The organism is Sphingomonas sp. SORGH_AS_0789 (assembly GCF_031453055.1).
Taxonomy (GTDB): domain Bacteria; phylum Pseudomonadota; class Alphaproteobacteria; order Sphingomonadales; family Sphingomonadaceae; genus Sphingomonas.
In genome coordinates this window covers 2,763,197-2,991,700 of record NZ_JAVIYV010000001.1, presented here as the reverse complement: position 1 = coordinate 2,991,700, position 228,504 = coordinate 2,763,197, and the positions used below count along the sequence as shown (strand labels likewise).

194 protein-coding genes, 3 tRNA genes and 3 pseudogenes (2 of these 200 only partly in view) are annotated in these 228,504 nt (G+C 68.1%); 88 read left to right on the top strand and 112 right to left on the bottom strand.

The features are described from left to right. From QE360_RS13720 to QE360_RS13705, 4 genes are all read left to right on the top strand, one after another. Positions 1 to 904, top strand: partial view of a HAMP domain-containing sensor histidine kinase gene (locus tag QE360_RS13720; protein ID WP_309702324.1) — the 3' portion only. Its footprint begins 383 nt before the window's first position; 904 of the gene's 1,287 nt are visible here — the last part of the coding sequence; its start codon lies off the left edge, out of view; its stop codon occupies positions 902 to 904. 129 nt (positions 905 to 1,033) lie between these two features. Next, positions 1,034 to 4,255 carry an efflux RND transporter permease subunit gene (locus tag QE360_RS13715; protein WP_309702322.1) on the top strand — a complete coding sequence of 1,074 codons (3,222 nt, stop codon included), beginning with the start codon at positions 1,034 to 1,036 and terminating at the stop codon, positions 4,253 to 4,255. Beyond that, positions 4,248 to 5,423 carry an efflux RND transporter periplasmic adaptor subunit gene (locus tag QE360_RS13710; RefSeq protein WP_309702320.1) on the top strand — a complete coding sequence of 392 codons (1,176 nt, stop codon included), beginning with the start codon at positions 4,248 to 4,250 and terminating at the stop codon, positions 5,421 to 5,423. The genes QE360_RS13715 and QE360_RS13710 overlap by 8 nt, the downstream gene beginning before the upstream one ends. Beyond that, a complete protein-coding gene (locus QE360_RS13705; protein ID WP_309702318.1) occupies positions 5,416 to 6,858 on the top strand; it encodes an efflux transporter outer membrane subunit in 1,443 nt (480 codons plus the stop codon). Before QE360_RS13710 ends, QE360_RS13705 begins: the two co-directional genes overlap by 8 nt. Here the strand turns inward: QE360_RS13705 and QE360_RS13700 are convergent. From QE360_RS13700 to QE360_RS13675, 6 genes are all read right to left on the bottom strand, one after another. Then, positions 6,855 to 7,805, bottom strand: coding sequence for a spore coat U domain-containing protein (locus QE360_RS13700; RefSeq protein WP_309702316.1), 951 nt, complete (start codon positions 7,803 to 7,805; stop codon positions 6,855 to 6,857). The two genes, QE360_RS13705 and QE360_RS13700, sit on opposite strands and share 4 nt — an antisense overlap. Next, a complete protein-coding gene (locus QE360_RS13695; protein ID WP_309702314.1) occupies positions 7,802 to 10,201 on the bottom strand; it encodes a fimbria/pilus outer membrane usher protein in 2,400 nt (799 codons plus the stop codon). The genes QE360_RS13700 and QE360_RS13695 overlap by 4 nt, the downstream gene beginning before the upstream one ends. Then, positions 10,179 to 10,895: a molecular chaperone gene (locus tag QE360_RS13690; RefSeq protein ID WP_309702313.1), complete on the bottom strand. Its 717-nt coding sequence runs from the start codon at positions 10,893 to 10,895 to the stop codon at positions 10,179 to 10,181. Before QE360_RS13690 ends, QE360_RS13695 begins: the two co-directional genes overlap by 23 nt. A 22-nt stretch (positions 10,896 to 10,917) precedes the next feature. Then, the gene (locus QE360_RS13685; protein ID WP_309695838.1) at positions 10,918 to 11,409 is read right to left on the bottom strand and encodes a spore coat U domain-containing protein; all 492 of its coding nucleotides are present in this window, start codon (positions 11,407 to 11,409) and stop codon (positions 10,918 to 10,920) included. Between the two features lie 271 nt (positions 11,410 to 11,680). Next, positions 11,681 to 12,586: a formylglycine-generating enzyme family protein gene (locus QE360_RS13680; protein WP_309702311.1), complete on the bottom strand. Its 906-nt coding sequence runs from the start codon at positions 12,584 to 12,586 to the stop codon at positions 11,681 to 11,683. Between the two features lie 14 nt (positions 12,587 to 12,600). After that, positions 12,601 to 14,379: an arylsulfatase gene (locus QE360_RS13675; RefSeq protein ID WP_309702309.1), complete on the bottom strand. Its 1,779-nt coding sequence runs from the start codon at positions 14,377 to 14,379 to the stop codon at positions 12,601 to 12,603. A 326-nt stretch (positions 14,380 to 14,705) separates the two neighbouring features. On the opposite strand from QE360_RS13675, the gene QE360_RS13670 reads away from it, so the two are divergent. Next, positions 14,706 to 17,612 carry a TonB-dependent receptor domain-containing protein gene (locus QE360_RS13670; protein ID WP_309702307.1) on the top strand — a complete coding sequence of 969 codons (2,907 nt, stop codon included), beginning with the start codon at positions 14,706 to 14,708 and terminating at the stop codon, positions 17,610 to 17,612. A 68-nt stretch (positions 17,613 to 17,680) separates the two neighbouring features. Here QE360_RS13670 and QE360_RS13665 read toward each other — a convergent pair whose 3' ends face one another. The 8 genes from QE360_RS13665 to QE360_RS13630 form a co-directional block, all read right to left on the bottom strand. After that, on the bottom strand, positions 17,681 to 18,052 hold the full coding sequence (locus QE360_RS13665; RefSeq protein ID WP_309702304.1) for a response regulator: 372 nt from the start codon (positions 18,050 to 18,052) through the stop codon (positions 17,681 to 17,683). A 1-nt stretch (position 18,053) separates the two neighbouring features. Further along, positions 18,054 to 19,457 (bottom strand): HWE histidine kinase domain-containing protein, encoded by a 1,404-nt coding sequence (locus QE360_RS13660; protein WP_309702303.1) that lies wholly within the window; start codon positions 19,455 to 19,457, stop codon positions 18,054 to 18,056. A 162-nt stretch (positions 19,458 to 19,619) separates the two neighbouring features. After that, positions 19,620 to 20,477 carry a serine hydrolase gene (locus QE360_RS13655; protein ID WP_309702300.1) on the bottom strand — a complete coding sequence of 286 codons (858 nt, stop codon included), beginning with the start codon at positions 20,475 to 20,477 and terminating at the stop codon, positions 19,620 to 19,622. A gap of 135 nt (positions 20,478 to 20,612) precedes the next feature. Next, positions 20,613 to 22,796, bottom strand: coding sequence for a M3 family metallopeptidase (locus QE360_RS13650; protein WP_309702295.1), 2,184 nt, complete (start codon positions 22,794 to 22,796; stop codon positions 20,613 to 20,615). A gap of 421 nt (positions 22,797 to 23,217) precedes the next feature. Further along, positions 23,218 to 23,736, bottom strand: coding sequence for a GNAT family N-acetyltransferase (locus QE360_RS13645; RefSeq protein ID WP_309702293.1), 519 nt, complete (start codon positions 23,734 to 23,736; stop codon positions 23,218 to 23,220). After that, on the bottom strand, positions 23,736 to 24,158 hold the full coding sequence (ndk, locus tag QE360_RS13640; RefSeq protein WP_307099160.1) for a nucleoside-diphosphate kinase: 423 nt from the start codon (positions 24,156 to 24,158) through the stop codon (positions 23,736 to 23,738). Before ndk ends, QE360_RS13645 begins: the two co-directional genes overlap by 1 nt. 121 nt (positions 24,159 to 24,279) lie before the next feature. After that, complete coding sequence (locus QE360_RS13635; protein WP_309702291.1) at positions 24,280 to 24,720, bottom strand: DNA polymerase III subunit chi; 441 nt, start codon at positions 24,718 to 24,720, stop codon at positions 24,280 to 24,282. An 18-nt stretch (positions 24,721 to 24,738) separates the two neighbouring features. Next, positions 24,739 to 26,205 (bottom strand): leucyl aminopeptidase, encoded by a 1,467-nt coding sequence (locus QE360_RS13630; protein WP_309702288.1) that lies wholly within the window; start codon positions 26,203 to 26,205, stop codon positions 24,739 to 24,741. A 174-nt stretch (positions 26,206 to 26,379) separates the two neighbouring features. Here QE360_RS13630 and QE360_RS13625 point away from each other — a divergent pair, with 174 nt between their 5' ends. The 4 genes from QE360_RS13625 to rsmA are packed head-to-tail and all read left to right on the top strand — an operon-like array spanning position 26,380 to position 31,905. Next, positions 26,380 to 28,626 carry an LPS-assembly protein LptD gene (locus QE360_RS13625; RefSeq protein ID WP_405052594.1) on the top strand — a complete coding sequence of 749 codons (2,247 nt, stop codon included), beginning with the start codon at positions 26,380 to 26,382 and terminating at the stop codon, positions 28,624 to 28,626. A 58-nt stretch (positions 28,627 to 28,684) separates the two neighbouring features. Next, a complete protein-coding gene (locus QE360_RS13620) occupies positions 28,685 to 30,067 on the top strand; it encodes a peptidylprolyl isomerase (RefSeq protein WP_307099168.1) in 1,383 nt (460 codons plus the stop codon). 13 nt (positions 30,068 to 30,080) lie between these two features. Continuing rightward, on the top strand, positions 30,081 to 31,076 hold the full coding sequence (pdxA, locus tag QE360_RS13615) for a 4-hydroxythreonine-4-phosphate dehydrogenase PdxA (protein ID WP_309702284.1): 996 nt from the start codon (positions 30,081 to 30,083) through the stop codon (positions 31,074 to 31,076). Positions 31,077 to 31,080: 4 nt separating this feature from the next. Beyond that, positions 31,081 to 31,905, top strand: a complete 825-nt coding sequence (gene rsmA, locus QE360_RS13610; protein WP_309702280.1) for a 16S rRNA (adenine(1518)-N(6)/adenine(1519)-N(6))-dimethyltransferase RsmA — start codon at positions 31,081 to 31,083, stop codon at positions 31,903 to 31,905. A 301-nt stretch (positions 31,906 to 32,206) separates the two neighbouring features. On the opposite strand, the gene QE360_RS13605 is transcribed toward rsmA, so the two are convergent. From QE360_RS13605 to guaB, 3 genes are read right to left on the bottom strand one after another with little or no spacing between them, the layout of a single operon-like run. Further along, a complete protein-coding gene (locus tag QE360_RS13605) occupies positions 32,207 to 32,704 on the bottom strand; it encodes a tetratricopeptide repeat protein (protein ID WP_309695870.1) in 498 nt (165 codons plus the stop codon). Positions 32,705 to 32,736: 32 nt separating this feature from the next. Beyond that, positions 32,737 to 33,924: an RsmB/NOP family class I SAM-dependent RNA methyltransferase gene (locus tag QE360_RS13600; protein WP_309702278.1), complete on the bottom strand. Its 1,188-nt coding sequence runs from the start codon at positions 33,922 to 33,924 to the stop codon at positions 32,737 to 32,739. A gap of 18 nt (positions 33,925 to 33,942) precedes the next feature. Continuing rightward, the gene (guaB, locus tag QE360_RS13595) at positions 33,943 to 35,400 is read right to left on the bottom strand and encodes an IMP dehydrogenase (RefSeq protein ID WP_307099198.1); all 1,458 of its coding nucleotides are present in this window, start codon (positions 35,398 to 35,400) and stop codon (positions 33,943 to 33,945) included. A gap of 127 nt (positions 35,401 to 35,527) precedes the next feature. On the opposite strand from guaB, the gene QE360_RS13590 reads away from it, so the two are divergent. Further along, positions 35,528 to 36,496 carry an SPFH domain-containing protein gene (locus tag QE360_RS13590; RefSeq protein ID WP_309695875.1) on the top strand — a complete coding sequence of 323 codons (969 nt, stop codon included), beginning with the start codon at positions 35,528 to 35,530 and terminating at the stop codon, positions 36,494 to 36,496. Further along, positions 36,493 to 36,942, top strand: a complete 450-nt coding sequence (locus QE360_RS13585) for an NfeD family protein (protein ID WP_309702276.1) — start codon at positions 36,493 to 36,495, stop codon at positions 36,940 to 36,942. Before QE360_RS13590 ends, QE360_RS13585 begins: the two co-directional genes overlap by 4 nt. A 318-nt stretch (positions 36,943 to 37,260) precedes the next feature. Here the strand turns inward: QE360_RS13585 and QE360_RS13580 are convergent, their stop codons facing one another. After that, complete coding sequence (locus tag QE360_RS13580) at positions 37,261 to 38,868, bottom strand: phosphoenolpyruvate carboxykinase (protein WP_309702274.1); 1,608 nt, start codon at positions 38,866 to 38,868, stop codon at positions 37,261 to 37,263. Between the two features lie 214 nt (positions 38,869 to 39,082). Here QE360_RS13580 and QE360_RS13575 point away from each other — a divergent pair, with 214 nt between their 5' ends. Genes QE360_RS13575 through QE360_RS13545 form a run of 7 tightly spaced genes read left to right on the top strand, consistent with a single transcriptional unit; the run spans position 39,083 to position 44,173 of the window. Then, on the top strand, positions 39,083 to 39,790 hold the full coding sequence (locus QE360_RS13575; protein WP_309702272.1) for a response regulator transcription factor: 708 nt from the start codon (positions 39,083 to 39,085) through the stop codon (positions 39,788 to 39,790). After that, positions 39,759 to 41,324, top strand: a complete 1,566-nt coding sequence (locus tag QE360_RS13570; protein WP_309702269.1) for a stimulus-sensing domain-containing protein — start codon at positions 39,759 to 39,761, stop codon at positions 41,322 to 41,324. The genes QE360_RS13575 and QE360_RS13570 overlap by 32 nt, the downstream gene beginning before the upstream one ends. Continuing rightward, positions 41,321 to 41,755, top strand: a complete 435-nt coding sequence (locus tag QE360_RS13565; protein ID WP_309702267.1) for an HPr kinase/phosphatase C-terminal domain-containing protein — start codon at positions 41,321 to 41,323, stop codon at positions 41,753 to 41,755. Before QE360_RS13570 ends, QE360_RS13565 begins: the two co-directional genes overlap by 4 nt. Then, a complete protein-coding gene (rapZ, locus tag QE360_RS13560; RefSeq protein ID WP_309702263.1) occupies positions 41,755 to 42,666 on the top strand; it encodes an RNase adapter RapZ in 912 nt (303 codons plus the stop codon). The genes QE360_RS13565 and rapZ overlap by 1 nt, the downstream gene beginning before the upstream one ends. 18 nt (positions 42,667 to 42,684) lie before the next feature. Further along, positions 42,685 to 43,092 (top strand): PTS sugar transporter subunit IIA, encoded by a 408-nt coding sequence (locus QE360_RS13555; RefSeq protein WP_307104538.1) that lies wholly within the window; start codon positions 42,685 to 42,687, stop codon positions 43,090 to 43,092. Further along, entirely contained in the window at positions 43,089 to 43,361 is a 273-nt protein-coding gene (locus QE360_RS13550) for an HPr family phosphocarrier protein (protein WP_307099215.1), read from the top strand. The genes QE360_RS13555 and QE360_RS13550 overlap by 4 nt, the downstream gene beginning before the upstream one ends. Next, entirely contained in the window at positions 43,361 to 44,173 is an 813-nt protein-coding gene (locus tag QE360_RS13545; protein WP_307099216.1) for an RNA methyltransferase, read from the top strand. The genes QE360_RS13550 and QE360_RS13545 overlap by 1 nt, the downstream gene beginning before the upstream one ends. Positions 44,174 to 44,375: 202 nt before the next feature. On the opposite strand, the gene rmuC is transcribed toward QE360_RS13545, so the two are convergent. The 3 genes from rmuC to recR form a co-directional block, all read right to left on the bottom strand. Further along, entirely contained in the window at positions 44,376 to 45,839 is a 1,464-nt protein-coding gene (gene rmuC, locus QE360_RS13540; protein ID WP_309702258.1) for a DNA recombination protein RmuC, read from the bottom strand. A gap of 84 nt (positions 45,840 to 45,923) precedes the next feature. Beyond that, positions 45,924 to 46,445 (bottom strand): peptide deformylase, encoded by a 522-nt coding sequence (def, locus tag QE360_RS13535; protein WP_309702256.1) that lies wholly within the window; start codon positions 46,443 to 46,445, stop codon positions 45,924 to 45,926. A 45-nt stretch (positions 46,446 to 46,490) separates the two neighbouring features. Next, positions 46,491 to 47,087 (bottom strand): recombination mediator RecR, encoded by a 597-nt coding sequence (gene recR, locus QE360_RS13530; protein WP_307099223.1) that lies wholly within the window; start codon positions 47,085 to 47,087, stop codon positions 46,491 to 46,493. Between the two features lie 53 nt (positions 47,088 to 47,140). Here recR and fmt point away from each other — a divergent pair. Then, positions 47,141 to 48,047 (top strand): annotated as a pseudogene (fmt, locus tag QE360_RS13525) (methionyl-tRNA formyltransferase). Continuing rightward, the gene (truA, locus tag QE360_RS13520) at positions 48,044 to 48,793 is read left to right on the top strand and encodes a tRNA pseudouridine(38-40) synthase TruA (RefSeq protein ID WP_309702253.1); all 750 of its coding nucleotides are present in this window, start codon (positions 48,044 to 48,046) and stop codon (positions 48,791 to 48,793) included. The pseudogene fmt and the gene truA overlap by 4 nt, the downstream one beginning before the upstream one ends. On the opposite strand, the gene QE360_RS13515 is transcribed toward truA, so the two are convergent. From QE360_RS13515 to smpB, 9 genes are all read right to left on the bottom strand, one after another. Beyond that, on the bottom strand, positions 48,775 to 49,971 hold the full coding sequence (locus QE360_RS13515) for a class I SAM-dependent RNA methyltransferase (RefSeq protein WP_309702251.1): 1,197 nt from the start codon (positions 49,969 to 49,971) through the stop codon (positions 48,775 to 48,777). The two genes, truA and QE360_RS13515, sit on opposite strands and share 19 nt — an antisense overlap. A 4-nt stretch (positions 49,972 to 49,975) precedes the next feature. Further along, complete coding sequence (locus QE360_RS13510) at positions 49,976 to 51,355, bottom strand: NAD(P)H-hydrate dehydratase (RefSeq protein WP_309702249.1); 1,380 nt, start codon at positions 51,353 to 51,355, stop codon at positions 49,976 to 49,978. Then, positions 51,352 to 51,738 (bottom strand): hypothetical protein, encoded by a 387-nt coding sequence (locus QE360_RS13505; protein WP_309702247.1) that lies wholly within the window; start codon positions 51,736 to 51,738, stop codon positions 51,352 to 51,354. Before QE360_RS13505 ends, QE360_RS13510 begins: the two co-directional genes overlap by 4 nt. After that, the gene (gene ilvD / locus QE360_RS13500) at positions 51,725 to 53,446 is read right to left on the bottom strand and encodes a dihydroxy-acid dehydratase (RefSeq protein ID WP_307099235.1); all 1,722 of its coding nucleotides are present in this window, start codon (positions 53,444 to 53,446) and stop codon (positions 51,725 to 51,727) included. The genes QE360_RS13505 and ilvD overlap by 14 nt, the downstream gene beginning before the upstream one ends. 92 nt (positions 53,447 to 53,538) lie before the next feature. Next, the gene (locus tag QE360_RS13495) at positions 53,539 to 53,889 is read right to left on the bottom strand and encodes a response regulator (RefSeq protein ID WP_307099237.1); all 351 of its coding nucleotides are present in this window, start codon (positions 53,887 to 53,889) and stop codon (positions 53,539 to 53,541) included. 25 nt (positions 53,890 to 53,914) lie between these two features. Next, complete coding sequence (locus tag QE360_RS13490) at positions 53,915 to 56,323, bottom strand: response regulator (protein ID WP_309702245.1); 2,409 nt, start codon at positions 56,321 to 56,323, stop codon at positions 53,915 to 53,917. Positions 56,324 to 56,396: 73 nt separating this feature from the next. Continuing rightward, the gene (locus QE360_RS13485; RefSeq protein ID WP_309702243.1) at positions 56,397 to 58,454 is read right to left on the bottom strand and encodes a M13 family metallopeptidase; all 2,058 of its coding nucleotides are present in this window, start codon (positions 58,452 to 58,454) and stop codon (positions 56,397 to 56,399) included. 95 nt (positions 58,455 to 58,549) lie between these two features. After that, positions 58,550 to 59,125, bottom strand: coding sequence for a DUF2062 domain-containing protein (locus QE360_RS13480; RefSeq protein ID WP_309702241.1), 576 nt, complete (start codon positions 59,123 to 59,125; stop codon positions 58,550 to 58,552). Continuing rightward, a complete protein-coding gene (gene smpB, locus QE360_RS13475; protein WP_007403364.1) occupies positions 59,125 to 59,604 on the bottom strand; it encodes an SsrA-binding protein SmpB in 480 nt (159 codons plus the stop codon). Before smpB ends, QE360_RS13480 begins: the two co-directional genes overlap by 1 nt. Positions 59,605 to 59,741: 137 nt before the next feature. Here smpB and QE360_RS13470 point away from each other — a divergent pair, with 137 nt between their 5' ends. Then, positions 59,742 to 60,671 carry an endo alpha-1,4 polygalactosaminidase gene (locus tag QE360_RS13470; RefSeq protein ID WP_309702239.1) on the top strand — a complete coding sequence of 310 codons (930 nt, stop codon included), beginning with the start codon at positions 59,742 to 59,744 and terminating at the stop codon, positions 60,669 to 60,671. Here QE360_RS13470 and QE360_RS13465 read toward each other — a convergent pair. Further along, positions 60,637 to 60,945, bottom strand: coding sequence for a 5'-nucleotidase (locus tag QE360_RS13465; protein ID WP_309702237.1), 309 nt, complete (start codon positions 60,943 to 60,945; stop codon positions 60,637 to 60,639). The two genes, QE360_RS13470 and QE360_RS13465, sit on opposite strands and share 35 nt — an antisense overlap. 87 nt (positions 60,946 to 61,032) lie before the next feature. Further along, positions 61,033 to 61,932 (bottom strand): 4-hydroxy-tetrahydrodipicolinate synthase, encoded by a 900-nt coding sequence (dapA, locus tag QE360_RS13460; protein WP_307099250.1) that lies wholly within the window; start codon positions 61,930 to 61,932, stop codon positions 61,033 to 61,035. Positions 61,933 to 62,022: 90 nt separating this feature from the next. Here dapA and QE360_RS13455 point away from each other — a divergent pair, with 90 nt between their 5' ends. Genes QE360_RS13455 through QE360_RS13440 form a run of 4 tightly spaced genes read left to right on the top strand, consistent with a single transcriptional unit; the run spans position 62,023 to position 65,655 of the window. After that, positions 62,023 to 64,029, top strand: a complete 2,007-nt coding sequence (locus tag QE360_RS13455) for a lytic transglycosylase domain-containing protein (protein WP_309702235.1) — start codon at positions 62,023 to 62,025, stop codon at positions 64,027 to 64,029. 43 nt (positions 64,030 to 64,072) lie between these two features. Next, on the top strand, positions 64,073 to 64,555 hold the full coding sequence (greB, locus tag QE360_RS13450) for a transcription elongation factor GreB (protein ID WP_307099254.1): 483 nt from the start codon (positions 64,073 to 64,075) through the stop codon (positions 64,553 to 64,555). Positions 64,556 to 64,606: 51 nt separating this feature from the next. Then, on the top strand, positions 64,607 to 64,831 hold the full coding sequence (locus QE360_RS13445) for a hypothetical protein (protein ID WP_309702233.1): 225 nt from the start codon (positions 64,607 to 64,609) through the stop codon (positions 64,829 to 64,831). A 47-nt stretch (positions 64,832 to 64,878) separates the two neighbouring features. After that, positions 64,879 to 65,655: an NYN domain-containing protein gene (locus tag QE360_RS13440; protein ID WP_309702231.1), complete on the top strand. Its 777-nt coding sequence runs from the start codon at positions 64,879 to 64,881 to the stop codon at positions 65,653 to 65,655. 36 nt (positions 65,656 to 65,691) lie between these two features. Here QE360_RS13440 and QE360_RS13435 read toward each other — a convergent pair whose 3' ends face one another. After that, on the bottom strand, positions 65,692 to 66,876 hold the full coding sequence (locus QE360_RS13435; RefSeq protein WP_309702229.1) for a histidine kinase dimerization/phosphoacceptor domain -containing protein: 1,185 nt from the start codon (positions 66,874 to 66,876) through the stop codon (positions 65,692 to 65,694). Between the two features lie 194 nt (positions 66,877 to 67,070). Continuing rightward, positions 67,071 to 68,750, bottom strand: a complete 1,680-nt coding sequence (gene ettA / locus QE360_RS13430) for an energy-dependent translational throttle protein EttA (RefSeq protein ID WP_309695939.1) — start codon at positions 68,748 to 68,750, stop codon at positions 67,071 to 67,073. Positions 68,751 to 68,858: 108 nt separating this feature from the next. On the opposite strand from ettA, the gene QE360_RS13425 reads away from it, so the two are divergent. The 3 genes from QE360_RS13425 (at position 68,859) to QE360_RS13415 (ending at position 70,951) form a co-directional block, all read left to right on the top strand. Next, positions 68,859 to 70,256, top strand: coding sequence for a M20/M25/M40 family metallo-hydrolase (locus QE360_RS13425; RefSeq protein ID WP_309702226.1), 1,398 nt, complete (start codon positions 68,859 to 68,861; stop codon positions 70,254 to 70,256). Between the two features lie 192 nt (positions 70,257 to 70,448). After that, entirely contained in the window at positions 70,449 to 70,715 is a 267-nt protein-coding gene (locus QE360_RS13420; protein ID WP_309702224.1) for a hypothetical protein, read from the top strand. Between the two features lie 160 nt (positions 70,716 to 70,875). After that, positions 70,876 to 70,951: transfer RNA gene (locus QE360_RS13415), tRNA-Ile, on the top strand. Positions 70,952 to 70,983: 32 nt separating this feature from the next. Here QE360_RS13415 and QE360_RS13410 read toward each other — a convergent pair. Then, complete coding sequence (locus QE360_RS13410; protein WP_309702220.1) at positions 70,984 to 71,631, bottom strand: PAS-domain containing protein; 648 nt, start codon at positions 71,629 to 71,631, stop codon at positions 70,984 to 70,986. A gap of 127 nt (positions 71,632 to 71,758) precedes the next feature. On the opposite strand from QE360_RS13410, the gene bfr reads away from it, so the two are divergent. After that, complete coding sequence (bfr, locus tag QE360_RS13405) at positions 71,759 to 72,280, top strand: bacterioferritin (protein WP_309702218.1); 522 nt, start codon at positions 71,759 to 71,761, stop codon at positions 72,278 to 72,280. 409 nt (positions 72,281 to 72,689) lie between these two features. On the opposite strand, the gene der is transcribed toward bfr, so the two are convergent. The 5 genes from der to QE360_RS13380 form a co-directional block, all read right to left on the bottom strand. Next, the gene (der, locus tag QE360_RS13400; protein WP_309695947.1) at positions 72,690 to 74,066 is read right to left on the bottom strand and encodes a ribosome biogenesis GTPase Der; all 1,377 of its coding nucleotides are present in this window, start codon (positions 74,064 to 74,066) and stop codon (positions 72,690 to 72,692) included. A gap of 83 nt (positions 74,067 to 74,149) precedes the next feature. Further along, positions 74,150 to 75,472, bottom strand: coding sequence for a PQQ-binding-like beta-propeller repeat protein (locus QE360_RS13395; RefSeq protein ID WP_309702215.1), 1,323 nt, complete (start codon positions 75,470 to 75,472; stop codon positions 74,150 to 74,152). Then, positions 75,469 to 76,137, bottom strand: coding sequence for a tetratricopeptide repeat protein (locus QE360_RS13390; RefSeq protein WP_309695949.1), 669 nt, complete (start codon positions 76,135 to 76,137; stop codon positions 75,469 to 75,471). The genes QE360_RS13395 and QE360_RS13390 overlap by 4 nt, the downstream gene beginning before the upstream one ends. Positions 76,138 to 76,271: 134 nt before the next feature. Continuing rightward, the gene (gene panB, locus QE360_RS13385) at positions 76,272 to 77,135 is read right to left on the bottom strand and encodes a 3-methyl-2-oxobutanoate hydroxymethyltransferase (protein WP_307099279.1); all 864 of its coding nucleotides are present in this window, start codon (positions 77,133 to 77,135) and stop codon (positions 76,272 to 76,274) included. 61 nt (positions 77,136 to 77,196) lie between these two features. After that, positions 77,197 to 77,544, bottom strand: coding sequence for an ArsC family reductase (locus QE360_RS13380; RefSeq protein WP_309702213.1), 348 nt, complete (start codon positions 77,542 to 77,544; stop codon positions 77,197 to 77,199). 255 nt (positions 77,545 to 77,799) lie between these two features. Between QE360_RS13380 and QE360_RS13375 the strand changes: the two genes are divergently transcribed. Both QE360_RS13375 and QE360_RS13370 read left to right on the top strand, forming a co-directional pair. Then, positions 77,800 to 79,854: an NAD(+) synthase gene (locus QE360_RS13375; RefSeq protein ID WP_309702211.1), complete on the top strand. Its 2,055-nt coding sequence runs from the start codon at positions 77,800 to 77,802 to the stop codon at positions 79,852 to 79,854. A 109-nt stretch (positions 79,855 to 79,963) separates the two neighbouring features. Beyond that, complete coding sequence (locus QE360_RS13370; RefSeq protein WP_309702209.1) at positions 79,964 to 80,608, top strand: GntR family transcriptional regulator; 645 nt, start codon at positions 79,964 to 79,966, stop codon at positions 80,606 to 80,608. Positions 80,609 to 80,611: 3 nt separating this feature from the next. Here the strand turns inward: QE360_RS13370 and QE360_RS13365 are convergent, their stop codons facing one another. From QE360_RS13365 to QE360_RS13355, 3 genes are all read right to left on the bottom strand, one after another. Next, a complete protein-coding gene (locus QE360_RS13365; RefSeq protein WP_309702207.1) occupies positions 80,612 to 81,901 on the bottom strand; it encodes an NAD(P)/FAD-dependent oxidoreductase in 1,290 nt (429 codons plus the stop codon). A gap of 10 nt (positions 81,902 to 81,911) precedes the next feature. Continuing rightward, positions 81,912 to 82,916, bottom strand: coding sequence for an NAD(P)-dependent alcohol dehydrogenase (locus tag QE360_RS13360; RefSeq protein ID WP_307099290.1), 1,005 nt, complete (start codon positions 82,914 to 82,916; stop codon positions 81,912 to 81,914). 62 nt (positions 82,917 to 82,978) lie between these two features. After that, the gene (locus QE360_RS13355; protein ID WP_309702204.1) at positions 82,979 to 84,151 is read right to left on the bottom strand and encodes a hypothetical protein; all 1,173 of its coding nucleotides are present in this window, start codon (positions 84,149 to 84,151) and stop codon (positions 82,979 to 82,981) included. 142 nt (positions 84,152 to 84,293) lie between these two features. On the opposite strand from QE360_RS13355, the gene QE360_RS13350 reads away from it, so the two are divergent. Continuing rightward, positions 84,294 to 84,509, top strand: coding sequence for a hypothetical protein (locus QE360_RS13350; protein ID WP_309702202.1), 216 nt, complete (start codon positions 84,294 to 84,296; stop codon positions 84,507 to 84,509). A gap of 111 nt (positions 84,510 to 84,620) precedes the next feature. On the opposite strand, the gene QE360_RS13345 is transcribed toward QE360_RS13350, so the two are convergent. The 3 genes from QE360_RS13345 to QE360_RS13335 form a co-directional block, all read right to left on the bottom strand. Then, positions 84,621 to 85,160 carry an alpha/beta hydrolase gene (locus QE360_RS13345; protein WP_309702200.1) on the bottom strand — a complete coding sequence of 180 codons (540 nt, stop codon included), beginning with the start codon at positions 85,158 to 85,160 and terminating at the stop codon, positions 84,621 to 84,623. Positions 85,161 to 85,311: 151 nt separating this feature from the next. Beyond that, complete coding sequence (locus QE360_RS13340; protein WP_309702199.1) at positions 85,312 to 85,731, bottom strand: hypothetical protein; 420 nt, start codon at positions 85,729 to 85,731, stop codon at positions 85,312 to 85,314. A 188-nt stretch (positions 85,732 to 85,919) separates the two neighbouring features. Beyond that, entirely contained in the window at positions 85,920 to 86,528 is a 609-nt protein-coding gene (locus QE360_RS13335; RefSeq protein WP_309702197.1) for a TetR/AcrR family transcriptional regulator, read from the bottom strand. Positions 86,529 to 86,672: 144 nt separating this feature from the next. Between QE360_RS13335 and QE360_RS13330 the strand changes: the two genes are divergently transcribed. Then, positions 86,673 to 89,012: an EAL domain-containing protein gene (locus QE360_RS13330; RefSeq protein ID WP_309702195.1), complete on the top strand. Its 2,340-nt coding sequence runs from the start codon at positions 86,673 to 86,675 to the stop codon at positions 89,010 to 89,012. Here QE360_RS13330 and QE360_RS13325 read toward each other — a convergent pair. From QE360_RS13325 to QE360_RS13300, 6 genes are all read right to left on the bottom strand, one after another. Next, entirely contained in the window at positions 88,976 to 90,379 is a 1,404-nt protein-coding gene (locus tag QE360_RS13325; RefSeq protein WP_309702193.1) for an amino acid permease, read from the bottom strand. The genes QE360_RS13330 and QE360_RS13325 overlap by 37 nt on opposite strands. Before the next feature lie 35 nt (positions 90,380 to 90,414). Continuing rightward, the gene (locus tag QE360_RS13320; protein ID WP_309702191.1) at positions 90,415 to 91,125 is read right to left on the bottom strand and encodes a GntR family transcriptional regulator; all 711 of its coding nucleotides are present in this window, start codon (positions 91,123 to 91,125) and stop codon (positions 90,415 to 90,417) included. After that, complete coding sequence (locus QE360_RS13315; protein WP_307099307.1) at positions 91,125 to 92,039, bottom strand: dihydrodipicolinate synthase family protein; 915 nt, start codon at positions 92,037 to 92,039, stop codon at positions 91,125 to 91,127. The genes QE360_RS13320 and QE360_RS13315 overlap by 1 nt, the downstream gene beginning before the upstream one ends. A 74-nt stretch (positions 92,040 to 92,113) precedes the next feature. Continuing rightward, complete coding sequence (locus QE360_RS13310; protein ID WP_309702188.1) at positions 92,114 to 93,910, bottom strand: DUF885 family protein; 1,797 nt, start codon at positions 93,908 to 93,910, stop codon at positions 92,114 to 92,116. A gap of 18 nt (positions 93,911 to 93,928) precedes the next feature. Further along, complete coding sequence (locus QE360_RS13305; RefSeq protein WP_309704179.1) at positions 93,929 to 94,924, bottom strand: Ldh family oxidoreductase; 996 nt, start codon at positions 94,922 to 94,924, stop codon at positions 93,929 to 93,931. 11 nt (positions 94,925 to 94,935) lie between these two features. After that, the gene (locus QE360_RS13300) at positions 94,936 to 97,311 is read right to left on the bottom strand and encodes a glycoside hydrolase family 127 protein (protein ID WP_309702186.1); all 2,376 of its coding nucleotides are present in this window, start codon (positions 97,309 to 97,311) and stop codon (positions 94,936 to 94,938) included. 101 nt (positions 97,312 to 97,412) lie between these two features. Between QE360_RS13300 and QE360_RS13295 the strand changes: the two genes are divergently transcribed. After that, the gene (locus tag QE360_RS13295; RefSeq protein WP_309702184.1) at positions 97,413 to 100,154 is read left to right on the top strand and encodes a DUF5695 domain-containing protein; all 2,742 of its coding nucleotides are present in this window, start codon (positions 97,413 to 97,415) and stop codon (positions 100,152 to 100,154) included. Here QE360_RS13295 and QE360_RS13290 read toward each other — a convergent pair. Next, on the bottom strand, positions 100,100 to 100,564 hold the full coding sequence (locus tag QE360_RS13290) for a (deoxy)nucleoside triphosphate pyrophosphohydrolase (protein WP_309702182.1): 465 nt from the start codon (positions 100,562 to 100,564) through the stop codon (positions 100,100 to 100,102). The genes QE360_RS13295 and QE360_RS13290 overlap by 55 nt on opposite strands. A 32-nt stretch (positions 100,565 to 100,596) precedes the next feature. Here QE360_RS13290 and QE360_RS13285 point away from each other — a divergent pair, with 32 nt between their 5' ends. Both QE360_RS13285 and QE360_RS13280 read left to right on the top strand, forming a co-directional pair. Continuing rightward, entirely contained in the window at positions 100,597 to 100,788 is a 192-nt protein-coding gene (locus QE360_RS13285) for a Flp family type IVb pilin (RefSeq protein WP_309702180.1), read from the top strand. Positions 100,789 to 100,917: 129 nt separating this feature from the next. After that, positions 100,918 to 101,097 carry a Flp family type IVb pilin gene (locus QE360_RS13280; RefSeq protein ID WP_307099319.1) on the top strand — a complete coding sequence of 60 codons (180 nt, stop codon included), beginning with the start codon at positions 100,918 to 100,920 and terminating at the stop codon, positions 101,095 to 101,097. A 124-nt stretch (positions 101,098 to 101,221) separates the two neighbouring features. Here the strand turns inward: QE360_RS13280 and QE360_RS13275 are convergent, their stop codons facing one another. Genes QE360_RS13275 through QE360_RS13260 form a run of 4 tightly spaced genes read right to left on the bottom strand, consistent with a single transcriptional unit; the run spans position 101,222 to position 105,078 of the window. After that, complete coding sequence (locus tag QE360_RS13275) at positions 101,222 to 102,172, bottom strand: acetyl-CoA carboxylase carboxyltransferase subunit alpha (protein WP_309702178.1); 951 nt, start codon at positions 102,170 to 102,172, stop codon at positions 101,222 to 101,224. Positions 102,173 to 102,183: 11 nt separating this feature from the next. Beyond that, entirely contained in the window at positions 102,184 to 103,098 is a 915-nt protein-coding gene (locus QE360_RS13270; RefSeq protein ID WP_309702177.1) for a tyrosine-type recombinase/integrase, read from the bottom strand. Next, positions 103,095 to 104,897 carry a hypothetical protein gene (locus QE360_RS13265; protein ID WP_309702175.1) on the bottom strand — a complete coding sequence of 601 codons (1,803 nt, stop codon included), beginning with the start codon at positions 104,895 to 104,897 and terminating at the stop codon, positions 103,095 to 103,097. Before QE360_RS13265 ends, QE360_RS13270 begins: the two co-directional genes overlap by 4 nt. 46 nt (positions 104,898 to 104,943) lie before the next feature. Then, positions 104,944 to 105,078, bottom strand: a complete 135-nt coding sequence (locus QE360_RS13260; protein ID WP_307099327.1) for a hypothetical protein — start codon at positions 105,076 to 105,078, stop codon at positions 104,944 to 104,946. An 81-nt stretch (positions 105,079 to 105,159) separates the two neighbouring features. Here QE360_RS13260 and QE360_RS13255 point away from each other — a divergent pair, with 81 nt between their 5' ends. From QE360_RS13255 to QE360_RS13245, 3 genes are read left to right on the top strand one after another with little or no spacing between them, the layout of a single operon-like run. Then, positions 105,160 to 105,702, top strand: coding sequence for a shikimate kinase (locus QE360_RS13255; RefSeq protein WP_307099329.1), 543 nt, complete (start codon positions 105,160 to 105,162; stop codon positions 105,700 to 105,702). Continuing rightward, positions 105,699 to 106,799, top strand: coding sequence for a 3-dehydroquinate synthase (gene aroB, locus QE360_RS13250; RefSeq protein WP_309702173.1), 1,101 nt, complete (start codon positions 105,699 to 105,701; stop codon positions 106,797 to 106,799). Before QE360_RS13255 ends, aroB begins: the two co-directional genes overlap by 4 nt. Continuing rightward, on the top strand, positions 106,799 to 106,939 hold the full coding sequence (locus QE360_RS13245; RefSeq protein WP_183950758.1) for a DUF2256 domain-containing protein: 141 nt from the start codon (positions 106,799 to 106,801) through the stop codon (positions 106,937 to 106,939). Before aroB ends, QE360_RS13245 begins: the two co-directional genes overlap by 1 nt. A 120-nt stretch (positions 106,940 to 107,059) precedes the next feature. Here the strand turns inward: QE360_RS13245 and QE360_RS13240 are convergent, their stop codons facing one another. Then, entirely contained in the window at positions 107,060 to 108,427 is a 1,368-nt protein-coding gene (locus QE360_RS13240; protein WP_309702171.1) for a deoxyribodipyrimidine photo-lyase, read from the bottom strand. Continuing rightward, positions 108,424 to 109,371 (bottom strand): histone deacetylase, encoded by a 948-nt coding sequence (locus tag QE360_RS13235; RefSeq protein WP_309702169.1) that lies wholly within the window; start codon positions 109,369 to 109,371, stop codon positions 108,424 to 108,426. Before QE360_RS13235 ends, QE360_RS13240 begins: the two co-directional genes overlap by 4 nt. Positions 109,372 to 109,390: 19 nt before the next feature. Here QE360_RS13235 and QE360_RS13230 point away from each other — a divergent pair, with 19 nt between their 5' ends. The 11 genes from QE360_RS13230 (at position 109,391) to QE360_RS13180 (ending at position 120,038) form a co-directional block, all read left to right on the top strand. After that, the gene (locus tag QE360_RS13230) at positions 109,391 to 110,371 is read left to right on the top strand and encodes an alpha/beta hydrolase (RefSeq protein WP_309702168.1); all 981 of its coding nucleotides are present in this window, start codon (positions 109,391 to 109,393) and stop codon (positions 110,369 to 110,371) included. Continuing rightward, positions 110,368 to 110,883 carry an RNA pyrophosphohydrolase gene (locus QE360_RS13225; RefSeq protein ID WP_307099342.1) on the top strand — a complete coding sequence of 172 codons (516 nt, stop codon included), beginning with the start codon at positions 110,368 to 110,370 and terminating at the stop codon, positions 110,881 to 110,883. The genes QE360_RS13230 and QE360_RS13225 overlap by 4 nt, the downstream gene beginning before the upstream one ends. A 10-nt stretch (positions 110,884 to 110,893) precedes the next feature. After that, complete coding sequence (locus QE360_RS13220) at positions 110,894 to 111,805, top strand: YdiY family protein (protein WP_307099344.1); 912 nt, start codon at positions 110,894 to 110,896, stop codon at positions 111,803 to 111,805. A gap of 48 nt (positions 111,806 to 111,853) precedes the next feature. Beyond that, entirely contained in the window at positions 111,854 to 113,056 is a 1,203-nt protein-coding gene (locus QE360_RS13215; protein ID WP_309702165.1) for a hydrolase, read from the top strand. After that, positions 113,053 to 114,072, top strand: a complete 1,020-nt coding sequence (locus tag QE360_RS13210) for an arginine N-succinyltransferase (RefSeq protein ID WP_309702164.1) — start codon at positions 113,053 to 113,055, stop codon at positions 114,070 to 114,072. Before QE360_RS13215 ends, QE360_RS13210 begins: the two co-directional genes overlap by 4 nt. A 5-nt stretch (positions 114,073 to 114,077) precedes the next feature. Beyond that, complete coding sequence (locus QE360_RS13205) at positions 114,078 to 115,331, top strand: N-succinylarginine dihydrolase (protein ID WP_309702162.1); 1,254 nt, start codon at positions 114,078 to 114,080, stop codon at positions 115,329 to 115,331. A gap of 39 nt (positions 115,332 to 115,370) precedes the next feature. After that, a complete protein-coding gene (locus QE360_RS13200) occupies positions 115,371 to 115,589 on the top strand; it encodes a hypothetical protein (protein WP_307099352.1) in 219 nt (72 codons plus the stop codon). A gap of 49 nt (positions 115,590 to 115,638) precedes the next feature. Further along, positions 115,639 to 116,538, top strand: a complete 900-nt coding sequence (gene cysD, locus QE360_RS13195; RefSeq protein WP_309702160.1) for a sulfate adenylyltransferase subunit CysD — start codon at positions 115,639 to 115,641, stop codon at positions 116,536 to 116,538. A gap of 1 nt (position 116,539) precedes the next feature. Continuing rightward, positions 116,540 to 118,453 carry a sulfate adenylyltransferase subunit CysN gene (gene cysN, locus QE360_RS13190; RefSeq protein WP_309702157.1) on the top strand — a complete coding sequence of 638 codons (1,914 nt, stop codon included), beginning with the start codon at positions 116,540 to 116,542 and terminating at the stop codon, positions 118,451 to 118,453. Continuing rightward, a complete protein-coding gene (locus QE360_RS13185) occupies positions 118,450 to 119,181 on the top strand; it encodes a 3'(2'),5'-bisphosphate nucleotidase CysQ (RefSeq protein WP_309702155.1) in 732 nt (243 codons plus the stop codon). Before cysN ends, QE360_RS13185 begins: the two co-directional genes overlap by 4 nt. 149 nt (positions 119,182 to 119,330) lie before the next feature. After that, entirely contained in the window at positions 119,331 to 120,038 is a 708-nt protein-coding gene (locus tag QE360_RS13180) for a ZIP family metal transporter (protein ID WP_309702154.1), read from the top strand. Between the two features lie 49 nt (positions 120,039 to 120,087). On the opposite strand, the gene QE360_RS13175 is transcribed toward QE360_RS13180, so the two are convergent. The 5 genes from QE360_RS13175 to QE360_RS13155 form a co-directional block, all read right to left on the bottom strand. Next, positions 120,088 to 120,606, bottom strand: coding sequence for a ferritin-like domain-containing protein (locus tag QE360_RS13175; RefSeq protein ID WP_309696014.1), 519 nt, complete (start codon positions 120,604 to 120,606; stop codon positions 120,088 to 120,090). Positions 120,607 to 120,627: 21 nt separating this feature from the next. Beyond that, positions 120,628 to 121,410, bottom strand: a complete 783-nt coding sequence (locus QE360_RS13170; RefSeq protein WP_309702153.1) for an SDR family NAD(P)-dependent oxidoreductase — start codon at positions 121,408 to 121,410, stop codon at positions 120,628 to 120,630. An 11-nt stretch (positions 121,411 to 121,421) separates the two neighbouring features. Further along, on the bottom strand, positions 121,422 to 122,597 hold the full coding sequence (locus tag QE360_RS13165; RefSeq protein WP_309702152.1) for a zinc-dependent alcohol dehydrogenase: 1,176 nt from the start codon (positions 122,595 to 122,597) through the stop codon (positions 121,422 to 121,424). Then, positions 122,594 to 123,184: an SRPBCC family protein gene (locus QE360_RS13160; protein WP_309696020.1), complete on the bottom strand. Its 591-nt coding sequence runs from the start codon at positions 123,182 to 123,184 to the stop codon at positions 122,594 to 122,596. Before QE360_RS13160 ends, QE360_RS13165 begins: the two co-directional genes overlap by 4 nt. Positions 123,185 to 123,324: 140 nt before the next feature. Next, on the bottom strand, positions 123,325 to 124,044 hold the full coding sequence (locus tag QE360_RS13155; protein WP_309702150.1) for a helix-turn-helix domain-containing protein: 720 nt from the start codon (positions 124,042 to 124,044) through the stop codon (positions 123,325 to 123,327). Between the two features lie 542 nt (positions 124,045 to 124,586). Here QE360_RS13155 and QE360_RS13150 point away from each other — a divergent pair. Then, positions 124,587 to 125,777 (top strand): aromatic amino acid transaminase, encoded by a 1,191-nt coding sequence (locus tag QE360_RS13150; RefSeq protein ID WP_309702148.1) that lies wholly within the window; start codon positions 124,587 to 124,589, stop codon positions 125,775 to 125,777. Between the two features lie 220 nt (positions 125,778 to 125,997). On the opposite strand, the gene xylA is transcribed toward QE360_RS13150, so the two are convergent. The 3 genes from xylA to QE360_RS13135 are packed head-to-tail and all read right to left on the bottom strand — an operon-like array spanning position 125,998 to position 129,919. Continuing rightward, positions 125,998 to 127,320 (bottom strand): xylose isomerase, encoded by a 1,323-nt coding sequence (xylA, locus tag QE360_RS13145; RefSeq protein WP_309702146.1) that lies wholly within the window; start codon positions 127,318 to 127,320, stop codon positions 125,998 to 126,000. Continuing rightward, complete coding sequence (gene xylB / locus QE360_RS13140; RefSeq protein WP_309702145.1) at positions 127,321 to 128,769, bottom strand: xylulokinase; 1,449 nt, start codon at positions 128,767 to 128,769, stop codon at positions 127,321 to 127,323. Positions 128,770 to 128,779: 10 nt separating this feature from the next. Next, a complete protein-coding gene (locus QE360_RS13135) occupies positions 128,780 to 129,919 on the bottom strand; it encodes a glycoside hydrolase family 43 protein (protein ID WP_309702143.1) in 1,140 nt (379 codons plus the stop codon). A 272-nt stretch (positions 129,920 to 130,191) separates the two neighbouring features. Between QE360_RS13135 and QE360_RS13130 the strand changes: the two genes are divergently transcribed. From QE360_RS13130 to QE360_RS13105, 6 genes are all read left to right on the top strand, one after another. After that, positions 130,192 to 131,271, top strand: coding sequence for an alpha/beta fold hydrolase (locus QE360_RS13130; RefSeq protein WP_309702141.1), 1,080 nt, complete (start codon positions 130,192 to 130,194; stop codon positions 131,269 to 131,271). Next, entirely contained in the window at positions 131,271 to 133,610 is a 2,340-nt protein-coding gene (locus QE360_RS13125; protein WP_309704177.1) for a glycoside hydrolase family 95 protein, read from the top strand. The genes QE360_RS13130 and QE360_RS13125 overlap by 1 nt, the downstream gene beginning before the upstream one ends. Positions 133,611 to 133,729: 119 nt before the next feature. Next, positions 133,730 to 135,640, top strand: coding sequence for an NPCBM/NEW2 domain-containing protein (locus QE360_RS13120; protein ID WP_309702139.1), 1,911 nt, complete (start codon positions 133,730 to 133,732; stop codon positions 135,638 to 135,640). 82 nt (positions 135,641 to 135,722) lie between these two features. Continuing rightward, a complete protein-coding gene (locus QE360_RS13115; RefSeq protein ID WP_309702137.1) occupies positions 135,723 to 136,856 on the top strand; it encodes an endo-1,4-beta-xylanase in 1,134 nt (377 codons plus the stop codon). Next, positions 136,853 to 138,520, top strand: coding sequence for a glycoside hydrolase family 43 protein (locus QE360_RS13110; protein WP_309702135.1), 1,668 nt, complete (start codon positions 136,853 to 136,855; stop codon positions 138,518 to 138,520). Before QE360_RS13115 ends, QE360_RS13110 begins: the two co-directional genes overlap by 4 nt. Further along, positions 138,517 to 140,085, top strand: a complete 1,569-nt coding sequence (locus QE360_RS13105) for a glycoside hydrolase 43 family protein (RefSeq protein ID WP_309702133.1) — start codon at positions 138,517 to 138,519, stop codon at positions 140,083 to 140,085. The genes QE360_RS13110 and QE360_RS13105 overlap by 4 nt, the downstream gene beginning before the upstream one ends. Positions 140,086 to 140,205: 120 nt before the next feature. Here the strand turns inward: QE360_RS13105 and QE360_RS13100 are convergent, their stop codons facing one another. Both QE360_RS13100 and QE360_RS13095 read right to left on the bottom strand, forming a co-directional pair. Continuing rightward, the gene (locus QE360_RS13100; protein ID WP_309702131.1) at positions 140,206 to 141,750 is read right to left on the bottom strand and encodes a tryptophan 7-halogenase; all 1,545 of its coding nucleotides are present in this window, start codon (positions 141,748 to 141,750) and stop codon (positions 140,206 to 140,208) included. 69 nt (positions 141,751 to 141,819) lie between these two features. Further along, entirely contained in the window at positions 141,820 to 144,837 is a 3,018-nt protein-coding gene (locus QE360_RS13095; protein WP_309702129.1) for a TonB-dependent receptor, read from the bottom strand. A gap of 247 nt (positions 144,838 to 145,084) precedes the next feature. Between QE360_RS13095 and QE360_RS13090 the strand changes: the two genes are divergently transcribed. Both QE360_RS13090 and QE360_RS13085 read left to right on the top strand, forming a co-directional pair. Further along, positions 145,085 to 145,774: a SapC family protein gene (locus tag QE360_RS13090; RefSeq protein ID WP_309702128.1), complete on the top strand. Its 690-nt coding sequence runs from the start codon at positions 145,085 to 145,087 to the stop codon at positions 145,772 to 145,774. Beyond that, a complete protein-coding gene (locus QE360_RS13085; protein WP_309702126.1) occupies positions 145,771 to 146,772 on the top strand; it encodes a cupin-like domain-containing protein in 1,002 nt (333 codons plus the stop codon). Before QE360_RS13090 ends, QE360_RS13085 begins: the two co-directional genes overlap by 4 nt. A 4-nt stretch (positions 146,773 to 146,776) precedes the next feature. Here the strand turns inward: QE360_RS13085 and QE360_RS13080 are convergent, their stop codons facing one another. Then, a complete protein-coding gene (locus tag QE360_RS13080) occupies positions 146,777 to 149,242 on the bottom strand; it encodes a glycosyl hydrolase 115 family protein (RefSeq protein ID WP_309702123.1) in 2,466 nt (821 codons plus the stop codon). A 119-nt stretch (positions 149,243 to 149,361) separates the two neighbouring features. Here QE360_RS13080 and QE360_RS13075 point away from each other — a divergent pair, with 119 nt between their 5' ends. Further along, on the top strand, positions 149,362 to 150,588 hold the full coding sequence (locus QE360_RS13075) for an SGNH/GDSL hydrolase family protein (RefSeq protein ID WP_309702121.1): 1,227 nt from the start codon (positions 149,362 to 149,364) through the stop codon (positions 150,586 to 150,588). Here the strand turns inward: QE360_RS13075 and QE360_RS13070 are convergent, their stop codons facing one another. The 4 genes from QE360_RS13070 to QE360_RS13055 all read right to left on the bottom strand — a co-directional run bounded on the left by QE360_RS13070 (position 150,589) and on the right by QE360_RS13055 (position 157,754). After that, a complete protein-coding gene (locus tag QE360_RS13070) occupies positions 150,589 to 153,015 on the bottom strand; it encodes a TonB-dependent receptor domain-containing protein (RefSeq protein WP_309702119.1) in 2,427 nt (808 codons plus the stop codon). Further along, entirely contained in the window at positions 153,012 to 153,974 is a 963-nt protein-coding gene (locus QE360_RS13065) for a FecR domain-containing protein (protein WP_309702116.1), read from the bottom strand. Before QE360_RS13065 ends, QE360_RS13070 begins: the two co-directional genes overlap by 4 nt. Beyond that, entirely contained in the window at positions 153,971 to 154,471 is a 501-nt protein-coding gene (locus tag QE360_RS13060) for an RNA polymerase sigma factor (RefSeq protein ID WP_309702113.1), read from the bottom strand. Before QE360_RS13060 ends, QE360_RS13065 begins: the two co-directional genes overlap by 4 nt. A gap of 139 nt (positions 154,472 to 154,610) precedes the next feature. Continuing rightward, positions 154,611 to 157,754, bottom strand: coding sequence for an autotransporter domain-containing protein (locus QE360_RS13055; protein ID WP_309702111.1), 3,144 nt, complete (start codon positions 157,752 to 157,754; stop codon positions 154,611 to 154,613). Between the two features lie 277 nt (positions 157,755 to 158,031). Between QE360_RS13055 and mgtE the strand changes: the two genes are divergently transcribed. Continuing rightward, complete coding sequence (gene mgtE / locus QE360_RS13050) at positions 158,032 to 159,390, top strand: magnesium transporter (protein ID WP_309702109.1); 1,359 nt, start codon at positions 158,032 to 158,034, stop codon at positions 159,388 to 159,390. Here mgtE and QE360_RS13045 read toward each other — a convergent pair. Both QE360_RS13045 and QE360_RS13040 read right to left on the bottom strand, forming a co-directional pair. After that, a complete protein-coding gene (locus QE360_RS13045) occupies positions 159,387 to 160,256 on the bottom strand; it encodes a glycoside hydrolase family 16 protein (protein WP_309702107.1) in 870 nt (289 codons plus the stop codon). The genes mgtE and QE360_RS13045 overlap by 4 nt on opposite strands. Before the next feature lie 78 nt (positions 160,257 to 160,334). Continuing rightward, positions 160,335 to 161,138 carry an SDR family NAD(P)-dependent oxidoreductase gene (locus QE360_RS13040; protein ID WP_307099413.1) on the bottom strand — a complete coding sequence of 268 codons (804 nt, stop codon included), beginning with the start codon at positions 161,136 to 161,138 and terminating at the stop codon, positions 160,335 to 160,337. A 136-nt stretch (positions 161,139 to 161,274) separates the two neighbouring features. On the opposite strand from QE360_RS13040, the gene QE360_RS13035 reads away from it, so the two are divergent. Then, entirely contained in the window at positions 161,275 to 164,472 is a 3,198-nt protein-coding gene (locus tag QE360_RS13035; RefSeq protein ID WP_309702103.1) for a TRCF domain-containing protein, read from the top strand. Positions 164,473 to 164,554: 82 nt separating this feature from the next. Continuing rightward, a complete protein-coding gene (gene mgrA / locus QE360_RS13030) occupies positions 164,555 to 165,631 on the top strand; it encodes an L-glyceraldehyde 3-phosphate reductase (RefSeq protein ID WP_309702102.1) in 1,077 nt (358 codons plus the stop codon). 57 nt (positions 165,632 to 165,688) lie between these two features. Here the strand turns inward: mgrA and QE360_RS13025 are convergent, their stop codons facing one another. After that, entirely contained in the window at positions 165,689 to 166,546 is an 858-nt protein-coding gene (locus QE360_RS13025; protein ID WP_309702100.1) for a hypothetical protein, read from the bottom strand. A 69-nt stretch (positions 166,547 to 166,615) separates the two neighbouring features. Next, a complete protein-coding gene (locus tag QE360_RS13020) occupies positions 166,616 to 167,878 on the bottom strand; it encodes a S8 family serine peptidase (protein WP_309704175.1) in 1,263 nt (420 codons plus the stop codon). 105 nt (positions 167,879 to 167,983) lie between these two features. On the opposite strand from QE360_RS13020, the gene QE360_RS13015 reads away from it, so the two are divergent. The 3 genes from QE360_RS13015 (at position 167,984) to QE360_RS13005 (ending at position 170,273) form a co-directional block, all read left to right on the top strand. After that, positions 167,984 to 168,469, top strand: a complete 486-nt coding sequence (locus QE360_RS13015; RefSeq protein WP_309702098.1) for a sigma-70 family RNA polymerase sigma factor — start codon at positions 167,984 to 167,986, stop codon at positions 168,467 to 168,469. Continuing rightward, positions 168,466 to 169,164, top strand: a complete 699-nt coding sequence (locus QE360_RS13010; RefSeq protein ID WP_309702096.1) for an anti-sigma factor — start codon at positions 168,466 to 168,468, stop codon at positions 169,162 to 169,164. Before QE360_RS13015 ends, QE360_RS13010 begins: the two co-directional genes overlap by 4 nt. 92 nt (positions 169,165 to 169,256) lie before the next feature. Next, positions 169,257 to 170,273, top strand: a complete 1,017-nt coding sequence (locus QE360_RS13005) for an LLM class flavin-dependent oxidoreductase (protein WP_309702094.1) — start codon at positions 169,257 to 169,259, stop codon at positions 170,271 to 170,273. Between the two features lie 95 nt (positions 170,274 to 170,368). Here QE360_RS13005 and QE360_RS13000 read toward each other — a convergent pair. Further along, a tRNA-Arg gene (locus QE360_RS13000) sits at positions 170,369 to 170,445 on the bottom strand. 34 nt (positions 170,446 to 170,479) lie between these two features. Continuing rightward, positions 170,480 to 170,556: transfer RNA gene (locus QE360_RS12995), tRNA-Arg, on the bottom strand. 141 nt (positions 170,557 to 170,697) lie between these two features. Between QE360_RS12995 and QE360_RS12990 the strand changes: the two genes are divergently transcribed. Next, a complete protein-coding gene (locus QE360_RS12990) occupies positions 170,698 to 171,225 on the top strand; it encodes a hypothetical protein (protein ID WP_309702092.1) in 528 nt (175 codons plus the stop codon). A gap of 7 nt (positions 171,226 to 171,232) precedes the next feature. On the opposite strand, the gene QE360_RS12985 is transcribed toward QE360_RS12990, so the two are convergent. Then, a complete protein-coding gene (locus tag QE360_RS12985) occupies positions 171,233 to 173,425 on the bottom strand; it encodes a hypothetical protein (protein WP_309702090.1) in 2,193 nt (730 codons plus the stop codon). Between the two features lie 32 nt (positions 173,426 to 173,457). Beyond that, complete coding sequence (gene hemB, locus QE360_RS12980; protein WP_309696090.1) at positions 173,458 to 174,450, bottom strand: porphobilinogen synthase; 993 nt, start codon at positions 174,448 to 174,450, stop codon at positions 173,458 to 173,460. Positions 174,451 to 174,553: 103 nt separating this feature from the next. Between hemB and QE360_RS12975 the strand changes: the two genes are divergently transcribed. Beyond that, positions 174,554 to 175,408 carry a diacylglycerol kinase family protein gene (locus QE360_RS12975; protein WP_307104544.1) on the top strand — a complete coding sequence of 285 codons (855 nt, stop codon included), beginning with the start codon at positions 174,554 to 174,556 and terminating at the stop codon, positions 175,406 to 175,408. A gap of 3 nt (positions 175,409 to 175,411) precedes the next feature. Here QE360_RS12975 and QE360_RS12970 read toward each other — a convergent pair whose 3' ends face one another. Genes QE360_RS12970 through QE360_RS12945 form a run of 6 tightly spaced genes read right to left on the bottom strand, consistent with a single transcriptional unit; the run spans position 175,412 to position 182,674 of the window. Beyond that, positions 175,412 to 176,860 carry an MATE family efflux transporter gene (locus tag QE360_RS12970; RefSeq protein WP_309702087.1) on the bottom strand — a complete coding sequence of 483 codons (1,449 nt, stop codon included), beginning with the start codon at positions 176,858 to 176,860 and terminating at the stop codon, positions 175,412 to 175,414. Beyond that, complete coding sequence (locus QE360_RS12965) at positions 176,857 to 177,714, bottom strand: hypothetical protein (RefSeq protein WP_309702085.1); 858 nt, start codon at positions 177,712 to 177,714, stop codon at positions 176,857 to 176,859. Before QE360_RS12965 ends, QE360_RS12970 begins: the two co-directional genes overlap by 4 nt. A 50-nt stretch (positions 177,715 to 177,764) precedes the next feature. After that, positions 177,765 to 180,413, bottom strand: a complete 2,649-nt coding sequence (gene alaS, locus QE360_RS12960) for an alanine--tRNA ligase (protein ID WP_309702082.1) — start codon at positions 180,411 to 180,413, stop codon at positions 177,765 to 177,767. A 46-nt stretch (positions 180,414 to 180,459) separates the two neighbouring features. Next, positions 180,460 to 180,759, bottom strand: a complete 300-nt coding sequence (locus QE360_RS12955) for a hypothetical protein (protein WP_309702081.1) — start codon at positions 180,757 to 180,759, stop codon at positions 180,460 to 180,462. Continuing rightward, a complete protein-coding gene (locus QE360_RS12950; RefSeq protein ID WP_309702078.1) occupies positions 180,756 to 181,433 on the bottom strand; it encodes a phytanoyl-CoA dioxygenase family protein in 678 nt (225 codons plus the stop codon). The genes QE360_RS12955 and QE360_RS12950 overlap by 4 nt, the downstream gene beginning before the upstream one ends. Beyond that, positions 181,430 to 182,674, bottom strand: coding sequence for a Xaa-Pro peptidase family protein (locus QE360_RS12945; RefSeq protein WP_309702077.1), 1,245 nt, complete (start codon positions 182,672 to 182,674; stop codon positions 181,430 to 181,432). Before QE360_RS12945 ends, QE360_RS12950 begins: the two co-directional genes overlap by 4 nt. 88 nt (positions 182,675 to 182,762) lie before the next feature. Between QE360_RS12945 and QE360_RS12940 the strand changes: the two genes are divergently transcribed. Beyond that, entirely contained in the window at positions 182,763 to 184,094 is a 1,332-nt protein-coding gene (locus QE360_RS12940) for a dicarboxylate/amino acid:cation symporter (RefSeq protein WP_309702076.1), read from the top strand. Between the two features lie 61 nt (positions 184,095 to 184,155). Here QE360_RS12940 and QE360_RS12935 read toward each other — a convergent pair. From QE360_RS12935 to QE360_RS12910, 6 genes and pseudogenes are all read right to left on the bottom strand, one after another. Continuing rightward, positions 184,156 to 184,784, bottom strand: a pseudogene (locus QE360_RS12935) (glutathione S-transferase). An 87-nt stretch (positions 184,785 to 184,871) separates the two neighbouring features. Then, positions 184,872 to 185,717 carry a class I SAM-dependent methyltransferase gene (locus QE360_RS12930; RefSeq protein WP_309702073.1) on the bottom strand — a complete coding sequence of 282 codons (846 nt, stop codon included), beginning with the start codon at positions 185,715 to 185,717 and terminating at the stop codon, positions 184,872 to 184,874. Positions 185,718 to 185,779: 62 nt separating this feature from the next. Beyond that, a complete protein-coding gene (gene recA, locus QE360_RS12925; RefSeq protein ID WP_307099453.1) occupies positions 185,780 to 186,853 on the bottom strand; it encodes a recombinase RecA in 1,074 nt (357 codons plus the stop codon). 93 nt (positions 186,854 to 186,946) lie between these two features. After that, positions 186,947 to 187,783, bottom strand: a complete 837-nt coding sequence (locus QE360_RS12920) for a 4-(cytidine 5'-diphospho)-2-C-methyl-D-erythritol kinase (RefSeq protein WP_309702071.1) — start codon at positions 187,781 to 187,783, stop codon at positions 186,947 to 186,949. 41 nt (positions 187,784 to 187,824) lie between these two features. Then, on the bottom strand, positions 187,825 to 189,381 hold the full coding sequence (locus QE360_RS12915; RefSeq protein ID WP_309702069.1) for a tetratricopeptide repeat protein: 1,557 nt from the start codon (positions 189,379 to 189,381) through the stop codon (positions 187,825 to 187,827). Positions 189,382 to 189,406: 25 nt separating this feature from the next. Further along, positions 189,407 to 191,062 (bottom strand): electron transfer flavoprotein-ubiquinone oxidoreductase, encoded by a 1,656-nt coding sequence (locus QE360_RS12910; RefSeq protein ID WP_309702067.1) that lies wholly within the window; start codon positions 191,060 to 191,062, stop codon positions 189,407 to 189,409. A 143-nt stretch (positions 191,063 to 191,205) separates the two neighbouring features. Here QE360_RS12910 and QE360_RS12905 point away from each other — a divergent pair, with 143 nt between their 5' ends. From QE360_RS12905 to moaB, 3 genes are all read left to right on the top strand, one after another. After that, positions 191,206 to 191,985, top strand: coding sequence for a uracil-DNA glycosylase (locus tag QE360_RS12905; protein ID WP_309702065.1), 780 nt, complete (start codon positions 191,206 to 191,208; stop codon positions 191,983 to 191,985). Continuing rightward, positions 191,982 to 193,850, top strand: a complete 1,869-nt coding sequence (locus QE360_RS12900; protein WP_309702062.1) for a lytic transglycosylase domain-containing protein — start codon at positions 191,982 to 191,984, stop codon at positions 193,848 to 193,850. Before QE360_RS12905 ends, QE360_RS12900 begins: the two co-directional genes overlap by 4 nt. 554 nt (positions 193,851 to 194,404) lie before the next feature. Further along, a complete protein-coding gene (moaB, locus tag QE360_RS12895; protein WP_309702059.1) occupies positions 194,405 to 194,932 on the top strand; it encodes a molybdenum cofactor biosynthesis protein B in 528 nt (175 codons plus the stop codon). A gap of 6 nt (positions 194,933 to 194,938) precedes the next feature. Here moaB and QE360_RS12890 read toward each other — a convergent pair whose 3' ends face one another. After that, on the bottom strand, positions 194,939 to 195,271 hold the full coding sequence (locus tag QE360_RS12890) for a VOC family protein (protein WP_309702057.1): 333 nt from the start codon (positions 195,269 to 195,271) through the stop codon (positions 194,939 to 194,941). 67 nt (positions 195,272 to 195,338) lie between these two features. Between QE360_RS12890 and QE360_RS12885 the strand changes: the two genes are divergently transcribed. Together QE360_RS12885 and QE360_RS12880 are read left to right on the top strand one after the other, a co-directional pair. Beyond that, positions 195,339 to 196,406: a PA0069 family radical SAM protein gene (locus QE360_RS12885; protein ID WP_309702056.1), complete on the top strand. Its 1,068-nt coding sequence runs from the start codon at positions 195,339 to 195,341 to the stop codon at positions 196,404 to 196,406. 48 nt (positions 196,407 to 196,454) lie between these two features. Further along, positions 196,455 to 196,589, top strand: a complete 135-nt coding sequence (locus tag QE360_RS12880) for a hypothetical protein (protein WP_309702054.1) — start codon at positions 196,455 to 196,457, stop codon at positions 196,587 to 196,589. Positions 196,590 to 196,867: 278 nt separating this feature from the next. Here QE360_RS12880 and dnaE read toward each other — a convergent pair whose 3' ends face one another. After that, entirely contained in the window at positions 196,868 to 200,311 is a 3,444-nt protein-coding gene (dnaE, locus tag QE360_RS12875; RefSeq protein ID WP_405052681.1) for a DNA polymerase III subunit alpha, read from the bottom strand. Positions 200,312 to 200,409: 98 nt separating this feature from the next. On the opposite strand from dnaE, the gene QE360_RS12870 reads away from it, so the two are divergent. Next, entirely contained in the window at positions 200,410 to 201,027 is a 618-nt protein-coding gene (locus QE360_RS12870; protein ID WP_309702049.1) for an HdeD family acid-resistance protein, read from the top strand. A gap of 166 nt (positions 201,028 to 201,193) precedes the next feature. Here the strand turns inward: QE360_RS12870 and QE360_RS12865 are convergent, their stop codons facing one another. The 5 genes from QE360_RS12865 to QE360_RS12845 all read right to left on the bottom strand — a co-directional run bounded on the left by QE360_RS12865 (position 201,194) and on the right by QE360_RS12845 (position 207,212). Further along, the gene (locus QE360_RS12865; RefSeq protein WP_309702047.1) at positions 201,194 to 201,673 is read right to left on the bottom strand and encodes a glutathione peroxidase; all 480 of its coding nucleotides are present in this window, start codon (positions 201,671 to 201,673) and stop codon (positions 201,194 to 201,196) included. After that, complete coding sequence (locus QE360_RS12860) at positions 201,670 to 202,263, bottom strand: GNAT family protein (protein ID WP_309702046.1); 594 nt, start codon at positions 202,261 to 202,263, stop codon at positions 201,670 to 201,672. The genes QE360_RS12865 and QE360_RS12860 overlap by 4 nt, the downstream gene beginning before the upstream one ends. Then, positions 202,260 to 202,958 (bottom strand): ABC transporter ATP-binding protein, encoded by a 699-nt coding sequence (locus QE360_RS12855; protein WP_307104547.1) that lies wholly within the window; start codon positions 202,956 to 202,958, stop codon positions 202,260 to 202,262. The genes QE360_RS12860 and QE360_RS12855 overlap by 4 nt, the downstream gene beginning before the upstream one ends. A gap of 13 nt (positions 202,959 to 202,971) precedes the next feature. Beyond that, positions 202,972 to 204,222, bottom strand: a complete 1,251-nt coding sequence (locus QE360_RS12850) for a lipoprotein-releasing ABC transporter permease subunit (RefSeq protein ID WP_309702044.1) — start codon at positions 204,220 to 204,222, stop codon at positions 202,972 to 202,974. Positions 204,223 to 204,770: 548 nt separating this feature from the next. Continuing rightward, on the bottom strand, positions 204,771 to 207,212 hold the full coding sequence (locus tag QE360_RS12845) for a TonB-dependent receptor (RefSeq protein ID WP_309702042.1): 2,442 nt from the start codon (positions 207,210 to 207,212) through the stop codon (positions 204,771 to 204,773). A gap of 241 nt (positions 207,213 to 207,453) precedes the next feature. Between QE360_RS12845 and QE360_RS12840 the strand changes: the two genes are divergently transcribed. After that, a complete protein-coding gene (locus QE360_RS12840; protein WP_309702040.1) occupies positions 207,454 to 207,930 on the top strand; it encodes an Hsp20 family protein in 477 nt (158 codons plus the stop codon). A 665-nt stretch (positions 207,931 to 208,595) separates the two neighbouring features. Here QE360_RS12840 and QE360_RS12835 read toward each other — a convergent pair. Continuing rightward, positions 208,596 to 210,245, bottom strand: a complete 1,650-nt coding sequence (locus QE360_RS12835) for a CTP synthase (protein WP_307099486.1) — start codon at positions 210,243 to 210,245, stop codon at positions 208,596 to 208,598. Positions 210,246 to 210,351: 106 nt separating this feature from the next. Continuing rightward, positions 210,352 to 210,717, bottom strand: coding sequence for a preprotein translocase subunit SecG (gene secG / locus QE360_RS12830; protein ID WP_309702037.1), 366 nt, complete (start codon positions 210,715 to 210,717; stop codon positions 210,352 to 210,354). 265 nt (positions 210,718 to 210,982) lie between these two features. Between secG and QE360_RS12825 the strand changes: the two genes are divergently transcribed. From QE360_RS12825 to eda, 8 genes are all read left to right on the top strand, one after another. Then, positions 210,983 to 211,303 carry a MarR family transcriptional regulator gene (locus QE360_RS12825; RefSeq protein WP_058732142.1) on the top strand — a complete coding sequence of 107 codons (321 nt, stop codon included), beginning with the start codon at positions 210,983 to 210,985 and terminating at the stop codon, positions 211,301 to 211,303. Beyond that, on the top strand, positions 211,239 to 211,613 hold the full coding sequence (locus QE360_RS12820; protein WP_307099491.1) for an SH3 domain-containing protein: 375 nt from the start codon (positions 211,239 to 211,241) through the stop codon (positions 211,611 to 211,613). The genes QE360_RS12825 and QE360_RS12820 overlap by 65 nt, the downstream gene beginning before the upstream one ends. After that, entirely contained in the window at positions 211,610 to 212,536 is a 927-nt protein-coding gene (gene argC, locus QE360_RS12815) for an N-acetyl-gamma-glutamyl-phosphate reductase (RefSeq protein ID WP_309702035.1), read from the top strand. Before QE360_RS12820 ends, argC begins: the two co-directional genes overlap by 4 nt. Positions 212,537 to 212,545: 9 nt before the next feature. After that, positions 212,546 to 214,009 (top strand): glucose-6-phosphate dehydrogenase, encoded by a 1,464-nt coding sequence (gene zwf / locus QE360_RS12810; protein WP_309702033.1) that lies wholly within the window; start codon positions 212,546 to 212,548, stop codon positions 214,007 to 214,009. Between the two features lie 103 nt (positions 214,010 to 214,112). Next, positions 214,113 to 214,823, top strand: coding sequence for a 6-phosphogluconolactonase (gene pgl / locus QE360_RS12805; RefSeq protein WP_309702031.1), 711 nt, complete (start codon positions 214,113 to 214,115; stop codon positions 214,821 to 214,823). After that, on the top strand, positions 214,820 to 216,637 hold the full coding sequence (gene edd / locus QE360_RS12800) for a phosphogluconate dehydratase (RefSeq protein ID WP_309702028.1): 1,818 nt from the start codon (positions 214,820 to 214,822) through the stop codon (positions 216,635 to 216,637). The genes pgl and edd overlap by 4 nt, the downstream gene beginning before the upstream one ends. 20 nt (positions 216,638 to 216,657) lie before the next feature. After that, on the top strand, positions 216,658 to 217,623 hold the full coding sequence (gene glk / locus QE360_RS12795) for a glucokinase (RefSeq protein ID WP_307099503.1): 966 nt from the start codon (positions 216,658 to 216,660) through the stop codon (positions 217,621 to 217,623). Continuing rightward, positions 217,620 to 218,225 (top strand): bifunctional 4-hydroxy-2-oxoglutarate aldolase/2-dehydro-3-deoxy-phosphogluconate aldolase, encoded by a 606-nt coding sequence (gene eda / locus QE360_RS12790; RefSeq protein WP_309702025.1) that lies wholly within the window; start codon positions 217,620 to 217,622, stop codon positions 218,223 to 218,225. Before glk ends, eda begins: the two co-directional genes overlap by 4 nt. Positions 218,226 to 218,602: 377 nt before the next feature. Here eda and QE360_RS12785 read toward each other — a convergent pair whose 3' ends face one another. Then, positions 218,603 to 219,472 (bottom strand): LysR family transcriptional regulator, encoded by an 870-nt coding sequence (locus QE360_RS12785; protein ID WP_309702023.1) that lies wholly within the window; start codon positions 219,470 to 219,472, stop codon positions 218,603 to 218,605. Positions 219,473 to 219,566: 94 nt separating this feature from the next. Between QE360_RS12785 and bla the strand changes: the two genes are divergently transcribed. Then, a complete protein-coding gene (bla, locus tag QE360_RS12780) occupies positions 219,567 to 220,439 on the top strand; it encodes a subclass B3 metallo-beta-lactamase (protein ID WP_309702021.1) in 873 nt (290 codons plus the stop codon). Positions 220,440 to 220,709: 270 nt separating this feature from the next. Here bla and mltG read toward each other — a convergent pair. From mltG to fabD, 6 genes and pseudogenes are all read right to left on the bottom strand, one after another. Beyond that, positions 220,710 to 221,679, bottom strand: a pseudogene (gene mltG / locus QE360_RS12775) (endolytic transglycosylase MltG). Between the two features lie 258 nt (positions 221,680 to 221,937). Next, positions 221,938 to 223,194 carry a beta-ketoacyl-ACP synthase II gene (gene fabF, locus QE360_RS12770; RefSeq protein WP_309702019.1) on the bottom strand — a complete coding sequence of 419 codons (1,257 nt, stop codon included), beginning with the start codon at positions 223,192 to 223,194 and terminating at the stop codon, positions 221,938 to 221,940. Between the two features lie 121 nt (positions 223,195 to 223,315). Then, complete coding sequence (locus QE360_RS12765; protein WP_007403554.1) at positions 223,316 to 223,552, bottom strand: acyl carrier protein; 237 nt, start codon at positions 223,550 to 223,552, stop codon at positions 223,316 to 223,318. A gap of 130 nt (positions 223,553 to 223,682) precedes the next feature. Beyond that, complete coding sequence (gene fabG / locus QE360_RS12760; RefSeq protein ID WP_309702017.1) at positions 223,683 to 224,423, bottom strand: 3-oxoacyl-[acyl-carrier-protein] reductase; 741 nt, start codon at positions 224,421 to 224,423, stop codon at positions 223,683 to 223,685. 2 nt (positions 224,424 to 224,425) lie between these two features. Then, positions 224,426 to 224,854: a GxxExxY protein gene (locus QE360_RS12755; RefSeq protein ID WP_309702015.1), complete on the bottom strand. Its 429-nt coding sequence runs from the start codon at positions 224,852 to 224,854 to the stop codon at positions 224,426 to 224,428. Between the two features lie 28 nt (positions 224,855 to 224,882). Further along, entirely contained in the window at positions 224,883 to 225,842 is a 960-nt protein-coding gene (gene fabD / locus QE360_RS12750; protein ID WP_309702013.1) for an ACP S-malonyltransferase, read from the bottom strand. A gap of 258 nt (positions 225,843 to 226,100) precedes the next feature. Here fabD and rpsF point away from each other — a divergent pair, with 258 nt between their 5' ends. Genes rpsF through rplI form a run of 3 tightly spaced genes read left to right on the top strand, consistent with a single transcriptional unit; the run spans position 226,101 to position 227,342 of the window. Next, positions 226,101 to 226,511, top strand: a complete 411-nt coding sequence (rpsF, locus tag QE360_RS12745; RefSeq protein WP_037567458.1) for a 30S ribosomal protein S6 — start codon at positions 226,101 to 226,103, stop codon at positions 226,509 to 226,511. Continuing rightward, positions 226,511 to 226,735 carry a 30S ribosomal protein S18 gene (rpsR, locus tag QE360_RS12740; RefSeq protein ID WP_007403456.1) on the top strand — a complete coding sequence of 75 codons (225 nt, stop codon included), beginning with the start codon at positions 226,511 to 226,513 and terminating at the stop codon, positions 226,733 to 226,735. The genes rpsF and rpsR overlap by 1 nt, the downstream gene beginning before the upstream one ends. A gap of 13 nt (positions 226,736 to 226,748) precedes the next feature. Beyond that, entirely contained in the window at positions 226,749 to 227,342 is a 594-nt protein-coding gene (gene rplI / locus QE360_RS12735; protein WP_307099521.1) for a 50S ribosomal protein L9, read from the top strand. A 334-nt stretch (positions 227,343 to 227,676) separates the two neighbouring features. Here rplI and QE360_RS12730 read toward each other — a convergent pair whose 3' ends face one another. Together QE360_RS12730 and mutL are read right to left on the bottom strand one after the other, a co-directional pair. Further along, positions 227,677 to 228,102, bottom strand: coding sequence for a hypothetical protein (locus QE360_RS12730; RefSeq protein ID WP_309702011.1), 426 nt, complete (start codon positions 228,100 to 228,102; stop codon positions 227,677 to 227,679). 50 nt (positions 228,103 to 228,152) lie between these two features. Continuing rightward, positions 228,153 to 228,504, bottom strand: the 3' end of a protein-coding gene (gene mutL, locus QE360_RS12725) for a DNA mismatch repair endonuclease MutL (RefSeq protein ID WP_309702009.1). 1,436 nt of this gene lie beyond the right edge of the window; 352 of the gene's 1,788 nt are visible here — the last part of the coding sequence; the start codon falls outside the window, past its right edge; its stop codon occupies positions 228,153 to 228,155.

Here is a 228,504-nt window from a genome sequence, read left to right as displayed (position 1 = left end):
CCATACCATATTGGAGACGCTGATCGTCAGCGGCCTGCTGATCCTGCTCTGCGTCGCGGCGGCGGCGGTGGGGTTCAGCCGGGCCCCGCTCCGCCGCGTCCGGGCGCTGCAACGCGCCAGCCGGGAGATCGCGGCGGGCGACTTTTCCGTTCGGATGCCGATCGCGGGGCGGCACGACGAACTCGATCAGTTCGCCAATACGGTGAATGCGACCGTCGAGGAGGTCGGCCGCGTCGTCGCGCAGGTGAAGGGCGTGACCGATGCGATCGCCCATGACCTGCGCACCCCGCTCACCCGCGTCCGCGCCACGCTGAACGCGCTCTCCCACCGGCCGCATGACCCGGCGGAGGTGGCGGCGGGCATCGGTCGGGCGACCGCCGACCTGGACCTGGTCCTCGAACGCTTCGCCGCGCTATTACGCATCTCCGAGCTGGAGGCGGGGCGTCGACGCGCGGGCTTCCACAGGATCGACCTGGCCCTGCTGGTCGCGCAGGTCGCCGAGCTGTACGAGCCATTGGCCGAGGACCGCGATATCGCCCTGTCGGTGGCGACCCGGCCGCTATGGGTCGAGGGCGACGACCGGCTGCTGTTCGAGGCGCTCAGCAACCTTGTCGACAATGCGATCAAGTTCGCGCGCCCCGGCGGCCGGGTCGGCATCGCGCTGACCGAGGACGATCGCGGCCCGGCCATCGAAGTCCGTGACGACGGCCCCGGCATTCCGCCCGAGGAGCGCGATGCGGTCCTGCGGCGTTTCCACCGGGGCGTGGCGGCGCGGGACGTGCCGGGCAGCGGCCTGGGCCTCAGCGTCGTCGTCGCGATCCTGAACCTCCACGGCTTTCGCCTGCACCTGTCCGACGCCCGGCCCGGCCTGTGCGTCCGGATCGCGCTGCCCCGGTCGGTGTGAAATTCATTTAAGTCGCCTGTGCCCCCGATCGGCGCGAAAGAGGCTTCCGTCGGCGACGCGGCCGCGGTCCCCACCCTCTTCCCCCGCGCCGTCGCCGACACCCTGTTCGTGTCCGACACCGGGATGCCCATGCTTCAACTCGTCAAGCTCGCCCTTGCCAAGCCCTATAGCTTCGTCGTCCTCGCGATCCTGATCGTGCTGGGCGGCGGGATCGCGGCGGTCGAGACGCCGACCGACATCTTCCCCGACATCCGCATCCCGGTGATCGCGGCGGTATGGACCTATCGCGGGCTGCCGCCCCGCGACATGTCGGGGCGCGTCATCTATTACTATGAGCGTTCGCTGTCCGCGACGGTCGGCGATATCGACCATATCGAGAGCCAGTCGCTGTCGGGCGTCGGGATCGTGAAGATCTTCTTCCGCCCCGGCGTCGACATCCGCACCGCCACCGCGCAGGTGACGGCCGTCTCGCAGACCGTGCTGAAGCAGATGCCGCCGGGCATCACCCCGCCGCTGATCCTGAACTACAACGCCTCGACCGTGCCGATCCTGCAACTGGCGCTGTCCGGCAAGGGCCTGTCCGAAGAGAAGATCTACGACCTGGGCCAGAACATGATCCGTCCGGCGCTGGCATCGGTCCAGGGCGCGGCGATCCCGTCGCCCTATGGCGGCAAGGAGCGGCAGATCCAGATCGACCTCGATCCCGCCGCGCTTCAGGCGCACCGGCTGTCGGCGACCGACGTCGCCAATGCCCTGGCGCAGCAGAACCAGATCATCCCCGCCGGGACCGCCCGGATCGGCCGCTACGAATATAATCTGCGGCTGAACAACAGCCCCGACGCGATCGAGGATCTCAACGCCCTGCCGATCCGGACGATCGACGGGACCACGGTCCTGATGCGCGACGTGGCGCATGTCCGCGACGGATCGCCGCCGCAGCGCAACGAGGTCCGGGTCGACGGCGCGCGGTCGGTGCTGATGACCGTGCTGAAGAGCGGGTCGGCCTCGACCATCGCCATCGTCGATCACGTCAAGGCGCTGATGCCGCAACTCGAAGCGACCCTGCCCGCCGGACTGAACGTCAAGCTGCTGTCCGACCAGTCGGTGTTCGTGAAGGCGGCGGTGTCGGGGGTGATGCGCGAAGGCGTGATCGCCGCCGCGCTGACCAGCCTGATGATCCTGCTGTTCCTCGGTTCGTGGCGGTCGACGGTCATCATCGCCGCCTCGATCCCGCTCGCTATCCTCGCCGCCATCGCCGGCCTGGCGCTGGCCGGGCAGACGCTCAACATCATGACGCTGGGCGGGCTGGCGCTGGCGGTCGGCATCCTGGTCGACGATGCCACCGTCACCATCGAGAATATCAACTGGCATCTCGAACAGAGCAAGCCGGTGCGCGACGCGATACTGGACGGCGCCCGGCAGATCGTCGGCCCCGCCTTCGTCTCGCTGCTGTGCATCTGCATCGCCTTCGTGCCGATGTTCTTCCTGCCGGGCGTCGCGGGCTTCCTGTTCGCGCCGATGGCGATGGCGGTGGTGTTCGCGATGATCGCCTCGTTCATCCTGTCGCGTACGCTGGTCCCGACCATGGGCAATTACCTGCTGCGCGACCATGCGGGGCCGCACACCGCCGAGGTGATGGTGACGCATGACGCCCAGGCCGGACGCCCCGAGAGCCGCAACCCGCTCCGCCGGTTCCAGCATGGGTTCGAGCGCCGGTTCGAGGGGGTGCGCGGCTATTATACCGGCCTGCTGGCCTTCGCACTCGCCCGGCGGCGGCCGTTCGTCATCGCCTTCATGGCGGTCGTCCTGATGTCCTTTGCGCTGGTGCCGATGCTGGGGCGCAACTTCTTTCCCGCCGTCGATGCGGGGCAGATCAGCCTTCACGTCCGCGCGCCCGTCGGCACCCGGATCGAGGAGACGGCGGCGCTGTTCGACCATATCGAGAACCGCATCCGCCAGGTCGTGCCCGCCGACCAGATCGACACCATCGTCGACAATATCGGCCTGCCGGTCAGCGGCATCAATCGCGCCTATTCCAACACCGGCGGCGTCGGTCCGCAGGACGGCGACATCCTGATCACGCTGAAGGAAGGCCATGGCCCGACGGCCGGGTTCGTGAAGGCCCTGCGCGAGCAGCTTCCGCACGACTTTCCGGGTTCGTCCTTCTCCTTCCTGCCCGCCGATATCGTCAGCCAGATCCTGAACTTCGGCTCGCCCGCGCCGATCGACGTCCAGGTCGCGGGCCCCGACACCAAGGGGGGCGAGGCCTATGCGCGGATGCTGGTCGCGAAACTGTCGCGGATTCCGGGGCTGGCCGATGTCCGGCTGCAACAGGCGTCCAACTATCCCGAATATGCGGTCGATGTAGACCGTGCCGAGGCGAGCCGCCTGGGCATCACCGAGAACGACGTGACGCGCAGCCTGTCGGTCAACCTGGCGGGCAGCGCGCAGGTCGCGCCGACCTTCTGGCTGAACCCGAAAAACGGCGTGTCCTATCCGATCGTGGTCCAGGCCCCGCAATATCGCGCCGACACGGTCGAACAGATCGACAATCTGCCGATCACCGGCAGCACGCCGGGCAGCTTCCAGACGCTGCGCGCGCTGGGCACGCTCCAGCGCGAGCCGAGCCCCGCCCTGGTCTCGCATTATGCGGTGCAGCCGGTGTTCGACGTCTATGCCACGCCGCAGGGCCGCGATCTGGGCGCGGTCGCCGCCGACATCCGCCAGGTGCTGGCGCAAACCAGGGGCCAGTTGCCCAAGGGCGCGACGGTGGCGCTGCGCGGACAGGTGGAGACGATGAACACCGCCTTCACCGGGCTGATCCTGGGCCTCGCCGGGGCGGTCGTGCTGATCTACCTGCTGATCGTCGTGAACTTCCAGAGCTGGACCGATCCGCTGGTGATCGTCTCCGCCCTCCCAGCCGCGCTGGCCGGGATCGTGTGGATGCTGTTCGCGACGCATACGCCGCTCAGCGTGCCCGCGCTGACCGGGGCCATCATGTGCATGGGCGTGGCGACCGCCAACAGCGTGCTGGTCGTCAGCTTCGCGCGCGAAAGGCTGGCGGCGTGCGGCGACGCCGTCCAGGCGGCGATGGAGGCGGGCGCCACCCGGTTCCGCCCGGTCCTGATGACCGCGCTGTCGATGATGATCGGCATGGCCCCGATGGCGCTGGGGCTGGGCGAAGGCGGCGAGCAGAATGCGCCGCTCGGCCGCGCGGTCATCGGCGGCCTGCTCTGCGCGACGCTCGCCACGCTCGTCTTCGTCCCCGTCGTCTTCGCCATCGCGCACCGCCGCCGGACGGCCGACACCCCTTCCCCCGCCATGCCCATCGGAGAAGCCATCCATGCATGAAGCCGCCCCGGCCCCCGCTGTGTCGGCCGACACCCCCACGCCCAAGGGCCTGAAGACCGCAGGCCTTGCCGCCGCCGTGCTGGCGATCGGCATCGTGGGGGTGGGAACCCTGTCGCGCAGCCATGACGTCGCGTCCGCGGCCAGCTGGTCGACGGCCAATGCCATTCCGACCGTCCACCTCGTCACCGTCAAGGGCGGCGCGGCGAGCGACACGCTCGACCTGCCCGCGACGCTCCAGGCCTGGGAGGCCGCCCGGCTCTTTCCGCGCGTCGGCGGCTATGTGCGCCGCTGGTCGCAGGATATCGGCGCGCATGTCGCGCAAGGGCAGGCGCTGGGCGAGATCGACACGCCCGAACTGGACGAGCAGATCGGGCAGGCCCGCGCCGCGCTCGCCAGCGCCCTGGCGCATGAGAAGCTGGCGCGCAGCACGGCGGCACGCTGGGCCGACCTGCTGACCAGCTCTTCGGTTTCCCGGCAGGAGGTCGACGAGAAGAATGGCGATCTGGCGGTCAAGACCGCCGGGGTCGCCGAGGCCCGCGCCGCGCTGTCGCGGCTGGAGGCGATGAAGCGCTATGCCGTGGTGCGCGCGCCCTTTGCCGGGGTGGTGACCGCGCGCAATGCCGAGGTTGGCGATCTGGTCGGCCCCGGCGCGGCGGCGCAGGCCCCCATGTTCGGGGTGGCCGACACCCACCGCATCCGCGTCTATGTCAACGTCCCGCAATCGCTGTCCGCGACGATCCGGCCGGGCATGACCGCGACGCTGAGCGTCCCCGCCTTTCCGGGGCGCCGCTTCCCCGCGACGGTGGCGGGGCTGTCGAGCGCGATCGATCCGCAGTCCGGGGCCTTTCGCGTCCAGTTGCTGGCCGACAATCCCGACGACCTGCTGAAGCCCGGCGGCTATGCCCAGGCGCGGTTCGACCTGCCCGGACAGGCCGGAACGGCGATGGTGCCCTCCAGCGCGATCCTGTTCGGCGCGGGCGGGGCGCAGGTCGCCACGGTCGATCCGCATGGCCGCATCGCGATGCACCGGATCCATATCGGCCAGGACAACGGCCCGACCGTCCAGATCCTGTCGGGCGTGACCCCCGGCGAGCGGATCGTCGACAATCCCCCGGACTCGCTGGCGCAGGGCGAGCTGGTGCGCGTGGGGGACGACCATCATGGCTAAATCCCGCCCCCGCTGGCTGTCGGGAGCGATGCTGGCGCTTCTCGGCGGATGTTCGATGGCCCCCGCCTATCGCCCGCCGGTCATGGCTACACCCGCGGCGTACAAGGAGATGCCGACGACGGGGGATGGCCTGTGGAAGCCGGTCGATGCGATCGCAGCCGCTCCGGCGGCGGCATGGTGGACGGGCTTTGGCGATCCGCTGCTTGATGAACTGGAGGGGCGGATCGAGCGCGACAATCCGACGCTGGCGGGTGCGCTGGCCCGCTATGATCTCGCCCGCGCGACGCTGGCGGGGGCGCGGTCGGGGCTGTTTCCGCATGTCGAGCTGACCCCCGGCCTGCTCCGCAACCGGCAATCGGACGAACGCCCGTTGCGAGGCGGATCGCAGCCGGATTTCTACACCGCCGCGACGCTGGGCGGCGACCTGTCCTATGAGGCGGACCTGTGGGGCCGCGTTCGCAATTCGGTGGCGTCCGGCCGCGCGCTGGCGGAGGCGAGCCGGGACGATCTGGCGGCGGTCAAGCTCGCGCTGCAAGGGCAGCTGGCGACCGATTTCGTCCAGTTGAGGGGACAGGACCAGCAACTCGCGCTGCTGGCCAAGACCATCGACGCTTTCGCCAGAGCGGACGCGCTGACCCGCAACCGCTTTCGCGGCGGCATCGCCACGGGGATGGATGTCGGCCGCGCGGGCGCGCTGCTCGGCGAGGCGCGCGCCCAATATGCCGCGCTGGAGGCGTCGCGCGCGATCACCGAACATGCCATCGCCAGCCTGGTCGGACAGCCCGCCTCCACCTTCGCCATCCCGCGCCGCGACGCACCGCTGGCCCAGCCCGCGATACCCGTCGGCCTGCCCTCCACACTGCTCGCCGCCCGGCCGGACGTCGCGGCGGCCGAACGGCGCATGGCGGCGGCCAATGCCCGGATCGGTGTCGCCCGGGCGGCCTTCTTCCCCCGGATCACGCTGGGCGGTACGGGCGGCTTCCAAAGCACCGCGCTCGCCGGTCTGGTCGCCGCCCCGAACCTGTTCTGGGCGATCGGCCCCGGCGCGATCCTCAACATCTTCGACGGCGGGCAGCGTCGCGCCGATCTCGCCGCCGCGCGCGCCAGCTGGAAGGCGGCCATGGCCGACTATCGCAGCCATGCGCTCGGCGCGTTCCAGGATGTCGAGGATGCGCTCGCCACACTCCGCCACCTGGACGACGCCCAGACCGCGCAGGCCCAGGCGGTGGCCGCCGCCGCCAGCACCGAGCAGATCGCGCTGGACCGGTACATCAAGGGGGCGGCCACCTATCTCGACGTCGCGACCGCGCAGGAGAGCCTGCTGCGCGACCAGCAGAGCGCCTTGTCCCTTCAGACGCAGCGGCTGGCGGCCAGCGTCGCGCTGGCGCGCGCCCTGGGCGGCGGGATCACCCCGGCTTCGGTCCGACCGGGCTAATAGGTGACCGTGACGACGACGGTGTCCGAATAGAGGCCGGGCGCCGGGGTCGGCTGGGGCGGCACGCGGCCATGGATCGCCTGCGACTGCGCCAGCCCGGTGCCCGTGGCCTGGAGAGCGCCATCCCAGCTCGACGACAGCGCCGCGTCGCGGAACAGCCCATAGGCGATGAAACTCCCCGAAGCGCCCCGCATGCGCCGGACGCCCGACGCATCGGCGTTGCGCCCCGTATCGAGCCGCACCGCATAGGCGGTCTGGTTGGTGCAGGTCATGGTCAACGCGCTTTGCGCCGTCACCGGCCGCGACAGCACGCCGGTCGTCGGGAAGGACAGCGGCGTCGCCGCCACGGTGCAGCCCCTGGACGGCGATGCGCTGACATCGAATGTCGGGCGGATCGAGGCGGAGCCCGCAAAGCCGGTGCAGTTGCTGCTCGCGCCGATCAGTTCGACCCCATAGCTGAACTGCGTGGCGTTGCCGATGAAGCTGGAGCGATAGCTGCCCGGCACCACCGTCGTCTGGCCGCCGAACAGCCGCGCATAGAGGGTACGCGTCGCCGACCCCGCCCCATTGAGCGCGACCGACACGATGATCGCGGGCACGCTGCCCAAGGTCGGATTGTCGAGCGAACCCCAGGCGACCGATCGCGCCGCATCCTGATAGAGCTGATAGCGCAGCGTGCCCGCCGTGCCGGTCATCAACCGGGCCGACCCATCGGTGCCGCCGCTGCCCGCGCCGATGCCGGGGCAGACCTTGACCACGCTGAGCAGCGGGATGCCGGTGCACGTCACCGACACCGTCCCCGTCACGTCGACCGGGCCGCTGCCCAGGAGCACCGGGCTGCCGAAGTCGATCGTCGAAACCGTCGCCGAACAGGTCTGCGCCTGCGCGGTGCCCGGCATGACAAGGAGCGCCAGGGCGGCGAGCAGCGCCAGTATCAGGGGCTTCATGGGGTCGCACTCCCGATCGGCAGGCAGACGGCGCGGACACGGACCTGTTCGCCCGGTCGCGCCGCAAAGGCGAAGCTCGCACGGCAACGCCCGCCATCGGGGTCGGTGACGACCACCTCGTTCCTGGGGTCGAGCGCACCGAGAAAGGCGACCCCGTCATAGCCGATCGCCTCGTCGGGCGCGCCCTCCCGCGCGATGCGCGACCCCAGCGGCAGCAGCCGCCCTTCCCCATCGACGAACTCGACCAGCGCGGTATCGGTCTCGCGCGCCACCCCGAAGGCGACGCGGGCGGGCACGCGGGAAAAGGCCACCGCCTCGGCATGGGTCGAGGCGATGCGCGCATCGACGGGCAATGACGAGGGGTCGATCGATATGGCGCTCGGCTCGAACGGCGCAATATCGGGGACCAGCAGCTTGCCCGACGCGCCGGTCGTCCCCACCAGCCGGTTCTCGCGGTACACGCGCACCCCGCTCGCCCCCGCATCGGCCACCGCAAAGGACTGGTCGAGCCGCCGGGCCGCATAAAGGTCGCCGCCGATCAGCGCCACGGCCCCCTCCGCCTGCAGGGTTCCCGATACCCCGCCCCCGGCATAGAGGCCCGTCGCCTCGAACTGCGCAAAGCCGGTCGTGTGGCGCAGGATCGCATGTCCCGCCCGTTCGCGGCCATCGGCGACGCGCACCGACCATCCCCAGGAACCCGGCTCATGTGCGCCCTGGCGCGACATTTCGGCATAACCCGATACCCGCCCTCGCGAAACCGTCGCGCCGGTGGTGATCGAGGCGCGCCGTCCGAACGGCAGGCTGGCGCCGACGAACAGGCCGAAGCTGCGATCGCCGCCCAGATCGGCCACGGCATTGGCGAACAGCGACAAGCGCCCGACATTGGCGGTCGAGGACAGGCTGGCCAGCCGATAGCGGTCCCCCGCCGCCGATTTGGAATTGACGAGGCTGATGCCGATCGACGCCGAGGTCGCCTGGATGGGAAGCGACAGCGAAAACTGGTCGATCTCGCGCGGGGCGCCGAAGATGCGACGGTCGCCCGTCAGGACCGGACCGAAGGATGCGGTCCGCGACGCCAGGTCGGCATAGCCGCCGATCGTCCGCATCGAGCGCAGGAGGACCGAGAAGCCGGGACGGCGCGCCTCCAGCCCGATATCGACAAGCCCGCCGGTCCGCCCATCGGCCTGGCTGATCGCGCCCGCGACCGACAGCAGCGCCCGGTCGCGCAACGTCACGACGCTCCCCGCGCCGATCTGGACCAGGCCGGCGCCAGCTTCGAGATGGCCCTGGAGCGTCCACCGGCTGGAGATGCCGCGCCGCGCCGATGCCGAGGCGATCAGCCGTCGGTCATAGTCGTTCGACACGATCGCATAGCTGCGCCGCGCAAAGCCGATCTCGGCGCTGAAGTCCGTCAGCCCCTCCGCCAGCAATTGCGGCGAGGCATAGAAGGGCGCGGTCGACACCGTCTCGCGGCCCAGCGCGTCGCGGACGACCACGGTCGCGACGCCCGCGCCCTGTACGACCGGCGGGTGCATCACGGCATAGGGCCCTGCGGGCACGCGCGTCGACAGCGTGCGGACCCGGTCGATGAACAGGTCGAGGGTCGAGGGGGCGGCCGCGCTCCCCGCCAGACGCGGGATCGGCATGGTGACCAGGCCGGGCCGCATGCCGAACGTCCGCTGGATCTGAAGGCCACCCATCCGGATCGGCCGGGTCCAGCCATGCCCGCCATTGATCGTGTCGCCCGCGCGCAGCGTCACCAGACGCGACGGATCCTCATAGCTGTAGGTGGTCGACAGTCGGGTGACGCGCGGCCCGCTGGACAGCAGCGCGACGGCGCTGTTCTCGATCAGGCCGAAGGCGCCGAATATCCGCGTCCCGAACGCCCCCGATGCCCCCGTGAAGCGGGGACCGACCGCGCTTCGGTCGCCGCTGGCGAACAGCGTATAGTCGAGCACCACGCCCGGCGGCGGACGATCCGGCACCGCCCCGCCGCGACCGTTTCGCCCGCCATCGATCAGCGTCGGCCGCTCCGCGGTCGGCCCCGCGACCAGCCACATGATCTGCCGCATCTCCTCATAGCGATACCGCAGACCGGCGATGCGCTCGAGCGGCACGTCGCCCCGATCGACCTCGACGGGCAGCGCGACGCCGACGGTCCGCAACTCGGTCGCCGGGGCGCTGAAGCCGCCATCGGGGCGCTGGGTGAACGACGCGACATAGCCGGTGGGACGGTCGTTCAGATAGACCTCCAGCTGCAACGCCTGTTCCTGGCGGCGGGGGTCCACGTCGACACCTACCCGCAAGCTGCCGTCATCCTGTGCCCATGCCGGATGGGCGCAGGACAGCGCGGCCAGGATCGTCCAGCCCAGCTCACCGGCGCGGCTGGGACGCAAGGGAGACCTCGATCGGGCCGCCATCGGAAACCGCGCGCATCCGCACATCGGCGCCGTTCGGAACGCTGGTGCCGGGGTTCAGCGGGATGCGGAGCTCGGACCCCGCCAGGACATAGCCGACCAGCCCCGCCCGCGCGAGAATCTGCTGGCTTCCCGCGATCAGTTGCAGGTCGGCCAGGCGCAGCCGCCGATTGCCCGTATTCCGCCCGACCAGCGCCGTGGTGCCCCCCGAACGGTCGATCCGCCAGCTGACATCTGGCATTCGGCGGGGAATGTCCGAGAAGAAGGCCGGGATCGACTGGCGGACGACCAGGTCGACGGTGCCCGGCTGCGCCCGGCCCGGATCGGGCACCTCGTCGATCAGGACGCGATAAGCCTCCTCGCCCACCGGCGGCGCCTTGGCAGTGCGCACGACGCGGATCAGATATTGCTGCTGCGGCGCCAGCGTTGAAAAGGGCGGACTGGCGACCACGTCGCTGGTCGGCGTCAGCACGTCCGTGCCGTTGCGCGAGGTCCATCGCATCACACGGACCTGGACCCGTACCGGCCGCTGCTCGGCATTGCTGAGCGTCAGCGCGGTGGTCCGCGCACCTGGCAAGGGATCGATGGCGACCGGCGCGACCCGGATGTCCGATGCCCGGCCGATCGCCGGGATAGTCAGCAGCATGGCGGCCACCGCTATAGCGCGTCTCATGGGCGTTCCTCCTGCGGGCAGCTCAATAGGTGACGGTCACCTGTACGGTGTCGGTATAGCTTCCGGCCGCCGGGGTGGTCTGCGGGGGGACCCGGCCATAGACGGTCAGCGTCTGCACCGCGCCATTGCCGATCCCGGCCAGCGTATCGGTGCCCGCCGTGTTGCCCCAGATCTGCGAGCGTGCAGGATCGCGGAACAGCTCATAGACCACTGTCGCGCCCGCGCCCGAGGTCATCCGCCGCGCCGTCACCGTCGCGCCCGCCCCCGCACCCGCGTTCAGGCCGATATTATAGGGCGTCGTGTTGGTGCACTGGACCCCGATCGTGCTGGTCGAGGTGATCGCCGTCTGGATCACGCCGGTCGCGCCGAACGCCAGGTCGCTTGCCGAGGTCAACCGGCACTCGGCCTGGATCGTCATCGTCACCTGGAACTGCGTACTTTGCTGCGCGGCCGACGGCGCGGGGATCACGACGCAGCCAAGCGCTGCGATACCGATGGCAAGATAGCGTTTCACGATGCGGTGCCTCCAGATCACGCCTCGTCAAAGCGCGATCGCCCGCATCGGCTGCTATAGCTTCGGAATCGGAAGCAAATTCCCGATCATGGGTTAAAGCCCGGAGCGTACAGGCCAATTGCGACCGGGAGCGTGCCACAAGATCGGCGCGCGATCTGCCGGAATTGGCAGATGGTACGCATGCAAATTTGAGCCATGAACTACGGGAAGCTTTTCGTTAACCATAAATTGCACAGGATTGCATGATTGCATTCCTCTTGTTCGTGCAACCCTAACCGCCAATATTGGCCGCTGTAACCGAACCCGATGAAGACCGACCGATCGGCATCGAAAGCGACGCACCGGGAGCAGCCACCGGATAAGCCACGCGAAACCCGATATGCGAGGTCGGCAGGTCGTGTTCCTGGGCCTGATAGGCGGCGGGGCGGAAATTGGCGCAATAGTTCATCGCGCAGAGATAGCTGCCGCCCTTCACCAGCCCCACATCGCCCTCGCCCGCCACCCATTCCCAGACATTGCCGACCATGTCGTATAGCGCCAGGTCATTGGGTTCGAAACAGCCGACCGGGGCGATCCCGGCATAGCCGTCCTCGGCGGTGTCGCGGATCGGGAAGACGCCTTCCCAGACATTGGCGCGCGGCTTGCCATGGTCGAAGGCCCATTCGACCGGGTCGCGCGTGGCATTCTGATTGCCCCGCGCCGCGCGTTCCCATTGCGCCGTGGTCGGAAGCGCGCCGCCGACCCAGCGGGCATAGGCGGCCGCATCGTCGCGGTCGACATGGACGACCGGCTCGTCCGCCCGGCCGGTCAAGTCGCTGCCCGGCCCCATGGGATGACGCCAGTCCGCCCCCTTCGTCCAGCGCCACCAGCGCGAGGCGTCGTCGAGCGACACGGTCTCGGTCGGGGCGACGAACAGCGCGGATGCGCCTTCGCGCTCGGCCCGGGTGCGATGGCCGGTCGCCGCGACGAAGGCCGCGAACTGGCGGTTGGTGACCTCATGCGCGTCGATGCGGAACGCCGCCACCCGCACCGCCTGCCCCGGACGCTCCGCGCCGTCCTCGCCCAGCAGGACGGTCCCGGCGGGCACCGTGACGATTGCGTCCTGGCCGAGACAGCGATGCACCGGCGCGGGGGCCTGCGCACCCAGCGTCGCGGTCGCCGCCACGGCCAGCAGCAACGCCGCCCCTATCCTCACGGCCGCGCCGCCGGGGCGGTTGCGGTTGCGGTCTCGGCCCCGGCGGGCAGCGGCACCACGCCCTTCGCCTTGGCATAGCGATCATAGGCCGCCACCAGATCGGCCAGCCGCGCGGGCTCGGCGGCGGACAGGTCCTTCGTCTCGCCGGGGTCGGCCGCAATGTTGAAGAGCTGCCACCGCCCAGTGCTGACCCCGCCGCGCGTGTAGCGATTGGTCGGCGCGGGCAAATAGACGACCTTCCAGTCGCCCTTGCGCAACGCCCGGCGGAAGAAGAGTTCATAGCCCAGAGCCTCGTCCGCGCCGCGCACCCCCGCCGCATCGGCCGCCAGCACGGGGCGCAGGCTATGCCCTTCATAGGGCAGGATCGGGCGACCGGCGAACGCGCTCGGCTGGCGCAGACCCGCATAGTCGAGCAGCGTGGGCGCGACGTCGCGCACGTCCAGATTGGCATTGGCGATCCGCCCGCCGCCCTTCACCCCGCGTCCGGCGGCAAAGGCGCTGACCCGGATGCCGCCCTCGGTGGTATAGCTCTTGACCAGCCAGGACGGGACCGAATTGGCCTGGGCCCAGCCGGGGCCATAGCCGACATAGCTGCTGCCCTTGCCGATATTGCCCAGGCTGTTGTCGATCCCCAGCGCCTCCGCCGGGGGCAAGGCCGCATCGGGCGAACCGACCTTGAAGCGCGGGCTGGGCGCGTGGATGTCGTTTCCTTCGGGGCCATTGTCGGCGAAGAACAGGATGATCGTATTGTCGAGCCTGCCTTGCGCCTTCAGTGCGGCCAGGACGCGACCGACATTCTGGTCCATCCGGTCGACCATAGCGGCATAGACCTCCATCTTGCGCGCCTCGACCGCGCGCTCCTCGGCGGTCAGCGAGGCCCAGGGCCGCGCCAGTTCCAGCGTGTGCGGCACCGCATCGGCGGGAACCAACCCCAGCGCCTTTTGCCGCGCCAGCCGCTCGCTCCGCAGCGCCTCATAGCCCGCGTCATAGCGGCCCTTATATTTGGCGATCGTCTCCGCCGGGGCCTGGAGCGGCCAGTGCGGCGTGGTGAAGGGGAGATAGGCGAAGAAGGGGCGCCGGTCCCCCGACCTGGCCGCCGCGTCGAGATAGCCGATCAGCCGGTCCGCGAAATAATCGGCGGAATAGGTGCCCTTGGGCAGCGCGGCGGGCTTGCCGTCGTCGCGATAGCTGGGGGCCAGGCCCGCCCGGGTCCAGGCGTCGTTCTGGTCCTCGCCGAAATGGTTCGACAGGCCCTGGAGCAGCGCGAAGCTGTGCTCGAAGCCCCGCGCGGCGGGTTCGCGCTCCGGGGTCAGGCCGAGATGCCATTTGCCCGCCATCAGCGTCGTGTACCCGCCCGCGCGCAGCAGCTCGGCAATCGAGGCGACGCGGTCGTTCAGATAGCCCTCATAGCCCGGCCGCCCGCGCGTTTCCGGCCCCAACAACTCGGCCATGGTGCCGAGCCCGGCCTCGTGATTGTCGACCCCGCTCATCAGCATCGAGCGGGTGGGCGAACAGGTGGGCGCGGTATGGAAGCCGGTGAAGCGCACCCCCGACAGCGCCAGCGCATCGAGATTGGGGGTCGCGATCTCGCCCCCGAACGCGCCCAGATCGGACCAGCCCAGATCGTCCGCGACGATGACCAGGAAATTAGGCGCGTCCTTCGCCGCCTGTTGTTGGGCGGGTGCGACCGGCGCGGTCTGTTGGGCCGCCACCGGGACAGGCGTGGCTGCCACAAGCGCGGGGATGGCGGACGCCATAAGTCTCAGGCCGATCATATCTGCTCCCTTTGGGCGACCATGGGCGCGGCCGCATGCCCGGCATAAGGCTCTGTGCGGTCGCGACAATGCTAGTTTACCTACTCAACCGATAGGAATTACTTGGTGCGCCGCCCCCGGTACCGCTCGCAGCAAGCCCCTTGACACCATGCGCAATGTAATACCGTATATGAAATAGAGGTGGCAGCGATCGGCATGGGCACACCGTATCAGCGGGCGTCACACGGGCCGATCGTGGCACACCCCATCAAAGGCGGCACGACAGAGGCCGCCCCAAATTCGCAGCAGGAACGGGAGCATAGCAGGACCAAATAAGGGGAAAGATCATGGTTTATCGACCGAGCCGGTTGCGAAAATGGGCGCTGACGGGAGCGGCCATCGGGTCCCTGATCCTGGCCGTCGAGGCCCAGGCGCAAACCCAGTCTTCGGGCGGCAGCGGCGCCGCCGAGACCGCCGATGGCGATGCGACGGGTGCGAGCGACGGGACGATCGTGGTGACGGGATCGCGCATCCGCCGCAACCCGCTGGACCAGAGCGCACCGCTGACCGCCATCGACGGCGCGGACATCGCGCGAACCGGCCTTTCCTCGATCGGCGACGTGCTGCAACGCCTGCCCGGTGCGGCGGGTGGGCTCAATTCCCGCTTCAACCGGTCGGGCAATAACGGCAACCCGCCCGATGGCGGCGGCGTCGGCGCGGGGTCGGCCGAGATCGACCTGCGCTATCTGGGCAGCCGCCGCACGCTGGTGCTGGTCGACGGCCTGCGCTTCATCAACGGCAGCGCGGCGAGCGGCATTCCCGGCGCGGTCGACCTGAACGCCATTCCCGACAGCATGATCGAACGCGTCGACGTGCTGCGCGACGGGGCCTCCACCATCTACGGCTCGGACGCGATCGCGGGTGTCGTCAACATCATCACCAAGAAGCGGCAGAACGGTTTCCTCGCCACCGCGCAACTCGGCGGATATGACAAGGGCGACGGCGTCACCCAAAATTACCAGTTGAGCTGGGGCCATCGCACGGAGGACGGTCGGGTCTCGGTCGTTGCGGGCGCCAATTACATCAACCAGGGCTCGGTCTTCGCGGGCGACCGCCCCTATTATGCCTTCCCCGATCCGGGTGCGACCGCCTGCTCCAGCAGTTGCAGTTCGGGCACGCCCAATGGCCGGTTCATCATCAACAATCCCGTCACCGGCGAGGCGATGAACCTGACGCTTAAGAGCAATCCGCTGACCCGGCCGCGCTTCGATCCGTCGGACCCGACCGGTGCGAACAGCGATTTCAAGTCCTTCACCGTCGCCGACCGGTTCAATTTCCGCCCCTATAACTATTTGCTGACCCCGCAGGAGCGATTCGGTGCCTTCGTCAACTTCACCGGTCAGCTGGCGGACAATGTCCGGCTGAGCACCAAGTTGATCTACAACCGCCGCACCTCGGACAACCAGGCGGCGCCGCTGCCGCTGTTCGTCGGCCCCGATGCGGGCAACGGCAATCTGCTCGACACCATCTCGATCGACCAGACCAATCCGTTCAACCCGTTCGGCGTGACGCTGAGCGCGGGCAATAATGGCACGCCCGCCAATTACGGCTTTATCGGGCGACGCTTCGTCGAGAACGGTCCGCGCCATTATAGCCAGCGGGTCGACACCATGTACATGTCCGGCACGCTGGACGGACAATTCGCGATCGGCCAGGGGACCTGGTACTGGGATGCCAACCTCATTTATGCCGAAAACCATGCCAAGCAGGTGGCGCACGGCAATGTGAACGCCGCCAACCTGGCGCTGGCGCTGGGACCGGTGGCGAACTGCACCGGCGCGTGCGTGCCGTTCAATATCTTCGGCGGGGAGGGATCGATCACCCCGGCGATGATCGACTATGTCACTTTCACCCAGCGCGACCGGTCCGAACAGACGATGACCGACGCCACGCTCAACCTGACCGGCACGCTGTTCCAGCTGCCTGCCGGGCCGCTCGGCCTGGCGGCGGGTTATGAATTCCGCCGCCAGACGGGCTCGTTCCAGCCCGACGCCATCGTCGCAGCGGGGCTGGGCTCCGACATTCCCGCGCAGCCCAGCTCGGGCAGGTTCGACGTCAACGAGGTCTATGGCGAACTCAGCATTCCGGTGCTGAAGGACGTGCCCTTCTTCCGCCTGCTCGAAGGGTCGTTCGCGGCGCGTTATTCGGACTATTCGACCAGCGGCAACCGCACGGTGATGAAGGGCGGGCTCAGCTGGAAACCGTTCGAGGATCTGCGTCTGCGCGGCACCTGGGCGCAAGGGTTCCGCGCCCCCAGCATCGGCGAGCTGTTCGGCACCCCATCGCGCTTCGATGGCGGCGTCATCGATCCCTGCTCGGGGATTGCCAGCCTGCCCGCGAACAGCACGGTGCGACAGAACTGCGTCGCGCTGGGCGTGCCGGTCAACTATGTCCAGAACGGCCTGCAATTGCCGATCCTGACCGGCGGCAACCGCGCGCTGAAGCCCGAAAAGTCGGAAAGCTGGGTGCTAGGCGCCGTCTATAGCCCCAGCTGGGCGCGCGAAGCGGGCATCGCCAGCCAGCTGAGCCTGGAGGCCGATTACTACACCATCCGGGTCGATGACGCGATCGCCTCGGTCGGCGCGGACGTGCTGCTGGCGAACTGCATCAACCAGCGCGATGCGGTCAGCTGCGGCGCGATCACCCGCTCCTCGACGGGCAGCGGCCAGATCACGCAGATTCGCGGGCTGCTCCAGAATATCGCCTCGCTCAAGAGCGAGGGGATCGACATCACCCTCCTCTATCGCAGTCCGCGCGTCGGGGCGGGCACGTTCGGGCTGAACTGGGCCAGCAACGTCCTGCTGGAATATTCGACCACCCTGCCCACCGCCACCGGCAGCGCCAAGCTGGAGCGGCAGGGCACCGAACGCGGCGACCAGGCCTATCCCCGCTTCAAGAGCGTCGCGACGATCGACTGGTCGAGCGAGACGTTCCTGGCGTCGCTCACCGGCCGCTATATCGGCAAGGTGACCGAGCCCGCCTATGCCAATCGCGAGATGAAGCCGATCCTGTATCTGGATGCGCAGGTCGGCTGGACCCTGCCCTGGATGTCGCAGCGGATGACGCTGACCATGGGGGTCAACAACATCCTGGGGAAGAGAGCGCCCGACTGCCTGAGCTGCGGCGGGTTCGATCCGACGACCTATGACCTGCCGGGCCAATTCGGCTATGCCCGTCTGGGCTTCAAATTCTGACGTGACGGTGGCCGGGACGCGTGTCCCGGCCGCTCACCCGCGCGTCGAGGCGTCGGCCGGTCGGACCGTCAGGCGGACAGGCGCTCGATCTCGTCCAGCACGTACCGGGGATCGAACGGCTTGGCGAGGAACACCGATCCGTCGGGCAGGTCGGCTATGGGCGGATGCCCCATGCCCGACACGATGATGAGGATCGCCAGCGGACAGCGGTCGCGCACGACATGCGCCAGCTTCACCCCGTCCATCGTCCCCGCCATCTGCACATCGGTAAGCACGATGCGGATGGAGGCGTGCGCGGCGAGGATCTCGGCCGCCGTGTCGGCATCCTGCGCCGCGAAGACCTGAAAGCCGCGATCCTCGAAAAAGTCCGCCAGGTCGTGGCGGACGAACGGCTCATCCTCGACGATGAGGATGCTGCGCGGCGGATTGGCCTGTACCATATCAGCCGTCGATCAGCTCGCCGGTGTCGCCGAGCGGCGCATCGATCCGGAACACGACCCCTTCGGGTGGAAAGTCGAGCACCGTCCTGCCCCGGAAATAGGCGCCGAGCGAGCGTTCGATCATGCGCGATCCAAAGCCGCGCTGTGACGGCCGGACGACCGGCGGCCCGCCCTGTTCCTGCCAGCGCAGATGGAAACAGGCGCTGCCCTGCGTGCCGCTGACCTGCCATCGCAAGGTCACCGATCCCGTATCGTTGCCGAGCGCGCCATATTTGGTCGCATTGGTCGCCAGCTCGTGGAAAGCCAGGGTCAACGCCAGCGCGACATGCGAGTTCAATCGGATGCGCGGACCATCGATCGCGATCCGGTCCCTCATCCCGGAGACGGCCGACAGCCCGGCCTCGATGACATCGTGAAGCTCCGCCTGCTGCCATGCGGTGGTGGTCAGCACATCGGTCGCCCGCCCCAGCGAGGCGAGCCGCGAGGAGAAGGCGGCGGAAGCCTGTTCGATGCTGTGCGCACCGCGCAGCGTCTGATTGGCGATCGACTGGACCAGGGTCAGCACATTCTTCAGCCGGTGGCTCAGCTCGCCGTTCAGGAGCTTCTGCTGCTCGCGGGCTTCGTACAGCGCAGTAAGGTCGCGCGACACCGACAGGATACGCGCCGGGCGGCCATCCGGGCCGGGGATGGGCGAGACGGAAACCGACCACCATTTGGGAACGCCGATATAGGTGTCCGCAGGCGTCTCGAAATGCGACGAACGCCCCTCGGCCGCCGCCTTCAGCGCCGCGCGGGCCTGGACCGGGCCGTTGCCCTTCAGGAAATCCGCCCAGGGACAGCCACGGACCGCGTTGAAGTCGCTGATGTCCATCACCTTCATGCCGCCCTCGCTCATGAAGGTCAGGTTGCCGTCCAGGTCCACGACCTTGATGCAGTCGGTGGACGCGGCCAGGACGCTGGACAGGAACACCTCGCGCTCCGCCGAGGAACGCTCCCGCTCGACCAGTTCGGCGTTCAGCGCCAGCGACCGCCGCAGCGTGTCGCGCAATTCGCCGGTCATCATGACCATGCCGATCAGGATGAAGAGGAACACCGCCGCCGCCGCCCATTGATTGTCCGGCAGCCAATAGGGGTTGGCAGCATGGCCGATCGACAGGGCGCCGGCGACCGTGGACGCCATGCTGGCGAACAGTCCCGCGCCCAGCCCCAGGACCAGCGCCACGCCGATCGTGGCCGGAATGAAGAGCAGCCATGGCAGTTCGTCGGGGATGATGAGGATCCGTGCGACCGCCACGAATGCGACGACCAGCGCCGCCAGCGTATAGCGCGTGAAACCCGACACCGGTCGGTCGAAAGACCAGATGATGATCCGATCGAAGATGCTGCCTGGCTGTGTCCTGATCATTCTGCCACCCGAAAGCGGGACAAGGCCCCCCGGCCCGTCCTGCCGCCTGCGCTAACGTAGATCATTAAAAAGACAAATCCCCGATGGGTTTGTCCAGCCATTTTCCGTATGTGCGCGGTACTCCGCACGCCGACCGGAGCGGATCGACCGCTTCCGGCCCGGTTATCGCAGCTTCATGAACGCCGCGACCGCATTGCGGACGCTGTCGGTGAAGCGATCATAGATCATCCGCGACAGCTCGGCGATGACCGGCTGGCGATCGCGTCCCCCGCGCGCGAACACGGCGATCGCCACGCGGCGGCCGTCGGGCATGGTGATGAACCCGACATCGTTCGAAATGCCGTCCAGCGTCCCCGTCTTGTCCTCCACCAGCGTTCCGGCGGGCAGCAGCGCGCGGATACGGCGGGTGCCCGTCCGGCATTGCCGCATCAGGCCGAGCAGGAAGGCACGGCTCTGCGGCGCGAGGACCGAGCCGCTGTCGAGCCGTTTCAGCAGGGTGACCATGGCAACCGGCGTCGCGACGTCCTTGATGTCCGCCAGATGGCCGCGCTCGCGGAGGAGCTGGGCGATCGTCCGGTCGACCCGGATGCCGGTGATGTTCTGGGTCCATAGCCATTGCTGGACCTTGGCAGGGCCGCCGACCGCCGCGAACAGCTGGTCGGCCGCCAGATTGTCGCTGCGCACGATCATCGCCTCCATCGCCTTCGCGGCGGTGCGGCCATGGATCATGTCGCCCAGGCTCCGCCGCCCCTGGTCGACCTCGGTCAGATAGGCGGCCGCGATGGCCAGCTTCACCGTGCTCGCCATCGGAAAGGGGATCGTGCCGTTCACGCTGGCGGTATAGCCGTCGCGCAGATCGATCGCGGCGATGCCATATTCCCCCGAACGCCCGGCCAGCAGCGCGTTCATCTCGCGCTGAAGCTCGACCAGTTCGGACGTCGGGGTGACCGCCGATGCCGGGTTCGTGAAACTCGCCGCCATACCCGTCAGAAAAAGACGGAAAAGCAGGGCTACTCGCATCAACCTTCCTCGATCACGGCATGGGATAATGGATCGACGCTAGCCGCAAAAACCGGACGCGTCGCGTGGAATATGACGGTCATGAGACCAGGCGATTTTTTCGGGCGGCACACCGTCATGCCGCCCGGCACCGGCCTATCCGGCGGTCGTCCCGGTCTGCGCATGCTCCGCGGTATCGGCGTCCAGGCCCAGGTCCTTGAGCAACGGGCCGACTTGCGGGTCCGCGCCGTTGAAGGCCCGGAACATCGGCGCATAATCCTCCGTATGCCCCTTCGACAGGATCATGTCGCGGAACCGCTGGCCATTGGCACGGGTCATGCCGCCATGGCGTTCGAACCAGTTGAACGCATTGGCGCTCAGCATCTTGGTCCAGCTATAGGCGTAATAGCCCGCCGAATAGCCGTTCGACCATATGTGGAGGAAATAGCTGGAGCGATAGCGTGGCGGCACCCCGGCAATGTCCAGCCCGGTCGCGGCCAGCGCCTTGTCTTCAAAGGCATCGACATCCTGCCGCCCCTGCGCCGCCGTCAGCGAATGCCAGCTCATGTCCAGCTCGGCCGCGGCCAGCGCCTCGCCGAAGGAATAGCCCGAATTGAAGGTGCTGGCCCGCTTGATCTTGTCGACCAGCGCCTGCGGGATGGGCTTTCCGTCCTTGTAGTTCACCGCATAATGCGACAGCACCTTGGGATCGAGCGCCCAATGCTCGTTGAACTGCGAGGGGAACTCCACGAAGTCGCGGGCGGTATTCGTGCCCGATACCGAGGGATAGACCTGGTTCGCGAACAGGCCGTGCAGCGCATGGCCGAATTCGTGGAACATGGTCACGACATCGTCGAAGCTGATCAGGGCGGGCTGACCGGCGGCGGGCTTGGTGAAGTTCGCGACGTTATAGATGACCGGCTTGGTGCCGATCAGCTCCGACTGGTTGACGAAGTTCGACATCCACGCGCCGCCATTCTTGTTGTCGCGCTTCCAATAGTCGAAATACATCAGGCCCAGCATGGCGCCGTTCGCTTCGTCCACCTCATAGACCATCACGTCGGGCTGATAGACGGGAATGTCGGTGCGGCGCTTGAAGGTCAGGCCGTACAGCTCGTGCGCGGCATAGAAGACACCGTCGGTCAGGACCTTGTTGATCTCGAAATAGGGTTTCAGCTCGTCCTGGTTCAGATCATATTTCGCCTTGCGAACCTGTTCCGAATAGAAATCCCAGTCCCAGGGCTTCAGCTTGAAATCGCCGCCGGTCGCCTTGATCCGCGCCTGCAATTCCGCCGCCTCGCGATGCTGCTCGTCGGCGACGGGCTTGCCCAGCCGCTGCATGAAGGCGAGCGCGGTCTGCGGGTTCTTGGCCATCTGGTCCTGCAGCACGTAATCGGCCCAGGTGGGGAAGCCGAGCAGCTTCGCCTTTTGCGCCCGGAGCAGGGCGATCTGCGCGATCGTGTCGCGGGTATCGTTGGCGTCACCCTTCTCCGCACGCGTCCAGCTCGCCCGGAACAGCGCCTCGCGCGTGGCGCGATCGGTCAGGCTGGCAAGCTCGGGCTGCTGGGTGGTGTTCTGCAGGGTCAGCACATATTTGCCGGCCAGCCCCCGCGCCTTGGCCGCATCGGCCGCCGCCGCGATCTCCGCCTCGGACAGTCCGGCCAGCTTGGCGCGGTCCTCGACCACCAGCGCACCCGCCTTGGTCGCGGCGAGCAGCTTCTGCTGGAACGCGGTCTCCAGCGTCGACAGTTGCGCGTTATATTGGCTCAGCGTGACCTTGTCGGCCGGGGACAGGAGCGCGCCCGCGCGCACCATATTCTGATAGGTAAGCGTCAGCACCTGAAGCTGCTCGGGCGTCAGGCCCAGCGTCCGACGCTTGTCGTACAGCGTCCGGACGCGCGCGAACAGCGCGGGGTCCAGGTTGATCGCATCCTGATGCGCGGCGAAGGCCGGGGCCAGATCGGCCTCGGTCTTTTGCAGGACATCGTCGGTATTGGCACCGACCACGCCCTCGAAAGCCAGGCTGGCGCGCTCCAGCAACCGGCCCGACCGTTCGAGCGCGGCGATCGTATTGTCGAACGTCGGCGCGCTGCGTGCATTGGCGATCGCCCGCACCTCCGCCCGTTGCTGCGCCATTCCCGCCAGCAGGGCGGGCGCATAGTCGCTGCTCTTGATCCGATCGAAGGGCGGCGCCCCCAGCGGCAGCGTGCTGGCCGCGGCAAAGGGATTGGACGCGGGCAGGGACACCGCATTTGCACCGGCCGGGGCGGAGGCCGGCGTCTGGGCAATCGCGGTGGTCGACATCAGCAGGATCGTGGCAGTCGCGGCGAACAGGCGCATGGGGGCTCCATCAACTAGCGAATGGCCTGTGCCATGCTCCTGCGAAGCCTGCGGATCAAGAGCCGGGGCGGGACGGTCCGCGTGGGCGGAGGGGAGATGCGCGGTGCGCCCGCCTGCCGTTACGCGCGGCCGCCTGCCGGTCGTCGCGTCGTCGCCTTAGGGTCGATCGACATTCACGATTGCTTCTTCTTCCCCTCTCCCCTGGAAAGGGGAGAGGGTTAGCGAAGCTTGCCAGCCTGCTGGCTAGCGCAGCTTGGGTGAGGGGTTGAGCAAGCCCAAAGGCTCGCGCGCTCGCGAAGCGAGCGCCCACCCCTCACCCAGCTCCGACTAAGCCTTTGCTACGCAAAGGCCAAGTCTGCGCAACCCTCTCCCCTCTGCGAGGGGCGAGGGACGGAAAGGCATGGCTTAATGTCGATCCGACCTAGAGGCGGCGGGCATAGACGACATCGTCATAGACGGTGTCGCCGACCCGGAACTGGCGCGTGCCTGCCAGCGTGAAGCCTTCGCGCTCATAGAAGGCGCGGGCATTTTCGTTGATGCCGAGGACGCCCAGCAGCATCCGGCGTCGCCCGAGTGCGCGGGCATCGTCCAGCGCGCGGGCCATCAGCCTGTGGCCCAGCCCCGAACCGCGCGTCAACGACAGCGCATAGATGCGGCGGAGTTCGATATCATGCTCGTCGGTCTCGACCGGCAGGTCGGGCGGGACGAGAAGCGTATAGCCGACCGGCGCCGCGCCATCGGGATGCTCGGCCAAAGTGACGACGCAGGCGTCGTCCGCGATCCAGCGATCGAACTTGGCGGGCGAGCTGTTGGTGGTGCAGTGATACACCATGTCGGGACCGGCAATGGTCCCGGCAAAGGTTTCGAGGAAGGTGGCGGCCGCGACGAGCGACAGCGCAGGCGCGTCGCCCGGCCCGGCCCGTCGCAGCCGCCATTCCATCAGCCGACGATTTCTTCCGGCTTGAAGAAATACGCGATCTCGATCGCGGCATTCTCGTCCGAGTCCGAACCATGGACGGTGTTGGCTTCGATCGACTCGGCCAGTTCCTTGCGGATCGTGCCCGGCTCGGCGTTCGCCGGGTTGGTCGCGCCCATGATGTCGCGGTTGCGCTGCATGGCGTTCTCGCCCTCGAGCACCTGCACGACGACCGGGCCCGAGATCATGAACTCGACCAGATCGTTGAAGAAGGGGCGCTCCTTGTGGACCGCGTAGAAGCCCTCGGCCTGCTCACGGGTCATGTGGATGCGCTTCGAGGCGACGACGCGCAGACCGGCGTCCTCCAGCATCTTGGTGACGGCGCCGGTCAGGTTGCGGCGGGTCGCGTCGGGCTTGATGATCGAAAAGGTACGGTTCGCGGCCATGATGGTCACGCAGCTCCTGAATTAGGGTGTTGGCTGGAAGTGGCGTCGCCCTAGTCGCGGCGCGAAGGCAATGCAATGTCTTATGGCAACAAGCTGGTCCTCACCGGGACGGGGAGGAATGTTACGCCGCCTGTTCCCAGCGGCCTTGGTCGTTCTGCTTCCAATAGCGCCGCTCGACGCCCTCGCGATCGGCGAGCGCCCGCCAGGCGGTGCGCGCCTCGGCGATCCGGTCGCCGTCGAAGAAGTGGAAGGCGCGGTCGAAGTCCAGCGCCGCGTCACGCCACACGCCGTCCGCCAGCGCGACATGCCGTGCGCCATTGGCGGGCCGTACCTCGCCCGAAATCAGGATCGGCTGGGCGGCATCATCGCCCTCCCCCGCCTGGGCATGCGGCAGGAAGCCGTCCGCCGGGACCATCCAGAGCTGCCGATCGAGGGCAGCCCGCTGGTCGGGGTCGCCGCTGACGATCAGCAGCCGCCCGCCCCCCGCCATCACCCGATCGGCGATGACGGGAAGCAGCCGGTCGAGCGGCGCCATGGTCAGATGATAGAAGTCGACCTGCATCGCGCCGCCCTGTGCTCCTTACGCCTCGAACCGGTCCGCGACGAACTGGTCGAGCAGGCGCACGCCGTATCCGGTCGCGCCCTTGTAGTGGTTGACGCCCGGCTTGTCCGACCAGACCATGCCGGCGATGTCGAGATGCGCCCAGGCGACGCCCTCGTTGATATAGCGCTTCAGGAACTGCGCCGCCGTGATCGAGCCGCCGCCGCGCGGGCCGACATTCTTCATGTCGGCGATCGGGCTGTCGATCAGCTTGTCATAGGCGTCGGACAGCGGGAAGCGCCACAGCTTCTCGTCGGTGGCCTTGCTCGCCGCGAGCAGCGCATCGGCCAGCCCATCGTCATTGGCGAACAGGCCGCCATGCTCATGGCCCAGGCTGATGATCATCGCACCGGTCAGCGTGGCGAGATCGACGATGGTCGAGGGCGAATGGGTCTTCTGGACCCAGGTCAGCGCGTCGCACAGGACCAGGCGGCCTTCCGCATCGGTGTTGATGACCTCGATCGTCTGGCCCGACATCGACGTCACCACGTCACCGGGGCGCTGCGCATTGCCGTCGGGCATGTTCTCGACCAGGCCCATGACGCCGACGACGTTCGCCTTGGCCTTGCGCGCGGCGATCGCCTTCATCGCGCCCGCGACCGCACCGGCGCCGCCCATGTCCCACTTCATGTCTTCCATGCCCGCAGCGGGCTTGATCGAGATGCCGCCGGTGTCGAAGGTCACACCCTTGCCGACCAGCGCCAGCGTCTCGGCATCCGCCGCGCCGCCATTCCACTTCAAGACCAGCAGGCGCCCCTCGCGCACCGAACCCTGGCTGACGCCCAGCAGCGCGCCCATGCCCAGGTCGCGCATCTGCGCCTCGTCCAGCACGGTGATTTCCAGGCCCAGACCCTCGACGTCGCGCAGCACGCGCTCGACGAAGCTCTCGGGATAGAGCTTGTTCGGCGGCTCGGAGACGAGCGTGCGGGTCAGCTCCAGCCCGCCATTGACCGCGTGGATGCGCGCATAGGCAGCTTCCGCCTCGGCGCCTGCCCCCACGATCGCGATGCGGGTCAGCACCGGCTTGGCGCTTTCGGGCAGCTTGGTGCGGTACACGTCATAGCGCCAGCCGCGCTGCACCGCCGCCCCGGCAAAGCCCGCCACGGCCTCGGCCGCGGGCTGGCCGTCCAGCCCGGTCAGGTCGACCGACGCCGACGATGCCGAGGTCAGCAGCTTGGCGGTCAGCGCGCCGCCCGCCTTGCGCCAGTCGGCCGCCGAACCCTCGCCGATGCCGAGCAGGACGACCCGGCGCACCGCGCCGTCGACGGTCGCGAAGAACTCGGCGATCGTGCCCGCATCGCCCTTGAAACGCGCCGCCTCGATGGCCGCCTTGCCCAGTGCGCCCTGTTCCTCGCCGCCGAATTGCACCGTGTCGACCTTGCCCTTCGCGACGGGAAGGACGATGACATCGCCGGTTTCGACGGCGGAGGTAAACGCGATCTGCATGGGAAACCCCTGATGAACAAGTAACAGCGGCTATCATCTAGGCCTTGGAGCCGATGTGGCAAGCGCGCGATTGCAGCGGGCGGCCGGTGATGCGATAGGCGGGCCATTCGCGGCGTCGCCCTGCCGGGGGGAGGCTTTCATCATCATGTCGGCAAGGACGGACCTGGTATCATCGTGTTGCGATCGACGCTTCTGACCGGCAGCACCCTGCCCCTCGCCCTGTTGGCCGCGTTCGCCGCCGCGCCTGCCGCCGCGCAGGATCTGCAGGACCGCCCCGTGGCACCGCCGCCCGCCGACGGCCCCGCGCCCGAGGACCCCAACCAGGTCCGCTTCAGCGCGGCGCAGCTGGAATATGACATCGACGCCGATATCGTGACGGCGACCGGCGATGTCCGCATGATCCGCGACGGGGAACGCCTGCGCGCCGACAAGGTGACGTGGAACCGCAAGAGCGGCAAGGTGCTGGCCACCGGCAATATCGCGATCACCAACCCCGAAGGCGACATTGCCTATGGCGACCAGATCGAGCTGACCGACTCAATGAAGGACGGGGTGGTCGACAATATGCTGGTCGTGCTCGAACAGGGCGGGCGCCTGGCGGCGGATCGCGGCACCCGCCAGACCGACGGCACCGTCAATCTCGAACATGCCGCCTATACGCCCTGCGCGGTCGAGACGTCCGAGGGCTGCCCCAAGGAGCCGTCGTGGAAGATCACGGCGGTCCGCGTCACCTATCGCCCGGACCGCGAGCGCGTCTATTTCAACGGCGCGCGACTGAACCTGTTCGGCCTGCCCACCATCCCGCTGCCGCGCCTGTCCGCGCCGGTGGGATCGGGCGGCGACAGCGGCTTCCTGACCCCCGACATCCGGCTCGACCGGGTCAACGGGATCGAGATCGCCGCGCCCTATTATTGGAAGCTCGCGCCCAACAAGGGGCTGACCGTCACGCCGCACGTCTTCACCGCCGTGCTGCCGATGATGGAGGCGGAATATGAGGCGCTGAACACGCTGGGCGCATTCCGCCTGACCGGCTATGCCACCGCCAGCCGCCGCAGCGACGACCTGAACACGCTGAACCCGACCGACACGACCCAGGCGTTTCGCGGCTATCTCGACGGGATCGGCCGATACCAGTTTTCCCCCGAATGGAGCCTGTCGGGCTCGCTGCGGGTGACGACCGACCGCACCTTCCTGCGCCGTTACGACATTTCGCGCGACGACCGGCTGCGCACCACGGCCAGCCTGGAGCGGATCGACGCCGACAGCTATTTCGCGATCAACGGCTGGTACGTGCAGACGCTGCGCGTCAACGACCCGCAGGGGCAACAGGCGATCGCCCTGCCCGAGATCGACTATCGCCGCCGCTTCAACGACGGCTTGCTGGGCGGCAAGTTCGAGATGCAGCTCAACACGCTGGCGATCAGCCGGACGGCGGGCCAGGACACGCAGCGCGCCTTTGCCAGCCTGCGCTGGGACCTGCGCCGCCTGACCAACTGGGGCCAGGAGGTGACGTTCACCGCCTATGCGCGCGGCGACGCCTATAATTCCAGCAACATCGCGACCACGCCGCTGGTCTATCAGGGGCTGGACGGGTTCCAGGGGCGCGCGATCGGGGCGCTGGCGGTCGATGTCAAATGGCCCTTCGTCGGCGAGCTGTGGGGCGGCAGCCAGCGCTTCACCCCGCGCGTCCAGATCGTCGCCAGCCCGCCGATCCGCAATCTCGGCATCCCCAACGAGGATGCCCGCGCGGTCGATCTGGAGGATTCCAACCTCTTCGCGCTCAACCGCTTCCCCGGCTATGACCGGTTCGAGGATTCGACGCGCATCACCTACGGCGCGCAATGGGCGCTCACCCTGCCCGGCTTCACCCTCGACACGCTGGTGGGACAGAGCTTTCGCCTGAACGACCGCCAGACCATCCTCTATCCGGGCACCGGCCTGTCCGATCGCTGGTCGGATATCGTGGGGCGGACCGAACTGCGCTTCCGCGACTTCGTCTCGCTGACCCACCGGTTCCGGCTGGACAAGGACAGTTTCGCGGTTCGCCGCAACGAGCTGGACGCGACGATCGGATCGCGCGCCACCTATTTCCAGGCGGGCTATCTGCGGCTGAACCGGCATATCTTCCCCTCGATCGAGGATTTGCAGGACCGCGAGGAAGTGCGGCTGGCAGGGCGCGTGCAATTCGCCCGCTTCTGGTCGGCCTTTGGCTCGACGGTCATCGACCTGACCGACCGGTCGGAGGATTCTCTGTCGGTTGCCAATGGCTTCGATCCGATTCGTCACCGGCTGGGCGTGCAATATGAGGATGATTGCCTTCGCCTCGGCTTCACCTGGCGGCGCGATTATGTGAACACCGGCGACGCGCGGGCGGGCAACAGCTTTCTGTTGACGCTGGCCTTCACCAATCTCGGTCGCTAAGCCGACATTCAGCATGGTTGACCCATACCCCCGCGGTTACGCGCCGAAAGCTGGCGCGATGAGGATCACAGACACGGTGAAGCACGACATTCGTTCCAAGGCCCGCTTCCTTCGCATCGGGGGCACGCTGATGCTCGCCGCCGTCGCCGCGGGCGCGCTGGCGCAAACGGTTCCGGATCAGGCCGTGCCCGACACGGGCGGGCTCAACATCCCCTCGAACCTTCAGCTGTTCGGCAAGCTGGACCCCAATATCCGCAAGCCGACCGCGATCGTGAACGACACGGTGCTGACCGGCACCGACCTCGACCAGCGCATGGCGCTGGCGCTGGCGCTGAACAATGTCACCAACCTGTCGGCGGAGGACCGCGACCGGCTGCGCATGCAGATCCTGCGCCAGCTGATCGACGAGACGTTGCAAATCCAGGAGGCGAAGACCGCCGACATCACGGTCACGCCCGACGAGATCAACCAGGCCTATGCCCGCTTCTCGCAGCAGTTCGGCAAGACGCCCAGCCAGATGAACGCCTTCCTGCGCCAGGTCGGCTCCTCGGAAAAGTCGATGCGTCGCCAGATCGAGGGCGAGCTGGCCTGGAGCCGCTATCTCCGCCGCAAGGTCGAGCCGACGGTCAATGTCGGCGACGAAGAGGTGAACGCGATCCGCGCCCGCCTGGAAGCCGCCAAGGGCACCGAGGAATATAACCTCAAGGAAATCTTCCTGTCCGCCAACGAGGCGACCGCGCAGCAGGTCTTCGCCAATGCGCGGCAGATCATCGCCGAGATCCAGAAGGGGCAGCAGCCCTTCGAATATTTCGCGCGCAGCTTCTCCGAGGCGTCGACGCGTGCGGTGAACGGCGATCTGGGCTGGGTCCGTTCTGCGCAGCTGCCGCCCGAACTGCAGGCGGCGGTGGGCCAGATGCAGGTCGGCCAGGTCGCCGGACCGATCCAGATCCCCGGCGGCTTCTCGATCCTGTACCTGACCGACAAGCGGCAGGTGCTGACCGCCGATCCGCGCGATTCGCGGCTGTCGCTCAAGCAGCTGACCGTCAAGTTCCCGGCGGGCACCACCCAGGCGCAGGCGAGCGCCCGCGCGGCGGAATTCGCCAAGGCGACCCAGGCGATCCGCGGCTGCGGCGACGTGCAGCGCGTGGCGACCCAGCTGAAGGCCGAGGTGGTCGACAACGACCAGGTGACGATCCGCCAGCTGCCCGCGCCGCTCCAGGAAATCCTGCTGAAGCTCCAGATCGGCCAGGCGACCCCGCCCTTCGGCTCGCCGGAGCAGGGCGTCCGCTCGCTGGTGCTGTGCGACCGCGAAGAGCCGCGCTCGGGCAATCTGCCCACCAACGACCAGTTGCAGAACCAGCTGGAGCAGCAGCGCGTGAACCTGCGCGCCAACCAGAAGATGCGCGACCTTCGCCGCGACGCGGTGATCGAATATCGGTGATGGGAGCGACGGCATGATCCGGCCTCTGGCGATTTCGATGGGCGACCCGGCCGGTATCGGTCCGGAGATCATCGCCAAGGCCTGGGCCGCGCGCGACGCGGCCGGTTTGCCGCCCTTCGTCGCGGTCGGCGATGCGCGCGCGATCGAGCGGGTCTGGGACGGGCCGACCCGGCGCGTCACCGACATGGCGGCGGCGGTTTCGGCGTTCGATACGGCGCTGCCCATCCTGTCGGTCGACGATGCGGGCGAAATCCACCCCGGCCGCCCGGATGTCGAGGGCGCACGCTGCGCGCTCCACGCGCTGGAGCTGGCGGTCGGCCTCGTCCGCTCGGATGCCGCCGGCGCGCTGGTGACCGGGCCGGTCAGCAAGGCACAGCTCTACGATATCGGCTTCACCCATCCGGGGCAGACCGAATTCGTCGCCGAGCGTTGCGGCGTGGCGGGTGCCAATGCCGTCATGATGCTGGCAGGGCCGTCGCTGCGCGTGGTGCCGATCACCACCCATGTGCCGCTCGCGGCGGTATCGGGGCTGTTGTCGGTCGAGCTGATCGTCGCCAAGGGCCGCGCCACCGCGCGCGGGCTATGCCGCAATTTCGGCATCACCGCCCCCCGCCTGGCCTTTGCCGGGCTGAACCCGCATGCGGGCGAAGGCGGCGCGATCGGGCGTGAGGAGATCGAGCTGATCGAACCCGCCATCGCACAGCTGCGGGCCGAGGGGATCGACGCGACCGGCCCCTTCGCCGCCGACACACTGTTCCACCCCCGCGCGCGCACCGCCTATGACGCGGTGCTGTGCTGCTATCACGATCAGGCGCTGGTGCCGCTCAAGACGCTGCATTTCGACGAGGGGGTCAACATCACGCTGGGACTGCCGATCGTGCGGACCTCGCCCGACCACGGCACCGCCTTCGGCATTGCCGGGCAGGATCAGGCGCATCCCGGCGCGATGATCGCCGCGATCGCCATGGCGGGCGATGCGGCGCGACGCCGGGCCGAGGCCGCGGCCTGACCGCATGACCCCGATCACGCCCCTGCCGCCGTTGCGCGATGTCATCGCGCGCCATGGCCTGTCCGCCGCCAAGTCCCTCGGCCAGAATTTCCTGTTCGACGGCCAGCTGCTCGCGCGGATCGCCGCGATCCCCGGCGACCTGACCGACCAAGAGGTGCTGGAGATTGGCCCCGGCCCCGGCGGCCTGACCCGTGCGCTCCTGATGGCGGGCGCGCGCGTGACCGCGATCGAGCGCGACCGTCGCTGCATCCCCGCGCTCGCTGAACTGTCCGAGGCGTTTCCCGACCGGCTGAAGGTCATCGAGGGCGATGCGCTGCGCATCAACGCGCCCGAGCTGTTCGAGAGCAAGCCGCACATCGTCTCGAACCTGCCCTATAATGTCGGCACGCCGCTGCTGGTCGGCTGGCTGTCGGGGGCATGGCTGCCCTGGTGGCAGTCCTGCACGCTGATGTTCCAGAAGGAAGTGGCCGAGCGGATCGTCGCCGGTGCCGACCAGTCCGCCTATGGCCGCCTGGCCGTCCTGACCCAGTGGCGCAGCGATTCGCGGATCGCGATGCCGGTCCATCGATCCGCCTTCACCCCGCCGCCCAAGGTCATGTCGGCGGTCGTCCATATCACCCCGAAAGAGGCGCCCGAGGGGGTCAGCTTCCGTACGCTCGAACGGCTGACCGCCGCCGCCTTCGGCCAGCGTCGCAAGATGCTGCGCCAGAGCCTGAAGCCGGTGGCGGGCGCGACCGAAGCGATGGAGGCAGTCGGTATCGACCCGGCCCGCCGCGCCGAGACGCTGTCCGTGGCCGAATTCGTCGCCCTGGCCCGCGCGCTCGGGTGAAGGATTAGATTGGATCGACATTCATCATGCCTGTTCTTCCCTCGCCCCTCGCAGAGGGGAGAGGGTTGCGCAGACTTGGTCTTTGCGACAGCAAAGACTTAGTCGGAGCTGGGTGAGGGGTGGCGCTCGCTTGGCGAGCGCGCGAGCCTTTGGGCTCGCTCAACCCCTCACCCAAGCTACGCTAGCCAGCAGGCTGGCAAGCTTCGCTAACCCTCTCACCTGTCCAGGGGAGAGGGGGAAGAAGACGCAATCGTGAATGTCGATCCCCCCTAGTCCTCCCCTTGCAAGGGAGGAATTCGAATCAAGGCGTCGGCGGGGTCTTGCTATCGACCTGCGCGGTCGTGACCGGGGGGCCCTTGGCGATCAGCGCGGCGAGCGTGGTGGCATCGCCGCAATCCTGCTTGCACAGCGTCTTGATCTTGGCGAGATTGTCCTTGGCGCGGGCGATCGCGCCCTTCTGCACCAGGGCCTCACCCTGACCGCGCAGCGCGCGCGTGTCGTTCGGGTCGAGCAGCAGCGCCTCGCGATACAGCCGGATCGCCTTGCCCGGCAGGCCGCGCGCATCGGCGACCTCGGCAAGCAGCACGAAGGCGGCGCGGTTGCGCGGATCGACCGTCACCGCCGTTTCCAGAATGTCGGTCGCACCGTCGAGATTGCCCGCCGCCTTCAGGCTGCGCCCCTGCTCCAGCAATTGCAGCGACCGGGCATCGATCTGGCTGTCGGGACGCTGGCCGCTGAGCGACGTGGAAAGCGAGACCACCGCCAATGCGGCGGCGGCGGCCAGGGACGTCAAACGCATGAGGAACTCCGGACTGGGCACGAAGCCGGATGCTAGCATGGTGCCCGGAGGCAGGCGACAAAAAAGCCGTCGGTGCCGTGCGTCGCGGGATCGAGGCGACGGCCCGGCCCATGGCCCGTACCGATCGCGGGTTCGATAGGCGCGGCCACCCAGCCGGGATGCCGCGCGAGAAAGGCGGCGACCTGGTCGCTCCCTTCGGCATCGAGCAGCGAGCAGACGATATAGACCATCCGCCCGCCCGGCTTCACCAGCCCCGCGCCGATCGTCATCACCTGTTCCTGCATCGCGCGCAGCCGCTGCAATCGCTCCGGGGTCAGCCGCCAGCGCGCCTCGGGATTGCGCCGCCAGGTGCCGGTGCCCGAACAGGGCGCATCGATCAGGACGCCATCGGCCTTGCCCGCCCAGTCGGCCAGCATCTCGGCCTCCTGACCCGGATTGAGCAACCGGCTCTCGATGATGCTCGCCCCCGCCCGCTCGGCGCGCGGCGGCAGTTTCTGGAGCCGCGCCCGGTCGATATCGCAGGCGAGCAGCGCGCCCTGATTGGCCATGGCGGCGGCCAGTTGGAGCGTCTTGCCCCCCGCCCCGGCGCACAGGTCGACCAGCCATTCGCCGGGTTTCGCGTTCAGCGCCACGCCGACCAGCTGGCTGCCCTCGTCCTGCACCTCGACCAGTCCGGCGCGGTAGAGGTCGGACGACTCCACCGCCGTCCCGTTGGGCAGGCGGATGCCGAGCGGCGCGAGCGGCGTGGCCGCGCCTTCGGGCCATTGCTCCAGCACCGCCTCGCGCGTGGTCGCCAGGCTGTTGACCCGCAGATCGAGCGGCGCGCGGTCGACCAGCGCGGCCTGCCGGGCCGCATCCAGCCCGGACGCGGACAGCGCCTCGACCAGCCAGCCCGGCGCCACCCCGCCCTCGGCGCGCGGTTCATCGGGCGTGATCGGCGCGGGGCCATGGCCCGCCCCGTCGAAGGTCGCCGCCACCGCCGGATCGCGATCGGCGACCGCAACCATCGCCGACCGGCCCGAAACCGGCATCGGTCCGGCCTGCCGGATCGCAGCATAAACCAGCTCGCGCACCGCCCGCCGGTCCTTCGACCCGGCATAGCGACGCGTCGCGAAATAGCGCGCGATCAGCGTGTCCGCCGCCGCACCGCCGCTGGCGGCGGCGGCGACGATCTCGTCCAGCAATTCGATCGCCGCCTGGGTGCGGGCACCGGGGGTCATGCGCGGGCGTCCCTCGGCTCAGCGGGTCGGGTAATTGGGAGCTTCCCGCGTGATCGTCACGTCATGGACATGGCTTTCCTTCAGGCCCGCCCCCGTGATCTGGACGAACTGCGCCCGCTCGCGCAGGTCCTTCAACGTCGCCGAGCCGGTATAGCCCATCGCCGCCTTGATGCCGCCGACGAGCTGGTGGATGACGTCGCGCGCCGGGCCCTTATAGGCGACCTGGCCCTCGATGCCCTCGGGCACCAGCTTCATCTGGTCCTTGATGTCGCCCTGGAAATAACGGTCCGCCGAGCCGCGACCCATCGCGCCGACCGAACCCATGCCGCGATAGGACTTATAGGCGCGGCCCTGGTACAGGAAGGTCTCGCCTGGCGCTTCCTCGGTGCCCGCGAGCAGCGAGCCGACCATGCAGGCGCCCGCCCCGGCCGCCAGCGCCTTGGCGAGATCGCCCGATGTGCGCAGGCCGCCATCGGCGATCACCGGCACGCCCGACTTCCAGCCTTCCTCGGCGCAGTCCATCACGGCGGTCAACTGGGGCACGCCGACGCCCGCGACGACGCGGGTGGTGCAGATCGAACCCGGCCCGATGCCGACCTTCACCGCATCGGCACCCGCATCGATCAGCGCGCGGGTGGCGGCGGCGGTGGCGACATTGCCCGCGATCACCTGCACCGTGTCGGACAGCTTCTTGGCCGCCTCGACCGCGCGGGCGACGTCGCGGTTATGGCCGTGCGCGGTGTCGATGATGACGCAGTCGACCTCCGCCTCGATCAGCGCGCGGGTCCGCTCGAAACCCTTCTCGCCCACCGTCGAAGCCGCAGCGACGCGCAGGCGACCGGCGGCATCCTTGGTGGCCGAGGGATAGGTGACGGCCTTCTCGATATCCTTGACGGTGATCAGGCCGACGCAGCGATAGCTTTCGTCGACGACCAGCAGCTTCTCGATCCGGCGCGCGTGGAGCAGGCGGCGTGCCTCGTCCTGGCCGACGCCGACCTTCACGGTCGCCAGATCCTCATGCGTCATCAGCTCGGACACCGGCTGTTGCGGGTTCTCGGCGAAGCGCACGTCGCGGTTGGTCAGGATGCCGACGAGACGGCCGTCGAATTCGACGACGGGGATGCCGCTGATCCGGTGCCGCGCCATCAGCGCCTGCGCTTCGGCCAGCGTCGCGGTCGGCGAGATGGTGATCGGGTTGACGACCATGCCGCTCTCGAACCGCTTGACCTGGCGCACGGCGGCGACCTGCTGATCGAGCGTCAGGTTGCGGTGCAGAACGCCCATGCCGCCCAGCTGCGCCATGACGATCGCCATGTCGGCCTCGGTCACGGTGTCCATCGCCGCCGACAGGACGGGGATGTTGAGCGCGATCGAGCGGGTCAGTTGCGTGCGCGTGTCCGCGCTGCTCGGCAGAACGTCGGACTCCTGCGGAACGAGGAGCACGTCGTCGAAGGTGAGGCCGAGGCGGATATCCATGGGGCTGCCAAATCCTGCGAAGGGAACAAGTGGCGGGCCATGTAACCAAAGCGAGCCGTTCCCGCTAGGCCCTTGCTGCACCGCCATGCTAGAACGTGTCAGGATCGATCTCTGGGGGAGTTTGTCGATGGGCGTGATCATTGCCGCGCTGGCGGTGCTGCTGGTGCTTCTGTATCTGATGATGTCGATCAAGATCGTCCGCCAGGGCTATCAGTACACGATCGAGCATTTCGGCCGCTATACCGGCACGGCCGCCCCCGGCTTCAACTTCTATCCCGCCTTCTTCTATCGCGTCGGTCGCCGCGTGAACATGATGGAACAGGTGATCGACATTCCGGGACAGGAGATCATCACCAAGGACAATGCGATGATCTCGACCGACGGGGTCGTCTTCTTCCAGGTGCTCGATGCACCCAAGGCCGCCTATGAGGTGTCGGACCTGTATGTCGCGCTGCTGAACTTGGTGACGACCAACTTGCGCACCGTCATGGGCGCGATGGATCTGGACGAAACCTTGTCCAAGCGCGACGAGATCAATGCGCGGCTGCTCAATGTGGTCGACCATGCGACCACGCCCTGGGGGGTGAAGATCACCCGCGTCGAGATCAAGGACATCCGTCCGCCGGTCGATATCGTCAACGCCATGGCTCGCCAGATGAAGGCCGAACGCGAAAAGCGCGCCAACATCCTGGAGGCGGAAGGCTCGCGCGCGTCGGAGATCCTGCGCGCCGAGGGCCAGAAGCAGGCGCGCATCCTGGAGGCCGAAGGGCGCCGCGAGTCGGCGTTCCGCGACTCCGAAGCCCGCGAGCGCGCCGCCGAGGCGGAGGCCAAGGCGACGCGAGTCGTGTCCGACGCGATCGCCTCGGGCGGGACGCAGGCGATCAACTATTTCGTCGCGCAGAAATATGTCGAGGCAGTGGGCAAGTTCGCGACCAGCCCCAATGCCAAGACGATCCTCTTCCCGGTCGAGGCGACCCAGTTGATCGGGACGCTGGGCGGCATCGGCGAGCTGGCGAAGGAAGCGCTCGCCCCGAACAAGCCGGGCGCCGCCACCCCGCCCGCCAGGCCGGGGCCGTTCGAGCCGTCGGGTTCGTGAGCCTGGGGGAGATCGACCCCGCCGCGCTCTGGCTGGCGGCGGGGTTGGTGCTGGGCATCGCCGAGCTGCTCGTGCCGGGCGTCTTCCTGATCTTCCTCGCCATCGCGGCGGGGGTGACGGCCGTGACCGTCTGGGCGTTGCCGGACCTGCCGGTCGGGCTGCAACTCGCCGATTTCGCGGTGTGGAGCGTGGTGTGCGTCGTGATCGGACGACGCTGGTACCGGGACTTTCCCGTGGACAGCGATGCGCCGATCCTGAACGAGCCCACCCGGCGGCTGCGCGGGCAGATCGTGACGGTCACGACGCCGATCGCGGGCGGCGAAGGGCGCGCGCGGCTGGGCGACGGCGAATGGCCGGTGCGCGGGCCCGATGCCGCCACGGGGACGCGGCTCCGCGTGGCGCATGTCGATGGCGGCGTGTTGCTGGTGGAGCCTGTGGCGGATTAGGCCGGGCGTTGGGGCGTGGCCTTCGACTTCGCTCAGGCTGAACGGGCGTTATTCCGGAATCCCGAAACCCCGTTCGGCCTGAGCGCAGTCGAAGGCCAAGGGAAAACGCCCACCACAAGCGCCCCCCACCCGAAAAGCTATGCTGCCACCGTCACTTTGGGAGCCTTTGGCGGATTGAGGCCGGTGTCGGGGCGTGGCCTTCGACTTCGCTCAGGCTGAACGGGGTCCAGGGAAATCCTACCAACTTCCGTTCAGCCTGAGCGCAGTCGAAGGCCAAGGGAGAACGCCCGCCACGAGCGCCCTCCCCCACCCAAAAAGCTACGCCGCCACCGTCACCTTGGGCGCCGCCGCCCGGACGCCTTCGTCGACATGGTCTGCGAACTGGCCGAAATTCTCGTTGAACAGATCGACCAGCCTGGCCGCCGTCGCGTCATAGGCCGCCTTGTCCGCCCAGGTATCACGCGGGTTGAGGATGGCCGGATCGACACCGGGCACCGCGACCGGCACCTGGAAGCCGAAATTGGGATCGGTCCGGAACTCGGCCTGGTTGAGACTGCCGTCGAGCGCGGCGTTGAGCAGCGCGCGCGTCGCCTTGATCGGCATGCGGTGGCCGACGCCATATTTGCCGCCGGTCCAGCCGGTATTGACCAGCCAGCAATCCACGCCCCCCTTGGCGATCCGCTCCTTGAGCAGATTGCCATAGACCGAGGGATGACGCGGCATGAAGGGCGCGCCAAAACAGGTCGAGAAGGTCGCATCGGGCTCGGTCACGCCGATCTCGGTCCCCGCGACGCGCGCGGTATAGCCCGAAAGGAAGTGATACATGGCCTGCTCGGGCGTCAGCTTGGCGATCGGCGGCAGGATGCCATAGGCGTCCGCCGTCAGCATCACGATGTTGCGCGGCACGCCCCCCATATTGTCCTTCGACGCATTGGGGATGAAGTCAATCGGGTACGCCCCCCGGCTGTTCTCGGCCAGGCTGTTGTCGTTCAGGTCAAGCTGGCGCGTGACCGGGTCCATCACGACGTTTTCCAGGACCGTCCCGAACCGCTTGGTCGTGGCGAAGATTTCCGGCTCGGCCTCGGGCGAGAGGCGGATCATTTTGGCATAGCAGCCGCCCTCGAAATTGAAGACTGCCGTGTCGGACCAGCCATGCTCGTCATCGCCGATCAGCGTGCGGCTGGCATCGGCCGACAGCGTCGTCTTGCCGGTGCCCGACAGGCCGAAGAACACCGCCGTCGATCCATCCGCGCCCATATTGGCCGAACAATGCATCGGCATCACGCCCGTCGTCGGCAGCAGATAGTTGAGGAGGCCGAAGACCGACTTCTTCATCTCGCCCGCATAGCGCGTGCCGCCGATCAGGATCAGCTTCTCGGTCATGTTGACCGCGATGACGGTCGAGGAGCGGCAACCGTGGCGCGCGGGGTCGGCGCGGAAGCTGGGCAGGTCGATGATCGTATAGTCGGCGACGAACTTGCGCAGCTCATGCTCTTCGGGGCGGACCAGCATGGTGCGGATGAACAGATTGTGCCAGGCCAGCTCGGTCACGACACGCACGCGAACCCGATGCTCGGGCTGCGATCCGCCATACAGGTCCTGGACGAACAGATCTTCCTTCTGGCCCAGCGCGGCGAAGAAATCGGCCTTGAGCGCGGCGAAATCGTCGGGGCTCATCGGCTTGTTGGTCTTGCCCCACCAGACGGTGTCGCGGGTCTCGTCGTCGCGGACCATGAATTTGTCCTGCGCCGAGCGGCCGGTATGCTCACCCGTCTCGACCACCAGCGGACCATCGGCGGACAGCTTGCCCTCGCCTCGCGCGACCGCCGTTTCGATCAGCCGCGCCGTCACCAGGTTCCAATGCAGCGTCGCGCGGGTTTCGATGCCCTGCGCCTGCAATCCGATCTCCGGAATCCGTTCGTTCATAAGAGCTTCCTCATTCCCTCATGCCGGGCGCCGGAAGTTCCGGCACCTCTTGCCGCCGCATAGGAATATGTATGCGTCCCCCTTTTCATAGTCGGTTTGTTTAACACGTCAAACACACGAGTCCGCAAAGACGGTTGAGCCGTGTCCCGCTTTGGCCTAACCGAGTGCGCATGGCCGACCGATCGCAAGCCTCGTTCCAGGGCAAGTCCATCGCATGACCGCTACGATCGCGCTGGTCGACGACGACCGGAACATCCTGACCTCGGTGTCGATCGCGCTTCAGGCGGAGGGTTTCCTCACGCGCATCTATGCCGATGGCGAAGCCGCGCTGAAGGCGCTGATCGACAATCCGCCCGACCTGGCGATCTTCGACATCAAGATGCCGCGCATGGACGGGCTGGAGCTGCTTCGTCGCCTGCGCGAGAAGAGCCAGATCCCGGTGATCTTCCTGACCAGCAAGGATGACGAGCTGGACGAGGCGCTGGGGCTGGCGATGGGGGCGGACGATTATATCGCCAAGCCCTTTTCCCAGCGGCTGCTGATCGCGCGCATCCGTGCGATCCTGCGCCGGTCGGAGGCGTCCGGGCAGGTGCAGGGCACGACCGCCACCGAGGTGCAGGGCCCGCTGACGCGCGGGGCGCTGGCCATGGACCCGGCGCGGCACAAGGTGACGTGGAAGGACGAGCCGGTCACCCTGACCGTGACCGAATTCCTGATCCTGGAGACGCTGGCCCAGCGGCCCGGCATCGTGCGCACCCGCAACCAGTTGATGGATGCGGCCTATCAGGACGACATCTATGTCGACGACCGCACGATCGACAGCCATATCAAACGCCTGCGCCGCAAGTTCCGCCAGGTGGACCCCGATTTCGACGCCATAGAGACGCTTTATGGCGCCGGTTACCGATTCTCCGAGGAGTGAAGCCCCCGACCTGGCCCTGCGCTGGTCGGGCCAGATCTCGCTGACCCAGCGGATCCTGGCGCTCAACATCTTTGCGCTGCTGCTGCTGGCGGGGGGGTTCTTCTATCTCGATTCCTATCGCACCCGGCTGCTCGACAACCGGGTGGCGCAAGCGTTGCGCGAGGTGCGGCTGGTCGGCGAGGCGCTCAGCTCGGTCCGGCCGGGCGAGCGCGATGCACTGATGATGCGGATCGCCAAAGACACCGGCGGGCGGTTGCGGCTCTACGATCCGCAGGGGCGGATGACCGCCGACAGCCGCGACCTAGGCGTTCGCAACTTCGTCCTGCGCGATCCCGACAAGCAGGATTGGGGGCAGGCGATCGCGCGCTTCCTCGACGCCGGGATCGACACCGTCGTCGGTGCCGCCCGGCCGCCGCTCTATCGCGAACGGCGCGGCGGCGCGGAATGGCCCGATGTCGTGGCGGCGCGGCAGGCGCGCGTGTCAGGCTCGGTCTGGCGCGCGCCCGACCGCACCCCCGTCATCACCGCCGCCGCCCCGCTGCCCGGCGGCGGCGCGATCATGACGACCGAGAATGCCCGCTTCATCACCGAAACCGTCCGGATCGAGCGGTTTCGGCTGAGCGTCCTGCTCGCGCTCGTCGCGCTGATCTCGGTCCTGCTTTCGCTGTTCCTGGCCCGCACCATCGTCCGGCCGCTCCGGCGGCTGGCGCGGGCGGCGGTCCGCGTCCGGCTGGGCCGCGCGCGCGAAGTGGTGGTGCCGCGCCTGCCCGATCGTCGCGACGAACTGGGGATGCTGGCCCGCGCGCTGTCGGACATGAGCCTGGCGCTGCGCGCGCGGATCGACGCGACCGAGGCCTTCGCCGCCGATGTCACCCACGAGTTGAAGAACCCCCTCGCCTCGCTCCGCTCCGCGGTCGACAGCCTGGAGATGATCCGCGACCCCGCGCTCCAGGCGCAGTTGCTGGCGATCGTCCGCGACGATGTCCGGCGGCTCGACCGGCTGATCACCGACATTTCCGACGCCTCGCGGCTGGATGCGCAGTTGAGCCGCGCGAAGTTCGATCCGGTCGACCTCCACGCGCTGATCGGCAGGCTGATCGAACAGCGTGAGGCGCGCGGGGTGGAGCGCGGCATCCGCCTGCGCTTCGACTCGCCCGACCCGCGCCCGGCGATCGTCCTGGGCGAAGGCGCGCGGCTGGAACGGGTGTTCGAGAATCTGGTCGCTAACGCCTTGTCCTTCTCGCCCGATCAGGGGGTGGTGGCGATCAGCCTGGCGCACGACCATAATGACCTGATCGTCCGCGTCGAGGACGAGGGCCCCGGCGTTCCCGAGGAGGCGCGTGAGGCGATCTTCCGCCGCTTCCACTCGATCCGCCCCGCCGCCGAGGATTTCGGCCGTCATTCGGGCCTGGGCCTCGCCATTGCGCGCACCATCGTCGAGGCGCATCAGGGGCGCATCCATGTCGAATCGCGGGAGGACCGAATGAGCGGCGCGCGTTTCGTCGTCCGACTGCCGCTGGCGCCCGTGTCATGACCCTGGCCGATGATCGCGTCGAACTGGTCCACGCGACCTGTGTCGTCGTGAAGGGCATGGGCGTCCTGCTGCGCGGGCCGTCGGGCGCGGGCAAGTCCGACCTGGCGCTGCGGCTGATCGATCGCGGCGCGACGCTGATCGGTGACGATTATGTCCAGGCCCGCAGCACGAGCGGCCAGTTGCAGGTCCGCGTGCCCGAGACGATCGCCGGTCTGATCGAGGTCAGGGGCGTCGGCCTGTGCCCCATGCCGCATCGACACGAGGCGATGGTCGGGCTGGTCATCGATCTGGGCGAGGAGGACCGCATGCCCGAATGGGCCCGGAGCCCGATCGCCGGCGTTTCCCTGCCTGTGTTTCGCCTCGATCCCCGCCCCGCCTCGGCACCGATCAAGGTCGAGCTTCTCGTTACGCACATCAAGGAGCGCTTGTGATGGACCGCAAACGCATTCTCCTGGTCACCGGCATGTCCGGTGCGGGCACGTCGACCACCCTGAAAACGCTGGAGGATCTGGGCTGGGAGGTGGTGGACAACCTCCCCCTCTTCCTGCTCGACAGTCTGCTGGAGGCGCCGCCGCCCGCCGGCATGGAGGGCAAGAAGCGCCCGCTCGCCATCAGCCTAGGGGTCCGGACGCGCGATTTCGATCCGCACAAGATCTCGCAGCGCGTGGCGCGGCTGAACGAAAGCCCCAGCATCGCGGTCGAGACGCTATTCCTGAACTGTGGCGGGGCCGAGCTGAAGCGCCGCTATGCCGAGACCCGGCATCGCCATCCGCTGGCCATGGACCGGGCGGCCGATGACGGCATCGCGCACGAACGCGCCTTGCTCGCGCCGCTGCGCGACATGGCCGACCGCCTGCTCGACACGACCAACATGACCAGCAACGACCTGGGCCAGTGGCTGCGCGCCAATTACGCGGTCGAGGGGCTGAGCGAGCCGGTGATGACCGTCATGTCCTTCGGCTTTTCCAAGGGGTTGCCGCGCAACGCCGATCTCGTCTTCGACATGCGCTTCCTGCGCAATCCGCACTGGTCGGCCGAGCTTCGTCCGGGCACCGGGCTGGACCAGCCGGTGATCGACTATATCCGCCACGACCCCGCCTATGAGGCATCGCTCGGCCAGATCGAAGGGCTGCTCGCCACGCTGGTGCCGCGTTACATCGCCAGCGGCAAATCCTATATCACCGTCGCGATCGGCTGTACCGGAGGGCGGCATCGGTCGGTCCATGTCGCCGAGCGGATCGCGGAACGGTTGCGCAAAAGCGGTTTTTCGCCCACGGTGGTGCATCGTGATTTGCGTGCCGTGCCGAAAGACTCTCTGGAAGCCGGGCCGGCCAAGAAATGATGGATATGCGTGTCTGACATGATCGGTCTGGTTCTGGTGACGCACGGGCGGCTCGCCGATGAGTTCGTGACCGCGATGGTGCATGTGGTCGGCCCCCAGGAGCGGATCGCGACCATCGCGATCGGCCCCGAGGACGATATGGAGGAGCGCCGCGCGGACATCGCCGCGGCGATCGCCACCGTCGATGCCGGGCGCGGCGTGATCGTGCTGACCGACCTGTTCGGCGGCACCCCCTCCAACCTCGCCATCTCGCTGATGGAGCGCGGCCGGGTCGAGGTGATCGCGGGCATGAACCTGCCCATGCTGATTCGCCTGGGATCGGCGCGCAAGGCGATGCAGGTCGTCGATGCCGTCGCCGCCGCGCGCGAGGCGGGACGCAAATATATCTCGGTCGCCTCCGAGGTGCTGGGCGAGGCCGCCGCATGACCGAGCAGAGCCGCTCCGTCCTCATCACCAACCGGCGTGGCCTTCACGCCCGCGCCAGCGCCAAGTTCGTCACCCTCGCCTCGACCCAGCCCTGCGAGGTGCGCGTCGGCAAGGATGGCAGCATGGTGACGGGCACCTCGATCATGGGCCTGATGATGCTGGGCGCCGCGATGGGCGACACGATCACGATCAGCGCGACCGGCGACGGCGCGGGCGAGACGGTCGAGGCGCTGGCCGCGCTGGTGGAAGCGAAGTTCGGCGAAGACTGATGCCCCGTGAAATTACCGCTTATTCCAACCCGCTGATCAAGTGGGTCCGCGACCTGCGCGACAAGCGCCACCGCAAACAGGCGCGCCAGTTCCTCGCCGAGGGCCTGCGCATCCTGACCGAAGCACGCGAGACGGGTCGGGTGCCGACCCTGTTATTCTATGCCCGCCCCTCGGCCGACCATCCGCTGGTCCGCGAGCTGATCCGCGCGGTCGAACGGGCCGAGGGCGAGGCGATCGAGACGACGCCGGACATCCTGTCCAAGCTGTCGGGCAAGGACAATCCGCAGGCCGTGGTCGGCGTGTTCGAGGAGCTGGGCACGACGCTGGATGCGCTCGACCGATCCTCGGCGGGCATCTGGCTGGTGGCGGAGCGGCTGCGCGATCCGGGTAATCTGGGGACGATCCTGCGCACCGGCGATGCGGTGGGCGCGGGCGGATTGATCCTGATCGGCGAATGCGTCGACCCCTTTTCGGTCGAGGCAGTGCGCGCCAGCATGGGGGCGCTGTTCACCGTGCCCATCGTGAAGACCGAGTGGCAGCCCTTTCTCGACTGGCTGCGCCAGGGGCCGGGCCAGCTGGTCGGCCTCAGCCTCGACACCGATACGGACTATCGGTCCGCCCGCTATGCCGCTCCGACCTTCCTGCTGACCGGCAACGAGGCGCAAGGGATGCCCGCCGACTATGCGGCGGCGTGCGACCAGCTGGTCAAGATCCCGATGCTGGGCAAGGCCGACAGCCTGAACGCGGCGGTGGCGACGGCGGTGATGGCCTATGAGGTGCTGGCCCAACAGGGTGGTGCGTCGGCGGGCTGACGAACCTGGTGTCGTTCGGTCTGGGTGGGAGTGGTTGGCAAAGGGAGAGCGATTCCCTTACACTTCGACTTCGCTCAGTGCGAACGGAGCTTTGGGTAAGGGTGAGGGTAAGGCTATGACCGTAGCCTCCCCACCCTATCTCCGTTCAGCCTGAGCGAAGTCGAAGGCCACGCCCCGCCCTCGCCCCGACTGCCAGCGGCCATTAGCCGGCGACTTCCGCCCCCTCTCCCGCAAGTTCCACCACCGGCATCAACTTCGTCAGCGGTCGCGCGGCCTGTTCGCCGATGGGGGGCTGGTCGATGCTCTTGCCCCCCGTGTCGATGTTCAGCGCCTCGAACCGGCGGGCGCTGGTCAGGACCTGGCTCTCCAGGCTGCCGACAAAGGCGTTATAGGCGGTCATCGCGGTGTCGAGATTCTTGCCCAGCTTCGACACATGTCCGCCCATCACGGCAAGCCGCGCATAGAGCTCCTTGCCGAGCGCGCCGATCTGCCGCGCTTCCTGCGCCAGCTTTTCCTGCCGCCACACCGCAGCCACCGTCCGCGCGATCGCGATCAGGTTCGTCGGCGTCGCCAACAGCACCCGCTTGTCGAAGGCGAAGTCCCACAGGGTCGGGTCATGCTCGAGCGCCGCCGACAGGAAATGCTCGCCGGGGACGAACATGATGACGTAATCGGGCGCGTCGTCGAACTGGTTCCAATAGCTCTTGTTGCCCAGCCCGTTGACATGCGCGCGCATCGCGGCGGCATGGCGCGACAGGCCCGCCAGCCGCTCGACCTCGTCGACCGCGCCGAACGCGTCCTGATAGTCGTTGAGCGACACTTTCGCGTCGATGACCAGCGCCTTGCCGCCGGGCACGCGCACGATCGCATCGGGGCGCAGCTTCCCGCCCTCGCCGTCCGCCACGCTGACCTCGGTCTGGAAATCGGCATGTTCGGACAGGCCGCAGCTTTCGAGCACGTTGCGCAGCTGCTGCTCGCCCCAGCGGCCCCGCGCCTTGGGGGCGTTGCGCAGCGCGTTGACCAGCTTGGCCGCCTCGCCCGAGACGCGCTCCTGGCCGATGCGCATCGCCTCGATCTGGCCCTTCAGCTCGCCGAATGCGTCGCGGCGTTCGTCCTCGACCTTGCGCACGCCCTCCTCATAGCGTTGCAGCCGCTGGTGGACGGGATCGAGCAAGGCCTTGAGCGTCTGGCCCGAGGCTTCCTCCGACTGGCGGAAGCGGGCCTCGGCGCGTTCCAGGAACTGGCGCTGCGCGACTTCCAGCGCGCGTGCCGCCGCCTCGCCGAACTGGCTGTTGATCTGCTCGCGAGCCTGGCCCAGCGCCTCCAGCGCCTGGGCATGCGCCGCCTCGCGCTCCTGCGACCGGGCGCGCAGCTCGGCCAGTTCGCGAAGCGCCGCATTGCGCTCGGCCTCCACGGCATCGCGCGCGGAGCGGATCATGTCGAGGTCGGCGGCACGCCCGCGCAACTCCGCCAGCGCCTGGAGCGCATCGCTCTTGTCACGTTCGGCGGCGTCGCGGGCGGCGCGCAAGGGATCGACCTCGGCCGCGCGCGCCCTGGCCGTCGCCAGCTCCCCCGCCAGCCCGTCGGCCTTGCGCCGCGCCGCCAGCCATCCGGCCAGTCCGCCCAGCAACAGCGCCAGCAGCGCGACGGCAATCAATTCGGGCATTGTCACAACCTGTCAGAACCAAAGGACAGGCCGGAACATAGATCGAACGGGCCCGTACGAACAGGCCCATTCGCGCGAAAGGGATCAGCCCTTGCGCATCTTGTTGAGCTTGCGCATCAGCATGTCGCGCTTCAACCGGCTGACATGGTCGATGAACAGCACGCCGTTCAGATGGTCGATCTCATGCTGCATGCAGGTGGCGAGCAGTCCGTCGAGTTCTGCCTCATGCGCCTCGCCCTTTTCGTCCAGCCACTTCACCTGACAGCGCGCGGGCCGCTTCACCTCGGCATATTGCTCGGGGATCGAGAGGCAGCCCTCATTGTAGCTGGACAGTTCGTCGCTGACCGACAGGATTTCGGGATTGATATAGGCGCGCGGGTTCTTGACCGGCTTGCCGTCTTCATCCTCTTCTTCCTGAAGGTCGATGACCAGCACGCGCTTGTCGACGCCGACCTGGATCGCCGCCAGGCCGATGCCGTGCGCGTCGTACATCGTGTCGATCATGTCGGTGACGAGCTGGCGCACGCCGTCGTCCACCGCCTCCACCGGCTTGGAGACGAGACGCAGACGGGGGTCGGGAACTTCGACGATCGGAAGAATGGCCATGACGGTTTCGCTACGGCGCATGGGCAAAAGCGTCAAGCCGGGGCGTCAGACCACAGGCCGGCGCGCACGCAGGGCCTGGGCCAGCGTCCCTTCGTCCAGATAGTCGAGCTCGCCGCCGACCGGCAGGCCATGCGCCAGCTGGGTCACGCGGACCGGGAAGCGCTCGATCCGCTCGGCGATGTAATGCGCGGTCGTCTGCCCCTCCAGCGTGGCGTTCATCGCCAGTACCACCTCGTCGATGCCGCCGCCCTCGATCCGGCGGACGAGCGCGTCGATCGCCAGGTCCTCGGGCCGCACGCCCTCCAGCGCGGACAATCGGCCGCCCAGCACATGGAAGCGCCCCGGAAACAGCCGCGACCGCTCTAGCGCCCAGAGGTCCGCCACCTCCTCGACCACGCAGAGCGCGCCCGCGTCGCGCCGGGGATCGGCACAGATCGCGCACGGATTCGCGGTGTCGATATTGCCGCAGGTCGAACAGGTCTCCAGCCGCTCCTCGACCGCCGCCAGCGCGGACAGCAACGGCGCAAGCGCCGCCTCGCGCTTCTTGAGCAGGTGCAGGACCGCGCGCCGCGCCGAACGGGGGCCAAGGCCGGGGATGCGCGCCAGCGCCTGGGTCAGCGCCTCGATCTCGGGGGATGCCATGGGGAACAGATAGGGGGTTGCGCGCCGTCCCGCCAGCGCAGAGAGGCATTGCCATGCGGATCATCTTCATGGGCACGCCGGGCTTTGCCGTCCCGGTCCTGGAAGTCCTGGCGCAGGCCGGGCATGACATCGTCGCCAGCTATAGCCAGCCGCCCCGCCCCGGCGGGCGGCGCGGGCGGCAACTGGTCGCCTCGCCGGTGCAGCAGGCGGCCGAGGCGCTGGGCATCCCCGTCTTCACTCCCGTGTCGCTGCGCAGTGAGGAGGAACAGGCGCGGTTCGCCGCCCATGATGCCGATGTCGCGGTGGTCGCGGCCTATGGACTGATCCTGCCCAGGCCGATCCTGGCCGCGCCGCGCCTCGGCTGCCTGAACGTCCATGGCTCGCTGCTACCCCGGTGGCGCGGGGCGGCGCCGATCCAGCGGGCGATCCTGGCGGGGGATGCGGTGACCGGCGTCGGCATCATGCAGATGGAGGCGGGGCTCGACACCGGCCCGGTCAAGCTGGAGGACTCCACCCCGATCGGACGCAAGACGACCGGCGAGCTGACCGACGAGCTGGCGGCGATGGGCGCGCGGCTGATGGTCCGGGTACTGGAAGACCCCGACCGCTATCCCGCGCGGGACGCAGCCCGAGGAAGGCGTGACCTATGCCGCCAAGATCGACAAGGCCGAGACGCGGATCGACTTCACCCGCCCCGCCGTCGAACTGGAACGACAGGTCCGCGCGTTCAACCCGGCACCGGGTGCCTGGTTCGAGGTCGCGGGGGAGCGGGTCAAGCTGCTCGCCGCCGAGCCGGTCGAGGCCGAAGGCACCCCCGGCAAGGTGTTGGACGATGCGCTGACCATCGCGTGCGGCGAGGGCGCGCTGCGCGCCGTCTCGGTCCAGCGTGCCGGGCGTGGCGTGTCGAGTGCCGACGAGCTGCTGCGCGGCTTTGCGATCCCGGCGGGAACCCGGCTTTGACGCGTTTCGCGCTGACGGTCGAATTTGACGGGCGGCCCTTCATGGGCTGGCAGCGCCAGTCGCATGGGCCGAGCGTGCAGCAGGCGCTGGAGGATGCGATCCATGCCGTGACCGGCGAGCGCACCGCCGTCCATGCCGCCGGGCGCACCGATGCGGGGGTGCACGGCCTGGCGATGCGCGCGCATGTCGATATCGCCAAGGACATCGCGCCGTTCCGTCTGATGGAGGCGATCAACGCGCGGATCCGGCCCAACCCGGTGGCGGTGCTGGACTGCGTGACGGTGGCCGACGACTGGCATGCGCGCTTTTCCTGCATCCGCCGGTCTTACGAATATCGCATTGTCAACCGCCGTGCGCCCCTGACCCATGAGGCGGGGTTGGCGTGGCAGGTGCCCCAGCCGCTGGACGAGGCCGCGATGGCCGAGGCGGCCTCTCGGCTGGTCGGGCGGCACGACTTCACGACCTTCCGCTCGGTCCATTGCCAGGCGGACAGCCCGGTCCGCACACTGGACCTGCTGTCGGTCGAGCAAGTCGATGCGCGCCTTTATATCCGCGCGGCTGCCCGGTCCTTCCTCCACCATCAGGTGCGGTCGATGGTCGGCTGCCTGGCGCTGGTCGGCATGGGGCGCTGGACGCCGGACGATGTCGAGGCGGCGCTGGTCGCCCGCGACCGCGCGCAGCTGGGGCTGAACGCGCCGTCGGACGGGCTGTTCTTCGTCGCGGCGGATTATCCCTCGGACGGTTGACGCACGAAGCGCGCCGCCAGCTCGACATGGGTGGACCAGCGGAACTGGCCCACCGGCTGCACCCATTCCAGCTGCCAGCCCTGATCGACCATCTCCCGCGCGTCGCGCGCGAAGCTGGCCGGATTGCACGAAACATAGGCGACCGAGGCGACATTGGCGCTGGCCAGCGCCGCCGCCTGGTCGCGCGCGCCCGCGCGCGGCGGGTCGAGCACGATCGCGTCGAAACGGTCCAGCTCCGCCTTGGTCAGCGGGCGGCGATACAGGTCGCGATGCTCGGCAAAGACCGGCCGCCCCTGCGCATTGGCGGCCCCCTTGAGCGACAGGATCGCGTCGCGCGCACCCTCGGCCGCATAGACCTTGCCGGGCAGCGCCAGCGCGAAGGTGCCGAGCCCGGCGAACAGGTCGGCGGTCGTGCGCGGCCGGCCCACCGCTTCGCGCACCGCCGAGACCAGCGCGGCCTCGCCATCGCGCGTCGCCTGGAGAAAGGCGCCGGGCGGCAGGGGCACGCCCACGCCGCCGAGCGTCACCGTCACCGGCTCCGGCTCCCAGCGCGTCTCGGGGCCCAGCCCGTCATCGACCGCGAATCGTGCGACGCCGTGTCGCTCGCAAAAGCCGATGATCGTCTCCGCCGCTTCGAGGCCATCCGGCGAGAAATTGGTGACGAGGACGTCCGCCCCCTGGTCCGCCAGCGTCAGATGCACGTCGCCGCGCCGCTTGAACCCCAGCCGCTGGAGCAGCGTGCGCAGGGGCGCGACCAGCGCGAACAGCATGGGGTCGAGGATATGGCATTCGGCGATGTCGACGATCGCGTGGCTCTTTTCCTCCGAAAAGCCGATCATCACCCGCCCGCCCTTCGCCTCGGCATGCAGCGTCGCGCGACGGCGGCTGCGCGGCGGCGAGACATGGGGCGCGCGAAGCGGCGCGGCCAGCCCCTGCGCGTCCAGCGCGGAGGCGACCCGGTCGGTGACGAAGGCGGCATAGCTTTCGTCGTCCAGATGCTGGAGCTGGCACCCCCCGCAGCGCGGGAAATGGCCGCAGGGCGGCTCCTGGTGATGCAGGCCGGGCGTGACGGTGCCGTCCGCTTCCAGCAGGTCGCCGGGGGCGGCAAAGGCGGCGTGGCGGCCATTTTCGGTCACGCCGTCGCCGCGTGCGGCAACGCGGATGATGATATCGCTCATGCGATCAGCCTCTGACGGCGGAAAGCGCGTCTGCCAAGTCGTCGGCGATGAAAGCCGCCCCGCAACGCCGCGCCGCCTCGGCATGAAGCCACACGCCCGCCGCCGCCGCCTCGAACGGATCGAGCCCGGCCGCCAGCATCGCGCCGATCGCGCCCGCCAGCACGTCGCCCGTCCCCGCGGTCGACAGCCACGAATTGGCCTCCGGGCACAGGATGGTGCGGCCATCGGGTGCGGCGATGACCGTGTCGGCGCCCTTATGGACGACGACCGCCCCGGTCTGCTCGGCCGCCCGGCGGGTGCGATCGGGCTTGCCGCCGGAGCCATCGCCGAACAGATGGCCGAACTCGCCGCCATGCGGGGTCAGAATCTTGGGACCGATATGCTGCCCCAGCGCGTCGGCATCGATCAGCCGCAGCGCATCGCCGTCGACGACCAGCGGGCGGCCGCTGCCCAGCGCCGCCGCCAGCCGCGCGCTGGCGTCGCCATCCCGGCCCAGACCGGGGCCGATGACGATCGCGCCGATCCGCTGCTCGTCCAGTGCTTCGGGCGCATAGTCGCGGCGGACGATCGCATGCGGATGCGCGACAGCGGACGCCCCCGCGCTCAGATGAAGGACATAGCCCGCCCCGGCGCGAAGCGCTGCGGTGGCGGCGAGTTCCGATGCCCCCGACATGCTCCCCGCCACCACCGCGACCATGCCACGGCTATATTTGTGCGATCGGGCGTCGGGCTCGGGCAGCGTAGGCCGATCGAGGACATGGGTCGCCCCCTCGACCGGCACGCCGATATCGAGCAGCCGCACCTGCCCCATCCGACCGGCGGCGGGTTGCAACAGGTGCGAGGGCTTCACCGCCCCCAGCGCCAGCGTCACGTCGAAGCGGGGCACCTCGCCCCCTATCGCGCCGTCATCGCTCGCGACCCCGCTGGGCATGTCCACCGCGATGGCGAGCCATGCCTCGCCCGCCAGCCGCGCCAGCGCCGCCTGCACCACGGGGTCGAGCGCCCGCGACAGGCCGATCCCGAACAGCGCATCGACCAGCACCGGCGCAGGACGCGCCGTCGCCAGCAGCTCGACCGGGCCATCCCAAAGCGCGCGGGCCCAGCGCGCACCGTCGCTGCGCGGCTCGTCGCTCGCCGCGACCCGGACGGCGACGCCCCTATGTTTCAGCGTGGCGGCGACGACATAGCCATCCCCGCCATTATTGCCGGGGCCGCACAGGACCAGAACCTCGCGTGGCCCCGCGAGCCGGGCCACCGCCTGGGCCACCGCTTCCCCCGCACGCCGCATCAGCGCGGCCGGGTCGAGGCCCGATGCGAAGACCGCCGCCTCGGCCGCGCGCATCGCCTCGGCGGTCAGGACGGTGCGGCCAGCGATCGGGATCATCGCGCGCCGACCGTGGCGGGCAGGCGATAGCGATCGGGGCCGATGGCGATCTCGATCTCCCGGTCGCCCGCGATGGTGACCTGCGCCGGAAGCGCCCCATCGGCGGCGGCGACGCCGTGGCCGTCCTGCGTCACTTTAAGCCGCCGGAATCCGCCATCGGAATGGCGAAGGGTCAGGATCACCGCATCGCCCGCCGCCGATTGCTCGACGGTGCAGTCCTGCGAAAATCGCGCGGCCCCCGCCCGGGCACAGGCAATGGCGAGACCGGGCTTTTGGGCCGGAGCGGTGGCGGCGGCGTCATTCCCCGCCTGGCCATCGCTCCGCCCCGAACATCCGGCCAGCGCAAGGGCGCCGGCCAGACAGACGGATTCAGATATCCGCATAGACATGGCGCTCGGACTTGGCGCCGGGATGGGTGACGGCGCCCTGGTGCGCCGGGCCGACATTCTGGGCATAGCGCCACAACACACCGGACTGGTAATCGTTCATGCGCGGGGTCCAGCGGGCGCGGCGTTCGGCCAGCACCTCCTCGGCCACCACCAGGTCGATCGTCCCCGCCTCGGCGTCGATGCGGATGGTATCGCCATTCTCGACCAGCGCGATCGGGCCGCCATCGGCCGCCTCGGGCCCGACATGGCCGATGCAGAAGCCGCGCGTGCCGCCCGAGAAGCGCCCGTCGGTGATGAGCGCGACCTTCTCGCCCAGACCCTGGCCGTAGAGCGCTGCGGTGGTCGACAGCATCTCGCGCATGCCCGGACCGCCCTTTGGCCCTTCATAGCGGATGACGACCACGGTGCCGTCGGTGATCTCGCGCGCCTCGACGGCGGCGAACGCCTCTTCCTCGCAATCGAACACGCGCGCGGTGCCTTCGAACTGGAGGCGCTTCATGCCCGCCACCTTCACGATCGCCCCCTCGGGTGCCAGGCTGCCGCGCAGGCCCACGACGCCGCCGGTCGGCGTGATCGGGGTCTTCACGTCATAGATGACCTTCTGGTCGGGGTTCCACGTCACCTCGTCGATATTCTCGGCCAGCGTCTTGCCGGTGACGGTGATGCAGTCGCCGTGCAGATAGCCGCCTGCCAGCAGCGTCTTCATCAGCATATAGACGCCGCCCGCCTCATACATGTCCTTGGCGACATAGCGGCCGCCGGGCTTGAGGTCGGCGATATAGGGGGTGGTCTTGAAGATCTCGGCCACGTCGAACAGGTCGAAGTCGATCCCCGCCTCGTTGGCCATCGCGGGCAGGTGAAGCCCGGCATTGGTCGAGCCGCCGGTCGCGGCCACGACGCGCGCGGCATTCTCGAACGCCTCGCGGGTGCAGATGTCGCGCGGGCGCAGGTTGCGCGCGACCAGCTCCATCACCTGCTCGCCCGCCGCCTCGGCAATGCCGTGGCGGTCGAGGAAGGGCGCGGGCATCATGTTGCTGTTCGGCAGCGACAGGCCGATCGCCTCGCCGACGCACGCCATGGTGTTGGCGGTGAACTGGCCCCCGCACGCGCCGTGACCGGGGCAGGCGACCTTTTCCAGCGCGATCAGGTCATGAAGCGGACAGTTGCCCGCCGCATGCTGGCCGACCGCCTCGAACACGTCGACCACGGTCACGTCGCGGTCCTGGTGGCGGCCTGGCAGGATCGAGCCGCCATAGACGAAGATCGACGGCACGTTCAGGCGCAGCATCGCCATCATCATGCCGGGCAGCGACTTGTCGCATCCGGCAAAGCCGACCAGCGCGTCATAGCAATGGCCGCGCACCGACAGCTCGACCGAATCCGCGATGACCTCTCGGCTGACCAGCGAGGACTTCATCCCCTGATGGCCCATCGCGATGCCGTCGGTCACGGTGATGGTGTTGAACCGGCGCGGCATGCCGCCGCCGCGGATCACCCCGCCCTGCGCGGCATCGGCCTGCGCATCGAGGGTGGTGTTGCAGGGGGCGGAATTGTTGCCCGCACTCGCCAGCGCGACGAACGGCTTGGCGATATCCTCTTCCTGGATACCCATGGCGTAGTAATAGCTGCGGTGCGGCGCACGCTCCGGGCCGACGGAAACGTGGCGGGACGGCAGGCGGGACTTGTCGAATTGGCGTGTCATGACGCAGCCCTATGTCGCCAGACACCCCGCCCACGCAAGCAAATTTCGCGAGCCATGCCATCGACGGGGCTTTTCGCACCCCGTCGGAGCGGTCAGAGCGACCCCAGCGCCTTGGCCACGCCGTCCATGGTGAACGGCTTTTGCAGGCGCGGGCGGTCGCGGAAGCGTTCGTCCACCGCATCGTCCGACCCGCCGGTGGCGAAGACGAAGGGCACCCCGCGCGCCGCCAACGCTTCGGCGACGGGGGTGCTCTTCTGGCCGCCCCGCAGGTTGACGTCGAGGATGGCGGCGTCGATACCCCCCTCGGCCACCCGGGCCAGCGCGTCGTCGACGCTGTCCACGGTGCCCGCGACCTGTTTGTCGAGGACGTCCAGAAAGTCCTCCAGCATCATGGCGATCAGGGGTTCGTCCTCGACGATGAGGATCTGCACGGGCTCTGTCATCGGCACCGCCATATCATGCTTTGCGTCATCCGCCAGCCGCTTGTTGCGCCAGCGCGATCTGCGTGGCCTCGGCAAGCTGCTGGACCGAGAAGGGTTTGGGCAGGAAACCGACATTGGGCAGGGTGATCGACTTGCGCAGCTGTTCCTCGGCATAGCCCGACATGAACAGCACGGCCAGGTCGGGATAGCGTTTGCGGACCAGCCCGACCATCGTCGGTCCGTCCATGGTAGGCATGACCACGTCGGAGATCAGCAGGTCGGGCTTGCCATGCCTGTCGAGCATGTCGAGCGCCGCCTCGCCATTTTCCGCCGACAGGACGGTATAGCCCTGCCGGGTCAGCGCGCGTTCGGCGACCGCGCGAACCATGTCCTCGTCCTCGACCAGCAGGATCGTGCCCGAACCCCAGGGCGTCGGCGCAGGCAGAGCCGGTTTGACCTCCACCGCCTTGCCGACGGGCACCGCCGGGGCGGCATGGACCGGCAGATAGATGGAGAAGCGCGCCCCCCCGCCCGATGGCGATTCGGCGAAGATATAGCCGCCCGACTGCTTGATGATGCCATAGACGGTCGACAGGCCCAGCCCGGTCCCCTTCCCCATTTCCTTGGTGGTGAAGAAGGGTTCGAAGATCTTCGGCAGGATCTCGACCGGAATGCCCGTGCCGTTGTCGCTGATGATGAGCGCGGTATAGTCGGCGGCGGGCAGGATGTCGTGGTTCATCGCGCGCACGTCGGCCATCGAGACACCGCGGGTCTGGATGGTCAGGATGCCGCCGCCCGCCGGTTCATTCTCCAGGATCGCGTCGCGCGCATTGACCGCCAGGTTGACGACCACCTGCTCCAGCTGCCCCGGATCGGCGCGGATCGGGCCCAGATTGCGGCCATGGCTGACGTCCAGCCGGACGCGTTCGCCCAGCAGCCGCTTGAGCAGGTTCGACACCTCCGACACGACATCGGGCAGTTGCAGGATCTGCGGACGCAGCGTCTGCTGGCGGGAAAAGGCGAGCAACTGGCGGGTCAGGCTCGCCGCGCGGTTGGAGTTGGTGCGGATCTGCTGGATGTCGTCATAATCGCTGTCGCCGGGTGAATGGCGCATCAGCATCAGGTCGCAATGCCCGATGATCGCGGTCAGGATGTTATTGAAGTCGTGCGCGACGCCGCCTGCCAGCTGGCCGACCGCCTGCATCTTGGTCGCCTGCGCCACTTCGCGCTTGAGGCGGCTTTCCTCGGAATTGTCCTTCAGGCTCAACAGCACGGCAGCATCGCCCAGCCCGCGCGCGCCCGCGATGGTCAACGCGACGGGTTCTTCGGGATGGTCCTTCAGCCGGACCGCCATGTCGGCGGAATGGGTCGCCCCTCCGGCGAAGCGGCGAATCGCGTCCGCCACCGCCGCCTTGTCCTCGCGCACCACCAGGTCGCCCGGATAGAGCGGCGGCTGCCCGCCATTCACCCCGGCCGCGCGCATGAAGGCGGAGTTCATCTGGAGGAACCGCCCGTCCCGGTCGACCAGCGCGATGCCGAACGGCATCAGCGAGACGAGCCCACGGACATGGTTGCCCGCATTCGCCCCGGTGGGCGCGACCATCTGCTGCTCTTCGTCGAGCAGGACGACCAGCATCGGCGCGCCCTCGCCCTCGACAAAGGGGATTTGCAGGATGCGCAGGCTGTGCTGGGTCGCGGCATCCTTTTCGGCGACGAACCGGATCTGGCCGGAGGGGCTGTGAGCGAGGAAGGTGGCGAAGTCGCGGCCGACGATCGATTCCATCTCGCCGCCCATCGCCCGCGCGCACAGCACCCGGTTGGCGGCCCGGACCCGGCCATCGGGGGCGATCAGCGCCGCCATGATCCCCGCCGCGCCCAGCCGATCGCCATGGATGCCGCCGATCAGCTGCTCGACCGTCTCGGCCAGGTCCTGCTCCTCGGCGATGGCGAAGCGCCAGACCAGCAGGTCCGCCTCGTCCCCCGACCGGGTGACCAGCACCGACAGCTCGGTGCCCATCACCCCGATCCGGTCGGCCCGGCCCAGTCCGTCGCGCCACGCCGTCCGACCTGCATGGGCCAGCGCCTCGACGCACGGGCCGTCCAGCGGGACGCCGGGCGGGGTCGGCATGCCGGGAAACAGCGCGGCATAGGCCTCGTTGGCGCAGACCAGACGCCCGGCGCGGTCGGTCACCGCGATCGCGTCATGGCTGGCATCGGCGACGACGCGCGCGAAATCCCAGTCGATCGTGCGCCGCATCTCCTGCGCGCGCGGGCTGAGCAGCCGCCACATGACGAGGACGGCGAGCATCAGCAGCGCGGTCGCCAGAAAGCCGGCCGCGACGATCCAGTTCCGGATCGCGAAGAACATCAACCCCGCCGCCGCCGTACCGCCCAGGATCGAGACGAGCGCGGCGGCACGGACGGGGGACAGGGTTTCGGAAGACGCGATCGCCATGGTGCGACTCATCGTCCGCCGACGGGGCATGGGTCAAGCGCGATCCTGAACCATGCCCCCATGCGGGGCCCGCTTACCAGATGCGGACGCGCTGCGCCGGGGTCAGCGCCATCTTGTCGGTCGGCTTGACGCCGAACGCCTTGTACCAGGGGTCGAGGTTGCGGACGGTCAGCACCCGCTCATGGCCGGGCGAATGCGGATCGGACAGCAGCGCCTGTTGCAGCGCGGGGTCGCGCCACTTGGTACGCCACACCTGCGCCCAACCATAATAGAAACGCTGGTCGCCGGTCGTCCCGTCGATGATCGGCGCGGGCTTGCCGCCCAGTGACTTGTGATAGGCGTCGAGCGCGACGGTCAGACCCGCCAGGTCGGCGATATTCTCGCCCAGCGTCAGGCCGCCCTGGACATGCTGTCCGGGCAGCGGCTCATAGCCGTCATATTGCTTCACCAGCGCGTCGGTGAAGGTCTTGAACCGCGCCACGTCCTGCGGCGTCCACCAGTCGGTCAGCTTGCCGGTCGCGTCATATTTGCGGCCCTGATCGTCGAAATGGTGGCTGATCTCATGCCCGATCACCGCGCCGATACCGCCATAGTTCACCGCCGGATCGGCTTTCGGATCGAAGAAGGGCGGCTGGAGGATCGCCGCCGGGAACACGATCTCGTTCATCGGCGGGTTGGCATAGGCGTTGATCGTCATCGGCGTCATGAACCATTCGCCGCGATCGATCGGCTGGCCCAGCTTGTTGAGATCGCGCTGGAACTCGAAGGCATTGGCGCGCGCGACATTGCCGACCAGGTCGTTCCGGTCGATGGAAAGCCCCGAATAATCCTTCCACTTGTCGGGATAGCCGATCTTGGGCGTGAAGGCGGCGAGCTTGGCCAGCGCCTTCTGCTTGGTCTCGGGCGCCATCCATTCCAGATTGCGCAGCCGGTCGCCCATCGCGGAGATCAGGTTCCGGACCAGCGCATCGGCGGCGGCCTTCGATTCCGGCGGGAAGTACTTGGCGACATATTGCTTGCCGACCTCTTCACCCAGCCCGTTGGAGACGAGGCCGACGCCGCGCTTCCACCGCGCCTGCTGCTCGGGCGTGCCCGACAGGGTGGTGCCATAGAAAGCGAAGTTGGTCTTGTCGAAGTCGCTCGACAGATAGCCCGCATAGCTGCGCAGGACCTTCAGCATCGCATAGTCCTGAAGGACGTTCAGCGGCGTCTCGCTGTACAGCTTGGCCTCGCCGGTGATCGCGCTGGGCTGCGCGACCAGATAGGCGGGGCGGCCCGCAATGCCCAGCGTCTGCATATATTGCGCCCAGGGGAAGCCCGGCGCTTTGGCGGCGAAGTCCGCCGCCAACCACTTGTTATAGGTCTTGTCCGCGTCGCGGCTTTCGATCCGGGTCCAGTGGACGCCCGCCAGCGCCTTTTCGAAGTTGAAGACGGCGGCGGCGCGCGCCTCGGCATTGGGCTCGCCCGCCAGCGTCAGCATCTTGGCCAGATAGGCCTGATAGGCGGTGCGGATCGTCGCCAGCTTGGCGTCGTCCTTCAGATAATAATCGCGGTCGGGCAGGCCCAGGCCGCTTTGGCCGAAATTGGCGATATAGGTGTCGGGGGCCTTGTCGTCCTGGCCGATATAGACGCCGAACGGCGCGCCGACGCCCTGCCGCTGGAGCTTGGCCATCTCGACCGCCAGCGCGTCGCGGCTCTGGGTCGCGCGGATCTGGTTCAGCCACGGCTTGACGGGCGCGACGCCCTTGGCGTTGACCGCCGCCTCATCCATGAAGCTGGTGTAGAAATCGCCGACCTTGTCGCCCGGCCGCTTGGCCGCGTCGTCCAGGATGGTGCGGGTCTGTTCGAGCGAGCGGTCCTGCAGGACGTGGAACATGCCATAGGAGGAGCGATCGGCGGGGATCGTCGTGGTCTTGTACCAGGTGCCATTGGCATAGTCGAAGAAATCGTCACCCGGCTTCACCGTGGTGTCGCGGCCCGCCATGTCGAAGCCGAAATCGCCGATTTCGGGGCCGTTCTTGGCATGCGGCTTGACCGGGCCGACGGCGGCCTTGTCGACGGGGTTTTGGGTCTGAGCGAAAGCGGGGGAAATCGCGGTGGACAGAAGAGCGGCGACCAGCAGAGAGCGCATCGAAATTCCCGAACAGGACAGTGATGCGACGGTTGTAGCGGGACGACACGGCTAGTCAAACCGTTAGAAACCCACGCCAAACCGATATACCGCTATCACATTGCGGGCGATCTCCGCCGGTTGCGCCATTTGCGCGCGATCCACAGCCGCCAGCCCAGCGCCGACCCGGCATAGCCGACCACCGCGCAGGACGCGGTCAGGACGCACAGCCCCAGGCCGAAGGCGGGCCCCTGCTCCCACAGCCAGTGAAAGGCGCTGAGCGCCCATTGCAGCCACCCGGTCGCGGCCTCGGCCACCGGCTGGGTGTTGATCGGCGTCTCGCTGCGCAACAGGAACGTGCCGATGCGATAGGCGATGACCCAGATGATCGGGGTAGTCAGCGGGTTGGTGATGAAGGTGGTCAGCGCCGCGACCGGCACATTGGCGCGGAACGGCAGCGCGAAGACTGCCGCGATCGCGATCTGCGCGACGGGAAACAGGAAACCCGCCACCACGCCCAGCGCGACGCCGCGCGGCACCGACCGTCGGGTGAAACGCCACAGCTCGGGCGCCAGGACACGGTGCGCGACCGGGCGGAGCAGCCGGTTGCTCTCCATCGAATCGCGGGTCGGCATGTTGCGCCGGACCCAGTTCATCGTCCGGCCCCACATCGTCGGCGCGGCCGTGGCCATCAGCCGCGATCGCGCAGGATACGGCCCTGCTCGCGCTTCCAGTCGCGTTCCTTGATCGAATCGCGCTTGTCGTGCGCCTTCTTGCCCTTCGCCAACGCCAGCTCCACCTTCGCACGTCCGCGCGAATTGAAATAAATCATCAGCGGCACCAGGGTCATCCCCTCGCGCGCCACCGCACCGTGGAGCTTGTTTATTTCGCGCTCATGAAGGAGCAATTTACGCGGCCGCTTGGCTTCGTGGTTGAAGCGGTTGCCATGGCTGAATTCCGGCACGTTGGAATTGACCAGCCAGACCTCCTCGCCGCGCACCTCGGCATAGGATTCCGCGATCGATCCCTCGCCGAAGCGGAGCGATTTCACCTCGGTCCCGGTCAGGGCGATACCGGCCTCATAGGTCGTCTCGATGGCGTAATCGAAGCGGGCGCGCCGGTTCTCGGCGACGATCTTCTTCTTGTCGAATGTCTGGGGTTTCGGGCGCATGGACGGAGCGATGTAGGCGTTCGCGTCCGCCATGAAAAGCCGCTCGCTGTGCAATGTCCCGTTTCCGGGCGTTCCCCGCCTGTACCATCCCGCGACAGGGCTGGCCCCGGGCGGGATGGCGGCGCAAAGGCGCGGGCATGGGCCGGACACGCACGCATCGATCGCTCTCCCGCATCCGGCGCCTGGGGGTCGCCTGCACCGCGCTGGCGATGGTCGGCGCCTGTGGCGGCGGCGCGGCGGACGGCGATCCGGTGATCGTGACGCCCACGCCCGTCCCCTCGCCCATCCCGACCGCGACCCCCACGCCGAGCGCGGGCGGATGGTGGCGGCCCGAGCGAACGCTCAGCTGGCAATGGCAACTCAGCGGGACGCTCAATACCGGCTATGCCGTCGCCGCCTATGATATCGACCTGTTCGACAGTTCGGCCGCGACGATCGCCGATCTCCATCGTCAGGGGCGACGCGTGATCTGTTACTTCTCGGCGGGCAGTTCGGAAAACTGGCGCCCCGACGACGCGCAATTCGCCAGCGGCGACCGCGGCAAGGCGCTGTCTGGCTGGGCGGGGGAACGCTGGCTGCGGATCGATTCGGCCGGCGTCCGCAAGGTGATGGCCGCGCGGCTCGATCTGGCGAGGGCCAAGGGCTGCGACGCGGTCGAGCCGGACAATGTCGATGGCTATGCCAATGACAACGGGCTCGGGCTGACCGCCGCGATGCAGCTCGACTATAACCGCTTCCTCGCCGCCGAGGCGCATGGCCGGGGGCTGGCGATCGGGTTGAAGAACGACACCGACCAGATCGCCGCGCTGCAACCCGCCTTCGACTTCGCGCTGAACGAGCAATGCCATGAATTCTCGGAATGCGGCGGCTATTCGGCCTTTCTCGATGCCGGAAAGCCGGTGCTGGTCGCCGAATATGCCGACCGCTATCGCAGCAACAGCGGCGGCGCGCGCGACACGATGTGCGCGGCCTCGCGCCAGCAGGGGGTCCGCACGCTGGTCCTCGCGCTCGCGCTGGACGACAGCTATCGCTTCAGTTGCGACGACGCGCGCCCAGCGGGATCTTGAGCCGGATCATCGCGCGGTTACTGGGAAAGCCGCCGACGCCCCCCTGCTCGACCTCCGCCGACAGGGTCCCGACGCCGGGGATTTCGGTGCGCGCCGTGGGCAGGGTCAGGGGCGAGGAACGGTCCGGGATGGGCCGCAACCGATAGCTTTCGGACGACCGCCCGCACACCACGACATCGCCGCCCGCATCGTCCGCCGGACAGCGGCCGGTGGAGGGACGCCTGGGCGCGGGCAGGACCGGGCCCGCCACCGCCCCGGCTTGCAAGGTCATCATCACCGCGATCCACATCGGCCGACCTTTCCCTGATCTCGGGAAAAGGTCGGCGATGATTGCGGCAGGAACAGGGCCGGGCGGCCCGGGTCAGATCAATCCGGCATGCGCCAGCGCGGCGTCCACCTGTGCGCGCGCGGCCTCGGACGGCCAGGTCATCGGCAGGCGGATGCCGGTCGGGAAATGCGGCATGATCCGGCTGAGCGCATATTTGACCGGGCCGGGCGAGGCGTCGGTAAACATCGCCTCGTGCAACGGGAACAGCCGGTCATGCAGCTCGAGCGCGCGCGCGCTCTCACCCGCCGCGCAGGCCGCCTGGAACTCGGCGCACAGGCGCGGCGCGACATTGGCGGTGACCGAGATGCAGCCGACGCCGCCCATCGCGTTGAACGCCAGCGCCAGATCGTCATTGCCCGACAGCTGGCAGAAATCCGCGCCCAGCGCCGCGCGGTGGTGCGAGACGCGCGGCAACGCGCCGCTGGCATCCTTCACCCCCACGAAGATATCGGGCGCGGACTGGACGATCCGGATCAGCGTCGCCGCCTGGATGTCGGTCACCGTGCGGCCGGGTACGTTGTAGAGGATGATCGGCAGCGGCGCCTCGCGCGCCAGCTCGGCGAAGTGGCGGACGATGCCGTCCTGGCTCGGCCGGTTGTAATAGGGCGGCACCATCAGCGTGGCGTCGGCCCCCGCCGCCTGCGCGGCCTTCATATTCTCGATCGCGACGATCGTGTCGTTCGATCCCGCCCCCGCGATCACCGGCACTCGGCCATTGGCCTGGTCGACGCACACCCGGACGACATGGAAATGCTCGTCCTTGGGCATGGTCGCCGCCTCGCCCGTGGTCCCGCACGCGACCAGCGCCGACGATCCCTCGGCGATCTGCCATTCGACGAAGTCCCGGAATTTCGCTTCGTCGAACGCCCCGCCGAGATGATCGCCACGATCGTCGAACGGCGTCACGAGCGCCGGAATGGACCCTGAAAACATGAGAGGAAATGCGCTCCTGCTGCGCCGAAATTGGGCCGAAATGGGAAATTGTTCAGGACATGTACGGGTAGAGGCCCTATTCTGTCCACCATGATGGCATTGACGAAGGCGGGGGCGATCCTCGCGACGCTGGCGAGTTCCATGGTCGCATCGGGCGAGCAGGATCAGCTCGAGCGGTATCGCACCCAGATGGCGAATATGAGCCCGCAGGAGGTTCGGGGGATGCCCGCCCCCGCCGATGGCGCGATCGCGGCGGCGCTGGCCCAGTGGCGCGCGCTGCAACAGACCGATTCGCTGCCCTTCGACAGCTATGCCGGGTTCGTGATGGCGCATCCCGGCTGGCCCGGCGAGGCGAGCAACCGCCGCGCAGCCGAGCGACAGGCGGCGAACTTCACCGCCGCGCCCGGCAGCATCGTCGCCTATTTCCGCCGTTTCCCGCCCCTGTCGGCGGCGGGCGGCGTCGCCTATGCCCGCGCCTTGCTGGCGACCGGCGCGCCGGGCGAGGCGGCGCAGGCAGCGCGCGCCGCCTGGCGACGCGGCGCGCTGTCCCCGACCGACGAGGCACTGGTCATGTCGACCTTCGCCTCGGCACTGACGCCCGAGGATCATGACGCGCGCATGGACATGCTGCTGTGGAGCGGCCAGACCAGCGCCGCGGCGCGCCAGCTGGGCTATACGAGCAGCGCCCGGCGCCCGGTCTTCGCCGCCCGCCTGGCCTTCCGCACCAAGTCGGCGGATGCGGCCAGCCTGTCCGCCTCGACCGCCGAGCTTTACGCCAATGATGCGGGCTATGTCGCCGACCGCGCGATGTGGCTGCGCGATACCGGCGACAGCCTGACCGCGCGGTCCTGGCTGGCGCGCAGCCGCCAGCTGACCGTGCGGCCGGGCAATGTCGAGAAATTCTACGAGGCGTTGCTGGTCAATGCGCGCGCCGCCTCGGCCGACAACCAGCTTCAGACCGCCTATGACATCGCGCGGCAGGTGGACGACGCCTATCCGGCGGGCACCGACGTTTCGACCAAGCCCTATGGCGAGCGCGACGATTACACCAGCCTTGTCTGGTTGGGCGGGCAGACCGCGATGAAGCTGGGTCGTCCCGCCGACGCGATGACGCTGTTCGACCGCTATGGCCGGGGCAGCCAGTCGCCGCAGACCCGCGCCAAGGGCTTTTACTGGGCCGGACGCGCGGCCGAGGCGGCGGGCCGGACGGCGGAGTCCGCCGCCTTCTACAATCGCGCGGCACAGTATCGCGATCAGTTCTACGGCCAGCTCGCGCTGGAGCGCACCGGCCGTCCGCTGGTCGCACCGCCCGCCATCGCCGCGACCGGCATCGCACCCGCCATCCGCGCCGCCTTCGACGCCAAGGAGATCGTCCGCGCGGCACGCTTCCTGGGCCAGATCGGCCAGTGGCAGGACCAGACCGCCTTTGTCCGCCAGATCGCGGCCGATGCGCAGGACGAGAACGACCATCTGCTCGCCGCCGACCTGTCGCGCAGCATCAATCGCCCCGACCTGGCGGTGATGGTGGGGCGCAGCGCGATGCAGAACGGGCTGACCGATTATTCCGCCGCCGGCTTCCCCACGGTCCCGGTGCCGCCGGGGTATGAATCGAGCTGGACGATCATCCACGCGATCGCGCGGCAGGAAAGCCAGTTCGACCGCGCCGCCGTCAGCCATGCGGGCGCGCGCGGCCTGATGCAGCTGATGCCCGCCACCGCCGCCGAACAGTCGAGCAAGATCGGGCTGGCCTATTCCCCCGCCTCGCTGACCACCGATCCGAACCTGTCGATCCAGCTGGGGGCCAGCTATTTCGAGCGGATCCGCAACAACTTCGCCAGCTATCCGCTTGCGATCGCGGCCTATAATGCCGGGGGCGGCAATGTGAACAAATGGCTACGACTGAACGGCGACCCGCGCACCGGCAGCGTCGACATCGTCGACTGGATCGAGGCGATCCCCTATTCCGAAACGCGCAATTACGTCCAGCGCGTGCTGGAAAACGCCGTCGTCTATGACCTGATGAACCCGGCCCGCGCGACCAGCCGGGGGCCGACGCCGCTCAGCTGGTATCTGGGCAAGACGTCTCGGCCGGGTTGATCGGGCGGGTTGATCAGCTGGGCCCAGTCGATAGAGCAGGCGGATGGATCGCCCCAACTACATCACCCCGGCGGGTTATGCTGCGCTTCGCCAGGAATATGAAACGCTGTTCGCCGTCGAGCGGCCCAAGCTGGTCGACACCATCGCCTGGGCGGCGGGCAATGGCGATCGGTCGGAGAATGGCGACTATATCTATGGCCGCAAGCGCCTGCGCGAGATCGACCGGCGGCTGGGCTGGCTGTCCAAGCGGATGAAGGCGGCCAAGGTGGTCGATCCTGCCCGGCAGGAGGACCGGTCCAAGGTCTGGTTCGGCGCCACCGTCACCATCGCCGACGAGGATGACAACGAACGCATCCTGACGCTGGTCGGCGATGACGAGGCCGAGGCGGGCAAGGGCCGGGTCGGCTGGAATGCGCCGCTGGTCCGTGCGTTGCGCGGGGCGGCGGTGGGCGATCTGCGCCGCGTCGTCCTTCCGGCCGGTGAAAAGGAATATGAGGTCATCGCCATCACTTACCCGACGAACTGAGCAACGGGTGATCGCTCTCATGCGCTTGATGCGCAGCACAGGAGAGCGACCATGGAACATCCCCGTACCACCAGCGCGCGCGATCATGACGACAGCGCGATCATCGACGCGGCCGAGGCGGCCCCCTCGGCGGTCGGTCGGACCGGCGGCATCGCGACCGATGTCGGCACGCGCGACGAGCTGACCCGCGCCGTCGACGATCCCGAAAGCCATGAGCGCGTGACCAAGGGCACGGAAATGGCCAATGGACAGGTCCGCAACGGCGACCGACGCTGACGCTTCGGCCCATGGCTCCGGCGGCGCGGCTTTGCTAGACAGGGCGGATGAATGCCCTGACCCGCAACATCGCGCTGCTGATCGATGCCGACAACGCCCAGTCGGCCGCCATCGACCCGGTCCTGACCGTGCTGGCCGAGCTCGGCACGGTCAATGTCCGCCGCGCCTATGGCAATTGGTCCAAACCCGGCCTGAAGGGCTGGCGCGACGTCATGGTCAAACATGGCATCGAACCGCAGCAGCAGTTCGACCTGACCAAGGGCAAGAACGCCACCGACATGAAGATGACCATCGACGCGATGGACCTGCTGTTCCGGGGGCGGATCGACGGCTTCGGCATCATGTCGTCGGACAGCGACTTCATGCCGCTCGCCACCCGCATTCGGCAGGACGGCTTTCCCGTCTATGGCTTCGGCAATTCCCGGACGCCCGAGGCGTTCAAGCAGGCGTGCAGCCGCTTCATCGATGTCGGCGCGCTGATCGGCGAGGCGACGCGCCCGGCGAACGCCAAGCCGACCGCCGCCGACGTGCCGCTCGCCGAATCGCTGCCCCCCTCGATCGAGCAGACTAAGCGGACCGCAGGCACGCCGCGCCCGATCGACGAGGAACTGCTGAAGCTGCTGGTCGACGCCTATAATTCGGTGAAACGCGACGAACGCGGTTTCGCCAGCCTGTCCGCCATCGGCCAGCTGGCGGGCAACCGCTCCAGCTTCGACACCCGCAATTACGGGTTCAAGCGCCTGTCAGAGCTGATCGAGGCGGTGCCCAATTTCCAGACTGAACGCCGCGAGGACGGCCGGACCTTCGTCAAGCGGGTGCGGTGATCCCGTAACATCCTCCCCGGCAAGGGGAGGAATGTCCTACTCCCTCGGGTCGGGCATGGTCAGCGTCGCGCAGGTGCCGGGCGTCGCATCGTCGAACCGCACCTCGCCGCGCAACTGGCGCGCCAGGCTGGCGATCATGCGCATCCCCAGGCTGTGCCGCGACGCCGCCTTCATGTCGAAATCGGCGGGCAGCCCCTGGCCATGGTCGCGCACCGTCAGGACGATCTGGCCGTCGCGCGCGTGGAGCGAAACGTCGATCGCCCCACCCTGTTCGTCATAGGCATATTTGATCGCGTTGGTCAGAAGCTCGGTCAGCATCAGGCCGATCGGGATCGCGGTATCGGCGTTCATCTCGATCGCCTCGATATCGCAATGCACCTGATGGTTCTGCGCCTGCTCGGCCAGTTGATGCGCGATTCCGCAGGCGAGATCGTCGAGCGACACCATCCCCACCCGCTCACCGCGCCAGAGCTGGTCATGCGTCTGGGCGATGGCGGCGATGCGGGCCTGCGCGTCGTTCAGCATGCGCAGCACGCGGGGATCGTCATCCTCCTGCTTTTGCAGGTTCAGCATGGCGGAGACGAGCGCAAGGCTGTTCTTGACCCGGTGGCTGGCCTCGCGGGTGAGCAATTGCTGGTGCTCGACCGCCTCGGCCAGCCGACGCTCGGCCTCCTGCCGTTCGATGGCGACGCCGATCAGATTGGCGAAACCCTGCATGAAGGCGAGGTCGGCCTCCTCGAATCGCCCTTCGTCGGGGCTGTCGACCTCCAGCACGCCGTAACGCTGCCCCGAGGCCTCGACGAGGACGTTGATCGCGCGGCGGATATGGTGGTCGGCCATGAATTGCGGGGTGCGGAACCGCTCTTCCTGGTCGAGATGGTTGGAGATCACGCCCTGCCCGGTCTGGAGCGCGAAGCCCGCGGGCGAGCCCATGTCGGTCCGCATCTCGGTCGACCCGACCACGCCCGGCCCCCAGCCGACGCCGGTGCGCACCAGCAGCGTGTCACGGTCGGCGCGATATTCCAGGAACTTGCAGAAGCGCGATCGCATCCCCTCGGCGCATAATTCGGTCGCGCGTTGCAGCATCGGGTCCAGATCGCGCGCGCGCAGTGCTACGATCCCGAAGGCGGCGAGCACCGATTGCTGGCGAAGCCGATAATGCAACTGCCCCGCGCCGGCGATTTCCAAATCCTCGCCCTGCGCCTGCTCCACCACCGCCATTCGCCGTCGAACCCCTTTCATCCCCGTTCCGGACGCGTCCAGAATAAGGATTGTCTTAACCATTTTAAACCCGATCCGGGTCCGTTCCGAAGGCGATCGGCACCCCTGGCCGCAAATGGGCCGACCGCCCATGGCACGACGCCCTCCCCGATCGCTCGGGAAGGGCGCCGGATGTCAGCGATGCGCGAGGCGGATCAGCGCGTCAGCTTCTTATAGGCCAGTCGGGTCGGACGGTCGGCGGCATCGCCCATGCGGCGACGCTTGTCCTCCTCGTACGACTCGTAATTGCCTTCGAACCATTCGACATGGCTGTCGCCCTCGAACGCCAGGATGTGGGTGCAGAGGCGGTCGAGGAAGAAGCGGTCGTGGCTGATGACCACGGCGCAGCCCGCGAACGTCTCCAGCGCCTCTTCCAGCGCGCGCAGCGTTTCCACGTCGAGGTCGTTGGTCGGTTCGTCGAGCAGCAGGACGTTGCCGCCCTCCTTCAGCATCTTGGCCATGTGGACGCGGTTGCGCTCACCGCCCGACAGCTGGCCGACCTTCTTCTGCTGGTCGGGGCCGCGGAAGTTGAACGCGCCGACATAGGCGCGCGTGCCCAGTTCCTGCTTGCCGAAGCGGAAGACCTCCAGCTCGTCGGAGATTTCCTGCCAGACATTCTTGTTGGGATCGAGCTCGTCGCGGCTCTGGTCGACATAGCCGAGCTTGACGGTCGAGCCGATCTCGATCGTGCCCGCATCGGGCTGTTCCTGGCCGGTGATCAGCTTGAACAGCGTCGACTTGCCCGCACCGTTCGGCCCGATCACACCGACGATGCCGCCCGGCGGCAGCATGAAGTCGAGATTTTCGAACAAAAGCTTGTCGCCGTACGACTTGGTCAGCCCCTTGGCCTCGATCACCTTGCCGCCGAGACGCTCGGGAATCTGGATCAGGATCTGCGCCTTGCCCGCGACGCGGTTCTCCTGCTTCTCCATCAGTTCCTCGAACGCGCGGATACGCGCCTTCGACTTGGTCTGGCGGGCCTTGGGCGTCTGACGCATCCAGGCCAGCTCGTCAGCGATCGCCTTCTGCTTGCCCGCCTCGTCGCGCTCTTCCTGCTCGAGGCGCTTGGCCTTCTTTTCCAGATAGCCGGAATAGTTGGATTCGTAGGTGTAATAGCGGCCGCGATCCAGCTCGAGCACCCAGTTCACGACGTTATCCAGGAAGTAACGGTCGTGGGTGACGAGGATGACGTTGCCGGTATATTCCTTGAGGTAATTTTCCAGCCACGACACGCTCTCGGCGTCCAGGTGGTTGGTCGGTTCGTCGAGCAGCAGGATGTCGGGCTTTTCGAGCAGCAGCTTGCAGAGCGCGACGCGGCGCTTCTCACCGCCCGACAGGCGGGTGACGTCGGCATCGCCCGGCGGGCAGCGCAGCGCTTCCATCGCCTGTTCCAGCTGGCTGTCGAGCGACCAGCCGTCGACCGCGTCGATCTTGGCCTGAAGCTCGCCCATCTCTTCCATCAGGGCGTCGAAATCGGTGTCGTCCTTCGGGTCGCCCATCTCGGCCGAAATGGCGTTGAAGCGATCGACCAGGTCGGCAATCGGGCGGACGCCGTCCTTGACGTTGCCCATCACGTCCTTGGCGGGGTCGAGCTGCGGCTCCTGCGCCAGATAGCCGACCCGGACGCCCTCGGCGGCCCAGGCCTCGCCGGTGAAGTCCGTGTCCATCCCCGCCATCACCTTCATCAGCGTGGACTTGCCCGCGCCGTTCGGGCCGATGATCGCGATCTTCGCGCTCGGCAGGAACTGCAGATGGATGTTGTTCAGGACAGGCTTGTTGGCGCCGGGGAAGGTCTTGGTCAGACCCTTCATCACATAGGTATATTGGACGGCCATGGCGGCGCGGGGCTCCGTGCTTTTTTGCGACTGTTGGATGTTTGCCCGACCATGTAGTGGGTGCGCGGGCGGTTGGCAAACGGGACGGGCTGGGCAACAGTCGCACCCATGAAGCGAATTGTCCTTGCGGCACTGGCCGCCTCCGCCCTTTCCTCTCCCGTTCTGGCACAGCGGACGCCCCCGCCCATGCCCGCGACCGTCGCGCCCGAGGTCGAACGGCTGCGCGACGCCGCGCTGACCGACACGGTCGCCTGGGACATTGTCGAGGGGCTGACGACCGAAGTCGGCCAGCGCCTGGCAGGGACCGAGGCGGAGGCGCGGGCGCGGCAATGGGCGGTCGCCCGGCTGACCGCGCTGGGGTTCAAGAATGTCCGGATCGAGCCCTATCAGATGCCCGTCTGGGAACGCGGCGCGGAGAGCGCCGAGATCGTCGCGCCCTTTCCGCAGAAGCTGACCCTTGCCGCGCTCGGCAATTCGGGGGCGACCCCGGCGGGCGGGCTGACCGCCGACGTTGCGGTCTTCCCCAGCATGGCCGCCTTCCAGTCGGCGCCCGACTCGGCGATCAAGGGACGGATCGTCTATATCGGCAACGCCATGCCCCGGACCCAGGACGGATCGGGGTATGGCGCCTATGGCACCGCGCGCTTTACCGGACCCGCACTGGCGGCCAGGCGAGGTGCGCTGGCCATCGTGATCCGCTCGATCGGCACCGACCATCACCGCTTTCCGCATACCGGCACGACCAATTTCCCCGAGGGCGTGAAGCCGATCCCGGCGGCGGCCCTGTCGGTGCCCGATGCCGAACAGCTCGAACGCGTCGCGGCACGCGGCAAGCCGGTTCGGATGAAGCTGGTCCTGACCCCGCGCATGGTCGGCACGCGCGAATCGGGCAATGTCATCGCCGAGGTGCCGGGTAGCGATCCGTCGGCGGGCATCGTGCTGGTCGGTGGGCATCTCGACAGCTGGGACCTGGGCACCGGCGCGATCGACGATGCCAGCGGACTGGCGATCACCACCGCCGCCGCCAAGCGAATCATGGATGCGGGCCAGCCCAAGCGGACGATCCGCGTCGTCTGGTTCGGCGCGGAAGAGGTCGGCGGCATGGGCGGCGCGGCCTATGCCAAGGCGCATGCGGGCGAACGCCACGCCACTGCGTCGGAAAGCGATTTCGGCGCCGACCGGGTCTGGCGGTTCGAGGTCAACCTGCCCGCCGCCGCCAGCCCGGTCGCCGACCGGCTCCAGACCGCGCTGGCGCCGCTGGGCATCACGCGGGGCAGCGGCCTGGGCGGCGACGGCACCGATATCGGCCCGACGCTGAAGCTGGGCACCGCGGCGATCGACCTGAACCAGTCGGGATGGGATTATTTCGATACCCATCACACGCCCGACGACGTACTGGACCGCGTCGACCCGGCGGGACTGCGCCAGAATGTCGCGGCCTGGACGACGATGCTGGCGGTCGTGGCCAACGCGCCCGAGCCGATCGGGGCCGTCACCCCGCGCTGACCGGGGCGATTCCGGTAACCATTTGGTAACGTCAACGCCTTGAAAAAGCCCGATAGGCGCCATCGGTTCGTCGCGAACCTTGCTTTCGTATGAATTTTGCGGATTGACCGCGATGAACCGCACGTTATTTGAGCCGCTTCGCGACGGCATTCGGGTCGGCCGCGATGATTGCTTATGCTTGGGAGCATTCGAATGAAGAAGATTGCCTTTGTTCTCGCTGCCGCCGGCCTGATGTCCGTGGCCGCCTGCACGAAGTCGCCGGAAGCGGCCGCTGTTGAAAACAACGCGGACATGCTGGCTGACAACATGGAAATGCAGGCCGACAACCTCGACGCGGTTGCCGACAACACCTCGAACACCGCCGCTGCTGCGTCGCTCGAGAACGCTGCCGACAACATCAACGCCGCCGCCGACAACGTCCGTGACGCTGCCGACGCCAAGGCTGACAACATGCAGTAATGCGGCCTCGGACCTTCGGGTCCGAAGCGCAGACTGTTTGTCGGAAAAAGGGTGCTTCCCCACGGGGAGGCGCCCTTTTTCTTTGCCCGAATTTCTTGTGGAAATTGCCGATCCGGCGTTGCGAAAAGGCCCTGCGTCACGCTACGGACGGATTACGGTTGGGCCTGTAGCTCAATGGTTAGAGCTGGCCGCTCATAACGGCTAGGTTGCGGGTTCGAGTCCTGCCGGGCCCACCAACCGTCCCCGCGCACGTCGCCCGGCTCCGGGATCAGCCCAGATTGAGCGACGCCTGGTTGATCCGCCCGATCTCCACCAGCACATCCGACGTCTCCAGCGACAGGTCGCGGACCTCGTCGGCGACGACCGCGAAGCCCCGCCCCTCATGGCCCAGCCTCGCCGCCTCGATACGGGCGTTCAGCGCGACGAGCCGGGTGTTGGCCGAAATCCGGCCGACCCGCTCCAGCATCGCCTGAGCCTGCCGCGCCAGATCCTCGCGCCGTTCGCTCACCCGCGCCAGGTTGCGGGCATGGGTCACGTCGACAAAGGTCATGACCGCGCCATGACCGGCCTCGGGATGAAAGGTGATCTCGAACACCAGCCCGTCATCGAAATGATGGTCGAACTGCCGCCGCACGCCTTCGCGGGCCCAGCTCCGGTGATTCTCCAATATGCCCGCCACCCGCTCCCGCGACCAACCCACCGTCTCGCCGACACAGGCGAGATAGTCCGAAAGCGTCGACCCGACCGTCACCGCCGTTTCGGCGATCCCGAATATGCGGCTGACATAATGGTTGATCAGCGTGATGCGCTCGTCCCGATCGTAGATCAGGATGCCATGGCGCAGATGCTCCATGACCCGGGCCAGCTGATCCGTCGCCTGTCTCGCCAGCGCCCGGCCTTCCATCTCGCTTAACATATATTGGGAATACCACATTTCGCGGCGACCGGGAGGGCGTTTCGCACCCTATCGGCAAGGGACGGCTTGTCGCCCGGAACTAACCGCCGTTAAGATGGCGACCGAAACGATCACGAAGGACGAGCATATGGCCGTAAAAGGCGACCCCAAGGTCATCGAATTTCTGAACGAGGCGCTCAAGAACGAGCTGACCGCGATCAACCAGTATTTCCTCCACTATCGCCTTCTGGACCATTGGGGCGTCTACAAGCTGGCGCAGTTCGAATATCACGAATCGATCGACGAGATGCGCCACGCCGACTGGCTGGCCGAGCGCATCCTGTATCTGGACGGCCTGCCCAATTTCCAGCTGCTCGGTCGCCTGCGCATCGGCGAGACGGTCGAGGAAGTGCTCAAGGGCGACCTGGCCATCGAGATCGAGGCCGTGGCGCAGCTGAAGGGCGCGATCGCCTATTGCGAAGAGGTGAAGGACTATGTCAGCCGCGACCTGTTCGCGCGCATCCTCGCCAGCGAGGAAGAGCATGTCGACACGCTGGAGCGCCAGTTCGAGATGATCGAGCGCATGGGCATCCAGAATTACGTCCAGCTCAACGCGATGGCCGAAAACGACACGCCCAAGTCCGGCGCGGCCCCGCATCTGAAGGGGTGATTTCGTGGGGGCGGGCCCGAGGGTTCGCCCCCCCCGGTTTTTGCGTGGAACGGCTCCGCCGCTGGTGAATGGCGTGACCTTCGACTTCGCTCAGGCTGAACGGCTGGTGGGACGGCATCGTGATAGGCGATGGAAGAGCGCCGCCCCGTGGCACGCTCTCGCCTTACCCAACCCAAAGCCCCGTTCAGCCTGAGCGAAGTCGAAGGCCAAGGGCGGACCTTCACCCCGTCACCCTGATCCCATAGCGATGATATGAAACTGACCCACCCCTCCCCTTCAGGGGAGGGGCCGGGGGTGGGGCGCCTCCGCAAGCGTGGGATTCGTGGCGATGCCCCACCCCAACCCCTCCCCTGAAGAGGAGGGGCTAGGGCCCCGCTCTCGCGAGGGCAGGCCGGGACGTCCCCCGCCCTTATCCGTCCTTGTTGCCGAACGGGTTCTTGGGCGCACGCAGCGTCAGGCGGACGGGAACCGCGCCGAAGCCCAGTTCCCGCCGCATCGAATTGACCAAATAGCGTTCATAGCTGGCGGGCAGCTGATCGACGCGCGTGCCGAAGATCACGAAGCTGGGCGGGCGCGACTTCACCTGGGTGACGTAGCGCAGCTTGATCCGCTTGCCGCCGGGCGCGGGCGGCGGGTTGGCGTCGACCGCACGCTCGAACCAGCGGTTGAGTTCGCCGGTCGGCACGCGCTTCGACCAGGCGGCGCGCGTTTCGAACGCGGCCTCGATCAGCGTGTCGAGCCCCTTGCCGGTCGCCGCCGACACCGCCAGCAGCGGCACGCCCTTCACCTGGCTGAGCCCGTCCTCCAGCGCCTTCTTCACGCCGTTGAACAGCGAGGACGGACTTTCCGCCACGTCCCATTTGTTGAGCGCGATCAGCAGCGCGCGGCCTTCTTCCAGCACGCGGTCGGCGATGCGCAGGTCCTGCGACTCCAGCCCCAGCGTCGCGTCGAGCAGCAGGACGACGACCTCGGCGAAGTCGACCGCGCGCAGGGCATCGGCGACCGACAGCTTTTCCAGCTTGTCCTGCACCTTCGCCTTCTTGCGCATGCCCGCCGTGTCGATCAGGCGAACCTGCCGCACTTCGCCGTCCCGGTCGCGCCATTCCCAGTCGATCGCGATCGAATCGCGCGTGATCCCGGCCTCCGGGCCGGTGATCAGCCGGTCTTGACCGAGGAAACGGTTGATCAGCGTCGACTTGCCCGCATTGGGGCGGCCGACGATCGCGAGCTTCAGCGGGGCATAGGGATTGTCGAGATCGACCTCCTCTTCTTCCTCCTCGTCCTCGCGGTCGATGAAGGGCAGCAGCGCCTCGAATAGGTCGCCCACGCCTTCGCCATGCTCGGCGGACAGCTGGACCGGGTCACCAAAGCCCAGCGCCAGCGCCTCGAGGACGCCCTGCTCGGCGGCGCGGCCCTCGGCCTTGTTCGCGGCGAGCACGATGGGGGTGTTCGAGCTGCGCAGCCAGCGGGCGATTTCCTCGTCCAGCGGCATGACGCCCGCGCGCGCATCGACCAGGAACAGCGCGACATCGGCCTCGCCGATAGCGGCTTCGGTCTGGCGGCGCATCCGGCCGGGCAGGGTATCGGGGTCTTCGTCCTCGTAACCCGCCGTGTCGATCACGCGGAAATCGAGGCCCAGGAGATGCGCGTCGCCTTCACGCCGGTCGCGCGTCACGCCGGGCCGGTCGTCGACCAGCGCCAGCTTCTTGCCGACCAGACGGTTGAACAGCGTCGACTTGCCGACATTGGGTCGGCCGACGATCGCGACGATAGGGAGTTTAGCCATCGCGCTGCGTTAGCGAAAGCCGAGCCCTTCGTCACGGTACAAACGTATCGCCTCCCCGACCGTGCCGGGGAGGCGACAAGCGATCACTTGTAAGCGGTCACCCGCCCCTTCTGATCCAGGACGTACAGCGTGCCGTTCGCGACGATCGGCGGCAGCGCGAAGGGCGCCTTGGTGTCGACCGTCGCCTCGACCGAGCCGTCGCCCGGATTGGCATAGACGATCTGCCCTTCCGAATTGGTCAGTATCAGGCGGTTGCCCGCCAGCACCGGACCGAACCAGGTGATCGCGCCGGTCTTCTTCTTCTCGTTGTGGAAACGCTGGAGCTGGGCGATCCAGCGCGCCTTGCCGCTCGACCGGGCGAGCGCGACCAGACGCGCATCGTCGGTGACGAGGAATATCCATTCGCCCGCGATCCACGGCGTCGAGATACCGGCGAAATTCTGTTCCCAGAGACGCTGTCCGGTCGACAGCTCCAGGGCGACCATACGGCCGCCCTGGCCCAGCGCATAGACGCGGCCCTGGTCGATCACCGGCGCGGCGTCGATGTCCGACAGGCTCGACACCGAGGTCGAGATGGTCGTGCGCGACAGCGCGTCCTGCCACAGCATGCGGCCATTCTCATAGCGATAGGCGTTCAGCTCGCCGCTGGAGAAGCCGGCGATCACCGTGCCCTGGCTGGCCGAGGGCGCGGCGACGCCAAGCACGCCCTGCGTGCCGAGCGTCCCCTGCCCCGCCCAGACGATCTTACCATCGGCCTGGTTGATCGCATAAAGCTGGTTGTCCTGGGTCAGGACATAGACATTGCCGTTGGCGATCGTCGGCGAACCGCGCAGCGGGCCGCTGGGCTTGGCGCGCCACAGCACCTTGCCGTCGGCCGCGCTGGCGGCGATCACGTCGCCCAGGCCGTCGGTGGCAAAGACGGTGCCGGAATCATAGCTGACCCCGCCGCCGAAACGGGCCGAACGGTTGGCCTCCCCCTCGCTGACCGCGGTCGACCAGAGCCTGGCCCCGGTATCGGCGTTCATGGCGATGACGTTGCCATCGACATCGACGACGAACAGCTTGCCCTCCGCCACCACCGGCGCGGTGGTCAGCGGATCGCGGGCCGAGCCGCCGTCGATCGTGCTCTGCCACAGACGCTGCGGCTGCGCCGCCAGCGCGAGCTGCCCCATCGACTTGGCGGCATTGCCACCCGGCTGCGACCAGTCGGTGTTGGTTTCGGGTGCGGGCAACAGGACCTGCACGTCGGCGATCGTCTTGTCGGCCTCGACCCCCGTCTCGGAGACGAGGATCGGCACCCGGTTGCCGATGGTCGGCGTCTTCTTGGGTGCGCCCTTGAATACCCCACAGGCGCCCAGCGCCATCAGCGCGGCAAGCGCTGCCGAGGTGCGGAAATGCTTCGTCATTGGGTCTTCGTGTCCTCGCTCTGGCCGACCGCATCGACCCCCAATACGCCGGCCATCTGAACCGCACGTTGCCGCAACGTATCGGGCACATCCTTGTCGCTGGCAATCTGTCCGAACAGGCGGCCCGCTTCGGCCCGCTTGTTCATCCGCAGATAGGCGACCGCGACCATCTCGCCCGCGCTGCCGAACCAGGCATTGCCGGGCACCGCCAGCGTGCCCAGACGGGCAACGACCGCCTGGGGCTTCATCGTGTCATATTCGGCCATGGTCTGGCGGACCAGCGCCAGGTCGCGGAACGGCTGCGCCAGCGAGTTGTCGCCCGCGATCGCGGCGAACCTGGCCGCCGCGCCCTTCAGGTCGTCGCGCTGGAGCAGGATGTCCGCCTGGGTGAATTCCGCCAGTGCGCGATAGGCGTCGACATTCGACCCGGCCAGCGTCTTCAGTTTGGCGTCCGCCGTCTTGGTGTCGTTCTGCGCCAGCGCGTCATAGGCGCTCTGCAACTGCTCGCCATCGACGCCCGCGGCCTGATGCTGGCGGTGCTGCCAATAGAGATAGCCGCCAAAGGCCGCGAGGCCGATCAGGATCGCCGCCCCGACCACCAGGCCCCAGCGGGTCCAGAAACGGGTCAGCCGGTCGCGACGCAGTTCGTCGTCGACCTCGCTCATAAAGGCCTGGCTGGATTGGGGCGTTAGGGCCAAGACGGGCTCCGCTATTCTGGATCAGGGCAATAAGGAAGCCGCGACCTTTAGCGAGGAGCGGCCCCGGTGGGAAGCGGGGTTGGGAATTGGGCCCCGCGCGATTAGGATTCGCGGGGGGCGTAGACCTGTTCGGGCCCCGGAAAACGCCGCGCGCGGACATCCTCGGCATAGGTCCGCGCCGCCTCGCCGATCCGCTCGCCCATCGTCTCGTAGCGGCGGACGAAGCGCGCGGTGCGGTCGAACAGGCCCAGCATGTCCTCGCCGACCAGCACCTGCCCGTCACACTCGGCAGACGCGCCGATGCCGATGGTCGGGCAGGCGACCTGCCGGGTGATCTCGATCGCGATGGGTTCGACCACCCCCTCGATCACCACCGAAAAGGCCCCCGCCTCCGCCACCGCCACCGCATCGGCGACGATCTTGGCGGCTTCCTCGGGGCTGCGGCCGCGCGCGCCATAGCCGCCCAGCACGTTCACCGCCTGCGGCGTCAGGCCGACATGGCCCATGACGGGGATGCCGCGCTCGACCAGGAAGCGGACGGTCGGCGCCATGGCGACCCCGCCCTCTAGCTTGACCGCCGCCGCGCCGGTTTCCTTGAGCAGCCAGGCGGCATTCTCGAACGCCTTTTCCGGGCTCGCCTCATAGCTGCCGAAGGGCAGGTCGATGACGACCACCGCGTGATAGCTGCCCCGCACGACCGCCGCCCCGTGCGCCGCCATCATCTGGAGCGTGACCGGCACGGTCGAGGGCAGGCCATAGATCACCTGCCCCAGGCTGTCGCCGACCAGCAGCATGTCGCAATGCGGGTCGAGCAGCTGCGCCGAGCGCACCGTATAGGCGGTCAGCATGACCAGGGGCGTGCCGCCCTTGGCACGGCGGATGGCGGGGATGGTCAGCCGCTTCATCGGCGCGGGCGTGGGATTGGCGCGACTCGTCGCGGTGTCGAGCGTGTAGGTCGTGGACATGGCGCCAGCCTCTACTCCCGCTACGCCACCGGCTCCAGCCCCCTGCTTTGCGGGCGGATTTTCAGGGGAGTATCTCGGCGTAGCGCTCGGGCTTGAAGCCCACGGTCAGCGTGCCGTCGCGGTCGAGCACCGGCCGCTTGATGAGCGAGGGCTGCGCTTGCATCAGGCGGATCGCCTTGTCGGCATCGATATCCTGGCGTTCGGCTTCGTCCAGCTTGCGAAAGGTCGTGCCCGCCCGATTGAGCAGCACTTCCCAACCCACCTGATCGACCCAGCGGCGCAGGCTGGCCTCATCGATCCCGTCGGTCTTGTAGTTGTGGAAGCGATAGTCGACGCCATGCTGGTCGAGCCAGGTCCGCGCCTTCTTCATCGTGTCGCAATTGGGGATGCCGTAGAGTTGGACGGTCATTCGAGGCTCCGGATCGTGGTTCGTCGGGGGCTTTAGCGGTGGTGCGGGGGAATTGCAGCAGGTCGGTTCGGCGTTGGGCTGGCGGGTGGGGCGTGGCCTTCGACTTCGCTCAGGCTGAACGGCGGTTGAGGAAAGCCCCGATCCCTCACTCCGTTCAGCCTGAGCGAAGTCGAAGGCCAAGGGCCGCCACAAACCTAACCCGTGGCAATCCACACGGGGTGGCGCCCCCCTTCCCGGCCCGCTATCCCGACAGCCATGCAGGACCATCCCTTCTACGCGCTTCACACCCATGGCCTGATCCGGGTCGCCGCCGCGACGCCCGCCGCCTCGGTGGGGGATGCGTTCGCCAATGCGCAGGCCATGCTCGACCTGGCGCGGACGGCGGATGAAGACGGGGTCGACCTGATCGTCTTTCCCGAATTGTCGCTGACCTCCTATGCGATCGACGACCTGCATCTTCAGGGCGCGATGCACCGCGCCACGCTGGAGGCGCTGGGCGAGATGGTCGATGCCAGCGCCGCCCTGTCGCCGGTGATGCTCGTCGGAGCGGCGCTGCCGCGCAACGGGCGGCTGTACAATTGCGCCATCGCCATCGCGCGCGGCCGCATCCTGGGCGTGGTGCCCAAGAGCTTCCTGCCCAATTACCGCGAATATTACGAGAAGCGCTGGTTCGCGAGCGGTGCGGGCCTGACCGGGCTGACCATCGATCTGGACGGACAATCCGTGCCCTTCGGCACCGACCTGATCTTCGCGGCCGAGGACCTGCCCGGCTTCGTCATCCATGCCGAAATCTGCGAGGATTACTGGGCCCCCACCCCGCCCTCGACGCTGGGCGCGCTGGCGGGTGCGACGATCTGCTGCAACCTGTCGGCGTCGAACATCGTCATCGGCAAGGCGCGCGACCGGACGATGCTGGCGGCGGCGCAGTCGGCGCGGGCGGCCTGCGCCTATGTCTATTCGGCGGCGGGGATTGGCGAGAGCACGACCGACCTGTCCTGGGATGGCCAGGGGCTGATCCACGAACTGGGCGAGCTTCTGACCCAGTCGGAGCGGTTCGACCGGCGACCAGCGCTCACCATCGCCGATGTCGATGTCGAGCGGATCCTGCAGGAGCGGCTGCGCTTCGGCACGTTCAACGACGCCGCCGCCGCTGCGGGTCATCCCGAGACGCGGTTCCGCCGCATCGGTTTCGTCCACGGGGTCGAGCCGGTCGATCAGGGCCTCCGCCGCCAGGTGCAGCGTTTTCCCTTCGTCCCCGACGACCCCGCGCGGCGCGACGAGGATTGTTTCGAGGCCTATAACATCCAGGTCGAGGCACTGGCCAAGCGGCTGGAGGCGAGCCGCGCCCGGTCGCTGGTCATCGGCGTGTCCGGCGGACTCGATTCTACCCATGCGCTGATCGTCGCGGCCAAGGCGACCGACCGGCTGGGCTGGAGCCGTGACCGTATCCTGGCCTTCACCATGCCCGGCTTCGCCACCGGCGAGGGGACGAAGGCCCAGGCCTGGGCGCTGATGCGCGCGCTGGGGGTGAGCGCCGAGGAGATCGACATCCGCCCCGCCGCGCAACAGATGCTGGCGGACATGGGCCATCCCTTCGCGGCCGGGGAACCGGTCCATGACGTGACCTTCGAGAATGTGCAGGCGGGGCTTCGCACCGACTATCTCTTCCGCCTCGCCAACCAGCGCGGCGGGATCGTGCTGGGCACCGGCGACCTGTCGGAGCTGGCGCTCGGCTGGTGTACCTATGGCGTCGGCGACCAGATGAGCCATTATGCGGTCAATGCGGGTGTTCCGAAGACGCTGATCCAGTTCCTGATCCGCTGGTGCATCCGCACCGGTCAGTATGACGCGGCGACCAACCAGGTGCTGGCCGCGATCCTGGCGCAGGAAATCTCGCCCGAACTGGTCCCCGCCGACGCGAGTGGCGCGATGCAGTCGACCGAGGCGATGATCGGCCCCTATGCGCTCAACGATTTCTTCGCGCATTACGTCATCCGCTTCGGGCTGAAACCCTCCAAGATCGCCTTCCTCGCCTGGCATGCGTGGCGCGACGCGGAGGTGGGCGGCTGGCCCGAGGATCTGCCGCAGGACGCGCGCATCGCCTATGACCTGCCGGTGATCCGCCACTGGCTGGAGCGGTTCCTGACCCGCTTCTTCCAGACCAGCCAGTTCAAGCGTTCGGCGCTTCCCAACGGGCCGAAAGTGTCGCCGGGCGGCGCGCTTTCGCCCCGTGGCGACTGGCGTGCGCCCTCGGACGGCAGTGCGGCGATCTGGTTGGCGGAATTGCGGGACACCCTGCCACCGGCCTGACCAGAGCGGGCTTGGCAGGGGAGGACGTTCGGCGCTATGCTGGACGCTTGACGTATACGTTTCTTCCCAAATTACAGGCTCCTCCCGGCCTGTCGGCACGAGAGATACCATGAGCCTTGTCGTTCGCACCCTGTCGGAGCAGATCTTCACGATCGTCCGCGAACGCATCATCAGCGGCGCCCTGCCCGAAGATCAGCCGATCCGCCAGGACGCGCTGGCCAACGAGCTAGGCGTCAGCAAGATTCCGCTTCGCGAGGCGCTGGCGCGTCTGGAGCAGGAGGGGTTGCTGGTCAGCCAGGCCAATCGCGGCTTCTTCGTCCGGTCGCTGGGCGCAGGCGAGGCGGAGGAGATCTATGAACTCCGCCTGTCGATCGAACCCGATGCCGCCGCGCGGGCCAGCCGCGTCGCCTCGATCGCCGATCAGGCGGCGGCGCGCGAGGCGCTGACCGCGCTCGACGTGGCGGCGCGCGAGGCGCTGCACGAGGTCGCGCTCCTCAACCGCGCCTTCCATCTGGCGCTGGTCCGGCCGCTGGGCGCCGCGCTCACCTTCCAGCTGATCGAGCGGTTGCAGGTGCTGGCCGAACGCTATGTCGTCCAGCATCTGAAACCCGCCGGACGCGAGGACCGCGCGCATGAGGAGCATCACGCGCTGCTCGACGCATGGCTGGCGCGCGACGAAGCGCGGGTCGCCGGGCTGCTGACCGATCATATCGGCGCGACGATCGTCGACCTTCGCGCGCAGCTGGCCGATTAACCGCTATCCCGAACCCCGCACCACGGGCGTCGTGATGATCCGCGCGCCCCGGCGATAGGTCAGATAGCGCCAGAGCCATTGCAGGCTGACGCGGATGCGTTGCGCGAAACTGACCAGCAGCACGACATGGACGATTGCCCATAGCATCCAGGCCGGATAGCCCTTCAACCGATAGCGGCCGAAATCGAAGATCGCGGCATGTCGCCCGATGATCGCCGCATTGCCCCGATTGTGGAAGCGAAAGGGCGGCGCGGACCGGCCCCGGGTCAATAGGTCGCGCAGAGCCTTACCCAGATAGTCGCCCTGCTGCTGCGCCACCTGCGCCAGTCCCGGCAGCGGCTTGCCCGCCTCGTCCGGACAGGCGGCGACATCGCCCAGCGCATAGACGCCCTCCAGCCCCTCGACGCTCAGGTCGGGCTTCACCGCGACCCGACCGCCCGGCCCCGGCTTCACCCCCAGCAGCGCCGCCGCACCCGTCGGCGCGACGCCCGCCCCCCACAGGACCGTGCGCGCCGGGATGAAGCGGCCGCCTGCGGTCAGCCCTTCCTCGGTAATCGTCTCGACCGGCATGTTCGTCATGATCTCGACGCCCAGCCGCCCGAGCGCCCGCTCGGCATAATCGGCCAGCGAATCGGGAAAGGCCGCCAGGATGCGCGGGCCCGCCTCGACCAGGATGATCTTCGCCGCCTCGGGCCGGATGCGCCGGAAGTCCGAGGTCAGCGTATAACGTGCCAACTCGGCGACCGAGCCCGCCAGCTCCACCCCGGTCGGGCCGCCGCCGACGATCACGAAGGTCATCAGCGCCTCGCGATCCGCCGCGCCGTCGCGCTCCGCCTCCTCGAACGCGCCCAGCACGCGCGAGCGGATCACCCGCGCCTCCTCGATCGACTTGCAGGCGGGCGCGACGCTGCGCCATTCGTCATGCCCGAAATAGCTGCTGGTCGATCCGGTGGCGACGACCAGCCGATCATAGGACAGCGTCTCGCCGGTCGACAGGCCGATCCGGCGCGCCCCGGTGTCGATCTGCGCGACCTCGCCCAGCACGACGCGGATATTGGGAAACCGGCCGAGGACATGGCGGATCGGCTCGGCCACATCCGCCGGGGACAACGCGGCGGTCGCGACCTGATAGAGCAGCGGCACGAACAGATGATAGTTGTTCCGGTCGATCACCGTCACCCGCACCGGCGCGCGGGCCAGCCGCTTGGCCACCGCCAGCCCGCCGAACCCGGCGCCGATGATGACGACATGCGGCCAGGCGGGATCGACGGCGTGGCCTTCGGGCCCGCTCATGACGGCACCCTCACCATGTCACCGCGATCTTGCCGAAATGCGCGCCGCTTTCCTGATGGCGGAACGCATCGCCGAGTTCGTCCAGCGCAAAGCTCCGGTCGATCACCGGGCGCAGGTCGGCGGTGTCGAGCGCGCGGACGAAATCCTGCTGCATCCGGCGGCTGCCGACGATCAGGCCCTGGAGCCGTGCCTGCTTCAGCATCATGGTCGCGGTCGGCACCTCGCCGCTGGCGCCGGTCAGCACGCCGATCAGGCCGATATGTCCCCCGATCCGCACCGCATCGATCGACTGGGCGAGCGTACCCGGACCGCCAACCTCCACCACATGGTCGACGCCCTCTCCGGCCCAGTCATGGACCATCCGGCCCCAGTCGGCATGGGTGCGGTAGTTGATGACATGATCCGCGCCCAGGGCCCTGGCCCGTTCCAGCTTGGCATCGGAGGACGAGGTGACGACCACGCTCGCCCCCATCAGCTTGGCGATCTGGAGCGCCCAGATCGACACGCCGCCCGTGCCCAGCACCGCCACCCGGTCCCCGGCCTTCAGCCCGCCATCGACCACCAGGCTGCGCCACGCGGTCAGCCCGGCGGTGGTGATCGTCGCGGCCTGGGCATGGTCATAGCCCTTGGGCGACAGGGTGAAGGCGGTCGCGGGCGCGACCACCGTCTCGCAGGCATAGCCATCAATGCCGTCGCCGGGCGTCCGGGCGAAGTCGCCGACCCGCGCGGGCCCCTCCTGCCAATCAGGAAAGAAGCACGCGACGACCGAATCGCCTGCCGCGAAGTCGGTCACGCCCTCGCCCACCGCCTCGACGATCCCGGCGCCATCCGCCATCGGAATGCGGCCATCCTCGGTCGGCATCCGGCCCGAGACGACGCCATAGTCATGATAGTTGAGCGACGTCGCATGCAGCCGGACCCGGATCATGCCCGCGCCCGGCGCGCCCGGATCGGGACGCTCGACCAGACGCAGACGGTCCAGCCCGCCGGGTGCGTCGAGGATCATCGCTTTCATGTCGTCGCCCTTTGCCGATATCCGTTACCGACACGCCAACGTGCAATGCAGCGATGCGATCCTCAGCCGGTCGCCAGGGACCATCCGCTGGGCAGGAAATCGAGCGACATGTAGAAATAGAAGGCGCAGCTGCCGTCGGCGCGGTAGCTGCCGCCCTTGACGATCCCGAAGGCGGTGCCGCCCAGGAAGACCGGCCCGCCGCTGTCGCCGCTGCGGCAGGTCGGCCCGCGCACCGCGACCCAGGCGGCCGTACAGCCGCCGCCGCACAGATCGCCCGCGGGCGCGAAATCGGGCATCCATATCTCGGCACAGCTATAGCCGGTGCGCTCGCCGCGATGGCAGACGATGTCGCCCGCCCGCGTCGAATCGCGCGGACGCTCGCCGGTGACGGTCCGGCTGATCGTCTTGGCCGTATCGCTCCAGAAACGCGGCGCCAGCGGCACCGGGCTGCCATTGACCTGCACGTCCTGATAGCCCCAGCCCCATTGCCCCAGGAAAGGCAGCGGATGTTCGGTGCGGGCGGTGTCGCTCCATGACAGATTGTCGGGACAATGCGCGGCGGTGACGACCGCATCCTCCGCGCCGCGCCGCACGACGAAGCCGCTGGTACAGGCATAGCGCCGCCCGTCGGCCGGATCGACCCCGACCAGCCGCGCACCGCCTTGCAGATCGGCAAGGTCGGTATCGGGCGTCTCCATGGTGGCGATCCGCACCGGCACCCCCGCCAGCCGCGCGATCCGGTCGCGCAGGGCGTCGCCCGGCTCGGCCAGCAGGTCCGCCTGCCCCACCATGACGACCAGCGCGCCGATACGCGGATCGACGCCGATCCCCGGCGGGCGCGTCAGGCTGGCGCGGATTTCGGTCTGGTGAAGCGCGAGCGCGGTGACGAGCTGGCCATGGGTGGCATAGGCTCCGGTGCGAAAGCGGATCAGCACCGGCATGCCCGCCACCTGCACCACCCGGTCCGCCACGGGCGCGTCGCCGGTCAGCAGCACATCGACATGGAAGGGCGCATGCCCCACCGACAGCCCGGCCAGCCGATCGGCGAACTCCATGCGAAGCGCATCGGTCACCGGCACCGAGGCGTCCTGGACCTGCAACTCGCGCAAGGCGGCGGACGGCGACAGGCCGGACTGCGCCGCATAGGTCGCGGCGTCGAGCGCAAGCGCCGCCTGCCCGTCGAGCGCGGACAGCCCGACCGGCTGGGCGCCGGCGACACCGGCGATCGATACCATGCCAACCAAGGCCAATATCAGGCGCCAGATAGCCCAGCTATCAGCCGCGAAAGAATAGCGCTTCTTATATCCCATCGATTTGGTATGTATTTATCAGACCGAGCCGAACAGGGCTGTACAGGGACAGAAGGGAACCGGATTCATGATGCGACGTCGCGCCTTTCCATTGATCCTGCTGGCGTCGATCGCGCCGCTTGCCGGTTGCTCCCCCAAGGGGACCACCGCCGACAATGCCACGCTGGATAACGGATCGGTGGTGCTTGCCAATGACGAAACGCCGGTGGCGGAAAACGAGGCCCTGGGCAACGACCTGCTGACGTCCAACGACGCCGACCTCAACAGCACGGCCCCGCAATAGCGGCGGACGGACGCGGGCGACGCGGCCCGCCACCTCTCCTGCTCGCCAAAGGAAGCTCCCTATGGCGTTCGACTGGCCCGGCGGCATCCCGCCGGGCCATTTTTATGCCTGTCATCGGTCGGGAATGCCCAGCGTGCGCAGGACGCGCATATCCTGTTCGACCACCCCGGCCGACAGCCGCTCGATCAAACGCTGCGCCTGTCGCCACATGCCGGTCGCGGGCGGCGCGGCGCGCGGTGCCTCCAGCAGCCGCCCGCCACAGGCCTGCGCCAGCGCGGGTCCGTGCATCGCGCCGTCGATCACCAGCGACGGGAAAGGCAGCGCCGCCTCGGGCGAGGCGAAGAGTTGCCCGCCGGACCGGTCGAGCGGCGCGATGGAGGGCGGCTGGAAGAACAGCGCGCCCGCGACCTTGGAGACATAATGGCTGGGCGACAGCCGCGCCCACCAGATGCTGGCCAGGCAGGCGGCGTTTTCCGCGACCAGCAGCACCGCCTTGTCGGCATGCGCCACCGCATGGTCGAGCCGGGTAGCCCAGGCATCGCGCGCCTCGCGGCTGCTGGCGTCGAAGGGAAGCTGGACATCGCCACGACGGGGCCAGGCGAACAGCCTTTCCCACGGCATCGCCTGCTCGCTGCCCGGCGCGCCCGCCATGGGCAGGGTGATGATCGAAAAGGGGTCGGTCAGACGCAGTTCGGCCGCGCATGGATCTGCTCCGTCGCTGATCCCCCCAAGGTACGCCGCTTATCGCGCGAGGCAAGGGGCATCGACGCGACGCCGCCTCGTCCCGGCGCGAGGATCGCCGTCAGGCGGCGGCGGCGATCCGGGTCGAACGGCGCGAACCCGCCAGCGCGGTCGCGATGCTGTCGACCATCAGCTCATATTGATCGGGGGTGTACCCGGCGGCCAGGAACGCGCGGACCTCGTGCGAGGGCACGCTATAGCCATGATGCCAGCTCAGCACCGCCATCCGGCGCAGCGCCTCGAGCGAGGGATCGGCCAGCCGGGGATTGCGCGTCTCGCCGAAGATGGAGCCGAGCGCGCGGCCCAGACGGCTGGGCGCGCGCAGCGACGAGACGCGGTCGCGACGGGCCAGCGCCACGACCTGCCATTCCAGCGCCGACAGGCGGGCGTCAGGACGGATCGCCGCCGCGCCCTGTTCAGCGGTGGCGGCATCGAACGCGGCCCGCGCGGCACCGATTTCCTGAAAAGCGACATAGGCCATGACATACCCCTTTTGCGTCGCGCGACACCCTGTCCGGCAAAGCGCATCCGCCCGCCGCGATCCGGCGACCCCATGCCGCCCGTATCCATGTCTCGCCAATGATGTTCGGAAGACTACCAGGCGCCTTCCATACCAAGCGGTATATTAAGCCGCCGACGCCCCGTCAAGCATTTTATACCGATCGGTATTCAACGCGTCGGCCAGCATTTCAGCCCCGTCTCGACCAGCCTTTCCAGGTCGGAGCGGCTGGCCCCCGACCCGGCCTGCACGGCCATTCCCTGGAACAGCGCATAGAGCATCGCGGTCAGCCCCTCGGGCTCGACATCCTCGCGCAGATCGCCTTCGTCCTTGGCGCGCTGGAACCGGGCGAGCAGCGCCGCCTGTGACGAGGCGCGGCGGGCGACGACCTCCGCCTTGATCGATTCGGCTTCCGCCCCGCAGGCGACCGAGTGGATCACCCCCAGGCAACCGCGCGGTTCCTGCTGGTTGGTCTGCGCATCGACCGCGCCACGCAGCAGATGCTCGGCCACGCCCCGCGCGGTGGGCTGGTTCAGCGCCTCGCGGATATAGGCCATCTTCTCGGCCTCATAGAGGTCCAATGCCTTGTGGAACAACGCTTCCTTGTTGCCGAACGCCGCATAGAGGCTGGGCTTGGTGATCCCCATCGCCTCGGTCAGGTCCGCCATCGACGCGCCCTCATACCCCTTGCTCCAGAAGACCCGGAGCGCCGAGGCCAGCGCCTGCTCAGTGCAGAATTCGCGAGGACGCCCCTTACAAGCGGGCAAAGCATTTTCCATAACAGTCGGTATATAATTATCCCGGCGATTTTTGAAACCCCCGAACGCCCTACCCGGTCGGCTTCCTCCGATCCGGTGCCAATGCTCTTAAATGTTCGGAAAGCGACGTCGTCCTATGAAGGGTCGTCGGGGGACCAGGACAGCATGCTCAATATCGTCGGATGTATCACCAAAGACCATGATCCCTGGCTGGTCGGACTGGCCGCCGGGATCTGCGTCCTGGGATTGTCCGCGCTCTTCCTCCTGCACGCCCGGTCGGAGGAATGCGTCGAGGGTCGCCGCCGCAGCTGGCTGGCCTTTGCCGCGATCACCGCGGGGATCGGCATCTGGGCGACGCATTTCCTGGCCATGCTCGCCTATCGGGGGCCCCTGCCGCTGGGGTTCAACCTGTCGCTGACCGTCGTTTCGATCGGGATTCCGATCGCGGGCATCTGGCTCGCGCTGACCCTCATCGCCCGGCGGCGGGAGACGGGGATGCTCGTGATCGCGGCCACGATCATCGCCGCCAGCATCGCCGCGATGCACTTCGTCGGCATGAGCGCACTGATCGTTCCCGCCCGCATCCTGTACCGGCCATGGGGCGTCACGCAGGCGATGCTGGGCGCGACGGCCTTCCTCTCGCTCGCGCTGATCGCCCATATCCGGCTGCGCGGGATGACGCGCGCGGTCCTGCCGATCCTGGCGGGCGCGATGGGGGTCGTGATGCTGCATTTCGGGGCGATGGCGGCGACGACGCTCCTGCCCGGCGGAGTGGTGGTCGATCCGACGCTCGAACCGCTACAGCCGCACGGCCTGGCCCGCGCCGTGCTGGGAGCGGCCGGCCTGATCGTCGTGATGATGATCGGCGCGGCCATCCTCGACCGGCGGCTGACCGACCTGCACGGCCTGACCCAGGCGACCCGCGAGGGGATCGCGATCCTGCTGAACGGCCGTATCGTCGAGACCAATGCGCGGCTCGCCGCAATGCTGGGGGTCGAGCCGCAGGCGTTGATTGGCTCCACCCCCGGGGACTGGCTGGAGACCATGGACAGCGTGCCGCTGAGCCTGACGCACGATCACCCGGTCGAGACGCGCCCCTGCCACGCCTCGATGGAACGCTATCTGGAGGTCGCCTGTCACGAGATCGAATATCGCGGGCGACGATCGACCGTGATGGCGGTGCGCGACCTGACCGAGCAGCGGCGGGCGCAGCGCCAGATCGAATATATGGCGGTCCATGATCCGCTGACCGGATTGCCCAATCGCGCCTATTTCGCCCAGGCGCTGGAGGGGGCCATCGCACAGGCCGACCAAAAGGGCCCCTTCGCGCTGCTCGCGCTCGATCTCGATCGGTTCAAGGCGGTCAACGATCTGTTCGGCCATGCGGCGGGCGACATGATCCTGTGTCGCGTCGCCCGGATCCTGACCGGCGTGGTCGACGAGGCGGCGGTGGTCGCACGGGTCGGCGGCGACGAGTTCCTGATCCTCCAGCGCGGGGTCGACGATCCCGACCGGGTCCACAAGCTGGTCGCGACGATCCTGGGCGCCTTTGCCACCGAAATGGACCTGAGCCGCGATCCGACGGCGGTCGGGGTCAGCATCGGCGTGTCGCTGTTCCCGCAGGATGCCGCCGACACCGATGGGCTTCGCCACAATGCCGATGTCGCGCTGTACCGCGCCAAGACGAGCGGGCGCGGCGCGGCGTCCTTCTTCGACCAGGACATGGACCATGCGGTCCGCCATCGCCGTGCGCTCGAACATGACCTGCGCCATGCCCTGCTGCGCGACCAGATGCGGCTGGTCTATCAGCCGCTGGTCTCGACCGAGGGCGCAAGCATCATCGGTTATGAGGCGCTGCTCCGCTGGCAGCATCCCGAGCGCGGCGAGATCGTCCCCGACGAGTTCGTGCCGATCGCCGAGGATACGGGCATCATCCTGCAACTCGGCGAATGGGTGCTGGGTGAGGCCTGCCGCGCCGCCGCCGCCTGGCCCGAGCCGATGACGCTGGCGGTCAACGTCTCCCCCATCCAGTTCCAGCTGCCCAACCTGGCCGAGATCGTCGCCAAGGCGCTGGCCGAAAGCGGCTTTCCCGCGCGTCGGCTGGAGCTGGAGATCACCGAGAACGTCCTGCTCCACGACCGGGAGGGCACGCTGCGGACGCTGCACCGGCTGAAGGCCATGGGGGTCGGGATCGTCATGGACGATTTCGGCACCGGCTACAGCTCGCTGGGCAACCTCCAGTGCTTTCCGTTCGACAAGATCAAGATCGACCGCAGCTTCATCTCGGGCGTCACCGATGACGAGGCCGCGCGGTCGATCGTCCGCGCGATCGTCGGGCTGGGCCAGAGCCTGAACCTGCCAGTGGTGGCCGAAGGGGTCGAGACGGCCGAACAGCATCGCATGGTGCTGGAGGAAGGATGCCCCCAGGCCCAGGGTTATCTGTTCGGCCGCCCGGGCCGCCTGCCCGCCTATCCCGCCGCCAGCGCGCTCCGCCGCCGACCATAGACGAAGTAGAAGGCCAACCCGGCCAGGTTCCAGACGACGAACCGGATGATGGTCGAACTGGGCAGGCTGAACAGCAGATAGATGCAGCCCAGGATGGCGAGCGTGCCGACCAGATAGGGCTGCGGGCAGCGGAACAGCCGCTTGGCGTCCGGCGCCTTGCGCCGCAGCACCATCAGGCAGGCGCCGACCGCGATGAAGGCGAGCAGCGTGCCCGCATTGGCCAGCTCGGCGATCTCGTCCAGTCGGAAGGTGCCCGCAACCAGCGCGATCGAGAGGCCGGTGACCAGCGTGATACGGGTCGGCGCGCCGCTGCGCTTGCTGACCACGGCGAGCGACTGCGGCAACAGGCCGTCGCGCGCCATGGTGAAGAAGATGCGGCTCTGTCCGTACATCATGACCAGGATGACTGAAGGCAGCGCGATGACCGCGGCCAGCGCGATCAGATGCGCCGCCTGGGGCTGGCCCAGCGAGCGAAGGACCAGCGCCAGCGGCTCGGGCGAATTGGCGAGCTGCTGGAAGGGCATCGATCCGATCGCCGCGACGGCCACCGCCATGTAGATCAACGTGCAGACCAGCATCGAGCCGACGATACCGATGGTCAGGTCACGGCTGGGGTTCTTGGCTTCCTCTGCCGAGGTCGCGACCGCGTCGAACCCGTAAAAGGCAAAGAACACGATCGCCGCCGCCGCCATCACGCCGCGCTTGGCACCGTCCACTTCGTGCGCGGCAAAGCCATAGGGCATGAAGGGATGAAGGTTATCGCCCTGGAAGGCCGGCAGGGCAAAGGCCACGAAGATGCCCAGCGCCACCAGCTTGATGACGACGAGGACGATATTGAGCGTCGCGCTCTCACGCGTGCCCGCGATCAGCATGCCCATCACCGACAGGGCGACGACCACCGCAGGCAGGTTCACGATGCCGCCGCCATGCGGCCCGGACAGGAGTTCGGGCGGCAAGTGTATGCCCGCCGCCTGTATCCAGCCGACCAGATAGCCACCCCAGCCGACCGCGACCGCCGAGCAGGACAGCGAATATTCCAGGATCAGGCTCCACCCCACGATCCAGGCCAGCGTCTCGCCCAAGGCGGTGTAGCTGAAGGTATAGGCGCTGCCCGCCGCCGGGATCAGCGTGGCGAGTTCGGCATAGGCGAGCGCCGCGCAGGCGCAGACCGCACCCGCGATCGCGAAGGCCAGGATGACGGCGGGCCCCGCCCGTTCCGCGCCCACCCCGGTCAGCGTGTAGATGCCGGTGCCGACGATCGCGCCGACCCCCAGCGCGATGAGGTGCGGCCAGCTGAGCGTCTTGGCCAGCGCCTGCCCTTCCCCATGCTGGGTCGCGCTGCCCAGCGGTTTGAACGGTCCGAACATGTGAAGCAAAATCCCCCGCCTCGATGGTTTCCATGCTATCCGGCGAGTGCGAACCCGCCCTTCAGGTCCATCAGCGTGGACCGGATATGCGCGTCAAGCAATGATTGAACCCGTTCCGCGTCGCGCGCCAGAAAGGCATCGAGCTGTTCGCGGTGTTCCAGATGCGCGCGGGCATCGCGCCCGGCGGGTTGCAAATGCGCGACGACATAGCGCTCCGCCAGCACCGCCAATTGTCGGATCATGCGGATGGTCAGCGGCCGTCCGATCGGGCGGACCATCGCCATGTGGAATTGCCGGTTGGAGATGGCGACCTGCGCCAGATCGCTGGTCGCGGCGCGGTCCAGCATGTCGAACGCCGCGATCAGCCGCGTCCGGTCCTCGTCATTCGCGACCAACGCCGCACGCGCCGCCGCCGCCGGTTCGAGGCGGCAGCGAAGCATGTAGATTTCCTCGGCCCGCGCCGCGCTCAGCCGACCGACCAGATAGCCGCGATTGGCGACCCCCTGGAGCAGCCCCTCCTGCTCCAGTCGGGCGAGCGCCTCGCGCAGCGGGATCTTGCTGACGCCGAGTTCGGCGGCCAGCGCATCCTGCCGGATCGGCCGGTCGCCCCCCAGCGTCCCGGCCACGATCCGTTCGCGGACGATGGCGAAGATCCGGTCCGCCAGCGTCTGCACGACGATGACGCCCCCGCCCCGCGCTCGGCCGTCATCCGGCACCATGTCGCGGGGCGGGAGCGTCGTCGCCATCAGGCGGCCTTGCTCAGCCCGAGGGTCGGGCGGGTCGCGGCGGCCTTTTCGACCATCGCGATCACTTGGGCACGGCGTTCGCCCTCGAGGACGTAGCGCGGCGGCAGCACGCGCTCCGAACCGCGACCCATGACCTGCTCGGCCAGCTTGATCGACTGGACCAGGTCATGCTCGGCATCGAGGTGGAGGAGCGGCATGAACCAGCGATAGATTTCCATCGCCTTGGCATGATCGCCCCGCTCGAACGCGGCGACCAGTTCGACCGACTCCTTGGGGAAGGCGTTGGTCAGGCCCGAGACCCAGCCCTGCGCCCCGAGGTACAGCCCCTCGAGCGCCACGTCGTCCAGCCCCGCGAACAGGACATAACGATCGCCAAAGGCGTTGCGGAAGTCGGTGAAGCGACGCGTGTCGGGGGCCGATTCCTTGACCGCGACGATGTTCTTCACGTCGACCAGCGCTTCCAGCACCGTCTGGTCGATGACCGTGCGATAGGCGGGCGGGTTGTTGTAGAGCATGATCGGCAGGCCGACCTGATCCGCCACGCCCTTGAAATGGTTCACCAGCTCATGCGCCTTGGGCACATAGACCATCGGAGGCAGCAGCATCAGGCCGTCAGCGCCGGCCTTTTCGGCGGCCTGCGCATAGCGGACCGCGCGGCGCGTGTCATATTCCGACACGCCGGTGATCACCGGCACGCGGCCGTCGACCGCCTCGACGATCGCGGTCAGCACCGTGACCTTCTCATCATAGTCGAGCGAGTTGTTCTCGCCGACCGTGCCCAGGGCGATGACGCCGGTCACGCCGTCGCGGACCAGATCGTCCACCACGCGCTGCGTGTCGGCGAGATCGATCGAAAGATCCTCCCGCACCTGGGTCGTCACCGCGGGGAATACGCCACGCCAGCCGATGCTCACAATCTGTCTTCCTGCTGTTTATATTTAGATACCGTATACTTTTTAGCGAATCGATCGACGCAGGTCAATCGCGATCATTCCTCATCGGGATAGGGGCCCTTGCCGCCTTCTGCGATGAACTGGTCGGTGCGCTGCGCGATGACGGGCAAGGGGACATAGCCCAGTTGCAACATTGCATCGTGCCAGGCGCGGATGTTGAACTTCGGCCCCAGCGCCTTCTCCGCCTTGGCGCGCGCCTTCTGGAAGGCGAGCTGCCCCATATAATAGGACAGCGCCTGGCCCGGCCATGCGATGTAGCGGTCGACCTCGGTCTCGATCTCGTGATCCGACAGCGCGGTATTGTCGTGGAGATAAGCCTGCGCCTGCTCGCGGCTCCATCCCATGGCATGGATGCCGGTATCGACCACCAGCCGCGCGGCGCGCCAGGCCTGATAGGACAGCATGCCGAACCGATCATAGGGCGTCTTGTAGAAGCCCATATCCTCGCCCAGCGCCTCGCAATAGAGCGCCCAGCCCTCGCCATAGGCCGACAGATAGCTGTCGCGGCGGAAGGCGGGCAGATCCTTGTTCTCGGCGGCCAGCGGCATCTGGAAGGCATGGCCGGGCGCGCTTTCGTGCAGCGTCAGCGCGGGCAGCGCATAGAGCGAACGCGACGGCAGGTCATAGGTGTTGACCAGATAGATGCCCGGACCGCCGCGCCCGGCGGTATAGAAGGGCGCGAGATCGGCGGGCACCGGCTTGATCGCGAACCGGCTGCGCGGCAGGCGGCCGAACCAGTCGGCGGCGATGCCGTCGAAGCTCTTGGCGAACCAGGCCGCGCGGTCGAGCAGCTCCTGCGGCGTCTTGGCATAGAATTGCGGATCGGTGCGCAGGAAGGTCAGGAAGGCGGGGAAATCACCCGTGAACTTCACCTCGCGCATCACATCGTCCATCCGCGCCCGGATGCGCTTGATCTCCGACAGGCCGATGGCATGGATCTGTTCGGGGGTCATGTCGGCGGTCACATATTCGCGGATCTTCGACCGGTAATAGGCCTTGCCGTCGGGCAGGTCATAGGCGGCCGTGCTGGCCTGTCCACCCGGCATATAGTCGTTGCGCAGGAAGGCGAGCAGCTTGACATGCGCGGGCAGGACGTCGTCGCGGATCGCCGCCTTCGCCTCGGCCCGCAGCGCCGCGACGGTGGCGGGCGCCATGGTGGCGGGCATGGTGCGGAACGGCGCGTAGAAGGGCTGGTCCTCGCCCAAGCCGGCATCGACCACCTGCGCGACGCCGATATCGCGCCCCTTCAGCGTGACGCGCGGCGGGGTGAAGCCCCGCGCCAGTCCGGCGCGCATATTGCCGATCTGCTGGTCGTAATAGCGCGGCATCTGGTGGAGCATCGCGATATAGTCGCGATACTGGCTTTCCTTGGTGAAGCTGCCCCGCGCCCAGCTGGCGAGATTGCCCCAGAAGCTGGTATCGGCGTTCAGCGGCCTCTCATATTCCCGGAAGCGCTGGGCGGCGAGCAGGGCATCGATCTGGCCGCGATAGACCATGTAATCGGTGCGAACATCGGGCGACAAGGCATTGATATCGATGCCGTCCAGCGCCTTGGCGGTCGCCTCCCACCGGGCCAGCCGCGCCGCCTGCGCCGCCGGACCGACATCGGGCAACTGGCGCGATCCGGCGCTGCCGCTATCCTCGTCGGCGGCGTTCTGGCTGACCCGCCATTTATATTCCGCCTCGGACAAGGCACGGAAGCGGGCGTCCGCCGCACGCGTCGCCGTCGCCGCTTTGCCGCGCGGCTGCGCCGTCGGTGCTTTCGCCTCCGCGGCCCCCGGTACGCAGAGAAGGGCCATTCCCGCCAGAAGCGGTGCGATCCGGTTCGTCATGCTCATACCCTTCCTGCTTCAACCATTCAGTGCCGTGACATCGCGGTGCAGATCGGCGGGGATCACCACGCCCTCCGCCAGTGACACCGCCCGCGCCGCATAGCGCCGGGCCGAGGGGAGCCGCGCCCCCTGCCCGGTGATCGCGGCGAACATCGCTTCCGCCCGCGCCTGATGTTCGGGCAGAAGATCGCCCAGGAACCCCTTGGGATCGATCGCGATGATCAGTTCGCCGCCCAGCGGCGATCCGCCGCGCCCGGCATCGACGTCGATCGACTCGCGGCTGGTCATGTCGCCGATCAGCGGCCCGGCGAGCAGCTCGACCATCGCCGCCAGCGCCGATCCCTTATGCCCGCCAAAGGTCCGCATCGCGCCCGACAGGATCGCGGCGGGATCGGTGGTGGGCCGTCCCTCCGCATCGACGCCCCAGTCGTCGGGCACCGCCTTGCCCGCGCGGCGGTGAAGCTCGATCTCGCCGCGCGCGACCATGCTGGTGGCGAAGTCGAAGACGAAGGGCGGGCCATCAGGGCGCGGCCAGCCGAACGCGATCGGATTGGTCCCGAACACCGGCTCGGCCCCGCCCGATGGCGCGACCCAGGCATGGCTGGGGGTGAAGGCCAGCGCGACCAGCCCCGCCTCGGCCAGTTCCTCGACCTCGGGCCAGAGCGCGGCGAAATGCACGACATTGTTGAGCGCCAGCGCGGCGATGCCGTTCCTGCGCGCCTTTTCGATCAGTGCGGGCTTGCCGGTCTGGAACGCCAGCTGGGCAAAGCCGCCGCCGCCATCGACGCGGACCAGCGCATGCGCGGGATGCGACAGGACGGGTTCGGCATCGGGAACGACGACGCCCTTGTTGATGCTGGAGACGGCGACCAGCAGGCGATAAATGCCATGCGACGCGCAGCCGTCACGCTCGCCCGCGACCATCGTCTCGGCCACCGCCTCGGCATGGGCAGGGGCGAGCCCCGCGCCCAGCAGCTTGGCCCGCGCAAGCGACCGCAACTCGGCCAGCGTCATGCGGACGCCGGTCACGCGGTCACGCCCTTCTTGGCGGTGAACAGGCGCATGCCGAAGATCGGCCCCGCCGTGCTGCGGTCATGCGGGACGATGCGGATGCGCACGCTCTTCTTGCCCGCCGTCACCCCTAGCGGAAGCGGATATTCGACGTCGAAGAACTGACCCGGCTTGTCGCTTTCCAGATGCTGGGTGGCGACCTTCACATTGTCGACCAGAATGTCGAAGTCGCGCTTGCGCTCGTCGCCCCAATAGGTCGCCTGAAGCACCAGCGGGCCGGGACGCACCGCCATGCTGAACTCGATATAGCCCCCCGACCGCGCATCGCGACCCTGCCGCCCGCGATAGGAGACGGGATAGGAAATCTCCGAGGTAAGTCCATGATCGCGCTCGGGTTGCATCTCGCCCAGATGCATGACGTCGACCGAGCGCGCGGCGATGTCGCGGGCGCGTGCCTGATCGGCGAGGAAGGCCGCCTCCTCGGCCTTCCATCCCGCTTCGGTGAAGCGCTTGAAATAGACCGCGCTGCGGCGGTCATATTGGCTGAAGAAGGGGACGAAGCTGAGATCCGCCGGGCGGAACACGCCGCGCGTCGCATAGCGCGCCGGTGCGCCCTCGGCCGGGGTGAAGGCGGCCAGCGGGTGCGCGCCGACCATGGCGGGGTCGGGGGAGTTCCACGGCGTCTCGACCGACCCCAGATCGGCGGCCATCACCATCGGCCCGCGCACCACCGCGACCACGCTGTCGTCGCCCGGCGTCGGTTCGACCCGCAATTCCAGCGGCAGGCGGATGGCGACGCTGTCGCCCGCCTTCCACCGCCGCTCGACCACCGCATAGCCGCGGTCGAACACCGGCTCGACCGGCTGGCCGTTGACCTCCGCCACCGCCTGGCCCTGAGTCCAGCCGGGCACCCGCAGCGCCACCGGAAAGCGTCCCGCACGGTCGAGACGGGTGAAGCGCAACGTCGCCTGCCCCTCCATCGGATAGGCGGTGTCGAGCGTGACGGTCGCCCCGCGCCGCTCCCACCGCGCCTCGGCCGGGATATAGAGGTTCACGAGCAGCGCGTCCCCGCCCTGCCAGAAGATCGACTCGCCATGCTTGGCATGCGACTCCATCCCCGATCCGACGCAGCACCAGAAGGCGTCGTCCTTGGGCGTCGAGAATTCGCGCGCCATGCCGGTCATCAGCGGCGTCATATAGGTGAAGCCGCCATTCTCCGGATTCTGCGCCGCCATGACATGGTTCAGATGCGCGCGTTCATAGAAGTCGAACAGCGCCGCCTGGGGTTGCCAGCCATAGAGGTGCCGGGTCAGCTTGAGCATGTTGTAGGTGTTGCAATGCTCGCACGTCTGCTCGGTGATGTGCCGCGCGATCGTGTCGGGCTCCGAGAAATATTCGCGGTCCGCATTGCCGCCGATGACATAGCTGTGATGCTGCGTCACCGTGTCCCAGAAGAAGCGTGCGCCCGCCGCCGGTGCGGGGTTGCCGGTGATCTCATGGATCCGCGCCAGACCGATCAGCTTGGGCACTTGGGTATTGGCGTGGAAATTGGCGAGCTGGTCCTTCCCCGCCACCAGCGGGTCGAGCACCTTGCGGTCATAGATGCGCTCGGCCAGCGCCAGCCACTGGCGGTCGCCGGTCCGCTGATAGAGTTCGGCGAAGCTCTCGTTCAGCCCGCCATATTCGCAGCCCAGCACTTCCTGCAGCCGCGCATCGTCCAGCGCGGCGAAGACGCGGGCGAAATAGCCGCCCAGCCCGACCGCCACCGACAGCGCCTGCGCATTGCCCCAGCCGCCATGAATGTCGAGCAGCCCCGCGAACAGCTTGTGAACCGTGTAGAGCGGCGACCAGGAACCGTTGAGGTCGAACCCGCCCGACTTGATCTTGCCCGCCATGATCTCGGGGAAGATCTCCTCGCCATCGACGATGGTGCCGTCGGGGCGCTTGCGTCCCAGCCCGCCGACATAGCCGTTGCCGCGCTTGGCCTGGGCCTCGGCCAGTTCGGCGACGATATAGTCGGCGCGCCGCCGCATCTCGGTATCGCCGGTCTGTTGCCAGGTCAGCACCAGCGCCGACATGTAATGGCCCAGCGTATGGCCCGCGATCGTGTCGCTTTCCCAGCCGCCATAGATCTCCGCCTTGGGCTTCAGACCGGCATAGAGACGGAAATTGTGGAGCAGCCGGTCGGGATCGAGCCGATAGAGATAGCGCCGGTTGGTCTCGACCGCGGTCGCATAGATGGACGGGCGCAGGCGAACGGCGTTCAGCGGCAGGGGTTCGGCCTTGGCGGGAAGTCGCGAAGCCGGTGCCGCGATCGCGCGGGGCGCCGCACCGATCAAGGCGGCGGTGGCCGCTCCCCGCATCCATTCGCGCCTGCTTGCCCGTACCATCTTGCTCTCCACAAAATACCGTATACCGTTAGCGTTCGTTGGAGAGAGGGTCAATCGCGTTGCCATAACCGGCGAAGCGACACCCGATGAAAGGGTTCTCGATGCGTCGTTCTCCGTTCCGCCTGTTCCCCGTGACACTGGCCCTGCTGTCCGTCGCGGCGGTTCCGGCCCAGAAGGCCGTGCCCCGCGCGACCGGGCCCAAGGCGGCCGCCCCCTCCGCCCCGGCGATGCGCGTCGGCGCCTTTCGCCTGCGACTCGATCCGGCCAGCCAGACCGCGCGCAGCCTGTCGCCGCTCGCCGATCCCGCTTTCGACTTCCTGCCGGTCGGTCGGTCGCGGGAGCGGAGCGGCAATGGGTATAATCATCTGGGCGACCTGCACCTGCGGGTCCGTACCGGCACCGGGCCGTGGCAGGATTTCTCCTCCTCGAAGCAGCGCGTGCCGGTCCGCGCCCTGTCCGCCAAGGGCGACGTGCTGGCGGCGGCGGACATGACCGCGACGATGGGCCCCGGACTGCCGCTGCGCATCGTGCGCGAATGGACGAACGCGGCGGGCGCGCCGGGGCTGGCCTTCACGCTGACCAACACCAGCGGCCAGACGGTGGAGATTGGCGGGCTGGGCCTGCCGATGGTGTTCGACAACATCATCTCCGACCGCACGCTCGAACAGGCGCATACCCAGGCGAGCTTCGCCGATCCCTATATCGGGCGCGACGCGGGCTATGTGCAGGTGACGCGGCTGAACGGCGCGGGCCCCGCGCTGCTGGTCCTGCCCCAGGCCGCGACGCCGCTGGAGGCCTATGTCCCGATCCCCACGGTCCGCGAGACCGGCGGCAAGGCGGTGATCGCCGAGGCGAGCCCGCGCGCCCAGACGTCGGAGGGCTTTTACGACTGGACGGTCGCCAGCGCCGCCTATGCGCAGACCGACTGGAACAAGGCGGGCGTGCCGTGGAACGCGCCGACCAGCATCCGCCTCGCCCCCGGCGAGAGCCGCCGGATCGGCCTTCGCTTCGTCGCCGCGCCCAGCATCCGGGGGATCGAGCCGACCCTGATCGCGCAGAAGCGGCCGGTCGTCGTCGGCGTGCCGGGCTATGTCGTGCCGAGCGACCTCGACGCATCGCTGTTCGTCCGGGCCCCCTCGCCCATCACCGGGATCGAGAGCTATCCGGCGGGCGCGCTGGAGGTCACGCGGGCGGCGGGCAAGCCCGGCTGGGAGAAGCTGTCGGTGCGCGGGCGGCAATGGGGCCGTGCGCGGCTGTCGCTGACCTATGCCGACGGCCAGGTGCAGACCATTCCCTATTTCGTCACCAAGCCGCTCGAGCGGACCATGGCCGATCTCGGCCACTTCGCGACGACGCGGCAATGGTATGAGGGCAAGGACGATCCCTTCGGCCGGTCGCCCGCCATCCTGACCTATGACCGCGAGGCGGATCGCATCGTCACCGCCGATCCGCGCGTGTGGATTTCGGGGATGAGCGACGAGGGCGGCGCGGGCAGCTGGGTCGCCGCCGTCATGAAGCAGCTCGACAATCCTGACGCGACCGAACTCGCCCGGATCGAGGAGCTGGTCGACAAGACGGTGGTCGGCCGCCTCCAGGTCGCCGACGGCCCGCATGCGGGCGGCGTGAAGAAGAGCCTGTTCTATTACGACCCGGCCGCCTTCCCTTCGCTCTATCAACCCGCCAAGGACTGGCAGAGCTGGACCTCGTGGAAGAAGGATCAGGCGGACGATCTGGGTCGCGCCTATAATTACCCGCATGTCGCGGCGGGGCATTGGGCACTCTACCGGATCGCGCGCAACCATCCGGGGATGACGCGCGTGCATGACTGGCGCTGGTATCTGGACCATGCCTATCGCACCATCACCGCGATGATGCGCGACGCGCCGCATTATGCGCAATACGGCCTGATGGAAGGGGACGTCTTCGTCGACATCCTGACCGATCTGAAGCGCGAGGGATGGACCGCCCAGGCCGCCGAGGTGGAGGCGCTGATGAAGGGTCGCGCGGACCATTGGCGGACGCTGCGCTATCCCTTTGGCAGCGAGATGGCGTGGGATTCGACCGGCCAGGCCGAGGTCTATGCCTGGATGCGCTATTTCGGCTATGGCCCGCAGGCCGACGTCACGCGCGAAGTCATATTGGGCTATGACCCGTCCATCCCCAGTTGGGGCTATAACGGCAATGCGCGGCGCTATTGGGATTTCCTCTATGGCGGCAAATATCCCCGGCTGGAGCGGCAGATCCATCATTACGGATCGACGCTGAACGCCATCCCGCTGTTCGATTCGTTCCGGCGCAACCCGGCCGACCTGCATCTGCTGCGCGTCGCCTATGGCGGGTTGATGGGCGGGATCACCAATATCGGCCAGGACGGATCCTCCTCCGCCGCCTTCCATAGCTGGCCCGACCGGATGGAGTGGGATCCGTATAGCGGGGATTATGGCATGGGCTTTTTCGGCCATGCCTATGCCGCCGCCACCTATGTGGTGAACGATCCCCGGCTGGGCTGGCTGTCCTATGGCGGCAACCTGTCAGAGGCGGACGGGACGATCCGCGTCGTGCCAAAGGACGGCGCGCGCAGCCGCTTGTTCGTCGCGCCCGCCGGGCTCTGGCTGACGCTGGAGGCGGGCAAGATCGCCGAGGCGCGCTACACCCCCGCCACCGGCACGGTGCGGCTGATCCTCGATCCCGCCAGGGCCGACACGCCGCAGGCCCGGCTGTTCGTCGAGACCACGACGACCGGCGGCCGCGCCTATACGCCCGATCGGGGGGTGATGGAGCGCGGCGGCTATTCGGTGCCGTTGGCCGCCGGTCCTACCGAGGTCGTCCTCTCGCCCAGATAAGCGCGCAACTGACGCACCAGCGGGCCGTCCGCCGGGGGCATGGGCAACGCGTCCATCGCCTCCGGCGTGCGCCACACCAGCCCGTCCGCCTCCAGCGCGACGGGCTCGCCCGACCAGCGCCGGATCACATAGAGCAGCAGCAGGAGATGCCGGTCGGGCAATATCTCGGTCGCGAAGCCTGCGGGCTCCAGCGCGGCGAGGTCGACGGTGATCGCCAGTTCCTCATGGAGTTCACGGATCAGCGCCTCTTCGGCGCTTTCGCCCGGCTCCAGCTTGCCGCCCGGAAATTCCCACAGCCCGGCCAGCGTCTTGCCCGCCGGACGCTGCTGCAACAGCACCCGCCCCTCGCCGTCGACCAGCGCTGCGGCGACGACCGGAAAGAGCGGGCGGGCCATGGGTTCGACAGACATTATTAACCTTTCCTCGTTACGCCATAGAATCGATGAAAGCGTTCGGCCCGATCCTCACCCTGGCACGCGAAATCGCGGCGGACCATCGCGGCGCGACCGCCGTGGAATATGCGTTGATCATAGCCTGTGTCATGCTGGCCATCGTCGCGGCCCTGTCGCAGATCGGCGTGGACCTCCAGGCCCTGTTCGACCGGATCAGTACGACCCTGACCGACGCGACCTGATCCGCTTGGTCGGAAACCCGCGAATTAAACTTTCTTCAATGAATACAAGCCTATGAATAACCAGCTGATCCGGCCCTCCGGCTCAGACTGTGACTGGTCAACACGGCATTCAAAGGAATGGAGCCCGGAATGAAGACGATCCGCAAGATGATGAAGGACAGCAAGGGCGCGACGGCGATCGAATATGGCCTGATCGCTGCCCTGATCGCGGTCGCGGCGATCGGTGCGATGCAGACGCTCGGCAACAGCCTGAAGAACACCTTCACCAACGTCTCGACCCGCCTCAACAATTCGTCCAGCGCGAATTGATGAACGAATCCGGCAAGGGACGAATAGGTCGTTTGCCGGATACGAGAAAAAGGGTCGGCGACTGCCTGATGCGGTCGCCGACCCTTTTCGTTTCAGACCCGGCCGTCCAAGCGGCCGACGCCGATTAAAGCCGCCCCATCGCCAGGAACTTGGCGGCACGACCGCGCTTCAGCTCGTCGCGGCCCAGGCCGCCCAGCTCGCCCAGCGCCTTCTCGACCGCATCGCCCAGATTGGCGATCGCCCCCGCCGGATCGCGATGCGCGCCGCCGACCGGCTCGGCCACGATCGTGTCGATCACGCCAAAGCCCTTCAGGTCCTGCGCGGTCACGCGCATCGCCTCGGCCGCCTCGGATGCCTTGTCGGCGGTGCGCCACAGGATCGAGGCGCAGCCCTCCGGGCTGATCACCGAATAGACGGCATGCTCGAACATCAGCACCCGGTTGCCCGCCGCCAGCGCCACCGCGCCGCCCGAGCCGCCCTCGCCGACGATCGCCGAGACGACCGGCACGCCCGCCGCCAGGCAGGCCTCGGTCGAGCGGGCGATGGCTTCCGCCTGGCCGCGCTCCTCGGCCTGGATGCCGGGGAAGGCGCCCGAGGTGTCGACCAGCGTCACGATTGGCAGGCCGAAGCGATCGGCCAGCTCGACCAGGCGAATCGCCTTGCGATAGCCCTCAGGCTTGCCCATGCCGAAATTGTGGCGCAGGCGGCTGGCGGTATCCTCGCCCTTTTCATGGCCCAGCACCATCACGCGCTGGCCCCGGAACTGCGCGAAGCCGCCCATGATCGCCTGGTCGTCGCCAAAGGCGCGGTCGCCCGCCAGCGGTACGAACTCGTCGAACAGCCCGGCGACATAATGTTTGAAATGCGGACGCTGCGGATGCCGGGCGACCTGGGTCTTCTGCCACGGGGTCAGCCTGGCGAAGGTATCGCGCAGCAGCTTGTCCGACTTGGCCTGAAGCTTGGCGATCTCCGCGCCGATATCGACCGTCCCTTCGGCGGTCGTGTCGCGCAGTTCGTCGATCCGGCTCTGAAGCTCGGCAATGGGTTTCTCGAAATCGAGGAAGCTCGTTGACATGGCGCTACCGCCTAAGGGCGCTTGTCCCGAAAATCAACGAGCGGGTGGCGGGTGTTGACCAGTTCGACCAGCCGACCCGCCTCGACATGGGTGTAGATTTCGGTCGTCGCGATGTCGGCATGGCCCAGCATCGCCTGCACCGCGCGCAGATCGGCACCCCCGCCCAGCAAATGGGTGGCAAAGGCATGGCGCAGGACATGCGGGCTCACCCGGTCGGGCGGGATGCCCGCCTCCGCCGCCAGCGCCTTGACCAGCTGATAGAGGCGGATGCGCGAGAGGTGCTTCTTGCCGCCGGGAAACAGCCAGGGCTTGTCCGCCGGGACATGCGCGCGCCACGCCGCCACCGCCGCGCGCGCGCGGTCGGAGATCGGCACCATCCGCTCGACCCCGCCCTTGCCGCGCAGGATCAGGAACGGCCGGTCGGGATGGATGGCGTTGCGGGGCAGCGCGACCAGCTCGCTCGCCCGCAGGCCGGAGCCATAGAGCAACTCGATCAACGCCGCGAGCCGCAGGTCGGCGGGGGCCGGATGCGCGGCCGTCACGCGCTCGCCGATCGCGGCGAACAGCCGGTCGATATCGGCATGGCTCAGGATCTTGGGGAGCGCGCGCCGCTGGCCGGGACGCGGCAGCACCGAGGAAGGATCGTCCTCGCGCATCCCTTCCTCGTACAGAAAGGCATAAAAACGACGCAGCGCCGCCGCCTTGCGCGCCACGGTGGCGTTGGCCAGATCGCACCAGCCGTCCGCCAGCCGCCGCAGCGCCGCCTCATCCGCCTCGGCCAGCCCGCCGATCGCCTCGCCCGCCAGCCGCAGATCGGAGCGATAGGCGGCGACGGTATTGCCCGCCGCCCCCGCCTCCGCCGCCATCATCTCCAGGAAACGGTCGATCAGCGCCCGGTCGGTCAGGACGGGGTCGGTGGCGCTCATGCCCGCGCGATCGCCTCCGCCGCGATCATCCGCGCCTCGCCGTCCAGCCCGACGCTGCGCAGCGCCTCGACCATGCGGTACAGCGCCTGGGGCGGCACGCCGCTCCAGCTGCCGGTCTGCATGCCGATCGCACAGAGCAGGACGACCATGCCGGTCTGCCCGTCGGCCACCGCCTGTTCCAGCGCCTCGGTCCAGGGATTGCGCTGGCCGATGCGGACGTCGAAGGCTTCGGCCCCGCGCTCCATATCGGCGGCGGACAGGCGGCCGAGCCCGGCCATCCCCGCGAAGAACAGGCGCTGCTTCAACCGCGTGTCGCCGCCCGTGCCCGCATAGCCGGTGATGCGGTCATACGGGACCTGACCCTGCTGCTCGGGATCGGTCAGTTCGATCATCGCCCAGCCATCGCCGCCCTGCTTGACCGCGCCGTGCCAGCGCGCCGCGCTGCGATCCAGTCCGGCGGACAGCATCGAGGCGACCAGCCGGTCCGCTTCCTCGCCATCGTCCACCACCGGCAGCCGGGCCGCCGCCCGCGCGGTCAGGATCAACCGGCCATAAGGCGTCCGCGCGCCGTCCCCCCAGAGCGAACGGATCGCGCTCAACCGCGCCCCCGCATCCCCGGCGGCATAGGCATTGCGCAAATCGTCGGCGATCGCGCCCTGGGCGCGGCTGGCCTGGTCGTTATCGGCCAGCGCCGCATAGAAATCGACCAGCGCGACGTTGGAGAGCACGCCCATCGCCGCCGCCTGATCGACCACGCTCACGCGCTCGGTCGCCGGCACAGCAGGCGATGTCGCCAGCCAGCCGCGCACCTGCGGGCCGACATAGGACAGATAGTCTTCGGGGATCGACACGCCGGTCGCGGTCGACAGGCCGAAGCGCCAGGTCGTCAGCCGGTCCGCGCCGCTCCATTCGATCGTCACCGCCCGGCGACCATTGCCGCCCGACCCGATCAGCTTTTCGGCCAGCTTGAGGTCGAAATCGTCGGCGGCGCGCTGTCGCCGGACCTGCCGGACGATGGCGCTGCCACGCGCGGCATCGCCCGCCAGCGCGGCGCACATGCCCTGCGCGACGCGGTAGCCGACCAGTCCGGTCACCGCCGCACCACGATCCGCCAGCGGACAGAGCCCGGCCGGATCGCTGGACGCCAGCAGCGCGTTGATCGCGACCTGATAGAGTTTGGGCGTATAATTGGCCGTATCGACCGACTGGACGACCGCGCGCGCGACCTGCGCCTCGCCCATGCGCAGCAGCAGCCAGGCGCGTTCGGCGGCGAAATCCGCGCCGTTCACGCCATTCGGGGTCGTCAGCTGCGCGGCCAGCGTCCGGCGGAGCAGGATCGACATCCAGCGCGACGGCAGCGGGGCGGACAGCCGCCGCATCAGCGCCTCGGCGACGCGGCCATCGGCCCCGGCGAACATTTCCGGCCCCATCGCGCCCTCGCGCGGCCCGGCGGGCCCGACCAGCGCCAGCGACCGGCGCGACGAAGCGGGCAGCTCATATTCGGCCAGCGTCCGCGCATCCATCGCCGGGGTCGGCGAAGGGGACGGCGTGGGGGTCGGAACCGGGGTCGACAGCGATTCGATCAGCGCGCCGACCGGGTCGGCCGGGGCCGGAGTCGGCGCGGGCGACGGCACCGCGACGGGCGTCCCGCTCGCGACCGGACGCGGCGTGGCGCGGGGCGTCGCGGTGCCACGCGGCGTCGGCCGGGGAGCGCCCGGCGCGCTCGGCTGGCCGAACCCCGGCGGGAGCAGCGATTCGGGACGATCCTGCGCGGCGGCCAGCGCGGCCGCGCCGGCCATCAGAAGCGCGACGGCCCTCGGCACATGGCGGAGGGCGCGACGACGCTTATTGCAGGTTGCCAAGCGAGACCGCCTTTTCGACCTGCGTCACGGGCCGTTCGGTCGCCCGGCCCGAGAGCAGGAACAGCCCCCCGACAATGACGACGAGCAGGACGATAAGCGATACGACCATACGGGACATGAAACGCAAAACCTTATAATGGACCCGTGAAAGCCCGGTCGGTGTTGCCGGGCGCGCGCCCGCTGTATAGCGCAGAGTGCAATGTTGCAAAGCCACAACCCCGTTGATGCAAGCTGGACCGGATCGCCGATCGTGCTCGTCGGCCTGATGGGCGTGGGCAAGTCGACCGTGGGCCGCCGTCTGGCGAATCGGTTGCGCGTGCCCTTCGTCGATGCCGACCACGCGATCGAACAAGCCGCCGGCATGAGCGTGACCGAAATCTTCGAACAATTCGGCGAACCCTATTTCCGCGACGGCGAGCGGCGCGTGATCGCGCGGCTGGTCGATGGCCGTCCCAAGGTGATCGCGACTGGCGGCGGCGCGTTCATCAATGACGAGACCCGCGCGCTGATCCTGGAACAGGCCACCGCCATCTGGCTGAACGCCAGCCCCGAGGTGCTCGCCGAGCGGGTAAGGCGGCGCGACACCCGCCCGCTGCTGCGCGGCAAGGACCCGCTGAAGGTGCTGCGCGAGCTCTCGGCGGTCCGCAATCCGATCTATGCGCTCGCCCCCATCCACGTCTCCAGCAAGCGCGGCCCGCACGAGGCCACCGTCAACGCCATATTGAAAGCCATCGGACGATGAAGACCGTCACCGTGTCGCTGGGCGACCGCAGCTATCCCATCCATATCGAGGCCGGGCTGCTGGCGCGCGCGGGCGAGATACTGGCGCCGCTGTCGCGCGGCCGCGCCATGGCGATCGTCACCGACGAGAATGTCCGCCCGCACCTGGTCAAGCTCCAGGCGTCGCTGGCCGATGCGGGCGTCGCCAGCGAGGCGATCATCCTGCCGCCGGGCGAGAAAACCAAGAGCTGGGCTATGCTGGAGCGGGTCTGCGACCGGCTGCTCGAACTGGGGGTGGAGCGGTCGGACCATGTCATCGCGCTGGGCGGCGGGGTGATCGGCGATCTGGTCGGTTTCGCCTGTTCGATCGTCAAGCGCGGCTGCCGCTTCGTCCAGATCCCGACGACGCTGCTGGCGCAGGTCGATTCGTCGGTCGGCGGCAAGACCGCGATCAACACCTCGGCGGGCAAGAACCTGATCGGCGCGTTCCACCAGCCCGCGATGGTGCTGATCGACCCCGACGTGCTCGACTCGCTGCCCGCGCGCCAGGTGCGCGCCGGTTATGCCGAGGTCGTCAAATATGGCCTGATCGACGATTTCGCCTTTTTCGAATGGTGCGAGGCCAATGCCCCTGCGCTGCTGGCGGGCGATGCGGAGGCGCGGGTCCATGCCATCGCGCATTCGGTCGCGGCCAAGGCGCGGATCGTGGCGGCGGACGAGCATGAGACGAACGGCATCCGCGCCCTCCTGAACCTCGGTCACACCTTCGGCCATGCGCTGGAGGCGGAGGCCGGTTTCTCCGACCGGCTGCTCCATGGCGAGGGCGTCGCGGCGGGTTGCGCGCTCGCCTTCCGCTATTCGGTGCGCAAGGGGATTTGCGAGGGGCAGGATGCCGAGCGGGTCGCCGCGCATCTGCGCGCGGTCGGCCTGCCCGACGGCCTCGCCGCCGCCGGGATCGATGCGCCGTCCGCGACGTTGGTCGAGCATATGAAGCACGACAAGAAGATGGCGGCGGGCACCCTGCCCTTCCTGCTGGCGCGCGGGATCGGCCGGACCTATCTCGACAAGACGGTCGACCTGGCCGACGTGGCGGCGTTCCTGGACACGGAAGCGCGCTGATGCCCAATGGCGTCCGCAAGCAGGATTTGCCGAGCAAGACCTGCCCGGCCTGCGGACGCCCCTTCACCTGGCGCAAGAAATGGGCGCGAGATTGGGACCAGGTCGTTTATTGCTCGGATGCTTGCCGCAGGAAGCGGTGAGGTTTTCGCGTGGCCTTCGACTTCGCTCAGGCTGAACGGCGGTTGGCAAGAGCCCGACCCCTTTCGACCCACCACCCCAAACCCCGTTCAGCCTGAGCGCAGTCGAAGGCCAAGCCCACCCTATCCCCGCACCGCCTTCCCCGCCGCCAGCGCCCGCTCGCGCCCCTCACGATGGCCGATGATCTTGGCCGGATAGCCCTTCGGCCGCCGTCCCGCCTCTTCGGGATCATGGATCACCGCATCGGACAGGTCGCGCAACTCCGGCACCCATTCCCGGATATAATCCCCCGCGTCGAACTTCTCCGACTGGCTGAGCGGCGCCATGATCCGCCCGAACATGTTGGCGTCGATCCCGGTCCCCGCCACCCATTGCCAGTTCACCGCATTGTTGCCGTAATCGGCATCGACCAGACAGTCCCAGAACCAGCGTTCGCCTTCGCGCCAGTCGATCAGCAGATGCTTGATCAGGAAGGAGGCGGCGATCATCCGCACCCGGTTGTGCATCCATCCGGTCGTCCAGAGCTGGCGCATGCCGGCATCGACGATGGGATAGCCGGTCCTGCCGGTCTGCCACGCCTTCAGGTCGGCCTCCGCCGCCTTGCCCGTGCGCCAGGGCAGGCGATCGAACGCCTCGCGCCCGTTGCGATCGGCATAATCGGGCAGCGCCATCACCACGCCATCGGTGAAGTCGCGCCACGCCAGTTCCTTGCGGAACGTCTCGGTATCGCCATGCCGGTCGAGCGAGTGCCACACCGCACGCGGCGACACCTCGCCGAAATGCAGATGCGGCGACAGGCGCGAGCTGCCCTCCTCGGAGGGCATGTTGCGCGCGGTGTCATAGGCCGAGGCCTTGACCCCGAAATCCGCCATCCGCTCGCGCGCGGCCGCCTCGCCCGGTTCCCAGTCCTCGCCGAAGCCGGTCGACCAGTCGGGCCTGGTCGGCAGCAGCTTCCACTCGGCCAGCGCCTCGCCCTCGGGCCATGCCTCCGGCGCATCCAGCCGGTCGGGCGCGTCGCGCGGATGGGCGGGCGGCATATGACCCTGCAAGCCCTTCCAAAAGGCCGAATAGATGCGGAACGGCTTGCCCCCGCCCGTCGTCACGCATTCGGGGCGGGCCAGGTGATTGCCGTCATGCAGGGTCAGCACATCGCTTAGTTCGTCCTCCGCCGCGCGCCACCAGGGTTCGTAATGGCGGATGGCATGGACCTGCGCGGCGCCCGTCTCCTCGACCAGCGCGCGGATCGCCGCGACCGCCGACCCGCGCCGCAGGATCAGGCGACTGCCCAGCGCCTCCAGATCCTTGCCCAGCGAGGTGAGGCTGTGATGCAGCCACCAACGCTGCGCGCCGCCGATCCGCCAGTCGCCGGGCGTCTCATCGTCCAAGATATAGACCGGGATGACCGGCCCCGCCTGCGCCGCCTCCAGAAGCGCGGGCTGATCGTGAAGGCGGAGGTCCTGGCGAAACCAGACGATATGCGGGGATGTCATGCAGCCGTTACGTTTCGATCCCGTTCCGGTTCCCCGCGTTCCGGTCGCCGCGCCAATCTGTGGCCCAGCGTCATCAGCGCGGTGACGTGCCGCTCGGCAATGGCCATCACATCGTCGCCATAACCGCCGCCCACCGTGCTGGCGAGCGGCAGCGCGTGCGCCAGCGCCAGGTCGGCGATCAGGTTTTCGCGCGCGACCAACCCCGCCTGGCTGAGCGACAAGCGGCCCAGCCGGTCGTCGACAAAGGGATCGACGCCCGCCTGGTACAAGATGATGTCGGGCCGATGCTCGGCGAGGAACGGGCGCAGCGTCGCCTCGAGCTCGGCGAGATAGCCGTCATCGTCCACCCCGTCGGGCAATCCGACATCCAGCGTCGAGCGCGCCTTGCGCGCGGGGAAGTTCTTTTCGGCATGGATCGAATAGGTGACGATATCGGGCCGCCCGGCGGTCAGCGCCGCCGTGCCGTCGCCCTGATGCACGTCGCAGTCGATGATGGCGACGCGGTCGACCGTCCCCTCCTCGACCAGACGCACCGCCGCGATCGCCAGGTCGTTGAACACGCAATAGCCCGCGCCCGTCGTCGCCAGCGCATGATGGCTGCCCCCGGCGGTGTTGGCGGCAAAGCCGTGCTCCAGCGCCAGCATCGCCGCCGTCCAGCTTCCCCCCGGCACCGCCTGCGCGCGGTAGGCGACCTGTTCGGTCACGGGAAAGCCGATGCGCCGCGTCTTGTCGGGCGGCACTCGCGCCTCCAGCACCTCGGCGACATAATCGGGGTCATGCACCGCCTCCAGCCAGCGGCGCGGCATCGGCAGCGGCTCGGTCCAGGCGACATCATCCCCCTTCGCGCGCAGCAGGTCGCGGATCGCGCCATTCTTGCCCCAGCGATAGGTGGAGCGGGCCGGGGCCTCCGTCACATAGGACGGGTGATGGACGACATGGATCATGCGCCCTAGTTAGGAAGCCATGACCCGCGATAGGAGGGCCCCGGCCCCGTTGCCCGAACTGCGCGCCGATGTCGCCCGCTTCCTCGGCTATTACAACCGCCTGCCCGGCCCGCCGCAGCATGAACTGGGGCCCGAGGGGGCGCGACAGATGATGCGGGCGGCGCGGGACCTGACCGATCCGCCGGTCGGGCCGCTCGGCACCGACCGGTCCTTCACGATCGAGGGCCCGGCGGGCGCGATCCCGGCGCGGCGGTTCGATCCGCGCGAGGAGCGTGCGCCCGGCCCGGTTATGCTGTTCTGCCATGGCGGCGGCTTCGTCATCGGCGACATTTACACCCACGCCTCGCTGGCGGCCGAGATGGCGCGGCGGCTCGACCTGCCGGTCGTGTCGGTCGATTACCGCCTCGCCCCCGAACATCCCTGGCCCGCCGCACCCGAGGATTGCGAGGCCGCCGCGCGCTGGCTGGCGGGACAGCCGGGTACGACCGGGTTGATCGTCACCGGCGACAGCGCGGGCGGGACGCTCGCCACCGTCACCGCCATGGCGCTGCGCGACCGGCCCGCCGCCGTGCCGGTGATCGCGCAGGGGCTGCTTTATCCCGCGACCGACATGGGCCGCGCGCATCCGTCCTTGCGCGATTTCGCCGAGGGGCATTTCCTGACGCGCGCGATGCTGGACTGGTTCGTCGCCTGCTATGCCGCCGACCTGGGCGATGTCCGCGCCGCCCCGATGCGCGGCGACCTGACCGCCATGCCGCCCGCCGTCATCGTCACTGCCCAGTGCGATCCGATCCGCGATCAGGGCCGCGCCTATGCCGCCGCGCTGGCGCGCGCGGGCGTGCCCGTCACCTTCCGCGAGGCGCGGGGTACGATCCATGGCTTTGCGACGATCCGCAAGGCGATCCCCTCCGGCGTTGCCGACCTGACCGGATTTCTGCTTGCGTTGCGCGCACTGATCGCCGAGGCGATGGGGCATAGCGAAATGGGACAACAGCCATGACCGACCTTCCCTATCGCCCCTGCGCGGGCGTCATCCTGATGAACCGCGACGGCCGGGTCTTTGTCGGCCAGCGGATCGATTCGACGCTGGAGGCGTGGCAGCTGCCGCAGGGCGGGATCGATCCGGGCGAGGATGCCGATGCGGCAGGGCTTCGCGAGTTGTTCGAGGAAACCGGCGTCACCGCCGACAAGGTCGAATTGATTGCCAGGGCCCCCCGCGAGCTGACCTATGACCTGCCCGAGGACATGATCGGCAAGGTGTGGAAGGGCAAATGGCGCGGCCAGCGGCAGATCTGGTTCCTCTATCGCTTTCTGGGCGAGGACAGCGACATCCGCATCGACACCGAGCATCCCGAATTCCGCGCCTGGCGCTGGGCCGAGCCGGAGACGCTGCCCGCGATGATCGTGCCGTTCAAGAAGGCGCTGTACGAGGAACTGCTGGTCGTCTTCGCGGCGCATTTCACCGCAGGGCATGGGGCCCGCGCCGTTTCCGCGGAACCGCCAAAGGCGTAAGGCTCGAACCATGAAGACCCGGCTGTTGCTGATCCCCATGGCGCTCGGCCTGCTGGCCAATGCCGAGCCGAACGACCCCGACCCCGCGCTGATCCCGCCGCCGATCCGTGCCATGCTGGAGGCCGCGATCGCCAGCGGGAACGAGACCGAGATCACCACGGTCGTCAAATATGCCCGCAACGCCGTGCCCGAGGCCGCCGACGCGATCGATGCGATGGCCGATGTCTGGCGCGACGAAAAGACCGCCAGCCGCAGCCGGACGCTGCGCGAGGCGACCTTTTTCGACCTGTGGCATGGCCGCGTCGAACTGGGCGGGTTCGCGACGACGGGCAACAGCCAGAATCTGGGCCTGACCGGCGTGCTCGACCTGACGCGCGAGGGGCTGCAATGGCGGCACAAGCTGCACGTCCAGGGCGATTATCAGGAGAGTTTCAACGTCACCAGCCGCGAACATTATGTCGCGTCCTACGAACCCAATTACAAACTCAGCGCCAACAATTACGTTTACGGCGCGGCGCAATATGAAGGCGACCGTTTTCTCGGCTATTTCAACCGTTTCTCGGCTTCGGCGGGTGCGGGTTACAGCGCGATCCGGAAACCCCGCATGACGCTGGACGTCGAACTCGGCCCGGCGTTCCGGCATACCGAGTTCACCGACGGCCGGATCGAAAGCGCGCTGGCGGCGCGCGGCAATCTGAACTTCGTCTGGAAACTGACCCCGGCCATGTCGCTGACCCAGAGCGCCTCGGCCTATCTGCAAAAGTTCAACAGCACGATCGGCACCAATTCGGCGCTGAACGCCAAGGTGTTCGGGCCGCTCTCCGCGCAGATTTCGTACAATGTCCAGTATGAAAGCCAGCCGCCGGCGGGCCGCCAGACGACCGACACGATCACCCGCGCCTCGGTGGTATATAGCTTCTGACGCGGCGGGGGGTTCACCTGCCCCCATGGCATGGCATAGTCTCGCGCGATGGAGAGACTGACACCCATCGAACGCGACACCGTGGCATCCGCCGCCGCCTATCCGATGCTGCCGCTGGTCGAGCAATGGGCCGCGATCAACAGCGGCACGCGCAACCTGCCCGGACTGGCGATCATGGCCGATCGGCTGGCCGAGCGATTCGGCACCCTGCCCGGCACGCTGGCCCTGGTCGATCCCGACCGGGTCGAGCGGGTCGGCGCGGACGGGCGGCTGGCCCCCCTCGACCATGGCCGCCACCTGCATCTCTCGGTCCGTCGCCACGCGCCGGTGCAGATGCTGTTCACCGGCCATATGGACACCGTCTATCCGGCCGACCACCCCTTTCAGGCGGTGACGCGGCTCGACGCCAACCGCATCGGCGGCCCCGGCGTCGCCGACATGAAGGGCGGGCTGGCGGTCCTGCTCGCCGCGCTCCAGGCGGTGGAGGCGAGCCCGCTGGCCGAACGGTTCGGCTATGACGTCCTCATCAACTCCGACGAGGAGACCGGCTCCGCATCGTCGGCGGCGCTGATCGCGCGGGTCGCGGCGGGCAAGGTCGCCGCGCTGACCTATGAACCCGCGCTGCCCGACGGGACGCTGGCGGGCGCGCGCGGCGGCACCGGCAACTTCACCATCGTCGTGCGCGGGCGCAGCGCCCATGCGGGCCGCAATCCCGAGGAAGGGCGCAACGCCATCGTCGCCGCCGCACGGATCACGCTGGAACTGGCGCAGCTGGGCTCGGACGACATCACCGTCAATCCGGCGCGGATCGATGGCGGCGGGCCGAACAATGTCGTCCCCGACCTCGCCATGCTGCACGTCAATTTCCGCCCCCGCGCGCTCGCCGCGATCGAGCGGACCGGCCCCGCGATGCAGGCCATTGCCGAGCGGATCGCCGCCGAGCATGACGTGGGCGTGGCGGTGCATGGCAGCTTCAACCGTCCGCCCAAACCCATTGACGACGGTGCGGCCCGGTTGTTCGAGACGGTGCGCGCGGCGGGCGGCGATCTGGGCCTGACCATCGGCTGGCGCGACACGGGCGGGGTGTGCGATGGCAACAACATCGCCGCGGCCGGGGTGCCGGTGGTCGACACCATGGGCGTGCGCGGCGGCGCGATCCACTCGGCGGAGGAATATATGCTGATCGACAGCCTGGCCGAACGCGCGGGCTTGTCGGCGCTGACCATCCTGCGCATCATCGGTGCCGCATGAGCAGCTTCTGCATCCGCCCCGCGGTCGATAGCGACCTTCGCCACTTGTATGAAATGGCCAAGCTGACCGGCGGCGGCTTCACCAACCTGCCCCCCGACCGCCGCGCGCTGACCGCCAAGCTGGGGCGCAGCCATGAGGCCTTTGCCGGTGACGGCGACGGCAAGGTCAAGGACGAGCTGTTCGTCCTGATGCTGGAGGATCGCGCGACCGGCGAGGTGCGCGGCACCTGCCAGATCTTCACCCATGTCGGGCAGAAGCATCCCTTCTACAGCTATCGCATCGGCACGCTGACCCAGCATAGCCGCGAGCTGGAGCGCACCTTCCGCGCCGAGATGCTGTCGCTGACCACCGACCTGGAGGGCGCGAGCGAGGTCGGCGGGCTGTTCCTGCATCCCGGCGAACGCGCGGGCGGGCTGGGCCTGTTGCTCGCGCGCAGTCGCTACCTGTTCATGCGCGCCAACCGGGCCCGCTTCGCCGACCGGGTGCTGGCCGAGCTGCGCGGGGTGATCGACGAGGCGGGCGGATCGCCCTTCTGGGACGGGCTGGCGGGGCGCTTCTTCGGGATGAATTTCCAGGAAGCCGACCAGTTCAATGCGATCCACGGCCACCAGTTCATCGCCGACCTGATGCCCAAGCATCCCATCTACACCGCGATGCTGACCGACACCGCGCGCGCCGCGATCGGCCTGCCCCACCCCTCGGGCCGCGCGGCGATGCGGATGCTGGAGAATGAGGGCTTCGCCTTCGAGCATTATATCGACATCTTCGACGGCGGTCCGACCATGACCGCGCGGACCGACCAGGTGCGGACGATCCGCGACGCGCGCGAGAGCCGGGTGGTCGCGATCGATGCGCATCCGGGCCGCGAGGCGCTGGTGGCGGCGGGACGGCTGACCGATTTCCGCTGCGCGCTGGCGGAGCTCCGCGACGGGGATGGCGGGATCATCCTGTCCCAACAGGCCGCCAACACGCTCGACCTGGCGGTCGGCGACACCGTCCTGCATATCGATCGGTGAGCGTCATGCTGAGAGAGATCAACTTCGACGGCATCATCGGGCCGAGCCACAATTATGCAGGGCTCAGCCATGGCAATCTCGCCGCGACCCGCAATGCGGGCAGGACTTCGCACCCCCGCGCCGCCGCGCTTCAGGGGATCGCCAAGATGCGCGCGAATTTCGACCTGGGACTGGTGCAGGGCATCCTCCTGCCGCATCCCCGGCCCGATCATGGCTGGCTCGGGCGGCTGGCGACCGACTATGACGCCGCCTCGCCCGTCCTGAAGGCGCAAAGCCTGTCCGCCTCGGCGATGTGGGCGGCCAATGCGGCGACCGTCTCGCCCGCGCCCGACACGCGCGACGGGCGATGCCATCTGACCGTCGCCAACCTGCTGACCATGCCGCATCGCAGCCACGAATGGCCCGCGACGCTGGCGCAACTCAAGCTGATCTTCGCCGATCCGGCCTTCGTCGTCCATCCGCCGGTCCCCGCCCCGTTCGGCGACGAGGGCGCGGCCAACCATATGCGGCTGTGCAGCGGCCACGATCACCCCGGGGTCGAGATCTTCGTCTATGGCGAGAGCGGCGGCCCCTTCCCGGCGCGCCAGCACCGTCAGGCGTGCGAGGCGGTCGCCCGCGCCCACCGCCTGTCGCCCGACCGGGTGCTGTTCGCGCGCCAGTCGGATGCCGCCATCGCGGCGGGCGCCTTCCACAACGATGTCGTCGCGGTCGCCAATGAACGCGTGCTGTTCGCGCATGAACAGGCCTTTGCCGACCGGGAGAGCTTTCACGCCAACCTGCGCACCCTGATGCCCGATGTCGAGATCGTCGAGGTGCCCGCCGCGCGGGTCAGCCTGGAGGATGCCATCACCTCCTATCTGTTCAACGCACAGCTCGTCACGCCGCCGGAAGGCCAGCCCACGCTGATCCTGCCGCAGGAGGCGCGCGACAACGCCGCCGTCTGGTCCTGGCTACAGGAGCATGTCGCGGGCAATGGCCCGATCCGGCGGCTGGAGGTGGTGAACGTCCGCGAATCGATGGCCAATGGCGGCGGCCCCGCCTGTCTGCGGCTGCGCGTCGTCGCCGACCCCGCGACCATCGACCCGCGCTTCCTGGTGGATCATGCCGCGCTCGACCGGATCGCCGCCGTCGTCGAGGCGCATTGGCCCGTGGCGATCGATCCGACCGGGATCGCCGATCCCCGCCTCGTCGCACAGGTCGAGGGGGCCCGGCGCGCGCTACTGGAATCGCTCGACTGTCTCATATTGGCCGCCGGTTGAGGCTTGGCGCGGGGCCTGAGCGGTGGTGTAAAGCGCCGCATGTGGTCCCGCCTGGTCGCCCTGTTCACCATCAAGACGAAGTTCGAGGCGTTTCTCGTCATCTATGGTCTCGGCCTGGGCGCGGTCGAGCGTGGGATGCATTATCTGACCGCTTATCCAGGACTTCCCGGCAAGATCCTGTTCGCCGCCTGCCCCATTGCGGTGTTCATGGCGGGCGCGCGGATTCTGGACTCGCTGGAGCGGGACTATCGCGATTGACAGGATAAGTTGGTCGCGCGGTTCGCTGGCGACATTATCTGACAATCCGATGACTGGCCTAACCCACCTTCAGCGCCTCGAAGCCGAGAGCATCCACATCCTGCGCGAAGTCGTTGCCGAGACCGAAAGGCCGGTGATGCTCTATTCGGTCGGCAAGGATTCGGCCGTGATGCTCCATCTGGCCAAGAAGGCGTTCTTCCCGGCGCGCCCGCCCTTCCCGCTGCTCCATGTCGACACGACCTGGAAGTTCCAGGCGATGTACGAGCTGCGCAACCGTGCCGCCGAGGCGGCGGGGATGGAGCTGATCGTCCACCGCAACCCGGAGGCCGAGGCGCTGGGGATCAACCCCTTCGACCATGGCAGCCGTCATACCGACATGTGGAAGACCGAGGGGCTGAAACAGGCGCTGACCGCGGGCGGATACGACGCGGCGTTCGGCGGCGCCAGGCGCGACGAGGAGAAGAGCCGCGCCAAGGAGCGCGTCTTCTCCTTCCGCTCGGCCGCGCATGGCTGGGACCCCAAGGCACAGCGGCCCGAGCTGTGGAATCTCTATAACAGCCGCATTCACAAGGGGGAGAGCATCCGCGTCTTCCCGCTGTCCAACTGGACCGAACTCGATATCTGGCAGTATATCCTTCAGGAAGGCATCGAGATCGTGCCGCTCTATTTCGCCGCCCCCCGCCCGACGGTGGAGCGCGACGGGATGCTGCTGATGGTCGATGACGACCGTTTCCGCCTGCGGCCCGGCGAGGTGCCGGTCGAACGCTCGATCCGCTTCCGCACGCTGGGCTGCTATCCGCTGACCGGCGCGGTCGAGAGCGAGGCGGCGACGCTGTCCGAGGTCATTCAGGAAATGCTGCTGACCACCACCTCGGAGCGTCAGGGGCGCGCGATCGACCACGATCAGGCCGCCAGCATGGAGAAGAAGAAGCGCGAGGGGTATTTCTGAGATGACCGCCTATCAACCCGATGCGCTGATCGCCGCCGATATCGACGCCTATCTCGCCACCCATGCCGCCAAGTCGATGCTGCGCTTCATCACCTGCGGCTCGGTCGATGACGGCAAGTCGACCCTGATCGGTCGGCTGCTCTATGATTCCAAGACCATCTTCGAGGATCAGCTGAGCCAGCTGGAGGCGGACAGCCGCCGCGTTGGTACTCAAGGAGCGAATATCGACTTCGCGCTGCTGGTCGACGGCCTCGCCGCCGAGCGTGAGCAGGGCATCACCATCGACGTCGCCTATCGCTTCTTCGCGACGGAGAAGCGCAAGTTCATCGTCGCCGACACGCCCGGTCACGAGCAATATACCCGCAACATGGTGACCGGCGCCTCGACCGCCGACCTGGCGGTGATCCTGATCGACGCGCGTAAAGGCGTGCTGACCCAGACGCGGCGGCACAGCTATCTGGCGCATCTGGTCGGGATCAAGGAGATCGTGCTGGCGGTCAACAAGATGGACCTGGTCGGCAACGACCAGTCGGTCTTCGACGCCATAGTCGCCGATTATGCCGCCTTTGCGCGCGGCATCGGGATCGAGCGTTTCACCGCCATCCCGCTGTCGGGACTGACCGGCGCGAACGTCACCACCCCCTCGCCCGACATGCCCTGGTATGACGGCCCCGCGCTGCTGCCGCATCTGGAGACGGTGGCGATCGACGGCGACCGCGCGGTCGCGGCGTCGTTCCGGATGCCGGTGCAATGGGTCAATCGGCCCGATCTCGACTTTCGCGGCTTTGCCGGGCTGATCGCCAGCGGCCGGGTGTCGGTCGGCGACCGGGTGCGCATCGCGCCCTCGGGCCGGACGACCAGCATCGCGCGGATCGTCACCCATGACGGCGACCGGGATCAGGCGATCGCAGGCGAAGCGGTGACCCTTGTGCTGGCCGAGGAGGTCGACTGCTCGCGCGGCGACGTAATCGCGGCGGCCGAGGACCCGCCCGAGGTCGCCGACCAGTTCGTCGCCACCATCGTCTGGATGGCCGATGCGCCGCTGGTGCCGGGGCGCAGCTATTCGCTCAAGCTCGGCACGCAGCTGATCGGCGCGACCGTCCAGCCGCCGCGTCATGTGGTGGACGTCAACAGCCAGGAGGAACGCCCCGCCGATACGCTGGCGCTCAACGATATCGGCCTGGCGGAAGTCTATGCCGACCGCCCGATCGTGTTCGAGCCCTATCAGAAGGGCAGCGCGCTGGGCGGTTTCATCCTGATCGACCGCGCGACCAATGCGACGGTCGCGGCGGGAATGATCGACCATGCGCTGCGCCGCGCGCAGAACGTCCACTGGCAGTCGACCGTCATCACCCGCGAGGCGCATGCCCGGCAAAAGGGGCAGTCGCCGCGCGTGCTGTGGTTCACCGGCCTGTCGGGGTCGGGCAAGTCGACCATCGCCAATCTGGTCGAACAGAAGCTGCACGCCATGGGCCGCCACAGCTTCCTGCTGGACGGCGACAATATCCGCCACGGGCTGAACCGCGACCTGGACTTCTCCGAAGCCGGGCGGGTCGAGAATATCCGCCGCGTGGGCGAGGTCGCCAGGCTGATGGCCGATGCGGGCCTGATCGTGCTGACCGCCTTCATCTCGCCCTTCAAGGCCGAGCGCAACATGGTCCGCGCGCTGCTGCCCGAAGGGGAATTCGTCGAGATCTTCATCGACACGCCGCTGGCCGTCGCCGAGGAGCGCGACGTGAAGGGCCTGTATGCCAAGGCGCGCGCGGGCGAGATCGCCGAGTTCACCGGCATCTCCAGCCCCTATGAAGCGCCCGAACGGCCGGAGATCCGCGTCGACACGACGAAGGAGACGGCGGAACAGGCCGCCTCGCGGATCGTGGAGCATGTGCTGGGCGTCTGGAGCTACGACCTGTGACCGATGCCGAACTCGCACGGGCCATCGCCGTCGAGGCGGGGGCGCTGCTCCGCGACCTGCAGGCGAGCGGCGGGCTGGAGGGCGCAGCGCTGGGTGCCAGGGGGGATCGTGACGCCAACACGCTGATCCTCGACCGGCTGCGCGCCGCACGGCCGGACGATTTCATCCTGTCCGAAGAGTCGCTCGACGACCGCGCCCGGTGCGCGGCCAGCCGGGTGTGGATCGTCGACCCGCTCGACGGCACGCGCGAATATGCCGAGGGATCGGACGAATGGGCGGTGCATGTCGGCCTCGCCATCGACGGTCGCCCGGCGCTCGGCGCGGTGGCCGTCCCGGCGCGGGGGCAGGTGTTCGCGACCGACGACCTCCCCCCGGTCCATCCCCCCTGCCCGGCTGGCCTGCGCGTCGTCGTCAGCCGCAGCCGCGCGCCCGACATCGCACGCTGCGTCGGCGACCTTCTGGGTGCGACGCTGATCCCGATGGGGTCGGCGGGCGCCAAGGCGATGGCGGTGGTCGAGGGGCGTGCGGACGTCTATCTGCATGACGGCGGCCAATATGAATGGGACAATTGCGCCCCCGCCGCCGTTGCCCTGGCGGCCGGGCTGCATGCCTCGCGCATCGATGGCAGTCCGCTCGTCTATAATTGCGCGAATCCCCTGCTGCCCGATCTGTTGATCTGTCGGCGGGAGGTCGCCGCACAGGTGCTGGACGCGATCGCGCGCGGATAGCGCGCGGATAGCGCGCAACCTGGCCCACCCATCCCGTCCCGGCAGGCGACCGCGACTGTTACAGGTAACCTTGTAACGTCACATCGGCTGGTCCATGGGGAATATATGCCGCCTGCCCCCTTTGCCCCTTCCGTTCTGCGGTCCGCCCGATGACGTTCATTCCCCTGGCCTTCGGTCTTGCGGCGATGGTGGCGACGCTGGCGGGCGGATTGCTGGCGCTGCGTCTCCAGCACCGGATCGGGCTGGTCCTGGGCGTGACCGCCGGGATCGTGCTGGGCGTCGCGCTGTTCGACCTGATTCCCGAGGCGCTGGGGCTCGCCGGGGGGCGGTGGCCGGTGCGCGGGCTGATGCTGTTCTCCGCCGCCGGGCTGGGGGGCTATATGCTGCTCGACCGGCTATTGGCGGGCATCCCGCGCGCCGCCGAATCCTGGCGCGGGCATCTGGGCCCCGCCATGCTCTGCCTGCACAGCCTGATGGACGGGTTGGGTATCGGGCTGGCGTTTCAGATCGATACGGCGGCGGGATGGATGATCGCGCTGGCCGTGCTGACCCATGACGTGGCGGACGGCGTGAACACGGTCAGCCTGAGCCTCGCCGCCCGCTCCGAAGCGGCGGCGCGGCGCTGGTTGCTGGTCAACGGGCTGGCACCGATGCTGGGCGTGGTGCTGGGGCTGGCCATCGCGATCCCGAGCGGGATGCTCGCGCCGCTGATGGCGCTGTTCGCCGGGGCCTTCCTCTATATCGGCGCGTGCGAGCTGGTGCCGCGCAGCCGGGCGCTCGATCCCCGGCTCTGGACCAGCATGGCGACGCTGGCGGGCATGGCCCTGATGCTGGGCGTCACGCATTTCGCCCATTGAGGCGGGACCGCCGCCGGATCGCGAGGAGCCGGCGGCGGTCCCCCAAATGTCAGGCGGGCTGAACCGCTTCCGCCGCCGCGTTGGCGCCGCCTTCGGCCAGGCCGGTCAGCTTCTCGTCGGTCGCCTTTTCCTCGGCCAGCGTCTCGTCCAGGATCGCCGCGCAGTCGCTGCGCCCCAGCTGCCGCGCCCAGGCGACCAGCGTGCCGTAACGGGCGATCTCGTAATGCTCGACCGCCTGCGCCGCCGCGATCAGAGCCGCATCCAGCACCTGCTTGTCGGCGACCTCGCCCGCGACCTCATTGGCCTCCTTGATGATGCCGTCGATCGCCGGGCAGGTGACCGCCTTGGCGGTCGTCCCGTGCATCTCGAACACCTGTTCCAGCCGCCGGATCTGCCCCTCGGTCTCGCGCAGATGCTGCTCGAAGCCCGCCTTCAGCTGCGGGTCGGTCGCCTTCTCGATCATCTTGGGCAGCGCCTTGGTGATCTGATGCTCGGCATAATAGATATCCTGCAACTGGTGGACGAACAGATCGTCCAGCGTCGCGATGTCCTTGCTGAATAGGCCCATGGTCCGTCTCCTTCGTGATGGTCAGCGGTCGGCCGAGCCGGGCTCGGCGATCTTGCGATGGGCTTCGGCCAGCACCGATTGCGGAACGACGCCCGCGGCGGCGACCTGCGCCTTGTTCAGCAGCCCGGCGGTGATGTGCCCCCGGCCCGCCTTCATCGCGTCCCAACCGGTGCGCGCGACCTGGGCGGGGTCGTCCTTGTCCATGGACCCGACGCGGGTGTCGAGCATGTCGGCGCGCGCGAAGAATTCGGTGTCGGTCGGTCCAGGCATCAGCGTGGTCAGCGTGACGCCCTTCTGCTCCTTCAATTCGTTGCGCAGCGCCTCGGTGAAATTGTCGATGAACGCCTTGGTCGCGTTGTAGATCGCGTTGAACGGGCCGGGGATGAAGCCGACGATCGAGCCGGTGACCAGCACCTTGCCCTCGCCATGCCGGACCATGCCGGTCAGCACCCGCTGGAGCAGATGGACGGTGCCGGTGACGTTGGTGTCGATCGATCGCCGCCAGTCCTCCACCGGCTGGTCGAGGAACGCGCCGCCCTTGCTGTTGCCCGCATTGGCGCACAGCACGTCGATCCGCCGCCCGTCCGCCGCCGCCAGCAGCGTGTCGACGCCCTCCAGCGTGGACAGGTCGGCCTCGACCGCCTGTACCTTGGTGCCGAGCGCGGCCAGATCGGCGGCGGCGGTGTGGATCGCCGGTTCGTCCGCGACGATCAGCAGGTCATAGCCGTCCCGCGCCGCGCACGCCGCCAGATGATAGCCGATGCCCGAAGAGGCGCCGGTCACGATTGCGAATGTCTCTGCCATGTCGGACTTCCTTATTGACCGGGCTTCAGCACGATCTTGGTCACTTCATTCTGCTTGTCGTGGAACATGCGATAGCCCTCGGGCGCCTGTTCCAGCGGCAGCCGGTGTGAGATCAGGAAGGTCGTATCGATCTTCCCCTCCATGATCGCGTCGAGCAGGCCGGGCAGGTAATGCTGGACATGCGTCTGCCCGGTCTTGAGCGTCAGCCCCTTCTGCATCACGGCCCCCAGCGGGAATTTGTCGACAAAGCCGCCATAGACGGCGGGCATCGACACACGGCCGCCCTTGCGCACCGCCAGGATCGCCTGGCGGATGGCGTGGATGCGATCGGTGCCCAGGAAGGTCGATGCCTTGATCTGGTCGATCGCATTGTCGACGAACAGGCCGTGCGCCTCCAGCCCGACCGAGTCGATCACCGCATCGGGGCCGATCCCGCCGGTCATCACCATCAGCGCGTCATAGGTCGCGCTTTCCTCGAAATTGATCGTCTCGGCGCCGAACTGGCGGGCGAGCTCCAGCCGGTGGGGGAAATGGTCGATCGCGATAACCCGCTCCGCACCCATCAGGAACGCTGACTGGACCGCGAACAGGCCGACCGGGCCGCAGCCCCAGACCGCGACCGTGTCGCCCGGCTCGATCTGGGCATTCTCGGCCGCCATCCAGCCGGTGGGCAGGATGTCGGAGAGGAACAGCACCTTCTCGTCGTCCACGCCTTCGGGGATGACGATGGGGCCGGTATCGCTGAACGGCACGCGGACATATTCCGCCTGTCCGCCCGCATAGCCGCCGGTCATGTGGCTATAGCCGAACAGCCCGGCCATCGGATGGCCATAGATTTCGCGGGCAATGTCCTGATTGTCGGCGGGCAGCCCGTTCTCGCACCCCGAATATTGATGCTTGCCGCAATGATAGCAGGCGCCGCAGGCGATGGTGAACGGCACCACCACCTTCTGCCCCTTTTTCAGCGTCGAGGCGGAGCCGGTCTCGACCACCTCTCCCATGAATTCATGGCCCAATATGTCGCCCGACTTCATCGTCGGGATATAGCCGTCATAAAGGTGCAGGTCCGATCCGCAGATGGCGGTCGCCGTCACCCTGATGATCGCGTCGCGCGGGTTGACGATGCCGGGGTCGTCGACATTGTCGATGCGGACGTCATGCTTGCCGTGCCAGGTCAGCGCCTTCATGCACCCTGCTCCTCGAACTGCTTGGGGTTCATCGCGTTGGTCGCGACCTCGCCGGTTTCCATCAGCTGCTTGAAGCGGGCGAGGTCGCGGCGGAGCTGGATATTGGGTTCGCGCTGGAACAGCTTGGCGACCAGCTTGCCGATGACCCCGGCGGGCGGGTCATAGAGGATCGTCGCGGTCACGACGGTGCCGCGCGCGCCCGCGTCGCGGAAGGTGATACGCCCCGAATTGGCGACATCGGCCCCCTCGGCGGAGGCCCAGGCGATCAGCCGACCCTCCTCCTCCTCGGTCACGATCGCATCCCATTCGACGGTCGTCCCGCCGGGCGCCTTGACCACCCAGTGCGAGCGCGTGGCATCGATCCTGTCGATCCGTTCGACATTCTCCATCACGCTCGCCAGATTGGGGAAGTCGCGCCACCAGGCGAACAGCTCGCCCGCCGGGCGGTTGATCGTGGTCGCGCACGCAGTCAGGCTGTCGCCGCGATCCGCGATCGCCTCATGGGTCGCGATCCGGACCGCGGCGTCCGTGTCCTTCGCCGTCGAAAGCGGCGCGTCGTCATAGGGTCTGTCGGCGCTATCCGGCATAAGCCTCTCCTCGTTCCGAGCCCGGACAGCGTCGGGTGAGGCGGCTTGTTCCGTGATTTACACCGGTTTTACAGCATCTTGATGAGCATCAATCACCCATGTGGGTGATTGATCCGTTTCCGCGACCGATGGCGGGCGGCTCAGTCGGCCATGACCCGGATCTGTGCCCGCCCGACCTTGCGCGCCAGTTGCCGGGGATCGGGGATGGTCATTGACCGCGACGACCAGATCAGATCGCCCGCGCGCCGGGCCGCCTGGAGCATCCGGTTGACGTGCACCGCGGTCAGCCCCAGCGCATCGGCCAGGGTTTCCTGCGTGATCGGCAGCTCGAAGCTGCGGCCATGGCTCAGGTCGCTCAGCGCCAGCCGTTCGTGCAGCTCCAGCATCAGGTCGCCGATCCGCTCCATCGCGTTCATCCGCCCCAACCGCGCGATCTGCGCCAGCAGATACGCCTCGTCGAGCGCATGCCCCACCGCATAGGCCTGGTCCAGCGCGGGCGAGACGCCCCAGTCGGGCGGCACGCAGCTGGTCACCTCGGTCAGCGAGATGACCGTGGTCGGCGCGACCGCACGGGCATGATGATAGAGGCCGACCACATCGCCCGGCAGGACGAAGTTGAGGAACTGCCGCCGCCCGTCGAGCAGGATGCGCATCCGCGCGGCCCAGCCGGACAGGATCAGGTGCGGCGTCACGATGTCGCGCCCCTCGACCAGCAATTCGCGGCGCGGCCGGAAGACGGTCGGACGGCCCATCGCCTCCATCAGCGCCGCGACGGCGGCCTGGTCGAGCGTCGCCAGTCGCGACAGACGCTGGAGCGCGGGCGGCGTACTGCCAAGCGGTCGGCTGAGACTCAGGCTCATGGGATATATCCCCATGGCGAACGGGCCGAGGCGGGCATCCGGTCTCGCGATGCGTCGTCGCCCGGCACCCCATATCGATCATAGGAACGGCAGATCTTCATCGCAGGCTATCCTCTTCGGGCCGCCGACCATCGGCCATGCGGCGAGGGCGATGACGCGAACCACGTCACCGGGGAAAAGATCGTGTCGGATCCAACGCGGCGATCGCACCGACCATGTCATCCGTCGTCGGTGCGCCCTCCCGAACTTGCACACCGTGTCGGATGCCGCAGCGGCGATTTCCGTTCACATTGTGTACGAACAACAATCCGCCGGGCTCCATAATTCAAATCAATATCCAGATTATTTCGTGCGTTAGCGCGAAAAACAGGGCGAGCCGAGCTTGCATGCCGCCCATTTGGGATGGTGTTGCCGCGGGATCGGCGCAGGGCGGCGTGGCGGTCGCGGCCGCGTGGCCGGCACGGCGCGATTTGGGTCATGGCACATTCCCTTTCGGCGCGACGGCCCTATGGTGCGCGCCCTTTCCTCAAGAGGTTCCACCAATGCGTTTCGCCCAACTGACCCGCCAGCCCGACGATCCCTTGTTGCGGATCATCGGCCAGCACGCCGCCGATCCCCGTAGCGACAAGATCGACCTGGGCGTCGGCGTCTTCCGCGACGAGGCGGGGCGGACTCCGGTGATGTCCGCGGTCAAGGCGGCGGAGGCGCGGCTGCTGTCCGAACAGTCGACCAAATCCTATCTGGGGCCGGAGGGCGATGTCGGCTTCGTCCGGGCGCTGGGCGATCTGGTGCTGGGCGAAATCGTGCCCGCCGACCGTCGGGTCGGGTTGCAGACACCGGGCGGCACCGGGGCGCTGCGCCTCGCCGCCGAGCTGCTGGCGCGCGCGGGCGTGCCGCGCATCTGGATCGGCAGCCCGAGCTGGGCGAACCATGCCCCGCTGTTCAAGCAGGCGGGGGTCGAGCCCGCCCTGATCCCCTGCTACGACCTGACCAGCCAGCATTTCGACCTGGACGGCTTCCTCGCCGGTCTGGGCGGCGCGGCGCAGGGCGATGCGGTGCTGCTGCATGGCTGTTGCCACAATCCGATCGGGATCGATCCCGATGCGCAGGGCTGGGCCGCGATCGCGCAGCATGTCGCCGACCATGCGCTGCTGCCGGTGGTCGATCTCGCCTATCAGGGGCTGGGCGACGGATTCGATATCGATGCAGCGGGCGCGCGCACGATCCTGTCGGCGGTGCCGGAAGCGCTGCTCGCCTATTCCTGCGACAAGAATTTCGGGCTGTATCGCGAGCGGACCGGCGCGCTGTTCGCGCTGTCGCCCGATGCCGATACGGGGGCGGTCGTGCTGTCCAACCTGCTGGCGCTGGCGCGCGCCAACTGGTCGATGCCGCCCGACCATGGTGCGGCGATCGTCCGCATCATCCTGGAGGACGCCGCCCTGACCCGCGAATGGCGCGACGAGCTGGAGACGATGCGCCAGCGGCTGGCCAGCCTGCGCGCCGCCCTGGCGGCGGGCGGGCGGATCGGCGCGATCGATCTGGCGGCGGTCGCCCATGGCAAGGGCATGTTCGCCACCCTGCCCCTCTCCCCCAGCCAGGTCGCCTGGCTGCGCGACCGGCACGGCATCTACATGGCCGGATCGGGGCGGATCAACATCGCCGGGTTCAGCACCGCGGCGATTGCGCGCTTCCACGACGCGCTGCGGGATATGGTCGCGAACGGGGCGGCCTGATCCAGTGGCTCCCGCCATTCGCTTGGGGCGGCGGGAGTCCCTTGGCCTTCGACTTCGCTCAGGCTGAACGGAGGTTGGGGATGGGACCTGCTACAACACCCCGTTCAGCCTGAGCGAAGTCGAAGGCCACGCCACCCGGCCAGCAAAAAAGGGGCGCATCCGAACCACCGGATGCGCCCCTTGTCGTGAGGAGAGCAGGCCGGATCACCCGGCCCGTCGCTTACTTGCCCGAATGGACGAAGCGGTTGACGATATTCTCGATCCGCTCCTGACGGCCCGAACGGGGCTTGGGATCGATCGCCTTCTGCTCGGCGAGATCGGCGATCCCGGCCAGGTCGAGGCTGCCGACCTGCTGGCCGAACTCGCCGGTCCAGCCCGCATAGCGCTCGGTCTTGATCGCATCCAGGCGGCCGTCCTCGATCAGCGCGGCGGCGTTGAGCAGGCCCTTGGCCACCACGTCGATCCCGCCGACATGGCCGTGGAACAGGTCGACCGCGTCCATCGACTGGCGGCGCACCTTGGCATCGAAGTTGAAGCCGCCGGTGGTGAAGCCGCCCGCCCGGATGATCTCGATCATCGCCAGCGTCAGTTCCTCGACCGAATTGGGGAACTGGTCGGTATCCCAGCCATTCTGGTGGTCGCCGCGATTGGCGTCGATCGAGCCGAAGATGCCCAGCGCGCCCGCCGTCGCGATCTCATGCTCGAAGGTATGGCCCGCCAGCGTGGCGTGGTTCGCCTCGATATTGACCTTCACTTCGTTTTCCAGGCCGTACGCCTTCAGGAAGCCGTACACGGTCGCGGTGTCGAAGTCGTACTGGTGCTTGGTCGGCTCGTGCGGCTTCGGCTCGATCAGGATGGTGCCGTTGAAGCCGATCTTGTGCTTGTGCTCGACCACCAGGCTCAGGAAGCGGCCGAGATTGTCCAGCTCGCGCTTCATGTCGGTGTTGTGCAGCGTCTCATAGCCTTCGCGACCGCCCCACAGCACATAGTTGGAGCCGCCCAGACGATGCGTCGCTTCCAGCGCGTCGCGGACCTGCATCGCGCCGAACGCATAGACTTCCGGATCGGGATTGGTCGCGCCACCGGCGGCGAAGCGCGGATGGCTGAACAGATTGGCGGTACCCCAGAGCAGCTTGCGGCCCGACGAGGCCTGGAGCTGTTCGAGATGATCGACCGCCTCGGCGAAATAGCGACGATGCTCTGCGACGCCCTGCGCATCGGCCATCACGTCGACATCGTGGAAGCAGTAATAGGGCACGTCCAGCTTCGAGAAGAAGTCGAACGCCACTTCGCGCTTCTGCGCGGCCGCCGCACTGTCGTTCGCGCCCGCATGCCAGGGGCGGTTGAAGGTGCCGCCGCCGAACACGTCCGAACCCGGCCAGCAGAAGGTGTGCCAGAAGCAGGCGGCGAAGCGCAGATGCTCCTCCATCGTCTTGCCCAGCACGACGCGGTTCTTGTCGTAGAAGCGATAGGCCAGCTCATTGTCGCTGTCCGGGCCTTCGTAACGGATCGTGGGGATGTCGGCGAAGAAATCGGTAGCCATTTAGAAGCTCCTCGGGGTGATACGGGAATAGCTGTCGCGGAAACGCGCGATCTTGGGGGCGAAACGCTCGGCGAGCGCCGCGTCGGGCGCGATGCTGTGGCTGACGGGCGGAGGCGCGCAGACCGCTTCGGGCGAACCTCCATCGACCGCCAGCTGGGCGAGCCGCGCCGCGCCCAGCGCCGGGCCGACCTCGCCGCCCTTCAGATAGACGAGCTCGACATTCAGTGCGGCGGCCAAGGTCTGGCCCCAATAGGAGGAGCGCGCGCCGCCGCCGATGACCGACAGCTGCGACAGCTCGGTCCCGGCGTCGCGCAGCACCGACAGGCCATCGGCCAGCGCAAAGGCCACGCCCTCCAGCACCGCCTGCGCCAGCCGCTCTGGCGTGGTGTCATGGTCGAGGCCCAGGAACGCGCCGCGCACCTCGGCATCGTTATGCGGCGTCCGCTCGCCCGACAGATAGGGCAGGAAGATCTCGGGACCGCTAGCCGGGCCGACGCTTTCGGCGCGGGCGAACAGCTCGGCCGCGCCCGCCGCGCCGGTCAGCCGCGCGACCCAGTCGATACAGGCGGCCGCCGACAGATGCACCGACATCTGGTGCCACAGGTCCGGCAGACAATGGCAGAAGGCATGGACGGCACCCGCCGGATTGGGGCGGAAGTCCTTCGTCGCGGCGAAGATCACCCCCGACGTGCCCAGCGACAGCAGCGCATCGCCGTCCTTGACCACGCCGACGCCGACCGCTCCGGCGGCATTGTCGCCACCGCCGCCCGCGACCGGCACCCGGTCCAGCCCCCAGGCCTCCGCCACCTCGGCGCGCAGGCGGCCGGTCTGCGCCGTCCCCTCGACCGCCTGCGGCATCTGCTCGCGGGTCAGCCCGGTCGCGGCGAGGATGTCGTCGCTCCATTCGCGCGCGGCAACGTCCAGCCACAGCGTGCCCGCCGCATCCGACACGTCGGACGCCTTCTCGCCGGTCATCCGCAGCCGGACATAATCCTTGGGCAGCAGGACGGTCCGGATCTTCGCGAACGTTTCCGGCTCGTGATGCGCGACCCAGAGCAGCTTGGGCGCGGTGAAGCCCGGCATCGCCAGATTGCCCGCGATCCGGTGGAGCCCAGGCGCCTTCGCCTCCAGCTCGGCGCATTCGGCATGGCTGCGCCCGTCATTCCACAGGATGCCCGGACGCAGCACCTGATCGTCCGCGCCTAGCAACGTCGCGCCATGCATCTGCCCGGCCAGACCGATGCCCCGCACCGATCGGCGCACCGCCGGGTCGATCGCGCGGACCGCCGCCGTCGTCGCCTGCCACCAGGCCTCAGGATCCTGTTCGGACCAGAGCGGGTGCGGCCGCTGCACGGTCAGCGCGGCGGTCCCCTGCCCCACCACCGCGCCATGTTCGTCCAGCACGACGGCCTTCACGCCCGACGTACCGATATCGATGCCCAGAAACATGGCCCGGTCCTTACTTCACGAACGGATCGATGGTCGGGATCGTGCCGTCCGGGTTGAACCTCAGCTCGGTCATCTTGACGTTGCGCAGGTGGTTCTTCCCCGACAGCTGGGTGTCGGCGTAGAACAGCCACCACTTGCCCTTCCACTCGACGATCGAATGATGGGTGGTCCAGCCCTGCACCGGGCTCAGGATATGGCCCTTATAGGTGAAGGGGCCATAGGGGCTGGTCCCGATCGCATAGTTCAGGAAATGCGTGTCGCCGGTCGAATAGGTATAATAATATTTGCCGTCGCGCTTGAAGACCCAGGACGCCTCGAAGAAGCGGCGGTCATGGTCGCCGCCCAGCACCGGCTTGCCCTGTTCGTCGAGGATCACGACGTCGCGCGGGGTCTCCGCAAAGGTCTTCATGTCGGGGTTCAGCTTGGCGATCTTGCCCGAGATGGCGGGCTGGTCGTCCTGCTTCAGGTCGGTGTCGCTGCCGTTCGGATCATATTTGCCGTCCTTCCAGCGCTGGAGCTGCCCGCCCCAGATGCCGCCGAAATACATGTACGCCGTGCCGTTCGTATCCTGGAAGACGGCGGGGTCCATCGAGAAGCTGCCGGGGATCGCCTCTGGCTCGGCCTTGAAGGGGCCCATCGGGTTCTTCGAAGTGGCGACGCCGATACGGAACGCGCCCAGGCCGTTCTTGTCCTTGGTCTTATCCCGCGCCGGAAAATAGAGATAATAGGTGCCGTCCTTATAGGCGGCATCGGGCGCCCACATCTGCTGCGAGGCCCAGGGCACGTCCTTCACGTCGAGCGCGACGGGGCCGACGGTGACGGGGCCGCCCGGCTCGTCCATGCGCAGCACGCGATAGTCGCGCATCGCATATTGGTTGCCGAGATCGTCGTCCTTGGTCTCGGTGGGGATGTCGTGGCTGGGATAGATATACATCTTGCCGTCGCCCCAGACATGGGCGGACGGATCGGCGGTGAAGATGTCGCGGACCAGCGGCTGCGACAGATAATGGCGGCCGTCGGGGGCGGTCGGGTTGGTGTCGTTGGACGTCGCGGCGGTTTCCTGCGCCGTGTTCCCGGTGTCGGTCGACGTTCCGCAGGCCGTCGTGCAAAGACCCAGCACGGCCACGCTGGCCATCATCAAGCGCTTCATCGCTTACCTCTCCCTTTCGCTCCATCTTCGGAGCTTTCGAGTAACGATAGCGCTATCAAGCGGAAGGATGCAAGGTCGGTTCATCGTTTTCCGGTGGCGACCCAACGTGGCCGCCGGTTCCGCTGGGGCGGTCGGGCATTCGGGACCGGGCCACCCGCTCCACCCCGCTTGACAACACCCCGTCCCGCATAGTTGGTAACGATACCCGATACGGTGAACGAACAGACCGACACGCCCATGTCGGCGCAATCTCCAGGACAGAGGATGACCGCATGGCCCTTCGCCTTTCGCAGCCGCGCTGGCTGATCGCCGCCGGACTGGCGCTGCTTCCGCTCCACGCCGCGCCCGCCCAGATGGCCACCCAGGCCCCCGCCGTGGTGCCGGGCGCGAAGCCCGTCACGATCGAGCGGATCAAGGTCCATTCGCCCGCGATCGAAGGCAATCTGGAGGGCAACAGCCCCGACCGCGACGTCATCGTGGTGCTACCGCCCGACTATGCTCGGGACAAGGCGCGCCGCTATCCGGTGGTCTATGCGCTGCACGGCTATTCGATCGGCGCGGACCAGTGGACGAAGGAGATCCATGTCCCCTTCTCGATCGAGGGCGCGTTCGCGCGCGGCGTGCCGCCGATGATCCTGGTCTTTCCCGACAGCCGGACGATGCACAACGGGTCGATGTATTCCTCGTCGCAGACGGTCGGCGATTTCGAGCGTTTCGTCAGCCACGACCTGATCGCCGCGATCGACGCGCGCTATCGCACCATCGCCCGCCGCGAAGCCCGTGGCCTGGTCGGTCATTCGATGGGCGGATACGGCACGTCGCGGATCGGGATGAAGCATGCCGACATGTACGGCGCCATCTATATGATGAGCCCCTGCTGCCTGTCGCCGCGCATGATGGCGCGGCCCGAGGGGACCGACGAGAAGCTTCTGACCGGCCTGGCCTCGCCGAAGGAATCGGAAAAGCTGAACTGGGGCCAGCGCGCGATGCTCGCCGCCTCGGCCGCCTGGTCCCCCAATCCGAAAAACCCGCCGCTCTATCTCGACCTGCCGGTCAAGGACGGCAAGGTGCGCGACGACGTGATGGCCAAGTGGCTCGCCAACACGCCGCTGGCCTTTGTCGACCAGTATATCACGCCGTTGCGCAGCTATCGCGCGATCGCGCTGGACGTGGGCTCTGAGGACGGGTTGAAGGCGGATGCCCAGGCGCTGCACGACACGCTCGACCGCTATGGCATCGCGCATCGGTTCGAGATTTACGAGGGCGATCACGTCAACCGGATCGGCGTTCGTTTCCAGGACAAGGTGCTGCCCTTCTTCGGAGAGATGTTGACGGCCAAGGGCGGCCGGTGATGCGCCCGTCGCGGCGCGGGGTCCTGCACGGGCTGACCGCCGGCGCGGTTTCGGGCTCGCTGGCGGGGCCGGTCGGCGCCCGTCCGGCGGCCGCGCCCGACCCGACGCACACCCTCTGGTATCGCCAGCCCGCCAAGGCCTGGACCGAGGCGCTGCCGATCGGCAACGGGCGGCTGGGGGCGATGGTCTTTGGCGGCGTGACGCGCGAGCGGTTGCAGCTGAACGAGGATTCGCTGTGGAGCGGCGGCGCCTATGACCCGGTGAACCCAGCCGCCCGCGCCGCCCTGCCCCAGGTCCGCCGCCTGATCGCGGCGGGGCAGTGGAAGGAGGCGCAGGCCCTGGCCGACAAGGCGCTGATGGGCATACCCCGCACCCAGATGCCCTATCAGCCGCTGGGCGACCTGATCCTCAGCTGGCCGGGCCTGAGCGATGCCGAGGCGACCGGCTATCAGCGGCAACTCGATCTCGACACCGCGACCGCGACGACGCGCTTCTCGGTCGGCGGGGTGGAGCATCGGCGGACCGTCTTCGCCTCGCCGGTCGATCAGTTGCTGATGGTGCGGGTCGAGGCGGATCGCCCCTTCGACCTCGACATCGCGCTGACCTCGCCGCAACCCGACACGCGGGTCGAGGCGGCGGACATGCGGCTGACGCTGACCGGACGCAATGCCGATCATGCGGGGGTGAAGGCGGTGCTGCGCTTTGCCGCGCAGATCCAGGCCCGGACCGTCGGCGGCCGGGTGACGGTGTCGGGCGACCGGCTGGCGGTGCGCGGGGCGCGCGCGGTGACGCTGCGGATCGCGATGGCGACCAGCTATCGGCGGTTCGACGACCATGGCGGCGATCCGGTCGCGCTGACCACCGCGACTCTCCGCAAGGCCGCCGCCCGCACGGACGATCGGATCGCCGCCGACGCGGTGGCCGAGCATCGCCGCCTCTATGCGCGCGTCCGGCTCGACCTCGGCACCAGTCCGCAGGGCTCGCGCCCCACCGACGAACGGGTCCGCGCCGACCGCGCGGTGGATGACCCGGCGCTGGCGACCCTGTATTTCAACTATGGCCGCTATCTGCTGATCGCCTGTTCGCGCCCCGGCGGACAGGCGGCCAATCTGCAAGGGCTGTGGAACGAGAGCACGAACCCGCCCTGGGGTTCCAAATACACGGTCAACATCAACACCGAGATGAACTACTGGCCCGCCCAGCCGACGGGGCTGGGCGAGTGCGTCGCGCCGCTGGTCGCCATGATCCGCGACCTGGCCGTCACGGGCGAGCGGACCGCGCGTGAGATGTATGGGGCGCGTGGCTGGGTCTGTCACCACAACACCGATCTGTGGCGCGCGACCGCCCCGATCGACGGCGCCCCCTGGGGCATGTGGCCGACCGGCGGCGCCTGGCTGTGCACCCATTTGTGGGAGCATTATGATTATGGCCGCGACCGGGCCTTCCTCGCCTCGGTCTATCCGCTGATGCGCGGGGCAGCGCTGTTCTTCCTCGACACGCTCCAGACCGACGCCCGGACCGGGCGGCTCGTCACCAGCCCTTCGCTATCGCCCGAAAACGAACATACCCCCGGCGTCTCGATCTGCGCGGGGCCGGCAATGGATCAGCAGATCCTGCGCGACCTGTTCGATCAGGTGGCCCGCGCCGCCGCGATCCTGAACACCGATACCGCCTTCGCCCGGCAGGTTCGCGAGGCGCGCGCCCGCCTCGCCCCCGATCGGATCGGGCGCGATGGCCAGTTGCAGGAATGGCAGGAGGATTGGGACGGCCGCGCCCCCGATCCGCACCACCGCCATGTCTCGCACCTCTATGCGCTGTTCCCCAGCGACCAGATCACCCCCGACCGCAGGCCTGCGCTCGCCAGCGCGGCCCGCCGCTCGCTGGAGATACGCGGCGACCAGTCGACCGGCTGGGCCACCGCCTGGCGCGCGAACCTCTGGGCGCGGCTGCACGATGGCGAGCATGCGCACCGGATCATTGCCTATCTGCTGGGGCCGCAGCGCACCTATCCCAATCTGTTCGACTCGCACCCGCCCTTTCAGATCGACGGCAATTTCGGCGGCACGCGGGCGATGGTCGAGATGCTGATGCAGAGCCGCGAGGACGAGATCCTGCTGCTCCCCGCCCTCCCCCGCGCCTGGCACAGCGGATCGGCCGCCGGGCTGCGCGCCCGCGGGCGGACGCGGGTCGATCTGGTCTGGCGCGAGGGTCGGCTGGTTTCGGCGACGCTGACCGGCGATCTGGCGGGCAGGCGGACCGTGCGGCTGGGTGGCCGCCGGGTCGCGGTGACGCTCGCCCCCGGCCGCCCCGTGCGCCTCGACGGCGCCGATCTGGCCTGACCGTCTTTCGAGGGCATAAATTCCCCGCTTTTTCAATCGCAAGGCGGTGGACAGCGGCGATTTACTCGGACAAGATAAGGCCAAGATCGAATATGGGGAGGATGGCCATGCGGCCTGTCATGAGAGCGGCGCTGGGGAATGCTGTCGCCCTGATCGCGCTGGCGATATCCGGCGTTCCGGCCCGCGCACAGGCGGGGGTCGATCCGCTCGCCCCGACCGGCCGCTGGAGCGCCAATCAGGACGGGCAGGCCGCGCTGCCGCCGATGGGTTGGAACAGCTGGAACGCCTTCAACAGCGATGTCGACGAGGAGAAGGTCATGGCGTCGGCCCGGCTGATCCGGGAAAAGGGGCTGGCGGAGGCGGGCTATCGCTATATCAACATCGATGACGGCTGGTGGCTGCGTCGTCGCCAGCCCGACGGGCGCATGGTCATCCGCGCGGACAAATTCCCTTCCGCCGCCGCCAGCCCCGACCAGCGGACCAGCTTTCGCCCGCTGACCGACCGGCTGCACGCCATGGGGTTCAAGGCGGGCATCTATTCCGACATTGGCCGCAACAGCTGCGGTCAGGTCTATACGCCCAGCTTCGCCAACCAGCCCGAGGGCACGGTGGCCGAGCGCGAGGTCGGGCTGTACGACCATATCGAACAGGACATCGCGCTGTATTTCCGCGAATGGGGGTTCGATTACATCAAGGTCGACGGCTGCGGCATCCGGGGGCTGGGCAAGGATTCCGAGCATGTGCGCAAGGGCGATTATCGCGAGCTGACGCCGCTGATCGACATGAACTCGCTGGCGCGCACCGACATTCCGGCGGTCCGGGCGCTCTATGACCGGGTCGCCGCCGCGCTGCGCCGCGAGAATCCGGACGGCGACTATATCTTCTCGCTCTGCCTGTGGGGATCGTCCGACGTCCGAAGCTGGGGCAAGCAGATCGGCAATGTCTCGCGCACCAGCGACGACATCACCGCGCACTGGTCGCGGATGCTGACCAATTTCGATACCAGCGCCAGCCGCGCGCTCTATGCGCATCCGCATGGCTGGAACGACCCCGACATGCTGTTCGTCGGATCGGGTGATTTCGACGCGAACCACATGACCGAGGCGCGGTCGCACTTCGCGCTCTGGGCGATGATGAATGCGCCGCTGCTGATCGGGTTCGACCTGCGCAAGGCCAATGCCGAGCAGATCGCGCTACTGGGCAACCGCGCGATCATCGCGCTCAATCAGGACCCGGCCGGGCATCAGGCGGTGCCCGCCTATCTGTCCGACGATGTCCAGATCTTCGTGAAGAGCCTGGCCAATGGCGACAAGGCGGTGGCGATCCTCAACCGGACCGCCAGCCCGGTCCAGCCCGTCCTGACCGCCGACCATCTGAAGCTGCGCGGCGACCGCCCGGTCGCGATGACCGATTTGTGGACCGGACGGAAGAGCAGCTTCTCGGGTGAGACCAAGCTGACCGTCGCGCCGCACCAGACGCTGATCTACCGCGTCACGGGCGTGCACCGGCTGGCGAAGGGTCATTACCTTTCCGAAGCCCCCGGCGACGTGAACCCCGCCGAGGACGGCATCCGCATGCCCGAAGGCGATCCCACCATCCATCACGAGCTCAGCCCCTGGGGCGGCAGCAAGGGTCCGGGCGACTATCCGCAATATGCGGGCTGGGGCGGCGCGCAGGCGGACCGCACCCCCTTTGGCCGCCCCCTGCGGCTGGCGGGCAAGGGGTATGACACCGGGCTGGGCGTGCTCGCCAATTCGCGGCTGGAGGTACGCAATCGCGGGCAGGCGCGCTTTGCCGCGATGGTGGGCATCGACGACTCCGCCACCGCGCGCGGGCGGCGCGTCGTGTTCGAGGTTTACGGTGATGGACGCCTGCTCGCCCGGTCGCGGCCGATGGCGCTGAACCAGGCCCCCGCCCCGATCGAGGCCGATGTGCGGGGCCGCACGCTGATCGAACTGGTCGCCCGCGCCGATAGCGCTCCCGAGGCGGCCCTGCCGGTCGTCTGGGGCGAGGCGCGGCTGATCGACTGATCCATTTTGACAGGGGCGATCATGGCCTTGCCGGATCGGTTGGGCCATGCGACTGTCCCGCGCAAAGACCAAGGAGAGGGTGATGGAACCCAATGGAAAGGGGCCGATGCTGACCCGTCGTCAGCAGCTGGCCGGTATCGCAGGCGGCCTGGTTATGGGAGCGCTCCCTTCGCGTCTCGACGCGGCCGGTGACGAACCGTTGAAGGACCTGGCCGCGCAAAAGGGCGTCCTGTTCGGCACCGCGATCAGCGCGGGGCGATCCTCGCCGATGGTCGATCCCGGCTATGGCGCGCTGGTGGCCCGCGAATGCGCGGTCATCGTGCCCGAGAACGAGATGAAGGTCTATGTCCTCGGCAACGATCCGCAGGCGCTGAACTTCGGTCCCGCCGACCGGATCGCGACGTTCGCGCAGGATCACCGCATGAAGCTGCGCGGCCACACGCTGCTGTGGAATTACGGCAAATATATCTCGCCTGCGCTCGCCCAGACGGTCGAGGCGACCGGGGCCGAGAAATGGCTGCGCGCCTATATCGCGAAGGTCGCGGGGCATTTCGGCGACCGCATCTATTCCTGGGATGTGGTCAACGAGACGATCGATCCCAAGACGGGCGAGGTCCGCGGCACGGTGTTCGACAAGGCGCTGGGCTTCGACGTGTTCAAGATCGCCTATGAGACCGCGCGCGAGCACGCCCCCCATGCCCAGCGCGTCTATAACGACTATATGTCCTGGGAGGTCGGCAACGAGACCCACCGCGCCGGCGTGCTCCGCCTGCTCGCGCGGTTCCGCAAGGAGAATGTCCCCGTCGACGCGCTCGGCATCCAGAGCCATCTCGGCAATGACGGCAGCCATTCGCGCGTCCAGCGCGCCGAATGGAAGCGGTTCCTGGATGAAGTGGTCGCCATGGGCTATCGCCTGCTGATCACTGAGTTCGACATCAACGACCGCGAAATGCCGCGCGACGTGGCCCGGCGCGATGCGCAGACCGCCGCCGTCGCCAAAGGCTATCTCGACCAGATGCTCGCCTATCCGCAACTCGACCAGTTGCTTTGCTGGGGATTGTGGGACAAGCATAGCTGGCTGAACGGCTTCGCGCCGCGCGCCGACGGCCTGCCCCAGCGGCCCCTGCCCTATGACGATGGACTGAAGCCCAAGCCGATGCGCGCCGCCATCGCCGACGCGCTGCGCGCCGCCCCCGTCCGAAAGGGAATCGCATGATCCGCCGCAGCCTGACCGCGCTCGGCCTGGGGCTGGCCATCGCCGGTGGCGCCGCCGCGCAGACCGCCAGCTTCGACCGCTTCACCTATCAGGGCCGCTCGCTCGAACAGGTCAAGCCGAAGGCGGGCGAGTATCTCAATCCGATCGTCGCGGGCTATTATCCCGATCCCTCGGTGACGCGGGTGGGCAAGGACTATTACCTCGTCAACTCGTCCTTCGCGCATTTCCCCGGACTGCCGATCTTCCATTCGACCGACCTCGTCCACTGGACCCAGATCGGCAATGCGATCGACCGGCCGGGCCAGCTCGACTTTTCCGGCCGCGCCATATCGGAGGCGGTGTTCGCGCCTGACATCAGCTATCACGACGGCACCTTCTATATCGTCAACACCTGCGTCCAGTGCCGGGGCAATTTCGTCATCACCGCCACGAACCCGGCGGGGCCCTGGTCCGATCCGATCTGGCTGCCCTTCGAGGGGATCGACCCCTCGCTCTACTGGGAGGGCGACCGCGCCTATATCGTCAACAATCGCGCCCCCGCCGAACCGCCCCGCTATGACGGGCACCGTGCCATCTGGATCCAGGAATATGACTGGCGCGCAGGAAAAATGGTCGGCGAGAGTACGCAGCTCATCAACGGCGGCGTCGACCTGTCGAAAAAGCCCGTCTGGATCGAGGGGCCGCATATCTTCAAGAAGGACGGCTGGTATTATCTGACCGCCGCCGAGGGCGGGACCAGCGTCAATCATTCGCAGGTCGTTCTCCGCTCGAAGCAATTGCGCCGCCCCTATGTCCCGTTCGCGGGCAATCCCATCCTGACCCAGCGCGACCTCGACCCCGCCCGCCCGCATCCGATCAGCGCGGCGGGCCATGCCGAACTGGTCCAGACCCAGAATGGCGACTGGTGGGCGACCTTCCTGGCGACGCGCCCCTATGCCGAGGATTATTACAACATCGGGCGCGAGACCTTCCTGCTGCCGGTGACGTGGCGCGACGGCTGGCCGATCATCCTGGACAAGGGCAAGACGGTGCCCTGGACGCAAAAACGCCCCCAGCTGCCCGCCAGCCCGACGCCCACGCTGCCGACCAGCGGCGACTTCGGCTATACCGACGAATTCGACGGCCAGCGTCTGGCGATGCAGTGGATCGGCATCCGCACCCCCCGAACGCCCTTCTACAGCGTGGCGAATGGCCGCCTGTCGCTGAACGGCGGCGCGGCGCTAGGCGACCGGAACGGCGTGCCCGCCTTTGTCGGACGGCGACAGCAGCATGTCGTCGCGGACGTCTCGACCACGCTGACCTTCACCCCCAGCGCGAACGGCGCGCGGGCCGGGCTGGCGGCGATGCAGAACGACTATACCTATCTGTTCTTCGGGCTGACCCGGATCGACGGACAGCCCCGGATCGCGCTCTATGCGCGAGAGGGCCGGAACACCCGCGACGAGACCGCGCCCGAAACGCTGATCGCCTCCGCGCCCTTCGCCGCCAAGGGGCCGGTCACGCTGACCATCCATGCCAGGGGCGGGACGATGAGCTTCGACTATCAGGCGGACGGGCGGACGGCGACGCTCAAGTCCGACATGGATGTCCGCTTCCTCAGCACCGCCAAAGCGGGCGGGTTCGTCGGCACGGTGATCGGCCCCTATGCGTATAGCCCGCAATGACGGCGCGGCGGCTTTTCTCGCTCGCGCTCGGCGCGGCGCTGGCGGGCGTGTCGGCCATGGCGGGCGGACAGGTCTGGCAGTCGGATCGCGGTGACGGCACCTATGCCAACCCGCCGCTTTATGCCGATTATCCCGATCCCGACATCATCCGGGTCGGGCGCGATTTCTATTTCATCACCACCACCTTCGCGAACGTCCCCGGCCTGACGATCATGACCTCGCGCGATCTGGTGAACTGGCGCTTCGTCGGCCATGTCATCGACCGGCTGGAGGGCTTGCCCGCCTATGAGCTGAAGGATGGCGGCGCCTATCGCAAAGGCATTTTCGCGCCCAGCCTGCGCTACCGCGACGGGGTCTTCTACATCGCGGTGACGCCGGTGGGCGAGAAGACGCGCATCTATCGTTCGCGCGACATTCGCGGCCCCTGGGCGATGAACCGGATCGGCGAGGAAGCCTTTGATCCGGGGCTGTTCTTCGACACCGACGGCAGCGCCTATATCATGACCTCGGTGGGGTCGGACGGCACGACCACGCTCCTCAGCCTGGACCGCGACCTGCGCCGCGTCACCGACAAGCGCGTCGTCTATTTCAACAAGGGGGCCGAGGGGTCGAAGATCGTCAAGTGCGGCGATTTCTACTATATGTTCAACGCGATACCCCGGCGGCTGGGCATGACCGTCTCGCGCGCCAGGAGCCTGTTCGGCCCCTGGGAAACGCGCGACCAGATCGACGACAAGACCGGCGGCCACCAAGGCGCGATCGTCGACCTGCCCGATGGTCGCGACTATGGCTTCGTCATGGTCGACGCCGGCGCAATCGGGCGGATGACCAATATCAGCCCGGTCTTCTGGCGCGACGGCTGGCCCGTCTGGGGCACGCCCGACGCGCCCGGCCGCGTTCCCGCCACCGCGACCAAGCCGATCATGGGCCAGCCGATCCGCCAGCTTCCCGCCTCGGACGATTTTGCGGGCCGCACGCTCGGCCTGCAATGGCAATGGAACCACAATCCCCTGCCCGACCGCTGGTCGCTGACCGAGCGGCCCGGCTTCCTGCGGCTGCGCGCCACCCGGGCCTCGGCGCTGTGGAGCGCGCGCAACACCCTGCTGCAAAAGGGTCAGGGGCCGTTCGGACGCGGGGTCGTGGCGATCGACGCCTCGCACATCGTCGCGGGCGACCAGTGCGGATTTGGCACCTTCGGCAAATATAGCGGCCATATCGCGGTCGGGCGCGGGGCCGATGGGCGGCTGACCCTGACCATGCGGGTGATCGAGGATGTCGCCGCCGACAAGGGCACGACGCAGAAGACCGATGTCCGCATCGACGCCCGGCCGGTCGCGGGGCAAAGACTGTTCCTGCGCACCGATATGGACTTCCGCACCGACCGGGCGCGTGTCGCCTATAGTCTGGATGGGCGCGATTGGCAGGCGCTGGGCGGGGACTTTCCGCTGGCGTTCGACTGGCGGACCGGCACTTTCCAGGGACAGCAGTTCGCGCTGTTCTGCTACAATCCGGGGGCCAAGGGCGGGTGGATGGACGTGGACCGCTTTACCCTGTCGGGGCGATAGGTCGAGGGGTGTCCCTTGGCCTTCGACTTCGCTCAGGCTGAACGGTGATGGGGAATGGGCGATCTGAATACCTCGCGCCGTTCAGCCTGAGCGCAGTCGAAGGCCACGCCCCCTCCCCGGTCAGATCGTCGGCAATCCCCGCTCCACGATCTTGCGGATCAGGTCGCGGTGCTTTGGCAGGCCCGCCAGCAACCGCCCGGTCTGCACGTCATTCTCCCGCCGCGCCCGCTCGGCGATCACGGTTTCGGCGTGGAGGCTGCCCGGCGCGATCTCGGTCCGCTGGCCCATGCCGTACAGCACATATTGATAGCTGGCCGAGGGAAAGACCTCCTCCACCCGGTCGAACTCGTCATGCATCCACGGCGTCTGGTATCGCCATAGCGCAATCAGTTCCTGCAGCCGGTCGGGCATCGTCTCGGCCCGGCCATTGTCGCGCCAGAAATCGCTGTCGGTCCGCTGGGTCAGCGCATAATGCAGCTTCAGGAAATCGACGATCCGGCCCCAGCGATACAGGGTCGTGTCGTTGAACCGCCTGGCGACCGTGTCCATCACCTCGCGACAGGCGGGCATCTGCTCGGCGATGAGCTTGGCCGACAGCTCAATCAGCACGATCGCCGAGGCCTCCAACGGTTCGAGGAACCCCGCCGCCAGCCCGACGGCGACGCAGTTGCGCTCCCAGAAGCGCGCCCGGTGGCCCGCGCGGATCTTCAACTCGCGGACAGGCAGGTCCCGCCCCGCCTCGCCCAGATAGGCACGCAGTTCGCGTTCGGCGGCATCGCGGCCGATATGGCTGCTCGAAAAGACATGGCCCACCCCGCGCCGGGTCGGCAGGCCGATATCCCATATCCACCCCGCCGACTGCGCGGTCGAGATGGTGTGCGAGGCGATCGGCGCCTCGGGATCGTCATAGGGCACCTGGATGGCCAGCGCCGTGTCGCAGAACAACACGTCGTTCAGCGGCTGGAACGGCACCCCCATCGCCTCGCCCAACAACAGCGAGCGGAAGCCGGTGCAGTCGACGAACAGGTCGCCCGACACTTCGCCCGCCTGCGCCGTGCGGACCGCGCGGATGTCGCCATTTTCGGCCAGCAGCACCTCCTCGACATCGGCAAGGACATGGCGGACGCCCAGCGTCTCGCAGCAATGGCGGCGCAGGAAATCGGCGAATTTGCCCGCGTCCAAATGATAGGCATAATTGGCCAGCGCGTCATATTCAGGCGTCGCGATGGTCTTGGGCGCGAGACCCGCATCGCAGATGCGCCCCTGCGGCGTGACCGCGTCGCAGAAGCTCCCCTCGCCCTCCCCCGCCAGCCAATGCGAGGCCAGGTTCACCTGCGCAAAGCCCTGCGGCAGCATCAGCGGGTGGTAATAGCCGTCATCGGCTGCGCCGGTGGTCCAGCGGTTGAAGCGCGCGCCCTGCTTGAACGAGGCGTCGCACTGGCGGAAGAATTCGGTTTCGGACACGCCCATCCGCTTCAGCGTGGTGCGCAGCGTCGGCCATGTCCCCTCGCCCACCCCGATGATCGGGACATTGGGGGATTCGACCAGCGTGACGGTGAAGCCGTGCGGCCGCCGCCCCTGATGCCGGGCGGCGATCACGCCCGCAGTCAACCAGCCGGCGGTGCCGCCGCCGACGATCACGATATTCTGGACGGGTTGAACCATGGTGTCAGAAGGTCCGATTGGACGCGGGGATGTCAAGCCGAAGCCCGACATCCCCGCCCCTGGCCATCGTCAGAAGCGATAGCGCGCGCCGACCGTGAAGCGGCGGCCATAGTCGAACACGTCGAGCAGCTGGTTCTTGAACCGGCCATGCGTGCTCTGCTTGTTGTTGTTCAGGTTCAGGATCTCGCCGAAGATCGAGAAGTTCTTCGACACGTCATAGCTGCTGGTCAGATCGACCTGGAAGCTCTGGTTCACGAAGGTCGGCTCGGCACCATAGGAGCCGGTATTCTGGTTCTGGCTGAACGCCAGCAGATACTCGTCGCGCCAGTTGAGCGCGGTGCGGAACTGGAAGCCGTTCTTGTCATAGAAGCCGACGAAGTTGGCCGAATTCGCAAGCCCCGTCACCGCAAAGCCGCTCTGCGAGACGTCCTTGGCGTTGTACGGCTTGTTGGTGTCGACCAGCGTGGCATTGGCCTGGAAGCCGAAACCGCTGTCGCCGAACACCTGCTGCCAGGCGATTTCGACGCCGCGCACGGTGGCATCCGGGCCGTTGATCGACTGCGAGATGGAGAAGACGGCAGGCTGGCCGGTGGTCGGGTCGACCACGCCGTTCACCGTCTGGCGGGTCACGCCGTTGACGATGAAGTTGCTGACATTCTTCAGGAAGAAGTCGACCGACAGGTACGAGTTGCGCTGATAATACCATTCGGCGGCCAGATCGTAATTGTCCGCCAGATAGGGTTTCAGCTGCGGGTTGCCGCCGCTGCCCGACAGCGCGCCGACACGCTGGCCGTTGCCGATGCTGAGCACCGGGCTGAGCAGCGTCAGGCCCGGACGGGTCAGGGTACGCGACGCGTCGAAGCGCAGCTGCAGCTTGTCGGTCACTTCCAGACGCAGGTCGAGGGTCGGCAGCATGTAGGAATAATTGTTGCGGCCTACGACCGGCTGGGTCTGGGTGAAGTCGATCGACAACAAGGTCGGGTCGGCGGCGCTGCGCGTGATGGTGGTCGGCTGGCGACCCTGCCCCGCCGAGCTGAGATGCGTATTCTCGTTACGCAGGCCCACCGCGATGTGCAGCGGCATGCTGGCGACCTGCGCCTCGATCTGCGCGCTGAAGAACAGCGACCAGGTCTTTTCCTGGATGGTGCGGACCGAGTTGGGATCGATCGCCTGATCGAACGCGCCGGTGAAGCCGTTGACCCCGCCGCCATAGTTGAAGCCCGGCACGGTCTGCGCCTGCGGGTTGCCCAGGCTGGTCAGATAATTCTGATAGGCTTGCGGGCTGTAGATCAGGACCGATGGCGGCAGGCCGCCCTGGAAGCCGGGGATGAAGTTGTTGAGGCTGATCGAGCCCTGATACAAGTTCGACGGCAGCGGCGCGATGCCCGAGGTGCGGCCCGACGGCGAACCGTAACCCGCATAGGCCTGCCAGTAATTGTTGGTGAAGGTGCTGGCATTCTGCTGGTAGAATTTGTCGTCGACATACTGACCGCCCGCCTTCAGCGTCAGATTGTCTTCCTTCCAGGTGGCGACGGCGCGGAATTGCTTCAGCTCGTCGGTGTTCTTCTGGGTCTGGAGCACGGTGACGTGCGAGCCGATCAGCGACGGGTCCGCCCAGCGCGCGCCGTCGCCGGCGGGGCCGAAATTGCTGATCGTCGGGAACGCCTTGTTGCTGTCGCCCGTGATGTTGAAGCCCAGATTGGTGCCCAGATTGCCGCCGTAACCGATATCGCCGTTGCTGCTGCCCACGACGCCGCCGGGGTTCAGCCAGCTCTTGGCATAGGCACCGTCCGCCTCGACGGTCAGCTTGGGGCTGACGTCCCATTTGACGTTCAGGCCGGTCTGGTTGGTCTGAAGCACCTGCTTGTTGATCGCGGAGGTGAAGTCGGTCGGGGTGCCGGTCTGGGTGAAGCTGACCGCCGTGCCGTTGGCGTCCTGCTTCACGTTGCGCAGGTCGCCCTGGTTGAACCATACTCCGAAGCCGAACACGTCGGTCGTGATCGTCTGGCGGGAATAATTATTGTCGAGCGTTAGCATCACGTCTTCGGACGGATGCCATTGCAGCGCGACGCGACCGTCGACGCGCTCGTCCTTGGTCCGCTGCTGCTCGGCGCCATATTGCTGCGGGAACCAGCCGGTCAGGGTGCGCTGGTCGGACGCCGCCGCCGTGCCGTTGGTGGTCGGCGCGCAGCTGGTCGCGGTGCTGCCCGACAGCTGGCAGGGCGCGAAATTGCCGCCCGGCCAGCCCGACACGAAGACGCGGTTGGTATCGGTATCGCGGCGGGTGTAGATGAAGCTGGACAGAATGCCGATCGTGTCGTCGGCAAAGGTGTCGCTGACCAGCGCGCCCAGCGTCGGGGTGACGTGGCCCGAACGGTCCTGAAGCGAGCCCGAGGCGCTGACCGCCGCGCGGAAGCCGGGATGGTCGAACGGCTTGGGGAACTGGATATCGACGGTCGCGCCGATCGAGCTGGAGGCCAGCGACACGTCGGGCGTCTTCAGGACGCTGATCCCGCCGATGAAGTCCGAACCGACGGTGCTGAAGTCGATCTGGCGGCCGCCTGCGGCGGTCGAGATGCGACGGCCGTCATAGAGGGTGGTGTTGAAGTCGCCGCCAAAGCCGCGAACCGTGATGCCGGTCGGCTCGCCACGCGAACCGTTGCGCTGGATCGAGACGCCGGGAAGACGCTGGAGCGATGCCGCGACGTTGGAGTCGGGGAATTTGCCGATATCCTCGGCGGAGATGGCGTCGACCACGCCGGTCGCGGTGCGCTTGATGTCGAGGTTGCGCTGGAGCGAGCTGCGCAGGCCGGTGACGATGATCTCGGCGGAGCTCGCCTCGCCCGAGGGCGATGGAGAGTTATTCTGTTCGCTGGGCGCGGTCGCCTGATCCTGCGGCGTGCCGGCCTGCTGCGCGGTGGTGGCGTTGGCCTGAACGGGCGTATCGGGACGGACGGCACCCGGCGCGGCGGTCTGCGCATAGGCGGTGCCGGGCGCGAGAAGCGCTAACGCCATCAACGGCGAGACGCCGCCCATCAGTGCACGGCGTGAAACCAGTGCGGCAACAGAAACAGTGCGAGACACCATTTTCCCCTCTCCTTCAATCTTTTATCACCGGGGCCGCTAGCGTTATGCCGCCATACCGCCCTTTCGATACGCTTATGCTACTCCTATGATAGCGCTATAACAAGCCATTTGTCAGAGCGACGGGGTCGCGTTATGCCCACCCTTGACGAAGACCTTGGGAACCGAACACAAACCGGGCTTCGACGCCGCTGTCGGCCAGCCGGACGACGCGGGGCGAGAGGATGCGACGCGAAAGGATTTGCCCGTCATGGCCGATATGGAATTGCTCGACAGCGCACGGCATGCCGCGCTCCGCGTCTCCGCCGCACCCGACCGAAACCGCCATTTCGTGCAGTTGGTGGCCGATGAATTCCTGCCCGCCGCGCTCCATTATCCGATCCTGTTCGCCCGTCATCCGGAAACCGGGGACCTGTATCCCGGCGCGTTGATGGGGCTGGTGCCGGAGGAAAATCTCTGCCTGGGCGCAAACGGAACGCTGAGCGGATACCGCGCCGCCGACCTGGAAAGACAGGGTTTCTACGTCTCCGGCGAGAATATCGCGATCGATCCCGACCATGCCGCGCTCGGCCAGGGCGAAGGGGACCCGATCTTCGAAAAGGACGGCGACGCCGCCCCGGCATTGCAGCGGATCCAGGCCGCCCTGCGACGGCTGCACCGGGGCCTGCCCGAGACCGAGGCCTTTGTCGGCCGCCTGCTGGCGCACAAGCTGATCGAGCCGATCGACCTCAGCTTCCGCTTCGACAATGGCGAGAGCCTGCGGCTCGACGCGCTCTATACGATCAGCCTCGATGCGCTGCACGACCTGCCCGACGAGGCCGCATTGGCGCTGTTCCGGTCGGGCGACCTGCAACTCATCTATGCGCAGACCGCATCAGTCCGACATATCCCGTTCCTCGCGCGGCGGCGCAACGACCGGCTGAGCGGGCTGGCGGCATGACCGACGCGGCGGTCGAGATCGATCGCGCCGCGCTCGACGGGTATGACGCGTTTCGACGCCTGGTCGCCGAACCCTGTCGCCCCGCGATCATTCGGGGCGCGGCCGATGGCTGGCCGTTGCGGCAGGCGGCCAGCGCAGCGACGCTGGCCGGGTATCTGGCGGGCTTCGATGCGGGACGGCAGGTGGAGGCCTTTATCGGCCCGCGCGCCATCGCCGGGCGCTACAGCTATAGCGACGACCTGACCGGCTTCAATTTCCGCCGCGAGACGATGACGCTGCGCGCCGCGATCGAACGGCTGACGAGCGAGGCGGAGACGGAGGAGAGCCTCTATATCGGATCGGTGCCGACCGAGGCGGTCCTGCCCGGACTGGCGCAGGCCAATGCCCTGCCCTTCGCGCCACCGGGCGTATCGCCACTGATCTGGATCGGCGATGCGTCGACCGTGCCCTGTCATTACGACATGATGGACAATATCGCCTGCGTCGTGGCGGGGCGGCGGCGGTTCACCCTCTATCCGCCCGATGCGATCGGCGACCTCTATGTCGGGCCGATCGACCATACCATGGCGGGCCAGCCGATCGCGCTGGCGGTCGAGGCGCAAAGCGGCGATCCGCGTTACCCCCGGTTCGAGCAGGCCCGGCACCGCGCGATCATGGTCGAGCTGGAGGCGGGCGATGCGCTCTACATGCCCAAGCTGTGGTGGCACCGGGTCGAGGCGACGGGGACGCTCAACATCCTGGTCAATTACTGGTGGGACGCGTTTCCGGTCGGCCCCGACCAGCCCTTCGCGGCGCTGCTCCTCGCCATGACCGCCATCGCCGCACGGCCCGAGGCGGAGCGCGCAGCGTGGCGTGCGTGGTTCGATCATTACGCGTTCCGCCCCGACGGCCATCCGCTGGCGCATCTGCCCGAGGAACGGCGCGGCGTGCTGGGCGCGGCCCCGGAAAATACCGGGATGCTGCGCGCCCATGCGATGCGGATGCTGCGCGGCGGCTAAGCCGTCAGGGCAGGACTTCGATCCCCTCGACCACCACCTCGGGATCGACCAGCCAGAGCGTGATACGATGCCGACCCGCCGCGACGCCCGGCAGGGTCGTCGTCGCGACTCGCCGGTTCTCGATCACCGAACGGTCCCAGGTGGCGGGCGTCTCATCGGCCATCAGGTTCAGGATGACGGGCGTGCCGTCATCGACCGACACCGCGATCCGGTGCCGCCCGCCGCCGCGCACGTCCAGCCCCGGCGCCGCGACGATCGCGAGCTTGAGCGGCCCGGCGCGCTCGGTGGCCAGGTCATAGACGAGGTGCGGGCTCGCCCCGCCCGGCCGCTCGATGGTCGGCGCGGTGGTCGGCGTGGCGATCATCGCGGCTCCTTCAGCGGTGAAGTTCGCGACTCGCTGCCACCGGATGCCGCCGCCATCGACCGCCCGGCCCTGATCGGCTGCGATCCGCTGTAGGGCACGGGGCGGCGCGGGTGGCAGGGGGAGCGGCGCGGCGACGGTGGCGAGCGCGGGCATCGCGTCGCTGTCGGGCTGTTGCCAGCCGGTATAGCCGATATGAGTCTGCGCCATCATCGCGGGCCATTTGCCGCCCGCCGTCTCCACCTCGTAACGGCGGCGGATCGCGGCGTCGCGCGCGAAGTAGCCCCGCGCGGCGGCCGCCATCTTCTCCGCCGTGGCCGCATCGCCCGCACTGGCGGCGGCGCGGTTGGCGGCGACCGCCTGATACAGCCGATGCAGGTTCGTCATCGCCTCGATCCGGTGCAGCACCAGTTCGTAATAGGCGTCGCGCCGGTCGGCGGGGATCCGCGTCTCGAGCTTGCGGGCGGCCGCGTCGAGCGCGTTCCACTCGGTCAGCACCCGCGCCCATTCGCCGCCCCGATCGTCATAGCTGGTGGCGTCGATCAGCTCGGGCTTGCGACGGCTGGCGAGCTGGCCATAGCGGCGGATCAGTTCGCCGATCAGCGGCCCCTGCGCGGCCCCGAACTGCTGCGTCGCCCAGCGCACCGGATAGGCCTGCATCGTGGACAGGTCCATGCGGTCCGGGTTCCACGCCATGTCGAGGAAGAAGCTGGTCGGATATTCCATCGGCTTCAGATCGCCGACATTGACGATCCACAGCCGGTCCGCGCCATATTGGTGCGCCATCGTCATCTGCTGCCACACGCGCGGGATCGCGTTTGTGTCCAGCCACTTATAGTTGCGCGGGCCGCCGACATAATCGAAGTGATAATAGACGCCCGATCCGCCGACACGCGTCTCGCCAATGGGGGGCAGGCGGCGGATATTGCCCCAATTGTCGTCGGCGAACAGCAGGGTCACGTCGTCGGGAACGCGCATCCCCTTGTCGTAATAATCCTGCACCTCCTTGTAGAGCGCCCAGACCTGCGGCGTCTGCGCGGCCGGGCGTCCGGTCACATCGGCGATGATCCTGCGCTGGTCGGCGACGATCCGCTCGAGCAGCTCGGTCGCGGTCCCCTCGGTCATCGGCTCATCGCCGTCGCCGCGCATGCCGATCGTCACCGGGTCCTCGGCCCGGCCGCGCCGCTCTATCCCGAAGCGCCAGAATTTGCGGAGTTCGTCGGCATTCTTCGTATAGTCCCACGCGCCGCCGCCCTGCCGCTTCCACTCGATCTGCGCGCGCTGCATCGGTTCATGGTGCGAGGTGCCCAGCAGCACCCCCATCTCCTGCGCCAGCGGCGCGGTCGCGGGGTCGTCCTGCCACAGCGACTTGCCCCACATGGCGGGCCACAGGAAATTCGCCTTGGAGCGGAGCAGCAGGTTGAACACCCGCTCATAGGCCCGGTGGTTGATCCCCCCGAAGCTCTTGCGCGCCCAGCCGCCAAATGCGGGTTCCTCGTCGTTGATGAAGATGCCGCGATATTTGACCACCGGACGATCGGCGACGCGCCCCGCCGTCAAATAGAGCGTCGGATGGCGCTGCGCCGGAACGTCGGCCCACCAGGTCCAGGGGCTAACCCCGGCCTTCGCGCTGATGTCGTACAGGCCATAGATGGTGCCGCGCCGATCCGCCCCCACGATCACCAGCGCCCGCGCGACGCCCGGCATGGGGTTGTCGACCACCTGCTCGACATAGCCCTCCCATTGCCCGGCAAGGCCGGTGACATCGATCCTGCCCGCCTTGACCAGCGCGTCCACGACCGCGCTATGCCCCAGCGTCCCGGCAATGACGGTCGCCCCGCCCGCCGCATCCCCCGCCAGCCGGACATCGCCGCCGCCCACCGCCTTCAGGTCGGCAACCAGGTCGGTGGCGGCGCGGCGGACGCCGGGCTCGTCCCCCGGATCGACGACCACCGTCGCCACCCGCCCCGGCGCCAGCAGCGACAGGGCGCCCGCCACGCTCCGCTCGCAGGCGACAACAGGTCCCGCACAGGTCGGGTGGGCGGCGGCCGCTGCGGCAGCGCCAGGGATCAGCGCGACGAGCGCGGCGGACAATAGCAGGGGGTTCATCGTCTCTCCGGTCTCCCCGTCGTGCAGGACGACCGGGACTATTTTCGTTTGTCTCGCTTACTGTTATCGCTCACAAACCGTAGGCCGCAAGCGCGGATGCGACAAAGAGAGGATCGGGCATGAAGCACTGGACGATGGTGGCCGCGACGGCCGTGATGATCGCGACCGGCGTCCAGGCGCGCGACACCCGCTGGACCCCTGCCTGGGGCTCGTCCCAGGTACGCGTCGAGGGAGCCAATGCCGACAGGGTGGCCAAGGCCGGTCCCGTCACGATCCGCCAGATCGTCCGCCTGACCGCCAGCGGCAGGGTGCTTCGCCTTCGCCTGTCCAATGTCGCGGGCACCACCCCGCTTCATATCGGCGCGGCGAGCATCGGCCTGGCCGCGCCCGGCCGGTCGGACGTCGCCACGCCGCTGGCGGTGACCTTCGACGGCGCGGGCGAGGTCATGGTGCCGCCGGGGGCCGAACTCTATTCCGACGCGATCGCCCTGCCGGTCGCGGCGGGCGGCGATGTCGCGGTCAGCCTCTATTTCCCCGATCCGGTGACGACCCCGACCGGCCATACCGGGGCACGCTCGACCACCTTCCTGATCGCCGGGAACGCCACCGCGCGGCCCGCTTTGCCCGATGCGCAGACGATCGGCGGCTGGTGGGCGCTCTCGGATGTCGAGATACGCGACGCCGCGCAGACCGCGACCATCGTCACCATCGGCGACTCGATCACCGACGGCTATGGCATCAAGGACGACAGCAACACCCGCTGGCCCGACGATCTCGCGCAGCGGCTGGCGGCCTCGCCCGCCACGCGCCGCTTCTCGGTGGTCAATGCCGGGATCGGCGGCAACCGGATGCTGCTCGACGGGATCGGGCCCAATCTGATGGCGCGGTTCGACCGCGACGTGATCGCGCGGCCGGGCGTCAGCCATGCCATCCTGCTGGAAGGGGTCAATGACCTGGGCGTGCTGACCCGCGAGCATCCGGTCGACGCCGCGACCCATCAGGCGATGGTGCGCCGGATCACCGGCGCCTATCGCCAGCTGGCCGAACGCGCCCATGCGCATGGCATCCGCGTGATCGTAGGGACGATCACGCCGTTCCAGGGCAACGACTATTATCATCCCGGCCCCGAGACCGAGGCGGACCGGCAGGCGATCAACCGCTTCATCCGCACGTCGGGGCTGTTCGACGGGGTGATCGATTTCGACCGGGCGGTGCGGGATCCGGCCAGGCCCGACCGGCTGCTGCCCGCTTACGACTCGGGCGATCATCTGCATCCCAGCATGGCGGGCTATCGCGCCATGGCCGAGGCGGTGCCGCTGTCGCTGTTCGCGGCCCCGCGCCGCTGATCAGAAGGCGGCGTCCAGCCCGATGCGCAGCGTGCGGGGGCGCAGCGGCGTCACCTGGTCGCGCCCGGTGGCGAAGGGCGTGCCGAGCGCGAAGCGATTGCCGCGCACATCGGCCAGGTTGGTGACGCTGGCGGTCACCCCGATCGCGCCCAGCCCCAGCCGCGCGGTCAGCCCGCTGTCGAGATAATCGCCCTGGCGCTCGCCCAGGATCGGCCCCACGCCCAGCCGTGACGCCCCGACATAGCGCAGCCAGCCATCGACGCGCAGGTCGCGCCCGCCCGCCAGCATGCGGCGATAGACCAAGCCCGCGCGCGTCGTAACCCGCGCGATATTGGGAATCTGGCTCAACCGCGCCAGCACCGCCGCGCGCGCCGCCGCCGGATCGCCGGCAAGATCCTCGGCCAGCGCGAAGACGCGGGTGCTCGACGGCTCGTCGATCCGGCTGTCATTATAGGACAGCGCCCCCTCGACCCGCAGCCCTTCGGTCAGCCGCGCGCCGACCAGCGCCTCGATCGTCCAGAGCTTTCCGTCGCCGATATTGGCGGTGCTGGGCAGGCCGCCGGAATCGATGAAGTCGGCCTGGATGTCGCGCCACGACGTGTGGGCCAGCGTGATCGACCCGTCGAACCGATCGCGCCCCGGCCGCCCGGTCCGCAACCCCGCCTCGATCGTCGCCACTCGGTCGTTGCGGAACCTGCGGACCACCGGCCCCTCGATGGTCAGCCCGCCGGGACGAAATCCCTGCTGATAGCGCAGGAAGAGCTGCGCCCGCGGGGTCAGGTCGATCAGCGCGGAGGCGGCGGGCAGCAGGATCGTCTGCGCGCGCCGCGCCGTCACATCCTGCAACCGCGCCAGCGCCTGGACCGACAGGGCGGAAGGCAGGTCCTCGCCTGCCCCATCGAGCACAGAATGGGTGACGCGCAGCCCGCCCGTGGTCAGCAGGCCGGGGAGCAGCCGCACGCTCGCCTCGCCATAGAGCGTGGCCTCCTCGACGCCGTTGACCACGCCGGTCCGCGCGACCAGCGCGCCGGGCTCGCCGAACAGGCGGGTCAGCCGGGTGCGGTTATGGACATAGCTGAACCCCGCCAGCCAGCCCGACCCGTCGGGCGACGACTGCCACAACCGGGTCTCGTTGGCCTGCATCCGGGTGGCATTGGCCTGGTCGAACAGCTGGACCGGACCGCCCGGCGGGGTCGCGTCATAGCGTTCCATCAGGTCGTGCGCGGTGATGCCGCTGCTCGAACGGAACCGGACGCGTCCCAGGCGGCCCGACAGGACCAGCTGGGCCTGGCCGAAATCGGCCGAAAAGCCCTCCGCCACCGGCGCGGCGCGGGTCAGCGGGGGGCCGTCGCGATCGGCATATTGGCTGTCGGCGCCGCGTATCCGCTGCCCGATCCCGATCGCCTCCACGCTCCAGCCGCCGCCCAGGTCGAGCCGCGCGGCGGCGCGGCCGCCTTCGATCCGGGTGCGGTTGACGTCGGTCCGGCCGAGCAGCGGCTTGTCGATATAGCCGCCCTCGCTCGCGGTATCGGCGACGATCCGGATCGCCAGCCGGTCGGCGATGACCGGCATGTTGAGCACCGCCTGCGCATCCACCCCCGGCGCGCCCCGCGCAGTGGCCGATCCGCCCAGCATCACCGATCCCCCGGCCCGCGTCGCATCGGGCGCATTGGGAACCAGCCGGATCAACCCGCCCAGCGACCCCGCGCCGTACAAGGTCCCCTGCGGCCCCTCCAGCACCTCGACCGCCGCCAGATCGGCGAGCCGCAGATCGGGGTCGGGCGCGTTGTAGCTGAGCCGCAAATCGCCGAAATATTGCCCCACCGTCGCCTGGGTCGGGCCGGTGAAGCTGGAGTCGGCGATGCCCCGGATGAACAGCTTGTTGCGCCCCGGACCCAGATAGGTCGAGGCGATCACGGTCATCCGGTCCGCCAGCTTGCCCGTGCCGCCCGCGCCGCCCAGCTCCAGATCGGCGCCCGCGACCTGCACCACCTGCCCCGCGAAATGATCGCGGGTCGTGTCGCGCTTGCTGGCGGTGACGACGACATCGCCGTCGGGCACTTCCGGCGGTGGTGGCGGCGGCGCGGACCGGCGGCGATGCGGGATCGCGATCCTGGCCCGCGCCCTGGGGAGCAGCCGCCAGCTACCGGGGCCGAGCGCCTCGACCCGCGCATCGCTGCGCTCGGCGATCAGCGCCAGCGCCCGCTCCACCGACATGCGGCCCCGCAAGGCGGGCAGCGCGCGGGACCAGAGGCGCGCGTCGGGTACCACGATATTGGCATGCGCCCTTTGCCCCAGCGCCATCACTTGGGTGGCGACGGTCCCGCCGGGCAGGTCGAGGGGCAGGCGCTCGGCCGCCGTCGCCGCCGTCGCGCAAGCCGCGACGGTCGCCGTCAGGACCGCGAACCCCGCCCCCGAAAATCTCACCCGCGCGGTTCCAGCATCCACCCGGCGGCCTGGCGACGGACCCGCACGTCGAGCAATCGGCCCAGCAAGTCGGGCTGCTCCCGCACCGCGTCCAGCTCGATGGTGCCGCGAAATCCCCGGTCCGCGATGGCGGGCATGACGGCGACCGGCTGGCGGAGGAACCGCGAGAGGTCCTCGGCGACGTCGGCCAGCGGTGCCCCGTCATAGGCCAGCCGCCCCTGCCGCCAGCCGCCGACCTGTTCGATCGCGACCGGCTGGCGGATCAGCCGATCCCCCTCCGCCACCACCGCCTGTCCGGGGGTCAGGCGAAGCGCGGCGCCCTTCGGATCGACCATGACGGCACCCTCGGCCACCGCCACCCGCATGGCGCGCGCGCCCAGCCTGACGTCGAAGACGGTGCCGAGATCGGTCAGCCCGATGCCCCGCGCCTCGACCGCAAAGGGATGCGCGGCGTCGTGCCGCACCTCGAACAGGGCTTCGCCCCGGTCGACCACGGCGCGGCGCCGATCCGCCCGGTCCAGCGTGACGCGCGATCCCCCGGCCAGCATGATCCGGCTGCCGTCGGGCAAGGCGATATGGCGCATTTCCCCGGCGGCGGTCTCGACCGCATAGGGCTGCGGCCGGTCGAGCCAGAGCGGGACACCGACCATCCCGACCAGCGCCGCCGCGACCGCGCCGCCGATCCAGCGCAGCGATCGCCGCCGCCGGGCGGGCATGACGGGTTCGTCGTCGACCACGACCGGGGCCGCCATGACATCCGGGTGCGCCGCCAGCGCGTCCGCCGCATCCAGCAGCATCGCCGCGGCGCGATCATAGCGTCCGGCATGATCCGGATCGGCCTCCAGCCAATCGGTGAAGGCGTCCCAGTCGGCCGATGCCGGATCGGCCATGCGCAGCGCCCAGTCGATCGCGACCGTGTCGATCGTCGCATCGGGCGGGGATTGCGGGGGCTGGCTCATCCAATCTGTTCCTTGAGCGCGGCGAGCGCGTGCGCCGCCATGCGAAGATCGCTTTCGACGGTGCTGATACTGATGCCGAGTTCGGCGGCGATCTGCTTTTGCGGCATCCCCTCCACCCGTGCGCGCCGGAACACCAGCGCGGGCCGCTCGCCCAGCGCCGCCAGCGTCGCGGCGATCCGCTCGGCGGTCTGGCGCGCGACCACGGCGCGTTCGGCGGCGGGGGCCTCGGCATCGCCCGCCTGCTGCCCCTCGGCCCAGTCCCGCTCGCGCCGTTCGGCCTGTCGGCTGGCCCGGTAACGATCGATCATCAGCATGTCCGCCGCGCGGTAGAGATAGGCCAGCGGATTGGCGATCGGCCCGTCCATCCGGCCCGACACCTTCAACCACAGGTCCTGGACCAGATCCTCGGCCGCGTCGCCCGCCCCGCGCGCGCCCAGGAAGCGCACGAGCCTGTCGCGATTGGCGAGGAAGACGGCCTCGATCCCGGTGGGCGGCATGCTGGTGACCGAAGAAAGGGAAGGGAATATCGTGGTTTAGCCGAAGAGCCTCGATGTGGAAAGGAGCCCCACCCAAGGACGGGGTGGGGCTCCGAACGCCCGCGTGCGCTACAGGGGGGATGCACGCGGGCGAACTCGCCTAGAAGGCGAATTGGAGGGCCGCGCGCGCCGCCAGCGCCACATTACCCAATCTCTGTTCGGCATTGACCTCGCCGCTCAACCGGATCTCGCTGGTCCCGGTGATCGCGCGCACCCGGCCGACCCAGCCGCCGCGACGCGCCTCGGGATCGAGGATGAAGGGCGTGCCGTCGCCAAAGCTGGCGATCGTGCGGCCCAGCGCCCCGGCGACGCGCTCGCGCCGTCCGCCCTCGATCTCCAACCGGCTCCACTGGTCATAGCGGTTGTCGCCGCCGAAATTGATGCCCGCCGCGACGCTGGCGGTGACCGCCAGTTCGTCGCTGCTCCGCTTGCGCACGGTCAGGTCATACCCCGTCCCGCCGCCGCTCTCGCGATAGCCGTCCTCGTTCAGGCGGTAATAGTCCAGGGCCAGGATGGGCCGGACACTGAACTGGCCCGCCCAATGTTCCCACGATACCGATCCCGACCCCGAATAGAGCATGCCCTTCCAGTCGGCGGTCGCGCGGCGCTGGACCGCTTCCGATCCCACCACGCCGTTGAACTGACGCTGCGACCCGAAGGACAGGAACGCCGCCGAGGCGCGGGCCTGGCTCGCCAGGGCACCCCAGCGCGCGCGCCAGAAACCGGCCAGCTCATATTGGCTGTGGTCGACGCGGTTGACCGCCGAGCCCTCATTGTCGCGACCGCTCATATAGGACAGCGAGGCGCCGAAATTGCCCGCATCGGTCTTGTGCTCGATGCCGCCGCTGATCCCCCAGCCGCGCACGTCATAGCTGCGGGTCGAGCGGGTGCCCTTGGACGCGTCCCAGCCGATCGGGGTCAGCCAATAACCCCATTTGCCCTCTTCGCTGAACTCGCCCGCCGGTTCGCGCAGCTGCGCGGCGGCGGTGCGCGAGGCCAGCGTCACGCTTTCGAACACGCCGCCGCTGTAATTGGGCAGCATCTGCTCGATCGCGCCCCGGAACGCCGCGCCGTCATAAATGCCCCGGATCGCGTCGGACAGCTTGGCGTCCTTTGCGATCGCGGTGTCGATCGCGTCGAAGGCGCTGACGCCCGCGCGGTTCAGGCCCAGTTCGGTCTTGGCCTTGCGGGTGACGTCGACCGCAATCTCATTGGGTTGCGTGGCGACGATCGCCCCCTTGTAGAGGAACGGCATCGCGCTCGCGGCCAGGGTCAGGTTGTTCGCCCCGGTCAGCGTGCCCGACCGCAGCACGACATAGCGCCCCGTCACGTCGGTCCCGCCCGACACACGAAGCGCCAGCTGGCTGTTGGCGCCGATCACCGTCGCGCCGCCGACCTGGATCAGGTTGCCGGTCGGATTGGCCTTGTCCAGCGCCACGCTCAGGATCGACTGGTCGCCCAGCGTCAGCGAGCCGATGCTGGATACGCCGTTGGCCGCGAAGGTGCCGCCGCCGCTGGCGACCGTCACCGCGACATGGCCCGCATTGGCCAGCCGCCCGGCAAAGACGCCCTTGCCGGTGATCGACAGCAGATCCTGGCCCTGGCCCGCGAAATCGGCGACGCCGTCGAACCGCGCGCTGCCGCCGACGACCAGCGTGTCGGCGCCGGTGCCGAAGGTCGCGGTGCCCGCATAGGTGCCGCCGCTCATCTCCAGCCGGTTGTTGCCCGCGCCGAAGCTCACATCGCCGCTGACCGAGCCGCCCGCAATCTCCAGCCTGTCATTGCCGCTGCCAAAGCGGATCGCCCCGCTGATGCTCGGCGCGGTGGCGCCGGTCGCGGGCGCGAGCTGCCGGACGACGGCGCCGCTGGTGTTCGCCGACAGGTCGATCGCGATGCTGCGCGAGGAATCGCCCCCCGCCGCGGCGATCGAGCCGCCATTCTCGATCAGGGTCAGCCCGCCCGAGCGATCGAGGATTGCGGTGGCCGAGGCGCCGGTCGCGCTAGCCTTGATCGCGCCGGTGTTGCGGAGCGTCGGGACCGATGCGCCGCTATCGATCAGGATCGCGGTCGTCATCGCGCTGGCCGCGCCCCCGCCGGTCGCGGTCACGCTGCCGCCGACCTGAAGCTGCGGGGTCGAGGCGCCAGTACCGAAGCGGATGGCGGTCGCCTCCGCGCCGTTCGCCGTCGCCTGCACGGTGCCACCGACGGACACGCCCTGCGCGATCTGCACCGCGCCGCCCAGCCCGCCGATCGACAGCGCGGTCGCGCGCACGCCGCTATAGACGCCCGCCGCCGACACACGCCCGTTGACGACCAGCCCCGCCGCCGGGGTGGTGCCGCCGGTCGCGCCGATGACCACCGCCCGGTTCGCGGCGCCGATCTGCATCGTCGGCGCCGCGCCGTTGGTGATCAGGTCGGCCGCCTTGCCCGTCACATTGCCCAGCGTGATGCCGCCCGCGACATTGCCGGCGACGACCAGCGCCGATCCCCCCTGGAGCAGGTCGTCGCGGTCCAGCTTCGACACATCGGCGGGCGGGGTGGTATAGCGATAGCCGGTCGACCCGATCCCCCCCTCGACGGTCAGCGCCCCGCCGACATCGCCGTCGATCCGCGCGCCGACCGCATTCTCGCCGACCGCGACGATGCTGCCGCCCAGCGTCACATTGCCCGAGACCGCCCCGGTCTGCACCCCCACCGAACGATCGCCCAGCACGTTGATCTTGCCCGACTGGACGAGACTGCCGGTCAGCGGGCCACCCAGCGCGATCCCGGCGGAGTCGGTGCCCTTGATCGTGATCTCGCCGCTGTTGGTGATGGTGCCGGTGAACGCGCCATCGGTGCGAATGCCATAGCGGCGCGCGCCCTGTGCGAAAGGGCCGTCCAGGTCGCCGTCCTTGTCGACGTCGACCGCCGTATAGCGTTCGTCGATGATGATCTTGCCGGTGTTGGTGATCTGGCCGTTGACGCCCGCCGCCGCGCCGATGCCGGTCGAATCGTTGGCGTCGGTGATCTGGATCGTCCCGGCATTGGCGACCTTGTTGTTGCTGTCGATCCGGACGGCGGTGCCGCCGGTCGGGACCACGCTGCCCGCCGCCGTGATGCTGACATCGGCGGCCGCGCCGTTGTTGACGGTGGCGGTGCGGACCGGCGTCGTGCGCTTGGTGTCGATCACGGTCTGGGCCGAGGCGGCCGCTCCCGCCGCCAGCGCGAGCGTGGCGGTCGAGGCGAAGAGCAGGCGATGCACGGATGAGGTCCCCTTTATGTCCCTTTTGCCCCTCCAGACGGAGCCACGGCCCCCGATCCTTGCCGCCCGGATTAAAATTTTGTCAGGTTGCCCGGCGGTGTTGACGATTGCCCTGCAGAGGATCACAGGGCCGGGCAGATGTGGGGTCCCCCGCGTCGTTCCAGAAAGCGAGAACATGTCCAGCGACAGTTCCAGTAGCGCCGCACGCCTCGGGCCCGTTCGCTAGTTTTCGTGACTGGCTTTCGTCCGCCCGGGTCGTGCGGACGAAAGGTTTGAAATGGTCAACGATCTGATTGCCGGCGTCGCCGCCGGTTTCCGTTCCTCCCGGCGCGGCCTGTCCATCGCCGATCTCGTCGATACGTTGCAGTCGCTGCCGGTCGCGGAGGCCGCCGACGCCCTGTCGCAAATGCCCGATGCGCGCGCCGTGGCGGTCCTCGACAGCCCCGAACTCCGCTGCGCGTCCGAAATCCTGCCGCTGCTGACCACCGCGCGCGCCGCCGCGCTGGTGTCGCAAATGGCCGAGGACCGCGCCGCCGACGTGCTCGCCGAAATGGACGAGGACGATGCCGCCGCGATCCACGCCGCGCTCCCCGCCCCCATCCGCGCGTCGATCGACACGCTGCTCCGCTGGCCGCCCGACAGCGCGGGCGGCATGATGACGACCGAATATGTCGCCGCCTCCGCCGACGCCACCGTCGGCGAGGTGCTGGCGCATATTCGCACCGTCGAGCGCAGCCGCGAGACCGTCTATTCGGTCTTCCTGCTCGAACCGCAGGGGCGGCTGGTCGCGACCGTCTCGCTGCGCCAACTGATCGCCGCCGAGCCGGAGTCGCCCGCGATCGAGCTGGCGCGTGGCCATGATCCGATCACCGTCGCGCCGACCACCGACCGCGAGGAGGTGGCGCACATGATCCGCCGCCACGACCTGCTCGCCCTGCCCGTCATCGACGAACAGGGTCGCCCGATCGGCATCGTCACGGTCGACGACGTGCTCGACGCGCTGGTCGCCGCGCATACCGAGGATACGCAGAAGTTCGGCGGTGTCGAGGCGCTCGACAATCCCTATCTGGAAACCGGCTTCCTCGCGATGATCCGCAAGCGCGCCGGGTGGCTGAGCATCCTGTTCTTCTCGGAGATGCTGACCGCCAGCGCGATGCAGCATTTCGAATCCGAGCTGGAGCGCGCGGTCGTCCTGACCCTGTTCATCCCGCTCATCATGAGCTCGGGCGGCAATAGCGGCAGCCAGGCGACCTCGCTGATCATCCGGGCACTCGCGCTGGGCCAGGTGCGGCTGCGCGACTGGTGGCGGGTCGCGCTGCGCGAACTGCCCGCCGGGCTGACGCTGGGGGCGATCCTGGGCATGCTGGGCATCGCGCGGATCGCGCTGTGGCAGACGCTGGGCTTCTATGACTACGGCCCGCACTGGGTGCTGGTGGCGACGACGGTCGGCACCGGGCTGGTCGGCATCGTCACCTTCGGCTCGCTGGCAGGATCGATGCTGCCCTTCCTGCTCCAGCGGCTGGGCTTCGACCCCGCCAGCGCCTCGGCCCCGTTCGTCGCGACGCTGGTCGATGTGACCGGGCTGGTGATCTATTTCACGATCGCGCTGGCGATCCTGTCCGGCACGTTGCTCTAACGCCGCCAGTAGCGGACGTAATCGACCTCCATGCGCTGGGGCAGCGCGGCGTCGTCCACGCCCTTCTTGCCGCCCCAGTCGCCCCCGACCGCCAGGTTCAGGATCAGCGAATAGGGGCGGGTGAAGGGCCAGGCCGCCGCGCCGCCCGGCCGGTCGTTCTTCACCCGCATATAGGCGCGGCCATCGACGCCGATGGTGATCGCCTGCGGCGTCCAGTCGAGCTGATAGCGGTGAAAGGCGGTGCACGCCCCCGACACCGGCGTCTCGGCGCCGCGCTGCGTGCCCAGCCGGTGGTTATAGACCGCCGAGTGGACGGTCGCATGGATCACGTCCGGGTTCCAACCGACCATTTCCATGATGTCGATCTCGCCCCCGTCGGGCCAGCGCGAGCCGTCCATCGGCAGCAGCCAGATGGCGGGCCACATGCCGCGCCCGCATGGCAGCTTGGCGCGCACCTCATAGAAGCCATAGCTAAGCGGCTTTTGCGTCACCAGCTTGGCCGAACTGTAGTTCTGGCCGCCCCAGTCGGCCTCGTCGCGCAGGGCCTCGGCCTTCGCCTCGATCACCAGCGCGCCGTGTTCGATCCGCGCATTGGCGCGGTCCGGCCCGGCATAATATTGCAGCTCGTTATTCGGCCAGCCCTTGCGGTTCTGGCTGACGTCCCAGCGCCAGCGTGCGGGGTCGATGCGGCGGCCGAACTCGTCCCCGAAGCTGGGCGCGGTGCGGGGGGCGGTCATCGGCCCGGCAAATCCGTAATTGGTCGCGCCCAGCGTGTCGGTCCGGACAGGGGCTTGCGTCTGCTGTGCCGCCCCGCCCGTCGCCAGCGCCGCCGCACCGGCCAGCACCAGCCATCCCCGCCCGATCATCGGCCATCCTCCCATCTCGTCCGGCCGCCAGCCTAGCCCCGCCCTTCGGCGAAAGCCATGCCGGCGGCCTGCGGGAAATCAGCCTGCAATCGTAAAAACCGACCCGGAATCAACGCGTATGCCCGCACCGTTGATGAAGCTCGCCCGCTCCGACACCAGGAATGCGACGGCGGCGGCGACCTCTTCGGGGCGGCCGCGCCGCTTCAGCACCATGCCGGGGCGCTCTTCGTCGAGGAAGGTCGCGATCGCCTCGTCGAAGCTGACGCCCTTTTCCTCGGCGCGCTTCTTCATCATCGCATCGGTCATCGGCGTCGCGATAAAGGCCGGGGAGACGGTGTTCACCAGCACATTGTCCGCGCCATAAGCCTTGGACAGCCCCTTCGCCAGGCTGAGGATCCCCGCCTTCGCCGCGCAATAGGGCAGTTCGTCGACATAGGGCTGGACCGCATCCTCGGAGGCGAAGAGGACGATCCGCCCCCATCCCTTGCGACGCATCGCCGGGATCGCCTCGCGGCACATGCGCACCGCACCCATCAGGTCGATGTCGAGCGTCTCCAGCCAGCCCTTGTCGTCGATCTCCAGGAAATCGCCGGTCGCGCCGGTCACCCCCGCCGCGTTGACATAGATGTCGGGCTCGCCCAGCCGCTCGCGCACCTCACGCCAGATCGCGGCGACCTGATCGGGCCTGGTGACGTCGCCGGTCACCGCCACGATCTCGCCCAGCGGTGTCAGTTCGTCCACCGCCTGGTCCATCGTGCCGCCCGGCTTGTCGGTCAGCGCGACGCGGACCCCGGCTTCGAGCAGCAGCCGCGCGGTTTCCTTGCCCATGCCCGAATCCGCGCCGCTGATCAGCGCGATGCGGCCCTTGATGCCCAGATCCATTCACCTTCTCCCTCACATGTCCCGTTCGGTAAGGGGCGAGACGGCATAGGGTTCCGCCGCGAGCGATCCGGTAAATGCCTGATCCGTCACGGAACGACGCCGCACCCCGCCCGTTCGGAACTGGGAATTTCAGGGGATGCCATCGTCCGTGCGCAAGCTGTCCGACACCCAGATCGCCACCATGCCGCCGGTCGGCGATGGCCCCGTGCCCCTGCTCGGCATCGCCGAACTGGCGGCGGGCGTCGCCGGGCATCTGGCGAAGGACGATGTCCTCCTCGCCGTCACCGACGAGACGCGCGCCATCGCGGTCGCGCGGATGCTGGCCGCGATGGCGCCCGACGCGACGGTGCTGTTCTGCCCCGGATCGGATGCGCTACCCGGTGACGACGCCCCCGCCTCCCCCGCCAATGTCGGCCAGCGCGTATCCGCGCTTCACGGCGTGCGGGTGGCGCTGGCGCAGCCCAGGCGGGGCCGGATCGTGCTGGTCACCTCGGGCGAGGCGCTGGCCCAGCCTTTGCCCTCGCCCGCGACCTTCGATGCCGAGCCGCCCTGCGTCGCGACGGGCGACCCATGCGAGCTGGCCGCGCTGTACGCGACGCTGATCGACCTGGGCTATGTCGCCGACGAGCGGGTGGACGAACCCGGCGAGATCGCGTTGCGCGGGCAGGTCCTCGACATCTTTCCGGCCGATGCCGAACAGCCGCTGCGGATCGAGGTCGGCGATGACCGGATCGTGGCGATCCGCGCCTATGACCCCGCTGACCAGCGCAGCACCGGCGATATCGCCCGGCGCGAACTCGGCCGCGTCGCGGAGCCGGTGCAGGGCGACCGAACCAGCAGCCTGCTGGACCATCTGCCCGACGCGCTCGTCATCGTCGAGCCGGGCGCGGACGAGCGGCGCCGCCGTCTGCTGCTGCTCAGCGCCGATGTCGCCAAGCGCGGCTCGAAGCGCGCGGCCAGGGACATGATCGGCGACGCAGCCTGGAAAGACGCGCTGGCCCAGCGGCGCACCGCCACCGTCGCGCGCGAGGGCGAGGAGCCGCCCCGTTTCGTCGAGACGCGCGCGCCGCTGCGCGACTTCGCCAGGCTCGCCCGCCCCGCGCTCGACGCCGGGGACCGGGTCGTGCTGATCGGCAGCGAGCGCGATCTTCGCTTCCTGGGTCGCCGGGTCGACCATGTCCTGAAGGCCGAGGCGAAGCGGGTCGAGGGCTGGCGACAGGCGACCAGGGCCAGGCGTGGATCGCTGCTCACCCTGGTCGCTCCGGCCGAGCGGGGGTTCCGGCGCAAGGGGATCATCGCCATCGCCGCCGCCGACCTGCTGGGCAGTCGCGCCGATCGCGGCGACGGCGGCACGCCGCATGTCGACCTGTCGCTGATCCAGACCGCCGAGATCCGCGTCGGCGATACCGTCATCCACGAGGATCACGGTATCGCGACGGTGGCGGGCATCGTCCCGCTCGACGGGCAGGACGGGGTGCAGGGCGATGCGATCAAGCTGGTCTATGCCAAGTCGGCGACCCGGCTGGTCCCGGTCGCCGAGGCCGATCGGCTGTGGCGCTATGGCGGCGAGGACGACGTGGTCAGGCCTGACACGCTGGACGGCAAGAGCTGGCAGGAGCGGCGCGGCGACATCGACGCCGCGATCGCGCAGACCGCCCGCCAGCTGACCGACATGGCGGCGGACCGGGCCGAGCGTCATGCCCCGGTGCTCGATCCGCCGGTGGCCGACTATGAGCGTTTCGCCGCCGGTTTCCCGTTCAGCGAAACCCCCGACCAGCTGACCGCGATCGAGGCGGTGCGCGCCGACCTCGCCTCCGGGCGGCCGATGGACCGGCTGGTGGTCGGCGATGTCGGCTATGGCAAGACCGAGGTCGCGCTGCGCGCCGCCGCCATCGCCGCGCTCGCGGGCCGCCAGGTTGCGCTCGCCGCACCGACCACGGTGCTGGCCCGCCAGCATCTCGACAGCTTTATCGCGCGGTTCGAGGGGACCAGCGTCACCGTCGCCGGGCTGTCGCGCTTGTCGACCGCCGCCGAGAAGCGCCGCGTCAAGGCGGGGCTGGCCGATGGCAGCATCCGGGTGGTGATCGGCACCGGCGCGGTGGCGGGCAAGGGCGTCGCCTATCGGGACCTGGCGCTGGTGATCGTCGACGAGGAACAGCGGTTCGGCGCGGGCGACAAGGCGCGGCTGCAGGAACTGTCCGCCGGTCATGTCCTGACCCTGTCGGCCACCCCCATTCCCCGCACGCTGCAATCGGCGCTGGTCGGCTTGCGGCGCCTGTCGATCATCGCGACGCCACCGGCGCGGCGGCAGCCCATCCGCACGGCGGTGTCGCGCTTCTCGCCCGAGACGCTGCGCGCCGCGCTGCTGCGCGAACGGTCGCGCGGCGGACAGAGCTTCGTCGTGGTGCCGCGCATCGCCGACATGGCCCCGCTGGCCGAGCGGCTGGCCACGCTGGTCCCCGAGCTGGAGATCCTCCAGGCCCATGGCAAATTGCCCGCCGCCGAGATCGATGACGTGATGGTCCGCTTCGGCCGGGGCGATGGCGACGTGCTGCTGGCGACCAACATCATCGAGGCGGGGCTGGACGTTCCCCGCGCCAACACCATGGCGATCGTCCATGCCGACCGCTTCGGCCTCTCTCAGCTCCACCAGCTGCGTGGCCGGGTCGGGCGTGGCCATCGGCGGGGCCAGGTGCTGCTGTTCACCGAAGCCGAGGACGCCATCGCCCCGCGCACGCTGAAGCGGCTCCGCACGCTGGAGGCGTTCGACCGGCTGGGCGCGGGGTTCGCGATCAGCGCGCGCGATCTCGACATGCGCGGCGCGGGCGATTTGCTGGGCGATACCCAGGCCGGACATATGCGGCTGATCGGCGTCGAGCTGTATCAGCAACTGCTGGAGGATGCGCTGCGCACCGCGCGCGGCGAGACGGTCGAGCGCTGGACGCCCGACCTGCGCCTGGGGGTCGAGGGGCGGCTGCCCGAGGACTGGATACCCGATGAGGATCTGCGCATCTCGCTTTATGCCCGGCTGGGTCGGCTGCGCGACGATGCGGCGATCGACGGGTTTGAGGCGGAGCTGGAGGACCGGTTCGGCACGCTGCCCGAAGATGCGCGCATCCTGCTCGCGACCGCCCGGCTGCGCGAGCGGATGCGAGGGCTGGGCATTGCGCGCATCGATGCGGGTCCGGCCGCGATCGCGCTGACCCCGCATGGCGAGGATGCCGATCTGGCGCAGGTGGAGGGGTTGGTCGAGAAGGACGGCCGCTATCTGCTGAAGGAACGCCATGACGACCCGAACGAGCGGCTGGAGCGGCTGGCGACGCTGCTCGGATAAACGCCGCCGCTTATCCCAGGCGATTGGCGGCGCGCGCGCGGCCGCCTAATCCTGGCCGCCAAAGTCAAAGAGGATGATCCCGATGCCCTTCCCCGCCCCCTATGCCGCCGATCCGGCGCGCTATGACGGTCGCATGCCTTATCGCCGCTGTGGGCGAAGCGGGTTGAAGCTGCCCGCGATCAGCCTGGGACTATGGCAGAATTTCGGAGGCGCCGACGTGTTCGAGACCGGCCGGGCGATCCTGCGCCGCGCCTTCGACCGGGGCGTCACCCATTTCGACCTGGCGAACAATTACGGCCCGCCCTACGGATCGGCGGAGGAGAATTTCGGCCGCGTCCTCGCCAGCGATTTCGCCGCGCATCGCGACGAGCTGATCGTCTCGACCAAGGCGGGATGGGACATGTGGCCCGGTCCCTATGGCGATATCGGTTCGTCCAAGAAATATCTCATCGCCAGCTGCGACCAGAGCCTGAAGCGGATGGGGCTGGACTATGTCGACATCTTCTATTCGCACCGGGTCGATCCCGACACCCCGCTGGAGGAAACGGTCGGCGCGCTCGTCCAGCTGCACCGGCAGGGCAAAGCGCTCTATATCGGCCTTTCCTCCTACGAACCCGGACTGACCCGGCGGGCGGCGGCGCTGCTGGCGGAGGAGAAGGTGCCGCTGTTCATCCATCAGCCCAGCTATTCGATCCTCAATCGCTGGATCGAGCGCGAGCTGCTGGCCACGCTGGAGGAACTGGGCACGGGCTGCATCGCCTTTTCGCCGCTGGCGCAGGGGATGCTGACCGCCAAATATCTGAACGGCGTGCCGCAGGATGCACGGGCCAGCCGGGGCGGATCGCTGTCCGAGACATTGCTGACCGAAGACAATCTGGCCGCGATCCGGCGGCTGAACGCGATTGCGCAGGCGCGAGGCCAGACGCTGGCGCAAATGGCGATCGCCTGGGTCCTGCGCGATCCCCGGATCACCTCGGCGCTGATCGGCGCGCGCACCGTCGAGCAGCTGGACGACTCGCTCGATGCGGTGAAAAACCTCGACTTCTCGCCGGAAGAGCAAGGCGCGATCGACCGCGCGGCGGAGGATGGCGGCATCAACCTGTGGGCCGAATCCTCGGACATCGTCACCCTGCCCGCCGCACAAGGGGTGCCTGCCTGAAAGACGATGATGCGCCCGGCCGTGGGACCGGGCGCATCGCTTGAGCAGGGCTGGCGCTTATTCGGCGGCGTTCTTCACCGCGCCCTTGCCCATCGCCGAGACCAGGACCTGTCCCGATCCCGAGAAATTGGCGGCGGGCAGATCGGCGACCCGGTTGCCGACCTTCACCAGAACCCGGTCGACCGCGCCCTGCGCATTGGTGCGGACCGACTGGACCGCGCCGATCGCGCGCCCCTTGGCATCGGTCACCGCCATGCCGGGATTGACCGGGAAGCCGCCGCTGCGTGCCGCGCCGCTACCGGCCAAGGCGAGATTGCTCGACAACAGGCCATTGCCGCCCGAGGCCGAACCCGATCCGGCCGCGCTGCCGCCGATAGTGCCGAGGTTCGATGCGCGCTCGGTCAGGCCGGCGGCCGTGCCGCGCACCCGCTGTCCCACTGCGCCCGCCGCGCTGCGCGCGCCATCGGCGACCCGACCCACCGCATTCACCCCGCGACCGGCGGCGTCGCGAACCGCGTCGGTGCCGACCAGCTGTGCATCGACCCCGCCGCCGACCGAGCCCGAGGCCGAGCCATTGCCGCCGCCCGAAGCGCCGCCGATCCGCGTGGCGTTATCGAGCGTCGATCCGCCCGACGCATTGCCCGAGGCCGACACGCGGCCGCGACGGGTATCGACGGCGCGATCGGCGCGGACCGAACCGCGCGTGCGGGTCGCGCCCTCGGTGGCGATCCGGCCCTGATCCAGCGTGCCGTTCAGCGTACCGCCCGCAGCCCCGCTTAGGGTGCCGGTCGCTCCGCCGAGCGCACCACCCAGGCCGCCGCCAAGTCCTCCGCTGCCCCCAAGCAGCTGTGCCGACACGGGGGCGGCGATCAGAGCCACGGCAAGCATCGCGGTGCTGGACAGAAGCGTCTTCATCGTCATTCTCCTTTTCTTCTGCGGAGACAACGGCGCGACATCGGGGTTTAATCCCGGCGGCTGTCGAATTTATCGTGAAAATGTGCGGCAATCGCCGCAAACCATTCCACGACCAAAGAATTTATCTTGCCCGCGCGGCCCCAGATCCTCCGCCGAGGCGTCGACGCGCGCCAGCGCCGGTGCGATGGCGCCGGGATCGAGGCGCGGATAGAGTGCCGCGATACGCCCGGCGACCAGCGGAGCGGCGAAGGAGGTTCCGCGGACCTTGAACCGCAGCCCGCCCACGCCCGCCGCCAGCATATCGGCCCCCGGCGCGGCATAGTCGACATGGCTCGCCTGACCCGCCTCGATCAGTCGCCGGTTGCGGCCATCAACGGCGGTGACCGCGATGACGCCCGGATAGGAGGCCGGATAGGCCGGGGGCGCGGCGGGGCCGTTGTTTCCGACCGCCGCGACGATCACCAGCCCGCGCGCCCGTGCCGCGGCGACCACCCGCGCCAGCAGCGGATTGGCGGGGCCGACCAGGCTGATCGTCGCGACCGACACCCCCTGTTGCACCATCCAGCCCAGCGCGCGGGCGATGGCGGTGGCGTTGCCGCCCGCCGGATCGATGCCATAGACATCGGCCGAGGCGATCCGCGCCCCCGGCAGCGACCCGGTGATGCCATGCCCGCCCGCGATCAGCGAGGCGACCGCCGTGCCATGGTCGTTGGCGCGCGGCGCACCGGCCGCGAAACCCTGCATCACCGCCGCGCCTTCCACCCCGCCATCGATCACGCCGACCAGCGTCCCCTGCCCGCCACGCTGCGCCAGCGGCACCATGGCGAGGGCGCGGCCGGCACCGCTGGGCAGGTGGAGCTGGTCCGCGCTGACCTCTCCCCCCAGCGCGCGGAGTTCGTCCAGCGCGGCCTTCAGCGACCGCCCCGGCGGCAGCCGCAACCGCACGAAGCCGACGCCCAGCACATCCTCGCGCGCGATCACGCCATATCCCGACCGCGCCGCCGCGTTCAGCAGCGCCTCGCTGGGCGAATCGACCACCACCTCGCCCGCACGCGCCGGAAAACCCTGCGGATCGAGCACGATCGCATCGGGATGGTCGCGGACCAGCTGCGCGAAGGCCGCCCGCCGCGCTTCGTCCAGCCGCGCCACCGTCGCGCGCGACACGCGGCCGACTTCGGACAGGATCGTATCGGGGCCGGGAATGTCGGGCAGGCCACCGCCGATCCCCGGCATGGCGGGCAGCGAGGGCAGGCCCGGCAGCAGCTGTGCCGAGGCCGCCCCCCATGCCGTCATGCCCGCCACCAGCACCAGACCCATCATCACCGGCCGCATCGTCACGCTCCCATCGCCGAAACCGGCCCCATTGCCAAAATCGACACTGACATGGATTAAACGACAATCCTCACCCGTTTCATCCTGACAAACAAGGAATCAGGCTTGGCTGCGTTCGAACAGGAGTTGTTGGCCCTGCTGCCGCGTCTGCGGCGGTTCGCGCGATCGCTCACCCATGACGCGGCCGATGCCGACGATCTGGCACAGGTCACGATCGAGAAGGCGTTGCTCGCCCGCTCGTCCTGGCAGCCGGGAACGCGATTGGACAGTTGGATGTACCGCATCATGCGCAACGCCTGGATCGACACCGCCCGCGCCCGCCGCCGCGCGTCCGAGACCTTCATCGCGGAGGATGCCGGAATGGGCGTCGGCGCGCCGGGCGCGGCGGAGGCGCATGTCGCGCTGACCGAGGTGGAGGCGGCGATGCGCGCCCTGCCCGACGAACAGCGCGAGGCGGTGGCGCTCGTCCTGGTCGAAGGGCTGGCCTATAAGGAGGCGGCGGAGATACTCGATATTCCGATGGGCACCCTGACCTCGCGGCTGGTGCGCGGGCGACAGGCGCTGATGGCGCGGCTGGGAGAAGCGGCATGACGATCGAACCCGAAATGCTGATGGCCTATGCCGACGACGCGCTCGATCCGCTGACCGCCAAGCGCGTCGAGGCCGCCATCGCCGCCGATCCCGCGCTGGGCGAGGAGGTGGCGCGGCATCGGCGGCTCCGCGCGACGCTGTCGGGTGCCTATGCCCCGGTCGCCGACGAGCCCGTGCCCGACCGGCTGGCCGCGCTGCTGCGGTCCAATGTCGTCGCCCTGCCGACCCGCGCGCCCGCGCCGTCGCGCTGGGCCGGGGCCCCGTGGCGCTCGGTCGCGGCGATGGCCGCCTGTCTCGTGATCGGCGTCGTGCTGGGGCAACGGGTGGACCAGGGACCGGTCGCCGCAAGTGCCGACGGGCTCTATGCCGCCGGATCGCTGGCAAAGGCGCTCGACCGGCAGCCCAGCGGGACGGCGGGTGCGGTGTGGATCGCGGTCAGCTTCCGCAACCGGGACAATGGCTATTGCCGTGTCTTCCAGTCCGCCGCCGCCGACGGCATCGCCTGCCGCACCGATCGCGGCTGGGCGCTGGAGCGGACCATGCCGGGCAGCACGCCCGAGCGCGGCGGCGGCTATGCGCAGGCGGGGTCTTCCGACGCCGCGCTGATGGCGGCGGCGCAGGATATGATGGCCGACATGCCGCTCGACCGCGATGGCGAGCGGGCGGCGCTCGACCGGGGCTGGCGCACCCGATAGACCCGGTTACGCCGATCGGGAAAACCCAGCGTTTCCCGATCGGTGCTCCAGCCCCCCGTGCAAGGCGGCCATGCCCGCGCTATCTTGGGGGCATGAAAAAGATCGGATTCCTGTCGTTCGGCCATTGGTCGCCCTCGCCCCAGTCGGCCACCCGCTCGGCGCAGGACGTGCTGCTCCAGTCGATCGACCTGGCGGTCGCCGCCGAGGAACTGGGTGCGGACGGTGCCTATTTCCGCGTGCACCATTTCGCGCAGCAGCTCGCCTCGCCCTTCCCGCTCCTCGCGGCCGTCGGCGCGCGGACCTCGCGGATCGAGATCGGCACCGGCGTCATCGACATGCGCTACGAAAATCCCTTCTACATGGTCGAGGATGCGGGCGCGGCGGACCTGATCGGCAATGGCCGGTTGCAACTGGGCATCAGCCGGGGTTCGCCCGAACAGGTGATCGAGGGCTGGCGGCATTTCGGCTATGGCCCAGCCCAGGGCGAGAGCGATGCCGATCTCGGCCGTCGCCATGCCGAGGTCTTCCTGCACCTGCTGAAAGGCCAGGGTTTCGCCAAGCCCAATCCGCGCCCGATGTTCCCCAACCCGCCGGGCCTGTTGCGGCTGGAGCCGCATTCGCCGGGCCTGCGCGACCGGATCTGGTGGGGCTCGGCCTCCAACGCGACCGCGATCTGGGCGGCGCAGCGCGGCATGAACCTGCAAAGCTCGACCCTGAAGGCCGATGAGAGCGGCGAGCCCTTCCATGTCCAGCAGGCCAGGCAGATCCGCGCCTATCGCGAGGCCTGGGCGGCGGCGGGCCATGCCCGGCCCGCGCGCGTGTCGGTCTCGCGTTCGATCTTCGCGCTGACCACCGACCAGGACCGCGCCTATTTCGGGCGCGACGACAGCCAGGATCAGGTCGGCATCATCGACAATATGCGCGCCGTCTTCGGCCGATCCTATGCCGACGAGCCCGAACGGCTGATCGAACAGCTCCGCGCCGACGAAGCCATTGCCGAGGCGGACACGCTGCTGCTGACCGTGCCCAACCAGCTGGGCGTGGCGTATAACGCGCATGTGATCGAGAACATTCTGCGGCACATCGCGCCCGCGCTCGGCTGGCGCTGAGCCGCACCGGCGTCGGCGCGGCCCATGGCTGCGTCGGCGCTGGCGCGTGGCGACAGGCCCCCGGCGGGTGGCGGTACCGGCGATGTGGGAAGAAATGGCGCGCCCGGAACGATTCGAACGTCCGACCCTCAGATTCGTAGTCTGATGCTCTATCCAGCTGAGCTACGGGCGCGCATAAGGTCGTGAAGACCTGTTATGTGATCCACTGGCGCGCCCGGAACGATTCGAACGTCCGACCCTCAGATTCGTAGTCTGATGCTCTATCCAGCTGAGCTACGGGCGCGCTGTGGAGGTGGGCTGATAGAAGCGGTTTCCGATCGTGGCAATATACAAAAAACAGTTATCCACATTTTCTTGCAATTGGGTCCGCTTTGCCGTGCCGGGCATTTTCCACCGGACGCTTCCCCGGCTAGGATGGGCGACGATGACCCAGTTCCGCTTTCGCAAGACCGCCCGCCCCCTTCTCGCACTCGGCCTGATGTCCGCCGGTTTGTTGGGGGGATGTTCGCGCGACACCAGCGCCTATCCCTCGCTGGCGGTGCGGCCGGTCGAGAAGCGCGGCTTTGCCGAGCCCGAGGTGGAAACGCCCGAGGCCAGGCCCGACCCCGCGCTCGATGCGCAGATCGCACAGCTGGCCGGGCGGCTGGGCGGCATCCAGGACGAATTCGCCAAGGCCTATGACCAGGCGCGGGCCAGTGCCGCCAAGGCGCGCGGGCAGACGGTGGGCAGCGATGCCTGGCTGACCGCACAGACCGACCTTGCCGCACTCGACGAGATCCGGGCGCGCACCTCGGGCCTGCTGACCGAAATTGACGACCGGGCGATCGCGCGCGCGGCGGCACTGGAGGCGGACTATCCCGCGCTCACCGCGCTCAGGACGCGCGCGCTCGAGGCGAACACGCGGCAGGGCGAACAGATCAAGGCCCTGTCGGCCAGCCTGCCCGCAGGCTGAACGTCGCTCAGAAGTTGCGGATGAAGGGCAGGACCGTCGAATAATCGTCGGTCCAGGCGGCCAGCCCCCTGGGCGCGGCGACCCGGCGCCAGTCGCCCCCCTGTGCCGCCAGCCGGGCCAGCATGTCCGCATCGCGCGACAGCGCCAGCCAGACTGACCCGGTCGCCTCCGCCTCTCGGTCCAGGTCGGTGGGCGCATAGGCCAGCTTGCGCACCGCCCATCCGCCGTCGCGCGCCGCCGCCGCGATCAGCGGCTCCAGATCGACGAAGCGGTTGGAGATATGGATCAGCAGCAGCCCCCGGCGGGACAGCACCCGCGCATAGGTCGCGAAGGCCTCCCGCGTCAGCAGATGCGCGGGCACCGCGTCGGACGAAAAGGCGTCGAGCGCCAGCAGGTCGAGGCTGTCCGGGGCCTCCGCCGCCAGCCGGATTCGCGCATCGCCGATGCGGATCACCGGATCGGGCTGGCACCGCCGCAGATAGGTGAACTGGCCGGTGTCGCGCGCGATGCGGACGATGACCGGATCGATCTCGTAGAAGCGCCACTGCTGCCCCGGCCGGGCATAGCAGGCCAGCGTCCCCGTCCCCAATCCGACGACCCCGATCCGCGCGCCCGGACCATAAAGCGAGGGCGCCGCCCGCATCGCGCGGCCGACCCCGGAATAGGGGGCGTAATAGGTGGTCGGCGTCCGCTCCCGCTCCGCCGAGCCGCGCAGCTGGATGCCATGCACGGTCGCCCCATGGTCCAGCTCGCGATAGCCCGGCCCGTCGCGGACCGTATAGACGCCGAAATAGCTGCGCATCCGCGCGTCGTGCTCCATCGACAGGGACAGCGCGCGATAGCCGCCGAACAGCACCAGCGCCCCCGCCAGCAGCAGGACGAACCCCGTCCGCGCGCCGATCGTCAGGAAGCCCAGCGCCGCGATGACCAGAAACGCCAAACCCTGCCGCTCCTCGCCGAACCAGGCCGGAGAGCCGACCAGCCGCAGGTCGAGCAGCACGCCCACCACGATCGCCAGCGCGACCAGCATGGTCCGGTGATGCCGCCGCCACAGGTCTCGCAAGGAGGCGGTCATGAACTGCTGCGGGATCAGCACCCCCGCCGCCAGGATCAGCAGGGGATATTCATAGGTCCAGTCGAAGAGGACCGGCGCCACCAGCCCCGTGAACACGCCGCCCAGCGCCCCGCCGACCGCCATCCACAGATAGAAGCCCGTCAGCCGGTCGACCGCAGGCCGCGCCCGGTACAGCGCGGTGTGCAGCGCGACCGACACCATGAACAACAGCATCAGCGCGACGACGACGTTGAAATAGGGCCGCTGCGGATAGCCGCCCATGATGACCCCGCCGAACAGCAGCAGCGTGACCGGCGCGATCCGGGTCAGCATGTCCGCGCCTGCGCGCCGCGCGGCAAAGGCGATGATGAAGCTCAGCAGATAGAGCCCCAGCGGCAACACCCATAGCAGCGGCATTGCGACGATGTCGGTGGTGATATAGGTCGATGTCGACAGCACCAGCCCCGAGGGCACCGCCGCCAGCGCGGTCCACAGCGCGCGCCGCCGCCATCCGGGTGCGGGCGTCGGCGCGGGGATGCCCTCGGCCTTATGCCCGGTCGCGGGCAGCCGCGCCGCGCAGGCCAGCACCAGGCAGGCGAGCAGCCCATAGCCAATGCTCCACATCAGGCTCTGCCCCCGCAGCGCCATGGCGGGCTCGACCAGCAGCGGATAGGCGATCAGCCCCGCGAAGCTCCCCAGATTGGAGGCCGCGTAGAGCACATAAGGGTCACGCCCCGGCGCGGCGAGCGCGAACCAGCGCTGGATCAGCGGCGCCTGCGCGGACACGGCGAAGAAGAGCGGCCCGATCGACAGGCCCAGCAGCCAGGGCACCCACAAGGTCGGCTCGGCATTGGCGGGCAGGTCGACCGCGATCAACCCGATCGGCAGCCAAAAGGCCGCCGCCGCCAGCACCCCGACATGCACCGCCGCCTGCACCCGTGGCCGCCATCGGCCCAGCGCATGGGCATAGGCATAGCCGCCGAGCAGCAGCGCCTGATAGACCAGCATCGCCGAGTTCCAGACGGCGGGCGCGCCGCCCAGCCGGGGCAGCGCCATGCGCGCGACCATCGGCTGGACCAGGAACAGCAGGAACGATCCCGTCAGGATCGTCGCCACGAACAGCGCGCGCACCAATAGCGCGGGCAAGCGGCCGGACCGGGAAATGGCGATGATCCGGCTCAGCCGTTCAGCAGCCGGGCGGCATGGGCGGCATGATAGGTCAGCACGCCCGAACATCCGGCGCGCTTGAACGCCATCAGCGTCTCCAGCACCATCGCATCGCGGTCCGCCGCGCCCGCCGCCACCGCCGTCTCGATCATCGCATATTCGCCCGACACCTGATAGGCGAAGGTCGGCACGCGGAATTCGTCCTTCACGCGGCGGATGATGTCCAGATAGGGCAGGCCCGGCTTGACCATCACGCTGTCCGCGCCCTCGGCCAGATCGAGCGCAACCTCGCGCAGCGCCTCCTCGGCATTGGCGGAGTCCATCTGATAGGTGCGCTTGTCGCCCTTCAGCAGCCCGCGCGTGTTCACCGCGTCGCGGAACGGGCCGTAAAAGGCGCTGGCATATTTGGCGGCATAGGCCATGATCTGAACGTTGACGAAGCCCTCGGCCTCCAGCGCCGCGCGGATCAGCCCGATACGGCCGTCCATCATGTCCGACGGCGCGATCACGTCCGAGCCCGCGCGCGCCTGGGTCAGCGCCTGCTGGACCAGCGCGTCGGCGGTGCGGTCGTTGACGACATAGCCCGCCGCATCGACCAGCCCGTCATGGCCATGCGTCGTATAGGGATCGAGCGCGACGTCGGTCAGCACGCCGATGTCCGGCACCGCGTCCTTGATCGCCGCGATCGCCCGGCACATCAGATTGTCGGGGTTCAGCGCCTCGCGCCCGTCATCGGTGCGCAGGTGCGAGGGGGTGTTGGGGAACAGCGCCAGGCAGGGAATGCCCAGCGCCTCCGCCTCCTTGGCGCGCGCGACGATGCCGTCGAGCGACCAGCGCGACACGCCGGGCAGGCTGGCGATCGGTTCCTCCACCCCCTGCCCCTCGGTCACGAACAGCGGCCAGATCAGATCGGCCGGGGTCAGCACGGTTTCGGCGTGAAGCCGCCGGCTCCACTGGGAAGCTCGGGTGCGGCGAAGGCGAAGCGCAGGGTAGGATGCCGTCATGATTGTCCGCATTTGGGGGATCGGACCGCGCTTGCCAAGCGTTGCATGCAAGCGTTCCGGGGGCGAAAGGAAATCCGTCTTGAGAGAGATACGATCGGCGGCGATGGTGGTGAACGCCAAGTCGCGGCGCGGACAGGCGCTGTTCGAGCGGGCCTGCAAGGCCATGTCGGGCCTGCCCTATCCGGTCGATGCGCGCGCGGTCGAGGATCCGGAGGATCTGGAGCCCACCGTCCGCGAACTGCTGGCGGCCAAGCCCGACCTGCTGATCCTGGGCGGCGGCGACGGCACGATCAGCGGGCTGGTCGACCTGATGGTCGGGCATGACGTGATGCTGGGCGTGCTGCCGCTGGGCACCGCGAACAGCTTCGCGCGCTCGCTGGACATCCCGCTCGATATCGAGGGGGCGGTGGAGGTGATCCGGACCGGCCGGCCCCGCCGGATCGACCTGGGCATGATCGACAACGACTATTATGCCAATTGCGCCGCGATGGGGATGAGCCCCAAGATCGCCGAGACGGTGCCGCACAAGCTCAAGAAAGTGGCGGGGCGGCTGGGCTATCTGGGCTGGGCGGCCTATCAGTTCCTGCGCTTCCGCCCCTTCACCCTGATCGTCGAACAGAACGGAACGCGCGAAAGGCTGCGCGTGGTCGAGGTCCGCATCTCCAACGGGCCCTATCATGGCGGCACCGAGCTGGTGGAATCGGCGTCGGTCGATTCGGGCGAGATCGTGGTCCAGGCGGTGTGCGGCCATGTGAAGCGGCGCCTGATCGTCAACTGGGCGGCCAGCATCCTGCGCAGCGACTATCGCAAGGAGAAGGTGCGCGAGTTCCGGGGCCGCGCGATCCGGATCAACACCATCCCGCCGCTGCCCATCTCGATCGATGGCGAGGTCCTGGCGCACACGCCCGTCACGGCCAGGATCGCGCCGGGGATCATCGAGGTGATGGCCCCGGCCTGATCGTCAGCCGACCGGCATCGCCTTGTTGGTCGGCTGCCCCTCGGCCAGGGCCTGTTCCTCGCATTCCTGCGGGGTGGTCGCCTGGGCCAGCCTGCCTTTGCGCCAGCCGCCATGCCGGTAATAGGCGATCGTCATCAGCATCGAGGCGAGCGAGCCCGCCGGGAAGCTCCACCAGATTGCATCCGCGCCCAGCATCGGCGCGAAGGCATTGGCCAGGCCGAAGCGGACCGGGAACATCGAAATGGCCAGGATGACCAGCGGCCCAACGACCGCCCCGTTGGCGCGCACCGTCGCCGCCAGCACCATCGAGACGCCGAACAGGATGAAGCTCCATCCACCGATCAGGTTGATTCGCGCGGCGATGGCGATCGCGCCGGGCTCGCTGCCCAGGAACAGCCACAGGACATGCCGGTCGAGCAGGGTGACCAGCACCACCAGCGCCCCAGTCAGCAGCAGGTTCATGCGCAGGCCCGCCTGGGTGATCCGGCCCACCCGGTCCCATTGCCCCGCGCCGATATTCTGCGCCGCCATGGCGCTGACCGCCGCGCCCACCGCCATGGCGGGCATCTGGATATAGGTCCAGAGCTGGTTCGCCGCGCCATAGGCCGCCGTGGTCGCGGTGCCGTGCCGATTGACCAGCCCCATCATCGCCAGCGCCGAGGTGGAGACGACCAGCATCTGGAGCCCCATCGGGAAGCCCTTGACCAGGATCGTCTTCAACAATTCGGGCGTGGGGATCAGATAGCGCCACTCCGCCCCGCGCAGCCGGATGACCAGGTCCTTGGCATAGAGATAGGCAACCAGCGCCAGCAGCGAGCCGCTATTGGCGATCAGCGTCGCGACCGCCGACCCCTCGATCCCCAGCGCCGGGGCGGGCCCCAGCCCCAGGATGAAGACCGGGTTCAGCACGACATCGAGCACCGAGCCCAGCGCCATGAACTTGAGCGGGGTGATCGAATCCCCCACCCCGCGCAGCGCCATGGTCAGCAGCACGCTGATGAACCCCGGCGGCATCGCGACGAAGATCACCCGCAGATAGGAGAGCGCGAGCGGATAGACCTCCGCCGGGGTCGCCAGCGCGCGCAATATGGCGGGCGCCGCCCACCAGCCGATCCCGACCGTCAGGGTCGAGATGACCGCGAACAACCCCAGCGCCGACCCCAGCACCCGGCGCACCGCATCGATATCCCGGCGGCCCATATTCTGGCCGATCAGGATGGTCGCCGCCATGCCGAAGCCGAAGGTCGCCGCGACCAGCAGGAACATGATGATATTGGCGTTGGTGGTCGCGGCCAGCGCGCGCTCGCCCAGAAACTGGCCGATCCAGATCGCGTTGATCGACCCGTTGAGCGATTGCAGGATGCTCGATCCCAGCGTCGGCAGCGCGAACAGCAACAGGGAGCGGCCGATCGGCCCGGCGGTCAGGTCCCGGCGTCCGTTGGGCGCAGTCACGGTGTCTTGCCTCCGGCGTTGATTTCCTGGTCCACGAACCGCGCCATCGCCGCATACTGAAAACCGGGCCTCTGGTTGCCCTGGCCCGCATATAGCCCGCGCAGATAGCCCCAGTCGAACGGGGTCAGCCCTTCCGGCGCCGCCTGCTCGTCGAACAGGGTCAGGATCGTCGAGATCCCCTCGGTCCTGCGCGGCCGGACGACCGCCAGAGCGCGCATCGTGGCATAATCGGCGATCTGGTGGATCGTCTTGCCGTTCACCGCGTCCCGATCGATCATCACCACCGCCGCCGCGATATGCGATTTGGTGGGCAGGGTGATCCGGCTGGCGCTGGGGATGTTGAGGGTCGGAATATTGTTGGCGCCGGGGACCAGCTGGTCGCCGTCGCGGCTGGTGATCGCGGTCATGTGCCAGGCATGGACCGGACCCTTGTCCTTCGCCATCGCCCGGACATCGGCGAAGGGTAGGTCACCGAAGATGCCGGGCCGGTGATCGATCAGCCATGCGACCTGCTGCGCGCCATTGTCGACGAACAGGATCAGGACATTGGGGCGGCATTTGTCGCCGCCCAGCCGAATGCCGAGCCGCTCGGCATGACCCAGCATGCGGTCGGCGACCGGCAGCGCCGCCTTGGCCGCCAGGCCGGAGCTGGCGATGCACAGGGGTTCGGTCAGCCGCGACAGCGGCGCATCGCCATCGGGATAACCCGAAATCGCGCCGAACCAGCGCAACGTCTCTCGCCGGGGCGGCAGCGGCCGGGCGGTCACCACGACCGGATCGGCGGGCGATGCGCCGGTCTGCGCCTTCAGCGGCAGGGCGATCGACGCCCCGCCCAGGGAAGCAAGCCATGCCAACGACGTAACAACCGTTCCTCGCATCGACCTGCCCCCCCCTTTGGCTACGTTCAAGCGGCCAGCGCGTCCCGTACCGCCTGAACCGCCTCGGCGCCCTTGGTGCCGTCCGGCCCGCCGCCTTGCGCCATGTCAGGACGGCCGCCGCCGCCCTGCCCGCCCAGCGCCGCCACCGCCTTGCGCAGGAGCTCGACCGCATTGTGCCTGGCCGTCAGGTCGTCGGTGACGCCGACCGCGACCGAGGCGCGGCCGTCATTGATCGCGACCATCACCGCGACGCCCGATCCGCCCAGCCGCTGCTTGGCATCGTCCACCGCGCCGCGCAGCCCCTTGGCCTCGAACCCGTCGAGCACCTGGCCGATGAACGCGACATCGCCGATCTGCTCGGGTCCGGCGGCAGCCCCTCCGGCTCCGCCGCCCATCGCCAGCGCCTTCTTGGCCTCGGCCAGTTCGCGCTCCAGGCGACGGCGATCCTCGACCAAAGCCGCGATGCGCGCGGGCACCTCGTCGGGCGTGGTCTTCAGCGTCGCGGCGGCGGCCTTGAGCATATCGTCGCGGTGGCCGAGATAGGCGCGCGCGCCCTCGCCGGTCAGCGCCTCGACCCGGCGCACGCCGCTCGACACCGCGCCTTCGGACACGATCTTGAACACGCCGATCTCGCCCAGCGCACCGACATGCGTGCCGCCGCAGAGTTCGAGGCTGTAGGTGCCGTCGGCATCCTCGCCCATCGACACGACGCGCACCTCGTCACCGTACTTCTCGCCGAACAGCGCCATCGCGCCCATTTCGATCGCCTCGTCGGGCGTCATCAGCCGGGTGACGACGGGGCCGTTGCCGCGCACCTGTTCGTTCACGCGCGCCTCGACCTCGGCAATGTCGTCGGCGGTCATGCCGACCGGCTGCGAGAAGTCGAAGCGCAGGCGCTCGGGCGCGACCATCGAGCCCTTCTGCGCGACATGGGTGCCCAGCCGCTGGCGAAGCGCCTCGTGCAGCAGGTGCGTCGCCGAGTGGTTGGCGCGGATCGCGGCGCGGCGGGTGGTGTCGATCGCCAGCTTCACGCTGTCGCCGACCTTGATCCCGCCTTCCTGAATTTCGGCATTGTGCACGAACACGCGGCCGAGCTGCTTCGAGGTGTCGGTGACGATCGCCTTGAGCCCGGCGTCGCTGGAAATGGTGCCGGTATCGCCGACCTGGCCGCCGCTCTCGCCATAGAAAGGCGTCTGGTTGACGATGATCGCGACGCTCTCGCCAGCGGCCGCGCTGTCGACCCGCGCGCCGTCCTTGACCAGCGCCAGTACTTCGCCCTCGCCGGTGTCCGAGGCATAGCCGAGGAACTCGGTCGAGCCCGTCTCTTCGGCGATGTCGAACCAGACATCGTCCGACGCCTTCGCGCCCGAGCCCTTCCAGGCGGCGCGCGCGGCGCGCTTCTGCTCGGCCATGGCGGCGTCGAAGCCCGCCCGGTCGACCGACAGATTCTGCGCCCGTAGCGCGTCCTCGGTCAGGTCATAGGGGAAGCCATAGGTGTCATAGAGCTTGAACGCCGTCTCACCCGCCAGCGTCGCGCCGGGGGCCATGCCCGCCGTCGCCTCGTCGAGCAGCTTGAGGCCCTTGTCCAGCGTCTGGCGGAAGCGGGTTTCCTCCTGGCGGAGCGTCGCTTCGATCAGCGGCTGCGCGCGGACCAGCTCGGGATAGGCCGCGCCCATCTCGGCGACCAGCGCGGGGACCAGCCGGTGCATCAACGGCTCCTTGGCGCCCAGCAGGTGGGCGTGCCGCATCGCGCGGCGCATGATGCGGCGCAGGACATAGCCGCGCCCTTCATTGGCGGGCAGCACGCCGTCGGCGACCAGGAAGCCCGCCGAGCGCAGATGGTCGGCGATCACGCGGTGCGACGCCTTCTGACCGTCCTCGGCCTTGGTGTGGGTCAGCTCGCACGAGGCGGCGATCAGCGCCTTGAAGGTGTCGGTGTCGTAATTGTCGTGCACGCCCTGAAGCACGGCCGCGATCCGCTCCAGCCCCATGCCGGTGTCGATCGACTTCTTGGGCAGCTCGCCGACGATCTCATTGGCTTCCTGCTCGAACTGCATGAAGACCAAGTTCCAGATCTCGACGAATCGGTCGCCATCCTCTTCCGGGCTGCCGGGAGGGCCACCATAGATATGGTCGCCGTGGTCGTAGAAGATTTCCGAGCACGGACCGCACGGCCCATTTTCGCCCATCGCCCAGAAATTGTCCTTGGTCGGGATGCGGATGATCTTGTGATCGGGGAGCCCCGCGATCTTCTTCCACAGCGCGAACGCCTCGTCATCGGTGTGATAGACGGTGGCGGTCAGCTTTTCGGCGGGAATGCCCCAGACCTTGGTCAGCAGGGTCCAGGCATGGGTGATCGCCTGTTCCTTGAAATAGTCGCCGAACGAGAAATTGCCCAGCATTTCAAAGAAGGTGTGATGCCGCGCGGTATAGCCGACATTGTCGAGATCGTTATGCTTGCCCCCGGCGCGCACGCATTTCTGCGAGCTGGTCGCGGTCGAATAGGGGCGCGATTCCAGGCCGGTGAACACGTTCTTGAACGGCACCATGCCCGCATTCACGAACATCAGCGTCGGGTCGTTCTGCGGCACGAGCGGCGCGGAAGGCACGATCTGGTGCCCTTCGCTTCCGAAATAGTCGAGAAAGCCGCGGCGGATGTCGTTGGTCGAGGTCATGCACGCGACTTAGGCGAGGTTTCGCGCGCGCTCAAGCGCCCGCGCGTCAGGGGCGTTCCATCGCATCGGCCCGGACCGCCGGACGACGCCACCACAGATACCAGATCAGCGCGAAACCCAGCATATCACCGACCAGCCGCCCCACCGGATGCCCCGCCATATCCGCCGCATGCTCGAACCGCCCCAGCGTCAGGCCCAGGACGAACAGAAAGGCGGGCAATCGCGGATCGGCCACATCGAACACCCGGCCGAGCAGCCAATGGGCAAAGGCGCAGAAAATGGCGGTGCCCAGAAGGCCGTTGGCGAACCCGACCAGCAATGCGACGATCACATCGGCGTTCATCATGCCCTCCCTTCGCCATCCGTGCTCCAGGACAGGCCGCCGGGCAAGTTGTCCGCCGACAGATCGATCTGCAACACCCGTCGACGCCGCCCCGGTGCCGACCGCGCGGACGCGTGAAGGATCGGCGTCCGGTACAGCCACACCGAACCCGCCCCGGCCAGACAGGCATCGTCACCCAGTCGGTCGACCACACCGGATATGGCATCCTCCGCGATCAGGCCCAGCCGGTGGGACCCCGGCGCGACCAGCAGCGGCGCATTGTCCGCATCGACCGGATCGAGATGGAAGCGCACCGTCACCATCCGCTCCAACAGCGACACCGGCGGCGCGACATGGACCCGGCCCTGCTTGACCGTCCACGGCCCGAAGCCCGCGACCTCTCGCCGCTCCACCACTTCGATCGTGCGATCCTGATGCCAGCCCAGCGCCCAGTTCCCGCCGTCCTGCTTGTCGAACAGGATCGCGCGAACCGGCCGCACGCCCTGGCCGATCACCGGCACCATGGCGGTACAGAGCCGACGAACACCCCCGAGGCGCGCGACCCGCGCGGGATCGATCCGCTGTCCGGGACGCCCCTCAGGCCAGTCACCGAATAGTCGTGCCAGTTCGGCAAGCTCGCCCCGATCCAGTCGCGACGGCCAAAGGGCATAGCCGCGCGCGTCCAGTTCGGCGATCATCCGATCGGCGCCTCGAGCGAGGTGGGCGGCGTCGAGAACCAGACCGGCCCGCTCTCCGTCATGTGGAAGCAATCCTCGATCCGGATGCCGAACTTGCCGGGCAGATACAGGCCGGGTTCGTTGGAAAAGCACATGCCGGGCGCCAGCGGTGTCGCCTCACCATGCACCAGATTGACCGGCTCGTGCCCGTCCAGGCCGATGCCGTGCCCCGTCCGGTGCGACAGGCCGGGCAGGCGATAGCCGGGGCCGAAGCCCTGCCCCTCGTAGAACCGCCGCACCGCGTCGTCGATGCTACCCGCCGGGGCGCCGATCCGCGCCGCCGCCCGCGCCACCTGCTGCCCCTTGGCGACCAGATCCCAGACCTTGCGCTGCTCGGCGGCCGCCGCGCCATGGACCCAGCTTCGCGAGACATCGGACTGATAGCCCTGCACCGTGCAGCCGCAGTCCATCAGCACGACCTGCCCCTGCGCCACCCGGTGCACCTGGCGGCTGCCATGCGGATAGGCGGAGGCTTCGCCGATCAACGCCATGCTGAACTCCGGACTGCCGCCCAGCTTGCGCGTCGCGGCGCTCATCAGCGCGCCGATCTCCGCGCCGGTCATCCCCGCCTCGACGCGCGGGTGGAGCCAGCGATAGGCCGCCATCGTCACATCGGTCGCGAGTTGCATCAGCGCGATCTCGGCGGGGGCCTTGATCATCCGGCACCCGCGCACGACCGGATTGGCCGAGACGAGCCGCGCCCCCGGCAACACCCGTCGCAGCCCGTCAAAGGCGAAGAAGCGCGCCGTTTCCTCGATCCCCACCGGACGGCCATCCAGCTTGCGGTCGTGCAGGAAGCCCGCGACGATGGCGAGCGGGTTCTGGTCCTCCTGCCACACCCGTATCTCGGCGGGCACCGCCAGCGTCTCGCGGACCGAGGGTTCCTCGAAGTACGGGGTGACGATGCACGGCTCCCCCTCGACCGGCAGGATCGCGGCGGTCAGCCGCTCGCTGCGCCACCATTGGACGCCGGTGAAATAGACCATGGACGATCCCGGCTCGATCAGGATCGCGCCGATGCCGTTCGCCTTCATCAGCGCCTGCGCGCGGGACAGCCGCCGGGCCCGCTCCTGCGCGCCGATCGGCACCGCGCCGCCGGTCATGTCGGACAGCCCCGCCAGATCGGGTTCGGCCGCGCGCAACAGGCCGGGGCGGACGAGGAGCGGCAGGGCGGCGGCGGCGAGCACGGCGCGGCGGGACATCGGGGTCTGCATAACCGCGACGATAGAATTCTTGACCTGAGCGCCGCAATGCCCTTGGCTCGCGCGCGTAATCTATATTGGGGTATGCATGGCCAAGCGGCTGACCTTGTACATCTTCATCGGGCTGCTTCTCGGGCTCGTCGTCGGACTGGCGCTCAACCTGTCGCTCGACGACGGCAGCGCCGCGGCGGCCGCCGAGTTGAAGACGATCGCCGGCTATTTCGCGATCGTCACCGGCCTGTTCCTGCGGCTGATCAAGATGATCATCGCACCACTCGTCTTCGCCACCCTGGTCTCGGGCATCGCGCAGATGGGCGATACCAAGGCATTGGGGCGGATCGGTTTTCGATCGCTCGCCTGGTTCATCTCGGCCAGCCTGGTCTCGCTCAGCCTGGGCATGATCCTGGTCAACCTGCTGCATCCGGGCGTCGGCCTGAACCTGCCGCTGCCCGCCGTCACCGCCGATAGCGGGGTGGTGAAGACCGGGTTCGACCTTCAGAAATTCGTCACCCATCTGGTCCCCGCCTCGCTGGTCGAGGCGATGGCGACCAACGAGGTGTTGCAGATCGTCATCGGATCGCTGTTCCTGGGCGTGGCGATCACCGCGGTCGGCGAGCGCGCCGCGCCGCTGGTCCGCGCGGTCGATGCGCTGGTCGCGGTCATGTTGCAGGTGACCGATTATGTCATGCGCCTGGCGCCGCTGGCCGTGTTCGGCGCGGTCGCGGGCACGCTGACCGAGCGGGGGCCGGGGGTCATCGGCAATCTCGCGGTGTTCATGGGCAGCTTCTATCTCGGGCTGCTGCTGCTCTGGGTGGTGCTGATCGCCGTCGCGACGCTGTTCATCGGCGGGCGCATCCGCGAGCTTCTGTCGCATATCCGCGCGCCGTTGATATTGGCCTTTTCGACCGCCTCGTCCGAGGCCGCCTATCCGCGCATCCTGGAGGGGCTGGACCGGTTCGGCGTGCCGCCGCGCATCGCCAGCTTCGTGCTGCCGCTGGGCTATTCGTTCAACCTCGACGGGTCGATGATGTACATGACGTTCGCGTCGCTGTTCATCGCCCAGGCGTACGGCATCGACCTGTCGATCGGGCAGCAGATCACCATGCTGCTGGTCCTGATGGTCACGTCGAAGGGGATTGCGGGCGTACCGCGCGCCTCGCTGGTGGTGATCGCGGCGACGATGCCGATGTTCCACATTCCCGAGGCGGGGCTGTTGCTGATCCTGGCGGTCGACCATTTCCTCGACATGGGCCGGTCGGCGACCAACGTGATCGGCAATGCGGTGGCCAGTGCGGTCATCGCGAAGTGGGAGGGGCCGCTCGACGAGCCCGAGCCGGTCGATGTCGAGTCGCTCCACGCACCGTCGGGACATCCGGCCCAGCCCGCCCCCGACAGCTTCCGGCAGATCGGGGGGCATTGATCTCCCCACCCGTCACGCGAGGGGCGGCCCTGCCCCCTATGGCCGAGCGGGATCGTCCTTTTCAGGCATAGGCATAGGGGCCGCCCTTGGCGAGCGCGACCTGATAGGCGGGGCGCGGGCGTGGATGCGTTCCAGCCAGGCGATCGTCGCGGGGCGGCTTTCGTCCAGCCCCGCCCGCGACCGCGCCGCCTCGAGCGGGAAGCTCATGATGATGTCCGCCGCGGTGAACTGGTCGCCCGCGAACCAGGGCGAATGGGTCAGCTCGCTTTCGACATAATCGAGATGCCGGCCGATCATCGGCATGAACCGCTTGATCGCCGCCTTGCCCAGCACGGGAATGCGGCTGAGCACGAGCAGGACGAACAGGGGCGGCATCAGCGAGCCCTCGGCATAATGCAGCCAGAAGCGCCAGCGTTGCACCGCGTCGCGGTGCGCGGGCGGGCCCAGGCGGCCATCGGCCTTGCCGACCAGATATTCGATGATCGCCCCCGTCTCGGCGATCACCATGCCGTCATCCTCGATCACCGGCGATTTGCCGAGCGGATGGACCGCGCGCAGCTCGCGCGGGGCAAGCATCGTCTTGCGGTCGCGCCGATAGCGTTTCACCGCATAGGGCAGGTCGAGTTCCTCCAGCATCCACAGGATGCGTTGCGACCGCGAATTTTCGAGATGATGGACGATGATCGTCATGCCTGTTCCCCATGATGCGGGCGGGGTAACGCGCCAGACCGACCGCAAGGCCCAAAGGCCGCCGCAAAGCGGCCATGGGCCGGTGGCTCAGGCCGCTCCCGCCCTTACCCGCCAGATCCAGGCGGAGGCCGGCAGGGCCACCTGATCGCCGATCCGGTGATGGGACAGCCCCTCGTGCAACGCCGCCGCAATCCGCGCCCGCTCGTCCGGGGCGGCGGTCGCCATCGCGCGCGCCGCCGGGCCGATGCGGGACAGGAAATCCACCGCATCCTCGACCGGCGTCGCGCCCTGCCCGACGACATATTCGAAATCGACCCGCGCGGCGGCCTCCAGCGCCCATCCGGCCTGTCCCAGCCATGCCCCCACGCGATGCGAATCGGCAAAGGCGAAGGGGCCCGGTTCGTAACCGGCGGCGGGCGCGGGCGAATGGCCGACCGCCTCGTCCGCCAGCGTCGCAAATCCGTTGCGCGCCCGCTCGTCGAAGCAGGAAAAGACCATCGCCGCCCCCGGCGACGCGGCCGCCCGCAAGCCCGTGAACGCCGCGACGGGGTCGGGAAAGAACATCACGCCGTGACGCGAGACGAAGAGGTCGAACGGCCCCTCGGACGCGGCGATCGACACCGCGTCGCCGCAGACGAAACGGAGCGCCCCGCCCCGGCCCTCCACGTCCACCGCCCGCGTCCCTGCCAGGGCCAGCATTTCCGGCGACAGGTCGACCCCGACGACGTCCAGTTCGGGACGCGCCGCCCGGAGCGCCAAGCCGGTCGACCCGACGCCGCAGCCTATATCCAGCGCCCGCCCCCGCCGGGGCGCGACGGCGGCGATGGCGGCGTCGAGATGCGCCGTCAGATGGGTGAAGCTGCGTTCGGTGCGACGCCATTGCTCGGCCCAGACATCGCCGACCCGGCCGCTCCAATCCAGTCCGCTGGTCATCGCCCCCCTATCGTCCCCCAAAGCAAAACGGCCCGCCGTCTCCGGCGGGCCGCTGGTCCCTCTTACAGATCGTCGTCCGCGTCGGGGCCGGTCATCATGTCCTCGGCCACCTGCTCGGTCCGCTGGCGAATCGCACGTTCCAGGCGGTCGGCCATGTCGGGATTCTCGCGCAGGTAGTTCTTGGCGTTCTCACGCCCCTGCCCGATACGGACCGAGTCGTAGGAGAACCAGCTGCCCGACTTCTCGACCAGTCCCGCCTTGACGCCCAGATCGAGGATCTCGCCGATCTTCGAGATGCCCTCGCCATACATGATGTCGAATTCGACCTGCTTGAACGGCGGGGCGACCTTGTTCTTCACCACCTTCACGCGGGTCGCGTTGCCGGTAATGTCCTCACGGTCCTTGATCTGGCCGGTGCGACGGATGTCGAGCCGGACCGAGGCATAGAATTTCAGCGCGTTGCCGCCCGTCGTCGTCTCCGGGTTGCCGTACATCACGCCGATCTTCATGCGCAGCTGGTTGATGAAGATCACCATGCAGCGCGAACGGCTGATCGATCCGGTCAGCTTGCGCAGCGACTGCGACATCAGACGGGCCTGAAGGCCGACATGGCTGTCGCCCATTTCGCCCTCGATCTCGGCGCGCGGCACCAGCGCGGCGACCGAGTCGACCACCAGCACGTCGATCGCGTTCGAGCGGACCAGCGTGTCGGTGATCTCCAGCGCCTGCTCGCCGGTATCCGGCTGCGACACGATCAGTTCGTCGATGTTGACGCCCAGCTTCTTGGCATAGACCGGGTCGAGCGCGTGTTCGGCGTCGACGAAGGCGGCGGTGCCGCCCATCTTCTGCGCCTCGGCGATGACGTGCAGCGCCAGAGTGGTCTTGCCCGAGGATTCGGGGCCATAGACCTCGATCACGCGACCGCGCGGCAAGCCGCCCACGCCCAGCGCGATGTCGAGCCCCAGCGAGCCGGTCGAGATCGCCTCGACCTGCATCGTCTCCTTCTGCCCCAGCTTCATCGCCGAGCCCTTGCCGAACGCCCGGTCGATCTGAGCGAGCGCGGCGTCGAGCGCCTTTTGACGGTCTGCGTTTGCGGTTGCCATGCCTGTTTCGATCACTTTCAGATTGGCGGCCATCAGATGCTTCCTTCGCTAGACCAAGCGCGTGGTCCATTCAACGCATCTGCAATGTATGCACTTTGTTCCACAGGAACAAGATGGGAACAAATATCAGGTCAAAAAAGTCGGCAGCGCCCACCAGCCCTGGTCGCGCGCCCGGCTCGCCGCCGCGTCCCGGTCCGCGACGGTGCCGAAGATCGCAAAGCAGGTCGCCCCCGACCCCGACATGCGCGACAGCCCGACGCCGGGCGCCTGGTCCAGAAAGGCCAGCACCGCGTCGATCGCCGGGGCCAGCGCGCGCGCCGGGGGCTCGAGATCGTTCCGCCCCGCCGCCGCGACCGCCATCACCTCGCCCTCTCCCAGCCCGCCGCGATCCGTGCCGTCCCAGCGGCCGAACACCGCCGCCGTCGACACGCCGACGCCCGGATTGACCAGCAGCACCGGCACATCGCCCAGCGGCGGCAGGGGTTGCAGCGCATCCCCCTTGCCCCGGCCCCATGCGGTCCGGCCGAGCAGACAGGCGGGCACGTCCGCGCCCAGCTCGCCCGCCAGCGCGAACAATTCGGGATGGTCGGGCGCCACGCCATGCAGCCGCGCCAGTGCGCGCAGCGTCGCCGCCGCATCCGCCGACCCGCCACCGATGCCCGAGGCGACCGGCAGATGCTTGTCGAGCGTGATCGCATGGTGCGCCGCAACGCCGAACCGCACGCCGAAGCCCTGCGCGGCCCTCATGACCAGATTGTCCTGCTGCGCCTCGCCCGCCAGACGGTCGGCGAACGGCCCGCTCAGCGTCAGGCCGGTCGTGGCGGCGGGGGCGACCGTCACGACATCGCCATCGCGGCAAAAGGCGAACAGCGTTTCCAGCTCATGATAGCCGTCCGCCCGGCGCGCCCGGACGTGAAGGGCCAGATTGATCTTGGCGGGCGCGGTCTCGACAATGGCGGTCATCCCCGCCCCATGCGACGCCGCGCGCCTGCCAGCAAGAGCGATCAGCGCGACAGCTTGGGCGTGATCCGCGCCCGTTCGCTCTCGTCGGCGGTCAGCGCCGCCGCGCGCCAGGCATAGCGCGCCTCGTAATGCCGCCCCAGCGACCAGTAGATGTCGCCCAGATGATCGCTGATCTCGCTATTGGCGGGCTCGGCCATGGCGGCACGCTCGATCAGCGGCAGCGCGCGCCCGGGCTGCCCCGCCCGGAAATAGGCCCATCCCAGCGAATCGGTGATCGAGCCATTGTCGGGCGCCAGCTTGCTCGCCCGCTCCAGCATGGCCAGCGAGCCCGCGACATCCTGCCCCCGCTCGACCCGCGCATAGCCCAGATAGTTGAGCGCCAGCGGCTCGTCCGGCGCCAGCGCCACCGCGCGGGCGAGCGCCGCATCCGCCTCCTCGCGCCGCCCCGCCTGATCCAGCGCGCCGCCATATTGCAGCCAGGCCGCCCAGGGCAGCGGCGGATCGGCGCGGGTCACCCGTTCGTACCAGGGCACCGCCTCGGCGGGTTGCCCGGCGGCGATCAGCTGGTCGGCATAAACCTGCCAGTCGTCGACTGTCGCATTCTTCGCGGTCGCCAGCCCGCGCGCCAGCATCAGCGCCTCGCCCGTCCGCCCGGCTGCCCCGAGCAGCCCGACCCGCACCACCGCCGCACGGTGGGCAAAGGCGCGGTGCGGGTCCACCCCCGCCAGCGCGGCAATCGCGGCGTCCCATGCCTCGTCCTTCGACAGCGCCTCGGCCAGCAACAGCCGTGCCCGGTCATTCCCCGGATCGGCGATCAGCGCGGTGCGCGCAAGCGCGATGACCAGCGGGCGCGGGCCATCGCTCGCCAGCTCGGCACCGACGCGGACGAACAGTTGCGACACGCCGAAGCCCAGGTCCGGCTTGACGCCCAGCGCCTTGCGACCGGCATCGACCAGCGGATCGGTCATCAGGCTGCGCGCATCGGCCTCGTCGCCATGGCCCGCCATCAGCGCGGCGGCGGCGATCCGGGTGTCGGCGGGCGGGCGCATCGCCTCCAGCAGCAGCCGGACCGAGGAATCGTCCATCTTCCTCGCCGCCAGCGCCAGCAGCAGCCGATGCTCCTCGGCCAGCCGCCGCGCGACCGGCTCCTTGCCCGCGCTGTCGAGCGCGGGTTCGACCGGCTGTCGGCGATCCCAGGCCGCCCAGGCCTTCAGCACCGGCGACAGAATCTTGAGCGGCCCACCGGCGATCCCTGCGATCGCCGCGTCATAGCCCGCCCGGTCGCCCTTGCGCGCCGCGATCGCCAGGTCGAGCAGCGTCACGTCGATCGGCGCGACCTTTTCGGCCTGCATGACGCGCGCGGCGCGCAGCGCCAGCGCCTCGTCGCCGCTGATCATCGCCTCGCGATAGGCGCGCACCGCCACCGCCGGATCGTCGGGCCACCCCGTCAGCGCGGTCGCATAATCGCCCGCCGCCTCGGCCGCGCGCCCCTCGGCCGCCGCGACGCGGGCGGCGAGATAGGCGGACAGCGGCTCGGGCGTGGCACGAACCGCCGCCGCCACGGGCGCCGTCCAGGCGGCGGAGGCCAGGACGGTCACCGATAGGAAGGAGACGAGCCGACGCTTACATATTGGGATAATTGGGTCCTCCGCCGCCTTCGGGTACGACCCAGTTGATATTCTGGGTCGGGTCCTTGATGTCGCACGTCTTGCAGTGGACGCAGTTCTGGGCGTTGATCACGAATTTCGGATCGCCCTCGTCCACGCCGACCACCTCATAAACACCCGCCGGGCAGTAGCGTTGCGCGGGCTCGTCGAACAGCGGCAGGTTGTGCGCGATCGGCACGCTCGCATCCTTGAGCGTCAGATGGACCGGCTGATCCTCCTCATGGTTGGTGTTCGACAGGAACACCGAGGAGAGGCGATCGAAGGTCAGCACGCCGTCGGGCTTGGGATAGTCGGGCTTCTTCACCTGATCCTTGCGCCACAGCGTCTCGTGATCGGGCTTGTGCTTCATGGTGAAGGGCATTTTCAGCCCGAAATGCTCCGACCACATGGTGACGTTGGCAAGCCCGCTGCCGACGAAGTCGCCATATTTCTTGACCAGCGGCACGACGTTGCGGACGCCCGCCAGCTCCTTGTAGAGCCAGGAGGCGCGGAACGCCTCGGGATAGTCGGTCAGCTCGTCGCCCTCGCGCCCCGCCTGCACCGCCGCGAACGCCGCCTCGGCGGCCAGCATCGCCGACTTCATCGCGCCGTGCGTGCCCTTGATCCGCGGCACATTGAGGAAGCCCGCCGAACAGCCGACCAGCACGCCGCCGGGGAAGGTCAGCTTGGGGATCGCCTGCAACCCGCCGTCATTGATCGCCCGCGCGCCGTAAGAGACGCGCTTGCCGCCCTTCAGCAGCTCGGCGATGACCGGATGGGTCTTCCACTTCTGCATCTCCTGGAACGGGGAGATGTACGGGTTGGAGTAATTCAGCCACGTCACGAAGCCGATCGCGACCTGCCCCCCCGCCTGGTGGTAGATGAAGCCGCCGCCATTGGCGTCGTCGCCCAGCGGCCAGCCCTGGGTATGGATGACGCGGCCCGGCACATGCTTGGCGGGATCGATGTCCCACAATTCCTTGATGCCCAGACCGTAAATCTGCGGATCGCTGTCGCGCGCCAGGTCGAACTGGCGGATGATCTCCTTGGACAGATGCCCGCGCACGCCCTCGGCGAAGAAGGTGTATTTGGCGTGGAGCTCCAGGCCCGGCTGGTAATCGGGCTTGCGCGTGCCGTCGCGCGCCACGCCCATGTCGCCGGTCGCCACGCCCTTCACCCGGCCATCCTCGTGGAACAGGATTTCGGCGGCGGCGAAACCGGGGAAGATCTCGACGCCCAGTTCCTCGGCCTTGCCCGCCAGCCAGCGGCACAGATTGCCGAGGCTCCCCGTATAGGTGCCCTTGTTGTGCATGAAGGGCGGGACCAGCGCGTGCGGCACGTTGCGATGCTTGCCCGCGGTCAGGATCCAGTGATGATTCTCGGTCACCGGCACCTCGGCCAGCGGACAGCCGTCGTCGCGCCAGTCGGGCAGCAGCTCGTCGAGCGCGATCGGATCGATCACCGCGCCCGACAGGATGTGCGCGCCGACCTCCGAGCCTTTTTCCAGCACGCAGACCGACAGCTCGGCGCCGCCTTGCGTCGCCAGCTGCTTCAGGCGGATCGCGGCCGACAGGCCCGCTGGCCCGGCGCCGACGATCACCACGTCATAGGGCATCGATTCGCGTTCGCTCATGGCATCCTCGCATCTGGTCCGTACCGCTGCCGTAGCGTCCCGTGGATCGGGCTCGTCCGGGCGCGGACGGGAAACATCTTGTCCTGACAGCCGATCCGACAGATTGACGCGCACGTCAACCTTGCAGCATGGGCTAATCCCATATGGGGGCTTTTCCGACGTTCGACAGCGCACCGTTCGACAGCGCACAGGCGGCCAGCGTGCTCGACTGGTGGCATGACGCGGGCGTCGACCTGCTGGTCGAGGACGAACCCCGCGACTGGATGGCCGCCGAGCCCGTGCGGCCGATCGGCTTCGCCGCACCCGCGCCCGCTCCGCTGCCCGCACCGGGGCTGGTCCCCGCCCTGCCCGCCGCCGCCCCGGCCGCGCTGCTGCCCGATACGCTGGACGCCTTCCTGGCCTGGCGCCTGTCCGACGCCGCGCCGGAGGCGGCATGGGACGGCATCTCGCTGACCGCCACCGGCCCCGCCGAGGCGCCACTGATGGTGCTGGTCGATTGTCCCGACCGCGACGACGGCGAAGCGGGACAGATATTGTCGGGCGCGGCCGGTCGGTTGTTCGACCGGATGCTCGCCGCCATCGGCCAGTCTCGTGAGACCGTCCACCTCGCCTCGGTCTGCGCGCGGCGGCCGCTGGCGGGCCGGACTCCGGCGGGACTGGAGACGCGGCTGGCCGAGATTTCGCTGCATCATATCGGGCTGGTCCGGCCGCGTTCGCTGCTCCTGCTGGGCAATGCGGCGAGCCGTGCCGTGCTCGGGACCGAACTCACCAGCGCGCGCGGACATTCGCATGCCGTTGACCATAAAAGCGGCAAAAGCCAGGCGGTCGCCAGTTTCCATCCGCGCTTTCTGATCGAAAAGCCGATGGCAAAGGCGGAAAGCTGGAAGGATTTGCAAAGGATCATGGGGGACATGCGCGCATGAAGCTGGGCCAGGCGATCGCACGGACGGCGACCATCGGGGCTTTGCTGGCGGCCGGAACCGGCACCGCCTTCGCCGCCGCGCCGGGAGAACCCGCGGCGGATGCCCGCGCCACCGCCTCGCCAAAGGCCCCGCCCGCCATCCCCGCGCTGCTCGATGCCGATCAGAAGGCGGGCTATGCGCGCATCTTCACCGCGATCCGCGAGAGCCGCTGGACCGATGCGCAGCTGGAGCTCGACTCGCTGAAGCCGGGGCCCCTCCACGCCATCGCCCGCGCCGAACTCTACACCGCCAAGGGATCGCCCAGGGTCGATGCCGAGCGGCTGGTCGCGCTCCTCAACGAAGCACCCGAACTGCCCCAGGCCGAACAGCTCGCCCGGCTCGCCCGGTCGCGCGGCGCGAAGGATCTTCCCCCGCTGCCCGAGGCGCACAGCCTGATCTGGCAGGACGGCGCCCCCCGCCGCGTCCGCGCCAAGAGCGTCAGGAGCGACCAGATCGCCGCCGAGCTGGCGGTGCGGATGCAGCCCTTCATCAAGGCCGATGACGGCCCCTCGGCCCAGGCCCTGCTCGATGCGACCCAAGGCCTGTCGCCCGAGGCACTGACCGAGTGGCAGCAGCGCGTCGCCTGGATCTATTTCCTGATGGGCGACGATGCCAATGCCCGGACCATGGCGGCCAAGGCGGCCGACGGGACCGGCGAATGGGCGGTGCAGGGGCGCTGGACCACCGCGCTGTCGGCGTGGCGGCAGAATGACTGCCAGGCCGCCGAGACCGCGTTCGAGGGCACGGCGGCGCGCGCCACCGATGTCGACCTGCGTGCCGCCGCGCTCTATTGGGCCGCGCGCGCCGACATGGTCTGCGGCCGTCCCGACAAGGTCGAGGGGCGGCTCCGCTCCGCCTCGCAGTTCCGCGAAAGCTTCTATGGTCAGCTCGCGCGCCAGGCGCTGGGCATGCGCGGCGACCGCGAGCCGCGCGGACAGCTGGTCGCGACCGACTGGGTCGCGCTCGACCGTCGCCCCAACATCCTCGTCGCCGCCGCGCTGGTCGAGATCGGCGAGACCGATCTGGCCGACCAGGTCATCCGCCAGCAGGCGCGGATCGGCCAGCCGCAGGAGTTCCGCAACCTCGTCCGCCTGGCCGAATCGCTCGACCTTCCCGCCACGACCGTATGGCTGGCGCACAACTGCCCGGCGGGCGTCACCGCCACCGCCGAGGCGCGCTATCCGACACCCAGTTGGACACCCGACAGCGGCTGGCGAGTCGAAAAGGCGCTGGTCTATGCGCACACGCTTCAGGAAAGCGGCTTTCGCAACAAGGTGGTCAGCCCGGCGGGCGCCTATGGCCTGATGCAGATCATGCCCGCCGCCGCCACGGACTTCGCGCGCGAACGCGGCGTGTCGATCGACCGCTCGGCGCTGACCAAGCCGTCGACCAATATGGATATCGGCCAGCGGCATCTGGAGCGGTTGCGCGACATGACCGGCGTGACCGGCGGCCTGCTGCCCAAGGTGATCGCGGCCTATAATGCCGGCCCCAAGCCGGTCGGCGAATGGAACAGCCTGGTCCGCGACAATGGCGACCCGCTCCTCTATATCGAGAGCATCCCCTATTGGGAGACGCGCGGTTACGTGACCACGGTGCTGCGCAATTACTGGATGTACGAAGGCCAGACCGGCAAGGCCAAGTCGCCCAGCCGCGCCGCGCTGGCCCAGGGGATGTGGCCGCGCTTCCCCGGCCTTCCGGGGGCCAGCGCGGTACGGCTCCAACGGCCCAACACCGCGCAGGCGAGCCTGCCCCGCCGGACGACCATCGCGCTGAACGCGGCGGTGAACCCGCAGTCGAGCACCGCGCTGCCCCAGGCGAATTGAGCGGGGGTTTCGGGGCCGAGGGTTTCGCTTGGCCTTCGACTTCGCTCAGGCTGAACGGAAGGTGCGAGGCCCATCACCATTTCTACCCGGTAAAGATCGACGGAGGTGTGTCTTCGGACCGATCGACATTCAGCGATGCCTTGTTCTTCCCTCGCCCCTCGCAGAGGGGAGAGGGTTGCGCAGACTTGGTCTTTGCGAGAGCAAAGACTTAGTCGGAGCTGGGTGAGGGGTGAGCGCTCGCGAAGCGAGCGCGCGAGCCTTTTGGCTCGCTCAACCCCTCACCCAAGCTGCGCTAGCCAGCAGGCTGGCAAGCTTCGCTAACCCTCTCCCCTGTCCAGGGGAGAGGGGAAGAAGACGCAATACTGACTGTCGATCCGCCCTCGCTGGCGTGGTCGATCACACCGCCCCTTTCCCGACAGGCCAGCCATGACGCAACCCGAATATCGCTTCCGCCCGCCAGTCCCTCCCCTCCGTTCCGCCTGAGCGACGTCGAAGGCCACGCCCCTCCGCCCGCCAAGCCGCCCCCGAAACTCCCGCAGAGACGTTCACCCCCCATGCCCATCGACACAAGCCGCACCTTCCTGCCCGTCCGCATCGCGGTGCTGACCGTCTCCGACACCCGCTCGCTGGCGGAAGACCGCTCGGGCGACACGCTGGCGGGACTGCTGACCGAGGCGGGGCATGAACTCGCCGCGCGCAGCATCCTGCGTGACGATACCGACCAGATCGTCGCCCAGCTGAACCGCTGGATCGAGGATGCCAGCATCGACTGCATCCTGACCACCGGCGGCACCGGCGTCACGGGGCGCGACGTCACCCCCGAGGCGGTCGAACAGGTCGCGACCAAGATGATCCCCGGCTTCGGCGAGCTGTTCCGCTGGCTCAGCTTCCAGACGATCGGCACCTCGACCATCCAGTCGCGCGCCTGCGCCTGCGTCGCGCGCGGCACCTATATCTTCGCGCTGCCCGGATCGACCGGGGCAGTTAAGGACGCGTGGAACGGCATCCTGCGCGACCAGCTCGACAGCCGCCACCGCCCGTGCAACTTCGTCGAGCTGATGCCCCGCCTGCTGGAACGCTGACCGGCGTCAATCCGCCTGCATCACGGCGAGCTCATGCCCGTCGACATCGCGGAAATGAAAGCGCCGCCCGCCCGGAAAGGCGAAGATCGGCACCACGACCGTCCCGCCCGCCGCCTCGACCGCCGAGAGCGTCGCCTCCAGCGCCTCGACCCGGATGACGGGCAGCGGCGCCTTCACCTTTTCGGGTGAGGCGTCCAGCCCGACATCGGTATCCCCGCTCATCGTCGCGGCATAGTCCGGCCCGAAATCGGTGAAGCGCCAGCCGAACGCCTCGGCATAGAAACGCTTCGCCGCCGCCCGGTCTCCGACCGGCAGTTCGAGATAGTCCAGACGCGCCATGACCGACTCCTTCGTTCTTGCTATGTTCCATTTCCTGCCCTAGTTTCGGGCGATGGGCAAGCGCGATATGGCCAGGCGGACTCCACGCGGTGCGACGGTCAACGCGACCAGCGCCCGTTTCGCCTTGCCGCAGGTCATGGCCGACGGCGACTGGCTCGATATGCAGGATCAGGTCGATGGCGCCCCGCCCCCCTTGCGGACCAGCGTGACCGTCGAGCTGCCGCGCACGATCCTGAGCCGCAACAGCTCGCCCGACGTGCCGTTCGACCGCTCGATCAATCCCTATCGCGGCTGCGAGCATGGCTGCATCTATTGCTTCGCGCGGCCCAGCCACGCCTATCACGACCTGTCGCCGGGACTGGATTTCGAAAGCCGGCTGTTCGCCAAGCCGAACGCCGCCGAATTGCTGCGCGCCGAACTGGCCAGGCCCGGCTACCGCGTCGCGCCGATCGCGCTGGGCACCAACACCGACCCCTATCAGCCGATCGAGGGCGAATGGCGGATCACCCGCGACATTCTGGGCGTGCTGGCGGAGACGAACCATCCGCTGGCGATCACGACCAAATCGGACCGCGTCGTGCGCGACATCGACATCCTGGCCCCGATGGCGGCCCGGGGGCTGGCGACGGTGTGCGTGTCGATCACCTCGCTCGACGCCAGGATCGCGCGCACGGTCGAGCCCCGCGCGCCGACGCCCGAGCGGCGGCTGGCGGCGGTGGCGAAGCTGGCGGCGGCGGGCATCCCCACCTATGTCTCGATCGCGCCGGTCATCCCCGCGATCACCGATCACGAGATCGAGCATCTGATCGCCCGCGCCGCCGAGGCCGGGGCGCGCCATGCCTTCTTCATTCCCGTCCGCCTGCCGCACGAGGTCGCGCCCCTGTTCCGCGCCTGGCTGGACACGCATTTCCCCGAGCGCGCGGGCAAGGTGATGGCGATCATCCAGTCGTTGCGCGGGGGACGCGACAATGATCCCGATTTCTTCACCCGGATGCGCGGGCAAGGCCCCTGGGCGGAATTGCTGCGCGTCCGCTTCCACCGCGCCTGTCGGTTGCATGGCCTCAATCGCGACCGGCCGCCGCTCGACACCGGCCAGTTCCGTCCGCCGAGCGGCCCGCAGGGCGAGCTGTTCTGAGGATCATCCCGCTTTGCCCGCGCGTTGGGACCGGGAAGGAGAGCGACGATGATCCACGACCCCGAACAGACCCAGCCCGAACAGGTGCCGAACGAGGACGAGGCCGACAGCCCCGGTGGCGGCTATGGCAATCATGGCGAAGCGGGCGAAGAAGAGCAGGATCGCCGCGAGGTTGGCGGCTGAGGCTGATTGCGTCACCACCCGAACAATATTCAGCGATACCTGCCCCTCCCTCGCCCCTCGCAGAGGGGAGAGGGTTGCGCAGACTTGGCCTTTGCGAAAGCAAAGGCTTAGTCGGAGCTGGGTGAGGGGTGGGCGCTCGCGAAGCGAGCGCGCGAGCCTTTTGGCTCGCTCAACCCCTCACCCAAGCTGCGCTAGTCAGCAAGCTGGCAAGCTTCGCTAACCCTCTCCCCTGTCCAGGGGAGAGGAGAAGAAGACGCAATACTGAAGGTCGATCCGCCCTAGCCTACCAACGCCAGCCGCGCTTCGGACGACTTCATCGCCACCGCGGTCACGCCCGGCAGGTCCTCGATATGGCTGGCCAGCTCGGCGTCGAGCAGAAAGTTGCGCCCCAGCATCAGCAGCGTATCGCCGTCCGTCCCCGCGATCCGCGCCCGGACCTCACCCCGGCCGTTGCGCAGCGGGTCGAGCATCGCGTGGAGCGCCTTGAACGCCGCCTTGTCCGCCACCGTCACCTCGACCACGAACTTCGCGGTGCTGGCGAGCCCGTCGAACGGCTGGACCCGCTTGATGCTGACACGCGGCGCCTCTTCGCCCGGACGGCGATCCAGCTCGACGGTGATGAGCGCACAATCGCCCTCCTTGGCGGCCTTTTCCAGATCGCCCGCCACCGAATCGTCGAAACAGGTCGCCAGGAACTGCCCCGTCGCGTCGGATAGCTGCGCCATCATATAGCGCTTGCCCCGCGCCGAGGTCCGCCAGCGCGCATCCTCGACCAGCACCGCCATGGTCGCGCCGATCCGTGCGCCGTCGTCGGGGATGATCAGGTCGGTCAGCGAGGTATAGGTCCGCGCGCCGTGCATCTTGGCGATATGTGCATGGCGGTCGACCGGATGAGCGGAGAAATAGAAGCCGAACGCCTCCTTCTCCTGCTCCATCCGCTGCGACAGGCTCCAGCGGGTGCCGGTCGGCAGCTTGATCGCGTCGCCCGCCACCTCGGTCTCGCCGAACAGCCCCCCCTGCCCGCTCGTCCGCCCCTCATGGGTGCGCGCTGCGATGGCGAGGACGGTTTCGGCGACCGCATGGACGCCCGCACGGTTGACCTCGATCCCGTCAAACGCACCTGCCGACGCCAGCGTCTCCAGCTGGCGCTTGTTCATCAGGCGCGGATCGACCCGCTTGGCCAGCGCATCGAGCGAGGCGAAGGGGCCGCCCGCATTGCGCTCGACGACCAGTTTCTCCATCGCGCCCTCGCCCACCGACTTGAGCGCGCCGAGCGCATAGCGGACGGCCAGACCGTCCTCATGCGGCTCGACATCGAACTCGGCCTGGCTGGCGTTGATGCAGGGCGGCAGCATCGTCACGCCCATCCGCCGCGCATCGTCGACGAAGATCGCCAGCTTGTCGGTCAGCGCCATGTCGTAGCACATCGACGCGGCGTAGAATTCGTGCGGATGATGCGCCTTCAGCCACGCGGTCTGATAGGCGAGCAGCGCATAGGCCGCCGCGTGGCTCTTGTTGAAGCCATAGCCGGCGAACTTGTCGATCAAGTCGAACAGTTCATTGGCCTTTTGCGACGGGATACCGTTCACCTCCTGGCATCCCTTAACGAAGATGGCGCGCTGCGCGTCCATCTCCGCCTTCACCTTCTTGCCCATCGCACGACGGAGAAGATCCGCGCCGCCCAGCGAATAGCCCGCCAGGATCTGCGCGGCCTGCATCACCTGTTCCTGATAGACGAAGATGCCATAGGTCTCGGACAAGATCTGTTCGAGCAGGGGATGCGGGTAGACGATCTCCTCGGTCCCCTGCTTGCGGCGACCGAAGCTGGGGATATTGTCCATCGGACCCGGCCGATAGAGCGACACGAGCGCGATGATGTCGCCGAAATTGGTCGGGCGCACGGCGGACAGGGTGCGCCGCATCCCTTCCGATTCCAGCTGGAACACGCCGACCGTGTCGCCCTTCTGCAGAAGAGCATAAGTGGCCTCGTCATCCCAGGCCAAGGCCCCGAGATCGACCTCGACCCCGCGCTTGGCGAGCAGCTGCACCGCCTTTTGCAGCACAGACAGCGTCTTGAGGCCGAGGAAGTCGAACTTGACCAGCCCCGCGCCCTCGACGAACTTCATGTCGAACTGCGTGACCGGCATGTCCGAGCGCGGGTCGCGATAGAGCGGGACCAGCTGCGCCAGCGGCCGGTCGCCGATCACCACACCGGCGGCATGGGTCGAGCTGTGGCGCGGCAGGCCCTCCAGCTTGGTCGCCAGGTCGAGCAACCGGCGGACCTGGTTGTCGTTGGCATATTCCTTCGCCAACTCCGGCACGCCGTTCAGCGCACGCTTCAGGTCCCAGGGGTCGGTCGGGTGGTTGGGGACCAGCTTGGCGAGGCGGTCGACCTGGCCATAGCTCATCTGGAGCACGCGGCCGGTGTCCTTGAGCACGGCGCGCGCCTTCAGCTTACCGAAGGTGATGATCTGCGCGACCTGATCGCGGCCATATTTCTCCTGAACGTAGCGTATGACCTCGCCGCGCCGGGTTTCGCAGAAGTCGATGTCGAAGTCGGGCATCGAAACGCGTTCCGGGTTCAGGAAGCGCTCGAACAGCAGGCCCAGCTTCAACGGATCGAGGTCGGTGATGGTCAACGCCCAGGCGACGACCGAGCCCGCGCCCGAACCGCGGCCCGGCCCGACGGGAATGTCGTGATCCTTGGCCCATTTGATGAAGTCGGCGACGATCAGGAAATATCCGGGGAAGCCCATCTGGATGATGATGTCGACCTCGAACTTGAGCCGTTCGTGATAAGCCTCGCGCCAGCCGGGTTCGCCCTCACCCTCCAGCTCGGCGATACGGTCGAGCCGCGCCTCCAGCCCCGCCGTCGCGTCGCGGCGCAGCATCGCCGCCTCGCCCTCGCGGTCGCCCGCCAGGCTGGGCAGGATGGGCTTGCGCCACGGCGCCATCACCGCGCAGCGCTGTGCCACGACCAGCGTGTTGTCGATCGCTTCGGGCAGGTCGGCGAAGAGCTGCTTCATCACCTCGGCGGGCTTCAGCCAGGCCTCGGGGCTGCTCTTGGGGCGGTCGTCCATTTCGACATAGGTCGAATTGGCGATGCACAGCATGGCATCATGCGCATCGCGGAAGCCGCTATCGGCGAAACAGCAGGGATTGGTCGCGACCAGGGGCAGGTCGCGGTCATAGGCCAGGTCGATCAGATCCTGCTCGGCCGCGATCTCGACGGGATCGTCCCGCCGCGCCAGTTCGACATAGAGCCGGTCGCCAAAGATCGCCTGGAGCCGGTCGGCATAGGCCTTGGCGCGGTCCGGCTGGCCTTCGGCGAACAGCCGTGCGATGCCGCCCTCCCCGGCGGCGGTCAGCGCGATCAGGCCGGTGCTGAACTTCTCCAGCGTGTCGAAGGCGACATGCGCCGCCAGCTCGATCGGCCGGTCGAGATGCGCCGCCGACACCAGCGCGCACAGATTGTCATAGCCGGTCATGTCCTGCGCATAGAGCGCGATCCAGTCGACCACCGCGCCGACATTGTCGGGCATGTCCGGCCGCGCCACGCCCAGCATAGTCCCGATCACCGGCTGTACCCCGGCCTTCTTGGCGGCGTCCGAAAAGGCCATCGCGGCATAGAGGCCGTTGCGGTCGGTCAGCCCGGCGGCGGGAAAAGCGTTCGCCTTGGCCTGCGCCGCAATCGCCTTGGGATCGATCGCGCCGTCGAGCATCGTGAAGGAGGAAAAGATGCGAAGCGGCACATATCCGGAATGCATCACGCACCCTTACGCCAAGCGACATGATTCGACCAGCACGGAACCCCGGCCAAATGGAGTCGTTACGCCGACAGAATATCCTGATCTCGCTCAAGGACGTGATGATGACCGATACGGACCGTTCCTTTGCCGCCTCGCTTCGGCCCGGTGCCGGATGGGGCTGGATCCTGGCTTACGGCATCCTGTCGGCCTTGCTGGGTCTGGCGGCGTTCCTGTTCCCCGTGCCCGCCACCTTCGCCGCGACGCTGGTGATCGGCGCGTTCCTCATCGCCTCGGGGCTGGTGTCGATCGGTGCCGGTATCTTCGGCAAGGGGCATGAGGGGCGCGGCTATGCAATCGGCTTCGGGATCGTGTCGCTGGTCATCGGGCTGATCATGGCGTTCGAGCCCGCGACCGGGGCGATTTCGATCACGCTGCTGATCGCGGCGTGGCTGGCGCTACGGGGCGTGCTGGAAATCGGGCTGGGCGCGCGGATGCGGCGGCGGCGCGGCTGGATGATCGCGCTGGGCGTGCTGAACATCATCCTGGCGCTGTTCGTGCTGGCGACGCTGCCATGGAGCGCGATGACGTTGCCGGGCTATATCCTGGGCCTGAGCTTCCTGTTCGGCGGGATCACCTCCATCGCCTCGGCACTGGATCACAAGAAGGGGGCGAGTGCGTTTTCGCTTTGAGACACTTGGCCTTCGACTTCGCTCAGGCTGAACGGCCGTTCGGACCAACCTCCGTTCATGCTGAGCGAAGTCGAAGCGCACGCCCGGACATCCGCCAAACAGCGCTACTTGCTCCCTGGCCTCAGGCCGAACATGGGTCGGGTCTAAGCCCGAGCAACCGTGAAACCTAGAGGAGCCCCTCAATGTCGCGCGCCAGATCCTCCGGCTTGGTCGTCGGGGCATAGCGGCCGACCACCTTGCCCGACCGATCCACCAGGAACTTGGTGAAGTTCCACTTGATCGCCTTGGTCCCCAGCAACCCCGGCGCTTCGCATTTCAGCCACCCGAACAACGGATCGGCGCCGTCGCCATTGACCTCGACCTTCGCCATCACCGGGAAGGTCACGTCATAGGTCAGCGAACAGAAATTCGCGATCTCCGCCGCATCACCCGGCTCCTGTGCGCCGAACTGGTTGCAGGGAAAGCCCATCACGGTCAGCCCCTGCGCCGCATAACGGCGATGCAGCGCCTCCAGCCCTTCATATTGCGGGGTAAAGCCGCATTTCGACGCGGTGTTGACCACCAGCAGCACGCGCCCGGCATAGGCCGCCATGGCGACCGGCGTGCCATCCGCCGCCCGGATGGTGAAATCGCCGATCCCGCTCATCGATGCTTCCCCAGCAGATAGTCCAGATTGGCGCGCACGCCGGGCCATTCGCGGTCGATGATCGAATAGACGACGCTGTCGCGGATGCGCCCGTCCGCCATCACCTGATGACCGCGCAGCACGCCGTCCTTCTTGGCGCCCAGCCGCTCGATCGCCGCCTGGCTGCGCTTGTTGAGCGAATCGGTGCGAATCTGGATCGCCTGACACTCCATCACCTCAAAGGCATGGGCCAGCAGCATCCGCTTCGCCTCGGTATTCACCCCGGTCCGCTGGACGCGCGCGGCGTAGAAGGTGCCGCCGATCTCCAGCCGCCGATGCTGCGGTGCCATCCGCATATAGCGGGTCGTGCCGACCACCGCGCCGTCCGGCGTCTCGACGGTGAAGAGCAGCGCACGGCCGACATCGCGCTCCTTGAGCGCCGCCGCCAGCCAGCGCTCGGGCGTCTTCATCATCGAGACATTGGCGTAGAAGATGTTCCAGAGCTCGCCTTCGCGCGCGGCCTCGACCAGCGCGGGCAGATCGGCCTCGACGAAGGGGCGCAAGCGAACGTGGCGGCCGGTCAGCGTCGGCGTCTCGGTCCAGGCGCTCATTGCAGGCGGCCTTCGTGGAGGCGCACCACCCGGTCCATCTTCAGCGCCAGCCGCTCGTTATGCGTCGCGACCAGCGCCGCCGAGCCCTCGCCGCGCACCAGCCGCAGGAATTCGGCCAGCACGACCTCAGAGGTGTGTTCGTCCAGATTGCCGGTCGGCTCGTCGGCCAGCACCAGCGGCGGCTGGTTGGCAAGCGCACGGGCGACCGCCACGCGCTGCTGCTCGCCGCCGGACAGCTGGCTCGGCCGGTGGGTCAGCCGGTGGCCGAGGCCGAGTGCGGTCAGCAACCCCCTGGCCCGCATATCGGCGGCGGCGGGCAGCTTGCCCTGCACCAGTTGCGGCAGGACGACATTCTCGATCGCGTTGAAATCGGGCAGCAGGTGGTGGAACTGATAGACGAAGCCCAGATAGTCGCGCCGCGCGATGGTGCGGCCGTGCGAGTCGAGCTTCGACACCTCCTCGCCCGCGATCCGGATCGAGCCGGAGAAACCGCCCTCCAACAAACCGACCGCCTGGAGCAGCGTCGACTTGCCCGAACCCGAGGGGCCCAGAAGCGCCACGATCTCACCCGGCGCGACGGCCAGGTCGACGCCGCGCAGCACCTCGATCGTCTGCCCGCCCTGGGTGAAGCTGCGCGAGAGCCCGCGCGTCTCCAGCACCGGCTCGGCGGTGCGGGGGGCGACGGCATCGCCCATGCGGATGATCGGATCATTCATAACGCAGCACCTGCACCGGGTCCGTGCTCGCCGCCTTCCAGGCGGGGTAGAGCGTGGCGAGGAAGGAGAAGACCAGCGCCATCGACGCGATCACGATGATCTCCACGGCGTCGGTCTTGGACGGCAGCTCGGTCAGATAGCGGATCGAGGGGTCCCACAGATTCTGCCCCGTCACGAACTGGACGAAGTTCACCACGCCCTGGCGATAGAACAGGAACACCGCGCCCAGCGCCAGCCCCGCGACCGTGCCCAGCGCACCGATCGTCGTGCCCACCGTCATGAAGATGCGCATCAACCCGCCGCGCGTCGCGCCCATCGTTCGCAGGATCGCGATGTCGCGCGTCTTGGCGCGGACGAGCATGATCAGCGAGGACAGGATGTTGAACACCGCGACCAGGATGATGATCGACAGCACGGTGAACATCGCCACCCGCTCGACCGCCAGTGCCTCGAACAGCTGCGCGTTCATCGTCCGCCAGTCGGCGATGACCGCGCGCCCGCCCAGCTTGTCGGCGAGCGGCGCGAGGATCTGGCCCACCCGGTCGGCATCCACCGTCTGGATCTCGACCATGCCGACCGTGTCGCCCATCAGGAGCAGCGTCTGCGCATCCTCGATCGGCATGATGACATAGGCCTTGTCATAGTCGTACACCCCGATCTCGAAGATCGCGCCGACCGTATAGCTGACGATGCGCGGCACCGTGCCGAAGGGGGTGGTCTGCCCTTGCGGACTGATGAGCGAAATCTCCGAGCCGACCTGCGCGCCCAGCGCCTCCGCCAGTCGGCTGCCGATCGCGATCCGGCCGCTGCCCGGCGTGATGCTGTTCAGATTGCCCATGATGATCTTGGAGCGGATCGCCGAATTGCCCCGGATGTCCTGCACCCGCATGCCGCGCACCAGCACCGCCTCGACCCGGCCGTTATAGCTGGACATCAACGGCTGCTCGATCATCGGCACCGCGCTGGTCACCCCCGGCGTCGCCTTGGCCTCGCGCACGATGTCGCGCCAGTCGGGCAGGCGCCCGCCCACTCCCTGCACCACCGCATGGCCGTTCAGCCCGACGATCTTGTCGAACAGCTCGGCGCGAAAGCCGTTCATCACGCTCATGACGATGACGAGCGCGGCGACGCCCAGCATGACCGCGACCAGGCTGATCGAGGCGACGAGGAAGATGAACGCCTCTCCCTTGCCCGGCAGCAGATAGCGCCGGGCGATCATCCGTTCATAGCGTGACAGGATCATTGATGTCCGATCGATCCGTGGAGAAACTGATAAGCCCAGCGGCTGTACGGGCGGCATCCGGCGGTGGCAATGCCGCGCCCGGTTCCGGCGGCCAAACGGCCGACTCGCGGCATTGTTGCGCGACGGCCACACAAGCCCCGCAATCGTAGCATCGATGCCGCAAGAGGGATGACAAGCCCCGCCATCCTAACGTACCACAATCTCACTGAGACACAGGCAGCAACGGCCGTGGTTCGGGGATTGCTCCAACGCTCACCCAAAGAGGTTGATGCGGGAGCGGGAAAAGGGGGCTGACGAGCGATCGTCACGCAGGCGCCCGGATCGGAAACGGTCCGGGCGTTTGTCATTAGGGCCTCGTCGCGCATCGCTCCATCGAAAAGCCGCCGGAACCGGCTGAAAAACGGGGAGCTTCCAAACTCCGTTTCCAGATGCCGGCCCGGCGCCCGTTCACGGGACTGTCGCTATACCAGATCAAGATGAACCGAATGTGGACGAATCCTGTGATTCGTCCCCTTCGATCCTCCCCACCACCGATGGGGAGGAATGGGTCAGAACGACTTGGAAATGGTGAACCCATATGTGCGCGGATCACCCGGCTGGCCGACGATCAGCCCGGTCGAACCCGACTGGGTCGCCAACAGCTCGTAATAATTGTGATCGAACAGGTTGCGGACCCAGACGAACGCGTTCCAGCTGCCCGGCGCCTTGAACCCCGCCCGCACATTGGACAGGCTGTATCCGTTGATGTCGGTATAGGCCGAGCGCGACGGGTTGGACGAGAATTTGGACCGATAGCTGCCGTCATAGCCGAGATAGAATTGCCCCTCGGTCCCCGCCACGGTCGCGGGCAGGTCATATTCCGCGCCATAGGAAAAGGCCCAGCGCGATACGCCCGGCAGCCACTGGCCCGAAATGTTGCAATAGGGCAGCGAGTTGCCCGGCGTCCCCGCCGCCGCCGGCGTGCCGACGATCTGGCCGTTGACCACCGGCAGCGCGGTGCCGCCCGACAGCTCGGGCGGGCATGGCGCGTTGGTGAAGCGGGTATAGCGCGCATCGGTGAAGGCGCCGTTGGCATAGACGTTGAACCGTTCGGTCGGGCGGAATGCCGAATCGATCTCGATCCCCCGCGTCCGCACGCGCCCGGCGTTCGCCAGATAGCCGCGCAGGACATTGACCTGAAGATTGTTCACCGTCGCCTGATAATCGCCGATCTCGGTCCAGAAACCCGCGATGTTCACCGTCGCGCGGCGGTCGGCGAACTGGGTCTTCAGCCCCAGCTCGAAATGATTGACCTTTTCCGGCTTCACCGTCTGGGTGGCCAGGATCGGGTTGTTCTGCGCATCCAGTGGCAGGCCCGACAGATTGATGCCCCCCGACTTATAGCTGCGCGCATAGGTCGCGTAATAATGGACATTGGGGTTGAATTCATAGGCGATGGTCAGGTCGCCCGACAGGTTCCAGTTGGTGAAGGACGGCGTATAATTCTGCGGCGCCAGCACGCCGCGCTGGTCGCTGGTCAGGCTGGTCGAGCCCGCGCCATTGGTGACGACCGAGACATAAGAGCCATCCTTGCGGTCGTAGTTGAGCCGCAGGCCCGGCGACACAGACAGGCGATCGTCGACATGCCAGGTCAGCTTGCCGAACAGCGCCGCCGAGGTGTTGGTGAAACCGATCGTGTTGCGCGCGGTCAGCCCGTTCAGCGTCGCGGGGTTGCGCCCGGCAGAGCCCGTCGGATTGAGCAGGAAGGCACTCGCCGCCGGGCCCTGCACCTGCAAACCCTGCGTGTCGATCGACTGCCAGAAATAAAAGGCGCCCAGCACATAATCGAGCGTCCGCTTGCCGTTGGAGGCGATGCGGATTTCCTGCGTCACTTGGCTCTGCTGCGACGGATTGGCCGAGACGGTGGTGATGGGCAGGCCGATGAAGTCGCGATCATTGGACGGGTCCCAATGCCAGAAACGCCACGCCGACACGCTGGTCAGCGTCGCCGATCCGATGTCCCAGTTGGCGACCAGCGACAGCCCGCCCAGTTCCTGTTTGGCGCGCAGATCGGTATCGACATCGGTCAGCCGGTCGAAGGCGTTGGTCGACGGCACGCTATAGCCCTGCGCGGCAGCCAGCGCCGGATATTGGCGATTGAGCGGACGCTGGGTCGCGCCCACCCGCGCATAATATTGGACGCAGCAATTGGGGTTCTGCCGCGCATAATCGCCCGACAGGGTCAGGTCGAGCGTGGGCGTGGCATGCCACAGGAACTGGCTGCGCAGCGAAAGATTGTCCTGGCTGTTCTGCCATTCCTGCTGACGGGTGTTCCAGACGGTGCCGCGCCGCGTGGTGATCGAGGTCGACAGCCGCACCGCCACCTTGTCGTCGACCAGCGGTCCGGACACCGACGCCTTGCCCTGGAAGAAGTCGTAATTGCCGCCGCTCAGTTCGACCCGCGCTTCGGGCGTGAAGCTGGGCGGACGGGTGATGATGTTGATCGCGCCCGCCGTGGTGTTCTTGCCATAGAGCGTGCCCTGCGGCCCGCGCAGCACCTCGATCCGCTCGGTATCGGTGAAGTCGAACGTCGCCGAGGCGATGCGGCTATAATAGACCTGATCGACATAGATGCCGACGCCCTGCTCGATCCCGTCATTGGTCAGCCCGAACGGCGCGCCGAGCCCGCGGATATTGGCGGCCGAGTTGCGCGGGTTGGTCGAATAGAATTGCAGCGTCGGCTGGATCTGGGTCAGCCGGTTGACATTATAGGTGCCCGTCTCCGCCAGCGCGGTGCCGCCGATCACCGACATGGCGATGGGGACCGACTGGATCGTCTCGGCGCGACGGCGCGCGGTGACGACCACGTCGCCCCCGCCCTGTTGTGCGGTGCCCAGTCGCCCTTCTTCGCGACCCGACCGGGCGGCGGGCTCGGGCGGCGTGGCGGTCTGTGGATCGGACGTGGCCGCCACCGTCTGGGCAGCAAGCATGAGTGCCAGGGTCAAGGACATGGAAGCTCCCCTTTTGATTTCACCTCCTATTCACACATCGATCTACTGGGCATTCAAGCGCGGACCGGCTTGGGCCGCTGGAAGATTTGCTTCTCGATCCGCAGGGGCTCTTGAAGGACATCAAACACGAACCATATCGGTTCGCGTGCGGTGCCGCTGACGGGCCACACGGAGCGGCCTTGCCCGTCCGGGCGACGGGTGGGCCGATCCTCTTCAATTCGCTTCTGATGGAGGTTTTGACATGCGTATCGACCTGACCCCGTATCGCCGTTCGACCATCGGTTTCGACCGGCTGTTCGATCTGCTGGAGGCCAATTCGCGCGGCGCTTCGGCGGAGAATTATCCCCCCTTCAATCTCGAGCGTCTGGCCGAGGACCGTTACCGCATCACCCTGGCGGTGGCCGGTTTCGCCCGCGACGAGATCGAGATCACCGCGCAGCAGAACATGCTGCTCGTCACCGGCAAGAAGGATGACAAGGCGACCACGCCCAACTTCCTGCATGTCGGCATCGCCAATCGCTCGTTCGAGCGGCGCTTCGAACTGGCGGACTTCGTGTTCGTCGAGGATGCGCGCTTGAACGACGGCCTGCTCGTCATCGACCTCGTCCGCGAGGTGCCCGAGGCGATGAAGCCCAAGACGATCGCGATCAAGACGGGCCAGCCGCTGGCGGCGGTCGAACATCACGCCGAAGAGGCCGACGCGGCCAAGGCGGCGTAACAAGGCTCGACGTCTTTCCCTCCCTGAAGACGTCGCGGGGCGTCCGAACCGACGGGTCCGGGCGCCTTTTGGTTTTTCTCCGGCCTCCGTTCGGGCTGGGCGAGGTCAAGGTCTGTGTGCCGTCTTTCGTTGGCGGACAGATTTTCCCTTGGCCTTCGACTACGCTCAGGCTGAACGGAGGGTGGGCGAGCGGCAAGGACTGTCGCTTTGGCCGCCTTCCCAAACCCCACACCCGTTCAGGCTGAGCGTAGTCGAAGCCCACGCCTGCCCTCCGCCAAGCGGACAGCGCCTCCCTTGGCCTTCGACTGCGCTCAGGCTGAACGGAGGGTGGGCGGGCGGCACGAACTGTCGCTTTGGCCGCCTTCCCCAGATCCCCCACCCGTTCGGGCTGAGCGAAGTCGAAGCCTACGCCCCGTCATCCGCCAAGTGGACAGCGCCTCCCTTGGCCTTCGACTACGCTCAGGCTGAACGGAGGTTGGGCGGACGCAAGGACTGTCGCTTCGAACGCCTTTCCCCAAATCCCACACCCGTTCAGGCTGAGCGTAGTCGAAGCCCACGCCCAGCCATCCACCAGGTGGACAGCGTCTCCCTCGCCCAACCCGAACGAAGCAAAAAATCACCCCCAAAGAAAAACCCCGCCTCCATCTGGAGGCGGGGTCATCAAATCACACCAACCGGCTCTGCTTCACCGCCGCTTCGACGAAGCTGGCGAACAGGGGATGCGGGTCGAAGGGTTTCGATTTCAGTTCCGGATGGAACTGCACGCCGACGAACCAGGGATGATCGGGCCGCTCGACGATCTCGGGGAGCGTGCCGTCCGGCGACATGCCGCTGAACACCAGCCCGCCCTTTTCCAGCGCTTCCTTATAGGCAGTGTTCACCTCGTAACGGTGACGATGCCGCTCGGAAATATCCTCGCTGCCATAGATGGAGGCGACGACGCTGTTGCCCGCCAGCTTCGCCTGATAGGCGCCCAGCCGCATCGTGCCGCCCAGGTCGCCGCTGGCCTCGCGCTTCTCCAGGCCGTCACGGCCCATCCATTCGGTGATCAGGCCGACCACCGGCTCCGAGGTCGGGCCGAACTCGGTCGAGGAGGCGTCCGTGATCCCCGCCAGATCGCGCGCGCCCTCGACACAGGCCATCTGCATGCCGAAGCAGATGCCGAAATAGGGCACGCGGCGTTCCCGCGCGAACCGGACCGCCGCGATCTTGCCCGCCGCGCCGCGCTCGCCGAACGCGCCGGGGACCAGGATAGCGTGGCAGGGTTCGAGCTGCTGCGCGATCTCGCTCTCGTCGCCCTCGAACAGCTCGGCGTCGATCCAGCGGATATGGACCTTCACCTTGTTGGCGATGCCGCCATGCACCAGCGCCTCGTTGAGCGACTTGTACGCATCCTGCAGGCCGACATATTTGCCGACCACGCCGATCGTGACCTCGCCTTCGGGATTGGTGAGGCGGTCGACGATCTCGGTCCAGCGCGACAGGTCGGGCGCGCCCTCGGGCTCGATCCCGAAGGCGCGCAGCACCTCCGAATCGAGACCTTCGGCATGATATTGCAGCGGCACCGCATAGATGCTCGCCGCGTCCAGCGCCGGAATGACCGCCGAGGGCGGCACGTTGCAGAACAGGCCGATCTTGGCACGGTCCGAGGCGGGCAGCGGATGCTCGCAGCGGCAGACCAGCACGTCAGGCGCCACGCCCAGCGCCGCGATCTCGCGCACCGAATGCTGGGTCGGCTTGGTCTTCAGCTCACCCGCCGCCGCGATATACGGCACCAGCGTCACGTGGATGCTGATCGACTTGCCACGGCCCAGCTCGTTCTTGAGCTGGCGGATCGCCTCGATGAAGGGCAGCGATTCGATATCGCCGACCGTGCCGCCGATCTCGCACAGCACGAAGTCGAGATCCTCGCCATTCTCGTCGACCGTATCGGCCTTGGCGAACGCCTTGATCGCGTCGGTGACGTGCGGGATCACCTGGACGGTCGCGCCCAGATAGTCGCCGCGCCGCTCGCGCTCGATGATCGTCTTGTAGATGCGGCCCGAGGTGACGTTGTCCGACTGGCGCGAGGCCACGCCGGTGAAGCGTTCGTAATGGCCGAGATCGAGGTCGGTCTCCGCCCCGTCGTCGGTCACATAGACCTCGCCATGCTGATACGGGCTCATCGTGCCCGGATCGACGTTGAGATAGGGATCGAACTTGCGGATGCGCACGCGGTAACCGCGTGCCTGCAGAAGAGCCGCAAGAGAGGCCGCCATGAGGCCCTTGCCGAGCGACGAAACCACGCCGCCGGTGATGAAGATATACCGCGCCATGGGAAGAATCGCCTAGCTTGGATGGGGTGGATACGACAACAGCAAAGATGCGCGCCGCCGGAAATTATCGGCGGCGCGTTGGCCTATGCTGCGATGGAAACGAAATTTAGCGGGCGAGCGGAACCGCCGAATTGTCCGCCGGAGCCTGGGCCGGTGCGGTCCCAGTCGGAACCGGAGCGGGCGCGGGCTGGGTGATCGGCGCCTGGGTCGTGGGCGTACGGGCCAGCGAGGTGTCGATGGCGGGCGCGCCGCGCGTCGCGGCCAGGACCGCGAGCAGGATCGAGAAGCCGATAAAGGCGGTGGCCAGCACCGCAGTCGCACGGCTGAGGAAGTCGGCCGCGCCGCGTGCCGACATCAGCCCCGACGGGCTGCCCCCCATGCCCAGACCGCCGCCTTCCGACCGCTGCATGAGAATCACCGTGACGAGGGTCGCGGCGATGATGGCGTGGATGACGAGCAGGAATGCGAACATGAGGCGCGTGTGATCCCGATGGAGGGTGTGCGAAAGCGCGCACATAGGCGAGGCCGCGGCTGCGATCAACCTTGCCGCGCCGGACCGAGCCGCGACGAATCGCCGGTCGGGGGGCGACAAGATGTTCGCAAATGCGGAACATCAGTGGAAACCACCATTGGGAAAGGGCGTTATGAACACGTAACAACGCCCGGCAAAGCCCGGCACAGCCATTGGAATCGCCATCGTGTCCCACCCACACGAACCGCAGACGCTGCTGGCCTGGATGTCGGCGCTGGTCGATTATGTCCGTTCGGGTGAACCCGACCTGACCAACCGGCAGATGGCCCTGCTGCTCGTCGTTTACCTGCGTCCAGGCCCGCATACGGTGCGCGGTTTGGCGCGCGCCTTGAACGTCTCGAAACCCGTCGTCACCCGCGCCTTGAATAGACTGGGAACGCTGGGCTATCTGCGCCGCCAACGCGATGATAGCGACAAGCGTAACATCTTTGTCGCCAGGACACCTGAAGGGGCGGACTTTCTTGAAGAATTCGGACATTTCATCGGCGCTGGCGACGCCCCTGCCCTCCAGCGAGCCAGCGCGTAAGAGCTTTGCGCTGCAGGGACGCCGGGTCAGCCTCGACCCTCGCACCCATGCGGTTCGCGCCGATCTGGCCGATGTCCGGCTGGCCGAATACGTATTCGCGCCCCATTATGCCGCGCCCCTGTCCTATAAGACGTGCAGTGCGCTGACCTTGCGCGAGGGACGCAAGACCGACAGCGAGGTGCTGGCCGAACTCGCCCCCGGCGAGGCGTTCGAGGTGCTGGAAGTCGCGGGCGGTCTGGCCTGGGGCATTGCGCCGCATATGGGCCTGGTCGGCTATTGCGATGCGGCGTTGCTGGAGCGGGTGCAATGACGAAGACGGTGTTCATCGACGGCGGCGCGGGCACGACCGGGCTGGAAATCACCGACCGGCTGGCCGGGCGCCCCGACCTGGCGATCGTCACCCTGCCCGACGACCGCCGCAAGGACGCGGGAGCGCGGCGCGAGGCGATCAACGATGCCGATTTCGTCATCCTGTGCCTGCCCGACGATGCCGCACGCGAGGCGGTGTCGCTGATCGACAATGATCGCACGCGCGTCGTCGATGCCTCGACCGCGCATCGCACCGCGGAGGGCTGGGTCTATGGCATGGCCGAGCTGGAGCCCGAGCAGGGCGACCGGATCGCGGCGGCGCGTTTCGTCTCCAATCCCGGCTGCTATCCCACCGGATTCCTGGCGCTCGTCCGGCCGCTGGTGCGCGCGGGCCTGATCCCCGCCGACTGGCCGGTTTCGGTCAACGCCGCGTCGGGCTATTCGGGCGGCGGCAAGGCGATGATCGCCGAATATGAGACCGCCGAGCACCGGGCGTTCCGCCCCTATGGCCTGTCGCTGGCGCACAAGCATGCGCCCGAGATGCAGCGTCATTCGGGCCTGGCCCATGCGCCGATCTTCGCCCCCGCCGTGGTCGACACCTATCGCGGCATGGTCGTCGAGGTGCCGTTACCGCTCTACGCCCTGCCCGGCCGCCCGTCGCTTCAGGCGGTGTCGGACACGCTGGCCGCGGCCTATGCCGACGGCCGCATCGTCCGCTTTTCCACGCAGGACGTAGCGGCGGTGAATATCGAGGAAAATGCCGGAACCGACCGGATGACCTTGCGTGTCTGCGGCAATCCGGCCACGGGTCTTGCTCGACTGATCGCCACGCTCGACAATCTGGGCAAGGGTGCCGGTGGGGCGGCAGTCCAGAATCTGAACATCATGGCCGGGCTCGATCCGACCGCCGGCCTCGTGCTCTAAGGAGACGTCATGACGCGCAATCCCGTTGGCAAGCTGCTGCTGTTCGGCGCGACCGGCGACCTGTCGCAGCGTATGCTGCTGCCGTCGCTCTATAATCTTCACGCCGATGGGCTGTTGCCCGAGGAGTTGACGATCACCGGGACGGCGCGGTCCGATTATGACGATGCGGGCTTCCGCGACTTCGCCGCGCACGCGCTCGACACGTTCCTGCCCGATGACCGCAAGGACGCCGAAAAAATTGCGGGCTTCTTAAATCGATTGCAGTATCAGTCGCTCGACGCTTCGACGACGGAGGGTTTCCCCGCGCTGGCGGAGAAGGTCGGCGATGTGTCGAACGGCCTGGCCATCTATCTGTCGACCGCGCCCAGCCTGTTCGAATCGACGATCAAGGGCCTCGAATCGGTGGGCCTGGCGGGCGAGACGGTGCGGATCGGTCTGGAAAAGCCGCTGGGCTATGACCTCGCCTCGTCCAAGGAGATCAACGACGCGGTCGCCTATGGCTTCCCGGAGGAGCGGACTTTCCGCATCGACCATTATCTGGGCAAGGAAACCGTCCAGAACATCCTGGCGCTGCGCTTCGGCAATTTCTTCTTCGAGCCGATCTGGAACGCCAACGGCATCGACAATGTCCAGATCACCATCGCCGAGACGGTCGGGCTGGAGGATCGCGCGGGCTATTATGAGGGCGCCGGTGCGCTGCGCGACATGGTGCAGAACCATATCCTGCAACTCCTGGCGCTGATCGCGATGGAGCCGCCCGCGCGCTATGACGGCACCGCGATCCGCGACGAGAAGGCCAAGGTCTTCCGCTCGCTGCGCCTGATGAAGCCCGAGGAAGTGCCCCACAACACCGTCACCGGCCAATATGTGGACGGCGCGGTGGGCGGCAAGATCGTCGGCTCCTATGCCGACGAACTGGGCAAGCCGTCGCGCACCGAGACCTTCGTCGCGATCAAGGCGCATGTCGACAATTGGCGCTGGCAGGGCGTGCCCTTCTACCTGCGCACCGGCAAGCGCATGGCCGCGCGCCGTTCGGAGATCGCGATCCAGTTCAAGCCAGTCCCCCATTCGATGTTCGCGGGACGCGGCGGCCTGCTCCAGCCCAACACGCTGGTCATCCGCCTCCAGCCCGAGGAATATATCCAGCTGCTGGTGATGGCCAAGGAGCCCGGGCTGGACCGCGACGGCATCCATCTGCGCGAAGTGCCGCTGAACCTGTCGCTCGACGCCGAGTTCGCCGGAACCCGCCGCCGCATCGCCTATGAGCGGCTGCTGCTCGACCTGATCGAAGGCGACCAGACGCTGTTCGTCCGCCGCGACGAGGTGGAGGCGCAGTGGACCTGGATCGACGCGATCCGCGCGGGCTGGGACGCGAATGATCTCAAGCCCAAATCCTATCCCAGCGGCAGCTGGGGCCCGTCCGCCGCGATCGCGCTGACCGAGCGCGACGGCGTGACCTGGCAGGACGACTGACCCACCCCCGCCCCACCGAGCGGGCGGACGACATCGGCGCGATCCCGGCCCGCCCCACCCGGCGGGCCGCACCTCGCGCCCGGACTATCAGGATAGAGACGACATGACCGACGAAATCGAATGGTGGGATTACGAGGACACCGCCGAGATGGCGGACGCGCTGGCGGGCGACATCCAGTTCATCATCGAAAGCGCCATCGAGGCGCGCGGTGCGGCGGTGATCGCGCTGTCGGGCGGCAAGACGCCGATCCCGGTCTATGAGAAGCTGGCCCAGGCCAAGCTCGACTGGAAGCGCGTGACGATCGTCCCCGCCGACGAACGCATCGTGCCGCTGGGCGACCCGCTGTCCAACGTGACGATGATCGGCAAGATCTTCCTGCCCAAGGGCGCGCGGGTGATGCCGATCGTGCCGCAGGCGACCCAGGACTATAAGGCCGCGGGCCGCTCGGCCGATGCGCTGATGCAGGAACTCCACTGGCCGCTCGACCTCGTCCTGCTGGGCATGGGCGCCGACGGGCACACCGCCTCGATCTTCCCCGGCCCCGATTATGACGAGGCGCTCAACGGCCCCAAGGAGCGCCGCGCGCTGGGCCTGATGCCGGAGCCCCTGCCCCCCGAGGCGCCCGTCGCGCGCGTGACGCTCAGCCGGGCGGGCATCGTATCGGCCCGATCGATCATGATTGCCATTTCGGGTCCGGCCAAGAAAAAGGTGCTGGAAGACGCGATCAAGGAAGGGGCATCGTCCCCCTATCCGATCGGCCGCGTGCTGGCCGACGTCGAACTGCCGATCGACATCCATTGGAGCGAGCAATGAGTCTGAACGCCGCCGTCTCGGCCGTCACCGACCGGGTCATCGAACGCTCGAAGCCCGGTCGGCAGGCCTATCTCGACCTGATCGCGCATGAGGCCGAAACGGCGGTGCGCCGCCCCAATCTGGGCTGCGCCAACCTGGCCCATGCCTATGCCGGGACCGAGGAGGACCGCGACGCCATGAAGGCGGATCGCGGCATGAACATCGGCATCGTGTCGGCCTATAACGACATGCTGTCCGCGCACGCCGTCTATTATCGCTATCCGGAGCTGATGAAGGTCTGGGCGCGCGAAGTGGGTGCGACCGCGCAGGTCGCGGGCGGCGTGCCCGCCATGTGCGACGGCGTGACGCAAGGCTATGCGGGCATGGAGCTGTCGCTGTTCAGCCGCGACACCATCGCGCTGTCGACGGCGGTGGCGCTGAGCCACGGCACCTTCGAGGGTGCCGCGCTGCTGGGCATCTGCGACAAGATCGTGCCGGGCCTGCTGATGGGCGCGCTGCGCTTCGGCCATCTGCCGATGATCCTGGTTCCCGGCGGCCCCATGCCGACCGGCCTGCCCAACAAGCAGAAGGCCGCCGTCCGCGAGGCCTTTGCCGAGGGCAAGGCAGGGCGCGACGAGCTGCTCGACGCCGAGATCGCGGCCTATCATTCCAAGGGCACCTGCACCTTCTACGGCACCGCCAACACCAACCAGATGATGATGGAGGTGATGGGCCTGCACATGCCGGGTGCCGCCTTCGTCAATCCGGGCACCAAGCTGCGCCAGGAGCTCAGCCGCGCCGCCGTCCACCAGCTGGCGAAGATCGGGCAGCGCGGTGAGGATTACCGGCCGCTGGGACGGTGCGTCGATGAAAAGGCGATCGTCAACGCGGCGGTCGGCCTGCTGGCGACCGGCGGCTCGACCAACCACCTGATCCACCTGCCCGCCATCGCGCGCGCGGCGGGGATCATCATCGACTGGGAGGATATGGATCGCCTGTCGGCCGCCGTGCCGCTGATCGCGCGGGTCTATCCCAACGGTTCGGCCGATGTGAACGGGTTCGAGGCGGCGGGCGGCATGCCCTATGTCATCCGCGAACTGCTGTCGGAGGGGTTGCTCCACCGCGACATCCTGACGGTGGCGGGCAAGGACCTGTCCGATTACGGCCAGACGGCGGTGATCGCCGACGACAAGCTCGCCTGGACCCCGGTCGGCGACAGCGGCGACGAGACGATCCTGCGCCCGGCCGCCGCGCCCTTCTCGCCCGATGGCGGGATGCGCATCCTGTCGGGTAATATCGGCCGCGCCTGCATCAAGGTGTCGGCGGTCGAGCGCGAGCGCTGGATCATCGAGGCCCCCGCGCGCGTCTTCTCCGACCAGTCTGAAGTGCAGGCCGCGTTCAAGGCGGGCGAGCTGGAGCGCGACGTCGTCGTCGTCGTCCGTTTCCAGGGGCCCAAGGCCAATGGCATGCCCGAGCTGCACAAGCTGACCCCGCCGCTGGGCGTGCTCCAGAACCGGGGCTTCAAGGTGGCGCTCGTCACCGACGGCCGTATGTCGGGCGCCAGCGGCAAGGTGCCCTGCGCCATCCATCTCAGCCCCGAGGCGATTGGCGGCGGCGCGATCGGGCTGATCCGCGACGGCGACATCGTCCGGCTGGACGCGGTGGCGGGCACGCTCGACGCGCTGGTCGATCCGGCCGAATGGGCCGCGCGCGAACAGGCCGTGACCCCCGCCCCCATTCAGGGCATGGGCCGCGAGCTGTTCGCACTGTTCCGCCAGGCCGCCGACGAAGCCGAGAAGGGCGCATCGCCCATTCTCGCCGGCGCCGGCCTGTAAAAGATAAGGGGGAGGATATCATGGAAATCGTCGCTGCCGATATCGGGGGCACCCACGCACGCTTCGCACTCGCCGAGGTCGAGAATGGCCGCGTCGTCAAGCTGGGCGAGCCCTGCACGCAGAAGACCGCCGAGCACGCCTCGCTTCAGACCGCGTGGCAGGCCTTCGCGGCTCATGTCGGGCGTCCGCTTCCCAAGGCGGCGTCGCTGGCCATCGCTTCGCCGATCACCAGCGACGTGATCCGGATGACCAACAATCCCTGGGTCATCCGCCCTTCGCTGATCCCCGAGCGGCTGGGCGCGGACATCTATACCGTCATCAACGACTTCGGCGCGATCGGCCATGCCGTCGCACAGGTACCCGAGGAGGATTTCCTCCATATCTGCGGTCCCGAGGAGCCGATGCCCGCGCACGGCGTCGTCACCGTCTGCGGCCCGGGCACCGGCCTGGGCGTCGCGCAGGTCCTGATGACGCCGCAGCGTTATCACGTTATCGAAACCGAGGGTGGGCATATGGACTATGCCCCACTCGACGGGATCGAGGATGCGATCCTCAAGCGCCTGCGCCGCACCTATACCCGCGTGTCGTGCGAGCGCATCTGTTCGGGGCCGGGCATTATCGCAATCTACGAAACGCTGGCCTCGCTCGAAGGCCGCGCGGTTCCCAGCCGCGACGATCGCGAAATCTGGGCCGAGGCGCTCGAGGGCACCGACTCGATCGCGCTCGCCGCACTCGACCGGTTCTGCCTCGCTCTGGGTGCCGTCGCAGGCGACTTTGCGTTGGCGCAGGGGGCCAAGACCGTCGTGATCGCGGGTGGCCTGGGCTATCGGATCAAGGACAAGCTGCTGCGCTCGGGCTTCGACCAGCGCTTCATGGCCAAGGGGCGTTTCCAGTCGCTGATGGCGCGCATCCCCGTCAAACTCATCACCCATCCCCAGCCCGGCCTGTTCGGCGCGGCTGCGGCCTTCGCACAGGAGCATTCATGACCGACATCGCCACCATCATGCGCACCAGCGCGGTCATCCCCGTGCTGGTCATCGACGACGCCGCCACCGCCAGGCCCCTTGCCGAGGCGCTGGTCGCCGGTGGCTTGCGGGTGCTGGAGGTGACGCTCCGCACCCCCGCCGCCCTCGAGGCGATGGCCGAGATGAAGAAGGTCCCCGGCGCGATCGTCGGCGCGGGCACCGTCGTCAACGAGCAGCAGCTGCGCGACGTGGCCGATGCGGGCGGCGAGTTCATCGTCTCGCCGGGCCTGACCGACCGTCTCGGTTCGGCGGTCGTGGAAAGCGGCATCCCCTATCTGCCGGGCGTCGCCAATGCGGGCGACATCATGCGCGGGCTGGACCTGGGCCTGACCCACTTCAAGTTCTTTCCCGCCGAGACCAGCGGCGGACTGAAGGCGCTGAAGGCGCTGGCCGCCCCCTTCTACCAGGCCCGCTTCTGCCCGACCGGCGGCATCACCGAGGCGAGCGCGCCCGACTGGCTCGCGTTCGACCGCGTGCTGTGCGTCGGCGGCAGCTGGGTGACCGGCGGTTCGATGGCGGACGTCGAGGCCAAGGCCCGCGCGGCGTCGGCTCTGCGGGGCTAGGTCGGATCGACATTCAGTATTGCTTCTTCTTTCCCTCTCCCCTGGACAGGGGAGAGGGTTAGCGAAGCTTGCCAGCCTGCTGGCTAGCGCAGCTTGGGTGAGGGGTGGGCGCTCGCTTCGCGAGCGCCCACCCCTCACCCAGCTCCGACTAAGCCTTTGCTTTCGCAAAGGCCAAGTCTGCGCAACCCTCTCCCCTCTGCGAGGGGCGAGGGAAGGAAAGGCATCGATGAATGTCGATCGGCCCTAATGTAGAATCCTCCCCAGCTTGGGAAGGTGGCAGTCCGATGGACTGACGGAGGGGCTGCAACAGGCGCGTCCTTGGGTGTACCCCCTCCACCACCGCCTTGCGGCGGCCCCCCTCCCCGTACCGGAGAGGATCAGTGCTGGACCGCCTCCATCAGCCACTGACGAAACGCCTTCATCGCCAGCCCCTCTTTCCGTGACAGCAACCGGGTCAGCCAATAGCATCCGGCGTCGATCTCGATCGGGAAAGGCTGGACCAGCCGCTCCGTCGTCAGTTCGTGGCCGAACATCACTTTGGGCGCGAGCGCGACGCCCAGCCCGGCCATGGCCGCCGCCACCATCAGGGCAGAGCTGTCGAACATCGGTCCGCGCAATGCCGGTGCCGGAGCACCCGCCGCCGCGAACCAGCTTTCCCACTCGCTGACCCGATAAGATCGCAACAGCCGCTCGCGCGCCAGATCCCCCGGCTCGCGCAGCCGCGTGGCGGCAAGCGGCGCGCAAAGCGGGGTCAGCGGCGCCGCCATCAACCGCTCGGCATGGGTGCCGTGCCACGCGCCGTCTCCGAAGCGGATGGCATAATCCAGCCCCTCCCCCGCCAGATCGACCCGATTGTTGTTGATCGACACGCGCAGGTCGATGTGCGGATGGGTGGCCGCGAAATCGTCCAGCCGCGCGAGCAGCCAGCCGGTGGCGAAGGTCCCGACCACGCCGATGTTCAGCACATATTGGAACCGCCCATCGGCGAAGCGATCCAGCGTCGCGCCGATTCGGTCGAACGTCTCCGCCAGCACCGGCACCAGTGCCTGCCCATCATCGGTCAGCGCCAGCCCTCGCGGCAGGCGGTGGAACAGCCGCGCCCCCAGCCTTTTCTCCAGGCCTGCGACCTGATGACTGACCGCGCCCTGGCTGACGCATAGCTCGATCGCCGCGCGAGTGAAGTTCAGATGCCGTGCCGCCGCCTCGAAGGCGCGCAGGGCGTTGAGCGGCAATTGGGCGCGGTCCATGCTTCATCATGAAATGCGCTCATGGCTCTGTCGAGGGAAGATGCTTTGTCACCGGCGCGCATCACCGGCATCAGGGGGGCGAAGGAGATGGGACATGCCGATCCGAATAGCCGCCGCGCTGATCCTCGCCGCATCCGCAACCGCCGCACCCCAGCATGCCGACGATCCGCTGATCCGCCCGATTATGACCGACCGCACCGCCGAATGGCTGGCCCCGCGCCCGCCGGTTCGCGTCTTCGGCAACAGCTATCTGGTCGGCTTTGGCGGCCTGAACGTCGCGCTGATCGATACCGGCCGGGGGCTGATCCTGATCGACGGCGCGCTGCCCCAGGCCGCGCCCGCGATCCTCGCCAATGTCGCCCGGCTCGGCTTTCGCCCGCGCGACATCAAATATATTCTCAGCACCGAGCCGCATTTCGACCATGCCGGCGGGATCGCCGCGCTGGCCCGCGACACCGGCGCGACCGTCATCGCGAGCCCGCGCGGGGCCCAGGGCCTGCGCACCGGACGGCTGGCGGCGGACGATCCGCAGCGCGGCTATGACAGCCGCTTCCCGGCGGTTTCCAAAGTGCGGACGATCCGCGACGGGGAAACGCTGACGCTCGGCAACACGACCGTCACCGCACGCGCGACGCCGGGGCACACGATGGGCAGTCTCAGCTGGAGCTGGCGGAGCTGTGCGAACGGATCATGCCGCGCGATCGTCTTCGCGGCGAGCCTGAACCCCGTCTCGACCGACGAGTATCGTTTCTCCGCCCCGGCCAACAAGCCGGTGGTCGCCGCCTTCGCCCGGGGGCAGGCGGCGATGCGGGCTCTGCCCTGCGATATCCTGATCACCGCGCATGCCGATCAGGACGGCGCCACCGACCGCTTCCGCACTACCCCAGGCGCCTGCCGCGCCTATGCCCTCTCGTCGCAGCGCGCCCTGGCCCGGCGCATCGCCAAGGAGCGGCACGGCGCACGCTAGGCCCGATCGATATTCACGATTGTGTCTTCTTCCCCTCTCCCCTGGACAGGGGAGAGGGTTAGCGAAGCTTGCCAGCCTGCTGGCTAGCGCAGCTTGGGTGAGGGGTTGAGCGAGCCCCGAAGGCTCGCGCGCTCGCTCGGCGAGCGCCCACCCCTCACCCAGCTCCGACTAAGCCTTTGCTTTCGCAAAGACCAAGTCTACGCAACCCTCTCCCCTCTCCCCTCTGCGAGGGGCGAGGGAAAGAAAGGCATCGCCGAACCCTAATACGGCTTACATTTCCCCGCGCTGGCGGCGGATCGCGTACCATTTCTGCACATTGGCATTATGCTCGGCCAGCGTGTCGGCGAAGACATGGCCGCCCGATCCGTCCGCCACGAAATACAGCGCCTTGCTGTCAGCCGGATCGAGCACCGCGTCGATCGAGGCGCGGCCCGGATTGGCGATCGGCCCGACCGGCAGGCCGGGGCTGGCATAGGTGTTGTAGCCGTTCTTCGCGTGCAGTTCGGACCGCAGGATGCGGCGGCCGAGCGGACGCCCCTTGGTGATCGGATAGATGACGGTCGGATCGGCCTGAAGCGGCATCCCGATGCGCAGGCGATTGCCATAGACCGCTGCCACCGTCCGGCGTTCGGAGGGCTGGCCGGTTTCCTTCTCGACGATCGAGGCGAGGATGATCGCCTCCTGCGGCGACTTGACCGCGATGCCGGGCTTTCGGTTGGCCCAGGCGCGGGCGAGATAGTCCTTCATCGCCTTCTGCATCCGCGCGACGACCCGAGGCGCGCGTGTCGCCCTTCTGATAGGCATAGCTGTCGGGCAGGATCGATCCCTCCGCGGGCACCGGCACATCGCCGGTCAGCCCGTCGGCGCGCATCAGCGCGTCATGGACCAGGATCGAGGGATAGCCCTCCGGCACCGGCACCAGCCGCTGGCGAACCTTGCCCTCCTGCAGCAGCGCCAGCACGTCCGAGGCGCTGGCCTGTTCCGGAATCGCATATTCGCCCGCCTTGATCGCGCCGCCATGGCCGAACAGACGCGCATAGAGCCGGAAGCGCCCCGCCGAGCGGATCGCACCCGCCTTCTGGAGTGCGGTGGCGGCGCGCGCCAGGCTCGCACCCTCGGGAACGACGACCGCCAGCGGCTTGTCCGCCGGGCCGCTGCCCGCCCAGTCATGCGCGACCCAGCCGAAGACGGCGATGCCGATCAGCCCCAGCAGCAACCCGATACAGCCGACCTTGCGCATATCTCACCCGGTTTTCGACAAGGGCGCACAGGCCCGGACAGGAAACAACCCCGGCACCGATCCGGGTCCGCTTGCCTGCCCGCCCGATGGCGCGAGCCAAGGCGTTTTGCAAGCGGACCCGACAGTGGCCGGGGTTGGAATTCTAATACTGCACGCCGTTCGCACTGAGCGAAGTCGAAGTGCACGCCCTGAACGCACCCAGCATCCCGTGGCCTTCGACTTCGCTCAGGCTGAACGGAGGTCAGGAGCGGTGAAAGCTCAGATCGCCTTCATCACCAGCGAGGCATTGGTGCCGCCGAAGCCGAACGAGTTGTTCAGCACCGCCTTCACTTCGCGCTTCTTGGCGACGTGGGGAACCAGGTCGACGCCCTCGGTCCCCTCGTCCGGATTGTCGAGGTTCAGCGTCGGCGGCACGATCTGGTCGCGCAGCGCCAGGATGCAGAAGATGCTCTCGACCGCACCGGCGCCGCCCAGCAGATGGCCGATCGCCGACTTGGTGCTCGACATGGACGCACCCGACAGGTCGTCGCCGAACACCCGCTTGGCGGCGGCCAGCTCGATCGTATCGGCCATGGTCGAGGTGCCATGCGCGTTGATATAGTCGATGTCCGACGGCTCCATGCCCGCCTTGCGCAGCGCCATGCGCATCGCATTCTCGGCGCCCTTGCCCTCGGGATGCGGGGCGGTGACGTGATACGCGTCGCCCGACAGGCCATAGCCGACCACCTCGGCATAGATCTTCGCGCCGCGCGCCTTGGCGTGCTCATATTCCTCGAGCACGACGACGCCCGCGCCCTCGCCCATCACGAAGCCGTCGCGGTCCTTGTCATAGGGACGGCTCGCTTCGGTCGGGCGGTCGTTCATGCTCATGTTGAGCGCGCGCGCCTGGGCGAAACCGGCCACGCCCAGCGGGTTGATCGTGCTTTCCGCACCGCCCGCCAGCATGATGTCGGCATCGTCGTCACGGATCATCCGCGCCGCGTCGCCGATCGAATGCGCGCCGGTCGAGCAGGCGGTGACGACCGCATGGTTCGGGCCCATCAGGCCGTATTTGATGCTGACCTGGCCCGAAATCAGGTTGATCAGGCGACCATGGACGAAGTGCGGGCTGACCCGGCCGGGGCCCCGCTCATGCAGATTGACCGATTCGATCTCGATGCCCGGCAAGCCACCGATGCCCGAGCCGATCGACACGCCCGCGCGCAGCTTCGTGGCCTCGTCCATCTCGGTCAGGCCGGCATCTTCCAGCGCCTGTCCGGCGGCGTCGATGCCATAGACGATGAACGGATCGACCTGGCGCTGGACCTTGTGGTCGACGCGCTTGTCGGGGTCGAAGCCATATTCATGATCCTTGGGCTTCACCTCGCACGCGATGGTGCATTTCTGCCCGGTGGTATCGAACCGCGTGATCGGACCGGCGCCGGACTTGCCAGCGATCAGATTGGCCCAGGCGGTTTCCACGTCCGCGCCCAGAGGCGTGACAAGACCCAGTCCGGTTACGACGACGCGCCGCATATTCCACTCCATTCCACAACGAAAACGGCTCCCCGCCCGCTAGTCGGGGTCGGGGAGCCGCTTGAAACCTGGCCTTGGCGGCCCGTTCGGCCCGCATCATCTGCGGGCCGAGGCCCCGGTATCAGGCCTTGTTCTCGTCGATGTACGTGATCGCGTCCTTGACGGTCGTGATCTTCTCGGCGGCATCGTCCGGGATTTCGACACCGAACTCTTCCTCGAACGCCATGACGAGCTCGACGATGTCGAGGCTGTCGGCACCGAGGTCGTCGATGAAGCTCGCGTCCTCGGTCACCTTGTCGGCTTCGACGCCGAGATGCTCGACGACGATCTTCTTCACGCGGTCGGCGGTCTCGCTCATGGTAATCCCTTCTCGTAATTCATCGGGGGTTGATACTTCCTGAACGCACGTAGAACGCGCGCCCATGTCTGGCAAGCCCGTCCAGCGACGGACTTTGGCCAGGATAAGGTCATTCGTGTCCGTCAGCGGTTCAAAGCATCGCCATGCCGCCATTGACGTGCAGCGTCTGGCCGGTGACGTAGCCCGCCTCCTTGGACGCCAGATAGACGACGGCGGCGCCGATATCCTCGCCCTTGCCCAGATCGCCCGCCGGAATGCGGGTCAGCAACGCCGCCTTCTGCGCGTCAGGCAGCACGTCGGTCATCGCCGAGCGCATGAAGCCCGGCGCGACGCAATTGACGGTGATGTTGCGGCTGGCCAGTTCCTGCGCGACCGCCTTCGACATGCCGACCAGGCCCGCCTTGGACGCGGCATAGTTTGCCTGCCCCGGATTGCCCGTGGCGCCGACGACCGAGGTGATCGAGATGATACGGCCGAAACGCGCCTTCATCATCGGCTTGGCCGAGGCGCGGATCAGGCGGAACGCGGCTTCGAGGTTGACGCGGATCACCTGATCCCACTCCTCGTCCTTCATCCGCATGGTCAGATTGTCGCGGGTGACGCCCGCATTGTTGACCAGGATGTCGAGCTTGCCGCCCAGCGCTTCCACGGCTTGCGGGATCAGCGCATCGACCGCAGCGGGGTCGGACAGGTTGCACGGCACCGCGACATGATCGCCGCCCAGCTCTGCACGAAACGCCTCCAGCTTGTCGATATTGGAGCCGGACAGCGCCAGCTTGGCCCCCTGCGCCGCCAGCGCCTTCGCCACCGCCGAGCCGAGGCCACCCGATGCGCCGGTCACGAGGGCGGTCATTCCTGTCAGATCGAACATGCTTATTCTCCGATTCTTTGGTTCACGCGGAGACGCGGAGACGCGGAGGGAGTGTGGGAATTGACGATCCGTCGCACCCCTTCTCTCAGCGTTGCGCCGCCAAAGTTGATCAGCAGACCGACTGGCTGGCCGGTCAGTCTCAAATAGGTCAGCAATTGTTTGGCATGAGCGGCGGAAAGCCGCTCGACGGATTTGATCTCCACGAGCAATCGCTCGTCGACAAGCAAGTCAATGCGAAACGCGGCATCGAACGTCATGCCGTCAAAATGAATATCGACGGGGCGCTGGCGCGCCACGGGCAAGCCCATCTGAACGAGCTTGCCCGCCAGCACGGTTTCATAAACGCTTTCCAGAAGACCAGGCCCCAAGTCGCGATGCATCCGCAACGCAACGTCGAGAACCGCTCCACTGATTTCGTCTATGTCCCGCATCTCCGCGCCTCCGCGTCTCCGCGCGAAATCAAAGTTTCGCGAGCAGCCCCTCGATATCGTCCATCGTCACGACGCTGACCGCGTCCGCATCGGGCGCGATGCGCTTGACCATGGGGCCGAGCACCTTGCCGCCGAACTCCACGAACTGCGCCACGCCCGCCGCTTCCATCGCCAGCACCGATTCGCGCCAGCGGACCATGCCCGTCACCTGTGCCACCAGCAGCGCACGGATCGCGCCCGGATCGGCGACCGGCGCCGCCTCGACATTGGTATAGACCGGCACCAGCGGCGCGCGGATCGTCGCCTCTGCCAGCGCGGCGTCCATCGCGTCGGCGGCGGGCTGCATCAGCGGGCAGTGGAACGGCGCCGACACCGGCAGCAGGACGGCGCGCTTGGCGCCCAGGTCCTTGGCCAGCGCCACTGCCTTCTCGATCGCGGCACGGTGGCCCGAGATCACCACCTGACTCGGGTCATTGTCATTGGCAACCGTGCAGACCAGCGGCTCGCCACCCTCGGCCAGCATCGCATCGACCGCCGCGCCCGCAATGACCTTCGCCTTTTCGAGGTCCGCGCCCAGCAGCGCGGCCATCGCGCCCTCACCCACCGGCACCGCCGCCTGCATCGCCCGGCCGCGCAGCTTGAGGAGACGCGCGGTCGTCGCCAAGTCGATCGCATCGGCCGCGCAAAGCGCCGTATATTCGCCCAGCGAGTGGCCCGCGACGAAATCGGCCTTTTCCGACAGGCGGACGCCGCCTTCCTTCTCCAGCACGCGCAGGGTCGCGATGGCATTCGCCATGATCGCGGGTTGCGCATTCTCGGTCAGGGTCAGCTCATCCGCGGGCCCCTCGACCATCAGGCGATAGAGATGCTGGCCCAGCGCCTCGTCGACCTCCTGGAACACCTCGCGGGCGACCGGGCTCGCCTCGGCCAGCGCCTTGCCCATGCCGACGGCCTGGCTGCCCTGGCCCGGAAAGATGAATGCACGCATGTTCGTATCTGCCATGAAACGGTAATAGGATGGCCCGCGCGGTAGAAAGGTCGCCCGCCGCTGGCAAGTCCGCGTGCCCCTTCGCCGCTTGCCTTTTGCCGCCAAATCGCTATGAGCCAGCGCACCATTGGGCGGGAAGCACCTGCTTCACCCGCCCTCATGCCATTTTGGCGTGACGGTATTGAAGTATGGAAGACAGCCGGAGGGGCGTCCCACATGGGGTGGGCGTCAGCGATCGGCCAACATAAGGTAAGCTGCATGGCTCTTTACGAGCACGTGTTCCTTGCGCGCCAGGATCTGGCACAGGCGCAGGTGGACGCGCTGGCGGAAGCCGCCACGAAGATCGTCGAGGACAATCAGGGCAAGGTCGTGAAGACCGAGACCTGGGGCCTGCGTTCGCTGGCGTACAAGATCGCCAAGAACCGCAAGGCGCATTACGTCATGCTCGAAATCGACGCCCCCGCGGGTGTCGTCGCCGAGCTGGAGCGCCAGACCCAGATCAACGAAGACGTGATCCGCTACATGACCGTCAAGGTTGACGGCCATGAAGAAGGTCCGTCGGTGATGATGCGCAAGCAGGAGCGCGACCGCGAGCGTCGTGCCGATCGTGGCGAACGCCCCGACCGCGCTGACCGCCCCCGTCGTGATCGTGAAGAGGAAGCCGCATAATGGCCCGCCCGTTTTTCCGTCGCCGCAAGAGCTGCCCCTTCTCCGCGAAGGATGCGCCCCGGATCGACTATAAGGACGTCCGTCTGCTCCAGGGCTTCGTGTCCGAGCGCGGCAAGATCGTGCCTTCGCGCATCACCAGCGTGTCGGCCAAGAAGCAGCGCGAGCTGGCCCAGGCCATCAAGCGCGCCCGTCACCTGGGCCTCCTGCCCTACGTCGTGAAGTAAGGAGTCCTAAGAGATGGACGTTATTCTGCTTGAGCGCGTCGAGAAGCTCGGCGCCATCGGCGACGTGGTCACGGTGAAGGACGGCTTTGCCCGTAACTTCCTGCTGCCGCGCAAGAAGGCGCTGCGCGCCAACGAAGCCAACAAGAAGGTGTTCGAGGCCAACCGCGCCCGCATCGAAGCCGAGAACGCGAACCGTCGCGCCGAGGCCGAGGTCGAGTCGAAGACCTTCGAGAACGCCACCGTCACCCTGATCCGTCAGGCGTCGAACGTCGGCCAGCTGTACGGCTCGGTCGCGGTGCGCGACCTGGTCGAGGCGCTGGTCGCCGACGGCCACAAGGTCAACAAGAGCCAGATCGTGCTCGACCGTCCGATCAAGGCGATCGGCCTGTACGACGTGCGCGTCGCGCTTCACCCGGAAGTGGCCGTGACCGTCAAGGTCAACGTCGCCCGCTCGCCGGAAGAAGCCGAGATGCAGGCGCAGGGCGTCGACGTCATGGCCTCGATGTTCGAGCGTGACGAAGCCGGCTTCACCGAGGATTACGATCCCAACGCCGAGCCGGGCGCCACCGCCGAGGTTCAGCCGGAGCAGGACGAAGCGCAGGGTTAATCCCGACGCTTCGGCCCTCGGTCGAATAGAAGAAGGGCCGTCCGGCATGTCCGGGCGGCCCTTTTTTTGTGTCCTGTGGGTGGGCGGGCCACAATGAACCAGCCGTGCGGGGATCAGCTCAGGGACAGGTGACGCACGCGCTGACGACCGCAGCCAGCGGAATGAGCGCGCAAATGAGTGGCATGATATGTTTCATGATGATGCCCGATCCTGTCCAACGGACGATAAATAAACGGCCGGGTGCAAAAGTTTCGTTACGATGAACGCACGACCGAAAAATTTTCGGTTCGCCGCTCCATGGGATCGGTTCGTCGCCAAGACAAGGGGCGGTAAGCTATCGCTTGATCCAAGCAATCAGGCGGCGGGCGTGATCGTCCGCCAGACCCAGAAGTTCGGCGACCTCCTCGACACGGATGTCCGGTCGATCGCGGCGCAAATCCTCGATCGTCCAGATAAGCGAGTCTGCCATCGGCTCCAGGAAGCAACAGGGTGTCGCCAGCGAGCGCGCGATGCGGAGTACGTCTTCGTACGTTGCGAACCTCTCCGGCCATGCGTTCGCGGTCAGGATCCGGGCAGCCTCCGCCTCGTTGATCCGCGCGAGCAAATGCTCGTCAAAGATGCGCTCCTCCTGCGCCACCAGCCAATATTGGGTGCACGCCCGACACTGGTCGAGATAGCGCCACCATTGCGGATCGCCCGGCGACGCTAGCTCTTGAACCGTCGCCAGGAATCGCTCGTCGCGCCCCTGATGATCGCCCATCGGGATATGCGCAATGTCTGGCAACGAGGCGCACAGACAATCTGTCATCGTCACTTCCGCCCGAACAGCTTCTCGATATCGCCGTGCTGCAATTTCACCCAGGTTGGGCGACCATGATTGCATTGCCCGGAGTGCGGCGTGACCTCCATCTCGCGGAGGAGCGCGTTCATCTCCGCGACCGACAGGATGCGGCCCGCGCGGACCGAGCCGTGGCAGGCCATGGTCGCCGCGACATGATCCAGCCGTTCGCGCAAGGACAGCGCCTGGTCGAACGCCGCGAGTTCGTCCGCCAGATCAGCGACCAGCCCCTTGGGATCGCTCTGCCCCAATAAAGCTGGCGTGGCGCGGACCAGCATCGCGGTCGGGCCGAAGCGTTCGAGATCGAGCCCGAACTCCGCCAGT

What these genes read in the sequence shown, in the direction of transcription:
- rpsF (WP_037567458.1), top strand. Translation starts at nt 226,101, where the DNA reads ATGGCTCTTTACGAGCACGTGTTCCTTGCGCGCCAGGATCTGGCACAG.
- QE360_RS13580 (WP_309702274.1), bottom strand. Translation starts at nt 38,868, where the DNA reads ATGAACGAACGGATTCCGGAGATCGGATTGCAGGCGCAGGGCATCGAA.
- QE360_RS12880 (WP_309702054.1), top strand. Translation starts at nt 196,455, where the DNA reads ATGATCCACGACCCCGAACAGACCCAGCCCGAACAGGTGCCGAACGAG.
- QE360_RS13150 (WP_309702148.1), top strand. Translation starts at nt 124,587, where the DNA reads ATGCGTTTCGCCCAACTGACCCGCCAGCCCGACGATCCCTTGTTGCGG.
- QE360_RS12890 (WP_309702057.1), bottom strand. Translation starts at nt 195,271, where the DNA reads ATGGCGCGTCTGGACTATCTCGAACTGCCGGTCGGAGACCGGGCGGCG.
- QE360_RS13105 (WP_309702133.1), top strand. Translation starts at nt 138,517, where the DNA reads ATGACGGCGCGGCGGCTTTTCTCGCTCGCGCTCGGCGCGGCGCTGGCG.
- edd (WP_309702028.1), top strand. Translation starts at nt 214,820, where the DNA reads ATGAGTCTGAACGCCGCCGTCTCGGCCGTCACCGACCGGGTCATCGAA.
- der (WP_309695947.1), bottom strand. Translation starts at nt 74,066, where the DNA reads ATGGCTAAACTCCCTATCGTCGCGATCGTCGGCCGACCCAATGTCGGC.
- QE360_RS13180 (WP_309702154.1), top strand. Translation starts at nt 119,331, where the DNA reads ATGACGTTCATTCCCCTGGCCTTCGGTCTTGCGGCGATGGTGGCGACG.
- rpsR (WP_007403456.1), top strand. Translation starts at nt 226,511, where the DNA reads ATGGCCCGCCCGTTTTTCCGTCGCCGCAAGAGCTGCCCCTTCTCCGCG.
- QE360_RS13165 (WP_309702152.1), bottom strand. Translation starts at nt 122,597, where the DNA reads ATGAAGGCGCTGACCTGGCACGGCAAGCATGACGTCCGCATCGACAAT.
- QE360_RS13705 (WP_309702318.1), top strand. Translation starts at nt 5,416, where the DNA reads ATGGCTAAATCCCGCCCCCGCTGGCTGTCGGGAGCGATGCTGGCGCTT.
- QE360_RS13170 (WP_309702153.1), bottom strand. Translation starts at nt 121,410, where the DNA reads ATGGCAGAGACATTCGCAATCGTGACCGGCGCCTCTTCGGGCATCGGC.
- secG (WP_309702037.1), bottom strand. Translation starts at nt 210,717, where the DNA reads ATGTTCGCATTCCTGCTCGTCATCCACGCCATCATCGCCGCGACCCTC.
- QE360_RS13635 (WP_309702291.1), bottom strand. Translation starts at nt 24,720, where the DNA reads ATGCAGGTCGACTTCTATCATCTGACCATGGCGCCGCTCGACCGGCTG.
- QE360_RS12850 (WP_309702044.1), bottom strand. Translation starts at nt 204,222, where the DNA reads ATGATCCTGTCACGCTATGAACGGATGATCGCCCGGCGCTATCTGCTG.
- fabF (WP_309702019.1), bottom strand. Translation starts at nt 223,194, where the DNA reads ATGCGGCGCGTCGTCGTAACCGGACTGGGTCTTGTCACGCCTCTGGGC.
- QE360_RS13445 (WP_309702233.1), top strand. Translation starts at nt 64,607, where the DNA reads ATGGAACATCCCCGTACCACCAGCGCGCGCGATCATGACGACAGCGCG.
- QE360_RS13515 (WP_309702251.1), bottom strand. Translation starts at nt 49,971, where the DNA reads ATGAGCGATATCATCATCCGCGTTGCCGCACGCGGCGACGGCGTGACC.
- QE360_RS13130 (WP_309702141.1), top strand. Translation starts at nt 130,192, where the DNA reads ATGGCCCTTCGCCTTTCGCAGCCGCGCTGGCTGATCGCCGCCGGACTG.
- QE360_RS12785 (WP_309702023.1), bottom strand. Translation starts at nt 219,472, where the DNA reads ATGGACCGCGCCCAATTGCCGCTCAACGCCCTGCGCGCCTTCGAGGCG.
- ettA (WP_309695939.1), bottom strand. Translation starts at nt 68,750, where the DNA reads ATGGCCGTCCAATATACCTATGTGATGAAGGGTCTGACCAAGACCTTC.
- QE360_RS13700 (WP_309702316.1), bottom strand. Translation starts at nt 7,805, where the DNA reads ATGAAGCCCCTGATACTGGCGCTGCTCGCCGCCCTGGCGCTCCTTGTC.
- QE360_RS13160 (WP_309696020.1), bottom strand. Translation starts at nt 123,184, where the DNA reads ATGCCGGATAGCGCCGACAGACCCTATGACGACGCGCCGCTTTCGACG.
- greB (WP_307099254.1), top strand. Translation starts at nt 64,073, where the DNA reads ATGGATCGCCCCAACTACATCACCCCGGCGGGTTATGCTGCGCTTCGC.
- QE360_RS13175 (WP_309696014.1), bottom strand. Translation starts at nt 120,606, where the DNA reads ATGGGCCTATTCAGCAAGGACATCGCGACGCTGGACGATCTGTTCGTC.
- QE360_RS13590 (WP_309695875.1), top strand. Translation starts at nt 35,528, where the DNA reads ATGGGCGTGATCATTGCCGCGCTGGCGGTGCTGCTGGTGCTTCTGTAT.
- QE360_RS12765 (WP_007403554.1), bottom strand. Translation starts at nt 223,552, where the DNA reads ATGAGCGAGACCGCCGACCGCGTGAAGAAGATCGTCGTCGAGCATCTC.
- QE360_RS13390 (WP_309695949.1), bottom strand. Translation starts at nt 76,137, where the DNA reads ATGAGCGAGGTCGACGACGAACTGCGTCGCGACCGGCTGACCCGTTTC.
- QE360_RS13300 (WP_309702186.1), bottom strand. Translation starts at nt 97,311, where the DNA reads ATGGTACGGGCAAGCAGGCGCGAATGGATGCGGGGAGCGGCCACCGCC.
- rsmA (WP_309702280.1), top strand. Translation starts at nt 31,081, where the DNA reads ATGACCCCGATCACGCCCCTGCCGCCGTTGCGCGATGTCATCGCGCGC.
- QE360_RS12755 (WP_309702015.1), bottom strand. Translation starts at nt 224,854, where the DNA reads ATGCGGGACATAGACGAAATCAGTGGAGCGGTTCTCGACGTTGCGTTG.
- QE360_RS13350 (WP_309702202.1), top strand. Translation starts at nt 84,294, where the DNA reads ATGATGCGACGTCGCGCCTTTCCATTGATCCTGCTGGCGTCGATCGCG.
- QE360_RS13485 (WP_309702243.1), bottom strand. Translation starts at nt 58,454, where the DNA reads ATGCGCTCTCTGCTGGTCGCCGCTCTTCTGTCCACCGCGATTTCCCCC.
- QE360_RS13115 (WP_309702137.1), top strand. Translation starts at nt 135,723, where the DNA reads ATGGAACCCAATGGAAAGGGGCCGATGCTGACCCGTCGTCAGCAGCTG.
- QE360_RS13295 (WP_309702184.1), top strand. Translation starts at nt 97,413, where the DNA reads ATGCGTCGTTCTCCGTTCCGCCTGTTCCCCGTGACACTGGCCCTGCTG.
- QE360_RS13340 (WP_309702199.1), bottom strand. Translation starts at nt 85,731, where the DNA reads ATGGCCTATGTCGCTTTTCAGGAAATCGGTGCCGCGCGGGCCGCGTTC.
- dapA (WP_307099250.1), bottom strand. Translation starts at nt 61,932, where the DNA reads ATGTTTTCAGGGTCCATTCCGGCGCTCGTGACGCCGTTCGACGATCGT.
- QE360_RS13120 (WP_309702139.1), top strand. Translation starts at nt 133,730, where the DNA reads ATGAGAGCGGCGCTGGGGAATGCTGTCGCCCTGATCGCGCTGGCGATA.
- QE360_RS13065 (WP_309702116.1), bottom strand. Translation starts at nt 153,974, where the DNA reads ATGAGCCAGCCCCCGCAATCCCCGCCCGATGCGACGATCGACACGGTC.
- QE360_RS13255 (WP_307099329.1), top strand. Translation starts at nt 105,160, where the DNA reads ATGTTGCAAAGCCACAACCCCGTTGATGCAAGCTGGACCGGATCGCCG.
- aroB (WP_309702173.1), top strand. Translation starts at nt 105,699, where the DNA reads ATGAAGACCGTCACCGTGTCGCTGGGCGACCGCAGCTATCCCATCCAT.
- QE360_RS13710 (WP_309702320.1), top strand. Translation starts at nt 4,248, where the DNA reads ATGCATGAAGCCGCCCCGGCCCCCGCTGTGTCGGCCGACACCCCCACG.
- pdxA (WP_309702284.1), top strand. Translation starts at nt 30,081, where the DNA reads ATGATCCGGCCTCTGGCGATTTCGATGGGCGACCCGGCCGGTATCGGT.
- QE360_RS12835 (WP_307099486.1), bottom strand. Translation starts at nt 210,245, where the DNA reads ATGGCGCGGTATATCTTCATCACCGGCGGCGTGGTTTCGTCGCTCGGC.
- QE360_RS12865 (WP_309702047.1), bottom strand. Translation starts at nt 201,673, where the DNA reads ATGAGCGGGATCGGCGATTTCACCATCCGGGCGGCGGATGGCACGCCG.
- bla (WP_309702021.1), top strand. Translation starts at nt 219,567, where the DNA reads ATGCCGATCCGAATAGCCGCCGCGCTGATCCTCGCCGCATCCGCAACC.
- QE360_RS13510 (WP_309702249.1), bottom strand. Translation starts at nt 51,355, where the DNA reads ATGATCCCGATCGCTGGCCGCACCGTCCTGACCGCCGAGGCGATGCGC.
- def (WP_309702256.1), bottom strand. Translation starts at nt 46,445, where the DNA reads ATGGCCATTCTTCCGATCGTCGAAGTTCCCGACCCCCGTCTGCGTCTC.
- QE360_RS13210 (WP_309702164.1), top strand. Translation starts at nt 113,053, where the DNA reads ATGAGCAGCTTCTGCATCCGCCCCGCGGTCGATAGCGACCTTCGCCAC.
- QE360_RS13075 (WP_309702121.1), top strand. Translation starts at nt 149,362, where the DNA reads ATGAAGCACTGGACGATGGTGGCCGCGACGGCCGTGATGATCGCGACC.
- rplI (WP_307099521.1), top strand. Translation starts at nt 226,749, where the DNA reads ATGGACGTTATTCTGCTTGAGCGCGTCGAGAAGCTCGGCGCCATCGGC.
- QE360_RS13665 (WP_309702304.1), bottom strand. Translation starts at nt 18,052, where the DNA reads ATGGTACAGGCCAATCCGCCGCGCAGCATCCTCATCGTCGAGGATGAG.
- dnaE (WP_405052681.1), bottom strand. Translation starts at nt 200,311, where the DNA reads ATGCTCGACGGCGCGATCGATCCCAAGGCGATTGCGGCGCAGGCCAAG.
- QE360_RS12905 (WP_309702065.1), top strand. Translation starts at nt 191,206, where the DNA reads ATGGGGGCTTTTCCGACGTTCGACAGCGCACCGTTCGACAGCGCACAG.
- ilvD (WP_307099235.1), bottom strand. Translation starts at nt 53,446, where the DNA reads ATGACACGCCAATTCGACAAGTCCCGCCTGCCGTCCCGCCACGTTTCC.
- QE360_RS13095 (WP_309702129.1), bottom strand. Translation starts at nt 144,837, where the DNA reads ATGGTGTCTCGCACTGTTTCTGTTGCCGCACTGGTTTCACGCCGTGCA.
- QE360_RS13490 (WP_309702245.1), bottom strand. Translation starts at nt 56,323, where the DNA reads ATGGCGATCGCGTCTTCCGAAACCCTGTCCCCCGTCCGTGCCGCCGCG.
- QE360_RS12825 (WP_058732142.1), top strand. Translation starts at nt 210,983, where the DNA reads ATGTCGGCGCTGGTCGATTATGTCCGTTCGGGTGAACCCGACCTGACC.
- QE360_RS12885 (WP_309702056.1), top strand. Translation starts at nt 195,339, where the DNA reads ATGGCCAGGCGGACTCCACGCGGTGCGACGGTCAACGCGACCAGCGCC.
- mgtE (WP_309702109.1), top strand. Translation starts at nt 158,032, where the DNA reads ATGGTCAACGATCTGATTGCCGGCGTCGCCGCCGGTTTCCGTTCCTCC.
- QE360_RS12900 (WP_309702062.1), top strand. Translation starts at nt 191,982, where the DNA reads ATGAAGCTGGGCCAGGCGATCGCACGGACGGCGACCATCGGGGCTTTG.
- QE360_RS12845 (WP_309702042.1), bottom strand. Translation starts at nt 207,212, where the DNA reads ATGTCCTTGACCCTGGCACTCATGCTTGCTGCCCAGACGGTGGCGGCC.
- QE360_RS13205 (WP_309702162.1), top strand. Translation starts at nt 114,078, where the DNA reads ATGCTGAGAGAGATCAACTTCGACGGCATCATCGGGCCGAGCCACAAT.
- recA (WP_307099453.1), bottom strand. Translation starts at nt 186,853, where the DNA reads ATGGCCGCCAATCTGAAAGTGATCGAAACAGGCATGGCAACCGCAAAC.
- hemB (WP_309696090.1), bottom strand. Translation starts at nt 174,450, where the DNA reads ATGACGGCATCCTACCCTGCGCTTCGCCTTCGCCGCACCCGAGCTTCC.
- QE360_RS12955 (WP_309702081.1), bottom strand. Translation starts at nt 180,759, where the DNA reads ATGATGAACGCCGATGTGATCGTCGCATTGCTGGTCGGGTTCGCCAAC.
- QE360_RS13025 (WP_309702100.1), bottom strand. Translation starts at nt 166,546, where the DNA reads ATGAAGACGCTTCTGTCCAGCACCGCGATGCTTGCCGTGGCTCTGATC.
- zwf (WP_309702033.1), top strand. Translation starts at nt 212,546, where the DNA reads ATGACGCGCAATCCCGTTGGCAAGCTGCTGCTGTTCGGCGCGACCGGC.
- QE360_RS12990 (WP_309702092.1), top strand. Translation starts at nt 170,698, where the DNA reads ATGACCCAGTTCCGCTTTCGCAAGACCGCCCGCCCCCTTCTCGCACTC.
- QE360_RS13275 (WP_309702178.1), bottom strand. Translation starts at nt 102,172, where the DNA reads ATGTCAACGAGCTTCCTCGATTTCGAGAAACCCATTGCCGAGCTTCAG.
- QE360_RS12855 (WP_307104547.1), bottom strand. Translation starts at nt 202,958, where the DNA reads ATGGGCGATGCCGTCGCCCCCCGCACCGCCGAGCCGGTGCTGGAGACG.
- QE360_RS13085 (WP_309702126.1), top strand. Translation starts at nt 145,771, where the DNA reads ATGACCGACGCGGCGGTCGAGATCGATCGCGCCGCGCTCGACGGGTAT.
- QE360_RS13565 (WP_309702267.1), top strand. Translation starts at nt 41,321, where the DNA reads ATGACCCTGGCCGATGATCGCGTCGAACTGGTCCACGCGACCTGTGTC.
- cysN (WP_309702157.1), top strand. Translation starts at nt 116,540, where the DNA reads ATGACCGCCTATCAACCCGATGCGCTGATCGCCGCCGATATCGACGCC.
- alaS (WP_309702082.1), bottom strand. Translation starts at nt 180,413, where the DNA reads ATGACCTCGACCAACGACATCCGCCGCGGCTTTCTCGACTATTTCGGA.
- QE360_RS13470 (WP_309702239.1), top strand. Translation starts at nt 59,742, where the DNA reads ATGGGCCGGACACGCACGCATCGATCGCTCTCCCGCATCCGGCGCCTG.
- QE360_RS13270 (WP_309702177.1), bottom strand. Translation starts at nt 103,098, where the DNA reads ATGAGCGCCACCGACCCCGTCCTGACCGACCGGGCGCTGATCGACCGT.
- ndk (WP_307099160.1), bottom strand. Translation starts at nt 24,158, where the DNA reads ATGGCCGCGAACCGTACCTTTTCGATCATCAAGCCCGACGCGACCCGC.
- QE360_RS13410 (WP_309702220.1), bottom strand. Translation starts at nt 71,631, where the DNA reads ATGTTAAGCGAGATGGAAGGCCGGGCGCTGGCGAGACAGGCGACGGAT.
- QE360_RS13245 (WP_183950758.1), top strand. Translation starts at nt 106,799, where the DNA reads ATGCCCAATGGCGTCCGCAAGCAGGATTTGCCGAGCAAGACCTGCCCG.
- QE360_RS13125 (WP_309704177.1), top strand. Translation starts at nt 131,271, where the DNA reads ATGCGCCCGTCGCGGCGCGGGGTCCTGCACGGGCTGACCGCCGGCGCG.
- QE360_RS12975 (WP_307104544.1), top strand. Translation starts at nt 174,554, where the DNA reads ATGGTGGTGAACGCCAAGTCGCGGCGCGGACAGGCGCTGTTCGAGCGG.
- QE360_RS13435 (WP_309702229.1), bottom strand. Translation starts at nt 66,876, where the DNA reads ATGGCGGTGGTGGAGCAGGCGCAGGGCGAGGATTTGGAAATCGCCGGC.
- QE360_RS13645 (WP_309702293.1), bottom strand. Translation starts at nt 23,736, where the DNA reads ATGGAATGGCGGCTGCGACGGGCCGGGCCGGGCGACGCGCCTGCGCTG.
- QE360_RS13260 (WP_307099327.1), bottom strand. Translation starts at nt 105,078, where the DNA reads ATGTCCCGTATGGTCGTATCGCTTATCGTCCTGCTCGTCGTCATTGTC.
- QE360_RS13395 (WP_309702215.1), bottom strand. Translation starts at nt 75,472, where the DNA reads ATGACGAAGCATTTCCGCACCTCGGCAGCGCTTGCCGCGCTGATGGCG.
- QE360_RS13280 (WP_307099319.1), top strand. Translation starts at nt 100,918, where the DNA reads ATGAAGACGATCCGCAAGATGATGAAGGACAGCAAGGGCGCGACGGCG.
- eda (WP_309702025.1), top strand. Translation starts at nt 217,620, where the DNA reads ATGACCGACATCGCCACCATCATGCGCACCAGCGCGGTCATCCCCGTG.
- QE360_RS13370 (WP_309702209.1), top strand. Translation starts at nt 79,964, where the DNA reads ATGAGCCTTGTCGTTCGCACCCTGTCGGAGCAGATCTTCACGATCGTC.
- QE360_RS13325 (WP_309702193.1), bottom strand. Translation starts at nt 90,379, where the DNA reads ATGTTCGGACCGTTCAAACCGCTGGGCAGCGCGACCCAGCATGGGGAA.
- QE360_RS13305 (WP_309704179.1), bottom strand. Translation starts at nt 94,924, where the DNA reads ATGACGCTGGCCGAGTTGCGGTCGCTTGCGCGGGCCAAGCTGCTGGGC.
- QE360_RS13670 (WP_309702307.1), top strand. Translation starts at nt 14,706, where the DNA reads ATGGTTTATCGACCGAGCCGGTTGCGAAAATGGGCGCTGACGGGAGCG.
- rapZ (WP_309702263.1), top strand. Translation starts at nt 41,755, where the DNA reads ATGGACCGCAAACGCATTCTCCTGGTCACCGGCATGTCCGGTGCGGGC.
- fabG (WP_309702017.1), bottom strand. Translation starts at nt 224,423, where the DNA reads ATGTTCGATCTGACAGGAATGACCGCCCTCGTGACCGGCGCATCGGGT.
- moaB (WP_309702059.1), top strand. Translation starts at nt 194,405, where the DNA reads ATGCCCATCGACACAAGCCGCACCTTCCTGCCCGTCCGCATCGCGGTG.
- QE360_RS13660 (WP_309702303.1), bottom strand. Translation starts at nt 19,457, where the DNA reads ATGATCAGGACACAGCCAGGCAGCATCTTCGATCGGATCATCATCTGG.
- QE360_RS13575 (WP_309702272.1), top strand. Translation starts at nt 39,083, where the DNA reads ATGACCGCTACGATCGCGCTGGTCGACGACGACCGGAACATCCTGACC.
- xylA (WP_309702146.1), bottom strand. Translation starts at nt 127,320, where the DNA reads ATGGCTACCGATTTCTTCGCCGACATCCCCACGATCCGTTACGAAGGC.
- QE360_RS13425 (WP_309702226.1), top strand. Translation starts at nt 68,859, where the DNA reads ATGAAGCGAATTGTCCTTGCGGCACTGGCCGCCTCCGCCCTTTCCTCT.
- QE360_RS13155 (WP_309702150.1), bottom strand. Translation starts at nt 124,044, where the DNA reads ATGAGCCTGAGTCTCAGCCGACCGCTTGGCAGTACGCCGCCCGCGCTC.
- QE360_RS13005 (WP_309702094.1), top strand. Translation starts at nt 169,257, where the DNA reads ATGAAAAAGATCGGATTCCTGTCGTTCGGCCATTGGTCGCCCTCGCCC.
- QE360_RS13630 (WP_309702288.1), bottom strand. Translation starts at nt 26,205, where the DNA reads ATGCAGATCGCGTTTACCTCCGCCGTCGAAACCGGCGATGTCATCGTC.
- QE360_RS13605 (WP_309695870.1), bottom strand. Translation starts at nt 32,704, where the DNA reads ATGCGTTTGACGTCCCTGGCCGCCGCCGCCGCATTGGCGGTGGTCTCG.
- QE360_RS12730 (WP_309702011.1), bottom strand. Translation starts at nt 228,102, where the DNA reads ATGGGCGATCATCAGGGGCGCGACGAGCGATTCCTGGCGACGGTTCAA.
- QE360_RS13690 (WP_309702313.1), bottom strand. Translation starts at nt 10,895, where the DNA reads ATGAGACGCGCTATAGCGGTGGCCGCCATGCTGCTGACTATCCCGGCG.
- QE360_RS13230 (WP_309702168.1), top strand. Translation starts at nt 109,391, where the DNA reads ATGACCCGCGATAGGAGGGCCCCGGCCCCGTTGCCCGAACTGCGCGCC.
- QE360_RS13495 (WP_307099237.1), bottom strand. Translation starts at nt 53,889, where the DNA reads ATGACAGAGCCCGTGCAGATCCTCATCGTCGAGGACGAACCCCTGATC.
- QE360_RS13380 (WP_309702213.1), bottom strand. Translation starts at nt 77,544, where the DNA reads ATGACCGTCCAACTCTACGGCATCCCCAATTGCGACACGATGAAGAAG.
- QE360_RS13285 (WP_309702180.1), top strand. Translation starts at nt 100,597, where the DNA reads ATGAAAGCGTTCGGCCCGATCCTCACCCTGGCACGCGAAATCGCGGCG.
- QE360_RS13570 (WP_309702269.1), top strand. Translation starts at nt 39,759, where the DNA reads ATGGCGCCGGTTACCGATTCTCCGAGGAGTGAAGCCCCCGACCTGGCC.
- panB (WP_307099279.1), bottom strand. Translation starts at nt 77,135, where the DNA reads ATGTCCACGACCTACACGCTCGACACCGCGACGAGTCGCGCCAATCCC.
- QE360_RS13555 (WP_307104538.1), top strand. Translation starts at nt 42,685, where the DNA reads ATGATCGGTCTGGTTCTGGTGACGCACGGGCGGCTCGCCGATGAGTTC.
- QE360_RS13020 (WP_309704175.1), bottom strand. Translation starts at nt 167,878, where the DNA reads ATGCGGCCGGTGATGATGGGTCTGGTGCTGGTGGCGGGCATGACGGCA.
- xylB (WP_309702145.1), bottom strand. Translation starts at nt 128,769, where the DNA reads ATGTTTCTGGGCATCGATATCGGTACGTCGGGCGTGAAGGCCGTCGTG.
- QE360_RS12860 (WP_309702046.1), bottom strand. Translation starts at nt 202,263, where the DNA reads ATGAGCGCCTGGACCGAGACGCCGACGCTGACCGGCCGCCACGTTCGC.
- pgl (WP_309702031.1), top strand. Translation starts at nt 214,113, where the DNA reads ATGACCGACGAAATCGAATGGTGGGATTACGAGGACACCGCCGAGATG.
- QE360_RS13100 (WP_309702131.1), bottom strand. Translation starts at nt 141,750, where the DNA reads ATGGTTCAACCCGTCCAGAATATCGTGATCGTCGGCGGCGGCACCGCC.
- QE360_RS13545 (WP_307099216.1), top strand. Translation starts at nt 43,361, where the DNA reads ATGCCCCGTGAAATTACCGCTTATTCCAACCCGCTGATCAAGTGGGTC.
- QE360_RS13420 (WP_309702224.1), top strand. Translation starts at nt 70,449, where the DNA reads ATGAAGAAGATTGCCTTTGTTCTCGCTGCCGCCGGCCTGATGTCCGTG.
- QE360_RS13010 (WP_309702096.1), top strand. Translation starts at nt 168,466, where the DNA reads ATGACGATCGAACCCGAAATGCTGATGGCCTATGCCGACGACGCGCTC.
- QE360_RS13365 (WP_309702207.1), bottom strand. Translation starts at nt 81,901, where the DNA reads ATGAGCGGGCCCGAAGGCCACGCCGTCGATCCCGCCTGGCCGCATGTC.
- QE360_RS13550 (WP_307099215.1), top strand. Translation starts at nt 43,089, where the DNA reads ATGACCGAGCAGAGCCGCTCCGTCCTCATCACCAACCGGCGTGGCCTT.
- QE360_RS12870 (WP_309702049.1), top strand. Translation starts at nt 200,410, where the DNA reads ATGGAGTCGTTACGCCGACAGAATATCCTGATCTCGCTCAAGGACGTG.
- QE360_RS13290 (WP_309702182.1), bottom strand. Translation starts at nt 100,564, where the DNA reads ATGTCTGTCGAACCCATGGCCCGCCCGCTCTTTCCGGTCGTCGCCGCA.
- guaB (WP_307099198.1), bottom strand. Translation starts at nt 35,400, where the DNA reads ATGGATATCCGCCTCGGCCTCACCTTCGACGACGTGCTCCTCGTTCCG.
- QE360_RS13480 (WP_309702241.1), bottom strand. Translation starts at nt 59,125, where the DNA reads ATGGCCACGGCCGCGCCGACGATGTGGGGCCGGACGATGAACTGGGTC.
- QE360_RS12950 (WP_309702078.1), bottom strand. Translation starts at nt 181,433, where the DNA reads ATGATCGCCGAACTGGACGCGCGCGGCTATGCCCTTTGGCCGTCGCGA.
- QE360_RS13355 (WP_309702204.1), bottom strand. Translation starts at nt 84,151, where the DNA reads ATGGTATCGATCGCCGGTGTCGCCGGCGCCCAGCCGGTCGGGCTGTCC.
- QE360_RS13375 (WP_309702211.1), top strand. Translation starts at nt 77,800, where the DNA reads ATGCAGGACCATCCCTTCTACGCGCTTCACACCCATGGCCTGATCCGG.
- QE360_RS12910 (WP_309702067.1), bottom strand. Translation starts at nt 191,062, where the DNA reads ATGAGCGAACGCGAATCGATGCCCTATGACGTGGTGATCGTCGGCGCC.
- QE360_RS12840 (WP_309702040.1), top strand. Translation starts at nt 207,454, where the DNA reads ATGCGTATCGACCTGACCCCGTATCGCCGTTCGACCATCGGTTTCGAC.
- argC (WP_309702035.1), top strand. Translation starts at nt 211,610, where the DNA reads ATGACGAAGACGGTGTTCATCGACGGCGGCGCGGGCACGACCGGGCTG.
- mgrA (WP_309702102.1), top strand. Translation starts at nt 164,555, where the DNA reads ATGCCCTTCCCCGCCCCCTATGCCGCCGATCCGGCGCGCTATGACGGT.
- bfr (WP_309702218.1), top strand. Translation starts at nt 71,759, where the DNA reads ATGGCCGTAAAAGGCGACCCCAAGGTCATCGAATTTCTGAACGAGGCG.
- QE360_RS13215 (WP_309702165.1), top strand. Translation starts at nt 111,854, where the DNA reads ATGGAGAGACTGACACCCATCGAACGCGACACCGTGGCATCCGCCGCC.
- QE360_RS13080 (WP_309702123.1), bottom strand. Translation starts at nt 149,242, where the DNA reads ATGAACCCCCTGCTATTGTCCGCCGCGCTCGTCGCGCTGATCCCTGGC.
- QE360_RS13235 (WP_309702169.1), bottom strand. Translation starts at nt 109,371, where the DNA reads ATGATCCATGTCGTCCATCACCCGTCCTATGTGACGGAGGCCCCGGCC.
- QE360_RS13600 (WP_309702278.1), bottom strand. Translation starts at nt 33,924, where the DNA reads ATGACCCCCGGTGCCCGCACCCAGGCGGCGATCGAATTGCTGGACGAG.
- QE360_RS13310 (WP_309702188.1), bottom strand. Translation starts at nt 93,910, where the DNA reads ATGACGAACCGGATCGCACCGCTTCTGGCGGGAATGGCCCTTCTCTGC.
- QE360_RS13265 (WP_309702175.1), bottom strand. Translation starts at nt 104,897, where the DNA reads ATGGCCGGCGCGGCCGCGCTGGCCGCCGCGCAGGATCGTCCCGAATCG.
- cysD (WP_309702160.1), top strand. Translation starts at nt 115,639, where the DNA reads ATGACTGGCCTAACCCACCTTCAGCGCCTCGAAGCCGAGAGCATCCAC.
- rmuC (WP_309702258.1), bottom strand. Translation starts at nt 45,839, where the DNA reads ATGCCCGAATTGATTGCCGTCGCGCTGCTGGCGCTGTTGCTGGGCGGA.
- QE360_RS12930 (WP_309702073.1), bottom strand. Translation starts at nt 185,717, where the DNA reads ATGACCAGCGGACTGGATTGGAGCGGCCGGGTCGGCGATGTCTGGGCC.
- QE360_RS13675 (WP_309702309.1), bottom strand. Translation starts at nt 14,379, where the DNA reads ATGATCGGCCTGAGACTTATGGCGTCCGCCATCCCCGCGCTTGTGGCA.
- QE360_RS13440 (WP_309702231.1), top strand. Translation starts at nt 64,879, where the DNA reads ATGAATGCCCTGACCCGCAACATCGCGCTGCTGATCGATGCCGACAAC.
- QE360_RS13135 (WP_309702143.1), bottom strand. Translation starts at nt 129,919, where the DNA reads ATGAAGCGCTTGATGATGGCCAGCGTGGCCGTGCTGGGTCTTTGCACG.
- glk (WP_307099503.1), top strand. Translation starts at nt 216,658, where the DNA reads ATGGAAATCGTCGCTGCCGATATCGGGGGCACCCACGCACGCTTCGCA.
- fabD (WP_309702013.1), bottom strand. Translation starts at nt 225,842, where the DNA reads ATGCGTGCATTCATCTTTCCGGGCCAGGGCAGCCAGGCCGTCGGCATG.
- QE360_RS12940 (WP_309702076.1), top strand. Translation starts at nt 182,763, where the DNA reads ATGGCCAAGCGGCTGACCTTGTACATCTTCATCGGGCTGCTTCTCGGG.
- QE360_RS13505 (WP_309702247.1), bottom strand. Translation starts at nt 51,738, where the DNA reads ATGCGGATATCTGAATCCGTCTGTCTGGCCGGCGCCCTTGCGCTGGCC.
- QE360_RS13045 (WP_309702107.1), bottom strand. Translation starts at nt 160,256, where the DNA reads ATGATCGGGCGGGGATGGCTGGTGCTGGCCGGTGCGGCGGCGCTGGCG.
- QE360_RS13345 (WP_309702200.1), bottom strand. Translation starts at nt 85,160, where the DNA reads ATGGCGGGCGCGCCGGGCAGCGAGCAGGCGATGCCGTGGGAAAGGCTG.
- QE360_RS13655 (WP_309702300.1), bottom strand. Translation starts at nt 20,477, where the DNA reads ATGCGAGTAGCCCTGCTTTTCCGTCTTTTTCTGACGGGTATGGCGGCG.
- QE360_RS13090 (WP_309702128.1), top strand. Translation starts at nt 145,085, where the DNA reads ATGGCCGATATGGAATTGCTCGACAGCGCACGGCATGCCGCGCTCCGC.
- QE360_RS13060 (WP_309702113.1), bottom strand. Translation starts at nt 154,471, where the DNA reads ATGCCGCCCACCGGGATCGAGGCCGTCTTCCTCGCCAATCGCGACAGG.
- QE360_RS13225 (WP_307099342.1), top strand. Translation starts at nt 110,368, where the DNA reads ATGACCGACCTTCCCTATCGCCCCTGCGCGGGCGTCATCCTGATGAAC.
- QE360_RS13330 (WP_309702195.1), top strand. Translation starts at nt 86,673, where the DNA reads ATGCTCAATATCGTCGGATGTATCACCAAAGACCATGATCCCTGGCTG.
- QE360_RS12945 (WP_309702077.1), bottom strand. Translation starts at nt 182,674, where the DNA reads ATGTCCCGCCGCGCCGTGCTCGCCGCCGCCGCCCTGCCGCTCCTCGTC.
- QE360_RS13110 (WP_309702135.1), top strand. Translation starts at nt 136,853, where the DNA reads ATGATCCGCCGCAGCCTGACCGCGCTCGGCCTGGGGCTGGCCATCGCC.
- QE360_RS13715 (WP_309702322.1), top strand. Translation starts at nt 1,034, where the DNA reads ATGCTTCAACTCGTCAAGCTCGCCCTTGCCAAGCCCTATAGCTTCGTC.
- QE360_RS13240 (WP_309702171.1), bottom strand. Translation starts at nt 108,427, where the DNA reads ATGACATCCCCGCATATCGTCTGGTTTCGCCAGGACCTCCGCCTTCAC.
- QE360_RS13620 (WP_307099168.1), top strand. Translation starts at nt 28,685, where the DNA reads ATGAGGATCACAGACACGGTGAAGCACGACATTCGTTCCAAGGCCCGC.
- QE360_RS13360 (WP_307099290.1), bottom strand. Translation starts at nt 82,916, where the DNA reads ATGAAAGCGATGATCCTCGACGCACCCGGCGGGCTGGACCGTCTGCGT.
- QE360_RS13035 (WP_309702103.1), top strand. Translation starts at nt 161,275, where the DNA reads ATGCCATCGTCCGTGCGCAAGCTGTCCGACACCCAGATCGCCACCATG.
- recR (WP_307099223.1), bottom strand. Translation starts at nt 47,087, where the DNA reads ATGGCATCCCCCGAGATCGAGGCGCTGACCCAGGCGCTGGCGCGCATC.
- QE360_RS13465 (WP_309702237.1), bottom strand. Translation starts at nt 60,945, where the DNA reads ATGATGACCTTGCAAGCCGGGGCGGTGGCGGGCCCGGTCCTGCCCGCG.
- QE360_RS12920 (WP_309702071.1), bottom strand. Translation starts at nt 187,783, where the DNA reads ATGACCGCCATTGTCGAGACCGCGCCCGCCAAGATCAATCTGGCCCTT.
- smpB (WP_007403364.1), bottom strand. Translation starts at nt 59,604, where the DNA reads ATGCGCCCGAAACCCCAGACATTCGACAAGAAGAAGATCGTCGCCGAG.
- QE360_RS13650 (WP_309702295.1), bottom strand. Translation starts at nt 22,796, where the DNA reads ATGCGCCTGTTCGCCGCGACTGCCACGATCCTGCTGATGTCGACCACC.
- QE360_RS13335 (WP_309702197.1), bottom strand. Translation starts at nt 86,528, where the DNA reads ATGGAAAATGCTTTGCCCGCTTGTAAGGGGCGTCCTCGCGAATTCTGC.
- QE360_RS13220 (WP_307099344.1), top strand. Translation starts at nt 110,894, where the DNA reads ATGAAGACCCGGCTGTTGCTGATCCCCATGGCGCTCGGCCTGCTGGCC.
- QE360_RS13200 (WP_307099352.1), top strand. Translation starts at nt 115,371, where the DNA reads ATGTGGTCCCGCCTGGTCGCCCTGTTCACCATCAAGACGAAGTTCGAG.
- QE360_RS13040 (WP_307099413.1), bottom strand. Translation starts at nt 161,138, where the DNA reads ATGGATCTGGGCATCAAGGGCCGCATCGCGCTGATCAGCGGCGCGGAT.
- QE360_RS13320 (WP_309702191.1), bottom strand. Translation starts at nt 91,125, where the DNA reads ATGGCGACGACGCTCCCGCCCCGCGACATGGTGCCGGATGACGGCCGA.
- QE360_RS13455 (WP_309702235.1), top strand. Translation starts at nt 62,023, where the DNA reads ATGATGGCATTGACGAAGGCGGGGGCGATCCTCGCGACGCTGGCGAGT.